Here is a 226,302-nt window from a genome sequence, read left to right as displayed (position 1 = left end):
GCCAGCGGCGACAGCCTGGCCATCGTCGGTAGCTCCGGCTCCGGCAAGTCTACCCTCCTCGGCCTGCTCGCCGGGCTCGACCTGCCCAGCGCTGGCGAGGTGGAGCTGGCAGGTCATGCACTGCAATCACTCGATGAGGATCGCCGCGCACGCGTACGCGCCGAACATGTCGGCTTCGTATTCCAGTCCTTCCAACTGCTGGACAACCTCAATGCCCTGGAAAACGTCATGTTGCCGCTGGAGCTGGAAGGCCGCGGCGATGCCCGCCAGCGCGCTGCCTCGCTCTTGGAGCGAGTAGGCCTGGGACAACGCTTCGGCCACTACCCGCGCCAGCTGTCCGGTGGTGAGCAGCAACGTGTAGCCATTGCCCGGGCATTTGCCGCCGAGCCGGCGATCCTGTTCGCCGACGAACCCACCGGCAACCTCGACAGCCACACCGGCGAGCGCATCAGCGACCTGCTCTTCGAACTGAACAAGGAACGCGGCACCACCCTGGTCCTGGTCACCCACGACGAGCGCCTGGCCCATCGCTGCCACCGCCTGATCCGCCTGGAAGCCGGGCATCTCGTCGACAGCGTGGAACCCTGATGGCCGCTCGCCTGCTTGCCCTCGCCTGGCGTCAACTGCTGCGCGACGCACGCGCTGGCGAGTTGCGCGTGTTGTTCTTCGCCCTGCTGGTGGCTGTCGCCGCCAGCACCGCCATCGGCTACTTCGGCGCTCGCCTCAACGGCGCCATGTTGCTGCGTGCCACCGAGTTTCTCGGTGCCGATCTGGTCCTGAACGGTAGCGCGCCTGCCACCCCCGAGCAGATTGAGGTCGGCCGCAAACTGGGGCTCGAACATGCACAGGTGGTCGAATTCGCCAGCGTCATCGCCGGCGTACAGGGTATCCAGCTCGCCAGCATCAAGGCCGCCGACGGCAGTTATCCGCTACGCGGAGAATTGAAGAGCGCCGCCGAACCCTATGCTCCGGAACAACCCGGTGGCGGCCCCAAGCCGGGCGAGGCCTGGGCCGAAGCCCGCCTGTTCGCCGCGCTGGACCTGAAGGTCGGCCAGGACATCGAAGTTGGTAATCGGCAGTTGCGCCTGACCCGCGTACTGACCCACGAGCCCGATCGGGCCGGTGATTTCTACAGCCTCACGCCACGCGTGCTGATACATATGGACGATCTCGCCTCCACCGGAGTGGTACAGCCGGGTAGCCGAGTACGCTATCGCGACCTCTGGCGCGGTGAGGCCGATATCCTGGCACGTTATCGCGAGGCCACCGAGAAAGGCCTTGCCGCCCACCAGCGCCTGGAAGATGCCCGCGATGGCAACCGGCAGATCGGCGGCGCGCTCGGCCGTGCCGAGCGTTATCTGAATCTCGCCAGCCTGGCCGCCGTGCTGCTGGCCGGCGTCGCTGTTGCCCTATCGGCCGCACGCTTTGCCGCGCGCCGTTTCGACACCAGTGCCCTGCTGCGCTGCCTGGGCCTGTCACGCCGCGAAGCCCTGAGCCTGTTCGGCCTACAGCTGGCCATGCTCGGCCTGCTCGCCAGCCTAGCAGGCGCCTTGCTCGGCTGGATTGGCCAACTGGTGCTGTTCAAACTGCTGCAGGGGCTGCTACCACCCGGGGTTCCCCCGGGCGGACTATTACCGGCATTGGCCGGTATCGCCACCGGACTGGTTGCCCTGGCCGGCTTCGCGCTGCCGCCGTTGGCCGCTCTGGGTCGCGTGCCGCCACTACGAGTATTGCGCCGCGACCTGCTTCCGATTCCGCCCAGTTCCTGGCTGGTCTACGGGGCGGCCCTGCTCGCACTGGGGCTGATCATGTGGCGACTGAGCCTGGACCTGAAGCTGACTCTGGGCCTGCTCGGTGGCGGCCTGCTCGCCACCCTGCTGCTGGGCGGCATCTTGCTGCTGGGGCTGAACGCCCTGCGCCGCCTGCTGGCACGTGCCTCCCTGCCGTGGCGACTGGGCCTGGGGCAGCTGCTGCGCCACCCGCTGGCTGCGGCGGGACAGTCGCTGGCCTTCGGCCTGATCCTGCTGGCCATGAGCCTGATCGCCCTGCTACGTGGCGAGCTGCTCGACACCTGGCAGGATCAGTTGCCGCCAGAAGCTCCCAACCACTTCGCCCTCAATGTGCTGCCGGACGAGCGTGCTGCGTTCGCCGCGCGCCTCGAACAGCTGTCGCCCCATCCAGCCCCGCTGTACCCGATAGTCGCCGGGCGACTGACCATGATCAATGGCGAGCCGGTAAAAGGCATCGTCAGCAAGGACAGTCAGGGCGAGCGAGCCATCCAGCGCGATCTCAGTCTGACCTGGGCCGCCGAGCTTCCCGAGGGCAACGTATTGCTCGACGGACACTGGTGGCAGCCCCAGCAACCGGGAGAGCAGCCCGGCGTTTCGGTGGAGTCCGAACTGGCCGAAAGCCTGGGCCTGAAGCTGGGAGATGCACTCACCTTCAGTGTCGGCGGCATGGAGAAGCAGGCCCGGGTCACCAGCCTGCGCCAGGTCGAGTGGGATAGCTTCCAGCCGAACTTCTACATGATCTTCGAACCGGATACGTTGCAGGATCTGCCCGCCACCTACCTGACCAGCTTCTACCTGCCGCCACGCAGCGAAAAGCAACTGGTCGAGCTGTCGCGCGAGTTCCCGGCCGTCACCCTGCTACAGGTCGAGGCATTGCTGGAGCAGCTGCGCAGCATCATGGCCCAGGTCAGCCTGGCGGTTGAGTATGTGCTGCTGTTCGTCCTGGCCGCTGGCCTGGCAGTACTGTTCGCCGGCCTACAGTCGACCCTCGACGAACGCCTGCGCCAAGGTGCGCTGCTGCGCGCCCTTGGTGCCGAGCGGCGCCTGCTGCTGAGAGCCCGCCGCGCCGAGTTCGGCCTGCTCGGTGCCGGCAGCGGTCTACTGGCCGCCGTCGGCTGCGAGCTGGTCAGCTTCCTGCTCTATCGCTATGCCATGGAGCTACAGTGGCAACCCCACCCCTGGCTGCTGCTGTTGCCACTTATCGGCGCTCTACTGGTAGGCGGGGCCGGTGTGTGGGGCACACGCAAGGCGTTGAACGCATCACCGCTGACCGTGCTGCGAGAAGTCTGAGCTTCAGCCTGAGCCTGCACAGGATCTACCTGCGCTCGCCCCCTGCTTCACCGAAGCTCGGTGAAGCAGGCCGCCTCTAGTCACACGATGATCTGGCACAGAAGGGCGAGCGTAGCGAGTCATGCTCATTAATAGCGAGTGACTCGCTTTCACGTCCCGTCTGCTGCCTCTACAAGCCTTTTCGGCAGCGCTTAGCCTGACTGACCTTCGCTCGACGAGCTTTCTTACAGAACCTAGAATCGCCCGACCTTCATATCTCGCGAGCACCATGAGCCGTTACCGTCCGCCCCGTACCGCTGGTACTCCACTGATCACGCCTGAGGGCGAGGCCCGCCTGCGCGAAGAACTGCACGAGCTCTGGCACGTGCGCCGCCCTCAAGTGACCCAGGCAGTCAGCGAGGCTGCCGCCCTCGGCGATCGTTCGGAAAACGCCGAGTACATCTACGGCAAGAAGATGCTCCGCGAAATAGACAGTCGCGTGCGCTTTCTCACCAAACGCCTGGAGAATCTCAAGGTGGTGGATGCCCCGCCGGCCGACCCGAACAAGGTCTACTTCGGCGCCTGGGTGACCCTGGAGGACGAAGATGGCGCCGAGTCGCGCTACCGCATCGTCGGTCCCGACGAACTGGATCTCAAGCTCGGATTGATCAGCATCGACTCACCCCTGGCCCGCGCCCTGGTGGGCAAAGCGCTGGACGCCGAGGTACGAGTGCAGGCGCCTGGTGGCGAGCAGGAGTTCTACATCACCGCCATCGACTACCCGACGCTCAGCGCAGGCTGATCAAACCCTGGCGCGCGACCCGCACCAACTGCTCGATCAGTTCATCGCCCATCGGCTGCGCCTCCACACCGACCACCACCAGGTCGAAGGCATTGGCCGGCAAGCGGGAGAGTTCCCGCGCGTCAGCGCCCGAGAAACGGATCAGGAAATTGCGTGCCCCCGACCACTGTTTGGGCCAGCCCTCGAGACTCTTGAGCAGGCGGGGCTGATGGCTGCCGACAAGCAGCACATGGGGATGGCGATTGACCGCAGTGCGCGGCAAAGGGGAAAAATGCAAATGCGTGCGAGGGCAGCTCATGGATGCAGTCTCAGCCTCATAGTCCCGCCGGACTGCGGTGGGAGGCGACACCGGCCAGCGCTTTAGCGGTATTCGCCCAACCGGGCAGCGCCCCGCAAGTTGCTCTTAAATCGGCGCTATGGGGTGCGATCCTAGGAATGCCGCCCACCACTGTCAAGGTATGCCTATGCTGCGACTCTTTTACGCCCTGCCTTGCCCCGCCCACATCGCCACGCGAGTCGACACGTGGCGCCAGGGCCAGCAATTCGCCGGCCAGCCCGTCCCCGCCGGCAACCTGCACCTGACTTTGGCATTCCTGGGCCATCTGCCAGAGAGCCGGCTGGCACTGCTGGAGCAGTTGCCGGCTCGGCTGCCGCTGGCCGAACTCGCCTTCGAACTGCGGCTGGATCGCCTCGACTGCTGGCACGGCGGTCTGCTGCATCTGGCGCCTAGCCAACCACCCGAGCAACTCCTGGCATTGGCCGATGGCCTTCAACAGCTCCTTGCCGAGGCCGGCATGCCGATCGAGAACCGCGACTACAAACCACACCTGACGTTGGCAAGAGAGAGCCATTTGCCGGAACGAGTGGCTGCACCAGCCTATGCATGGAACGTCGATGAGTTCGTGCTTTACCAGTCCGAAAAGTGCCTATATCACCCCTTGAAGCGGTGGCCTCTGGCCTGACCCGAACCCGCCAATCAGCTTCCGGAAACGCAGTCACCCTCCCGAAGAGGGGGAACGCCTGTTTCCCTCGGTAACAACCCACAGGCGAAGCGGGAAGCCAATAACCATGCGGTCTTCACCGCAAACGCCCGTTTAGAGCCTTCGTTCTAAATCGATAGGTTTTGGCACAGATCATGCCCATTGCCTCCTGCTGCAGTACCGACTCCAGGAGGGAGCGGATGGCTGGACAAGGACGGATCACTGCCTACTCACCGTTCGAGAGCAACCGATGAATAATAAGAAGACTCTGCTCGCCCTCTGTGTCGGAAGCAGCCTGCTGCTGTCCGGCCAGGCTGATGCCGGACTGTTCGGCTCTACCGGCTACACCAAGACCAAGTACCCGATCGTTCTCGCCCACGGCATGCTGGGCTTCGACAGCATCCTCGGCGTCGACTACTGGTACGGCATCCCATCCTCGCTGCGCTCGGACGGTGCCAGCGTCTACGTCACCCAGGTCAGCCAGCTGAACACATCCGAACTGCGCGGTGAAGAGCTGCTGGATCAGGTCGAAGAGATCGCCGCCATCAGCGGCAAGGGCAAGGTCAACCTGGTCGGCCATAGCCATGGAGGCCCGACCATCCGCTATGTCGCCGCGATCCGCCCTGATCTGGTCGCCTCGGTCACCAGCGTCGGCGCACCCCACAAGGGCTCGGACACTGCCGACTTCCTCCGCCAGATTCCGCCCGGCTCTGCCGGAGAGGCCCTGGTTGCCGGCATCGTCAATGGCCTCGGCACGCTGATCCACTTCCTTTCCGGCAGCCCGAGCAAGGCTCCGCAGAACGCCCTGGGCTCACTCGAATCCCTCAACAGCCAGGGAGCGGCGGTGTTCAACGCCAAGTTCCCCCAAGGCATTCCGACCAGCTCCTGCGGTGAAGGGGCCTACAAGGTCAACGGTGTCAGCTACTACTCGTGGAGCGGCACCAGCCCGCTGACCAACATCCTCGATGTCAGCGACATCCTGATGGGCGCCAGCTCGCTCACCTTCGACGAGCCCAACGATGGTCTGGTCGGGCGCTGCAGCTCGCACATGGGCATGGTGATTCGCGACAACTACCGGATGAACCACCTCGACGAGGTCAACCAAACCTTCGGCCTGACCAGTCTGTTCGAGACCGATCCGGTCACCGTGTATCGCCAGCAGGCCAACCGCCTCAAGCTGGCCGGCCTCTGAGCCAAGAATCGGGGCCCGTACGGGCCCCGATGTTTTCTCCTGCCGAGTCTCGCCGTGAACAAGCCATTGCTATTGGCCGTGCCCCTGCTCATCGGGGTGGGCGTTGCCACCACTCTCTACTTCAACCCCCTCGAACCGCAGGGCTCGCCCTCTGCGCCGCAACAAGCGCCCACCGAGCCACCGGCGCGCATGGCGCCCCCCCAGCCCGAAACCAACGCGCAAGAGCCACCGGCGCTGACTGCGGGCATCACCCCGCTGCCGCCATCCTTTGCCGGAACCCAGGTGGACGGCCAGTTCCGTCTCGACGAAGCCGGCAACCTGCTGATCAGCATGGATATCCGGCGCATCTTCGATTACTTCCTCAGCGCCTATGGCGAGGAGACCATCGGGACCAGCATCGAACGCCTGCAGGCCTACATCCGCAGTCAACTCGACGAGCCGGCCGAGAGCCAGGCGCTGGCCCTACTGGAGCAGTACCTGGACTACAAGCGCCAACTGATCCAGCTGGAGAAGGACCTGCCACAGATGGCCAGCCTGGACGCCATGCGACAGCGCGAGCAGGCCGTGCAGAACCTGCGCGCCAGCATCTTCAGCAGCGAGGCGCACCAGGCCTTCTTCGCCCAGGAGGAGGCCTACAACCTGTTCACCCTGCAGCGCCTGGCGATCCGTCACGACCAGTCGCTGGACGATCAACAGAAAGCGCAGGCAATGGATCGCCTGCGCGATGGCCTGCCGGAGGAGATGCAGGAGATGGTAGTGCCTCAGCTGCAAGCCGAACTACGCCAGCAGACCGCGGCATTACAAGCCCAGGGTGCCGACCCGGCGCAGATCCAGCAGCTGCGTCTGCAGCTGGTCGGTGCCGAAGCCACCGCGCGCCTGGAGGTGCTGGACCAGAAGCGCCAGCAGTGGCAGCAGCGCATTGACGATTATCGTCGCGAGAAAGCCCATATCGAGAACAGCGGGCTCAGCGATGAGGACAAGCAAGCCAGCATCAGCAGAATGGCGAAAGAGCGCTTCGACCAGCGTGAGATGCTGCGACTGGAAGCAGCCGAACAACTGGCCCAGAGCCGGGAGGCCGAGGTGAACAGAAACGTACCGTGATACGTGCCGGCCGCACTTGCCGGTCCGCGTGACACCTCTTTCGTGACAGCACTGGCAACGGCTAGCGGCGCCATCCCAGAAACTGCACCACTGCCTCCGCGGCACTCCGCAGATGCTGCTCATGGTCGAAGCCCGATGACTTGAGCGGCTTCAGGTCATGGTCGGCAGCCGCCAGCCAGTGCAAAACGATGCTCGGCGCCAGCTCATAGCTACTCACGGTTTCCCGATTGCCCAAGGCATCGCGCTCACCCTGCACGATCAGCGTGCGTGTCTGCAGCTGCGCCAGATGCGCCACGCGGGGCTTCTCCGGCTTGCCCGCCGCATAGAAGGGGTAGCCCAGGCAAACCAGCGCATCTGCGCCCAGCTCGTCCGCCAACAGGCTGGCCATGCGCCCGCCCATGGACTTGCCGCCAATGGCCACCGGTCCTGTCACCTGCTCGCGAACCTCGCGCCACACCGCGCGCCAGCTGTCCAGCAGTTGCGCCTGCGGATTTGGCGGGCGCTTGCCGCCATTCAGCCGCCTCTCTGCCATGTAGGGAAACTCGAAACGCAGGACGCTCACCCCACGCTCCGCCAGCAGTTCAGCCATGCGTTGCATGAACGCGCTGTCCATTGGCGCACCGGCACCGTGGGCGAGGATCAACACCCCCTGCGACATCGTGTCCGCCCCGTTCCACAGCCATCCCCGAGCTCGGCATTGATCCCCGTCAATAACCATCATCTTGCCATTACTCATGCTTGCCCTGCTTTTCATAACCGTGGATGGAAGCCCAACACATGAACACAACCAGCACTGCGGCCTACAACTATAAAGTTGTCCGCCAGTTCGCCATTATGACGGTGGTTTGGGGCATAGTCGGGATGGGGCTCGGCGTGTTCATCGCCGCCCAGCTGGCCTGGCCTGAACTGAACTTAAACCTGCCGTGGACCAGCTTCGGCCGGCTTCGGCCACTGCATACCAATGCGGTGATCTTCGCCTTCGGTGGCTGCGCTCTGTTCGCCACCAGCTACTACTCGCTGCAACGCACCTGTCAGACCCGTCTGATCTCCGACAAGCTCGCCGCCTTCACCTTCTGGGGTTGGCAGCTGGTTATCGTCCTGGCGGCCATCAGCCTGCCACTGGGCTGGACCAGCTCCAAGGAATACGCCGAACTGGAATGGCCGATCGACATCCTCATCACCATCGTCTGGGTAGCATACGCGCTGGTCTTCTTCGGCACCCTGCTGAAGCGCAAGACCAAGCACATCTATGTGGGCAACTGGTTCTTCGGCGGCTTCATCCTGACCGTGGCGATCCTGCACATCGTCAACAACCTGGAACTGCCGATCACCCTGACCAAGTCCTACTCCCTATACGCCGGTGCAACCGACGCCATGGTGCAGTGGTGGTACGGTCACAACGCCGTGGGCTTCTTCCTGACCGCCGGCTTCCTGGGGATGATGTACTACTTCGTGCCGAAGCAGGCCGGGCGCCCGGTTTACTCCTATCGCCTGTCCATCGTGCACTTCTGGGCGCTGATCACCCTGTACATCTGGGCCGGTCCGCACCACCTGCACTACACCGCCCTGCCGGACTGGGCCCAGTCCCTCGGCATGGTGATGTCTCTGGTTCTGCTGGCTCCGAGCTGGGGTGGCATGATCAACGGCATGATGACCCTGTCCGGCGCCTGGCATAAGCTGCGCTCCGACCCCATCCTGCGCTTCCTAGTGGTATCGCTTGCCTTCTACGGCATGTCCACCTTCGAAGGCCCGATGATGGCCATCAAGACCGTCAACGCCCTCTCCCACTACACCGACTGGACCATCGGCCACGTACACGCCGGCGCCCTCGGCTGGGTAGCGATGATCTCCATCGGCTCGCTGTATCACCTGATCCCGAAGGTGTTCGGTCGTGAGCAGATGCACAGCCTGGCGCTGATCAACTCGCACTTCTGGCTCGCCACCATCGGTACCGTGCTGTACATCGCCTCCATGTGGGTCAACGGCATCACTCAAGGCCTGATGTGGCGTGCAGTGAACGACGACGGCACCCTCACCTACTCCTTCGTCGAAGCCCTGGAAGCCAGCCACATCGGCTTCGTAGTCCGAGTTCTGGGCGGTGCCATCTTCTTCCTTGGCATGCTCCTGATGGCCTGGAACACCTGGCTGACCGTACGCGCCGCCAAGCCGGCCGAATACGACTCTGAAGCCCTGATTCCTGCAGAGGTCGCCCACTAATGAGCAGTAAGCACGAAATACTCGAGAAGAACGTCGGCCTGCTGGCCCTCATGATGATCTTCGCAGTGAGCATCGGCGGTCTGACCCAGATCGTTCCACTGTTCTTCCAGGACGTGGTCAACGAGCCGGTCAAGGGCATGAAGCCCTACACCGCTCTGCAACTGGAAGGTCGTGACATCTACATTAAGGAAGGCTGCGTTGGCTGCCACTCCCAGATGATCCGTCCGTTCCGTGCCGAAACCGAGCGCTACGGCCACTACTCCGTCGCCGGCGAAAGCGTCTGGGACCACCCGTTCCTGTGGGGTTCCAAGCGTACCGGTCCGGACCTGGCCCGCGTCGGCGGCCGCTACTCGGACGACTGGCACCGCGCCCACCTGTACAACCCGCGCAACGTGGTTCCGGAATCGAAGATGCCGGCCTACCCGTGGCTGGTCGAGAACACCCTCGACGGCAAAGACACCGCGGCCAAGATGAGTGGTCTGCGCACCCTCGGCGTGCCCTACACCGACGAGGACATCGCCGGCGCCCAGGAATCGGTCAAGGGCAAGAGCGAAATGGAGGCGCTGGTCGCCTACCTGCAGGTCCTCGGCACCAGTCTGAAGAACAAGAGGTAATCGGACATGACCACTTTCTGGAGCTGGTACATCACCGTGCTCACCCTGGGCAGCCTGATCGCCCTGGTGTGGCTGCTCTTCGCCACCCGCAGCGGCGAACGCCCCGGCCAATCCGAACAGACCATGGGTCACTCCTTCGACGGCATCGAGGAATATGACAACCCGCTGCCCAAGTGGTGGTTCATGCTGTTCCTCGGCACCCTGATCTTCGCAGGCCTCTATCTGCTGCTGTATCCGGGCCTCGGCAAGTTCTCCGGCATCCTGCCGGGCTATTCCGAAGGCTGGACCCAGGTCAAGCAGTGGGAACGCGAAATGGACAAAGCCGACAAGGAATACGGTCCGATCTTCGCCGGCTACGCCAAGATGCCGGTGGAAGCAGTCGCTCAAGACGAGCGCGCGCTGAAGATGGGCGGTCGCCTGTTCGCCTCCAACTGCTCGGTCTGTCACGGTGCCGATGCCAAGGGTAACCATGGCTTCCCCAACCTGACCGACAACGAGTGGCGCTGGGGCGGTACCCCGGACTCGATCAAGCAGACCATCACCAGCGGCCGTACCGGCATGATGCCGCCGCAAGCCGCGATGATCGGCGAAGAAGGCGTCGTAAACGTCGCCGCCTACGTGCTGACCGAACTGGCTGGCCGCAAACTGCCGGAAGGCGAAACCGCCGACGTCGGTGCGGGTCAGAAGATCTTCGCCAGCAACTGCTTCGCCTGCCATGGCGCGGACGGTAAAGGTACGGCAGCCATGGGCGCACCGAACCTGACCAACCCGAGCGCGTTCATCTACGGCAGCAGCTTCGCGCAACTGCAGCAGACCATCCGCTACGGCCGTACCGGCCATATGCCGGCTCAGCTGCAGTACGTCGGTAGCGAAGACAAGGTTCACCTGCTCGCCGCCTACGTCTACAGCCTGTCGCAGAAGACCCAGCCGGCCGAGGAGAAACTGGCTAGCGAATGATCCACCCTCCGCGGGCGCCACTCGGCGCCCGTACTCCTCCGCTAATGCGACCCGATGTCGCACCTCACTGACCGATTGCACACCGCCCCGTACGACTTGGTCTAAGCTGCCAAATCAGTCGCACCCGGCAACAATTCCTAGGCTATGCCCCTCTTTGGCATCTGCCTGACCGGGCCACGAAGACCGAAACAGGAATGTTTTAAGGGCGCATCAGAAGCCGCTAAGGCCCTGATCGCACAGGCATCCGGCGTTGCAATGGATACCCCGTTTCTCCATACTTGCCGCCGCTTTTTTGCCCTATAAAATTCCATTAACCGTGGTACCCCTAGCATGAGCACAGCAATCAGTCAGACTGCTTATAACTATAAGGTGGTCCGCCAGTTCGCCGTTATGACGGTAATCTGGGGGGTCATCGGGATGGGTCTTGGAGTGTTCATTGCCGCACAGCTCGTGTGGCCGGAACTCAACCTGAACCTGCCGTGGACCAGCTTCGGCCGTCTGCGCCCGCTGCACACCAACGCGGTGATCTTCGCCTTCGGTGGTTGCGCCCTGTTCGCCACGTCCTACTACGTGGTTCAGCGCACCTGCCAGACTCGATTGATCTCCGACAGTCTGGCCGCCTTCACCTTCTGGGGTTGGCAAGCCGTGATCGTGCTGGCGGTGATCACCCTGCCGCTGGGCTACACCTCCTCCAAGGAGTATGCCGAGCTGGAGTGGCCGATCGACATCCTCCTGGCGATCGTCTGGGTCACCTACGCCGCGGTATTCTTCGGCACCATCGTGAAGCGCAAGACCAAACACATTTATGTGGGTAACTGGTTCTTCGGCGGTTTCATCCTGGTGACCGCCATGCTGCATATCGTCAACAGCATGGAAATCCCGGTTACCCTGACCAAGTCCTACTCCCTGTACGCCGGTGCAACCGACGCCATGGTGCAGTGGTGGTACGGTCACAATGCCGTGGGCTTCTTCCTGACCACCGGCTTCCTGGGGATGATGTACTACTTCGTACCCAAGCAGGCCGAGCGTCCGATCTATTCCTATCGCCTGTCCATCGTGCACTTCTGGGCGCTGATCACCCTGTACATCTGGGCCGGTCCGCACCACCTGCACTACACCGCCCTGCCGGACTGGGCCCAGTCCCTCGGCATGGTGATGTCCCTTATTCTGCTGGCTCCGAGCTGGGGCGGCATGATCAACGGTATGATGAGCCTGTCCGGCGCCTGGCATAAGCTGCGCACCGACCCGATCCTGCGCTTCCTGGTGGTATCGCTGGCCTTCTACGGCATGTCCACCTTCGAAGGCCCGATGATGGCCATCAAGACCGTCAACGCCCTCTCCCACTACACCGACTGGACCATCGGCCACGTACACGCCGGCGCCCTCGGCTGGGTAGCGATGATCTCCATCGGCTCCCTGTACCACCTGATCCCGAAAGTCTTCGGCCGCGAGCAGATGCACAGCATCGGCCTGATCAACGCGCACTTCTGGCTAGCGACCATCGGCACCGTGCTGTACATCGCCTCCATGTGGGTCAACGGCATCACTCAGGGTCTGATGTGGCGTGCGGTCAACGAAGACGGCACCCTCACCTACTCCTTCGTTGAGGCGCTCGAGGCCAGCCACCTGGGCTTCCTGGTGCGCATGATCGGTGGCGCGTTCTTCCTCACCGGCATGCTGCTGATGGCTTACAACACCTGGCGTACCGTACGTGCCGCGAAGCAGGCCGAGTACGAAGCCGCTGCCCTGATCCCTGCTGAGGTTGCGCACTGATGGCCGGTAGCAAACACGAGATTTTCGAGAAGAACATCGGCCTGCTGGCCATCGGCATGGTTTTGGCCGTGAGCATCGGTGGTCTGACCCAGATCGTGCCGCTGTTCTTCCAGGACGTCACCAATACCCCGGTGGAAGGCATGAAGCCGCGCACCGCTCTGGAACTGGAAGGCCGCGACATCTACATCAAGGAAGGCTGCGTTGGCTGCCACTCCCAGATGATCCGTCCGTTCCGTGCAGAAACCGAGCGCTACGGCCACTACTCCGTCGCCGGCGAAAGCGTCTGGGACCACCCGTTCCTGTGGGGCTCCAAGCGTACCGGTCCGGACCTGGCCCGCGTCGGCGGCCGCTACTCGGACGACTGGCACCGCGCCCACCTGTACAACCCGCGCAACGTGGTTCCGGAATCGAAGATGCCGGCCTACCCGTGGCTGGTAGAGAACAAGCTCGACGGCAAGGACACTGCCGCCAAGATGAAAGCTCTACGCACCCTGGGCGTGCCGTACACCGACGAGGATATCGCTGGCGCTCGTGATGCCGTCAAAGGCAAAACCGAGATGGACGCCCTGGTCGCCTTCCTGCAAGGCCTGGGTACCTCGATCAAGAACAAACGGTAACGCGCTATGGATATCGGGATGATTCGCGGCATCGGCACCGCAGTAGTCTTCATCGCCTTCGTTGGCGTGGTGCTCTGGGCCTACAACAGCAAGCGCAAGAGCAGCTTCGACGAGGCGGCCAACCTGCCGTTCGCCGATGACGTCCCAGCCAAGAAGCGTGACGAGCAAGATTCTGGGAGCAATAAAGAATGACTTTGTTCTGGAGCATCTATATCAGCGTACTGAGCCTCGGCACCATTGCCGCACTCACCGCGCTGATCTTCGGTGTCCGTAAGGGCCAGCGTGCCGACACCACCGAAGAAACCGTCGGCCACTCCTTCGATGGTATCGAGGAGTTCGACAATCCGCTGCCGAAATGGTGGTTCCTGCTGTTCATCGGCACCATCATCTTCGCCCTCGGCTACCTGGCCCTGTACCCTGGCCTGGGCACTTGGAAAGGCATGCTGCCGGGCTACAACGAAGCCGGCGATGGCAAACCGTTCAGCAGCGGCGAGAGCGGCTGGACCGGTGTGCACGAGTGGGAGCGCGAGATGGTTCGCGCCGACAAGCAGTACGCACCGATCTACGCCAAGTACGCCAACATGCCGATCGAGGAAGTGGCCAAGGACGAGCAAGCCCTGAAAATGGGTGGCCGCCTGTTCGCCTCCAACTGCTCGGTCTGTCACGGCTCCGACGCCAAGGGCGCCTATGGCTTCCCCAACCTCACCGACAGCGAATGGCGCTGGGGTGGCGAACCGGAAACCATCAAACAGACCATCATCGGTGGCCGCCACGGCATGATGCCTGCCCAGGCACCGACCATTGGTGAAGAAGGCGTGCGCAACGTCGCCGCCTACGTGCTGACCGAGCTGGCCGGCCGCAAGCTGCCGGAAGGCGTCACCGCCGATGTGGCCGCTGGTAAGCAAGTGTTCGAAAGCGTCTGCTTCGCCTGTCACACCAAGGAAGGCACCGGCACCCCGGCCATGGGCGCACCGAACCTGACCAACCCGAGCGCGTTCATCTACGGCAGCAGCTACGCTCAACTGCAGCAGACCATCCGCTATGGCCGCAGCGGCAACATGCCGGCGCAGCTGCAGTACGTGGGCAGCGAAGACAAGGTGCACCTGCTGGCCGCTTACGTTTACAGCCTGTCGCACGGCAAGACCGACGCAGCTGTCGAGAAATAAGGCTCCACCCGCCCGGGACGCGACCGCTGGTCGCACCCGGGTAACGCTCGATCAGGCGTACCATAGTGACGTGAAATTCTGACTCCTCCGGCAAGTATCGGAAGAGCACTCACCCAAGCCGTGGTACGACTCCTGATGAGCGAACAGATCCCCGTCCGAAACATCACCCCTCCCCCGGCCAAGAGCGGCGAATCCGTCGACCTCTACGCCAGTCGCGAAAAAATCTACACCCGTGCCTTCACCGGCATGTTCCGCAACCTGCGGCTGGGCGGCGGAGCCTTCCTGTTCCTGCTCTACTTCGGCACCGTCTGGTTAAACTGGAACGAGCGTCAAGCCGTCTGGTGGAACCTGCCGGAGCGCAAATTCTTCATCTTCGGCGCCACCTTCTGGCCGCAGGACTTCGCCCTGCTGTCCTGGTTGCTGATCATCTGTGCCTTCGGCCTGTTCTTCATCACCGTATTCGCCGGTCGCGTCTGGTGCGGCTACACCTGCCCGCAGAGCGTATGGACCTGGGTCTTCATGTGGTGCGAGAAGATCACCGAGGGCGACCGTAACCAGCGCATGAAGCTGGACAAGGCGCCGATGAGCGCCAACAAGTTTGCTCGCAAGGCTGCCAAGCACAGCCTGTGGATCCTCATCGGCCTGGTCACCGGCCTGACCTTCGTCGGCTACTTCTCGCCGATCCGCGACCTGATGCCCAGCCTGCTCAGCGGTGAGGCCGATGGCTGGGCCTACTTCTGGGTCGGTTTCTTCACCCTGGCCACCTACGGCAACGCTGGCTGGCTGCGAGAGCAGGTGTGCATCTACATGTGCCCCTATGCCCGCTTCCAGAGCGTGATGTTCGACAAGGACACCCTGATCGTCTCCTACGACCCACGCCGTGGCGAACACCGTGGCCCGCGCAAGAAGACTGCCGACTACAAGGCCGAAGGTCTGGGTGATTGCATCGACTGCACCATGTGCGTCCAGGTCTGCCCGACCGGCATCGACATCCGTGACGGCCTGCAGGTCGAGTGCATCGGCTGTGCCGCCTGCATCGACGCCTGCGACGCAATCATGGACAAGATGAACTACCCACGCGGCCTGATCAGCTACACAACCGAACACAATCTTTCCGGCCAGAAGACGCACTTGGTGCGCCCGCGCCTGATAGGCTACGCCACCGCACTGGTAGCTATGATCGGCCTGTTCGCCTGGGCCGTGGCCAGCCGCTCGCTGGTGGAAGTCGATGTCCTCAAGGACCGCGTGCTGTATCGCGAGAACGAGGAAGGCCACATCGAGAACGTCTACACCGTGAAGCTGATGAACAAGGCCCAGCGCGACCTGACCTACGTGATCTCCGTCGAAGGCATCGACGGCATCGAGTACGAAGGCAAGAGCGAGGTCAAGGCCGCTGCTGGCGAGGTACTGTCGATTCCGGTGGAGCTTTCCATTCCCCCGGAGAAGCTGCCTTCCAGCGCCAATGAAATACTGTTCAAGGTCCACGCCTTGGAAGATTCGTCCATCGAGAACGACGCTGACAGCCGCTTCATCGGCCCCAGCATACGTTGAACATAGGTCTCCGCATGTCGTCGCAACAAGATCCGGTCATCCCCTGGTACAAAGTCACCTGGGTCTGGCTCATCCTCGGTATCCTCGGCATGTCCGTGGTCCTCGGTACCAGCATGCTGGTGATCGCCACCAAGAACCCTCCGGGGCTGCTGTCGGACAACTATTACGACGTGGGCAAGGGCATCAACACCTCGCTCGAGCGTGAAGAGCTGGCCCAGCGCCTCAAGCTCAAGGCCGATCTGGTAATGGACAACGAGCAAGGCACCGCCACCCTTCACCTGCAGGGCTACAGCAATCCGCCGCAACTGCTGCTCAACCTGATTTCGCCGACCCAACCGGACCGCGATCGTCGCGTGGTGCTGCAGCCCCAGGGCGACGGCAGCTACACCGGCAACCTGCTGGACGCCATCGAGGGCCGCCGCTTCGTCGAATTGATCGGCCAGGAGGGCGGCAAGGACTGGCGTCTGTTTGAGGAAGAGCAAGTGGCCAGCGGCCAGCGCATCCAGCTCGGCGAGTAATTCCAGCCCAGCATGAGCGCCCCCCTTCCCTGCTACCACTGTGGCCTGCCGGTTCCTGCCGGCAGCCGTTTCGAGGCCCGCGTCCTGGATCAGCCGCGGGCCTTCTGCTGCCCGGGCTGCCAGGCCGTGGCCGAAGCGATCGTCGCCGGCGGGCTGGAGAACTACTACCAGCATCGCAGCGACAACGCGGTCAATCCGCAGAGCCTGCCCAAGGCCCTGCCGGAAGAGTTGGCGCTGTATGACCGCGACGAGGTGCAGCAGGGCTTCGTCCAGCACGAGGGCGAGCTCAGCGAGACCAGCCTGCTCATCGAAGGCATCAGCTGCGCCGCCTGCGGCTGGCTGATCGAGAAACACCTGCGCACGCTGCCCGGCATCGCCGAGGCCAATCTCAACCTCTCCAATCAGCGACTACAGGTACGCTGGTCCGACAGCCAACTGCCCCTCAGCCAGTTGCTCGCCGAACTGCGTCGCATCGGCTATGCGGGCCATCCCTGGCAGGCGGACGAAGCCAGCGAGCGCCTGGCTGCCGAAAATCGCAAGTCACTGCGCCAGATCGGCATCGCCGGCCTGCTGTGGATGCAGGTAATGATGGCGACCATGGCCACCTGGCCGGAATTCAACGTGGACCTCTCGCCGGAGCTGGACAAGATCCTGCGCTGGACCAGCCTGTTTCTCACCACCCCCATCGTCTTCTATTGCTGCGGCCAGTTCTTCCGAGGCGCCCTGCGCGACCTGCGCACGCGTCACCTGACCATGGACGTGTCGGTGTCGCTGGCCATCGGCGGCGCCTACGTGGCCGGCATCTGGTCGACCGTCACCGGCGTCGGCGAGCTGTATTTCGACGCGGTGGGCATGTTCGCCCTGTTCCTCCTCGCTGGCCGCTACCTGGAACGACGCGCCCGCGAGCGCACGGCCGCGGCCACCGCGCAGCTGGTCAGCCTGCTGCCGCCCTCGTGCCTGCGCCTGGACGACAGCGGCCAGAGCCAACGCATCCTGCTGCGCGAGCTGGCGGTCGGCGACCGCGTGCTCGTACCGCCCGGCGCCCAGCTGCCGGCGGACGGGCGCATCGTTGCCGGCCAGTCCAGCGTCGACGAATCACTGCTCACCGGAGAATACCTGCCGCTGGCCCGTAGCGAAGGCGACGCCGTCACCGCCGGCACGCTGAATGTCGAAGGCCCGCTGACCGTGCAGGTCGAAGCCCTGGGCAACGATACCCGCCTGTCCGCCATCGTCCGCCTGCTCGAACGCGCCCAGGCGGACAAGCCGCCGATGGCCGAGATGGCCGACCGTGTGGCCCAGTGGTTCCTGATCATCGTGCTCGGCCTGGCAGCCGTGGTCGGCCTGGTCTGGTGGCAGATCGATAGTGAGCGGGCTTTCTGGATCGTGCTGTCGTTGCTCGTCGCCACCTGCCCCTGTGCGTTGTCGCTGGCCACGCCCACGGCCCTCACCACCGCCACCGGCAGCCTGCACAAGCTTGGCCTGCTGCTGACCCGCGGCCACGTGCTGGAAGGCCTGAAGCACATCGACACGGTGATCTTCGACAAGACCGGCACCCTCAGCGAGGGGCGCCTGACCCTGGAGCACATCGAGCCCCTGCGTGAGCTGGACGCCGACACCTGCCTGGCTCTGGCGGCGGCGCTCGAACAGGGCTCGGAACATCCCATCGCCCGTGCTTTCGGCCACAGCGCGCGTACCGCCGAACAGTTGGTCAGCGAGCCAGGTCAAGGTCTGGAAGGTGTACTTGACGGCCGCCGCCTGCGCATCGGCCAGCCGACCTATGTCGCCGCACTGGCCGGCCATGGCGCACCGAGCATTCCCGGCGAGCATGGGCAGTGGCTGCTGCTTGGTGACGAACACGGACCACTGGCCTGGTTCGTCCTTGGTGATCGCCTGCGCGAGGACGCGCCCGAGTTACTCGCCGCCTGCCGCGCCCAAGGCTGGCAGATCATCCTGCTGTCAGGTGACACCTCGCCCATGGTCGGTGAAGTGGCGCGCCAGCTGGGCATCGACGACGCCCGGGGCGGACTGACGCCAGATGCCAAACTCGCCGTACTCAAGGACCTGCATGAACGTGGCCGGCGAGTCCTGATGCTCGGAGACGGAGTCAACGACGTACCGGTGCTGGCCGGCGCCGACATCAGCGTGGCCATGGGCAGCGCCACCGACCTGGCCAAGACCAGCGCCGACGCCGTGCTGCTGTCCAACCGTCTCGGCAGCCTTGTGCAAGCCTTCGCCCTCGCCCGCCGCACACGCCGCATCATCATCGAGAACCTGTCTTGGGCGACTCTGTACAATGGCCTGGTGCTGCCGTTCGCCGCCCTCGGCTGGGTCACCCCGCTCTGGGCCGCGCTCGGCATGTCGGTCAGCTCGCTGCTGGTGGTGCTCAACGCCCTGCGCCTGGCCCGTCTGTAGGGTGGATCGCGTTTCATCGATCCACCACAACGCTGCAATGGTGGATGTAAACAGCGATATCCACCCCAAGCCTGGTACGTATCCGGAGACTCCATGTCTGCCATCTACATCCTGATCCCGATTGCCGTGGCCCTGGTAGGCTTCGCCATCTGGCTGTTCGTCTGGGCCGTGGACAACGGCCAGTACGACGACCTGGACAGCCCGGCCCACAGCATCCTGTTCGACGACGAAGACCCGCAGCACAAGGCTGGTATCGCCGAGGCCGACAAGGACGAAACCACCCAGGAAGAGCCGCGTGCCTGAGCTGGCCCCGCTGCTGATGTCGGCCATGATCCTCGGCCTGCTCGGCGGCGGCCACTGCCTGGGCATGTGCGGTGGCCTGATGGGCGCACTGACCCTGGCCATTCCCCCCGAACAACGCGCCCACCGCTTTCGCCTGCTGCTGGCCTACAACCTTGGCCGCATCCTCAGCTATACCAGTGCCGGCCTGTTGATTGGACTCGCGGGCTGGGCCGTGGCCAGCAGTCCGGCTGCTATGGTTCTGCGCGTGATCGCCGCGCTGCTGCTGATCGCCATGGGTCTGTACCTGGCAGGCTGGTGGAGCGGACTGACCCGCATCGAAGGTCTCGGCCGCCACCTCTGGCGCCACCTGCAACCTATCGCCAGTCGCCTGATGCCGGTCAGCAGCCTGCCGCGTGCGCTGCTGCTAGGCGCCGTCTGGGGCTGGCTGCCATGCGGTTTGGTCTACAGCACCCTGCTATGGGCCTCCAGCCAAGGCTCGCCGACCGACAGCGCACTGCTGATGCTGGCCTTCGGCCTGGGCACCTGGCCGGTATTGCTGGCCACCGGTATGGCGGCGGAACGACTGACCAGCCTGTTGCGCAAGCGCGGGGTGCGTGTTGCGGGCGGCGTGTTGGTGATTCTGTTCGGCATCTGGACGATGCCCGGCCCACACCAACATTGGCTGATGGGCCACTGACAGCCCCCTACCGTCGCTCAAGAAGCGGGATTGATCTCGAGCATCTCTGCTCGGCGAAGCGGCCTGGCACCCGCTTGGCTGCTGGGCTGGCTGAACATGCGACAGCCTGACTCAGATCAAGAGCCGGCCCGATGCAGCCCCTAGACTGGCAACACTGTCACTCCAGGGATTATCCAATGCTCGACGCCATCCGCTGGGACGCAGACCTGATCCGTCGCTACGACCGGCCAGGCCCGCGCTACACCTCCTACCCCACCGCCGTGCAGTTCCTCGGCGATATCGGCTCCTTCGACCTGCTGCATGCCCTGCGTGACAGCCGCAAGGCACAGCGTCCGCTGTCCCTGTACGTACACGTGCCGTTCTGCGCCAACATCTGCTACTACTGTGCCTGCAACAAGGTGATCACCAAGGATCGTGGGCGTGCACAGCCCTACCTCGAACACCTGGAGCAGGAGATCGCCCTTGTCGCCTGCCATCTGGACAAGAACCAGATAGTCGAGCAACTGCATTTCGGCGGCGGCACCCCGACCTTCCTCAGCCACGACGAGCTGCGCCGCCTGATGGGCAGCCTGCGCCAGCATTTCCACTTGCTGGATGACGACAGTGGCGACTACGGCATAGAGATCGACCCGCGCGAAGCCGACTGGTCAACCATGGGACTGCTCCGCGAGCTTGGTTTCAATCGCGTCAGCATCGGCGTACAGGATCTCGACCCGGACGTACAACGCGCCATCAATCGCCTGCAGACCCTGGAACAGACCCGTGCCATCGTCGATGCCGCCCACGCGCTGCAATACCGCTCCGTGAACATCGACCTGATCTACGGCCTGCCACGGCAGACTCCGGAGCGCTTTGCCCGAACCGTCGCCGAGGTCATCGCGCTGCAACCGGATCGACTCTCGGTGTTCAACTACGCGCACCTGCCGGAGCGCTTCATGCCACAACGTCGGATCAACGCCGACGAGTTACCCGCTCCGGCGGACAAGCTCGCCATGCTGCAGGGCAGCATCGAGCAGCTCACAGCCGCCGGTTATCGCTACATCGGCATGGATCACTTCGCCCTGCCCGACGACGAGCTGGCCATGGCCCAGGAAGACGGCACCCTGCAACGCAATTTCCAGGGCTATACCACCCACGGACATTGCGACCTGATCGGCCTGGGCGTTTCTGCCATCAGCCAGGTTGGCGACCTCTATAGCCAGAACAGCAGCGATCTGTCCAACTACCAGCAGAGCCTCGGCAATGGCCAGCTGGCCACCCAACGTGGCCTGCTTTGCGTCGAAGACGACCGCATCCGCCGCGCCGTAATCCAGGCACTGATCTGCCAGTTCCAGTTGAGTTTCCGCGAGATCGAGCAGCGCTTTGCCATCGACTTCCGCAGCTACTTCTCGGCCATCTGGCCGCAACTGCAGCAGTTGGCCCGCGACGGTCTTATCGACCTGAACGACCAGGGCATCGAAGTCCGCCCGGCCGGGCGCCTGCTGGTGCGCTCACTGTGCATGCTGTTCGACCACTACCTGGAGCAGCAGAACCAGCAGCGCTTCTCGCGAGTGATCTGATGCCTACGGGTTGCCGCCCTAGCGGCGGCGGCCCATCAGGACATCGACAGCTTGACCGCTTGCATGCGCTGGTCGTCGCTGAGACGCTCATCCTTGAGAGCATCGGCCAGGTTCATCTGCGCGGCGGTCAGTGCACTCTGCAGTGAAGCCAACTCCCCACGAAGGGCCTCCGCCCGCGCCTGCTTGATGTCCGGGTCCATGTCCCGATCCGCCGCCAGGGCCTGCAACTCGGCTTGTTTTTCAGCGACCTGCTGACGCAGCGCCCGGATGAGCTTGACGAGTTCCTTGATGTTGTCGGGCAGATCGGCCTCGTCCACATCATCATTCTTCTCCGCGGCCCGAGACTTCCCCAGCTCGGACAGGGTGACCCGCAGGCCTTCCTGCACTTCACGCTCACTGGGCTCCTCGCCCCTCTCCCGAGCAGCGTGGCGCTGAATCGCCACGCCCAACCGCTCGGTCAGCCCGCCTACATCCACCTTCAGCATGGAGTTACCCTCGACGCGTTTCCTTACGAGAATATCGGGCGATGAACAGGAAACTTGAGCTTTCGGTCAGCCATTTTTGCAATCAACCATGGTCGTGCTGGCCCCGGCGCGGGCCCATGGGTTAACCTTTATCTTCGTGTGTGATCTCCAGTCAGGGATTTCCGATGTCAGAAACGATCAAGGTTCACAGCTCCCACCAGGCCCACTGCAAGGATTGCAGCCTGGCGCCTCTCTGCCTGCCGCTGTCGCTGAACCTGGAAGACATGGATGCCCTGGACCGTATCGTCAAGCGCGGGCGCCCGCTGAAGAAGGGCGAATTCCTGTTCCGCCAGGGCGATGCTTTCGACTCGGTTTTCGCCGTGCGAGCCGGCGCCCTCAAGACCTTCACCCTGAGTGACTCGGGCGAAGAACAGATCACCGGCTTCCATCTGCCCAGCGAGCTGGTCGGCCTGTCCGGTGTCGATACGGAGTTCTATCCGGTCTCGTCCCAGGCCCTGGAAACCACCTCGGTGTGCGAGATTCCCTTCGAGCGGCTGGACGAGCTGTCGGTGCAGTTGCCACAGCTGCGCCGCCAGCTGATGCGGGTGATGAGCCGCGAGATTCGCGACGACCAGCAGATGATGTTGCTGCTCTCGAAGAAAACCGCGGACGAGCGTATCGCCACATTCCTGGTCAACCTGTCGGCCCGCTTCCGCGCCCGTGGCTTCTCGGCCAACCAGTTCCGCCTGGCCATGTCGCGCAACGAGGTCGGCAATTACCTGGGGCTGGCCGTGGAAACCGTGTCCCGCGTGTTCACCCGCTTCCAGCAGAACGGCCTGATCAATGCCGAAGGCAAGGAAGTACAGATCCTCGATCCGATCGAGCTGTGCGCCCTGGCTGGCGGCAACATGCCCGACTAGGAGCACCGATGATCTTCGACGAATTCGCCATCAAGTCGCTGATTCGCCCGGTACCGGACTTCCCCAAGCCCGGCGTGGTATTCCGTGATATCACTCCGCTGTTCCAGTCACCGCGTGCGTTGCGCATGGTGGTGGACAGCTTCATCCAGCGCTACGTCGAAACCGAGTTCAGCCATATCGCTGCCATGGATGCCCGCGGCTTCCTGTTCGGCTCAATCATGGCTTACGAGCTGAACAAGCCGCTGATCCTGTTCCGCAAGCAGGGTAAGCTGCCAGCGGAGGTGCTCGCCGAGAGCTATCAGACCGAATACGGCGAAGCGCTGCTGGAAGTGCACGCCGACAGCCTGTGTGAAGGCGACCGTGTGCTGGTCTTCGATGACCTGATTGCCACCGGCGGCACGCTACTGGCCGCCGCGCGCCTGGTGCGCCGTCTGGGTGCTACCGTGCACGAGGCAGCCGCGATCATCGACCTACCCGAGCTGGGCGGGTCGCAAAAGCTGCAGGATATGGGCATTCCCGTATTCACACTCACGGCTTTCGAACTCAGCGAAAGCTGAAGCCCCCTCCGAATCGACGGGCATCGCCCTGACCAGCTCTCCTCGCCGTCACTCCTGTCATCTCACCGACCGCGAGAGCACCTCTCCCGCATCAATCTGATCGAAAAGTCAAAGTCCGTAGCCATGCGCGCGTACGTCATAGCTGATCGACGTGTAAGCCATAGGTGACTGCGATCGCCAGCAAAAATCCATCACTCAGAAAAACCATAAGACTCTCAAAAGGTTATCTAACACCTAGCCACAGCCCCCTATGCCGTCACATTTGAGGCACGTCTCTCGCTGAACTATGGTCCCAATTGAGTGGAGCTTTTCGCCTCGAGGGATGGATCAGCCATGAGCCACTTCGCAAGAATCTCGGCAATTCTATTGAGTGTCGCAGGGACTTCGGCCTGGGCCGCCGGGGAAATTCAAGGCCAGATGAGCGTGCAGATCACGGTGGGGACCGGATGTACCGTCACCAATGGCAGCGAGACGGGAGGCGTCAACAACTTCGGCTCCCTGACCTTCGGTGACTACACCAATCTGGACAACACCATCGATGGCCGCTCCGTTGGCAACGCCGGCGGCGCCTCGTTCGGATTGGAATGCAGCGTCGGCACCAACTACAGCATCGCCATCAGTGGAGGCGCCAATCCCAACGGCAGCCAGAGGCGCATGCAGAACGGCGGGCAGTTCGTTTCCTACAACCTGTACCAGGACAGTGCTCGCTCTGTTCCCTGGGGTGATGGAGGTGCTACTGGCACAGTGCTGACCGGCAGCGGCACCGGTGCCGACGAAGAGGTGATCGTCTATGGCCGAGTACCGGCTCAGGCCACACCGGCGCCCGGCACTTACAACGATACGGTCCAGGTAACCGTGACCTGGTAGGAAGGCGGGAAAACAGCTCAGGGATGAAAAATGCGCCGCACATCGCTTACGTGGCTCATAACAGCGCTCTTGCTCGGCTCGAGCGAGCTGCCGGCAGTCGACAAGACCGCTACCATCGGCCTGAGTGTCGAGGTGCTTCCCGCCTGTCAGGCAGGTACCGTCACCGGTGGGGGCGTCAGCTTCGGCGCTCTGGATTTCGGCACTCACTTCGCGCTCAACAACACCCTCAGCAAGGCCGGCCAACCCAATGCCGGCGCGGTGCGGGTCAACTGCCAGCAGAATGTTCCCTATCGAGTGCTGATCAATGGCGGACAGAGCGGCGTGGTTGGCAATCGCCGGATGCTCGGTCCCGGCGCCGCACAGATCTCCTACAACCTCTATACCGCCGCCGACTATGCCACCGTCTGGGATAACAGCACTGGCGTGACCGGCATCGGCAACGGGCAGGACCAATGGCTGCCCGTCTACGGCCGCATACCGGCGCAGGCCGTGCCCCAGGCAGGTAATTACAGTGATGTTCTGACCGTCACGGTGGGCTGGTGATGTGGCTCCGGCAGCCCACCATGCGGGTGCTGCTCATCGCCTGGCCCTGGCTCGCCCTCGCATGGCTGCCGCCTGCTCGGGCAGACACCGGCGTCAACGACCAGCTCATCAGCCGCAGCTTCGAACTACGGGCGCAGATCGTGCCCGGCTGCCTGCTGGGCACCGGGGGAAGCGACGTCACGACGTTTGGAACAATCTCGTTCGGCCAGGTCAGTACCCTCGGCAGCAATCGGGATACGGTCAGCTCACCGGGAAGTGGTTCGATCACTCTGCAGTGCTCACCCGGCACACCAGTGACTCTGTCACTCAATGCAGGCAACAACGCCACCAGCGTCGGTACCGGCCGCTTCCTGGCGAGGGGCAGCGAGCGACTGCGTTATCAGCTCTACCAGGACGCCGGCTACAGCGTGATCTGGGGCAACGGCAGCAACGGCGGCATCAGCCTGAGCACTGCCTTTCCCGCGAGTGGGGCGAGCCAGACCTATCCGGTTTACGCCCGGCTGTTCGCCGTCAGCCCCATGCCCTCGGCAGGTTTCTATCTGGATACCGTCACAGTGACCCTGACCTATTGAATGACCATGACTCGCTCACCTCCCCCTACCCCCACTCGACTGCGCTGGTTGCTGCTGGCGAGCTGGCTGACCGCACAGACTTGCGGGGCCGCCAGCTCGATTCTGATCTGGCCGATCAACCCTCTGATCGAGGCCGATCAGAAAGCCGTGGCGCTGTGGCTGGAAAATCGCGGAGCAGCCCCGGTGGACCTGCAGATACGCGTGCTGGCCTGGCAACAGACGGGCTTCGAGGACCAGCTGATTCCGCAGAAGCAGGTGGTTGGCAGTCCGCCAATGACCACATTGCAACCAGGCAAACGGCAGCTGGTACGCCTGGTCAACCTGCAATCACCGCCACCGGGCGCCTCGCAGAGCTATCGGGTACTGGTGGACGAGGTCCTGCCTCCTTCCGAACGGCCCCCACAGCTCGGTGTGCAGTTCCAGATGCGTTATTCGGTCCCGCTTTTCGTCCTTGGCAATGGGGCCTACCTGGACGATGGCATCGATGACGCGTCGCACAAGGGCCAAGGACTCGCGCCCCAGCTGCGTTACCGGATCGAAGCACAGAACGGCCAGCGCTTTCTCCTTATCCAGAACAGAGGTCCGGCCCATGCACGGCTGTCGCAAGTCAGCCTGCACCATGGAGCCAACACATTCAGCCTCGCTCAGGGTCTGCTCGGCTACGTGCTCCCCGGTGCCGAGATGCGCTGGCAGCTCCCTCCCGCTGCACCTGAGCAGGGTCGCCTGCAGGCACGGATCAACGAATGGCAAGAACTGCAGGATATTCCGCGCCAGTAGCTGGCTGCACTGCCTCGTCCTCTGGGCAGCGCTGTTCGTGCTCCCACTCCAGGCGGCGTCCCAGGAAGAGCTGGAGGCAGCCGATCAGCTCTATCTGGAGCTGGTGGTGAACGAGCTGCCGAGCGGCAAGGTACTGCAGGTGCAGTCTCTGCGCGGGCACCTATATATGGAGCGCGGCGAGCTGGTAGCCGTGGGCGTGCCTCTGGAGGCCAGCGGAGACCCTTGGGTGGCGCTCGACTCGATCGCCGGGTTGATCAACGAGTACCGGCAGGACAGCCAGCAACTGCATCTCACGCTGCCGAGCGAGTGGCTTCCCCGCCAGCAGTTCGGAACGTCCCGTACCATTGACTCTCTGCCCGCACAGAGCTCGCTCGGTGCACTGTTCAACTACGACCTGTATTACAGCGATAGCGACAATGGAGCCCACTACGCCAATACATGGCTGGAGCAGCGGGTTTTCGATGGTTTCGGGGTCTTCTCCAACACCGGGGTGTATCGGCACAGCTTCGGCGACACCGCGTACCATGATGGTTACATTCGCTATGACACCAGCTGGCGCTTCAACCGCCAGGATGAGCTGACCAGCTACGGCGGAGGCGACCTGGTGACGGATGCGTTGACCTGGAGCCGCGCCGTGCGCATTGGCGGACTGCAGATTGCACGCAACTTCGCTCTGCGCCCCGACCTGATCACCTACCCCCTGCCCCAGTTCGATGGTGACGCCACAGTCCCCAGCACGCTGGATCTGTTCATCGATAACTCACGAGTGGGCAGCGAGATACTGCGCCCTGGACCCTTCACGCTAAACACCGTCCCGTACATCAGCGGTGCCGGCACCGCGACACTGGTCACTACCGACGCCCTGGGCCGCCAGGTAACCACCACCGTACCGTTCTACGTAACCGACACGCTGCTCCGCAAAGGGCTGTTCGACTACTCGCTCTCGGCCGGCAAGCTGCGCAGGGAGTACGGCATGGAGAACTTCTCCTACGGCAGCCTGGCCGGTAGTGGATCGCTGCGCTATGGCATAACCGATCGGCTCACTCTGGAAGGTCATGCGGAAATCGGCGACGACCTGCAGCTGGGTGGTATCGGCGGCACCTTCGGCCTGGGCATGCTGGGCACGCTCACCACCTCTGTCAGCCAAAGCCAGGGACTCGGCAACGGAAGGCAGTACAGCCTGGGCTACAGCTACTATTCCAGGCGCTTCGGCATTACCGCGCAGCGCATCGAACGTACCGAGGATTACGCCGACCTTAGCCTGGTCAGCACGCTCGAGGAAGGCGGAGCCTTGAGCCAGCTGACCAAGCGCAGCGACCAACTCACCCTCAGCGTCAGCCCTGAGCGGCTGGGCTCCTTCGGCATCGGCTACTTCGCCAATGAAGAACATGACGGCACGCGTACCCGTTTGATCAACCTGTCATGGTCCAGAAGCCTCAAGGGGAGCAGCAGCCTGTACGTATCATTCAACCGGCAGATCGGCGAGTCCGGTTATTCGGCTCAGGCGCAGCTGGTAATTCCCTTCGACCTGCTGTCCACCGTAGCCGTCGGCGTCGAGCGCAATAGCAATGGCGAGCAGCGCGCCCGAGTCAACTACAGCCATAGCCCCCCCAGCCAGGGCGGAATCGGCTGGAACCTGGGCTACGCGAGTGGTGAGGAGGAGTACCGCCAGGCGGACGTTACCTGGCGTACCGCCAAGGCGCAGCTGCAGGCCGGTGCCTATCGCGACGGCAGTGTCACCACCCACTGGGGTGGCGTCAGTGGCTCGCTGGTAGCGATGCAGGGGCAGGTGTTCGCCAGCAACAGGATCGACGACGCTTTCGTGGTGGTCAGCACAGGGGGATATCCACAAGTACCGGTGCATTTCGAACACCAACTGCTCGGCCAGACCGATGAAAATGGCTACCTGCTCGTACCCTGGGTGCCTTCGTACTACCCCGGCCAATACGAAATCGACCCGCTCGGGCTGCCCAGCAACGTACACAGCGGCGAGACCCAGCGCCAGATTGCCGTGCATGAGGGCAGCGGCGCCCTATTGCAGTTCGATCTGAAGCGAAGCCTGGCCGCCAGCATCAGCCTCGTGGATGTCGACGGCAACGTGCTGCCACGCGGAGCCTCGGTCATCCATCACCCATCGGGTCAGAAGACCTACGTCGGCTGGGATGGCCAGGTCTACCTGGAGGGATTGGCGGCGGACAATCTGCTGGAGGTTCATCTCGGCAAGGGCGAGGCCTGTATCAGTAGATTCGCGCTGGATCCGGCCGCGCTGGAGATGGCCCTGATCGGTCCCGTGCCCTGCCTGGTGGAGAGCGCGAGACCATGACTGGCAACTGGCTGAGGACGGTGCTCCTGGCGCTGTGCACACTACTGGTCTCCACTCAGGCGCTACCCTGCAATACCTACACCGCCGCGGTCAGCCTGGGCAACACCAACTCCCTGAGCCTGCGTACGCTTCAGCAACAGGCCACCGCAGGAGCCGGGCTATCCTGCCCTGGCGTGCTGACACTCCTTAGCGCTGCCTATGTGAGAGTCACCCTCAACAGCACCAGCCCGCTGGTTCTGTCCGATGGCAATGGCAATCAGGTACCGTTCCGGATCTACCAGGACACCGGCTTCGCCCAGCCACTGCTGAGCGGCCAGCCGCAGCAACTCGGCAACGTCAGCCTGCTGACACTCGGAGCGACATCATCGGCCATCGCCCTGTACTTCCGCACGGATCTGGGGCCAAACGTACCTGCCGGCACCTACACGGCCAGCGTCGTCCTCCGCTGGGACTGGGCCATCTGTACCATCGGGGCCATCAACCTGTGCTCATGGGCACGCAGCCCGGGAGTGACCCAGACCTGCCCTCTCGGCATCTGTGGGGCACCGACCAACTGGGGCAGCGGCTCGCTGGCGACCGTGAACATCACACTGGTAGTCACCAAGGCCTGCCTGATAAACAGCGCTCCGGCAGTCAATTTCGGGGCGCACGCCTTGATCAGCCAGTTCACGGCTCAGACCCAGTCCGTATCGGTAACATGCACCAACACCGAGGGATTCACCATCAGCTTCGACAACGGTCAGAACTTCTCCTCGCCCTGGCGCCGAATGGCCAACAGCGGGCAGTACCTGCGCTACCACCTGTACCGACCGAACGGCACTACCGTATGGAACGCAGCCACACCGCTGAGCGCTGCTGGAACGGGTAACGCGCAGAGCTTCACCTACCAGGCGATCATCGACCCTGGCCAGCCCAATACACCGGCTGGCACCTATATCGACAATGTGCTGCTGATCATCAACTACTGATCGGTTACCAGTAGACGACGAGGCGTTTGCTAGCGGAGTCCGGCTCGGCAACGGTCCGGCCCCGTACCACCTCGGTGGTCAGCACCGCACCACTCTCTTCCTGCAGGCGGAACGCCGCACTTTCGCAGCCATGGCTGCTGACCTGAATCGCGCGGGCAGAGGGCTCGCTCACGACCTCGCAGCTCTTGACGATGGTCAGGCTGACGGCCAGCTGCGCGCTCGACTCTCCAGCACGAGCCACACCGGACAGGGTGGACATCAGCGCGAACGACGCAGCAATGACGAGGATTGGTTTGGAATACATACCGACTGCTCTACGGTAAAGACGGCCTATCGAAGCGGGGAATAGTCCATCCGTAGAACATCTATCGCATAAGCATTAAAGCGATAGTGAATAAAGGGTATAGGAGCGAAGCGGTGATATCAATATGGAATCAATTTTTTCCGACGAAGAACATAGCGTCTGGCTTACATGATCATCCACCACCTGCCTTGGCTTGGAGATGCGCGGAACCTGCATCTCAGCCTGGGTCGATCCCTAGAGAACAACCCATGATCACCTGTTCAGCGCTCTCCACAAGCACCTCGATGGGATCGCGGTAACCGCTCAGGTACCAGCAGACGGCCATCTGGTTGATGGCCCCTATGATTCCCATACACACGTACAACTCCGATGAAACGGGCTTCAATCCGCCGTAGAGGCGACTCAGCCCGCTCAGCAGCAGGTTGCAGAAACGCAGATTGTTCTGCTGGTAGAGATTGTCGATGCGCTCGCTGACACCGAGGACTTCGAACAGGACGATTCTCGCCACGGTCGGCTCACGCATCGCGCGGATAAATGTCTCCAGCACCTGGTGTCGATCGGTGTCGGCCCCCGCGTGCTGGATCTGCCGACTGAGCGCCTGTTCGATCTCCCCCATGATCGAGGTGTATGCCGCAGCCAGCAGATCCTCGGTTCCCGAGAAGGATTCGTAGAAGTAACGATCGGTCAGTTTGGCCTCTGCGCACAGATCGCGAACCGTCGTCGCACGGTAGCCCGTCGTTCCGAAAAGACGGATGCCGGCCTGGAGAAACGCTTCACGACGCACCTTGATGCGCTGCTCCGGGGAGATGCCTCTGTATGAGCGCTCGCTCGCATTTCCTTTCGACATCACGATCTCCAAATCTGAGGACATTCAACATCATAACAAACCTATAAGCCCATAAAAAACCTGATAAAAGCAGTTAAACCAAATATCCCCATTAAAATAAACTGACTTCATTTGTCGTCAAAATACTTGACGAGCGTTCTCTTGACCCATAATTTTGACTACAAGCCTCATCACATTAGCAGTTTGCAACAGCTCTCTGTCGACGCGGCGCCAGGATAGAAAAACAAAAGCAACCTGAGGAACAGCCAGCATGAAACACGCATTCCGCCTTCCCCTTCCCCGACCACCAGCGTGCTGCCTGCCGCTGGTCATGCTCGGGCCGATACTCGCGGGGGCCTCTGTCGCTCATGCGCTGGATTTCAGCCTCGCCGACGGAGAGATCACCGGCACCCTCGACAGCACCCTCTCCTACGGCCAGCTCTGGCGGGTGCAGGGTCAGGCGAGGAACAACGACGCCATCAACCAGAATGATGGCAATCGAAATTTCGATACCGGGCTGGCGTCGGAGGTGTTCAAGCTCACCTCCGAGCTCGAAATGAAGTACCAGCACTACGGGGCCTTCGTGCGCGGCACGGCGTTCTACGACACCCAGATCATGGACAAGCGCAGCGACTACCACCACAACCAGGCAGTCAGCGAGCCCAGCCAGAACAGCCCGAAGGACAACAGCTTCACCCATGAGGCCCGACACACGTCCGGTCGCAAGGCGCAGATTCTCGACGCCTACCTGTATGGCTCCTGGGACATCCTCGACCGCCCCATCTCGATCCGCGCCGGCAAGCAGGTCTTCAACTGGGGCGAAGCGCTGTTCTATCGCGGTGTCGGCATTTCCAACCCTATCGACGCACCGAAATACCGGCTTCCGGGCGCGCAGATCAAAGAGGTCGTCGTGCCCGTGGAGGCCCTGAGCTTCAATCTGGGCCTGAGCGACAGCATCAGCATCGATGCGTACTACCAGTTCCGATGGAAGGAAACCGCCATCGACCCGGTCGGCACCTACTACTCCACCACCGACCTGTTCGGTCCCGGCGGCAACAGCGCCTATGCCCAGGTGCCGGAACTGGCTCCAGCCATTGCCGGCTACCAACTCCTCGCCGGCTTGCCGGGAACCGGGCTGGGGCTCGGCCCGCGTGATGCCAGCCGCTATCTGGACGCCAGCAACGGAATCTTCAAGGTCGCCAGCGTGGGCTCCGATGAGCAGGCGCGCAACGGCGGGCAGTTCGGCGTGAGCCTGCACTACATCGCCGAGTCACTGAACTTCACGGACTTTGGCTTCTACTTCGTCAACTACCACACCAAGGAGCCAGTGCAGTCGACCGACTTCAACGGCTATCACGGCATGGACCTGTCCCCCCTGCAGGCGATGCTCGGAGCCGAAGCGGCACAGGCGCTGGCCACGCTGGACCTGGCGCAGAACGCGGTGGTTCGCCGGGCATATGTCGAAGATGTGCGCATGTTCGGCGCCAGCTTCAATACCACCATCAGCGACGCCTCGGTTTTCGGCGAGATCGCCTACCGGCCCAACCTGCCGATTGCGGTAAGTGCGACCAACGATATCGTCGCCGACCTTATCTCCCAGGGCGTTACCGGGGTGTCGAACCTGTACGACCGCTCGCTCCCCGACGACCAGGCATGCGGCCTCATCGCCGGCACCCGGCTGTGCCGGAGCGGCCGTGCCGATAACTATCAGCGCGTGGAAGCGATCAACATCTCTCTGGGCACCCTCTACAACTTCGGTCCGGCGCTCGGCTTCGATTCATTGATCGGCATAGGCGAGATCGCCACCGAACAATTGCACGGCAGCGACCTGACCTATGTGGGATACGGCTCGTTCGCCGTCGAGAGAAAGTTCGCCGGCACCCCGGACCGCGCCGACAACCCCATCGACCGCGAGTCCTACGGCTACACCCTGCGCCTACAGGGCACATGGAGCGACGTTTACGCCGGCGTAAACCTCACGCCATTCCTCGTCCATAGCCATGACTTCAAGGGCAACTCGCACCTGACTGGCAGCTTCATGGAAGGACGCAAGGCCTACAGCGTGGGCTTGCGCGCGGACTATCTGAACAGCCTGGAGGCCGGCGTGCAGTACACCAGCTTCTATGGCGCCGGGCAGAGCAACCTCATCCGCGACCGCGATCACGTCAGCATCGATATCCAGTACGCCTTCTGACCCTACGACAACAATTCGAAACGAGGCCTGTTATGCGCACTCCAACCACGGCGGGTAGACGCGGTCTGCTCGCACTCGCCACCCTTTTGACGCTCGCATGCTCCGCCGTGAGCGCCGCGGCCACCGAGCAGCAGGCCGCACGCCTGGGTGTCGACCTGACTCCCCTGGGCGCTGAAAAGGCCGGCAACGCCGACGGCAGCATTCCATCCTGGGATGGCGGCCTGACCCAGCCTCCGGCTGGATTCACGCCAGGCCGGCATTATCCCGACCCCTTCCCCGACGACAAACCGCTGTTCACCATCACGGCACAGAACCTCGAGCAGTATCGGGAACGACTGACTCCGGGTCAGATTGCACTGTTGCAGGCGTACCCCGCCACACTGAACTACCCGGTCTATCAGACCCGCCGCACTGCAGCAGCGCCCCAGTGGGTCTATGACAACATCCGCAGGAACGCTACCAGCGCTCGCCTGCTGAACGAGGGCAACGGCTTCGCCGACGCCTACGGAGGAATCCCCTTCCCCATGCCCGCCAACGGTGTGGAAGCAGTCTGGAACCATATCGCCCGCTATCGCGGTACCCACCTGAAACGGGTAGTGGCCGAGGCCACGGTGCAGGCCAACGGCACCTATGCCTTGTCCCGACACGACCAGCAGGTGCTCTTCAAATACTACATCCCCGGCGGCAGCTACTCCGGGCTGAAAAACATCATGTTCTACTACTTTGGCGCGGCACTGAGCCCGGCACGCATCGCCGGCCAGGCGTCACTGCTCTACGAAACCCTGGACCAGGTGGCGGAACCGAGGATGGCCTGGGGCTATGTCCCCGGCATGCGACGTGTCAGACGCGCGCCCACGCTATCGCACGATACTCCCGACTCCGGCTCGGATGCCCTGCTGACGGTCGACGACCGGGACATGTTCAACGGCTCGCCCGACCGCTACGACTGGAAACTGCTCGGCAAGCGGGAAATCTACATCCCGTACAACAACTATCAGATATCCAGCCCCAAGCTTCGCTACGCGGAGTTGATCCAGCCAGGGCACCTCAATCCAGAACACACCCGCTTCGAGCTGCATCGCGTCTGGGTAGTCGAAGGGACCCTCAAGAGCTCGGCTCGCCACATCTATTCCAAGCGCACCTTCTACATCGACGAGGACAGCTGGCAGATCGCGCTGGCGGATCGCTACGACGGTCGTGGCGAGCTGTGGCGCGTCTCCATCGGCTACCTGAGCAACTTCTACGACCTGCCTACCATCTGGTCGTCACTGGACGCCTTCCACGACCTGCAGGCGCGCCGCTACGTCGTGCACAAGCTGGAGAACGAGGAGAAGGCCACCATCGACTTCAGCCAGCCAATCCCCTCCGACGACCTGTTCAAGCCCGCTGCCCTGCAGCGCCGTGGAACCCGATGAGCCCCACTGCTGAACCTTCCTTCGAACAAGACAGAGCGATCACGATGCGTGATGAACAACCTCTCTTTGCAGACCGCCTTGCCAGGCGAGTATTCCGTGGCCTCGGGGCACTGCCCCCAGGGCTACAACGCTGGTTGGGCGGCCGCCCGATACGCGTCGACGGGCAAACCCTGCACCCCACAGCCCAGCTGGGCCTGCGAATCCTGAACCGCCTGATCGCGGACACTTTCGAGACGCGCCCGGTGGCCGAGGGCCGCGAGGAGATACGTCGGGAAGCCTGGATCTTCGGCAAGCCGGAAGCGCTGGAACGAGTGGACGACCTGACCATCGACGGCCCCAACGGCGCCATACCGGCACGCTTCTATCAGCCGGATCGCGCTCGCGCAGAAGGCGCGCTGGTGGTGTATTTCCATGGAGGCGGCTGGGTACTGGGTGGCCTGGACTCGGCCGACTCGGTGATCCGCTACCTGGCCAACAGAACCGGCTGCTCCTTCCTGTCCGTCGACTACCGGCTCGCGCCCGAGCACAAGTTCCCGGCGGGCCTGGAAGACTCGCTGGCCGCCTTCGACTATGCCGTGGATCACGCCCAGGAGTTCGGCTGCGATCCACGCCTGGTCGCCGTCGCAGGCGAAAGCGCAGGGGGCAATATCTCGGCGGTGCTGAGCCAGATCACTGCGAAACGTGCCCGAAGCGACCCTCAGTTGCCCGTGCCAGCCTTCCAGATGCTGCTGCAGCCTGTCACGGACCTGTCCCGCAAGCATGCGTCCTACCAGCTGTTCCGCCAGGGCTACTTCCTCACGGAGGCCCAGATGGACTGGTACAAGCAGCACTACCTCCACACCCCCGAGGAGGCGCTCGACCCGAGGGCCTCCCCCCTGCTTGCCAAGAGCCTGGACGGGTTGTGCCCAGCCTATGTCGCGGTATCAGGGTTCGATCCGTTGCGCGATGAAGGCGAGGCTTACGCCCACCGCCTCCAGGAAGCAGGCGTGCAGGTCACACTGCGGCGTTTTTCCGCGCACACCCACGGCATCATCAATGCTACGGGTATCGGCTTCGTCGCCCAGGAAATGCTGCTGGAACTGTCCGGGGCGCTGACGGCACTCATCGCCCAGGCCGCCACCCGACAAGGCCTGGCGACCAGCAGCACCTCGACTGGTGAATCACCACGAACCTGGTGATTCGCGACAGAAAGCTCGCTGCTTCATCTCGATCATGTCATGCGGTCGGGCGACTGCATGGCATGCTCAGCGAACGGTGAAACGCTGCTCCGCCAGCTTGCGATCACCTTGGAAGACCATCAGATGCCACTCACCGGGCACCGCTTCGTGGTGCTCGGTGAACTCGAATGCCATCACGTCCTGCGGTGCATCCACCAGCAACTTCTGCTGCAGTTCGATCTTGTCCTGGCGCTTGCCGTCCGGCCCTACCAGGCCGGGGGTCAGATACAGCAAGGTGAGCGGCTGCTCACTCTCCGTCTTGCCCACCAGCCGATAACGAATACCGAACTTGGTCCCCAGGCGAGCGGGCACCACGTCGGTCTGCTCGATAGGCTGGTTGGCGCGGGTCAGTACACGCTCGCCCGGCTGCGGGTCTTTGATCGGAGCGCTGGTGAACACACCGTACTCGATGGCCCCCTCGACACGCACCTCGGCCATGGCCAGGTTGGAGACCAGGGCCAGGGCCACGGCGGACAGGCTGAACAGTTTCATCTCGCGCTCCTTGTGGAAAGTTGGCGCGAGGCTATGACGCGACGGTTACAGACTGATGACAGTCAGTCGCGCAGTTGAGCCTGCCGCTTACGCGGCAGCACCGAAAGGAAGTTGTCCCGTGCCACCTTGCGTGCCACGTCTTCCGGCAAGGCATCGAGGAATGGCTTGAAGTCTTCCAAGTAGCCACCCAGCCCATCGAAGCGGCCGACCACATCCGAGCCGAGCATGAAACGTGCAGGATAGCTGCTCACCAGCTGCAGCCAGCGCTCGTCCGGCTTGCCATCGGCATCCAGCAGGTAGGGGCGCAACACTGTCCAGGACAGGTCGATGTAGAGGTTCGGATACTCCTCCAGCATCCGTTCCAGCGTGCCGATCAGGAAATCCAGCTTTTCCTGATGGCGGTGGATCTCCATGCTGGTCCCCGCGTGTGCCCAGATGAAACGCACGTGCGGGTGGTTGCGCAGCGGTTCCTCGATCTCCTGCAGATACAGCGGGTTGCGCTCGCGCTTGGAGGTGATGTTGCTGTGCAGCAGTACCGGCAGATCGTATTCGGCGGCCAGGTGGAAAACCCGTGCGAGCGCCTCGTTGTTGGCACGCGGCGTGTCGCCATAGGTCAGCGCGGTGAGATCGTCGTGACGGGTGAAGACCTCGCCGATGCCCTGCCAGAGCCCGGGGTCCAGCTCCAGCATGCGGCGGATATGCGCATCGGCGTTCTTGTCGGCAGGATTGAAACCGCTGAGGAAGGGATGGAAGCGCTCACGCTGCTCCGCCGGCAAACGCTTCACCGCAGCGGCCACCAGCACGTCGGTGGCGCTGTACCAGTAGGCCCCGGCGTCATCGCCAGCGTAGTAACGCGGCCGCTTGGGCTCGTCCTCGTGCCACTTCTTGGCCACCGGAATGCCGCTGATCATCACGTGGTCGATATTGCCGGCGGCCATGGCCTCCAGCAGTGGCGTCATGCCCTCGCTTTCCTGGAAGAAGTCGACGTAGTGCAGGTGGGCATCGCTGTAGCGATAATCGCGGGCTTCAGCTTGCAGGACAAACAGGCTGCAAAATGTGGCGAGCAACAGGCGGCGGTTGGACAACGGCTTCACTCCCTGAGGTATCGAGCAAGGGTAGACCCCCGCCGCCTCGCTGCCGTTCACTGGCGATGATGCGAGCCACGGGCCATCATGAGTCAACCACCCGCCGCGAACCCTGAGCATGCCTATCGCCCGTCTCTCCGCTACCCTCGTCGCGCTGCTCTGCTCACTGCAGCTGGCAGCGGAGACGCTGACCTACCCGCTGCACTCCAATGGCGTCGACCCGGAGGCCTATGTGGTCGAGCTGCTGAGCCGGGCCCTGGCCAAGGGCGGCGGCGATCACCGTCTGCAACCAACGCCGAAGCCCATGCCACAGAGTCGGGCGGAACAATCGCTGGAGCAGAACGACGGCAAGGTCCAGCTAATGTGGACCATGACCACCAAGGCCCGGGAAGAAACCCTGCTACCGGTGCGCATCCCCATCTACAAGGGTCTGATCGGCTGGCGCATCGCGCTGGTCAGACGCGAAGACAAGAACTGGCTGGCCAAGGTGAAGACCCTGTCCGACCTGAGGCCCCTGCGCGTTGGCCAGCGCGCCGACTGGCCCGACACCCGAGTCCTGCGCCACAACGGCCTGCAGGTAATCACCAGCCAGAGCTATGACAGCCTGTTTCGCATGCTCGACGCCGGCCGCTTCGACCTGTTCCCCCGCGAGGCGGTGGTGGTGTGGAACGAGCAGGCCCGTGCCAACCAGGAAGGCCTGGCCCTCGAAGTCGACGAACACATCGCCATCCACTACCCCTCCGCCTTCTACTTCTTCACCTCCCGCGCCCGTGCGGACCTGGCCATCGCGATAGAGCGCGGGCTGGAGGCGATGATCGCGGACGGCAGCTACGAGCAGCTTTTCCAGCAGTATCACGGCGAAACCATCAAGCGCGCGGGCCTGGAACGCCGCACGGTGATCGAGCTGGAGAATCCCGACCTGCCACCGCAGACACCCTTCCAGCGCCAGGAGCTCTGGTATCGGCCGGGTGCACCGCAATAGCGCCCAACGAACCGAGTTGGCGCATCTTTCGAGACACCTCGTTGACGCCGGCCTTGTGACACGCAGCACACAACATGATGGCACCCTGCTTGCACCGCTCCCTCCAGGATCATCAGGGAGATGCACCCATGCTGCAGTTGCTGCGCAAATCCTCGCGACGCGAGCAGGATGAAGAGGCATTCGCCGCCCTCTTCAGCTGCCACGACCTCACTACCCGCCTGCCCGAGCAGCAGCCCTGGATGGGGCGTCTCAACCGCTTCAGCGACGGTCTGCACCGACGCATCCGCACCAGCCTGGGCGCCGCCGTCGGCATCGCCGCCCATGCCCCTCAGTTGGCCAGCATTGCCAGCGCCAACCAGGCCAGCGGGCAGAGCCTGGCGCAATCCTCCGAGCTGATCGCCAGCGCCAGCGAGCAGGTCACCACCACCCTGGACGCCGAGCTGGTGCCCGGTGCCGCCGAAGTCGCACGGCTGTCCGGCGAGGTTGCCGCCACCCTGCGCCAGTGCCAGCAGAGCGGCCAGGCCGTACTTGGCCAGGTGGATGCCATCGGTGCCTGCGAGGCACAGCTGGGCGAGGTCATCGGCAACCTCACCGCACAACTGGAAGAGGTCAGCAAGGTCATCGGCGTGATCGCCAGCATCTCCCAGCAAACCAACCTGCTAGCACTGAACGCCGCCATCGAGGCGGCTCGTGCAGGAGAACATGGCCGCGGCTTCGCCGTGGTCGCCGAGGAGGTGCGCCGCCTGGCCGGCCACACCACCGAGGCCACCGGCCAGGTCGGGCAGATCATCGAGCGCTTCCGCGAGGGCATGGACCAGCTCGGTTCCGCCGGCGAGCGCATGCACCAGGCCGTCGAGGATGGCCGCACCGGCATGCTGCAGGTCGGCAACGGACTGGACAGCACGCGCCAGGCCATGGACCGTCTGGACGAACGGGTCGGCCATATCGCCACCGGCACCGAGCAGATCGGCCAGGCCGTGCGTTCGATCAATGGCGACGTGCAGCAGATCGCCCAGGTCGCCGGCGACCTGCTGGGCAAGGCCGGCCAGGTGCTGCGCCATAGCCAGGCGGTGCGCGAGGATGGCGACCGCCTGCTGGAGGGGCTTGGCGACTTCCGCCTGGAACTGCACCGCTCGGTACAGAGCGGGGTCGAACAGCTGGCCACCGACGCCCGCCTGGCGAGCGACGTGGCAAGCGCCGAACGCCTGCTGGCCGAGACGCTGCAGCGAGATTCACGCTTCGAATTGTTCTATCTGGTCGATGCCAACGGTGTGCAGCTCTCCGAGAATGTCTTCGCCAAGGACGTACCGCACCAGGAAGCCTCTAGCTGTCGCGGTCGCGACTGGAGTCAGAGACCCTGGTTCCGCAGCGTGGCGGACAATCTGCGCAGCCATATCACGCCGGTCTATCGCTCCTCGGCCACAGACGACTTCTGCTTTACCGTGTCGGTGCCCATCCTCGGTACCGATGGCCGTCTACTGCGCGTGCTTGGCGCCGATGTGCGCCTCTCCGTACTGGTCTGAAGATCGCCGCCTGGGCTAGGCTGGAGCCATCCAACCTAGCCTGGGAGCCACCATGATCCGCATCAGCACCGAGTCCGGCCTGCGCCACAGCATCGAGATCGGCGAGCACCTGCTGCACACCGACGTGCCCGAGTCCTTCGGCGGCAACGCCTCCGGCCCGGAGCCGCACGACCTGTTCGACGCCGCCCTGGGCGCCTGCAAGGCCCTGACCCTGATGCTCTACGCCAAGCAGCGCGGCCTGCCGCTGGAAAGCCTGGACGTGCGCGTGGCGCGCGATGACAGCCAGGAGCGCCAGGGCACCTACCGCCTGGCCGTGGAGCTAGACCTGCACGGCGAACTGGATGACGAGCAGCGCCAGCAGCTGTTGCGCATCGCCGACAAGTGTCCGATTCACAAGCTGATGACCAGCGTCGAGGTGCAGGTGGAAACCCGCCTGGGCGACGGCGCATGAGCGAGCCGCTGCTGATCCGCCCGAAGGCCGAAGACATCTCCGGGCAACCGATCCTGCGCCCGCTGCCTTCGGCCAAGTGCCGCAGCGTAGGGCCGTTCGTGTTCTTCGACCACATGCTGGAAAAGGCCTATGCGCCTGGCAGCGGCATGAACATCGACCAGCACCCGCATATCGGCCTGTCCACCCTTACCTACCTGTTCGAGGGCGAGCTGCAACACAAGGACAGCCTGGGTTCGGACCAGTTGGTGCAGCCCGGCGACGTCAGCTGGATGATCGCCGGCCGCGCCGTCGCCCATGTCGAGCGCACTCCGCAACACCTGTGGCAAGGCGGTTCGCGCCTGCACGGCCTGCAGGTGTGGCTGGCCCTGCCGCAAGCGCTGGAGGAAGGCGAGCCGAGTTACAGCCACCATACGGCTGCCAGCCTGCCACGCAGCGAGGCCATGGGCGTGCAGATCACCCTGATCGCCGGCAGCGGCTTCTGCCTGGAGTCGCCGGTGCCCATGCACTCGCCGACCCTGTACGCCGAACTGAAACTCGCCGCTGGCGCCAGCCTGCTGATCCCCGCCGAACACCGCGAGCGCGCGCTGTACCTGATCGACGGCGAGGCCAAGCTGGAAGACGATGAGTTGCCGCTGCGCAGCCTCGCCGTCCTGCCGGAAGGTGAAGAGCTGCTGCTCAGCGCCTGCGGCGAGAGTCACTTGGCACTGATCGGCGGCGAGCCGTTGGGGCCACGGCGCATGTACTGGAACTTCGTCGCCAGCGAAGCCGCGTTGCTGGAGAAGGCCAAGCAGAACTGGGCAGCCTGGGACTGGCCGAGAGTGCCAGGAGAAAGCGCGCGAATTGAACTGCCGGGAAACCGCTGAACACCATGGCTCGGGTACTGAGCCAGGTGATTTGACGCGCCACCTACGCCTTGCTGCGTGAAAGGCTGCGTTGCGGGGGCCGGCGTTTACTCGGCGATGGTGCGTCCGAGGCCGGCGGGTACGCCGCTGTTGTCGGTGGGCTGCCAGGGGCCGTTCGGGCTGCTGGCCCAGTTCCAGCCACGGTCCCAGCGGTAGTAGACCCGTTCGCGGTAATACAGGCGAGTGCTGCCCTGGATCACGTATACCCCCAGCGCCGGGTCCCAGTAGGCATTGCCACCGGGGGGCGGCGCATAGCGCGGATGGCTCTGCTGCGATTGTGCAGGCTCTCTCCCCTTGGGTGTGACACCGGGTTGCAGGGCACAGCCGCTCAGCGCGAGCAGCACGGTGAGGGATACCAGCGACTTGTTCATTGCGCCTGCTCCGGGGTGTCGATCAGCAGCTGCTGGGACTCTGTCGTGCTGCTGGCGATGGGTTTGCCGCTGCCGATCCATTCTCCCTTGGTCGCCACGCCACTGCGCGAGATGCGTGCCACCAGTTGAACCTGCGGGAAGCTGGAGAGTTTCATCTGCTCCATCATTGCGTCCTTGTCGCTCAACTCGACCGTGACCGGCAGATCGGCCACGGTGAGTCGCTTGGCGGCTAGCGGCATGGGCGGACCGGAGGCCGCGCGGGCGAAGACGAATACGCTATCGCCCGGCTGCACCTTCGCCTTGACCTCGGGGGCCAGATCGACGGTGACACGAATGACCGCCCTGGACTTGTTCACCACCTCGCCCGGCACCGGCTGGCCCGCCGCCTCCAGCTGCTCGCGCGCACGATCGATGCCAATCTGGATCGAGTCACGGGCCGGGTCTTCCGCGGGCATCTGCGCCGCCAGGCGCTGCCAGTAGTCGATGGCATCGGCGAAACGCTTTTCCTCGAAGGCTGCGATACCCAGCAGGCCAAGGCTGGTGGACTCGTTGGGATCGGCCTTCAGTGCCTCGTCGGTGAGCGCCTGCATCTGCGTACTCCACTGCTTGTCGGCAGCGAAGTACAGGGCCTGGGCCCACAGGCCGAGCAGCTCGGGCGCTCGGCCGGCAGCCCGCACCGCGTGCTCGTAGGCCATGGCGGACTTGCCGGCCTCGCCATTACCCATGTAGATACGGCCGAGGTAATACCAGGCCTCGGCGGAATCCGGGTTGTCCTTCACCGCGTGTTCCAGGCGCGCGGTCATCTGCCCGATGCTGGGCTGGTCCTGCAGCGACGCCAACTCCTGGCTGGCGCCCCAGTGCCAGTACAGGCCGAACGCCAGGCCCGGCACAGCCAGGGCAATCAGCAGCGGCAGCGCCTTGCCCAGGCGATGGCCACGGCCATTGCCGGTGCCTTCGGTGTCGGCCAGCAGCTCACGTCCTGCTTCGGCCTGGCCGGCATCGAACTGCTCGGCTGTCAGGGTGCCGGCATCGCGCTGCACGGTGAGTTCGGCCAGGCGCTCCTGATACAGGGCAACGTTGAGTGCGGTGCGATCCTCCTCGGCCTGGGCACGACGGCCGCGCAGCAGCGGGATCAGCAGAAAAGCCGTGCCGACCAGCAGCAACAGGCCGACGGCGAGCCAGAATTCGATCATCAGTCTTGGGTATCCCGGTTTTCTTTCAGCAGAGCGTCCAAGCGCTCACGTTCGGTGGAGCTCAGAGCCACCCGCTCGGGCGCCCTCTCCACCTTGCGGCGGCGCAGCACCAGCACGCAGAGCCCGATGGCACCCAGGCCCAGCAGGCCGAAGGGGCCGTACCAGAGCAGCCAGGTGCGGCTGTCCAGCGGCGGCTTGTACATCACGAAATCGCCGTAGCGCATGACCAGGAAATCGACAATCTCCTTGTCGCTGCGGCCCTCCTCCAGCATGCGGAAGATCTCGCGGCGCAGGTCGGTGGCAATCGGCGCGTTGGAGTCTGCGATGTTCTGGTTCTGACACTTGGGGCAGCGCAGCTCTTCAGTGAGGCCACGGAAACGCTCGCGCTCGACCTCGTCCTTGAACTGGTAGGTATCGATGGCGGCACGGGCCACACCGATCAGGCTCAGCCCCAGCAGGCAGGCGATCAGCAGTCGTTTCACGGCTTCTCCTCCAGCAGGGCCTGGTAGCGCGGCGCCAGCTCTTCGCGCCAGACGCGCTCATCGATGGCACCGACGTATTTGTGGCGAATGATGCCCTGGGCATCGATCAGGAACGTTTCCGGCGCACCATAGACGCCCAGGTTGATGCCGAGCGAGCCCTGCGGATCAGCAACGTTGATTTGGTACGGGTCGAGGTAGTCCTTCAACCACTTGCGCGCAGCTTCGCTGTCATCCTTGTAGTTGACCCCATGGATCACCACGCCGGCTTCGGCCAGGCGGTTGAGCATATGGTGTTCGGCCTTGCAGGTCGGGCACCAGGTGGCCCAGACGTTGACCAGCGCCGGCCCCTTGAGGTCTTTCTCGGTAATCAGGCGCTGCTCGCTCTTCAGGTCCGGCAGGCTGAAGGCCGGCAGCGGCTTGTCGATCAGCGCCGAGGGTAGCTCCTGCGGATTGAGGAACAGCCCGCGGTAGAGAAACACCGCCATGGCCAGGAACAGCGCTAGCGGCAGCAGCAGGATCAGGCGCTTCATGCGGTGACCTCCTTCATGCCCAATACGTCACGCACACGGGTGCGGACCTTGACCCGGTAACGCGGGTCGAAGGCCGCGAGCAGCCCGCCGAGGCCCATCATCAGGCCGCCGAGCCAGATCCAGCGCACATAAGGCTTGATGTGCACGCGGACGGCCCAGGCGCCATCCTCCAACGGCTCGCCCAAGGCGACGTAAAGGTCACGGGTGAAACCGGCATCGATGCCCGCCTCTGTCATCGGCATCTGCTGCACGGTATACAGGCGCTTCTCCGGATGCAGCACAGCGATCTCCTCGCCGTCCTCCAGTACACGCACAGTGCCCTTATCCGACGTGAAGTTGGGCCCCTCGAAGTGCTGCGCACCCTCGAAGACGAACAGGTAGCCACCCAGCTCCAGCGACTCGCCCGGCGCCAGGCGCAGGTCACGCTCGGCGCTGCCGTGGCTGACCAGCACCACGCCCACCGCGCACACGGCGATGCCGAGGTGCGCCAACTGCATGCCCCAGTAGCTGCTGGAGAGGCTGCGCATGCCCTTGATCAGGCCCTTGTGGCGGCATTTGTCGGCAAGATCGCGCAGGCAGCCCAGCAATACCCAGAAGCCGAGCAGGAATACAGCCAGTACGCTCCAGTGGAAGTCACCGAACAGCCAACTGGCGAGGAAACCCAGCACCACGGCGCCGATCAGCACCGGGGTGAGCATTCCGGTCAGCCACCTCACCGGGGTGTCTTTCCAGCGCACCAGCACGCCGACCGCCAGCACCAGCATCAGCAGCGCCATCAGCGGCACGAACAGGGCGTTGAAGTACGGCGGGCCGACCGACAGCTTGGCGCCGGACAGCGCGTCCAGTACCAGCGGGTACAAGGTGCCGAGCAAGATCATCGAGGCAGCCACCACCAGCACCAGGTTGTTGGCCAGCAGGAAGGTCTCGCGTGACCACAGGGCAAAACCGACCTGGCTCTTGACCACAGGCGCGCGCATGGCAAAAAGCGCCAGCGAGCTGCCAACCACGATCAGCAGGAACACCAGGATGAACACCCCGCGCTCCGGATCGTTGGCGAAGGCGTGTACAGAGGTGAGCACCCCGGATCGGACCAGGAAGGTGCCGAGCAGACTCAGGGAGAAGGCGGCGATGGCCAGCAGCACGGTCCAGCTCTTGAAGACGCCGCGCTTCTCGGTCACGGCCAGCGAATGGATCAAGGCGGTGCCGACCAGCCAGGGCATGAACGAGGCGTTCTCCACCGGGTCCCAGAACCACCAGCCACCCCAGCCCAGTTCGTAGTAGGCCCACCAGGAGCCGAGGGCGATGCCGACACCGAGAAACGCCCAGGCGACGATGGTCCAGGGGCGCGACCAGCGCGCCCAGGCAGCATCCAGCTTGCCGCCCAGCAGCGCGGCGATGGCGAAGGCGAAGGCCACCGAGAAACCGACGTAGCCCATGTACAGCATCGGCGGGTGGACAATCAGACCGAAGTCCTGCAGCAGCGGGTTGAGGTCGCGACCATCCATCGGCGTGTTTACCAGCAACCGCTCGAAGGGGTTGGAAGTAACGATCAGGAACAGTAGGAAGCCGACGCTGATCATGCCCATCACGGCCAACACACGGGCCAGCATCACTTCCGGCAACTGACGGGAGAAGATCGCCACGGCGAAGGTCCAGCCACCGAGGATCAGCGCCCATAGCAGCAGCGAGCCTTCATGCGCGCCCCACACGGCGCTGAACTTGTAGTACCAGGGCAAGGCACTGTTGGAGTTGCTGGCCACGTAGGCGACGGAGAAGTCGTCAGCCATGAAGGCCCAGGTCAGGCAGGCGAAAGAGAACGCCAGCATGGCGAACTGGCCCCAGGCTGCCGGTTGGGCCAGGCCCATCCATTGGCGGTCGCCCTGCCAGGCGCCGATCAGCGGCAGAGTCGCCTGCACCACGGCCAGACACAGGGCAAGAATCAGAGCGACATGGCCCAGTTCCGGAATAATCAAGGCGGCGTTCATTGTTTGGCCTCACCCTCGGCAGGTAGCTTGCCGCTGTCCTTCAGGGCCTTGGTGACTTCCGGCGGCATGTAGTTCTCGTCGTGCTTGGCCAGCACCTCGTCGGCGACCAGCACGCCTTCAGCGTTGAGCTTGCCTAGGGCGACGATGCCCTGCTCCTCGCGGAACAGGTCCGGCAGGATGCCGCGGTAGCGGATGGTCACGTTCTTGGCGAAGTCGGTAACCACGAATTCGACATCCAGCGAGTCGGCGGAACGCTTGACCGAACCCTTGGCAACCATGCCACCGGCACGAATGCGGGTGTCCTGCGGCGCCTCACCATTGGCGATCTGAGTCGGGGTGTAGAACAGGTTGATGTTCTCCTGCAGCGCGCTGAGGGCCAGGGCCACGGCGGCAGAGACGCCGACCAGGATGGCCAGGACGATGTACAGGCGTTTCTTGCGGACTGCGTTCACTGTTGTTTCTCCCGGCGCAAACGGCGCGCCTCGTCTTGCAGGTAACGCCGGCGCGCCAGAATCGGCAGCACGACGTTGAGGGCCAGCACTGCCAGGCTGATGCCATAGGCCGACCACACGTAGGCGCCATGGCTACCCATGGCGAGGAATTCGGAGAAAGAGGCAAAGCTCATGCCCTACCCTCCACCAGACGGCCGATCTCGGCCTTCACCCAGCTGCTGCGGGCCTCGCGTTTGAGCACTTCGGTACGCATGCGATAAAGCAGTACCGCGCCGAGGAAGCAGTAGAAGCCAAGCACGCACAGCAGCAACGGCAGCCACATCTCGACGTTCATGCTGGCCTTGCCAGTGACCTTGAAGGTGGCCGGCTGGTGCAGGGTGTTCCACCACTCCACCGACTTCTGGATGATCGGGATATTCACCGCGCCGACCAACGCCAGCACCGCGCAGGCCTTGGCCGCGCTATCGCGATTGGAGATGGCGTTGCCCAGGGCGATGACCCCGAAATAGAGAAATAGCAGGATCAGCATTGAAGTCAGACGCGCGTCCCAGATCCAGTAGGTTCCCCAGGTCGGTTTGCCCCAGATAGCACCTGTGATCAGCGCGACGAAGCACAGCCAGGCGCCGATCGGCGCGGCCTGCTGCAGGGCCACGTCGGCCAGCTTCATCTTCCACACCAGCCCGACCACGCCGGCCACCGCCATCATCAGGTAGCAGGACTGGGCCAGGAACGCCGCCGGCACATGGATGTAAATGATCCGGTAGCTGTTGCCCTGGTACTTCTCGGGTGGCGCGAAGGCCAGGCCCCAGACGATACCGACGGCCAGCAGCACGACGGCTGCCACGGCCAGCCAGGGCAGCCAACGGCCGCTGCGCTCATAGAACCACTTGGGCGAACCCCACTGGTGAAACCAGGTCCATCTCATCACGGTGACTCTTTAGTTATTCGCCGACGCTGATTCGCAGTCCGGCGCCGATTGCAAAGGGTGTCAGGGTGACCGCCAGGGCGGTCAGGCTGGCTAGCCACAATAAGTGACCAGCCGCCGGCAATCCTTGCAGGGCCGCCTGCATCGCTCCCGTGCCGAGAATCAGCACCGGGATGTACAGCGGCAAGATCAACAGCGCCAGCAACAGCCCGCCGCGCTTGAGGCCGACGGTCAGCGCCGCCCCCACTGCGCCGAGCAGGCTCAGCACCGGGGTGCCGAGCAGCAGCGACGCCAGCAGCACCGGCAGGCAGCGCCCGGGCAAACCGAGCATCAGGGCCAGCAGCGGCGCCAGTAGCACCAGGGCCAACCCTGAGAACAGCCAGTGTGCCAGCACCTTGGCCAGGACCAGAAGAGGCAGCGGGTGCGACGAAAGGACCCACTGCTCCAGCGAACCATCCTCGAAATCACTGCGGAAAAGCCCGTCCAGCGAGAGCAGCACGGCCAATAGTGCCGCCACCCAGATCAGTCCGGGCGACAAGGTCTGTAACAGATTGGTCTCGGGACCGACCGCCAGCGGGAACAGGGCAATGACGATGGCGAAGAATACCAGCGGGTTGGCCAGTTCGGCCGGGCGCCGGAACAGCAGGCGCGCTTCACGGGACAGCAGCAGGAGGAATACGTTGTTCATGCGGCGCGGCGCCCCAGATCCAGCTCACGATAACCGCTCGGCTTCTCGCTAAGGGTGTGGTGAGTGGTCATCACGACTACGCCACCCTGTTCGCAGTGCTTCGCCAGATGAGCTTCGAGCTGTGCCACGCCCTGCTTGTCCAGGGCGGTGAAGGGCTCATCGAGTATCCACAGCGGCGGCGCATCCAGATACAAACGCGCCAGGCCCACGCGGCGCTGCTGGCCGGCGGACAGGGTGTGACAGGGAACATCCTCGAAGCCACGCAGACCGACCGCTTCCAGCGCCTTCCAGATCGCCTCGCGCTCGGCTGGCTGATGTAGCGCACAGAGCCAGGCCAGATTCTCTTCGGCGGTGAGCAGGCCCTTGATGCCGGCGGCGTGACCGATCCACAGCAGGCTGCGGCCCAGTTCACCATGCTGGCGGGCCAGCGGCTTGCCGTTCAACAGTATCTCGCCAGCGGTCGGTTGCATCAGACCGGCCAGCAGCCGCAACAGGCTAGTCTTGCCGCTCCCGTTAGGTCCGGCCACCTGCAACATGGTGCCCCCCGAGAGGTCCAACTCCAGGCCTTCGAACAGCAGGCGCCAGTCCCGCTCACAGGCAAGGGCAACGGCTTGGAGTCGTGGACTGATCACTGCATGGCTTCCCGAAGGGGTTCAAGTCAGAGGGGGGCCGGCCGCTATACTGTGGCAAGTTGACCATACAGCCAGCCCGAACGGGGCGGCATTATACATGCCGGACTTCCCCCTCCGAAGCCGGCTTTTTGACAGGGTGTGAACCGGCCATGGCAGAAATCAGCAGTTCTCGCCCGCTTCCCGCGACACCGCCGGCCGCCCGTCCTTCCGTGCCCAATGCCGCAGACCTGGCGGTGAAGTTGCTGCAGCCACTGGAAGGCATGCTGGCAGCCGGCGAAACGGCAAAGGCCGAGGTGCTGGCGGCGAAGGAAACGGCACAGAGCTTTCAGTTACTGCTCAAGCTGACCCTGAACGGCGGCAAGCAGACCACTCTCGAAGCCAGTAGCCCTCGCCCACTGGCTCAGGGCACGGCACTCGCGGTGACCGCGCTGTCGGAGACACGTCTCGCCGTGGCTCTGCAGGGCGGCGACACTCGCCTGCTCACCAGCCTGGACCTGGAGCAACTGCCCGTCGGCACCCTGCTGCAAGGCAAGGTCGAGTCACGCGAGCAGATCGTCCAGCTCAAGGCCCAGCAGACGCTCTACAGGGTAGTCGTCAACCTGCTCAATACCTCGTTGTCCGGCAGCAAGCTGAATGTCGAGACGCCCCTGCCGCTGCCCATCGGCAGCCTACTCACCGCCCAGGTACAGGGCAGTCAATCCCTCAACTTCCTGCCCCTGAGCGGGCGCCTGGATCAGTTGGTGCTGGGCCAGCAACTGGCTGCCCAGCAAGGTCGTCAGGGATCATTGGAGGGGCTGTTCAAGGGGCTGCAGGGCATGGCCCAGCAGGACGGGCTGCCAACCGAGCTGCGCGCAAGCATAGACAAGCTGCTGGGCATGCTTCCTGATGGCAAGCAACTCGGCAGCGCCGAAGGACTGGCCAAGGCCATGGAACAGAGCGGCGTATTCCTCGAAGCCAAGCTGCTCGGCGGCCAGTCGCAAAACCTGCCGCAGGACCTCAAAGCCAACCTGCTCCGCCTGGTGGCGCAATTGCTGCCAACCCTGCCGGGCGGCGGGCCGATGCCTGCGGCCAGTGCCGGAAATGCGCTGGCCCAGGCCTTGCCCGCCTTCGTGCGCAATGCCCTCGGCGCGATTGGCCAGGTCAACCAGCGCCAGCAGGCCATGAGTTTCCCGCTCCCCTCGCGCCTGCTGCAGTCGATGGACGAAGAAGCCGACCTGGAGACGCTGCTCAAACTCGCCGCAGCCGCAGTCTCGCGCTTGCAGACTCATCAGCTATCCAGCCTCGCCCAGACCCAGGTGACTCCGGAAGGCAATCTGCTGACCACCTGGCAGCTGGAGCTGCCGATGCGCAACCAGCACGACGTGGTACCACTGCAGGTCAAGCTGCAGCGCGAGGAGCCCGGCAACGAGAGTCGCAAGGAACAGAAGGAAACCCTGTGGCGCATCGAACTGGCCTTCGATCTGGACCCGCTCGGACCGCTGCAGGTACAGGCTCAGCTATTACGTGGCAGCCTCTCCAGTCAGCTATGGGCCGAACGCGCCGATACCGCAAGGCTGATCGACCAGGAACTGGACAATCTGCGCCAGCGCCTGCTCGGCGCCGGACTGGAAGTAGGTGAACTCAGCTGCCGCCAGGGCATGCCACCCCAGGGCCCCAAAACGCATCTGGAGCAGCGCTGGGTGGATGAAACCGCATGAAGCAGGACAAAGCCCCACGCCAGGCCATCGCCCTCTCCTACGACGGCAGCAACGCCCCCAGCCTCACCGCCAAGGGCGACGACGAGCTGGCCGAGGCCATCCTGGCCATCGCACGCGAGTATGAGGTACCGATTTACGAGAACGCCGAACTGGTGCGTCTGCTAGCGCGTCTGGAACTAGGCGACGCAATTCCCGAGCCGCTGTACCGGACCATCGCCGAGATCATCGCCTTCGCCTGGTACCTCAAGGGCAAGCGTCCGGAAGGCTTCGTCGAAGAGCCAACGGAGCGCGATGTCACTCCACAGCCTGACCTGCCGCGGTTGGCGGCGCCCCGGCGATAAAGGCGAACACCTCGCCCTCGTGCCCCTTGCCCAGCGGAAAATCCAGCAACTGCCAGGCGAAGTAGCCTGAGCGGAAGTAGTAAACCTGCTGGAAGCCCCACCCTACGGCCATACGCGCCGCCTCGGCACCTTGCGGGCAGACTTCGCTGTCGCAGTACAGAACGATAGGCATGGTGCGCGGCCACTCGGGCCCGGACAACTCGGCGAAGCGCTCTTCCAGCTGCAGATGCAAGGCCCCGTGCACATGCCCCCAGGCCCATTCCCGAGCGGGTCTCACATCGATGAACAACACGCCGTATTCATAGAGCTGGCGCGCCTGCATGGCATTCACCGTGGTGGCGCCACCGACCTCCAGTGGTGCCTCGCTGGCACTCACTCCCGGGACAATCAGACACAGCAGCAACAACAATGTGGAACGCATGGTGGACCTCCTCCGGAAGTCAGCTCCATGCATTCAGCTTAGGTAGGGGGAGGCGCGGGGCTTGGAACCATTCGCGCCGCAAAAGCAGGCAAACAGAACCTGAGGGATTAAGCGAAGAGGCTCAAGAACGCTGCTTTTGCGCCTTGTGCAGACGGCTCACCAGCTCGGCCTCGGCCTGGGAAAGGCCACAGGAATGAGTCAGGTCATCGACGCTGGCGCCCATCCCGACCAGACGCGCGGCCTGGGTGAAAGACAGACTGGAAGGATCTCTCTGCTCCATCTGGCTCAATTTGTCCGGCAGCGGCGCCACCACGCGGCGCAGCTCATGCAGCTCTTCGCCCATGCGGATGCTACCGGTAAGGTAGGCATCCAGACGCCGGGAAATCTCCTTGAGACGCTGGTCGCGGAGAGCGTCGCGCTCCTTCTGTAGCTCGGCCTGTTGACGCAGCTTCAGCGACAACTGATAGCAGAAGACCGCCAGCAGCACGCTGAACATGCCGAGCACGGCCACCGCGATCTCCAGCATGGGTCAGATGCTCTCCAGCTCAGACCACTCTTCTTCGCTCATCATCTTGTCCAGCTCGACCAGGATAAGCAGCTCGCCGTTCTTGTTGCACACGCCCTGGATGAACTTGGCCGACTCCTCGTTACCCACGTTCGGCGCTGTCTCCACCTCCGACTGGCGCAGATAGACCACTTCGGCGACGCTGTCGACCAGAATGCCGACCACCTGCTTGTCCGCCTCGATGATGACGATACGGGTGTTGTCGGTGACCGGCGCCGACGACAGGCCGAAGCGCTGGCGGGTATCGATCACGGTGACCACATTGCCACGCAGGTTGATGATACCCAGCACGTAGGCCGGTGCACCGGGGACCGGAGCAATCTCCGTGTAGCGCAGCACTTCCTGCACCTGCATCACGTTGATGCCATAGGTCTCGTTATCCAGCCGGAAGGTTACCCACTGCAGAATCGGATCTTCGGAACCTTGCGCTGACGATTTCTTCATGTCCCTAGCCTCAAGTTCGCGGGTCTGCCCGCTTGTCGTTAACTATAGAGCCCCGTGCGAACGAGGCATTGCATTCAGTGCGCCCGAAGGGCGCCATTGCGTGTAGCACCACTGGCAATCAACTCGGCCAGAGCCGACACGTCGAGCAGCGCACACATATGTTCGATCACCGTACCGGCCAGCCAGGGCCGCTGAGAGCGCTGACTGCGCCATTTGATCTCGCTCGGCTCCAGGCGGATGGAGCGACTGACCTGATGCACGGCCAGACCCCACTCGTAGCCCTGTACGGAAATCACGTACTGCAGGCCTTCGCGGAAGTCTTCACGGTAACGCTCGGGCATCACCCAGCGCGCCGTATCCAGCACCTTCAGGTTGCTCTCCTGGCCCGGCAGGATACCGAGAAACCAGTCAGGCTGGCCAAACAATGGCGTCAGTTCGGTTCCTGCCAGCGGGTGGATGGTACCCAGGCAAACCAGAGGGACCGCCAGAGTCAGGCCCGCCACGTCGAACAACAGACACTCGAACGACTCCTCGGCCCAGCTTGGCCGCTCCTCCCATGCAGGTGCAGCAGCTGCAGGCAATTCCATAGCCTGCTCGACCAGAACTTCGGGCTCAGGTACCTCGACCTCAACAACCGGCGGTACCAGTGCCACCTCGGGCATACGCAACTCGATGGTCGGCAGTACTTGCGGCTTCGCCTCGGCTAGCGCGAGCGGCTTGACCAGTACGGGCTTGGCCTCGACCCGGCGCGCATCGCGTACCTGTTCCTCCAGCACGGCCGCTTCGAACTCGTCGAAACCCGGATCTTCCTGGGCCAGCTCGACGGCCGCCTCCTGCAGCAGGGCATCCAGATACGACTGCAAGGCCTGTTGTGGGCGAGTAGCGGTGATGGCGGTACGGCTCATAAGAGATTCCACGAAAGAGATCTGTACAACCTATCGGCAGGTTGGGTGGAGGACTTGAACCCGTCTGCTCAGCATAGCCGGCTTCTTCAGGCTACCTGAGTGGCCGGCTGCCCCGCCAGCAGATGCTTCAGCAGGGCTCTATAGGCGATCACCCCTCGGCTGTTGCCATCGAACTGAGAGGGCGTCAGCCCTGCCCGGCTGGCATCACGCAGACGAGTATCCACCGGCACATAAGCCTGCCAGAGGTGTTCGGGATAAGAATTGCGCAACACCCGTAGTGTGCTCAGCGAGGCCTGGGTACGACGGTCGAACAGGGTTGGCACGATGGTGTAGGGCAACGGCTGCTTGCGCGAACGGTTGACCATGGTGAGGGTGCTGACCATGCGCTCCAGCCCCTTTACTGCGAGAAACTCGGTCTGCACCGGGATCGCCAGCTGCTGGCTGGCCGCGAGGGCATTGACCATCAGCACGCCGAGCAGCGGTGGGCTGTCGATGATCGCGTGGTCGAACCTGTCCCATAACTGCGCCAGACTTTTGGCGATCACCAGCCCGAGACCATTCTGCCCCGGCGACTGGCGCTCGAGAGTGGCCAGCGCGGTGCTGGAGGGCAGCAGAGAGATGCTCTCATGGCTGGTCGGCAGCAACAGGCTGGCCGGCAGCCCCTGCGGCACATTGCCCTGATGCAGAAATAGATCGAAATTACTGTGCTCCAGGGTGTCCGGGTCATGGCCGAAATAGCTGGTCATCGACCCATGGGGATCGAGATCGACCACCACCACGCGCTTGCCGGCGTCAGCCAGGAGACCGGCCAGGGCGATGGATGTGGTGGTCTTGCCGACACCACCTTTTTGATTGGCTACTGCCCAGACTTTCATGGTCATCTTCCTCCCGGCGCGGTTACGACCTACCGAGAACTGATTGGCGCCTCATGGCGCAGGCGTCGAAAAATTGGCAGGACCGCTCTGCGGTGATGCCGTCGGAGCCTGCGGTGCAGGTTGTGTGCCAGCCCGCCGCAATGCGGCATCCGGCTGAGCGTTTCCGCTTCCCACACCACTGACACTGCGCCTCACATCCAGATTGCGCGATACCACCAACACTACCCTGCGGTTACGCGAGCGCCCATCTGCCGTAGCATTATCGGCAACCGGTTGAAACTCGCCGTAGCCCACCGCAGCCAGGCGACCAGGATTCACACCATCCATCGCCAGCATTCGCACTATGCTGGCCGCCCTGGCCGCAGAAAGTTCCCAGTTGCTCGGATATTGCGAGGTACTGATCGGCAGGTTGTCGGTGAAGCCCTCGACATGTATCGGGTTTTCGTAGGGCGACAGAATCTTCGCGACTTTCTCGATCAGCTCGAAGGCCGTGTCGTTGGGGACCGCATCGCCGCTGGGAAAGAGCAGGCTGGAGTTCAGTTCGATCTCCACCCAGAGCTCGTTGCCACGCACGGTGAGCTGCTCGGAGGCAATGAGGTCCCCGAACGCTTCGCGCATGCTGCTGGCGATCTGCGTCAGCGGATCGACGGTGGGGTCATCGCTGGCCGTCGCACTGTTCGGATTGTCTTCGATCATCGAACGATCAGGATCGGTAGTGCGCGGCTTCTCATCGCCGATGGGGATGGGCTTGATCGCCCTCTCCGGCTCGCTGAACACGCCGACCAGGCTTTCCGACAGCACCTTGTACTTGCCCTCGTTGATCGAGGAGATCGAGTACATCACCACGAAGAAGGCAAACAGCAGCGTGATGAAGTCCGCGTAGGACACCAGCCAGCGTTCGTGATTTTCATGCTCTTCGTTATTGCGCCGGCGAGCCATGGGTCAATCCATGAAGCCCTGCAGCTTCAGTTCGATGGAGCGGGGATTTTCACCTTCGGCGATGGACAGGATGCCCTCGAGCAGCATCTCGCGATAGCAGGACTGACGCGCAGCATTGGCCTTGAGCTTGTTGCCCACCGGCAGCAACAGCAGGTTGGCGAACGCTACCCCGTAAATGGTGGCAACGAAGGCAACGGCGATGCCATTACCCAGCCGCGAGGGGTCGGCCAGATTGCCCATCACATGGATGAGCCCCATCACCGCACCAATGATTCCGATGGTCGGCGCATAGCCACCCATGCTCTCGAACACCTTTGCCGCCTGGATATCGCGAGCCTCCTGCGTGTACAGGTCGACCTCGAGGATACTGCGAATGGCCTCTGGCTCGACGCCATCGACCAGCAGCTGCAAGCCCTTGCGGGCATAGGGATCCGGCTCGCTGTCGGCCACCGGCTCGAGGCCGAGCAATCCTTCCTTGCGAGCCGTCATGCTCCAGCTGACAACGCGATTGATCCCTCCAGCAAGGTCGACCCGGGGAGGAAAGGCAATCCAGCTCAGAATGCTGAGTGCCCTTTTGAACACGTTCATCGGGGTCTGGATGAAGGCGGCACCCAATGTACCGCCAATCACGATCAGCGCAGCCGGACCGTTGAGCAGCGCGCCGATGTGGCCGCCTTCGAGGTAATTGCCGCCAATGATGGCGACAAAGGCCAGAATCACCCCAACGAGGCTGAGTACATCCATCAGAGGCAGGCCTCGGTCAGATGCCTGCCAATTTCGTCCAGACCATACACGGCATCGGCCAGGTTGGCCTTCACGATTGCCATGGGCATGCCGTAGATCACGCAGCTCGCCTCATCCTGCGCCCACACCTGGCTCCCGCTCTGTTTGAGCAGGCGGGCACCCTCGCGACCATCGGCGCCCATGCCGGTAAGCACCACGGCCAGCACCTTGTCGTTGAACGACTTGGCGGCCGAACCGAAGGTGATATCGACGCAGGGCTTGTAGTTGAGGCGCTCATCACCGGGCAGAATCTTCACCGCTCCGCGCGAGTCGACCATCATCTGCTTGCCGCCAGGAGCCAGCAGCGCCAGGCCAGGACGCAGCAGATCACCATCTTCGGCTTCCTTGACGGTAATCCGACAGAGCTTGTCGAGGCGATCGGCAAAAGCCTTGGTAAAGGCTGCCGGCATATGCTGAACCAATACGATTGGCGCGGGAAACCCGGCCGGCAGCTGGGTCAGCACCCGCTGGAGCGCCACCGGGCCACCCGTGGACGTGCCAATGGCAACCAGCTTGTACGCCTTACGCTTTGGGCTCGCGCCACCTCCGGCTGGTGCCTGGGACGCAGGTGCGGGCTGAGCCGAAGCCCGGCTCGGAGCAGGCGAAGCCCCCGTTGTCGGACGCCCTGCAAGGCCCGCAGACGAAGCGGGAGCGACCTGAGGAGCCGGCGGACTGAAGGTGCTGTAGCGGCGATTGCTGCGGGCGATGGTATGAACCTTCTCGCACAGCATCGCCTTGACCTTGTCCGGGTTGCGCGAGATGTCTTCGAAGTTCTTCGGCAGATAGTCGACCGCACCGGCATCCAGCGCATCCAGGGTGACACGAGCTCCCTCGTGGGTCAGCGAAGAGAACATCAGGACCGGTGTCGGACAACGCTGCATGATGTTCCGCACAGCGGTGATGCCATCCATCATCGGCATCTCGTAGTCCATGGTGATCACGTCTGGCTTCAACGCCAGAGCCTGATCAATGGCTTCTCGACCGTTGGTGGCGGTCCCGACCACCTGGATATCCGGGTCCGCGGAGAGAATTTCCGAAACCCGACGGCGGAAGAAGCCGGAATCGTCCACCACCAGGACCTTGACTGCCATAAACACTCCAGAGCGGCTGGCAGCGCCAGCCGCATTCAATCAGATGCGACGCGCGTAGCGCTTGAGCATGCTCGGCACGTCGAGGATGAGGGCAATGCGCCCATCACCGGTTATGGTAGCGCCAGACATGCCAGGCGTACCTTGCAGCATCTTGCCGAGCGGCTTGATCACCACCTCCTCCTGGCCCACCAGCTGATCGACCACAAAGCCGATGCGCTGACTACCCACGGTGAGGATCACGACATGCCCCTCACGCTGCTCGTCAGATGCGCCCCCCACCAACCAGCGCTTGAGATAGAACAATGGCAGCGCCTTGTCACGCACGATCACTACTTCCTGGCCATCCACCACATTGGTGCGCGACAGGTCGAGGTGGAAGATTTCATTGACGTTGACCAGCGGGAAGGCGAACGCCTGGTTGCCCAGCATCACCATCAGAGTCGGCATGATCGCCAGGGTCAGAGGCACCTTGATGACGATCTTGGAACCCTGACCCTTCTGCGAAAATACGTTGACCGTGCCATTGAGCTGGGAAATCTTGGTTTTCACCACGTCCATGCCTACACCGCGACCCGACACGTCGGAAATCTCGGTCTTGGTCGAGAAGCCCGGCGCGAAGATCAGGTTGTAGCACTCGAGATCGGTAAGGCGATCCGCGGCGTCCTTGTCCAGCAAGCCCTTCTCCACCGCTTTGGCACGAAGGATGTTCGCATCCATGCCCTTACCGTCATCGGTGATCATCAGCAGGATGTGGTCACCCTCCTGCTCAGCCGACAACACCACGCGACCAGTGCGCGGCTTACCAGCGGCCTCCCGTTCTTCGGGGGTCTCGACACCGTGGTCGACGGCATTCCTCACCAAGTGCACCAGCGGGTCGGCAAGCGCCTCCACCAGATTCTTGTCGAGGTCGGTCTCTTCCCCGACCAGCTCGAGGTTGATCTCTTTCTTCAGGTTGCGTGCCAGATCGCGGACCAGACGCGGGAAACGGCCAAAAACCTTCTTGATCGGCTGCATGCGCGTCTTCATGACCGATGTCTGCAGATCCGCAGTGACCACGTCCAGGTTGGAGACGGCCTTGGCCATCGCCTCATCACCGCTATTGAGACCCAGACGCACCAGGCGGTTACGCACGAGCACCAGTTCGCCGACCATGTTCATGATCTCATCCAGGCGCGCGGTATCGACCCGTACGGTGGTCTCCGTTTCGTTAGGCCCGCCGGCGGCGGCTGGTGCGGGAGCCGGTGCAGCCGACTTGACAGGCTCGGGCTTGGCCACAGGCTTCGGCGCAGGCTTGGCAGGTTCCGCCTTCTTGGGCTCGGCCTTCTTGGCCGGCGCTGCCGCAGCCGGTTTGGGCGCGGGAGCTTGTGCAGGAGCAGCCTCTTCGGCCGGACCGCTGAACTTGCCCTTGCCGTGCAGCTGGTCGAGCAAGGCCTCAAACTCGTCGTCGGTGATGTCATCACCACCGCTAGCCGCAGGCGCTTGAGCAGCGGCTACAGGTTTGGCTGCGACTACTGGCTCTTCGGCCGGACCGCTGAACTTGCCCTTGCCGTGCAGCTGGTCGAGCAAGGCCTCAAACTCGTCGTCGGTGATTTCATCACCACCAGCAGCCGGGGACGCAGCTGCAACGGGGACAGAGGCAGGTGCCTCCTCCGCAACCCCGGCAAACTTGCCTTTGCCATGCAGCTGGTCGAGCAGAGCCTCGAACTCGTCATCGGTGATCTCGTCACCGCCTCCCACTTGGGCAGGAGCTTCCGAAGCCGGTTGTTCACCAATCGCGTCCAGCAGTTGCTCGAACTCGCTGTCGGTAATATCTCCGCCGGCTGCTGGGGCCTCGACTTCAGGCTCAGGCTCTGGTTCAGCCTCTGGCTCTGCAGCCGCTTGTTCGTCGGCACTTTCGGGCTCCGCAAGCCGCGCCAAGGCGGCCAGCAGCTCAGGAGAGGCAGGGGTAGGCTCGGTGCGCTCGCGCACCTGGCTGAACATCTCGTTGACCGCATCCAGCGCCTGCAGGACCACGTCCATCAGCTCGGGGGTCACACGGCGCGCGCCTTTGCGCAGAATGTCGAACACGTTTTCCGCGATATGGCAGCACTCGACCAGCTCGTTCAGCTGGAGGAAGCCCGCACCACCCTTGACGGTGTGGAATCCGCGAAAAATAGCATTGAGCAGGTCCATGTCATCGGGTCGGCTTTCCAGCTCGACCAGTTGCTCGGACAGCAACTCAAGAATCTCGCCGGCCTCTACCAGGAAGTCCTGGAGGATTTCTTCATCGGCGTCGAAGCTCATCGGTGCGCTCCAAAGGCTCTACTAGAGCCCTAAAATCCAAGACTGGACAGCAAGTCGTCTACGTCGTCCTGACTGGACGCCACGTCTTCACGCTTATCGGCATGAATCTGCGGACCTTCACCCTTGGAAGGTTCTTTTTGTTGTTCTTGCTCGGCACGCAGCACTTCATGGTCGTGCTGGATGCCGGCAAAGCGGTCCACGTGGCTGGCCATCAACACCAGTTTGAGCAAGTTGCTTTCGACTTCGGTGACCAGCTGGGTCACGCGCTTGATCACCTGACCGGTGAGATCCTGGAAATCCTGCGCCAACAAGATGTCGTTCAGGTGCACCGATAGTTTCTGACTGTCGCGTTCACTACGGGCCAGATACAGCTCGATGCGCTTGGCCAGCTCGCGAAAGGCATCAGCTCCCATTTCGCGGCGCATGAACTTGCCCCATTCCGTCGACAATGCCTGGGCCTCGTCGCCGAGATCGTTGACCAACGGCGCACTCTGCTCGACCAAGTCCATCGTCCGGTTGGCAGCCTTCTCGGTCATCTGCACCACGTAGGAGAGTCGTTCGGTGGCATCGGATATCTGGGAGATTTCCTGGGCGCCCGGCATACGCGGGTCGATCTGGAAGTTGACGATCGCGTTGTGCAACTCGCGGGTGAGCTTGCCGACTTCCTGATACAGGCCTCGGTCGCGAGCCTGGCTCAATTCGTGAATCAGCTGAACCGCCTCGCCGAAGCGCCCCTTCTCCAGGCTTTCGACAAGTTGGTTGGCATGGGACTTCAGCGTCGCTTCGAGCTCGCCCAGGGAAGAATCATCGTGTGCCATAGCGCCCTCGCGGCGAACATCAGCCGTTAACCCGTTCGAAGATCTTCTCGATCTTCTCCTTCAGCACCTGGGCGGTGAACGGCTTGACCACATAGCCGTTAACACCGGCCTGGGCGGCCTCGATGATCTGCTCGCGCTTGGCCTCTGCAGTCACCATGAGCACCGGCAGGGTCTTGAGTCGGTCATCGGCGCGGACCGCGCGAAGCAGGTCGATGCCGGTCATGCCAGGCATGTTCCAGTCGGTCACGAGGAAATCGAAACTACCGCTCTGCAGCATCGGCAGCGCGGTATTGCCGTCATCCGCCTCCGCCGTGTTGGTGAACCCCAGATCGCGCAGGAGGTTCTTGATGATCCGTCGCATCGTCGAGAAATCGTCAACGATGAGGATTTTCATGTTCTTGTCCAAGTCGACCTCCGTACAGTCCTAAGCGCCACCGAGTGTCCCGGCGGCGCTGCAAATCATGAAAATCGGTTATCCGTCAGCTCGCCCGCCACTCGCCCAGCCTGGCCCGCAAACGCGCGGCACACTGGCTGTGCAGTTGGCTGACCCGGGACTCGCTGACCCCCAGGACTTCCCCGATTTCCTTCAAATTCAATTCTTCGTCGTAGTACAGCGACAGGACCAGGCGTTCCCGTTCCGGCAGGTGGGCGATCGCATCGGCCAGTGCCGACTGGAAACGCTCATCCTCCAAGCCGTGCAGAGGCCCACCATGACTACTGCTGACATCCTCGTGCAACCCGCCCTGCTCGCCATCCTGTACCAGGTCGTCGAAACTGAACAAACGGCTGCCCAGAGTGTCGCCAAGAATGCCGTAGTAATCCTCGAGACTCAATTGGAGTTCGGCCGCAACCTCCTGATCTTTAGCGTCTCTTCCTGTCCGCGCCTCGATTGCACGGATGGCGTCGCTGACCATACGGGTATTGCGGTGTACCGAACGCGGAGCCCAATCTCCCTTGCGCACCTCGTCGAGCATGGCGCCGCGGATGCGAATGCCGGCATAGGTTTCGAAACTGGCGCCCTTGGTGCCATCGTATTTTTTTGACGCTTCCAGCAGACCGATCATGCCGGCCTGCATCAGGTCATCGACCTGCACACTAGCGGGCAAACGCGCCAACAGGTGATAGGCGATTCGCTTGACCAGAGGCGCGTAGCGCTCGATCAATTGGTGCTGGGAGTCCTGCGCCTGCGCCTTGTTGTACATGCGAAGTCCACTGGCTGCTGTCATACCGCCGTACCCGCGATCGGTTGCCGCACCAGACGCTCGACGAAGAACTCCAGATGGCCGCGCGGGTTGGCCGGAAGGGGCCACGTGTCGACTTTCTGGGCGATCGCCTTGAACGCCAGTGCGCACTTCGAGCGCGGGAAGGCTTCGTATACCGCGCGCTGCTTCTGCACGGCTTTACGTACGGACTCGTCGTAGGGGACGGCGCCGACGTACTGCAAAGCCACATCAAGGAAACGGTCGGTTACCTTGGTCAGCTTAGCAAACAGATTGCGACCTTCCTGCGGGCTGTGGGCCATATTGGCCAGTACGCGGAAGCGGCTCATGCCGTAGTCACGATTGAGCAGCTTGATCAGTGCGTAGGCGTCGGTGATCGAGGTCGGCTCGTCGCATACGACCACAATGACCTCCTGTGCCGCACGCACGAAACTGACCACGCCGTCACCGATGCCGGCCGCGGTATCGATGACCAGTACGTCGAGGTTGTCACTGATATCACTGAAGGCCTGGATCAGGCCGGCATGCTGGATCGGTGACAGCTGCACCATGCTCTGTGTGCCTGAAGCGGCCGGCACGATACGGACGCCGCCCGGGCCCTGGATGAGCACGTCTTTCAGATCGCACTCGCCGGCGATGACGTCGGCCAGCGTGCGTTTCGGGGTCAGGCCCAGCAGCACGTCGACATTGGCCAGGCCCAGGTCGGCATCCATCAGCAGGACGCGACGACCGAGGTCCGCCAGTGCCAGCGACAGGTTCACCGACACGTTGGTCTTGCCGACGCCGCCCTTGCCGCCTGTGACTGCAATCACCTGTACGGGATGCATACTACCCATGTTCTTCTCTTACCTTACTTGCCTGGACTGGGCTGATCGGGCAACTCCACCGATCCTTTCCTACACACTAGAACGCCTTTAGCGCCGCCGCCTGCCCTATCCCGCGCGACGCGCCGGGTGGTGGTAGAGGCCGGCGAACACATCTGCCATGGCTTCCTCGCTCGGATCCTCCGCAGTCTGCATGCTCACCGCGCGGCTCACCAGCTGATGGCTACGCGGCACCTGCAGATCATCCGGAATCTTCGGCCCATCTGCCAGATAGGCTACCGGTAGATGCTGGCTGATAGCCAGCCCCAAAACCTCGCCCAGGCTGGCTGCCTCGTCGACCTTGCTCAGGATGCAGCCCGCAAGGCCGCATTGCCTGTAGCTGTGATAGGCGGCCTTGAGCACCTGAGCCTGGCTGGTAGCCGCCAACACCAGATAGTTCCTCGATTTGACCCCACGAGCGGCCAGACTCTCCAATTGCAGACGCAGAGCCGGATCGTTGGCCGGCAAACCGGCCGTATCGATCAATACAACCTTCTTGCGTGCCAGCGGAGCCAGTGCCTGGACCAACGATTGGCCAGGATCGACCTGAGTTACCGGCACGTTGAGGATGCGACCGAGGGTCTTGATCTGCTCCTGAGCACCGATACGGAAGCAGTCCATGCTGACCAGGGCGATACTCTGCGGCCCGTATTTCAGCACATATCGCGCCGCCATCTTGGCAAGAGTCGTGGTTTTACCCATTCCAGCCGGCCCCACGAGCGCAATCACCCCCCCCTCCTCCAGTGGCTCGACCTCTGGGGTCTTGATTGCATGGGCAAGATGGGCCAGCAGCATGCGCCAGGCCTGACGCGGATCGGCAACCTTCGCTACGCGCTCCAGCAACGCACGGGAAAGATCGGCGGAGAGCCCCATGCGCTGCAGGCGGCGCCACAGGTTGGCTTGCTGCGGTTTGCGATTCTGCAGTTGCCCCCAGGCGATGGAGCCAAGCTGTACCTCGATCAACTCACGCAGGCCGTGCAACTCGAAGCGCATGGCATCCAGGGCGCGCTGGTCCACCGCAGCGGCAGACGGGCGAACAGGCTCCTGCGCGGCGGCGGCAGGCTTCTGCATCTTGACCGCAGTGGCAGGCAACTCAGGCGCAATCAGCGATTCGTTGGCGAACAGCTGACGATCCTTGCGCTCGTCGGCCACGGCGCGAACGGCCAGCTCAGCCTGGGCATTAGCGATCTTGGCCTGGGTCTTGCGCAGCTCGGCCTCCAGCGCCGGGTTGGCCTGGCGAGAGGGCGCGGCGGGCTGGTAGTCCAGGGCAGCGGTCAGCTCCACGCCGCCGGCCACACGGCGATTGCCGATGATCGAGGCATCGGCGCCCAGTTCGTCGCGTACCAGTTTCATGGCGGTACGCATATCGGCGGCGAAGAAGCGTTTGACTTGCATGGCTTAGAACCCTCAGTTCTGGCCGACCGTGGCGACGATCGTGACCTGCTTGTTATCCGGTATTTCCTGGTAGGCCAGTACATGCATGCTGGGTACGGCGAGCCGCGCGAATCGCGAAAGCATCGCCCGAACCGGGCCGGCCACCAGCAGGATCACTGGCTTGCCGAGCATTTCCTGGCGCTGCGCCGCCTCCACCAGGGAGCGTTGCAGCTTCTCCGCCATGCCGGGCTCGAGGAGGATGCCATCCTCGGAGCCCTGACCGGCCTTCTGCAGGCTATTTAGCAATAACTGTTCCAACCTGGGTTCCAGAGTGATCACAGGCAGCTCCGGCTCTAGTCCCACAATGCTTTGCACGATGGCGCGAGAAAGCGCGACGCGAACTGCAGCGACCATCGCGGCGGGATCTTGACTCTTTCCGGCGACATTGGAGATGGCTTCGGCGATGCTGCGGATATCGCGCACCGGCACCTGTTCGGCCAGCAGGGTCTGCAGCACCTTGAGCAGGGTCGACAGCGAGACCATTCCCGGCACCAGCTCCTCGGCCAGCTTCGGCGAGCTCTTGGCCAGCAGCTGCATCAACTGCTGGACTTCCTCATGGCCGAGCAGCTCGTGAGCATGCTTGTGCAGGACCTGGTTGAGGTGGGTGGCAACCACGGTGCTGGCATCCACCACCGTGTAGCCGAGCGACTGGGCCTGGTCGCGTTGACCGGGATCTATCCACACCGCTTCCAGACCGAACGCCGGATCTTTGGCGGCGATGCCGTTCAGGGTGCCGAACACCTGGCCCGGGTTGATCGCTAGCTCGCGCTCCGGATACACCTCTGCCTCGGCCACACTCACCCCCATCAGGGTCAGGCGATAGGCATTCGGCAACAGGTCGAGATTGTCGCGGATATGCACCGAGGGCATCAGGAAGCCCATCTCCTGCGACAGCTTCTTGCGCACGCCCTTGATCCGCGCCAGCAACTGGCCGCCCTGGTTGCGATCCACCAGCGGAATCAACCGGTAGCCCACTTCCAGGCCAACCATGTCCACCGGAGTCACATCGTCCCAGCCCAGCTCCTTGACTTCCTGGGCCCTCTGAGCGGGCAGCAGCTCCTGCTGGCGCTGAACTTCCTTGACTTCGGCCTCCTTGGTCTTGCGCTGCTTGTGCGCAATCCAGTAAGCCGCGCCGGCCGCCACCAGACCGAGACTGATGAAAGAGAAATGCGGCATGCCAGGCACCAGACCCATGGCGATCATGATCGCGGCCGACACGGCCAGCGCCTTGGGCGAGCTGAACATCTGCCGACTGACTTGCTGACCCATGTCCTCGGCAGAGGAAACGCGGGTCACCATGATGGCGGCGGCGGTGGACAGCAGCAGCGACGGGATCTGCGCGACCAGACCATCACCGATGGTCAGCAGGGTGTAGATGCGTCCGGCCTCGGCAAAGGCCAGATCGTGCTGCAGCACACCGATTGCCATGCCGCCGATCAGGTTGATGAACAGGATCAGCAGGCCGGCGACGGCGTCACCACGAACGAATTTCGATGCACCGTCCATCGAGCCATAGAAGTCGGCCTCCTGGGCCACCTCACTACGGCGCTTCTTGGCTTCGGCCTGATCGATCAGGCCGGCGTTGAGGTCGGCGTCGATGGCCATCTGCTTGCCGGGCATGGCATCCAGGGTGAAGCGTGCGCTCACCTCGGAGATACGCCCGGCGCCCTTGGTAACCACCACGAAGTTGATGATCATCAAGATGGCGAACACCACGGCACCGACCACGTAGTTGCCGCCGATCACTACCTCGCCGAAGGCCTGGATCACCTTGCCCGCAGCGTCGTGGCCCTCCTGACCATGCAGCAGCACCACGCGGGTGGAGGCCACGTTCAGCGCCAGGCGTAACAAGGTCGCGGCCAGCAGCACGGTCGGGAATACGGCGAAGTCCAGCGGCCTCAGGGAATAGATGGCCACCAGCAGGACGACAATGGACAGGGCGATGCTGAAGGTAAATAGAACGTCGAGCAGGAACGGAGGAATCGGCAGCATGACCATGGCGAGCATGACCAGCAGCAGCAGTGGAATGCCCAGATTGCCGTGGCGCAACCCCGCCAGGTTGCTGCGTACATCACCAATGATTTGCGCCCGATCCACTGCCACTTGATTACCCCAGCCGTTCAATCTTTTGACGCGGAAAGCGTCCTGAGCAGGTAAGAGCAAGAAGCTGGCCAGCTTTTCTCAACTCAGCAGGCAGGAGGCGATCGAGAGGAAACCCGGGCCAAGTTCCATAGTCACAGGCTTGTCGCACAACAACTAGGAGATACCCATGAACAAGCTGGTCACCGCCATCCTGCTCAGCCTTGCCGGCACGGCCCACGCAGCGCCCATCAGTATTCAGCTCGACGCGGTGGACGCCGATGGCGTCGGCAAGCAGGTCGGCACCGTCAAGGTCGAACAGAGCCCCTATGGCCTGGTCTTCATCCCCGCGCTTTCAGGCCTTGAACCGGGTCTGCACGGATTCCACGTTCATGCGAATGCGAGCTGTGAGGCCGGCCTGAAGGATGGCAAGTCATCGGCCGCAGAAGCCGCGGGAGGTCATTGGGATCCGAACGGTACCAGCCGCCACGGCTCCCCTTGGGACGATCAGGCCCACCTTGGCGATCTGCCCCCCCTGTATGTGGATGCCCAGGGCAAAGCCGAGCAGCCGATACTGGCGCCGCGCCTGAAAAGTCTGGATGAGCTCAAGGGCCACGCTCTGATGGTACATGCAGGAGGAGACAACCATGCCGATCATCCGAAGCCCTTGGGCGGCGGCGGTGTGCGCGTGGCCTGCGGAGTCATTCGCTGAGGTAATACGGGCGATGGTGGCGGACCGGAGCCACCGCCTTGCCGGGCCGATACCCGGTTACTCGTCGCGTCGTAAATCCTGCGGAATGGGCAGGTCAGGCAACGGCCCTGGGCGCTTGCCCTTGCCGGAACGGAACTGCCTTAGCTGGTACACGTAGGCCAGCACCTGAGCCACGGCCAGATACAGGCCTGCAGGAATCTCCTGGTCCACTTCGGTGGAGTAGTACACGGCTCGTGCGAGCGCCGGCGACTCCAGCAGGCTGACATTGTTCTCCTGAGCGATCTCGCGAATCTTCAACGCCAGGAAATCTCCCCCTTTGGCCAGCAGCATCGGCGCATTGCCCTTGGCAGGGTCGTATTTCAGCGCCACGGCGAAGTGCGTCGGGTTAGTGATCACCACGTCGGCTTCCGGCACCTGCTGCATCATCCGTCGCTCCGCCATCTGCCGCTGCAACTGACGAATCTTCGACTTGACCTCCGGCTTGCCTTCGCTGTCCTTGTACTCGTCCTTCACCTCCTGCTTGGTCATCTTGAGCTTCTGCTTGGTGTCCCACAGCTGGAAGGGAACATCCACGCCTGCGATCAGGATCAGCCCACAGGCCATCCACAGCAGGCTCCAGCCCGTCACTTGCATGGCATGCAGGATGGCCGCCTCCACCGGCTCGCTGGCGATGGCCAGCAGATCATCCTGGTCCGATTTTAGGACCGCCAGGGCGACCACCAGTATCACCACGAACTTGGCCAAGGCCTTGAGCAACTCCACCAGTGCCTTGGTCGAGAACATGCGCTTGAGCCCTTCCAGCGGGTTCATCCGACTGAACTTGGGCATCAGCGCTTCGCTGGAAAACAGCCACCCCCCCAGCGAGATGGGGCCGATGATGGAGGCAATGAGCAACACGGTGAGGAACGGCTGCAGCGCCAGCAACGCCTCCATACCGGTACGCATCAGATAGCGAACCATTGATCCCTCGTTCAGCAACACCTCACGAGGCAGGGAAAAATTGCCATGCATCATGCCCATCATGGCCCGCCCCATCTCCGCTCCGAACATCAGCAGCGCCGCGGCGCCGGCAAATGTCACGGCCAAGGTGTTGAGCTCCCTCGATCGGGCTATCTGGCCCTTCTTGCGCGCCTCTTCCAGGCGCTTGCCAGTGGGTTCCTCGCTCTTGTCCGCGCCACTTTCGCTCTCTGCCATGGCAAAGCCTCCTTTAGCGAATGCGTGCCAGTTCGCGCAGCTGCATCAGCGCTTCGCTGGTCAGCGTCTGAAAATGCGCGAGGAAGTCGGAAAGACCGACCCAGAAGATGAACATCCCCAGCACAAGGGTCAGCGGGAAACCGATGGAGAAGATGTTCAGTTGCGGTGCGGCCCGCGTCATCACACCGAAAGCCAGGTTGATGATCAGCAGCGCGGTGATCACCGGCAGCGCCATCAGCAGGCCCGCGGCGATGACCCAGGTCAGCTTGCCGGCCAGTGTCCAGTAGTGATCCAGCGACAGCCCCTCGCCCACCGGGAGCGTGACAAAACTCTCGGCCAGCACCTCGAACACCACCAGATGGCCATTCATGGCCAGGAACAGCAGAGTCACCAGCATCAGTAAGAATTGGCCAAGCACCGGTACCGATACGCCATTGGCCGGGTCGACCATGGAAGCGAAACCCAGGCCCATCTGCATGGCGATGATCTGGCCGGCAACGGTGAACAGGTGAAAGTACAGCTGCAGCATGAAACCGAACATGACCCCGACCAGTACCTGCTCACCGATGAGCAACATGGCCTGGAGGCTCACGGCATCTACCTGCGGCATGGGCGGTAGTGTCGGCGCCAGCACCACGCAGATAGCCAGGGACAGGTACAGGCGAACCCGAATCGGTACCAGTTGGGTACCGATCACCGGCATGACCATCAGCATGGAAGCGATCCGGAACAACGGCAGGAGAAACTGGCCTACCCAGCCGCCAATCTGTTCGTTGGTCAGTTCGAACATCAGCCGATCAACAGCGGAATATTTTGCACCAGCGTCTGGGTGTACTCCATCAGCTCGCGCACCAGCCATGGGCCCGCCCAGATCAGCGTGAGCAGCATCACCAGCAGGCGCGGAACGAAGCTCAGGGTCTGCTCGTTGATCTGCGTGGCAGCCTGGAACATGGCCACCACCAGCCCCACCAGCAAGCTAGGCAGCACCAGCAGGCCGACGATCATAGCCGTCAGCCAGAGCGCCTCGCGGAACAGGTCGACAGCCACTTCAGGAGTCATGGTTCAGCCCTCTATAACGTACCGAAGCTGCCGGCCAAGGTCCCCATGATCAACGCCCAGCCATCCACAAGAACGAAGAGCATGATCTTGAACGGCAAGGAGATGATCAGCGGCGACAGCATCATCATACCCATCGCCATGAGAATACTGGCCACCACCATGTCGATGATCAGGAACGGGATGAAGATCATGAAACCTATCTGGAATGCGGTCTTCAGTTCGGACGTGACGAAGGCCGGAATCAGGATGGTCAATGGTGCCTCTTCCGGGCTGGCAATATCGGTGCGCTTGGACAACCGCACGAACAACTCCAAATCCGAGGCACGAGTCTGCGCCAGCATGAAGTTCTTGATCGGCACCTCGGCCTTGGCAATCGCCTGCTGCGCCGGTAATTGCTCATTCAGGTAGGGCTGCAGGGCCTCTCGATTGATCTGGTCGAACACCGGCGCCATGATGAACATGGTCAGGAACAGAGCCAAGCCAATGAGAATCTGGTTCGACGGTGTCTGCTGCAGGCCCAGGGCCTGGCGCAGGATCGAAAACACGATGATGATCCGCGTGAAGCTGGTCATCAGCATGACGAACGCCGGAATGAAACTCAGCGCCGTCATGATCAGCAGAATCTGCAGGCTGACCGAGTACTCCTGCTGGCCTGCGGCGTCAGTGCTCAGCGTGATGGCCGGGATCGACAGCGGGTCCTCGGCCCCGAATGCCAGGGGCGCGGCAATGGCCAGCAGCAGGGTCAGCAGAATGCGCCAGGCGCTCATGTGTTGTCCTTATGGTCCTTCTGGTCCTTGCCGAGCAACTCCATCAGGCGCTGGGCAAACTCGGGTGTGGCGGGCTCGCCCTCCCCCAGGTGCACCGGCTCCTTGAGCACATGCAGCGGGGTAATGCGGCCGGCGCTGAGGCCGAGCAGAATCTGCTCGCCCCCCACCTGTACCAGCAGCAGGCGATCACGCGGGCCAAGGGCCTGGCTGGCCACCAGCTTGATAGCCTGGCCGCCGCGCGGGCCTATCTGCTGCACCCGTCGCGCCAGCCAGGCCAGCGCGAAGATAAGGCCAATCACCAGCAACAGGCCGAACAAGAGCTGCGTCAGCTGACCTGCAATGTCGCTGTTGGCCATGGGCGTAGTGACTGCCTTGGTCGCCGGCTCGGCAGCCTGAGCCACCAGCGGCGCCAATGCGAGAAGACTGCAGAAAGCGCGGTGCATGGTCTCAGCGCAGCTTCTTGATGCGTTCACTGGGGCTGATCACATCGGTCAGGCGGATACCGAACTTCTCGTTGACCACCACCACCTCGCCGTGAGCGATCAGGGTGCCGTTGACCAGCACATCCAGCGGCTCACCGGCCAGGCGATCCAGCTCCACCACCGACCCCTGGTTGAGTTGCAACAGGTTGCGAATGGAAATCTCGGTGCTGCCCACCTCCATCGAGATGGACACCGGAATATCGAGGATCACATCCAGGTTGGGGCCATCCAGAGAGACGGGCCCGCCTCCCGGCTTGGGCGAGGCGCCGAACTCCTCCATTGCCATGCGCGGAGCTGCCGGCGTAGCGGCTGCAGCACCGCCTCCCTGCGCCATCAGCGCATCGATATCCGCCTGGCCGGCGTCATCACCCGCCTCGGCAAGTGCCGCGGCCCACTCATCGGCCAGGGCCTGCTCCTCTGGGCTGGTGCCTTCGTTTTCGTCTGCCATCGCTCTACCTCGGCTGGCTGTTCAACTGTATCGGGCCGCCCGGAAATCCGGCCGACCAGGTTAAGACAGCGGGAGGCGCCATAAGCAACCTCACCGCGCTAGCAATGCGTTCGCAGCCCCTCAGCGCGAGCGATCCACCGGTTCGAGAACCTGCAATGCCAGATTGCCCTTGTGGGCGCCCAACTTGACCTTGAAGGCAGGCACACCGTTGGCCCGCATGATCATCTGCTCGGGCAGCTCCACGGGAATCACGTCGCCGGGCTGCATATGCAGAATGTCGCGCAGCCTGAGCTGGCGATGGGCCAGAGTGGCACCCAGCGGGACGTTGACGTCGAGGATGTCCTCACGCAATGCCTTGATCCAGCGCTCGTCCTGGTCGTCCACGTCGGACTGGAAGCCCGCATCGAGCATCTCGCGTATCGGTTCGATCATCGAGTAGGGCATGGTGATGTGCAGGTCGCCACCACCGCCGTCCAGCTCGATATGGAAGGTCGATACGACAACGACTTCGCTCGGGCTGACGATATTGGCCAAGGCCGGGTTGACCTCCGAGTTGATGTACTCGAAGTTCACGTCCAGCACCGCGTGCCAGGCCTCCTTGAGATCGACGAAGGCCTGGTCGATGACCATGCGCACTACCCGCAGCTCGGTCGGTGTGAATTCCCGCCCCTCGATCTTGGCGTGGCGACCGTCGCCACCGAAGAAGTTGTCCACCAGCTTGAACACCAGTTTGGCGTCGAGAATGAACAGCGCGGTCCCGCGCAGAGGCTTCATCTTCACCAGGTTGAGACTGGTCGGCACATAGAGCGAATGGACGTATTCGCCGAACTTCATCACCTGTACGCCACCCACGGCCACATCGGCCGAGCGCCGTAGCAGGTTGAACATGCTGATGCGGGTATAGCGCGCGAAACGCTCGTTGATCATCTCCAGCGTCGGCATGCGGCCACGGACGATACGGTCCTGGCTGGTCAGGTCATAGCTGCGGACACTGCCCGGATCGGCGTCGTTCTCGGTTTCGACCAGGCCATCGTCCACACCATGCAGCAGCGCGTCGATCTCGTCCTGTGACAGCAGGTCTTGTACGGCCATGGAAGCTCCCGCTACTGCAACACGATATTGGTGAACAGAACCTGTTCGACCACGGTTTTACCGGTTTCTTTCTGCGCCAACTCCTGCACCACGGCCGTGGCCTGGCTACGCAGCATTTCCTTGCCGACCGGCGTCATCAGGGCACCGAAATCCTGACCGGAGAACAGCATCACCAAGCGATTGCGGATCAACGGCATATGGATCTTGAGAGCGTCCAGCTCGGCCTGATTGCGCGCCATCAGCGCCACGCTGACCTGCATGTAACGCTGGCGCCCCTGATGCTTGTAGTTGGCAATGAACGCCGGCGCGATGCTTTCGTACAACGCCGGCTGTTTGACCGGGGCAGCCGCCTCGCTGGCGTGCTCCTCAGCCGGTTTCTCGTCCTTCTTGTCCTTGCTGAGCAAAAACCAGGTAGCTCCCACCGACAGGCCTATCGCCAGTAGCAGTGCAACCACGATAAGGATGATGATCTTAAGCTTGCCTTTGCCGCCCGCCTTCTCGCCGCCATCGGCGGCCGGTGGCTTGGGCGCTGGTTTCTTTGCCATGCCAGAAATCCGTCACTCGTCAGTATTTTTTCCCTGGTCAAGGGCTTGGGAGCAAGTGTTATGCCACCTTCTGAACAAGATAGCTCGTCTCACCCCTGCAGACACAGGCTGCCGATATACCAAGGCAACGACCGCCTGTCACCCGAAAACGACTGCGCCCGGGACATTGTCGTCACCGGGCGCAGATGTTCAGGACGGCGGATCAGAGTCGTCAGGCGTAGTAATCCACCAGCCCACGAGGTGCGGCGCCACCAGCCGGACTACGAATTTCACTGACCCCGGCCAGCACCTCGTCGTCACCCGAGCCGCCCATGCCACGCCCACTGGAGCGACGCTGCGCCTCCTCGCCACCGCCCTGGGAGCCTCGCGCCAGAGACTGGTCCGAGACATTCACATCGAGCTGGTTCATGCCCTGCTGGGAGAACAGTTCACGTAGACGATGAGCCTGGCCTTCCAGCTGATCCCGCACGTTGGCATTCGCACTGATGAAGGTGACCTGAGCCGCCTGGTCCTTGTTCAGCTCGATACGCACCTCGAGACGCCCTAGCTCCGCCGGGTCGAGCTGGATCTCAGCTGACTTGAGATTCTGGCTGGAGAGCCACATCACCTTATCGACCACCGCCTCACTCATGCCCGGGTGGTTCACCTGGACCGGCTGCCCCGGTGCCAGCGGCAAACGCTGTACGTTGTGTTGCTGATTGATGGCCTGGCTCAGCACGTTGAGTTTGTTGGCGAAGGTCTCTGCGCGAACTTCGTTCTGCCCCTCGCGAAGGCTCGACTGGGCGCTGTCGAGCCCCTCTCCTAGCAGATCGACGTCAAGCCCTTCGGTAGGCGCCTCCTCACTGGGCACCGCATCACCCGAGAATGCGGCCAGGGCATTGGCGACCCCCTGTCCAGCGCTGGACGAACGCTCGGCAGCCACAGCACCAGGACTCAGTTGCTGGGTCGCGGCCTGGCCTTGCGTGCCGACTTCGAGGGCCAGCTTCACCCCGGGCACGCTGTTCAGCAGGTCAAGCTCGGGATCATGGTTCGCCTCGGTCAGCCCGGTAGCAGCCAAACCTGCAACCGGTGCGAATTGCTGTTGCTGAGCGCCAAGTTCATCGGCCAGACCTTCGCCCTCCTCGACCAGCAAGGCAGGATCTTCGGTCTCTGTGGCAGGCAGTTGCCCGGTCATGGCCATCAGCAACAGCGGATCGATAACATCGCTGCCGGATTCGACCGTCTCTTCCGGCAAGTCATTGCCGCTTTCGGCAACCGCCGGCTGTTCAGCGGCAGCCTCGCCTTTCGCTTCGCTCGCAGGCTTGGCATCCGCCGTGCGCTGCTCAGAGGTCTTGGCGCTACTCTCCTTGCGCTCGGCCGACTTCGCCTGACGCTCCTTGGCATAGACGTCGGCGAAGCTGGAAGCGTCTTTGCTCCTGGGCTCGGGGCCGGCAGCAGGCGCCTTGGCAGCGGCAGCCTTCGGCCGAACCTCGGGCGCGGACTGCAGGAGAAAATCGGGTGCAACGGACATGGATACTCTCCGTTAGGGATGGATCGTATCCGAAGCTGAGCAAAGGGCGGGCCAACTTTGCGGGAAGTGCACGATCTCAGCGATAACGCTGGCGCTCGGACTTGAGCAATATGCGGACGATGGCGAATTCGCGACCGATCTGCTCGACCAGATCGGGAGCGTCATCCAGGCGCTCTCGACGAGCCACCTCCTCCAGCTGTTTGCAAAGACCGGCCAGCAGTGGCGCGCCCATATTGCTGCAACTGCCCTTGAAACTGTGTGCAGCCAGGCGCAGCGCCTGGGCATCAGCCGAGCTCAGGGCCTCATGGATATGCCGTTGGCGCTCTTCCGAGTCGACCAGGAAGGTATCCAGCAGGACGGGGTACTCCTCTCCCATGACATCCAGGAGAGATGCCAGCACGCTCTGGTCGAGATGGGAATCGGACACCTGCTCACTCCACGGTCGGGAAGCGCCGATTATGCCTGAGCCGCCCAGCGAAACTCCACGATGGTAATACGGCCGTCAGCGCTCCACTCGCAATGATCGGACAACTGCCGAACCAGTCGCATGCCCCGGCCACAGAGACTGCCGCCGTCTGCCTGGCGCGCCATGACATCGGCTACGTCGAATCCCTCGCCACTGTCCTGGACACGGATGCGCAAGCAACCACCGCCCGCCTCCGGCAGTAGTTCCAGTTCGAACTTCACCAGCCCCTTGTCCAGCGCCCGCAGGCGCCGACCGCGCTCCAGATAGTAAAGGGAAAAGCCTTGAGCATCGGACTTGAGTGCCGAGTCCAGGCGCAGCACTCCATGCTCCAGTGCATTGGAATACAGCTCTGCCATCACCGTGTACAGCGCCCCGCCTCGTGCCCTCAGCCCCTGAACCTCCATCAGCAGCTGCAGCAGAAAGGGCAGCGGATTGAAGCGTTTCAGCGCTTCCGCGCGGAACTCGAAGGATGCCGCCCAATCAAGCGCGCTGCTCTGCCCGCTATCGGAGAATGCGAGAGGCGGACGCGCAAGCTGGCCATCCTCGACCATGGCCAACTCGATCATGCTCACATCATCCTGAGCTTCGCCTCGGAATGCCGCCAACGCCGCCTGAATCTCGTCGAACAGAGATTCGGGCCGATGCCCCGCAGCCAGGACTCGAAGCAGCCTGTCCTCGCCAAATAGCTGGCCGCTGGCATCGCAGGTTTCCAGCACGCCGTCGGAAAGCAGGAAGATGCGATCGCCGAGGCTCAGCGGATGAACCTCGTAAACATCCTTGAAGGAGCCCGGATCCAGCACTCCCAGGGGTAGATGGCGGGAAACCAGAGGCACACGCTCGCCGCTATCGGCATGCAGCAGATGGCCGTTCGGCAGGCCACCGTTCCACACCTCCACCACGCGGCGCTGGAAGCTGAGGTTGAGCATCGTGGCGCAGCAGAACACCCCCACCGGCAGGATGCGCTTCAGCTTGGCATTCATTTCCCGGAGGATCTCCGCCATCGAGAAGCCCTTGGCGGTCATCCCGTAAAACACCTCCGCCAGTGGCATCGCGCCAATTGCCGCCGGCAGGCCGTGGCCGGTGAAGTCACCGAGCAGCACATGCATACCCCCGGAGGGCTTGAATGCAGCCAGCAGCAGGTCACCGTTGAACAGAGCAAAAGGAGATTGCAGGTAGCGGATATTGGCGGCACTGAGGCAGCCAGAGTGGGCCACCTTGTCGAACACCGCCTTGGCCACTCGCTGCTCGGTCAGCAGGTGCTCGTTATGCTTGGCGATCAGATCGCGCTGCTCCAGGACTGTCTGCTGCAGACGGCGCAGCCGGTCCATGGCCGTGATCTTGGCCTGCAGGATGATCTGGTTATAGGGTTTGGCGAGGAAATCGTCGCCAACCTCCAGGCAGCGCACCAGCGCTTCGTTCTCCGTCAGCGAGGTGAGAAAGATGATAGGCACGAGAGCCTCGCCGGCCGCCACCTTGATCCGCCGGGATGCCTCGAAGCCATCCATCACCGGCATGAGCGCGTCCATCAGCACCAGCTGGGGACGCTCCTGCTCGAACAACGCCACAGCCTCGAGACCGTTGCTCGCCGTCAGTACCCGGTGACCCTGGCGGCTGACGATGGTGGACAGGAGCATGCGGTCCGCCGCGCTGTCCTCGGCGATCAGGATGGACAGGCGGTTGGACATGGCAGTCAGCCGATCTGGAACAGCTGTTCGAAGTTGGAGATGGAGAGGATCTTGCGCACATCGGGGTTGCAGTTGATCAGACTGATGCGCGCATGGTCGCCTCCGGCGTGATCGCGCAGCAGCAATAGCATGCCCAGCGCGGAACTATCGAGGTAGGTGGCCCCTTTGAGGTCCACGACATAGCGCTTGGGGGTGACGTTCACTCGCTCGTAAGCATCGCGAAATTCCTGATGCGCGGAGAAATCGAAGCGTCCCTGAACATGAATGGTCAGCTCCTGCCCGTCGCCCGAGGGTAGCGCGGTGATGGCCATGTAGCACTCCTTGTAGATTCTTGTGCAGAGAAAAGATTTAGCACCCGCCGGTGACGGCGGCAACCGTGGCTCAGTTCTGGTCGCGCTGCGGCAGGCGCTGCGACAACTCGTCGAGCAGCTTCTGTTCGCGTTTGTCCTCGGCGGCACGAGCCTCGTCAAGGTAGCGCTGTACGAGCTTACGCAGGCCTTCAACCCGCGCATAGCGCTGCTGCCAGGCCTCTCTTGCCTTGTTGAGATTGTGCCGGTGCCACTCGATGCTCTGCAGCTGCTGCCCGATGGCGGTTTCTAGCTGGCTGAGAAAGCGCTGGTAGTTCATTAGCCATTGGCCCGAAACACCCTTGCTGCCTTCGCTGATCCACTGCTGCTGGTAGTCGCCGCGATAGCGCTCCAGTACGCCCAATTGAGCCTCGGCCTTGGCCAGCAGGCCCTGCATATGGGCCATCTGCCGCGCCGCCTCGCGCTCGGCACGCTCAGCCATCTCGACCACTGGTGCCAGACGCGCGGCACGACTGTTGGCCATCTATCAGGCCTGCGCTTGCGGGTTGAAGACCTGCGCCAGCTGGTTGACGCTTTCGGCCATCGGCACGCACTCGCCAAGGCTCTGACGCAGGTAGCGGGCCATGGCCGGCTGCCGGGCGATGGCCAGATCGGTATCGGCATCGCCGCCGGCGACGTACGCACCCACGCTGATCAGGTCGCGGCTCTGCTGGTAGCGTGACCACAGCTGCTTGAAGCGCTGGGCCTGCTTGAGATGCTCTGGGCTGACCACCTGGGGCATGACCCGGCTGATCGAGGCCTCGATATCGATGGCCGGGTAGTGGCCCTCCTCCGCCAGCCGTCGCGACAGCACAAAGTGACCGTCGAGCACACCGCGGGCAGCGTCGGCGATCGGGTCCTGCTGATCATCGCCTTCGGAGAGCACCGTATAGAACGCAGTAATGGATCCACCACCCTCCTCCGCATTGCCGGCCCTCTCCACCAGCCTCGGCAGCTTGGCAAACACCGACGGCGGATAGCCCTTGGTAGCAGGAGGCTCGCCGATGGCCAGGGCGATCTCGCGCTGGGCCTGAGCGAAGCGAGTCAACGAATCCATCAGCAGCAATACGTTCTTGCCCTTGTCACGGAAGTACTCGGCGATGCGCGTGCAGTACATGGCAGCACGCAGGCGCATCAGAGGCGCATCATCCGCTGGCGAGGCGACTACCACGGAGCGCTTGAGGCCTTCCTCGCCGAGGATCTCGTCGATGAACTCCTTGACTTCGCGCCCCCGCTCGCCGATCAGGCCGACCACAATGATCTCGGCCTCGGTGAAACGGGTCATCATCCCCAGCAGTACCGACTTACCGACACCGGTACCGGCGAACAGGCCAAGGCGCTGACCGCGGCCGACAGTGAGCAACCCGTTGATGGAGCGGATGCCAACATCCAGCGGCTCGCTGATCGGATGACGGTTGAGTGGGTTGATGGTCGGGCCGTCCATCGGCACCCAGTCCTCGGCCTTCATCCCGCCTTTGCCATCCAGCGCGCGACCGGCGCCGTCCAGTACGCGACCGAGCATGGACATGCCCATGGGCAGGCGGCCGGTGTCCGGCAACGGCACCACACGTGCACCAGGAGCAATGCCGGCAAGGCTGCCGACCGGCATCAGGTAGATCTTGCCGCTGGAAAAACCCATCACCTCAGCCTCGACCTGCACCGGGTGGTAGCTGTCGTCGTTGATCACAAGGCAACGGCTGCCCAGCGCCGCGCGCAGTCCCTCGGCCTCCAGGGTGAGCCCGACCATGCGCAGCAGACGCCCCTCCACCACCGGCTGAGCAGGTAGCTCGATGGCCTCCTCGTAGCCGGCCAGACGCTTGGCAAAGCTGGTGCGCTCAAGGCGCATCTGGGGACTCCAGGTCGACCTGGATATCAGGCTCCGGCGGGTTGCCAACCTGTGCACGCTGCTGTTCGAACAGCTTCTTGAGGGCGGCGGCCATACGCGTCTCTACGCTGGCATCGATGCGGCTGTGCTCGCTTTCGACCCGACAGCCGCCAGGCTGCAAGGAATCATCCTCGAGGATGCGCCAGCTTTCTTCGTGGCGCTCGCGCAGGGCCTTGACAAGCTCGAAGTCCTGCGGATGGATGTGGATACGCACGTTGCTGGCGCCCATGGGCAGTAGCTTCAGCGCCTCCCGCAATACGTTGCGAATCTGACTGGAGTCGGTCGCCAGCTCGCGCTGAATCACCTGGCGAGCCATCTGGCTGACCAGGCTCACCAACGCCTTCTCCAGCTCCTGATCCTGGCTGGCGATGGGCTCGAGCAAGTGCCCCATGATCTGCTCGAGCTGCCCGACCTTATCGGCCAGAGCAGCATCAGCCTCCTGCTTGGCCCTGAGCTGTCCGGCGTGGAAGCCATCCTTCTCGCCTGTAGCGAAGCCCTCGTTGTAGGCGTCCTGGCGAATAGCCTCCAACTCATCCAGGGTCAGTGGCTGGACTTCCTCGACCGGTACCTCTTCCACCTGAACGGGCTCGGGCTCCTCTGGCGGAGGCGGTACGACCTCGGGCTCGGGCGGAAGCACGACCTCGGGGTCGAAGCTGGGCAGGGACCAGCGGTCGAACCCCGTCACATCCTTGGCGCGAATCAGCTCGCTGGACGCATCCTTCGGCACCATGGCTTAGATCATCGCCTCGCCGCCGGCACCGCCAAGGACAATCTCGCCGGACTCCGCCATGCGCCGGGCGATGGTGAGGATCTCCTTCTGCGCCGTCTCCACTTCGCTGACACGTACCGGCCCACGGGCCTCGAGGTCGTCGCGTAGCAGCTCCGCCGCGCGTTTGGACATATTCTTGAAGACCTTCTCCTTGATCCCGTCGTCAGCGCCCTTGAGGGCCAGCACCAGCACATCCGAAGATACCTCACGCAGCAGCGCCTGGATGCCGCGATCGTCCACATCGGCCAGGTTGTCGAAGACGAACATCAGGTCCTCGATCTGGCTGGACAGGTCCTCGTCCACCTCGCGGATGGAGTCCATCAGCTGGCCCTCCACCGAACTGTCGAGGAAGTTCATGATGTCGGCCGCGCGTTTGACACCGCCCATGGTGGCACGTGAGGTATTGGCGCTGCCGGAGAACTGCTTCTCGAGGATCTGGTTGAGCTCCTTGAGCGCGGCCGGCTGTACAGTGTTGAGCGACGATACGCGCAGGATGATGTCCAGGCGCACCTTGTGATCGAAATGGCTGAGCACCTCGCCCGCCTGGTCGGGATCGAGATATGCCACTACGATGGCCTGAATCTGTGGGTGCTCGTAGCGGATCACGTCCGCCACGGCGCGCGGCTCCATCCACTTGAGGCTGTCCAGGCCGCTGGTACTGCCACCGAGCAAGATGCGGTCGATCAGGTTGCCGGCCTTGTCCTCGCCCAGTGCAGCGGTGAGCATCTTGCGGATGTAGGCATCGGAGCCGACGCCCAGGCTGGTCTGGTCGCCGACGATCTCGACGAACTCGCCCATCACCTGTTCGACCTGTTCGCGCTGGATATTGCGCATTCCCGCCATGGCCACGCCAACACGCTGCACTTCCTTCGGCCCGAGATGGCGCAGCACCTGGGCCGCGTCGGTCTCGCCGAGCGAAAGCAGAAGGATGGCGGCCTTGTCGACCTTGTTCAGCTTGACGGCGGTTCGATTGTCACTCATCGGCATTGATCCAGTCTTTGACTACCTGGGCCACACGGCCCGGATCTTCCGCCACCAGGCTCTTGATGGCGTTCAATTGTGCATCATACCCCTCTGACGGACTGGGTAGCAGAATGCTCTGCGGTCCGCCGAGGCTCACCCGATCGGAGGACAGCTCGCCCTCCAGACCGCCCATATCGCCCAGTTCGACATCGCTACCGTCTCCATCCTCACTCGGGCGAGACGGGTTGGCGATGTTCTTCATCACCGGACGCAGCACGAACCATACAAGGGTAAAGATCAACAATGCCGGCAGGAGTTGCTTCAGCCCGCTCATCGCCATCAGGAAGAGCTCGGACTGGTACCAGGGCAGCTCGACCACTTCACCCAGCTCGCTGCTGAACGGCGCGTTGATCACACTCACGCTATCGCCACGACTGGCATCGAATCCCACGGAGTCCTGCACCAGGCGGGTGAAGCGGGCCAGATCGTCCGCACCCCACGGGCTGCGGGTCACCTCGCCGTTTGCCCCAATGCTGACCTTGTCATCCAGCACCACGGCCACGGACAGACGCTTCAGACGCCCCTGCTGCTGCTTGGTGTAGCTGATCGAGCGATCCAGCTCGAAATTGCGGGTGGACTGCTCACGCTTGTCCGCCGGATACGGCGCCAGCATCGGCTGTCCAGTCGCCGGGTCCATGATCTGCTGGCCATTCGCATCGACCAGGGGTTGCCCCGCCGACACCGGGCCGGCCGGTGCAGGCGCGGCAGCCGCCTGCTCGGGAGCATTGGCGGCGCCAGGAGGCTGATTGCTCAGTGCACCCGGAACCCCCTGCGGAGGCAGACTGCTGGAACGCTGCTCGTTGACCTGCTGCTCGCTGCGCAGCGCCGGCTGATCCGGGTTGAAGGATTCGGAAGTCGACTCCACCGCACTGAAGTCCACGTCTGCCGAGACTTCTGCCTTGTAGCGACCGTTCCCCAGTACAGGCTGGAGGATGTTGTGCACGCGCTGGGTGAACAGCGTTTCCATGCGACGGGTGTAGTCGAACTGCTTGCCGGCCATGGTCAGCTCGGACAGCTCCTGTTGGTCGGACAGCAGGTTGCCCTTCTGGTCGACCACGGTGACCTGGGACTTGGTCAGCTCGGGCACCGAGGTCGCTACCAGATTGACGATCGCCATCACTTGGCTCGGCTCCAGGGTACGCCCCGGATACAGCTCAACCAGCACCGAGGCGGTGGGTTTGCGTTCATCGCGGACGAATACCGAGCTCTTCGGTATCGCCAGGTGCACACGGGCGCCCTTGACATTGTTCAGGCTGGAAATGGTGCGGGCCAGCTCGCCTTCCAGGCCCCGGCGGTAGCGGGTGGCCTCCATGAACTGGCTGGTGCCGAGACTCTGCTCCTTGTCGAGGATCTCGAAACCGACGTTGTTGTCCGCCGGAGCCACGCCGGCAGCCGCGAGCTTCAGACGAGCGCGGCCGAGCTCTTCGGATTTGACCAGCAGGGCGCCAGAGTTCGGCTCGACGGTGTAGGCGATGTCGGCGGCATTCAGCACTTCCATGACCTGGTTGCTGTCCATGCCGGCCAGATTGCCCAACAGCGGCTTGTAGTCCGGCTGCTGCGACCATAGAACCACGGCAAAGCCGATGGCCACGCTGGCGGCCAGGCCAACCAGCAGACCGATCTGCCGCAGCATCGACATCTCAGAGAGATTCTCCAGGAATGTCAGCCCGAGCAACGGCTTCTTGGGTTCGTCAGCGCCAGTAGTGGCGGGTACGTTTGCAGCGACTGCTTCAGCCATGTCTCAAATCCGCCCTGTTAAACCGGCATCTGCATGATGTCTTGATAAGCCTGGACCAGCTTGTTGCGCACCTGGGTGATGGCCTGGAAGGAAACGCTGGCCTTCTGCGAGGCGATCATCACGTCGGTGATGTCGACACCGCCCTGCCCCATCTCGAAGGCACTGGCCAGCTGGCTGGAAACCTGCTGGGTCTCGCTCACCTTGTTGACGGCCTGACCCAGCATGTCCGAGAAGCTCGGCGCGCCCGGCTCTGGCGCACTGACGGCAGCCGCTTTCTGCTTGGCCATGGCCTCCATCTGCATGGAGCGCATTTCCAACATCAGGCGATTGAATTCGACACCCTGGCTCATGACCTTCTTCCTCCAGCTGCCGCGGTTTTTTGACACTGCGCGGCCTTTATGGAGGTATCTGCAACAAGGATGCCAGGAAAAGAAAGACCCGCGCGAGGCGGGCCAAGAGAGGGTCTTGCAACAGAGAACCCGGCCGCTCAGACAGAGACAGGCCAGGATGCTATTTCAGGTGCGTCCGTCGGGATCAGCTGGCGTAGAGATAAGCCTCTACATCCATGCCCGCATCGCGCATCTGGGCCAGCTTGTAGCGCAGGGTTCGCGGGCTGATGCCCAGCCGCTCAGCGGCCTCCTTGCGCCGACCGCGCTCTGCACGCAGGGTGTCGATGATCATCTGGAACTCGCGGCGGCGCAGGTCTTCACCCAAGGCGCCAGCTCCTTCTACGCCAGCATGCGATTCCTCGACAGCCAACGGACTGGCAACCACAGGCACACCTACCGCCGGAGTGCCTGCAACCAGACTCAGCGCCGGCATAGCAGGCATGGGCGTCATACCGACAGGCGCAGTCAAGCACAGATCATGCGGCTGGATCAGCCCGCCCTGCTGCAAGATCAGCGCGCGCTGGATGGCGTTATCCAACTCACGAACATTACCCGGCCATGCATGCGCCACCAGCGCGGCACGAGCCTGTACAGAGAGCTGCACGACAGCCTGATTCATTTTTTTGACGTGCTTGGCCAGCAGGCGCTCGGCCAGCGGCAGAATGTCGGCGGGGCGCTCGCGCAGGGAACGCCAGGCCAGTGGAAAGACCGACAGGCGATAATACAAATCCTCGCGGAAGCGGCCAGCAGCCACTTCGCCAGCCAAATCCCGGTTGGTGGTGGCCAGCACCCGGATGTCCAGGCTGATCGGCTTGCGCGCCCCCACCCGCTCCACCTCGCGCTCCTGAAGCACGCGCAACAGCTTGGCCTGCAGGCCCAGCGGCATCTCGGAAATCTCGTCGAGGAGGATGGTGCCGCCGTCGGCCAGCTCGAATTTGCCCGGCTGGGCAGCAATAGCACCGGTGAAAGCCCCCTTCTCATGGCCGAACAGGGTGGCCTCGAGCATGTTGTCCGGAATCGCCGCGCAATTGATGGCAATGAATGGACCGCTATCCCGGTTCGACTGCTGGTGGATGTAACGCGCCAGCACCTCCTTGCCGGTACCGGACTCACCGGAGATCAGCACGGTGGAATCGCTCTTCGCAACGCGCGCCGCCAGTTCCAGCAACTGGCGGCTGGCTGGCTCACAGGCTACCGGACCATCGCTTTCGCTGGCGCCGAGGCGACCGAGGGCGTGGCGAGCGACCAACTCCAGCAGGGTGCGGGGCTCGAAGGGCTTGACCAGATAATCAGCAGCTCCCTGCCGGATGGCATCGACAGCGCGCTCGACGGCGCCATAGGCCGTCATCAGCAGAACAGGCAATTGCGGGTAGCCCGAACGGATCACACCGAGCAGTTGATGACCGTCCATGCCCGGCATGTTGACGTCGCTGATCACGAGACTGAACGCCTCTTCGCGCAGAGCCTCGATGGCATCCTCGGCGCACTCCACCGCACGGAAATCGTGACCGCCGAGCAACAGCGTATCGGCGAGGGCTTCACGCAGAGAACGATCGTCTTCGACCAGCAGAACCTTGGCAGGCATGGCTTACTCCTGAATGTCCGGTTGTGCCGCGTTCAGCAACGGCATGACGAGGGTGGCGCAGGTACCGCGACCGACACGGGAACGCAACCGCAAATCACCCTGATGGGCTCGTACCACCGACTGGACAACAGCCAGGCCCAGGCCGGTCCCAGTGGTCTTGGTAGTGAAGAAAGGCTCGCCGAGACGGGCCAACGTCACCTCGTCGATACCCGGCCCGTTGTCGCTCACGCACAGGCACAGGCTATTGTCACGGGCAAAGAGATGAACCTTGAGCCCCGCCTCTCGCCCTCCGGCCTGGATGGCGTTTTCGATCAGATTGAGCACGGAGCCAACCAGCGTGTCCCGGTTGCACAGCAGCTCACCGGCGCGGGCGTCACACTGCCAGCGCACGCTCATGCCAAGGAGATGAGGGTCGGCAGCACGCCGCAGCGCATCAAATAAATCACCGGGCGTGATGCGATCGGGCATAGGCAGGTCGCCCCGAGCGAAAACCAGCATGTCGCGCACCTGGTGCTCCAGCTCATGCAGGCGTTCCTTTAGGCGGCCCGCAAAACGCTGTTGCTGTTCGAAAGGCAGATCCTGTTCGGACAGATGGCTGGCATAGAGCAACGCAGCCGATAGCGGCGTGCGGATCTGATGGGCCAGCGAGGCGACCATTCGCCCCAGTGAAGATAGGCGCTCATGGCGAGCGAGCTGATCTTGCAGGCGCCGGGTTTCCGTCAGATCGGTAAGGAGCACCAGCTGCCCCGGCTCACCTTGAAGAGAGCGGGTTGCGATGGACAGACGCCGTCCATCCTTGAGCGATATCTCGTGGCCGTCATCCTCCCGCGGCGCGAAGTTGCGCGCGATCACCTCTCGCCAGAGCATACCGACCAGAGGCCGGCCAAGCAGATTGAGGGCGACGGGGTTGGCTTCGCGAACCACACCCTGGCCATCGATTACGATGACCCCGCCCGGCAGCAGATCCAACAGACTCTGCAGCCGCAACGCCAGGCGCTCCCGTTCGGCCAGCTCCTGCATGCGCTGGGCACTGACGAGGGCCAGTTGCCCCTTCAGCTCACTTACGCGCGCCTCGAGCATGTTGTACGAACTGCTCAACTGGGACGACATCTGGTTGAACAGCGCGAATGTCTGCTCCAGATCGGCTCGGCTAGTTTGCTCGACTGCCTGAGGTTCGACAGTCTCTGTAGCGACGGGTAAGGGGGCAACTCGGCTCATAATCATCTCTCGATCGGCGAACCGTCAGCAGACGGTCACTTATCGGAGTATTAGCAATAGCCGTGCCTAAAAAATATTTCTTATTTTTCAGATACTTAAAAAATAGAGCCGGAGCTTGCGTCAAAGCTCCGGCTCTACAGTCAGGGATTGGACACGATCAGTCGTCGTCCACGCCCTCTTCATCACGACGGCTCATGCCGTACTTGCGCATCTTCTCCACCAGGGTTGTACGGCGAATACGCAACCGCTCTGCTGCCCGCGCAACGACTCCACCGGCGTCATCCAGCGCCTGCTGAATCAATCCCTGCTCCAGATTGCCCAGGTAGTCCTTAAGATCCAGGCCCTCCGGCGGCAGCATGGCGGTATTGGAGATGATCGGCATGCCACCGTTCATTGCGGCACGCTCGTCCAGCTCTTCCCTCAGGCTGATGGCCAGCTGCTCGTCTTCGTCGTCGACATGGCGGAACTTCTTGGGCAGCTCACCGACGCCGATGACGCCGTAGGGATGCATGATCGCCATGCGCTCCACCAGGTTGGCCAACTCGCGAACGTTGCCCGGCCAGTCATGGCGACACAACGACATGATGGCGGCGGAGTTGAAGCGAATCGATCCACGCTTCTCGAACTCCATGCGCGAGATCAGCTCGTTCATCAGCAGCGGGATGTCTTCCACACGCTCACGGAGCGGAGCCATCTCGATCGGGAAGACATTGAGGCGGTAATAGAGGTCCTCTCGGAACGTCCCCTCCTCGATCATCTTCTCCAGATTCTTGTGGGTGGCGGCGATGATGCGCACATCCACCGACTGGGTCTTGTTGCTGCCAACCCGCTCGAAGGTGCGCTCCTGCAGGACACGCAGCAGCTTGACCTGCATCGGCAGCGGCATGTCGCCGATCTCATCGAGGAACAGGGTACCGCCATTGGCCAGTTCGAAACGGCCGGCACGACTGGTGATGGCGCCAGTGAAGGCACCCTTCTCGTGACCGAACAGCTCGCTTTCGAGGAGTTCCGCCGGAATGGCGCCGCAGTTGACCGGAACGAAAGGCTCGTCACGTCGCTTGGAGTGATAGTGGAGGTTGCGTGCCACCACCTCCTTGCCGGTACCGGACTCACCGAGTATCAACACGCTGGCCTCGGTATCCGCCACCTGCTGCATCATCTGCCGAACCTGCTGGATCGCACGGCTGGTGCCAACCAGGCTGCGGAACAGGTTAGGCTCACGCTGCCGACCACGCTCGCGGGCCTGGTCGTACATCTCGCGATAGACCTGGGCACGATGCAGGGAGTCGAGCAGCTTGTTGTAGCTTGGTGGCATTTCCAGGCTGGCCAGGACCCGGCGGCGAAGATCCTCCGCCCAGTCTGCCGGAACGGGGTCGCCGATCAGCAACAACGGCAGGTTCTCGTCCCAGGAGGCGATCTGCTTGAGCAGCTCCAGAGCTCCGCCTTTTGCGGAGACATCCCCTAGCAGGACATTGAGCACTTCGCGACTGGATTCGAGCTTGTCGACCGTCTGGCGCCAATCATGGCTACCGCAGGCCAGATGGTCTTCGCCCAGAAAACCGAGGATCACAGCCAGGTCGCGGCGTCGCTCGGCGTTATCGTCAATCAACAGGATTTTGGTTTCACGCCACATCTTGTTCTGGTCTAACTCGCGAGCTGGTAGAGGGAGTTGCCAGTTGAAATGGCAAGCGGCAACAGCAATTGGCCACTAGTAAAGTCAAAAACCAGGCAAGAGTCAATTTTATGGCGTAGATTTTTCCAGGTTTCTTCGGTGGCCCGGATTTGCCTGGCAGGTGCGGGAAAAAGATGTGGGTCTGTCAGCTAAACAACTGATAAACCTTGGCGCCCTGTTGGGATTGATTGAGCTGCACCAGCTCAGCGGCAACGCGGTTCTGTTCGGCCTGGCAGGTGATTACCAGTTCACGATAGAGGTCGAGGAGCGCCTGCAGTCGATCACGCAGTAGCTCCTCGTCACGGACAGCTTCCACCATGGCTTCATCGACGGCCTGACGGCACTGTGCATCCAGCTCACCAATGGCATCCCAGTCGCGACGGGAAAGCGCGTCACGCAATGCATTGCCGGTGGTCTCCAGAAGCTGGACGGATGAACTCATGATACTTCCCCTTTAAAACTGCAGATGCTCAGTGGCTAATGGCATCCCAGCCGGATTTCACATTACGCAAAAGCCCCGCCACCTCGTCGATCAACGCGACGTCGTTGCCGATGTTGGCCTCGACTAGGCGCGCCACCATGTACTCATAGAGTCGATCAAGGTTGGCCGCTATTTCCCCGCCATTCTGCTGATCCAGGCTTTCACGCAGGCCGCCGATGATACCAATGGCCTTGCCGATAAGCTCACCTTTCGCTGCCTGCTGGCCATGCATCATCGCCCCCTTGGCCTGGGCCAAGCGAGACAGACCACCCTCCATGAGCATCTGAATCAAACGATGCGGGCTGGCATCGCCGATCTGAGACTGGGTGTTGACGGTTTGGTACTGCCTGAGGGCCGCCATTGCGTTCATGATTACTCCGCTGAACATTGCCTGGACACATTAACTGTATCGGCAACCCAGCCCCCTTCTTTAGGGATCAATCAACGCAAAAGCTCATTTCATTCAGCCGCTACAGCCGGCTCCACTTCCGGGCCGATGCCGTCCCACGCGGTCTTCAGCTGAGTCAGAATCTGGTGCACCTCGTCGAGGCTGCGCGGCGTGGTATCGAGAGCCACACCCGCGAGTCGGCGCGTCATGTAGTCGTAGAGGGCGTTGAGGTTCTCGGCTATTTCCCCACCCAGTTGCTTGTCCAGGCTTGCCTGGAGAACCCCGAGAATGGTGATGGTGCTACCCACGGCGAGACCGCGGATCTCGGTATCACCTTCCAGCTGAGCCTGGCGCGCCAGAAGCACCCGTTCTACGGCGCCATCCAGCAGCATCTGCACGGCACGGTAGGGACTGACATCCTGAGCCGTCTTGACCTTCTTGTAGGTATCAATGGGTTTCTTGCTCATGGATCAATCCTTCTTCACAAAGCCTGGCAGGCTGGCCAGCTGGGTTCCCAAAGCCTCGCTGGTTCGGGTGAGACTGGTGACCAGCGTATCGAGGGCCGTGAATTTGGCCACCAGACGTGTCTGCATCTTCTCGATGCGTAGGTTAAGGGCTGCGCGCTGCTCGTCGATGCTGGTATGAGTGCTCTGCAGCCCGGCTTCGCGCTGCTGGATCACGCCACCGGTCTTGATATAGCCATCAACCGATTTGCTCAAACGACCCATCAGCCCATCGTCGCCGGTGAGATAGCTGGCAACCTCACTGAAGTTGTTTTCGATAGCCGCGGTGAGCTTTGCATCGTCGATGACCAGCGTCCCGCTGATCCCGGAACTGCCGGTTGTCTTCGGAACGAAAGTCGTGCTGATGCCGAGGTTGGCCAGCGCCTTGATGTTGCCGTCGCCGGTCATGGCGACCATTTCGTTGCGGATACCCGCCACTACATTGCGGATCGTCGAGTCGCCCACCAGGTTGGCCGCCACCGGCTTCTTGTCCTCGCCCATGTCCACCACGGCAGTCAGCTCGGAGGTGGTCTTGATCAGTGCGTTATAGGCGTCGACAAATTTCTGGACACTGCTCTTGACCCCGGCCTTGTCTACTCCGACTGTCACGGTGATGCTCTTGCCGTCGGTAAGATCCGCCGAGGACTGGGCTCCAGCCAGGTTGAGCGTGACGCCCTCGATGGCATCGGTGACCGTGTTGCTGTCCCGGACCAGCTCCAAACCATCGATGGTCAGCTTGGCCGACTTGGCAGTGTTGATCACACCCCCAGCACCCGTGGTGGAGCTGGGAGGAACGAAAGTACCCGGCGAGCTCGGATTGTCGGTCGGTTCGAAGTTCTGGGTGGTCAGCGCGTTGCTGCCGGAGGTCAGGCCATCTTCTGTGGCTTCGACCTTGATGTCGTTGCCCTCACCCGACTTGGTCGAACTGAGAACGAGGCGCGAGCCGGAAGAGTCGGAAATGATCGTGGCGCTGATGCCGCTGGTGGCGCCAGCTTCATTGATGGCATCACGCATGCCGGCAAGCGTGTTGTTGGTCGAGTCGACGTTCACGTTGATGCTGGTGGTGCCAGCAGAAATCTTCATGCTTCCGCTATTGAAGGTAGCGGTATTGCCACCCGAAACGGACTGCAAGGCAACTTTGCTGCTGGTCGCAAGCTGCTTCACCTGCACATCGTACACCCCGGCGGGCGCCGTGGTACTGGCAGTGACCTTGAGCAGGCCGCTGTTCGAACTCGAGGCGGTGCGCCCCTGAAACAGCGTTGCATTATTGAGGCCATCGACAGCTGTTTTGAACGCACTGAGTGCGTTCTTGAGCGAGCCCAGAGACGACAGACGTGCAGTGGTCTGCGACTCCAGACGATCCAGCTGGTTGGTCTTGGGCGCCTTCTCGGCGTCGACAAGCGCTTTAATGATCGTGTCGGTCGGAAGGTTGCTTCCTATACCCAATATCCCAGCCATGATTCACCTCGCCAAAAATATGACTTCATAACGTCCACAACCCGTTATGCAGTCAAAATCTGTGCCAGTCGTCAGATCAGGCTTCGGCCTTGAACAGCAGACTCCTGACTTCCGAAAGATTTTCCGCCAGTTGCAGCGCCTCTTCGGAGGGAATTTGGCGAATAAGATCGCCGGAACCCTCATCAGTCACTTTGACCACGACTCGACCGCTACCTTCCTCCAGAGAGAAATTGATGTTGCGTCGAACTGACTGGACAAAGTCCTGGATGGTCGCAACCGCCGCTTCCACATCTTCGCGAGCCACCTTCTTGTCGGCGCCCTCAGCCTCGGCGGATTGGGCCTTGGCCCGCTCATCGCTGCTGTTTGCCGATGTCGCCGCGTTACTACCAGCGGGCGAACGCTCGACCTTGGTTCCACCGGCAGCAGGATTGAGCGAATTCTGAATTGAGCTGACGTCCATTACATTCACCTCACAATGAGGAAACGGGGGGAAGGCCAAGCCTACCCCCCGTATTCTACCTAATACCCCTTACCTTAGCCGAGGAGGCTGAGCACAGCCTGCGGCAACTGGTTGGCCTGGGCCAGGATCGCGGTACCGGCTTGCTGCAGGATCTGATTCTTGGTCAGTTCCGAAGTCTCGGCAGCGAAGTCAGTGTCACGAATCCGGCTACGGGCAGCGGAGGAGTTCTCAGCGATGTTCTGCAGGTTCGAGATGGTGTTCTCGAAGCGGTTCTGCACGGCACCGAGCTGAGCACGCTGACTGTCGATGTTGGAGATCGCGCCGTTGATGATCCCCAGAGCTTTCTGAGCGCCACCGGCGGTGCTGATGTCGATGTCCTTCACCGAATCCAGGGTACTGAACTTGTCGGCGCCCAGACCGGCACTCATGCCGCGAACTTCGAAGGCATCGGCTGCTTCCAGCTGTACCTGACCATCGGCACGAGCACCACCACCTGCGGTAATGCTGCCGGATGCACCAACGTTCTCATCACCAGCAAAGTTTTTGGTCTGCAGGCTTGCGGTAGCACCGCTGCCGCCCTGGTAGTTCTTGATGGCGATGGCGTCGCCGCGGGAGCTGACCAGCTCGATCTTGTCGCCTTTGGAGATCGCGGAGATACCAGTTTTACCGGTTTCCTTGTTGATCGCATCGGCCAGAGCGCCCAGATTCTTGGTGTCGGTGACCACAGCGGAGATCACAGACTTGTCGGTATCCGAAGTAGTGCTGTTGGCGCCATACAGTTCGAAGGAGATGGTACCGCTAGCCGAGATGCTGCCGAGTTCGGCAACGGTACGGGCATTGGCGGTCACACCGGTCTCATCGCTCTTGGCATTGACGGCACGGGCGATTTCGCTCGCAGCAGCACCGCTAGCCGGGCCAGTGATGTTCACTACGCCACCGGAAGCACCGGTAGTGAACTTCGACGAGATGCTGAAGGAAGTATCGGAGTAAGCCGAAGTACCGTAGGCAGCCGCACCGCTGGCGCCGCTGGCGATGGTGCCAGCTGCACCACCGGAAGTGGTGACGCGGTTGATACCGATACGATCGGTGGCAGCGGAGCCGATGGAGACGTTGATGGTCTCGTAGGCGTTGGCGCCGACCTGGAAGCTCTGGGAGCCGAAGGAACCGTCGAGGATCTTGCGGCCACCGAAGCTGGTGGTATCGGAAATACGGTTCAGCTCTTGCTGCAGCTGAGAAACTTCGGACTGCAGAGCAGCACGTTCAGTAGCGCCGTTCGAGCCGTTGGCCGATTGCAGAGCCAGGTCACGCATACGCTGCAGGATACCGGTGGACTGCTGCAGTGCACCTTCAGCGGTCTGCGCCAGGGAGATACCGTCGTTGGAGTTGCGGGTAGCAACACCCAGACCGGTGATCTGGCTGGTCAGACGGTTGGAGATCTGCAGGCCAGCGGCATCGTCTTTCGCACTGTTGATGCGGAAGCCGGTGGACAGGCGCTGGAGGGAAGTATCCAGGCCCTTGGACGAAGAGTTGAGGTTACGTTGGGTGTTGAGGGACGCAACGTTAGTGTTGACTGTAAGGGCCATGGTATTGCCTCCAGATGACCTTAGAACCGTTTGTCTGAGCTTGCGAGCTAAGGGCCTGCATGCTCAGACGCCCAGAGAGATCGCATTCATGGTTTGTATCGGCGCTGGTGGCGGGAGCTTTAGTTTTTTTTTCGAAGATTGTGGGGAATCTTCTTTCCACCTGTGCTAACAACGGCTTAGCACTGACAAAAAATCGGACACAGAAATTTGACGCAACACCGGCGAGGCCCTTGCCTCGCCGGATACCTCCTGTAATCAGTCCGGTAGCCAGGCTGTGCGCCATTGCTCCAGGTTTTCACCGCTCAGCATCCAGTGTTTCATGACCTGCCGGCGTAGCTCGTCCCCCGCCGCCGCCGCCGCATCCAGATCATTGATGTGCATGCGAATGGCATCGACCCAATCCCGGAAGCGGTTCTTCACCCTCGTGACGGGCAAATCCCCCTGATAACAGACCAGATCGCTGCATACCACGGGGAAACCGCAAGCCCCGTACTCGAGCAAGCGCAGGTTGCTCTTGCACTCGTTGAACAGATTCTGTTCGACCGGGGCAATGGCAAGATCCAGGTTGAGAGCCGCCAGAGCCGCCGGGTAACGATCTATATCGACACCGGCATGGACTTCCTTGACGAAGGGACGCAACTTTTCCGGGCACATACCGAAGAAGACCCACTCCACCTCACCCGCCAGCTCCCGCACCACATCCAGCAGCAGCTCCAGATCACCGGTATGGCTGGCGCCACCGGCCCACCCCACCCTGGGCTTCTGTCCACGCCGACGAGCGCCATGCAGCCCCCCCCACCAGTCGAGCGGCAGGCGGTTCTCTACCACTCGGATGTCGTCGTGCAGACCAGCGAAGGCCTCGGCCAGCGGCTGGGTCGACACCACGAAGCGATCAACGAAGCCCAGGCCACGCCGCAGCGACTTGAGGATGTCCTTGGGCATATGCTCGCGATGCACGCTCTTCATGGGCAAGTTGGGCAGGTAATCATCCAGTTCATAGACCTTGAACGCCCGCGAGAACGCCTTGATCCGGCGCATGGCCTCCAGGCGTCCGTCGCCGATCTGCCGCTGCAGCACGATGGTGTCCGGGCTGTAGCGCTCCAGGTCCACGACCTGGAGCAGGCCCTCGGACAGCATGCCATCGACCATGCCCTTCTCTTTCATGGCAGCGAAGGGCTTGATGACCCGGTAGTTGCCACACCCCCACGGGTCGGCCTGGTGGGCCAGCACCACGGGCAATGGGCGCCAGGACAACGGACGCCAGCTCAGGTTGGTGTCCATCTCCAGCTCGAAGCCCTTGCCATTGAGCGACAGACACCGGTTGTACGCAGGATCGTTTGCCAGCTGCGGCAACCAGCGGGCATACAGCGCGTCCTGTTCCATTGTCTCGCGTTTGCGACGCTCTTCCAGAAGCTGCGGGCTGTTGCGCCCCCCCTCGCCTATGAGTACGGCATGCGGGGTCCAGACGGTCAGGTACCCTGCCTCGCGTACCTTTAGGCACAGATCGACGTCATGGAAAGCAGTCTGGAACGCCGTCTCGTCCATGCCGCCTACTTCGTCGAACAGCGACCGACGGATCATCAGGCAGGCCCCGGATACCGCGCTGAAGTCCTGATCGAGCTGCAGGCGCTGCATATAGCCGGCGGCGTCCATCGGCTCGTTGGCAAACGCCGGCGACGCCGGGCCGTTCAGCCCCAGAATCAGGCCGGCACCATGGACCTTGCCATCGGGATGGAGCAATCGCCCGCCGACCACACCGACCTCAGGTCTCTGAGCATGGTTGAGAAGATGCTCCAACCAGTCCTCGCGCACGACCACCGTATCGCTGTCGAGCAACAGCAGATATTCGCCACGCGCCGCTGCGGCGCCAAGGTTGGCAACCGCCGATGCGTTATAGGAATGCGGGTAGCGCAGCACACGCACCTTGTCATCCCCGAGCGCCTCCACACCCGCTAGCCAGGCCTTGCCATCGGCAGTCGTATCGGCAGTGTCGACGATCAGCAGCTCGTAGTGACCATAGCGGGTCTTTTCCAACAGGCTGTCCACGCAGCGCTGCAGCGCCTCGAGGTGATCGGGCACGGCGAGCACGATGGAAACCGATGCCTGTTGCGGATGGCCGTAGTCGATGAGATAGCGACCCGGCATCGCCGACCCGACATGTGCGTCTATATAGCCACGGGCTTGCAGATGGCGCTGGATGGCTGCCTGCTCGGCAGGAGCATCCTGCAGACGCGGTGCATCGCAGGTGAGCAGCGGCTCGGGCACATGACCCAGTCCGACGATGCCGTCCTGCTCGATCAGCCGTAGCAGCAAATCCAGCTCCAACGCACCATCGGAAGCTGCATCGAAGCCACCGATTGCCAGGAACAGATCCCGCCGGAACAACCAATGGCGAGCCATCGCGGCCGGGAAACTGAGCAGCATGTCGAGGTTGAAGGCTGGGCGTAGCGCAGCACCCAGATTGCCCTTGCCGATGCGCTGCAGCTCATCGCCGTAAACCGCACGACAATCCGGCGCATCCATCAGCTCGAGCGCAGCCATCATCAACCCGCTTGGCGTGAATTCCTCCCCCGCCTCCACCAGCATCAGCCAGTCGAATGCCGAGGCGGCTACCGCCGTGTTGATCTGCCCCACGAGATTGCCTGGCTCGATACGGATGAAGTGCAGCTTGTCCTCTACCGAAGTCTTCGGTACCTCGGCAGCCGTGAAAGCGAGGATGCGGGTCGAGGCATAGAGGCTCTGCTCCAGGCTGAGGCTCTTGATGGTCGCCATCAGGCGATCCGTGGAGCCTTCCTCATCGATGACCAACAGCCCGAAGCTGGGGCCCGCCTGCTGCTCGAGGCGCTGGCTGATCAGCGTACTCTGGCTCTTGGTAGGGATACGTTCCGCCAGCCAACTCTGTAGCTGGTACCTGCCAGCGTTGCCGCGACGTTCCCGGGCGGCCTCCTGGGTTACCTCGACGAAATGATCGAGCGCCGGCCAGAATTCGTTCTCCAGCCTCAGCCAGTTGTCACGCACCAGGGGCAGGGTCCGGCGCGCGCGCTCCAGCTCCTCCGGCGCGGTACCCCAGGCCGCTCCATGGCTCTGCGTCTCATACACGCCGATCCTGGGCGCCCCTTCCTCGACGATCACCACGCAGAGGCATCCGCAGAGCACCGCCTCCGTCCCGAGGGCGGAGGAGCCGCCGCAATAGAATATCTCGCATTGCTGGAAGAGATCGGCCATCTCCTCCCAGGAGGACGGCCAGTGGGGGGTGATCTCCACCGCATCTGGGGGCAGCAGCGCCGGATCGATGTGCAGCTCTCCACGCCGCCCCCGGTAGTAGCACACCTTGCCGGGCACTCGCTTGCCCGGATCGTCCGGCAAGCGGAACACGCCCAGATCGAACGGCGGCAGGAGCATCACCCGGTCTTCCGAGATGCCGGGCATCAGCAGATCCCGCGAATAGGCATACAGGATGTCGTCTTCGCCGAAGGTACCGCTGCCTTCGATGAAGCCCGGCCGGTTCAGGATGTAGCGCACGACCACGCCGCCTTTCAGCGGGTTGCCGTCAATCACCTCCGGGTACACGACGATAGGCTCGAGGCCCTGGGCGCGGTGCGCGTCGACGACCTCCTCCGTCAGCAGCGGCGTCATGAACTCGTCGCTGAGCACCCTGGCCGTCACGTAGGCCTCGTACCCCGAGCGGATGAGCGCATCGCACAGCATGTGCATCACCCGGATACCGGACGAACTGCGTCGATAATTGGGCGCGTAGATGTAATACGGCTGCGGGCGCGTGGAAAGGAGTTTACGCATAGCCTGTACCTCGGGCCTTACCGAACCCTGTCAGCGTCGTATCTCGCGTGACACCCGGTCCTGGCAGGCCTCTTGTGACCAATCAATGAAATGAACCGCTCGCGCAGACGCTGCGGACCGAAGCCCCTAGCGGAATCGCCCAGAGGAAAGACGGGCGGCCCTCAACTTGCCTCCCAGCGCCGGATGACATCGGCATGCTTCTGAGGATGCATGAAAACGAAGTTGGTCTGGACCGTTTCCTCGGTAACCTCTGGGCAGGGTATCAAGGCATCGGAGGCCTCTTCGGAGAACATCCACGCCTTGTAACCGTACCGAGCCAGTGAATCGAACACGTCGTTGGGATGATATCCGAACTCGCGAGACCACTTTCGCAGCAGCTCCACGAGGATGATCGGAGTATGTGCCAGCGTCGCCTCTCCTCCCTGGAAGACCATCAGCTCCGCACCCTCGACATCGACCTTGATCAGCGTCGGCACCTTGCCGCTGCTTGCACAGAAGGCGTCGAGCGTCGTGGTCCTGCACCTGACTTCCTGGATCGGCGCACGCCCCCTGGACTGGCCGGCCAGTTTCAGCGAAGTCGCACCGGACACGTCCTCGACGAAGATGAAGCTCAACTCGTCTTCCTTGTTGTAAATGCCCATGCGAACGGCCTCGACATTGTCGAGCCGATTCAGTCTGACATTCCGCTCCAGCACCGCCACCGTGCTGGGGATGGGCTCGAAGGCATAGAGGCTCGCACCGGGGCATTGCTTGCCGAGAACCAGCGAATACCAGCCCAGATTGGCACCGATGTCGAAGAACACGTCGCCGTCACGGAAAACCGACTTGAGGAATGTAGTCTCGCTGGTTTCGTAACTCCCGAACCCCAGCAGCGCGTATGGCGTGGCATGCAGGTCCACTGGGTCGACGAACATCGAGATGCCATGCGCCACGGAACTGATGGTCACCCCGTCCGCAGTGATCTGAATGGCGCCCACATCCGTGTTGGCCATGAACGCCGGGTAGTCGAAAAGGCTCGCGTGGCGGTGATTGATCTCCTCCACATACTCGAGCTTGGACGTTTCGCCCGAGAGGAATTTTTGCCTTGCCGAAAGCAGGTAGTTCTGCGAATTGCCATTCATGGCGGAAACCTTTTGTTCAGGAAGGAATGAAGTAGCGCAACGTTCTCTTGAACCCCACCTCGGGCATGATGCCGGGACGCCACCCCAGCTGCTCCATTCTGGCCAGGTTGAAATGGCCGCTGGAGCGGAACTCGGCTTGTCGATCGGGACTGGGTGGTGGGCGTCTCACCTGGATGCCGGAATGCGGGGACAGGCTCGCGACCAGCTCCGCGAGTTCGAAGATGGTCATTTCGTGATCCATCCCGACGTTGTAGGCCTTGCCCGCCTCGCCTCGCAGCAACAGGATCAGAAATGCGGCAGCGGCATCCGAGACGTAGCAGAACGGCCGGCTGCTGGTTCCGTCGCTGTTCAGCACGATATCGCGCCCGGCCAGAGCATCCGCCACGAAATCGGCGAACGAACGTCCATCGTCCAGCGCAACACCGGGGCCATAGGTGTGCGAAATGCGAGAGATGACCGTCTCCACCCCGTACTGCCGGTGGTAATCGGCGCAGAGCGTCTCGCCCATGCGCTTGCCTTCGCCGTAACAGGCGGAAGGATCGAGCGGGTCCAGCGTGCCGAAGTCGGTCTCGCCAATAGACTCCTTGCTGTCGCCATTGCCATAGACGGCGCCGCTGCTCATGAACAGCAGACGGCCCCCGGTCCGCTTCGCCAATTCCAGCAGGTTCAAAGTGCCCACCACGTTCGCCCTGGCCGTGCCAACCGGGTCCCGCAGGTAGTACTTGGGGCTTCCGGCACTGGCCGCGTGCACGATGTAGTCGGCCCGTACCAGCCCAGGAAGGGGGTCGCACACATCCTGGATCAGCGGAATGAACCAGTGCTTCCCCATGAGATGGGGAAAGCGCTGTTCCAGCTTCTCCCGGTGCCGTGCTAGCGCGTGGATGTAGACCGGAGACTCCGGCCAGCGCTCGCTGAGCCAGGCGAAGAACTCGACCAGGTACGCAGCCAGAAAGCCTGTAGAGCCCGCGATGACCACATGCTTGCCTGCGAAGCGCTGCCAATCCTCACCCAGGGAAAAGAGTGTCTCCATGTCCTCGGTGATCACGGAGTGACGCTTGATGACCTGCTCGCCCATTGTCACCCCCATGTCAGGCCCTCCTCGCCAGCACGCCCAGCACCTCGCTTCGGGTCCAGCCGATGTCTACCGGGAGGTGGAGACTGTCCACCACCTGAAGCCCGAGCCGCTCCAGCATCCGGCACAACGCCGTTTCGTTATAGAAATTGACGTGCTCGTGCCAGTGGCGTTTCAACGGCGCGAGGCCCTTGCTACCCGGGTTTTCTCGTACCAGGGCCTCATGCGGAACCTCCAGGTAGAGCAGCGTCTGCGGGCCAATGGCAGGAAGCATTCGACGGACCAGCTCGAGCGGGGACGGCACATGTTCGAGCACCTGGCTGCACGCCACCAGATCGTACTTCTGCTCGCCTATCTGCTCGACATCGACCCGGCATGCGCCCTGCAACAGGTCTACGCCGGAAATGTCGTGAATATGCAGAAGACTGTTGCGTTTCAGGAATGGACTGTTGATGCCCGTGTCACCACCCCAGTCGAGCACAGCCGGAGCCTCGGGCAGGTGCGGCGCTAACCAGGCCTCGACCTCCGCGAGGTAGTCCGCGCGTTGCTCATAGTGCGCGACCACCGCGGTGTAGCCCGGCTCGTAGCTGATGCGCTCGGAGTTGTAGGCCTCGTCGCGGTAGTTCCGATAGAGGGCCGTCATCTGCTCGTCGGTGAAGCGGTAGTCGAGGAACAACGCGCCACAATTCTGGCACTGCAGCGAATTGCACAGGGTATAGGCCATGCCCCGACGCAGATCGCGCAGGCCCCACTCCTCGGTGATCTCCACCGGCTCGTGGCCGAATACCCGGTGGGCGACGAAAGGCATCAGCACCGCGGACGACTTGTCCAGGCGGTCGCCGCCACAGCAGATGCACTGCCGGGCGATCAGTTCGCGATTCACCATGTGCTGCGTCCCCCGTCGACGACCAGATTCGCACCATTCATATATGAAGAAGCATCCGAGCAGAGGAAGGCGATCGCGCCCCGGTACTCGTCGGCATCAGCCATGCGGCCGAGTGGAATCAACTGGGTCAGCTTGCTCACGAAGACATCGTTTTGCCCTGCATAGACACCACCGGGAGAAAGCGCATTGCAACGCACCCCCTGCTCGCACCAGTAGGTCGCCAGATACTTGGTCAGGCCGACCAGCCCGTGCTTGACGACCGAATAGGTCACCGGCTTGACCGGCTGCTGCTCGGGCTCTCGCCCTTCTACCCGGTAGAGACGCTGATCCGGAGCGATCACGCCAAGGTCGGAGGCGATATTGACGATCACGCCGGCGCCCTGCCGGGCCATCTGCACACCGAAGACCTTGGCGCAGTTGAAGGCGCCGCCCAGGCCCACATCCAGGTCCATCTTCCATTGCTCCCAGGGGAAATGCTCGAGCCGGGAAAAATCACGGTCGCCGGCACTCTCCACCTTGGGGTTGCGTGCGGCATTGTTGATCAGGATATCGACCTGCCCATACCGTGCCATGGTCTGTTCGAAGGCATTCGACACCGCGTCCAGATCGGTGATATCGGCCACCAGCGCCAATGCCTCACAACCGACTTCGCGAGCCAGCCTGGCAGCATTGCTGGCGAGCCCATCGGCGTTGATATCGATCAGCACCGGCAAGCCGCCGAGGCCGGCGACCGTCGCCGCATGCTGGTACCCGAGCAGGCCGGCGCCACCAGTGATGACGGCCACGCGCCCGTCTAGCCGGAACAGGCTTTCCGTACTAGCCATGGATGTCCACCTCGCTCAGCAAGACTTCCCGCCCCTCGCGCAGCGAGCGCAAGGCTGCCAGCGCCAGGCGGAGGCTCTGCACACCATCCAGCAGATCGACCACCGGACGAGAGCCCTGGGCGAGGCAGTCGAGAAAATGCCTGGCCTGGGCCAGGAACATGTCGTTACGCACGAACCCCGGGAAATCATCCTGCTCGCAGAGCGCTCCTTCCGCATCATGGATACGCAGACGATTGGCCAGGAGGTCTATCTCGGCAAAGCCGGCGTCACCGACGATTTTCAGCGTACGGACCGGAGGACGCTGGAGAAAATCCTGGTGCAGCAGGATGGGGAAACCACCACCGGGGCCATCGCTGCGCATCAGCGACGACGCCGTATCCTCGACATCCACTTCCAGGCCACTGAGCTGGCCTCCATGGGTGACGATGCTGCGCGGCAAGCCAAACAGCCAATAGATCAGGTCCATTTCATGGATCTGCGACAGGATCACCCCACCGCCCTGGTCGGCGCGTGCGGCGTACATCTGCCGGTAGTCCTCGTAGCGATGCCAGTTGGGCAGGTACTCGCCGATCTCCGAACGCACACTGAGCAGGCGACCGAAGAAACCCGTCTCGACCAGCGCCTTGAGGCGCTGCAGGCCAGGGTGAAAGCGGAAGTTGTAGCCAACATGGAACAGCAGATTGCGCGCCTTCACCTCGGCCACCAGCTCCGCCAAGCCATCCAGATCGCTGGCCAAGGGCTTTTCCATGAACACGGGAATGCCGGCGCGAACGCACTCGAGGGCCACCGGTACATGCAGTGCATTGGGGTTGCAGACGAACACGGCGTCTGGCCGCTGCGCCAGGGCAGCCGCCAGATCATGGTGAACCTGGATCTGATAGTCCCGCTCGAGGTCGGCGCCCTCGTCGATCGTCAGATTGTCGCGCAGCTTGATACGCTGGCCACGCACCCGATAGGCGTGCACCTGAAGATCATCGCCGAGCAGCTGACGCAGGTTGCGCAGATGGCGCTGGCCGATGCCACCGAGCCCACAGAACAGAATCTTCAAGATATCTCTCTCTTCTGGTCGCAGAGTGCCCTGCCTCTTAACCATTCCTCGGCGAGGCGCGCCATGCCGGCAAGCCAGGCAGTCTCGTCACCCGGCTCGCCGCGAGCCACCTGGAGGACGAAGTCACCCGCGTATCCGTACTGAATCAGCAACTCGTGCAGGCTGCGGAAATCGGTATCGCCCTGGCCGAGCGGCACTGTGCTGCCACCATGGCGACGGTCCTTGATATGGAAGCTGCCGATGCGCTCGCCGTAGGCGGCGAACTCCTGCGCCGGCGGGTAGCCGAGCGAGGCACTGTTGCCGGCGTCGTAGTTGACCTTCACCAAGGGATGATCGAGGCGCAGCAACAGCGCACGAAATGCCTCGGGAGAGAGGTCGGTTTCCAGGTGAAGCTCGACGGCATGCCGCTCGGCATGTGGCAGGACCTGATTCAGATTGGCGACCACCTGCTCGAATTCGTCATCGCTGCGGATGCTCGACGCATCCACGAACGGCAACACGATGCGCCCCACACCCATCTCCGGGCAGATGCTCAATAGCCACTCCATACGCCGCAGCAGATCGGCATTCTCCACCTCTGAGCAACGCAGCAGCGGACGGTCCATGAAGTAGTCGGCGCAGATGGAAACCACCGCGACGCCATGTTTCGCCAGCAGGTTGCGTAGCTCACCGCGGCCAGCTTCAGTCTCGAGCGGATTTTCACCCTCGCCGTAGAGATCGTAGATCCACTCGATGCCGCGCAGGCCTGCCTGCGCCGCCCTCTCGATCTCGCGGCGCCATCCCTGACGGGGGAAGGACTGGAAGCGACCTTCCTCCGGCGCGCCCAGGCGGCCCTGCATGGTGTACAGGCCGGCGTCGGCATAGCGATTCAGATAGTCGCTCATGTCACTCTCCCACCAGCGGGATAAGCATGTTGGCGCGCAGCTCGTCGCGCTCGAGGAACGGGAAGAGATCCTCCAGCGGGCTGGAAACCATCGCGCCGTTCTGGCCGATCTTCGAGGTGACGCGCGGGCCGATGGCCTGGTCGGGCTGGACCATGACCTCGCACACCACCGGTCCCTCGACAGCCAGCGCCTCCTCGATGCCAGCCCTCAGGTCGCTTTTGCCGTCGATGCGTAGAACCGGCAGGCCAAAGGCCGCCGCCAACGCCGGGATGTTCGGCAACGTGAGGCCCGAGGTGGGGTCGCAGCCGATGGTCTGCTTGAAGTACCCGCCCTGGGACGCACGGATCGAGGCATAGCCATTGTTGTTCAACACGAAGTACTTGATCGGCAGGCCCAGCCGGCGCACCACTTCGAGCTCCTGTATGTTCATGACAAAGCCGCCATCGCCATCCACCGACACGGTTCGCCGGCTGCCGCTGCCCAGGCAGCCGCCGATGGAGGCCGGCAGGCCGTAGCCCATCGAACCCAGTCCGCCAGTCGCCACCGCGCGCTGGCCGCGCTTGAGGCGCACGGACAGCCAGAAGGTATCCAGCGCCGCCCCGGAACTGCCGGGGATGATCTGATCCCCCTCGGCCAGCGCTTCCGACAGCGCCTCGGTGAACACATAGGTGTTGACGTATTCGCCGGCCTGGCGGTACTCGGGCAGGACCACCGGATAGGCCGCCTTCCAGGCCGCGCAACGCTCGCGCCACGCCTGGCAGTCCAGCCGATCCGTGCCCATGGCCTCGCGCAGCCGCTCGACGAAAAGCCGGGCATCGCACACGAATCGCTCGTCGGGCATGTCGCCCAGCTTGGCGATCTCTGCCGGGTCGATGTCCACTACCACGATCTCCGCCGCCCGGGCGAACTGGCTGCGGTCGAAGCCGGTGATGGAGAAGTCCATCCGGCAGCCGATGGCGAGCACCAGATCGGCGTTCTGCACGGTGAAGTTGGCCCCGCGCTGAGCCACTGTGCCGCAACGGCCTGCATACAGAGGGTGGTCATACTCCAGCAGGTCCGCACCGATCCAGGTGGTCTGGGTAGGGATGCCGAGCGCCTCGATCAGCTCACGGGTCTGCTGCTCCGCGCCAGCCGCATGGACGCCATTGCCGACCAGCAGCACCGGCCGCTGTGCGCTTCGCAGGCGTTGCACCAGTCGCGCCAGCGATTGCTGGTCGACAGGGTCCTGCTGCTGGCGAGCCTCCGGCACGTAGCCCTGCAGTTGCGACGGGTCGATCTCCGTGGCCTGCACATCCAGTGGCACATCAAGCCAGACCGGCCCCTTGCGTCCACCGAGCATCAGATGTAGGGCCTTCTCCAGCTCATAGCGCACACGCAGGGGATCGAGCAGGCAGACGGCGTACTTGGTCAGCGGGGTTACCACGCTGACGATGTCCAGCTCCTGAGTGCCGAGCTGACGCAGCCCGGTATTGCCCTTGAGGTCGGCACGCTTCACCTGCCCGGAGATGAACAGCGCAGGAGTCGATTCGAACCAGGCACCGGCAAGACCGGTGATGGCATTGGTAGCCCCCGGCCCCGATGTGACCAGACAAGCGCCGAAGCGCCCGGAAGTGCGTGCATAGCCTTCTGCGGCAATCGCCGCACCCTGCTCATGCAACATGCTCACGGCCGTCAGGCGCGGCTGGCGATACAGAGCGTTATTGAGGTGCATAGCACCGCCGCCAGGCAGGAAGAACACATGGCCGACGCCCTGATTGGCGATGAACTCGAAGATGTAGTCAGCAACGCGCATAGGGTGGCTTACTCGGCAATAGGCTGCTGTGGAAGACGGGCGGCAGGTACGGCGTACAGGACCAGATCCCAGCCTTCGGCGAGGTGCGGGCAGAGGGTGAAGTGGTAGTCGGGATAGTAGTCGTGCAGCTGCAGCAGCACGCTCCACAGGTGGTTCTGCTCGTGGTAGACGCACACCGCGATCGCCGGATGCTCCTCGGCGATCAGTCGCCGCCCGCCTGCCAGGCACTGAGGCTCGAACCCTTCGATATCGATCTTGATGAAGGTCGCGGGGGCTATTCGCGCACTCAGATCATCGATGGTGGTGATCTGCACGCGCTCGCTGCCACGGCCTACCCGGCTGGCAGCACCACTGCTGTCCTCGATGAGGATTTCCCCGTTGCTGTCGCCGATTGCCAGCGGGTAGGCGTAAAGGCCTCGCGCCTCGCCCCCCAGCTTCTCGAGGTTCTCCCGCAGATCGGCGTAGTTGGCCGGGGAAGGCTCGAACGAATGGATTTCTCTATAGCCTCGACCGCTCTCTAGATAATCCGCTACCGAATCGCCATTGAACGCGCCGATGTCGTAGAGCACCTCGTCGGCCCGATCACTGCTGAAATGCCCGTCGAAGTAGATCTCCAGCGGCGAGGCAGGCGGCAACAGATCATGGTCGAGCGACAGCCGCCACTCGACATGATCCACGAACAGCTGCCGCGACGCGTCGTCGCCCAGCAGGGAAAACGCGCGGCGGACCTGATCGGCCTCGGCCACCACCTTTTCCGGCAGATCCAGGGAATAGTGCGGCAGGAAATGCTCGGGATGGCGCCAGGCCAGATGGCCGAACAGCGCGATGCGGTCGAACCCCAGTGCCCTCAGCGGCGCGAGCCGATCCGTCATGCGGTCGGTGATGTGACCACTCCAGATCGTGCAGATGACGGACGGCAGCGCGCCACCGCTCCGCTCGGCCAGCTGCGCCGGGCTCATCACCGGGATGGAGTCGATCAGGGTGCCCCACGCCGCCGGGTTGTTGTCGATGAACGCCTCGGGCGTGAAGCCCATCCGCTTGAGCACCGACTGGGTCTTGCGCCCCAGGTGGCTTGCGCCAAAAAGCACAAATGGACGATCCAGGTCGCCGATCAACCGCTCCAGGGTATGCGCCTGACGATCTCTTATCGACTCCAGCGATTCGCTCAGCAAGGCGTCCAGTCGCGCACTCAAGCCCATGGTTTCCATGGCCGCTTCCTCATAGTGATTGCAAGTAGGTCAAAGCCGACCAGAAACCGGCTCCATGGTCCTTGTGGCCCTGCCAGACTTCCGGAATGAAGCTGACATGGGGATGCTTCTTGATACGCGCCCAGGTGGCCGGCCAGTCGATATCGCCGGTCCCCATCAGCACGCCTTCGCCATTGGTGCCCTTGGCGTCGGCCACGTGCAGGTGCGCCGAGTGGGGCAACAGCAACTCCAGCGCAGCCTGGAAATCCAGGTTGAAGTGGAAGCAGGTCATCTGCAGATGCGACAGGTCGAGGCACAGGCGCAGGTCATGCTCCCGGGCCTGGGCCGCCAGCTCTTCGGGCATCATGAAGATGTTCTGGTGGCGCTGGCCACCGAAGTGCCAGGGGAACGGCGCCATGTTCTGCGGGATCAGCTCGGTACCGGCGAAGTCGATACGCGCACAGGCTTCGTGGAAACGCTCGTACAGCGCCGGGCGCATCGCCAGCGGTCGAGGCTCGTCGGCCGAGAAGCCGCCGATGTTGGCGACGATCAGCCGGGCATCGGCCCCGGGGAAGAACTCGCCGATCTGGAGCGTGGCATCGACCACGCGCTGCAGATTATCGATGGAACGCTGGCGGTACGAAGGGTCATCCGAGGCCAGGTCCAGCAGCTCGCTGTTCTCGAACAGCTCGGGGGCGTGCACGACCAGTCGCGAGCAGTCCACTTCGGCGAGGAAAGGCTGTGGCTTGAGGCCCAGATCGCGGTACGACAGGTGGAACTCGTACAGGTCTGGCTCGATCCGCCGACGGTAGTCGAGGAAATCGTGATAGCGCACCGGGACACCCCAGCGGATCGGTAGCTCGAAAGAAAGCGCCGTCGCCAACTGCTGCTCGTCGAGATCGCTGTCGAACAGAAAGTCACCCTGGGCGATGTGACGACCCGCCGGCTTACCCAATAGTTCGGGCAGGCGATATGGAGGCAACCCCTGACCGGGGCTGGCCACGCGCAGCATGCTCTCGTCGAGAACGGTGCCTTGGGCGATGTCGCGCGATGCGATGACGCTCTTGCCGAGGTTCTCCCGGTTGAGCAGCTCGCCCTGGCTGGCATGACGACCGGGACCCTGCCATGGCAGAGCCAGCTCCAGCTGCCGGATACCGTCCACCAGCTGACGGAACTCCTGTGGCTCCAGGCTGGCCAGATGGTCTGGCCCCTCCATGCCTCGGTCCAGGGTAATGTGGCGCTCCACCAGCTTGGCCCCCAGCGCCACCGCGCCCAGGGTGATCGCGATGCCGCGCTCGTGGCCCGAATAGCCGATCAGACCGTGCAGCTCCTGCAGCCGACGCAGGTAGCCGAGCTGAATATCGGCTTCGGGCGCCGGGTAGGCGCTGTTGCAATGCAGCAGGGCGAACGGCACTCCGAGCGCGTTCAACTGCTCGATGGCACGCATGATCTCGTGTTCGAAAGACATACCGGTGGAGAGAATCAACGGCTTGCCGAGGCTGGCCGCCTTGGCAATCAGATAGGGATTGCAGAGGTCGGCCGAAGCGATCTTCAGCGCCGCGACATCGAAGCTTGCCAGCGCATCCACACTGGGTTCGTCCCAGGGCGTACACAGGTAGCTGATGCCTCGCTCGGCGCAATAGGCACGCACCTGTCGATGCTCGTCCAGGCTCAGCTCGACCTTGTCCAGCAGGTCCTGGATGTACTCCACCCCCAGATCCTCGGCTCGCGAGCCATCGGCCTTGCGTCTGTACAGTGCCTCACGGTTGCGCAGCTGGAACTTCACGCAGTCGGCGCCGGCCTCGATGGCTGCATCCACCAGCCGCCTGGCCAGCTCCAGAGAGCCATTATGGTTATTGCCGGCTTCGGCGATGACGAAGACACGCTCGCCGCCGACTGGAATGCCGTCTAGAAGAAAGGAGGTCATTGGATTTTCATTCGCCATGAAGTTACACCGCAGGACTCGAAACGGAAGTTCTGGGTGTGGCACCCCAACTCGCGCACCGTCTGTACCACCCGTTGCCGATGTTGTGGCTGTACGTAAAAGAGGAAGAAGCCACCGCCTCCGGCGCCCAGCAGCTTGCCACCGAGTGCACCGGCCGACAGGGCCGCCTCGTAGATGTCGTCGAGGCGGCCATGGCTGATGGCCGAGGAGAAGCGCTTCTTCAGTTGCCACGCCTCATCCAGGCACCTACCGAAGTCCCGTAACTCGCCACGAATCAGGTAACGGTGCATGCGCCGGCAGAGGGCCACGCTGGCGCTGAGCAGCTCGGTCTGCGACGACTCGGCTTCGATCTCTTCACGCTGCAATTCGTGCAGACGCCCCGAGTCGTGGGAAATCCCCGTATCGCAGAGCACCAGGCAGGACTCCAGTTCGTTACGAATCGCATCCTCCAGCCGGATCGGATGAACCAGGTTGCGCTGATTCTCGAACTCGATCAGGTTGAAGCCGCCAAAGGCCGAGGCGTACTGATCCTGCCAGCCTCCAGCAATGCCGAAACACAGGCGCTCCGCCTGGAAGGCCAGCTCGGCAATCTCGTAGGTGCTCCAGCGGTCCTGGCGCAGCTCGTTGAATGCGGCGATGGTGGCAGTCGTCGCTGCAGAAGAGCCGCCCAGACCTGAACCCACCGGAAAGTCCGACCGCAGGTACAGATCGAATCCGTACTTGGGTTTTATCACCGCAACGATGGTCGCCAGGAGGCTCTTGTCGGCGGCGACTAGCAGCTCGGCGATGGAGGCGTAGTGCTCCTCGTGCCCCAGATCCTCGGAGAAGATTCGGATCTGCTCATCGTCGCGTGGCACCAGGGTGGCGTGGGCATACAGGCCTACGGTGCAGCTGAGCACGGCTGCTGGATGATCGATGAAGAAGTAAGTGAGGTCTGCGCCACCGCCACAGAAGCTCATCCGCACGGGCGCCCTCGCACGGGCCAGCACCGGCGCCTCGGCGCTGGCAGCCATCTGCCGAGTAAACACCTCCACCAGGCGACCTTCGGGGTCCAGCCCAGGCAGAGCGTTGTAGCCGAGGTCGAAGGCCTTCAGCAGATCCTCACGCGGAGTGTCGACCGCCACGGCCCGAAACTCGCGATTCATGCAGGCGGTTACCGGTTGGTCGGTCAGCCCACCCTGCAGCAGGTAGCGCCGTACGTCGCCGTTGGTGACCACGCCCTGCAGGCGCTTGTCGTCGGACACGACAAAGGCGATCTGCAGATTTCCCGATTCGATGCATTCGATGGCATCGAGAATCGTCTGCTGCACGTCGATGGAGAGTTCCTTCACCAGCAGGCTCATCTTCCGACACTCCCCGTGAAATCAGTCTTGAACGCATCCAGCGAGTCCGGCGTACCGATGTCCACGAACGCGCCCATGTACTCGCAGATGCTCAGCCGCTGCTGCCGGATCAAGGCAGGCAGCAGATCTTCCTCCATCGAACAGGGCTCGACAGCTACGGCAGCCAAAGCGTCAGACGCGAAGCCGTAGACGCCAGCACTGACCCATCCGCCACCCACCTGGCCCTTTTCCTCGAAGCCAAGCACCTTGCCGTCAGCGGAGTGCCGCACGCTTCCGTACCGCGCACGATCATCGACATATGTCACGACCAGCACCTCGCCTTCGGCCTGCATGGCCAGCTGATAGGCTCGGGACTCGAGGAAAGTATCGGCGTTGAGGACGAGGTAGCGTCCTTCCGGCGGTACTTCTCGCAACGCGTTCAGCAGCGCGCCTCCGGTCCCCATCGGGGCTTCTTCGACCACCAGCTCCAGCATCAGGCCCGATCCGGCTTCCAGTTCGGGCAGCAGCGTGGCCAACTGATCGGCGCGGTAATGTGCGCAAAGCACGCCACGTCGAATGCCCGCCTCCCTCAACTGTGCCAGGACCAGCGCCAGAAAAGGCCGGCCATGGATATCGGCCACTGCCTTCTGCGAGTCGCTGATCACGGAGCGCAGACGGGTACCGAAGCCTCCGCAGAGGATGTACGCGTCCATCAGGCTCTCAACCCGAAGAAGGATTCGAGGCACCTCGCGACATGTTCCAGGTGTTCCTCTCCCAGGCCAGGCCATACGCCTATCCAAAAGGTATCGTTCATTATCTTGTCGGTGACCGTCAGCTCGCCGGATACCCGGAAGTTACGCCCCTGCATGTACGGCTGGCGAGTCAGATTGCCGGCGAACAGCAGGCGGGTACCAACGCCTTGAGCGTCGAGGTAACGCAACAATTCGACACGACGGATACCGCTGCTGTCGCGCAGAGTCATCGGATAACCGAACCAGGACGGATCGCTGTTCGGCGTAGCCTGAGGCAGGATGAGAAAATCGCTGCATCCGGCGAGGCGCTGGGTGAGCCATGCGAAGTTACGCTTGCGCGCGGCGATGAAGTCATCGACGCGATCCATCTGAGCCAGAGCGCAGGCGGCCTGCATGTCGGTGATCTTCAGGTTGTAGCCCAGGTGCGAATACGTGTACTTGTGGTCATAGCCCTCTGGCAGCTCCCCCAGTTGCCAGCAGAAGCGCTTGCCACAGGTATTGTCCTCTCCTGGTGCGCAATAGCAGTCGCGCCCCCAGTCGCGGAACGACTCGATGATCCGCTTCAGCATCGGGCTGTTGGTGAAGACGGCGCCCCCCTCCCCCATGGTGATATGGTGCGCGGGATAGAAGCTGAGCGTGCCGATGTCGCCAAAGGTTCCAACCATCTGGTTCTGATAGGTCGCGCCCAGCGCATCGCAGCAATCCTCGATCAGCCACAGACCGTACTTGTCGCAAAGCGACCGAACCATGCCCAGGTCGAATGGGTTGCCCAGGGTATGGGCCAGCATGATGGCTTTGGTCTTGGGGCCGATGGCCGCCTCGATCTTGCGCGGATCGATGTTGTAGGTTGGCAATTCCACATCGACGAATACCGGCACGGCACCGAACTGCAGGATTGGATTGACCGTGGTAGGGAAGCCGGCAGCGACTCCGATCACTTCGTCGCCGGGCTTGATGGCCCGATCGCCCAGTCGGGAAGAAGTCAGCGCGGAAAATGCCAGGAGGTTGGCTGACGATCCCGAGTTGGTCGTGAGCACGCAACGACGACCGAGGTACTTGGCCAGTCGCTTTTCGAAGGCCTCGTTGAAGCGGCCGGTGGTCAGCCAGCCATCCAGCACGGCCTCTGTCATTGCCTGCAACTCAGGCGCACCCAGCACCTTGCCTGAGGGGGGAACAGTTCCCTGCCCCGGAACAAACGGAGCAGGAGCCATCTGCAGCTCCGCGTACCGGCCGACCAGGTCGGCTATCTGTTGGCGCAGTTGCGCCGCCTGGTCAGTCATACCAACTCTTCCTGATAATCCAAGATCTGCGAGCAGGTAAACGCCCGCATATCACTACCGTTTAGCCAAGCCTTGTGCCAGTCGAAGGTCCGTTTCAGCGCCTGCTCCAACGTCCAACGTGGCTGCCAGCCGAGATGCCGTCGCGCCTTGGAGGCATCCAGCGACAGCAGTCCGGCCTCGTGCACCCCTTCGACCTCATCGATCATCCAGCGACCCTCGCCAGGCCAGTGACGAGCCATCTGTTCCACCAGTTTGGCCACGGTAACCACATCATCCGCATTCGGACCGAAGTTCCAGGCCGTGGCCACATCCTCCCCGCGCTCCACCAATGCCTGGGCCAGGCAGAGGTAGCCATAAAGTGGTTCGAGTACGTGTTGCCACGGGCGTACGGCCCGCGGGTGACGAAGGATCAGAGAGTCGCCTGCCTGCCAAGCACGCAGTATGTCCGGCACCAGTCGATCGGGGGACCAATCTCCGCCACCGAGCACATTCCCGGCACGAGCCGTGGCCAGAGCTACGCCCGCTTCCCGCAAGAACGAGTCACGCCAAGAGGCGCAGAGCACTTCGGTACAGGCCTTGCTACTGCTGTAGGGGTCATGTCCGCCCAGCGCATCGTGTTCACGGTAAGGCCAAAGCCACTCCTGGTTCTCGTAGCATTTGTCGCTGGTCACCACCACTACCGCACGCACCGATCCACAATGGCGAACGGCCTCGAGCAGATTGACCGTTCCCATCACATTGACCGAATAGGTATCGGCAGGTGTTCGATAGGACTCGCGCACAAGCGGCTGGGCAGCCAAGTGCAGAACGATCTCCGGCTGGAAGGCCACAACCGCATCCACCAGGCGCGCTGAGTCGCGTATATCGGCCAGGTCGCCCGGGATCAACTCGTGCAATCGAGTGGCATCCCACACGGCCTGCACCGTACTCGCAGGCAGGGCATAGCCCCGAACCTCAGCCCCCAGCTCCCGCAGCCAGAGCGCCAGCCATCCGCCCTTGAAACCGGTATGCCCCGTCAGGAAGACGCGACGACCGGCCCAGAATGCGGGGGTCACTGCCATAGCCGCCACTCCGCCTGGCCGCTTTTCCAGCGTTCCTCTAGCAGTGTGCGGTCACGCAGGGTGTCCATCGGCTGCCAGAAGCCACGGTGCAGGTGACTCATCAACTGCCCCTCCTCCGCCAGGCGGCGCATCGGCTCATACTCCCAGGTGGTGTCATCGCCTTCGATGTAATCGAACACCCCGGGCTCCAGCACGAAGAAACCACCATTGATCCACCCGCCGTCACCCTGGGGCTTTTCTTGGAACCCATGGACCCGATCACCCTGAACGTCCAGCGCACCATAGCGACCGGGCGGCTGTACGGCTGTCACTGTTGCAAGTTTGCCGTGCTGACGATGGAAGTTGATCAACTGAGGAATATCGATGTCCGAAACGCCGTCGCCGTAGGTAAGACAGAAAGTCTCATCGCCGACGTAGTCACGAATGCGTTTGAGCCGCCCGCCAGTGGCAGTGCTCTCTCCGGTATCGACCAGGGTCACCCGCCACGGCTCGGCATGTCGGTTGTGGATGTGCATGCGGTTTTCCGCCATGTCGAAGGTCACATCGGACATGTGCAGGAAATAATTGGCGAAATATTCCTTGATCACATAGCCCTTGTAGCCGAGGCAAATCACGAAGTCGTTGATACCGAAGTGCGAATAGATCTTCATGATGTGCCAGATGATCGGCTTTCCGCCTATCTCGATCATCGGCTTGGGCCGCAGGTGAGACTCTTCACTGATACGAGTGCCCAGCCCGCCGGCCAGAATAACTGTTTTCATAGATTCGCCCAGATCGCGCACAGAGGCCGACAATTTATTGACCTTTTCTCAAGCAGAGCAAAACCCATGCCGCATGAGAGTTGAAACGTAGTCTCTGCATCCTCCTTATGCATACGGCCCTTCCCTGCTAGACCGCCAGTAGCCGATAGTCGTGCGAGGAGCTCCACGAGAAAGGTAGCGCAAAGAGCCTGCTGCCGGCAGCCGGACACGGCGCCAAGCGAGGCGGGAGTAGGAGAATGGGAAGAATTGCAGCTGTCTCGCCAATTGCGGCTAGACATGAAAACGGGCGCCCACGGTGTCGAGGCACCCATCGAAATGAACCGAAGCATCGGGGAATGATGCCTCGGTCATAGGGTCACGTAGCTCAGAAGCGCTCGATGTCGGCTGATTCCTGAAGCTGTTGGCGGTAGGCGGCAAAATCTTGTTGCCCGGTACGCGACGACAGGAACTGGCTATAGCTCGCTTTCTCCTCGTCGGTCAGCTCGCTCTTGGTCTGGCCGATACCATCCAGACGCAGAACCACGTAATCGCCATTCTTCAGGTTCACACCGGCATAGGTTGGCTTGCCATCCTCAGCGGGTTTGGCCATGCGGAACAGCTGCTGCAACACTTCCGGCTCAACCCCTTCCTGGCTACGAGTCGCGGCCTGAACCACATTCCAGTCCTTGACGGACTCCTCCCCTTTACCCAGGCCAGCCACGATAGCCTCACCCTGCGTCTTGGCTGCTTCACCAGCCTTCTTGCGCGCCAGATTTTCGCGAATGCCGGCCGAAACTTCCTCCAGAGGAAGCAGGGCGGACTTCTGATGCTCCTTGACCCGCAGAACCACAGTAGTGTCTGGATCCAGCTCGATGGCGGCGCTGTTGGCGCCCTCCTCCAGGACTTCCGGACTGAAGGCCGCCTGCACGACCTGACGATTGGCCGCAACGCCCTCACCACCCTCGCGACCGAAGGCCCCGCTCATTTGTACCTGCAGGCCGAGCTCCTGTGCTGGCTGAGACAGATCCGACGCCTCGAAGCTAGCTTCCTCCAGCTTCTTGGCGGCATCGACGAAGCTCTGCTCTACCTGCTGAGTCTTGAGATCGCGCTCCAGCTTGTCTTTCAAGCTGGCAAAGCTGGGAATCTCTGGTGCCTGGACGTCCAGCAGCTTGATCAGATGCCACCCGAATACGCTGCGTACAGGAGCAGAGACTTCACCCTTCTTCAGCTCATACAGGGCCTTCTCGAACTCGGGATCGTATACACCAGGTCCCGCGAAGCCCAGATCACCGCCGTTACTGGCAGAACCAGGATCCTGAGAGACCTCCTTAGCCAGAGCGGCGAAATCCTCACCTTTGCCAATGCGTGCGACAACCTCGTCCAGCTTGGCCTTTGCCTGCTCGTCAGTCAGTTTGTCGTTCACCTCCAGCAGAATGTGCGCGGCATGGCGCTGCTCTGCCAGGTTGGCGATTTCTTTCTGATACAGCTCCTGCAACTCGGCGTCAGTGGCCTTGGCCTCTGCGAAGAAACGCTCTTTCTTCAGCTCGACATACTCGACCACCACCTTTTCGGTGCTCATGAACTGGTCGGCGTGCTCGTCGTAGTAAGCCTTGATTTCATCATCGGAGAGCTGCACAGCCTCGGGATTGGCCGCCACGATGCGGGTGGCGAAATCACGGGTCTGCCGGTCCATTTTCACGAACGCTTGCAGTTCCGGCTCGGTAACGAAATTGCTGCCCGCGATAGTGGCCTGCAACTGGCTAACGAGCATGTCCTCGCGAAGGCGCTCGCGGAACTGCATACGACTCATGCCCTGCTGCTGCAGCACTTGGTCGAAGCGAGTCGGCTCGAATTTGCCGTTGATCTGGAAGGCCGGGGTCTGCAGGATCAGCTGATCCAGCGAGGCATCGGAGAGCCCCATACCCGCGTCCTTGGCACTCTGAATGAGGAGCGAGCGCCCGATCAGGTTGTCCAGCGCGGATTTGCGCAGTAGCTCGTCGTCCAGCAACGAAACGTCGAAGTCCTTGCCGAATTGCTGGGCCAGTTGGCGGCGCTGCATATCCATGGCCGAATTCAGGGTATCGAGGGAGATATCTTCCCCATTGACCGACGCCGCGTTACGGCTGTTGCTAGTGGACTGGATGATCGCATCAAAGCCGGTCAAGGCCATGAGAACGACAATCACGCCGATAATGGTCTTGGCGATCCAGCCCTGGGAGTTATCCCTGATGTTCTGCAGCATGCTTCCCCCGAAACGGCTGCACTGAACAAACAGCTATGCAGCGCGGGTGTTGAATCTGGATAAAAGAAAGGCGCATCCGAGGATGCGCCTTCTCATAACTGGTGGAGCGGATGGGATTCCGCTCCGCGCCGCACCGGGCTGACCCAGTGCAGCGGGGCAAAGCCCAGAGAGACGCTTAGTTGACGGCGTCTTTCAGAGCCTTGCCGGCCTTGAAGCCTGGAATCTTGGCGGCAGCGATCTTGATCGGCTTGCCAGTCTGCGGGTTACGGCCAGTGCGAGCAGCGCGCTCTTTAACGGCAAAAGTACCGAAGCCAACCAGCACCACGGAATCACCAGCCTTCAGAGCGCCAGTGACGGATTCGATCACTGCGTCCAGCGCGCGGCCAGCAACAGCTTTCGGGATATCAGCAGATGCGGCGATGGCATCAATCAGTTCCGACTTGTTCACTCTTAAGTCCCCTTATTTCTGTTGAGTTTGTTTCTTAATTTTGGTGTAAGCAAAGCGGGTGCTGAACGGCCTGCCGACACATAAGAGCCGCTTTATAACAAGGGCTCGAAAAAAGTGTCAAGGAAGCCTTCAGGCTAATGCGTGCTGATTCGCTCCTTGGAATCAGTCTCGCGAGTGTCATCCTTTGCAACCATCTCGGGAGCCGCATCGGGCAAGGGCTCCGGGGCGTATTGCAGCGCAATTTGCAGGACCTCGTCAATCCATTTAACCGGCTTAATCGCGAGGTCCTGCTTAATATTCTCTGGAATTTCCTTGAGATCGCGAACATTCTCTTCAGGGATGATTACGGTCTTGATTCCACCCCGGTGTGCGGCCAGCAGCTTTTCTTTCAGCCCGCCAATAGCAAGCACTTGCCCCCGCAGGGTGATCTCGCCAGTCATGGCCACATCCGCACGCACTGGTATCTGGGTCAAGGCCGAGACCAAAGCGGTGCACAAGCCGATACCGGCACTCGGGCCATCCTTCGGCGTAGCCCCTTCCGGCATATGGATGTGCACGTCTCGCTTCTCATGGAAGTCCGGCGCAATCCCCAGAGTCTTGGCCCGACTGCGCACCACTGTCAGAGCAGCGGTCATGGACTCAGCCATCACATCCCCCAGCGAGCCCGTCTTGATCAGTTGCCCCTTGCCCGGCACCACGGCAGTCTCGATGGTCAGCAGCTCGCCGCCGACCTGAGTCCAGGCCAGGCCGGTAACTTGGCCGATCTGGTCCTGCTGCTCAGCCAGACCGAAACGATAGCGGCGAACGCCCATGTAGTGCTCAAGCGAATCGGAAGTGACCACCACCTTGATACGCTTCTCTTTGGCGTGCTCCTTGACCACCTTGCGACAGACCTTGGAAATCTGCCGTTCCAGACTGCGTACGCCGGCCTCGCGAGTGTAATATCGAATGATGTCGCGGATCGCTGCCTCTTCGAACTCCAGCTCGCCCTTCTTCAGGCCATTGGCCTGCACCTGCTTGGGCGTGAGGTACTTGATGGCGATGTTCACCTTCTCGTCCTCGGTGTAGCCCGGCAGACGAATGACTTCCATGCGATCCAGCAATGGACCTGGGATGTTCATCGAGTTGGCGGTGCAGATAAACATCACATCGGAGAGATCGTAATCGACCTCTAGATAGTGATCGTTGAAGTTGTGGTTCTGCTCCGGGTCCAGCACCTCCAGCAGCGCCGACGCAGGATCGCCACGCATGTCGCTGCCCATCTTGTCGATCTCGTCGAGCAGGAACAGCGGGTTGCGCACACCAACCTTGGTGAGCTTCTGAATCAGGCGACCCGGCATGGAGCCGATATAGGTACGGCGGTGACCACGAATCTCGGCCTCGTCACGTACGCCGCCCAAGGCCATGCGCACGAACTTGCGATTGGTCGCTCGAGCGATGGACTCCGCCAACGACGTCTTGCCTACACCGGGCGGACCAACCAGGCACAGCACCGGGCCTTTGAGCTTCTTGACCCGCTTCTGCACGGCGAGGTACTCGAGAATGCGCTCCTTCACCTCCTCCAGGCCGAAATGATCAGCCTCAAGGATGTCCTCGGCCCTGGCCAGATCCAGGCGCACCTTGCTCTCGGCCTTCCACGGCACATTGGTCAGCCAGTCGATGTAGGAGCGCACCACAGTGGCCTCAGCCGACATCGGCGACATCTGCTTAAGCTTGTTCAGCTCGGCATTGGCCTTGGTGTGAGCTTCCTTGGTCAGACCGGCGTTCTCAATGCGCTTCTTCAGCTCGTCGATCTCGTTATGGCCTTCGTCGATGTCGCCCAGCTCCTTCTGAATGGCCTTCATCTGCTCATTCAGGTAGTACTCGCGCTGGCTGCGCTCCATCTGCTTCTTGACCCGACCACGAATACGCTTCTCGACCTGCAGCAGGTCGATTTCCGCATCCAGCAGCGCCAGCACATGCTCGACACGCTCGGCCAGACTGGTGATCTCGAGGATTTCCTGCTTCTGCTCGATCTTCAGCACCATGTGCGCGGCCATGGTATCGACCAAACGCGCCGGCTCATCGATGCTGCTAAGCGAAGATAGCACCTCGGCCGGCACCTTCTTGCCCAGCTGCACGTACTGTTCGAACTGCCCCAACAGGCTGCGGGTGAAAACTTCCGACTCGCGCTCGGCGACCTCAGTCTCATCGAGCAACTGCACTTCAGCGCGACAGTGACCGTCGATCTCGCTGAATTTCTGAATAGAGCCACGCTGCTCGCCTTCTACCAGCACCTTCACGGTGCCATCCGGCAGCTTCAGCAGCTGCAGCACGGTGGCAACGGTACCCATACGATACAGGGCGTCCTCGCCAGGATCATCGTCTGCCGGGTTACGCTGGGCCAGCAGGAGAATCTGCTTGTCGCCGGACATCGCGGCCTCCAGGGCCTCGATGGACTTCTCACGACCGACGAACAGCGGGATGACCATATGCGGATAAACCACGACATCACGCAGCGGCAGAAGAGGCAATTCGATGGTTGTTTTCATGATTTCAGCTCTACGGCGGCCATTCGGCCGTAAACGGACGGGAATACCCTTGACCCTAAGATGGGGCCGCCCCCGGGAAAAAACAAGCAAGAAAGGCGGAAAAGCAAAGGGCCCCGCAGGGCCCTTTATTTCAACGACTTGCAGACGTCAGGCGTCCGGCGCAGCCTTGGCTGGCGGCTCGCTGTTCTCGTAGATCAACAGCGGCTTGGAGGCGCCCTCAATCACACTCTCGTCGATCACCACCTTGCTCACATCGTTCTGCGAGGGGATTTCGTACATGGTATCGAGCAGCACACCTTCCAGGATCGAGCGCAGACCACGAGCACCAGTCTTGCGCTCCAATGCGCGATGGGCTACGGCCTTCAATGCGTCGGCACGGAACTCCAGATCCACGCCTTCCATTTCGAATAGTTTGGCGTACTGCTTGGTGAGAGCGTTCTTCGGCTCGGTGAGGATCTGCATCAGAGCCGCCTCGTCCAGCTCGTCGAGAGTTGCAATGACCGGCAAGCGACCAACGAACTCCGGAATAAGGCCGAACTTGACCAGATCATCAGGCTCGACTTCACGCAAGGCTTCACCGACCTTCTTGCCCAGGTCCTGGCTGCGCACTTCGGCATTGAAACCAATACCGCCCTTGGTTGAGCGGGACTGAATGACCTTCTCCAGACCAGCAAAGGCACCACCGCAGATGAACAGGATGTTGCGAGTATCAACCTGCAGGAACTCCTGCTGCGGATGCTTGCGTCCACCCTGCGGCGGAACCGAGGCTACGGTGCCCTCGATCAGTTTCAGCAGAGCCTGCTGCACGCCCTCGCCCGATACGTCGCGAGTGATGGAGGGGTTGTCCGACTTGCGCGAGATCTTGTCGATCTCGTCGATGTAGACAATGCCCATCTGGGCCTTTTCTACATCGTAATCGCACTTCTGCAGCAGCTTCTGAATGATGTTCTCGACATCCTCACCCACGTAACCGGCTTCGGTCAGGGTGGTGGCGTCGGCGATGGTGAACGGCACATTCAGCAGGCGAGCCAGGGTTTCGGCAAGCAAGGTCTTGCCTGAGCCGGTCGGGCCGATCAGCAGAATGTTGCTCTTGCCCAGCTCAACATCGTCCTTCTTGTCGCGCTGATTCAGACGCTTATAGTGGTTATACACGGCGACGGAGAGCACCTTCTTGGCACGCTCCTGACCGATCACATACTGATCCAAGATTCCGCTGATTTCCTTGGGTGCAGGCAGCTTGTGAGCACTGCTTTCGGCCTGTGCTTCCTGCACCTCCTCGCGGATGATGTCGTTACACAGGTCGACGCACTCGTCGCAGATAAAGACAGAGGGGCCGGCGATCAGCTTGCGCACTTCGTGCTGGCTTTTGCCGCAGAAGGAGCAATAAAGAAGCTTGCCGTTATCCTCGCCATTGCGGGTGTCAGTCATTCGATCGATCCAATACGGTAGGCATGAAACACAAGATGAAGGCAATTGCGGGCATTTTCAACCCTGCAGGACGGCCGGGCTTACCCGGCCGCTACGCTATGACGCCGATTAGACGGCTAGCTGGCGCTTGTTCAGCACCTGGTCGATGAGGCCATATTTGACCGCTTCGTCGCCGCTCATGAAGTTGTCGCGGTCGGTGTCCTTGGCGATCACATCAATCGGCTGCTTGCAGTGGTCAGCCAGAATCTTGTTCAGACGCTCGCGGATAGTGAGGATTTCACGGGCATGGATCTCGATATCCGAGGCCTGACCCTGGAAACCGCCCAGCGGCTGGTGAATCATCATGCGCGAGTGCGGCAGGCAGTAGCGCTTGCCAGCGGCGCCGCCAGCCAGCAGCAACGCACCCATGCTGCAGGCCTGGCCGATGCAGATGGTGGATACGTCGGGCTTGATGAACTGCATGGTGTCGTAGATCGACATGCCGGCAGTCACCGAACCACCCGGCGAGTTGATGTACAGGTGGATGTCCTTGTCCGGGTTCTCCGCCTCAAGGAACAGCAACTGAGCCACGACCAGGTTGGCCATGTAATCCTCGACCTGGCCAACCAGGAAGATCACTCGCTCCTTCAGCAGGCGGGAGTAGATATCGTAGGCGCGCTCGCCACGGGCAGACTGCTCGATCACCATAGGCACGAGGCCACCGGCAGCTTGGATATCAGGCATGGTGTTCATGAAAGAGTTGTGCGACATGTCTAGCGATCTCTCCCTAATAGTCATGTCTCTAAAGACGCATAAGCCAGCACGAAGGCTGGCTTATGGTTATGCTCGAACGAGGCGAGGGATCAGGCTGCTGCTTGCGGGGCTTCCGCCGGCTTGACCGCTTCTTCGTAGGAGACCGCTTTATCGGTCACGTTGGCCTTCTGCAGAACAGTATCTACAACTTGTTCTTCCAGTACAACCGAACGCACTTCGTTCAGCTGCTGATCGTTCTTGTAGTACCAGGCCACGACTTGCTGCGGCTCTTGGTAGGCGGAAGCCATTTCCTCGATCAGCTCGCGAACGCGGGCTTCGTCAGCCTTCAGTTCGCTCTGCTTGACCACTTCAGCAACAATCAGACCCAGCACTACGCGGCGCTTGGCTTGCTCCTCGAACAGCTCAGCCGGCAGCTGGTCCGGCTTGATGTTGCCGCCGAACTGCTGAACGGCCTGCACGCGCAGACGGTTGACTTCGTTACCGATAAGGGCCTTCGGCACTTCGACCGGATTGGCGGCCAGCAGACCTTCCATTACCTGGTTCTTCACCTTGGACTTGATGGCTTGACGCAGTTCGCGATCCATGTTCTTGCGAACTTCGGCGCGGAAACCTTCCAGACCGCCTTCACTGATGCCAAACAGAGCGAAGAACTCGTCGTTCAGCTCCGGCAGTTGAGGGGCCGAAACACTATTAACAGTTACGGTGAACTCGGCAGTCTTACCGGCCAGCTCCAGATTCTGGTAGTCGTCCGGGAAGGTGGGGTTGATCACGCGCTCTTCACCCGCCTTGACACCAACCAGGGCATCTTCGAAGCCTGGGATCATGCGAGCTGAGCCCAGCACCAGCGGAGTGCCCTTGGCACTACCACCGGCAAAGGCTTCACCATCGATCTTGCCAACGAAGTCGATGTTCAGTTGATCGCCATTCTCGGCAGCACGCTCAACAGCTTCGAAACGGGTGTTCTGCTTACGCAGGATTTCCAGCATGTTATCGACGTCGGCGTCGTTCACGTCAGCCTGCAGGCGCTCGACTTCGATGCCATCGAAACCGGCCAGCTGGATTTCCGGGAATACTTCGAAAGTGGCGACGTATTCGAGGTCCTTGCCCTTCTCGAAGGTTTTCGGCTCGACGGCCGGGGCACCTGCCGGGTTCAGCTTCTGCTCGACGATGGCCTCGTAAAAGGTAGCCTGGATCAGATCGCCCAGAGCTTCCTGGCGAGCGGAGTCTTCATAACGCTGGCGGATAACGTTCATCGGCACCTTGCCGGGACGGAAGCCAGCAACCTTGGCACGACGGGCAGTCTGTTGCAGACGCTTGGTCACTTCGGTCTCGATACGCTCGGCCGGCACGCCAATGGTCATGCGGCGCTCGAGAGCGGAGGTGCTTTCAACAGAAACTTGCATGGATATTCCTCGTTGCACAGACATAAGCCGGCCGTTCCGGCCCCAGAATCAAAGGCGAGCATTCTAGAGGGTCGAATTGCATAAGTCACTGCGCAAATCGAACAAACGATGACAGGTCGCTCAGCCTGCAGAAAACTCCTGCCAGGCACCCATCACCCATGCCAGATGAAGCCGATGCATGATCTATGCTCCAGACTCCATTGATAAGGAGTATTGCCATGAGCTTTTTTGGAAAGATTCTTGACGCTCTCGGTTTCGGTTCACAGGCGCAGGCCGCCGAAGCACCGAGCGCAACGCCTCAACCCGCCGCACCCACTGAGACGGCCCCGACGGTGGATGTAACAGCCGTACTCGAATCCAAGGCAGCCAAGCACCCGGAAAAGCTCAACTGGAAAGTATCGATAGTGGATCTGCTCAAACTGCTCGGTCTGGACAGCAGCCTGACCGCGCGCAAAGAACTGGCGACGGAGCTGGGCTGCCCTGCCGACAAGATGGCCGACTCCGCGCAGATGAACATGTGGTTGCACAAGGCCGTATTGCAGAAGCTGGCGGACAACGGTGGCAACGTACCGCCCGAGCTGCTCGACTGAAACAGATGGCGAGGAGTTCCCTCCTCGCCATCTCCCGCCCTAAGCCCTCAGCCAGACAGCCCCGTCAGCGCAGCTGATTGAAGAGGTTCAGCCCGGCGATTTTCACGTAGCTCTGCTGCGCAGCCTCAAGAATGATGGTCTGGAACGATAGCCGCGATAGCGCCTCAGCATAGTCCAGCTCACGCAGGTCAGCCTGAACAGCCTTGTTCACCAGCGTGACATCTTCGTTATCGACCTCGGTGGTATCGATGAGATTGAGCCTGGCGCCGATCTCGGTCTGCACCTCGAGGACATTGCCCATTCCGTTGTCCAGATTCTTGAGCGCAATCGCCACTTCATCCCTTATCGCCAGATTGCCGGCTGGCGAGGTGGGCGAAGACTCCAAGGTCTGACGCAAGCGCGAGATGGTGTTGAGAATGCTGCGTTGTTCCTGAAACTGCGGCTTCACACCAAAATCGTCCCCCACACCCGGCGTCCCGTTCACCTCGAACGTAGCGCCGAAGACATTGACGGTGTCAGGCGGTCCCGCGGTGATCGGCGCAGTGGTCAGGACCGGATTGCCCGCACTGTAGGGCTGGGAATACACGTCAAAATCCGTGCCATTGAAGCGCAACAGCACCCCGGAGGTCGGGAACATCCGATCAAACACCTGCTGGTTGGTGAGCGGGGCATGCGTCGGGTTGACCGCATCGTCCACCGTGCCACCAGACACCACAGCCGAGGAGGCGTTGGTCGAAGAGCGCGTTACAGCAAACTCCGTCGGCGCAGACTGCAACGTGAAACTATGCGTGCCGGCTCCAGGCGTTCCGGGTGTAGCGGTATCCGCCAGCAGCCCATCCAGATCCAAGGGGTTGTCGCCTTCCTTGAGCACGACATCGAGCTGGAAGCGCATGCCACGGAAGTTGATGGTATTGCCGCCGCTTGCCAGCGGGTCGATCTGGCCGCCCCCCGGAATCTCCGAGGTGACATCGGCGCCCGAGGCATCGTAGATACGAAACTCCTTGCCACTGACGAACGCCAGCGAATAAGGCTCGCCACTGCGGAACTCCGAATTGAAGGCTTTGTTGTCCTCGACCAGCCCAGGGGAGACGAATACCCGCTGCTCGTTCGCCGGCACTGCAGGAATGGTCGTCGCCGGTAACGGTGGGGTGGGCAGGGCCGCATTATTGACGCCACCGTTGCTCTGCAGTCGGTTGGCATTGGTCACGTCTTCGAAGAGGCGCTTGCCGTTGTCGTTGATCGCCACATTGGTGGAACTCGCCACCTGCAGGCTGCGCTGGCCCTCGTCACCGAAATAGGAATAGGTGCCATCAGGGTTCCGGATGAACGGCTCGGTCTTGCCCAGGTTTCCAGCAAACAGGTATTCGCCGCGCGCATTGCGACTGTTCATCAGGTTGAGCAGTTCGGCTTCGCGCTGCTCCAGCTCGGTAGCGATGGAGCGACGGTCCTCCGCGGACAGCGCCCCGCCACCGGCCCTTACCGCCAGCTCCCGCACCCGCTGCAAAACGGTGTTTACCGAATCGAGCGTGGTTTCCTCTTGGGTCAGGCTGTTCTTTGCAGCCGTCAGATTACCCTTGTACTGGCTGAGCACGGCCTGCTGCTGCTCGAGCTGCAGCAAGCGCACCGAAGCAACCGGATCATCGGCAGGCGTAAGAATCCGGTTGCCGCTGCTGATCTGCTCCTGCGTGCGAATCAGGTTGGCGTAATTGCGGCCCAGGCCGGATACGCCGTTGTTGAATGCCTGAACAGAAGATATGCGCATTACCATGAATCTGGCCTCCGGGCCCTGGCGACAACCCGTCAGAACGAGTTGATCAGAGTATCGAACAGACTACGCGCAACTTGAATGATCTGCGCGGATGCCTGGTAGTACTGCTCGAACTGAATGAGCTTGGCGGCCTCTTCGTCCAGGTTCACCGCCGACACGGAATCACGATTGTCGGTTGCCTGCTTAAGAATCGCGCCTGTGGCTTCACCATCGACACGTGCCTGACTGGTGAGAGTTCCCACTCTTTCGACCAGATCGCCGTATGAGTCGGTGAAACTGGCACCAGTGGTATCAGGAGCCAAAGGATTGACACCAATGACCGCCTTGTTTTGCAGGTCGACCAGTTTCAGACCGTTGCGGTTGTCGGAAACACCCTTGGTATTGAACGACACCGAGAAATTGTCCCCGGCTTCCGGCCGGCCGCTGATCGTCACCTCGTAATCGAACGCCGCAGGTACGGGGGGCGGGCCTGCCGAGGCCGGCACGTTGATGGTGATGGCGTTGTTCTGCCCCGGGACGATGGAGCCGGTATCGATCACGTTGCCGTCGACATCAACGACCTCGTAGGTCTGGGTAGCGCCGCCGCCCGCCCCCATGACAATACGTAACGGCGGGGCGTTGCGCAGGCTGGTTTCCAGATTGGCTTGTGCAACCGGATCGTAGATGTCGATTTCAGTGGCCAGCGTCGGCTGGGAGATCTTTCCGGTACCGATATTGGCAGGACTGGTCTCGGCCTTGAGGGGAGCGGCGAAGGCCAACTCCTCCGGCTTCTTCATGTCAGCCCGCATGTGGCTGCCGGCGTTACGGGTCGGCATCACCAGAAAGCGATCACCCGCTGCGAAGGTGCTACCGGTCATCTGGCCGAGCGAGAAGCCGTCCACCTCGGGCGCCGGAACGGTGGTGATATCGAAGCTGCCTGGGCTCGGCGGGAACAGTGTGCCGTCGGAGGTCCGGCGCACCACGTATTGAGTGGCGCTGGTGAACTCCACCTCGTAGTCACTGGTGGTCAGCTGCGTGGTATCGGTAATGGTGACATTGAGATTGGCCATCGCATTGCTGTTGCCCACCCGTGCCAGGCTGCGCTGCGAAAGCAGCACAGGATCATTGAGCGGCCTGAACAGCTCGTTGCCGAACTGGCCATTGAGATCCAGCCCCTGCCCCAGCTGTCGGTTGATCTGGTCGGAGATCGACATCGCCATGCGGCCTACCGAGTTCAGCGATGTATCCAGAACATCCTGGCGATAGCGGATCAGCCCCCCCATCTCGCCGCCGGTAATCAATGACGTGACATTCTGCCGGGAGTTTCCACTGATGAACTGGATCTCGCTGCGAAGCGGGTCCGACTGACCTGGCACCACCTCCAGTCGGGATGCATTGGCCCCCACTACCAGCGGCTGCCCGGAGCCGATGAAGATGTTGTAGCCGCTGCCTTCCTGAGGCACGACGGTGACGCCAATGAACTCGGAGAGCTTGCGTACCGCCTCTTCCCGAGCATCCAGCAGGTCGTTGGGCTGACTACCGTTGGCCTGGGCAACAGCGATCGCATCGTTGTATCCGGCGATGGAAGTGGCCAGTTGGTTGACCTGATCGGTGACCGCCGAGAGCTGCTTGTTGATGAACGCGTTCTGTTCATACAGCCGGTCGTAGATCGTGTTGAAGCGCTTGGCCAACCCCTCCGCCTCGGACAGAACAAGCTGTCGTGCGGGGATGTTGGCCGGGTCTTCCGCAGCGGTCTGCAGAGCGGCGAAGACCTTCTGCAACCCTGGCGTGATACCCGTAGTACTGCCTGCCAGCAACGAGTCGAGCTGGTTGATCTGGTTCAGGTAGGCCGATACGTCGCTGTTCAGCGCCGTACTGCTGCGAACCTGGGTAGTCAGGAACTCGTTGTAGATGCGTCGCACGTCGACCAGCGTGGTACCCGAGCCGATATAGCCGGCACCGCTGAACTGCGGGATACGCGTCGCCTGAACCGTGTCCTGCCGGGAATAGCCGGGCGTATTGACGTTGGTGATGTTGTGGCCTGTTACCGCCAGCGACGTCTTGTACGCAGCCAGGCCGGAGAGGCCAATATTCAGCAAGTCAGCCATGATTCAGCTCTCAGGTCCTTGTGGTCGGGCTGTCGGCGGCCGCTACAGCCTGATAGGTCTGCATCTGCCGGGCGATCTGCGCGATCTTGCGAGCGTATTGGGGATCGGTGGCGTAGCCCGCCTCCTGCAGCTCCCGCACGAAACTCTCGGGTTTATCCGTCACCGCCAGCGCGTCCTGGTAGCGGCCATTGCCCTGCAGGAAGCTCACGTAATCGTTGAAGCTCTGCTGGTAGGAGTCGTAGGCGCGGAACGAGGCAGCCTCTTTGACCGCCTTGCCCCCCTGGTACTCGGTGGTCAGCACGCGTGCCGAATCACCCTCCCAGCCGCCATGGGATTTGATGCCGAACAGGTTGTGGCTGCTGGAGCCGTCGGACTGACGAATGATCGACTTGCCCCAGCCGGTTTCGAGCGCGGCCTGGGCCACCAGATAACGCGCATCGACGCCGATCTTCTGCGCAGCCTCCTCGGCCAGAGGCAGCATGGTCTCCACGAACTCGGCCGCCGAGGCGAAAGCCGACTTACCCTTGGCCAGTGGCGGCTGAGCGACGCGGCGGCCGCTGATGGCATCGCTGTCGCCCAGGCTCAGAGGCTTGCCATCGGCAACGGCCTTGGCCTGCGCGGGGACCCAGTCACTGCCGGACAGCGGCTGACCTTCGGTAGCCGGAACAATGCCAGCCAGCAGACGATCGGTTAGCTTGCTCGGCAGACTCAGGCGGCGCTGGTTGAGCAGCGCAGAGTCATCACGGGCGGCACCGCCCTCGCCCGCCGGCTTGAAGGCGCCGGCGCGCGCAGTGGCGCTCGGCGACTCGACCTGGGCGAACGGATTGACCCGCTTCGGCCCGCTCTTCATCTGGCTGAGCTGGCGCTCCAGTACCGAGGCCAGCCCGATACCGCCGTTGTTCTTCGACAGGGTGACCGCCAGCTGCTGGTCGTGCATGTCCTGATAGGTCTTGCTCTCGTTGCTGTTCATGAAGTTGTCCTCGCCGAACACCTCGTTCGCCTTGCGCATGGACTTCATCATTTCGTTGAGGAACAGCGATTCGAACTCCTGGGCAACCTTCTTGATGTTGCCCTCGGTGTCGCCGCCGACCTTGAACTGGTTGAGCCGGTTCAGGTCGGTGTAGGCGCCGTTATCGAGGCCGGCTGCGAGTCTGGAATCCATGGTCGCCTCCGTCAGATCACGATCAGGTCAGCCTGCAAGGCGCCGGCTTGCTTCAGCGCCTCGAGGATGGCCATCAGGTCGGACGGCGCGGCGCCCACCTGGTTGACTGCCCGCACGATCTCGTCCAGCGAGGTGCCGGGGCCGAACTTGAACATCGGCTTGGCCTCCTGCTCAGCGTCCACTCGCGAGCGCGGCACGACAGCCGTCTGCCCGCCCGCCAGCGCGTTGGGCTGGCTGACGATGGGGTCTTCGGTGATAGTCACTGTCAGGCTGCCATGAGTCACGGCGGCTGGCTGCACCTTGACGTCCTGACCGATGACGATGGTGCCGGTACGCGAGTTGATGATGACCTTGGCAGCGGCCTTGCCAGCCTCGATCTGCATGTTCTCCAGCACGGCCAGGTAATCCACGCGCTGGTTCGGGTCCAGCGGCGCGCTGACACGGATCGAGCCGCCATCGATGGCCTGGGCTACGCCTGGACCAAGCATGCCGTTGATCTGGTCGACGATGTTCTTCGCCGTGGTGAAGTCCGGGCGGTTGAGGTTCAGAGTGAGGCTGTTGCCCTGATCGAATCCGCTCGGCACCGGGCGCTCGACCGTGGCACCAGCGGGAATACGCCCGGCCGACGGTACGTTGACGGTGATGCGCGAACCGTCGCCACCGGTGGCGTCGAAGCCGCCGACCACCAGGTTGCCCTGGGCGATGGCGTAGACGTTGCCGTCGATACCTTTCATCGGCGTCATCAACAGGCTGCCGCCACGCAGGCTTTTGGAGTTTCCAATCGAGGAGATGGTCACGTCGATCACCTGCCCCGGCTTCGCAAAGGGCGGCAGCTCGGCATGCACGGACACCGCCGCAACGTTCTTCAGTTGCACGTTGCCGCCACCGGTCGGCACCTTGATGCCGAACTGGGCCAGCATGTTGTTGAAGGTCTGCAGGGTGAATGGGGTCTGGGTGGTCTGGTCACCCGTGCCATTGAGGCCAACCACCAGGCCGTAGCCGATCAACTGGTTGGTTCGCACGCCTTGGATACTCGCCAGATCCTTCAGGCGCTCGGCCTGTACGGTGCTGGCGGCGAGCAGCAGGCAAAAGGCGGAAATCAGTCGTTTCATGATCGGCTACCTGCTCAGAACGGGAACAACGGGCTCATGAAGAACCGGTCGAACCACCCAGGCTGACTGGCATCGGCGAAGGCGCCAGTGCCTGAATAGGTGATGCGGGCGTTCGCCACGCGAGTCGAGGACACCGTGTTGTCGGTGGCGATGTCATCGGCGCGGACCATGCCGGCGATGCGCACCAGCTCGTCACCGGTATTCAAGGTCAGCCACTTCTCCCCACGCACGGCCAGGATGCCGTTGGGCAGAACCTCAGCAACAGTGACGGTGATCGAGCCAGACAGGCTATTGCTCTGATTAGCACCGGAATCACCCTTCGTGGCGCGGGTACCGCTGTAGCCGGCATCCAGGCTGAGATCATCGGTCTTCAGAGGGTTGAGGCTGGAGTTGGGATTGTTCAACGACACCGCGCCACCGAACAGCGAGGTCAGGCCGATATCGGCACTGCTGTTCTTGGACATGTCCGAGCCAGCCGATTTGCTGGCCTGGGTCCGCTCACTGAGGGTAATGGTGATGATGTCGCCGACCCGGTAGGCCTTGCGATCGTCATACAGGTTGGTCTCGAAACCGGCCTGGTAGATGGCGCCGTTGCTCTGCGAAGCCGGCAGCGGAGTGCGTGGCAACACAGGAGCGTAGTAGGGATCGTCCGGCTTGGGCGCAGGCGCGACGCAGCCACTGAGGACCACGCAGGCCAGCAGGGAGAGAAGAATCATCGGCCGGTTCATAACCACTTACCTCACGGCGTTCGTATTGCTAGTTGCCGGCGCCTAGGGCGCCCGCGGCATTAAAGGTTCTGCGTGATGAAGGAGAGCATCTGGTCCGAGGTGGAGATCACCTTGGAGTTCATCTCGTAGGCGCGCTGGGTGGTGATCATGTTGACCAGCTCTTCCACCACGCTGACGTTGGAGTTCTCCAGGGTGTTCTGCAACACGGTGCCGAGGCCGGTCAGGCCCGGGGTCCCGACCTGCGGAGCGCCGCTGGAGGCGGTCTCCAGAAACAGGTTGTTGCCGATTGCCTGCAGGCCCGCCGGGTTGACGAAGTCGGCGGTCTGGATGTTGCCGATCACCTGGGAAGCCGGGTTGCCGGCGGTGGTGACCGACGCGGTGCCATCTTCACCCACGGTGAACGTCTGCACCTCGGCCGGCAGCACAATGGCTGGTTCGAGCGGAAAACCGCTGGAGGTGACAATCTGTCCGTCGGAATCCAGGTGGAAACTACCGTCGCGGGTGTAGCCCACGGTGCCGTCCGGCATCAGGACCTGGAAGAAGCCGCGACCGTTGACCGCCAGGTCCAGCGGCTGCTCGGTGGTCTGCAGACTGCCAGCGGTGAAGATCTTCTGAGTGCCGACGATGCGCACACCGGTACCCAGCTGCAGGCCGGTGGGCAGCTCGCTATCCTGGGTGGACTGGCCGCCGGGCTGACGACGGATCTGGTACAGCAGGTCCTCGAACTCGGCACGATCACGCTTGAAGCCAGTGGTCGAGACGTTGGCCAGGTTGTTGGAAATGGTGGTCAGGTTCATGTCCTGGGCGGACAGACCGGTTTTCGCAACCCAGAGTGCAGGAAGCATGTTCATTCTCCTCGAGCGCCGATTTCATGGCGCTTCGCATTGGTGATTAGCTGAGTTGCATGACCCGTGCCATGGCCGACGCATCTTCTTCGGCGGTGCGCATCATCTTCACGTGCAGCTCGAACTGGCGGGACAACGACAGCATCGCGGTCATCTCCTCGACAGCGTTGACGTTGCTCGACTCGAGAAAGCCGGATGTCAGGCGGACAGCGGCATCGGCGGCAACCGGCCCGGTGGCGCCCTTGACGCGAATGAGACCGTCGGTGCCCTTCTCCATGGTCTTCGGATCCGGATTGACCAGCTTGATGCGGTCCACCTCGGCCATCACGCTGGGGGCCTCGCCGAGGGCGCGAATGCTGATGGTGCCGTCCTGGCCGATCTCGACCTTCTGCTCCGGCGGCACGGCAATCGGCCCGCCGTTGCCTAGCACCGGCAAACCGTTGCCGGTGCGCAACTGGCCAAGGGCATCGATCTGCAGGCTGGCGGTACGCACATAGGCCTCGCCACCGCCGGGAGCCTGAACGGCAATCCAGCCCTGCCCTTCGATCGCTACGTCCATCTCGCGGCCGGTTTCCTGCAACGAGCCGGGAGTGAAGTCAGTCGCCGGCCGTTCGCTCATCGCATAAACCCGCGCCGGGTAGCTGTCGCCGAAAACAGGCATGGAGCGCGCCTGCTCGTAATCGCGGTGAAAACCGGTAGTCGAGATGTTGGCCAGGTTGTTGGCGTGGGCACGCTGAGCCATGGTGTTCTGGCTGGCGCCAGTCATGGAGATGTACAGCATCTTGTCCATGGGTTTGCTCCGCAGGTCGGCTTTCCGCCGCAAATCATTCGATACCTGCCTTTCAGCAATAGCCGTGCCAACCACCAAGAAAAAATCTATCTAACTGTTTTTATTGAAGTAAAAACAAAAAAACTCCCGAAGGAGTTTTTTTGCGTGGGTTTTCCGGCGAGAACTTGCCGCCGCCGGCAAGCTCGCTCCCATCAACGCAGATTGATGATGGTCTGAGTGATGGCACTCTCGGTTTCGATGGTCTTGGCGTTGGCCTGGTAGTTACGCTGGGCAACGATCAGGTTGACCAACTGATCCGACAGCTCGACGTTGGAATCCTCCAGCGCTCCCGCCTGCACCACACCCAGCGTCCCAGAACCCGGCGGGTTGCGCACAGGCTCGCCGGACTCGAACGACTGGACCCATTGGGTCTTGCCTATCGGCGTCAGCCCCTGAATGTTGGCGAAGTTGGCCAGGATGACCTGCCCCTGCACCTTGGATTGGCCATTGGTGTATCGGGCGAAGATCATGCCGGTGTCATCAACCTCCAGACCAGCCAGTTCGCCCGTGGTGTAGCCATTCTGGCTCACACTGGTAACGGCAAACGCGCTGGCGAACTGGGTGGCACGACGGAAGTCCATGGTCAGGAACTCCGGGCTCTGAACCGCGCCATTCTCGCTCCAGATGGGCGGAGTGGACTTGTCCGGAGCGGCGGGAGACCAGTTGTTGAGGAGCATCGTTCCATCTGTATTGATAGTGAAGTCGGTAGAAGCGGTGCTCAGCAACTGCCCCGACTCGCTGAAGTTGAGCGTGGCAGTGAACGGCACGGTGCCCGGGCCGTTATCGTAAGTAGGCGGTGTGCCGGGAGTGACGATGGTCTCGGGATTCTCCGGATTGCGCCCGTCAATCAGCACATGCATGGTCCAGCTGTTGTTGGGCGGCGTCGTTTGAGGATTCCTGACAAAGTACTGCGTCAGCACGTGGGCATTGCCCTGGGTGTCGTAGATGTTGGTCGACGTGGAGGAGTTGTAGGTCGTCGGGTCGGCCGGGTTGAACGGAGTGGTGGTCGGCGCCACGTTCGTCGAGTTGAGGTTGAAGGTCTGCGTCATGGTCGACGTAGCCTTTGGCTCCTGGCTCGCAGTCTGGATGCGCAGGTTGCCGATGACGCCCGTCTGCAGGTTGTCATTGGCATCGACCGTATAGCCCTGCAGGTTGTAGCCGAAGTTATCGACGATGAAACCATCGCGATCGGTACCGAAGTAGCCCGCACGGGTATAGCTCAGCGCCCCGTTGTTGCTGACCTGGAAGAAGCCGTTACCGTTGATCGCCATGTCCAGCGCATTCTGGGTGTAGTTGATGTTGCCCTGGTTGAAGAGCTGGGCGACATCCCCCAGCAGCACACCGCTGCCCTGGGGATTCTTGCCGGTACCGAGCATCGACGCGGCATAGACGTCAGCAAACTCCGCGCGGGACTGCTTGAACCCTGCAGTACCGGCGTTGGCAATGTTGTTGCCGGTGACATTGAGGTCTTTGGTGGCTGCCCGCAGACCGCTGAGACCGATGTTGAAAGCCATGGAATGCTCCTTCGCCGTTACTGCCGGCGCTTACAGCCTGGGGTTATTGACCGATTGTTTGAACCTGGGACAGAGGTACTGCACCAATGCCTGCCAGGTTGAGCTTCATTTCACTGCCGTTCTGCCCGAGAACAACGCTGTCCACATTCGCCGGCAGCAGTGTGTAGAGCCCCTTGGTGCCGTCGGGATAGGTCGCCTGAGCCTCGAACTTGTAGGTACCCGGCGGCATGAGATTGCCGCTCGAATCCTTGCCGTCCCACATGAAGCTCACATTTCCGGCCGCCTGCTGGCCGAGATTGACGCGATTCACTGCTTTCCCGGTGCTGTCGTAGACGTTGACATAGACGTTGCTGCTGCTGACCGGCAGAACCAGACTCGCCTTGAAGGTTTCGCTGGTATCGACCACTGCCTTGTCTGCCGGCACGATCACCTTGCGCCCGACCAGCGAGGAAGCCTGCAGCGCCTGCGAGGACTGGTAGCCCGAAAGCAGCGATCCCATGCTGGTGTTGAGCTTCTCGATACCCTCTACCTGGCTGAACTGCGCGAGCTGGGCGATGAACTCGCCATTCTCCTGCGGCTCCAGCGGGTTCTGGTTATTCAACTGGGCCACCAGCAGCTCGAGGAACTCGTTTTTGCCAAGATCCTTGTTCTGCTTGGTTTCCGGCTTGATCTGGTACTGATCCAGTATCGAACTGGCGCCGCCTACACTGCTCATCCCTCAACTCCTCGCTAACCGGGTTACTGGCCCAGGGTCAGTACACGCTGCATCATCTGCTTGGCGGTGTTCATCATTTCCACGTTGGTCTGGAAGGCACGACTGGCAGAAATCATGTCGGCCATCTCCTCGACCACGTTGACGTTCGGGTAATACACGTAGCCCTTCTCGTCGGCCGCTGGGTGGTTCGGCTCGTAGCGGGGCATCAAGCTGCTCTGGTCCTCGACCACCCCAAGCACCTGGACGCCTCGACCAGGCTGGTCCTGATCGGCGAACAGCGATCCGCGGTCGCCCTCCATGGTCGACTCGAACACGGTGGCGAACACGGGGTGGCGTGCGCGATAGGTCTGATCGATGCTCGACGAGACGGTCTCGGCGTTGGCGATGTTGCTGGAGATGGTATTCAGACGAGTGCTCTGGGCACTCATGCCGGTACCGGCAATATTGAAAACACTGGAGAGTGACATGTTCGGGGTCTCCCTTATTCGCCGCGCAGGGCGCCAACCAGCCCTTTGAATTTGCTGTTCAGCAGCGTAAAGCTGGCCTGGAACTGCACCGCGTTCTCGGCGTAGTTGGCCTGCTCCTGCTGCATATCGACGCTGTTCTGATCGATGGATGGGTGGAACGGAGTCCGGTAGCGCAACGCCGGATCGGCAAGCTCGATCCCGTCAGCGGCAATATGCTGGCTATTGGTCCGGCTCAAGCCGAAGTGTTTTCCACCCTGCTTGTCATTCTGCTCGGCGAGCACGGCGGCGAAGTCCAGGTCACGAGCCTTGTAGTGCGGGGTATCGGCGTTGGCGATGTTGCTGGCCAGGACCTCGGCGCGCTGGGCGCGGAAGCCGAGGGCCGTTTCATGGATACCGAGTGCGTTTGCGAAGCTGATGCTCATGATCTGTAACCTTTGCCGTGTGGGCGTCATGCCAGACATTCAGCAAAGGCCATGCCAACTTAATTTATTCAATAAATTCAGCATGTTGAGATGAATACGACGAGCCTGAATGCGGCAAGCGGCAAAGGTTTTCCGCTTGCCGCCTAGGCAAGCGGCAAAGCCGGCGACAGGCATTGCCGCTGCGCAAACGAAAACGGGAGGCTCAAGGCCTCCCGTCGAATGCTCCAAACGAAGCTCACTTCACCTTGTAGATGATCCCCGGACTGCACTGAACCATCTGGTAAAGGTCCGGCAGTCCGTTGAGAGCCTCCGAGGCACCGAGGAACAGGTACCCACCAGGCTTCAGCGTGGCATGGATGCGTGTGAGGATGTCCTTCTTCACCTCTGCGGAGAAATAGATCAGCACGTTACGGCAGAACACCACATCGAACTTGCCTAGCGCCGCATAGCTTTCCAGCAGATTCAGCGCACGAAACTCCACGCGGCTCTTGATCGGTGCCTTCACCGCCCAGCGACCTGGCCCCTTGGGGTCGAAATAGCGCTGTAGCCGATCCTGCGAAAGACCGCGCCCCATCGCCAGGCTGTCGTACTCCCCTGATTTGCAGTTCGCCAGCATCGACCCGGAAAGATCGGTGGCAACGATCTGCACCCCCGCCTTGAGTTGGCCGAGGTTGGTCTTCTCGAACTCATCGATGGTCATCGACAGCGAAAAAGGCTCCTGCCCCGAGGAGCAAGCCGCCGACCAGATGCGCAGGCGCTGATTGGGATTGGCCTTGATCAGCTCTGGCAGCACACGATTCTTCATCACCTCGAAGGGATAGGTATCGCGAAACCACAGGGTCTCGTTGGTGGTCATGGCGTCCACCACCTGCTCGCGCAGCCCTCCGCGGGGCTGGGCCTGCATCTTCTGCACCAGCTCACCGAGAGTCTTGATTCCCTGCTGCTCCATCAGCTTGTTGAGGCGACTGGAGACCAGATACTGCTTATTGCTGCCCAACAGAATGCCGCAGGCCTTTTCCAGAAAGGTCCGGAATTGCTCGAAATCCAAATTGCCTGAAGACACTAATGCCGCCTCACCAAACATGATTCAACCGAGAGCAGAGCTCTCAGCCCCCATCAGCTGCCCGTATGCGCTCAACAACACGGGAAGCAAGTTCGTCCGGGCGGAACTTCGCAAGGAAGTCATCCGCCCCAACTTTCTTCACCATTGCCTGGTTGAACACGCCGGACAATGAAGTATGCAAAATCACATGGAGGTTCTGCATCCTCGGATCGGACCGAATCTCCGCTGTCAGGGTGTAGCCATCCATCTCCGGCATCTCGATATCGGAGATCAACATGAGGAACTCATGGGCCGGACTCTTGCCCTCTTCCACCATCTTGCGCAGGTAATCATAGGCCTGCCGGCCGTCATTGAGGGCAACCACCTCCACTCCGACGCTCTCAAGGCACCGCGAAACCTGCTTACGCGCAACGGAGGAGTCGTCGCAGATCAGTACCCTTTTGGATACGGCACGAGCCTGAGTTTCGACATCCACCACACCCTCCGATATCGCCTCCGACATCGGAGCAACCTCGGCGAGAATTTTCTCAACGTCGATGATCTCGACAAGCTGCTTGTCGACCCGAGTGACCGCCGTCAGGTAGTGGTCTCGGCCAGTGCCCTTGGGTGGCGGATGAATCTCTTCCCAGTTCATATTGACGATGCGTTCGACCGAGCGCACCAGGAAGCCCTGCACCTTGGTGTTGTACTCGGTGATGATCACGAAGCTGTTATGGATGTCGTCCAGCGCCGATCTACCGGTAGCCAACGCCAGATCGAGAATCGGAATAGTCCCGCCTCGAATATTCGCCACGCCCCGCACCACCCGGCTGGACTTGGGCATGACGGTGAGCTTGGGGCACTGCAGTACCTCCTTCACCTTGAACACGTTGATGCCATAGAGCTGCGATCCGTCCAGGCGGAATAGCAAAAGCTCAAGGCGGTTCTGCCCTACCAGCTGCGTGCGCTGGTTAACCGAGTCCAATAGTCCGGCCATGCCCAGACTCCTTAATGTTCGTATTGCCGTGCACTCTGCCAAAGCCTAGCAGGCGGCACGGGCCTTGCTTCGTAAGATGCATGAACATACTTACGACACTATTCCGACGCGTGATGGCACAAAGCCTTTTGCTCGCCGGTGTTTTACCCGCTTTAGGCGTATTCGGCTACAGCCAGCCGCATGCCGCAGAGCTTACTTTGCCCGAAGAGCTTATCGGCGCCACCGAAGGCTTTCTTGAATTCACCGTAGAAGACTATCTGGAGCGTAGCGAAATCCCCGCGCGCCATGAAATTCAGGTAAACACTCTCGACCCACGGCTGCGCCTCGCAGCCTGCGACAGCGATTTGACGCAGAGGCTGGAAAGCCCCGCACAGCCGATAGGCCGGGTTACCGTTCGTGTCAGTTGCGAAGGCAGTACGCCGTGGACCGTATTTGTCCCTGCGCAAGTTCGCATCTTTCGACCAGTGGCCGTGCTGAAGACGCCCCTCAAGCGTGGAAGCGTCATAGGCCCAACGGACATGGCCATGATCGAGCAGGACATCGGCATGCTCGGAAGAGGTTACATAGCAGACGCAGAGCAGGTAATCGGCAGAAAACTGACGCGCCCTGTTCAGGCGGACCAGGTGGTGACCCCTGTCATGCTGCAATTGGCAGAAAGCGTGAAGCGAGGCGATCAGGTGGTGATTGCCGCACGAGCCGGAGGCATCAACGTGCGCGTGCAAGGCGAGGCCTTGTCCGACGGCACTCTTGGCCAGCAGATCAGTGTGCGGAATCTCAGCTCCAAACGGGTGGTGCGAGCAAGAATCATCGGGCCCGGCCAAGTGGAGGTGGAGATGTAGGCACGATTCTTGTAGCGCAAACTCTCGACGATTTCCTACACTGTTAAACGACGCACACATTTGCGCCCTAAAGTTTCGACGGAATCGGCCGACAACCCAGTCAAGCGTCCAGATACCGTCAGAGGTTCACAACATGGTTATCGACTTCAACCGGCTGAACAATGCCGCCAACCCCGCCAACAGCGGGCGCGCAGGCAATGCACAGGCCAGCGGCCGTAACGAGGCCGCCAGCAGCACGCTGCCGAACGCACCCCAGGTTGCGACCGAGCAGGCCGCCGCCGGCAAAACCGGCGAGTCCGTGCAGCTCAGTCGTGAAGCTCAGCAGCTGCAGAAAGTAAGCGACAAGCTGCGCGACCTGCCGACCGTGGACAAAGAGCGCGTCGCCAAACTGAAGCAGGCCGTCGCCGATGGCAGCTACCAGGTCGATGCCAAGCGCGTCGCCGGCAAGCTGCTCGATTTCGAATCCCAGCGCTAGTCCAAGGGCTGCGCTGGGGGTGTTGGACGCCCGATCCCCAGAGCCCGCGATGCAAAACAACGACCTGCTGCAACTGTTTATCGATGATATCGGCACGGCACAACGCCTGCTTGAGCTCATAGACACCGAATTCCAGGCCATGGGCGAACGCGACCTGCCGCGCCTGGAACAGATACTCGGTGAAAAACTTCCCCTCCTCGGTCTGCTCGATCAGCATGGGACTGCTCGTGCAAAACTGCTCGACCAGCAACAGCTGAGCGCCGACCGTGCTGGGCTGGAAACGCTAGCCTCCCGTAGCCCAGATGGTGCCGAACTGCTCGCCCGCAGCGACGAACTGGGCCAACTGCTGGAAAAGTGCAGAGAGGCCAATCAGCGCAACGGCCGCCTCATCCGCGCCAATCAGGCCTCGCTCAAGAGCGTGCTCGGTATCCTTCGCGGAGGAGACACACCAGGGCTCTATGACAGCCGCGGCGGCGCCGCTAGAATCGCGCAGCAACGCCCGCTCAGCCAGGCCTGAGCCCATAATAACAAGCACGGGGGACATGCCGGCAATATGCCAGTATGCTAGTGCTGTCGTCGCTGGAGAATGCCGTAACGTGTCCAACCCATTTCACGAGGACGAGGGCCCACAGCCCCCAAAGGTGCTGACCGCACCCTTGGAGATCTTTGCCAACCTGCGCCTGCTGCAGCAGAGCCGAGATCCCCTCATCGTTACCTTCAAGGACCGTGGCCAACGGTTCCAGAGCTATCTCGTCGACGTCAATCGGGATCGGGGCGTGATTGCCCTAGATGAAATGGTCCCCAATGATGGCGAGCGCTTCATGCAAAGTGGCGAACCGTTCCGCGTAGAAGGCTTCCATGATGGCGTACGCATCGCTTGGGAGTGCGAGGATCCGGTGCAGATCGGTGAGCTGGAGGGTTCGCGCTGCTACTGGAGCTACATGCCGGAGCGGGTCACCTATCACCAGCGGCGCAATGCGTTTCGCGCCACGCTAGGTCAGAGTCAGCTGGTCAATATCGAACTGGCCGGCACCCGTCTCAGCCCTGGCCTTAAGGGTCAGCTACTCGATATATCGGCAACCGGTTGCCGCCTGCGATTCGCTGGCGACGTGAGTGACCGCCTGCAAGCGGGTCAGGTCTATGAGCAGTTCACCGCCCAGCTGCCTATCGGCTCCATGACCACAGCAGCCGAGCTACGCCATGTACACTTCGTGGAGAAGGTGAACATGACCTTCGCCGGTATGAAGTTCTATCGCATGAGCGGTCTCGAGCAGCGCCAGGTCGAGCGCTTCGTCTACCAACTTCAGCGAGAAGCCCGCCGAGTGGATGACGAGTGACAGGAACAGCCAGGCCCGTTCAGACCTGGCTTGCCAGTACCCGCCGCTCCCAGGGCGTGATTTCATCCAAATAACTCATTAGCTCCATGCCCTTGCTGGCACAGTACCCATCAACGAACTCATCACCGAACCATTCACGAGCCAGCTCGCTGCTCTGCAGACGCTGCAACGCAGCATGCATGGTGCAGGGCAGGCTGAGCGCCGATGGCACTTCGAACTCCCCCTGAATCGCCGCACTAGGCTCCAATCCGTGACACAAACCATGCAGACCGGCTGCCAAGCTGGCCGCAATGGCTAAATAGGGATTGGCATCGGCGCCAGGCAAGCGGTTCTCCACCCGCCTTGCCTCCGGCCCGCTGGCAGGAATGCGCAAGCCGGCAGCACGATTGTCATGCGACCAGCAGGCATTGTTCGGCGAAGCATAGGGATGACACAGACGCTGATAAGAATTCACATGGGGCGCAAACAAGAGTGTGAAATCCGCCAATGCCGCCTGCTGACCACCGATGAAATGGAAGAAGGCCGGAGTCGCCTCGCCCTCCACAGAGCTGAAGATATTGCGTCCACAGCCCTGCTCCACCACGCTCTGATGGATATGCATGGAGCTACCGGGCGTGTGTGGCAGCGGCTTGGCCATGCAGACCACCGCCAGACCATGCTTGAGCCCCACCTCGTGTAACAGGTGCTTGAACAGGAACGTTTGGTCCGCCACCTGCAGCGGATCGCCATGCAGCAGGTTGATCTCGAACTGGCTGACGCCCATTTCGTGCATGAAGGTATCGCGCGGCATGCCCAGCGCCGCCATGCAACGGTAGACCTCCTCGAAGAACGGCCGAAGACCGTTGCCTGATGACACACTGAATGCCGCGCAACCACTCTCGCGGCTACCATCCAGACCAACTGGCGGCCGAAATGGCTTCGCGCAGTCCAGATGGCGCTCGAAGACGAAGAACTCCAACTCCGTGGCCACCACCGGCTGCCATCCTCGCTCTGCATAGGCGCCTACCACATGCTCAAGCAGGCCACGCGTGGAGAGGCCGGAACTGCGCCCGTCTAGCTCATGGACATCGCAAATCGCCAGGGCTCTGGGAGAGTCGCTCCAGGGCAGAAGGAATACTCTTTCCGGTGAGCTACTGAGGACCAGATCACCATCATCACTGCCATAGAAGCGTGCTGACGGATAACCGCCCATGATGCACTGCAGCATCACCCCGCGAGCCAGCTGAAGACGGCGCCCCTCCAGAAACCCATCGACGGTCATCACCTTGCCTCGCGGTACGCCATTGAGGTCGGCGGTGACACATTCGACTTCGTCTATACCGGTCAAGCGCTCGGCAAGCACACTAAGGCCGTCGGTAGTCATGACTGCTTATCCTTGCTGTTGATCCGTACAAAATACGCATCAGCTGTTCAAGATATCAAGCAGTCAAGAGAGAAGCGGCTCAGCGCAGGAAAGCTACCACCTGATCAGCCTCGAAAGGCCAGCCGAGCTCTGCACCAGTATCATTGCGACGAAGCACAGGGATGCGCAGGCCGTATTGCTCGACCCAATCCTCTCGTTCGGCAATATCAACCAGCTCGACCAGCAGGCCATGTTCAACGAAGGGCATCAACAGCGCCTCGGCCACCTCACAGAGGTGACAGCCGAGTGTGCCGAAGAGCTGGCATTCAGGGGGCATCGGAGCGCCTCCGCAGTCAATCAGAGACGCAGTCTACCATCCGATCAGGCCTTCTCGGCCTCAGGCTTCGGCAGCATGCCTTGCAGGCCGTCGAGCAGGCGAGAGTTGAGCTCCTTGGCTTTTTCCAGCAGAGACTCGTCGAAGCGCTCGTCCAGGCTGAAGCCACCATCCAACAACTGCTCCAAGGTACCCTTGGCATCCTCCGAGACCTTGTCTGCGGTACGCAGCGCATCGAGCAGGCCGCGAGCATAGTCGATCAGCGAATCGTTCACGGCGCTGGCAGCCTGGCCACCCTGCTGGGCCACAGCGCCATAGGCGTCGGTGGCCTGGCGTACGCTGGTCTGTGTCAGTTGCAACGACATGGAGGCCAGTTGAGAGCCATCCATCTTCAGCTGCATGGCGCGGTCGAACGCACCGTTCAGGTTGCCCGAATAGAAGTCGCTGGAAATATCCTGGACCTGCTTGAACAGGCCCTCCAGGGCTGTGCGCTCCTCATCATCCAGCTCACCCTCCACCTCGACCCGCCACGCGCCTATCTGCATGCTGCCGGAGCTTGTGCTGGCGGCGCCCACGGAGCTGCTGCCATTACTCGCAGCTGCCACGCTGCTTTGCGACCAATTGGCCGAAGCACCGGCAATGGAGATTTTCAGGCGATCGCCATCGCGGGTCGTGATTTGCATGTCGAAGGTTTCCGCCCGAGCGGAAAAACGCTCGCTGCGAGCGGCCACCGCAGCGCTACTATTCCCCGTGGCCGGTGCCTTGGGCGCGTAATCCGACTCGAGCCCCTTCAGACCACTCTGGATCTTGTCGTAGGTGGCATCAATGTCTTCCGCTACCTTGCCCTTGAGTACGCCCATTCCGTCGAGAATCTTGCGCGCCTCGGCGAACCCCTTTTCAACACCTTCTCGAGCCTGAGCCAGCAGCCCCTCCAGCTTGGAGGTATCTGCCCCGGCGGCGGCCTCGCTCTTCAGGCGCTGCTCGATGAAACCGAGCACTCGATCAGCCACTTTGTCCGGCGCGAAATCCTCGCGCTTGCCATCCAGCGCACCAGGCTCGAGACCGAGACGGTTGGCCAGGCGATTGGCCAGAGTGTTCTGCGCATCCATGTGACCACGTGGGGTGGATAGAGTATTGATCCCCGAAGGACGGGCCAGCGAAGGAGAAAGGGAAGCCAGATTGTTCATGTTGGCGTACCAGACAGAGGGAGAACTGCCTTTTTGACGGCAGCTATCGGGAAAATTTGAGGGATAACCGACCAACGGCCGCTTGCGAGGCTAGAGCAGAGCAGGCAAACACTCTGCGCACATGCCCTTCAGACACTCGCCGAATCCATCAACACCTGCGCGGCGGCCTTAGCCTGAAGCGCCTGATCGCCCGGCCCCTGCACATGCGCCATGCTCAGCGCCCCCTCGAGAAGGAACTGCAACTGACTGCCCAGCAGCTCTGCCTGCTCAGCCCCCAATGCCTGCAGCAGCTCACGGAAATGCCCGGCAAATGCCGTCTTGAAAGCAGCCGCCTGACGGTGGATAGGATGTTCGCGGTCATGAAATTCGGCCGCCGCATGAATGAAGCTGCAACCGCAGAAATCGCGCTCGTTGATCCAGGCATGCAGGCCATCGAAGGTCAGCAACAGCGCGTCCCTGGGCGGACATGCGGCACGCAGTTGAGCCAGGCGGCCCAGCGTCTCGTGCTCACGCTCCTCGAGCACGGCCAGGATCAATTCGTCCTTGGAGCGGAAGTGCTTGTAGAGCGTCATCTTGGCCACACCAGACTCGGCCAGGATACGGTCGATGCCAGTAGCGTGATAACCCTCACGGGCAAAGAGGCCCTTGGCCGTATTGATCAATTGTTCGCGCTTGTTCGATGCCATCTAACCCTCCCCAACGACGGACATTATGCGGTGGTGCATGGCGGCGGCTCCAGTTAGATAATATGCCGACTTGAAATATACAGACCTGTCTGTCTAATATCGACGCACACATGACGACAGGACTCAGCTCATCCATGCGACTCTATGACTTCACCCTTTCCGGGAACTGCTACAAGGTCCGCCTGCTCCTCGCCCTGCTCGGTCACGATGCCGAGGTAGTCCAAGTCGACTTGGCGGGCGGCGCACATAGGCACCCTGGCTTCCTGGCACTCAACCCACGCGGCCAAGTGCCGGTACTGGAGGATCAAGGCGAGGTCATCTATGACTCACAGGCCATTCTCGTGTATCTGGCTAGCCGCTATGCCGGCACCGACTGGTATCCACGAGACGCCCTCAACCAAGCCCGTATCGCTGGCTGGCTGAGCTTCGCAGCCAACGAGGTGGCAAAAGGTCCGGGACAGGCGCGGATGCATAGGCTGTTCCGTCTGCCTGGTGACCTGCAACAGGCTCAGCAACGCGCCATTCAGGTGCTGGAACTGTTAGACGCTCATCTGTCCCAGCACAGCTGGCTGGCAGAAGGATCGGCTCCGACCATCGCCGACATCTCCGTCTACCCCTATGTCGCCCTGGCTGGGGATGGCGGCCTCGATCTGCTGCCCTACACCCATCTCGGCGGCTGGCTCGCTCGCATCCGCACCCTACCCGGCTATGTCGGCATGCCTGGTCTGTGAGACGCCGCGATGGATAGCCACGCCAGCATCTCGACGGTCCACTCCGCGATCCGACATCCCCATTGCCCAGCGCCCGACCAAGGAGCCTGAAACATGCGCCCCCTACTCTTTCTTCTACTGCTGGCCATCGGCGGTACCACTCAAGCCGCCGGCATGCGCTTCAGCCTGGTTAAGACGGCCGAAACCGAGACCCGAGACGCCTTTACGATCGAAGGTGGCGCCTGGACCGAGAAGGCCATCGCCAATCATGTTGCCGTACTGATAGAGCACCATGCCGCCACGCTGCTGCTCGATACTTCACTGGGTCGGCAGGTAGATCAACAGTTCGAGTCGGAGATGCCTTGGTACGACAAGCCTCTGTTGCGCTATGGCAAGGTCACGCCAGTACGTGATCAACTGGATCGGGATGGCGTACAGGTCGACCGTATCCTGCTCACCCATAGCCATTGGGACCACGCATCGGGCCTGGCGGACTTCCCGGAAGTGCCTGTCTGGGCGCCCTACGAGGAAATTGAATTCAGCCGCATAGCCCCGCCACCTGCGGTGCTGCCCAGCCAGTTCGCCCATGCGATTCGCTGGATGCCATTCGAATACACCAATCAGCCATTCATGGGCTTCGAGCAGAGTCTCGACCTGTTTGGCGACGGCAGCCTGGTGCTGGTTCCAATGGTCGGCCATACACCAGGCTCAACCGGGTTGTTTCTTACGCTCGACGATGGCCAGCGCTATTTCTTCACCGGCGACACAAGCTGGCGTCTGGAGGGCTTCACCGGGCCCAAGGAGAAATTCTGGATCAGCCGAAACATGGTGGACAACGACCGCGACGCCACCTTCAAGCAATTGCAGCGCGTGCATGAGCTAATGCGCGAAGATCCGGCCCTGATCGTCGTACCCGCCCACGATGAGACGACCCAGCGATCACTGGGCTACTACCCGAACTGGATCGAATGACTCGACCAAGGTCTAGAAGCGGTAATTTTTGCGAAATGTTTTAGTCTTCAGGCTGCAACGAATCCGGACAGACCGGATCGCCATCACCAGAGGAACAATAAGAATGAGCAAGTCCCCTCTCGCCCGCGGTGTAGCGCTCGCCGCCCTGGGCACCAGCCTCACCCTGCCTGGCCTGGTACAGGCAGCCTTTCTGGAAGACAGCAAGGCCACCCTGGAGCTACGCAACTTCTACTTCAACCGAGACCTGCGCCAGGATTCAAACCCCACACCAGCTCAATCCAAGCAGGAAGAGTGGGCTCAGGGCTTCCTCCTGCGTTACGAGTCGGGCTTCACCGAAGGCACCGTCGGTTTCGGTCTCGACGCCATCGGGACGCTGGGCCTGAAGCTGGACTCCGGCTCAGATCGTAGCGGCAGCGGGCTCCTGCAGCGCGACCGCGAGACCGGCCAAGCCCAGGACAGCTACGGCGACTTCGGTGCTACAGCCAAGGTCAAGATCTCCAAGAGCGTGCTGAAAGTCGGCACTTTGATGCCCAAGCTTCCGGTCGTGCAGGCCAACGACTCGCGACTGCTGCCCCAGGCCTTCAGCGGCGGCGCGCTCAACTCCACCGAGATCGACGGCCTGACCGTCGATGCCGGTCGCCTCAAGCAGTACAACCTGCGCGACTCCTCGGACTACGAGGACATGCTGATGACCACCGGTGGTCGTCGCAATATCACCGGAGCAGCGGGCGTCACCGCCGACAAATTCGACTTCGGCGGTTTCAGCTACAAGTGGAACGACAGTCTGACCACCAGTTACCACTATGGCGCCCTGGAAGACCTGTACAAGCAGCACTACCTGAATCTGGTTCACGTACTGCCGATAGCCGACAAGCAATCGCTGAAGTCGGACATCCGCTGGGCCCGCTCCACCGATGACGGCAACACCAACGTCGACAACACCGCCGTCAATGCCATGTTCACCTACGGTCTGGGTGGCCACGCCTTCGGCCTCGGCTATCAGAAGATGAGCGGCGACACCGGCTTCGCCTACATCAACGGGACCGATCCGTTCCTGGTGAACTATGTGCAGATCGGCGACTTCGCCAACAAGGACGAGAAGTCCTGGCAGGTACGCTACGACTACAACTTCGCCGCCATCGGGATTCCCGGCCTGACCTTCATGACCCGCTATCTCACGGGTGACGATGTCGATCTCGGCGCAGCTGGCAACAGCGGCAAAGAGTGGGAGCGCAACACCGATATCGCCTATGTATTCCAGGAAGGCCCGCTGAAGAATTTCGGCGTCAAATGGCGCAACGCCACGGTACGTTCCAACTTCGCCAACGACCTGGACGAAAATCGCCTGATCCTCAGCTACACCATGTCGCTCTGGTAAACCGCTGAAGGCGAGAGCGCACGCCCCCCCCACGTGCGCTCTCATTCGCCCTGCCAGCAGCTACTCTCGCCCCCTCCTCTCTCCCAATGCCCCCCCCGCAGCCAACCTGCCTCAACCGATTCCGCTACACAGAAGGCATAAAAAAACCGATGCCGTCTCCAGCATCGGTTTCTTGTAGTACCCGACTCACCGCGCCGCAGGAACGACATCGTATCCTGGCAGCGCAGTGCAAGCGGTCCTCAGGCGGATGGAGCCTGAGTACGGCTCTTGTAGGAACCGTCGCGGGTATCGATCTCGATCCAGTCGTCGATGTTGCAGAAGTCGGCGACTTTGACTTCGGTACCGTTGCGCAGCTTGGCAGGCTTCATGACCTTGCCAGAGGTGTCGCCACGGGCGGAGTTTTCGGTGTAGGTGATCTGGCGAACGATGGTGGTCGGCAGGTCAACGGAAATCACTTTGCCTTCGAAGAATACGGCTTCGCAGATGTCGGTCATGCCTTCTTCGATGAACGGCAGAACGCTTTCCAGATCTTCGGCGCGCAGTTCGTAGGAGTTGTACTCCGGGTCCATGAAGACGTAGTCGTCACCATTGATGTAGGACAGGGTCACTTCCTTGCGCTCAAGGATAACCGGCTCCATCTTGTCGTCGGCCTTGTAAACGGTCTCGGTCTTGGAGCCGTTGATCAGGTTCTTCAGCTTCATCTTGACGATGGCGCTGTTACGGCCGGACTTGGTGAATTCGGCCTTCTGGATCAGCCACGGATGGCCGTCGATCAGGGCCACACTGTTGGGCTTCATTTCTTGTGCGGTTTTCATACGAGTATCCGGATTTGGATGGAGGTACAGATTTCTAGGCCGCGCATAATAGCCAATTTCGGTGAAACTGCACCAGCGCTGCGGCAAGATCAGGACGAGAGGCCAGCTTCGCGCACCAGGTTTCGGCATGTTCGGAGAGAGCCTGCATTTCCACCTGAGCCGCGGCCCAGGCCGCTCCCATCTCACCCTGACCATTCCAGGCATGCCATAGATTCCGTAGGGCATCGGCGGCCATCGGCGACAACGCGCCGCAGTAAAGATCGAGGAATGCCGTCAGCTTATCCCAGTGCGCGCCCTCCTCCTGCCGATAGATATGCCAGAGCAACGGACGCCCGGCCCACTGCGCTCGGACGAAGGAGTCCTCCCCACGGATCGCGTTGAAATTGCAGCACCACAGCAGTCGGTCATACCTGTCCTGACTGAGGAAGGGCAGCAGGTGCACTTGCAGCTTGCCACGCAGCCAGCAACCTCCCTCTCCCAGAACCTCGACGCCGAGCCAGCGGCACAAATCGGACTCGATGCGCCCACGCGGCACCAGAAGCTGGGTGTACGTGGACTGACTCGCCAGCATGTCCAACCACTCGGCCAGCGCCACATTCTCGTAGGCAAACAGCGAGATAAGCTGCGCCTCGGGCAGTAGCGCGATACCGAGGCTGGCGAGAAATTCTCCACGCGCCTCTGCATCCGCCTGGAATACCTGACGACGCGAGGTCAATCCAGCCTCGCGCAGCAAGCCGCCGGTACCCTCGGTGAATCCAGGGAAGAAGAAGAACTTCTGCTGCCCCCCAGGTTGCGGCGACGGCAGGCCGTGACAGCCGGCCACCCAATCCTCGGCGCTGAGATACTCCAGGTTGAGCCAAAGCGGTCTCTCGGCGCGCTCGGCCATTGCAACCACATAACTGGCCGGCAGCGTACAGGCGAAAGCCTCGATCACCACATCGGCGGCAGCTGTCGCGGGGAAGTCCTGCTCCCAGCGGATGACCTCCACACCTTCGACATACTGGCTGCGCGCGCTTGTGTCAGCTCGTGGGCACAAGCGAAGAAAGGCTGCAGGCTCATCCACCCACAGGCGCACCTCCAAGCCATATTCAACTACCAACTGGCGTGCCAGGCGCCAAGTCACGCCAATATCGCCGTAGTTATCCACCACGCTGCAGAAGATGTCCCAACGACTACTCACGAGTCATGCCTCCAGCGGCGAATCTGCACCCTAGCCGCACTTCGCAATAGGGGCCTCCATTCCCGCACAGGGTAGCTGCATCTCTCGATCATCGGACGATCAGATGCCCTATCGAGTACATGCCGTCTCCAGACACCGCGGTAAGCCTGATGGTGCGACTCGGAGGTGTTTTCTCCGGCAGCACGAGCTGATGCCGGACCATCCCGACGCCCCTCTTGGGCGGAATCTGAATGATCGGAACCCACACCCCTGCGGAAAGCACCTGCAGTGCATAGGTGTCATTGTTATCCAGAGAAATATCTATCTGGTCGAAGCTGGAATCCCTATCCAGCTGAATATCGATCGATGAAGAAAAAACCAGATTCCCCGGAGCATCCCACTCCACGCCCTCGACCACATTTCTCAAATCACCAATACGGCCGATCTTGTGCTCGGAACCGCGAGGGACAAGCCCATTCCTGTAGATGCTCAAGTCCCGAGGCTGATCGAGGCCTAGGTTCAGCCTGAAAATCTCGCCCCATCGATCCCAATCATTCAGCGGCCCACGGGTCACCAAACGCAGAGAATCCCAGTAGGACTTGGTGGCCGGATCCTTCAATAGATTCTGGTTGGTATCGAGGCTTATCTGATAATCCGTCGGCAACTGCCGATAGAAATGACCGGGCCGCCAGTTGGCGTCATACCGCGCAGGCAAACGCGCCAGCAGCGGGTCAGCCAAGCCACAGTAATCAATGAAGTGCACTCCAGGGCCCTTGAAGATCCCATCGAACCCCAAGCCACCACAAACGATGGTCGTCCTGCGCTCACCTATCTCCCAGTCAGGTTGCGAGAACAACGTGCGCTGGGACGTCAGCAGACCGAAGCTCGGATAATAGAAGCCCCGCTCATCCGCGATGCCATTGTGCGGAATTTCTCTGTTGGAGTACGAAGCGTTGCTCAATAGCGTATTGCCAGCTCCAGGCAGGCCGAAAACGCACAGAATCGATCCAAACCCCAGCCATTGAATCCGCTGGAAAGCCTCACCCACTACCATGAATGCAGTGACATAAAGAGGTGCTGTTAAAAACCGCCCCTCCATGAAATCTCCGCCAATGCTGATGACATAAGCCAGATAGGACACGACGCCTGCAATCAGGCATCGATTCAGACTGGATGACCTGAAGGCGAACAGGCAGCCGAGAACAATGAAGGCCAGCGTCAGCGGATCTCGATCCAGGCAATGCAGAAGATATCTCACACCCTGTGTGATTCTCGAATCCAGAGGTATTCCGGAGCCGAGCTTCGCATAGGCGGTATTGGGAAACGGGAATCCGTAGTAATACAAGGAGAAAGCGGTCCAGAGCAGGACCGGCAAACCGCCCAACAGCAACGCCCCCAAGAGCTGCTTCTTGTCGAAAGAGCTTCGGATCGCTACCCAGAGAGCCAGAGGAGCGACGATCACGAGAAGATCCGGCCGGCTCAGATACAACGCAGAACACAGCAACCAGAACAACAGCGAGTATTTATCTGCGGGCCGACTCGACACATGGGCAGCTGCCATGATCATCAGACCCAGCAATAGATGGGAAAGAGGATTTTCAAGACCGGAAGTCGAGAAATCGACGAAGGCCTTCGACAAGATGAACAAGCCACCCACGATCATGACGGCCCATATGCTTCGGGCTCTTGAAAGAACCAGCCAGACAGCGGCAAGTGAACAGGCTATCGACAAGAGAAACGTCGCGAGGAAAATATTTCCCGTGACGACTGAGGTGGCGGAGAGCAGCAGGAACCAGAGCGGATGGGTATATGCCTGAACCCTTTCATCCAGATTGAAGGTCGGGCCGTAGCCATGCAGGAAGTTCATGACGGTACGCAGGGTGATTGCCGCATCATCGCTGATCCATGCGGTTCTCAACATCACTACGAGAAAAACAAGAGCAACTACCCAAACAAATGTTTTTTGTTCTCTCAGGGTCATACCAATATTCTTGCAGGCAGTTAGGTGTGCGCCATCAAGTACATATGCGGCGATATCGGGACGCTCGACCCTGTGACGCGTCTCAGGCCTGGCGAGACAGTGTATTGCGGTGTGCTGGCGAGCATCAGCCTGGCAAGGCGAGAGCTGAAACCGCACCCTCCAGTGCTCCGACACACATCGTTGTCACATGCCATCTACCAGAGATGGCATGGTCGCGTGGCGGACACCAGAAACGCGGGTAGCCGAGGAGGGACAATCGGTCAGTGAGCGACCCGACTGGTGCCATCGACAGTCATGATGCGAACTCGCTCGCCGACACGGAAGACTTCGTTTTCTTGTACCTGCTGTACATAGGCGCGCAGTGTACCGTCATCTTCCCGCACAGTGATCTCGACGCCCTGGGTGCGAGTCAGTCCTTCTTCGGTAGCGGCACCCAGGAGGCCGCCCGCGACGGCGCCGATCACAGCGGCAACTGCCGAGCCGCGCCCACCGCCTATACCGCTGCCAGCTACACCGCCGATCACCGCACCAGCGCCAGCACCTACGGGGGTCTTGGTACCCTCGATCTTCACGGGACGCAGCATCTCGATAGTGCCGAGACGCACGGTCTGTACTTTACGGGCCTCTTCACGGCTGTAGCTATCGCCACTGAGATTGGAGGCGCAGCCACCGAGTGTGAGGCTGAGAACAACGAGAGTGGCTACTAACAGCTTGGATTCATGCATGGGTTTTCTCCGGTTGAGACCATTATTAGACAGTGCACGCCGCCGGCTGTCATCCGCAAGACCGCCTGCCTAAGGACTTAGCATGAGTCTAGGGAAACCTTTGCGCCAGAGAGCCGCGAGCACACCTCCGTCGACCGAACGACGCTGCCGCCTTGCCGGGTGCGACATCGGGTCAGATTTGCAGTCACCGCAGGCTAGCGCAGGATGGAACAACCCTATCGAGACCCCCTTCATGGACTACTTCATAGTCGCCGTCACCACCATCGCCGGGCTGTACTTCCATTGGTGGATCTACGTACGCATCCGGCGCTGGATGGATCGAGACCTGGCGCTGTCCATGGCGGCAGGTGATCCGGCCATGCAAACCTACATGCTGGAACGCCTGACCGAGGCCAAGGCCCAGGGCATCAGCCGTGGACAGTTGGAAGACTGGTTGCACCATGCGGCCTGCGAGTACTTGCAGCGCCGCGGCTAACCCCGAGCCATTCTCCAGACCCTGGCGACATCGCAGGCTCGCGCCTGCAACTCGGTGGCGGCATGCGTCATGGACTGCTCCAGGCTCTGAGGGCCAGGGCTGAGCGCGAAGGCCGCGTCGATACCAGCGCCATAGAGCGCCTGGTAGCCCTCCCCCAGACTGCCAGCCAGGGCCAGCACGGGCACACCCGCGGCCTGGGCCAGACGCGCCACGCCGACGGGAGTCTTGCCATGCAGGCTTTGCGAATCCAACCGCCCTTCACCGGTGATCAGCACATCGGCCCCTTTCAGGGCATCGGCCAATCCAGAGAGTTCGGCGACCAACTCGATACCAGGACGGAAACGCGCCCCCAGGAATGCGCGGGCAGCAAAGCCCAGCCCTCCCGCAGCACCGGCACCGGGGAAACGGCTGTGGTCCTCGCCGAGCACAGCACTGGCCACCTCGGCGAAATGCGCCAGCGCGGCATCCAGGGTCTCGACCTGATCGGCATGCGCGCCCTTCTGCGGACCGAACACCCAGGACGCGCCGCGCGGCCCACAGAGCGGATTGTCAACGTCGGCAGCGATCAGCATCTCGACATCGTCCAGACGCGGGTCCATGGCGGAAAGATCGATATGCACCAGGTCGGCCAGTGCCGCACCGCCCGGGGTTAACGGATTGTCGCAAGCATCGAGAAAACGCACGCCCAGCGCCTGCAGCAATCCCGCACCACCATCGTTGGTGGCGCTACCACCGAGACCAAGGATGATGCGGCGGGCCCCTGCATCGAGGGCGGCGCGAATCAGCTCGCCGGTCCCGAAGCTACTGGTGAGCGAGGCATCACGCTGCTCGCGCGGCACCAAGTGCAGACCGCTGGCAGCAGCCATTTCCAGCACGGCGCACCGCTCCTCTCCCAGCCAGCCCCAATGGGCAATCACTGGCTTGCCCAGAGGGCCGCTCACCCGGCATTCACGCCTTTCGCCTCCGGTCGCGGCCAGCACGGCATCCACCGTACCCTCTCCGCCATCAGCCATCGGACGCTGCAACACCTCTGCCTCAGGGAAGACCTGAAGCCAGCCACGGGCAATGGCCGAAGCTACCTCAGGCGCAGAGAGGCTTTCCTTGAACGAGTCGGGAGCGATGACGACCTTCACGCCGGCATCAGGGCGCCAAGCGCTCGCGCAGCCAGGCGTCATCCAGCAGGCGGTAGTTGAGGCGATCATGCAGGCGGCTGGAGCGGCCCTGCCAGAACTCGATGCGCTCCGGTAGCAGGCGATAGCCACCCCAGTGCGGCGGACACGCTGGCGCACGGTCGAGGAAGCGGCGCTCGGTATCGGCCAGCAGCTCCTGCAGCTCCTCGCGGTCACGGATCACCCTGCTCTGCGGCGAGGCCCAGGCACCCAGGCGACTACCCAGCGGGCGAATCTGGAAGTAGGCATCGGACTCTTCCACGGAGACCTTCTCCACCCGACCCTCAATGCGTACCTGGCGTTCGAGGCTGGGCCAGAAGAAGGTCATGGCGGCGAAAGGCTGAGCCGCCAGCTGCTCGCCCTTGGCGCTGTCGTAGTTGCTGAAGAAGGTGAAGCCACGCTCGTCGAGCCCTTTGAGCAGCAGTATCCGGCAGTGCGGACGGCCCACTTCGTCCACCGTGGCCAGGGTCATGGCATTGGGCTCCACTGGCAACTGCTCGGTCTTCACCGCCTCGTCGAACCACTGGCGGAACAAGGCAAAAGGCTCGCCTGGCGCATCGGCCTCACTGAGACCGTCGCGGGTATAGTCGCGACGCATATCGGCAATGGACTGGGACACACGACTATCCGGGGTGCGGCTATCCGACATGAGGCAATCCTCGAAATTGACCCCGCCAGCTTACTGCGACTTGTCCTTGTTTTTTTGATCTGCGACAACTTGCGCCACCGGCATCGCGGCGGTAGCCGGTGCCGGCTGATTGTACTGGGCCAGCAGCGCGACCAGGGTCTTCTGCGGGGTCAGCACGATTTCCACGCGGCGATTCAGGGCACGGCCCTGGACGCTGTCGTTGGCGGCGCGCGGCATGTCCGAACCGACTCCCTTCAGCAACAGGCGGTCGCGCTGCAAACCGCTGAGGCGGAAGATCGACGCCACCGCCTTGGCCCGGTCCTCGCTGAGCTTGCGATTGTCCTCAACCTTGCCGGTGCTGTCGGCATGGCCAAGGATCAGCACGCCGGTAAGCTTGTCGGCCTCGAGAATCTTGGCGACCTTGGTGAACGGGCCAAGCACCGCCGGCATCAGCATGCTCGGGCGATCCGGATTGAACGAACTCTCCACCGGAGCAGTGACGACCAGCACGTTCTCACGACGCTCCAGCTCCATCTTGCTGTCTTGCAGTGCCAGCTTCAGGCGCGGCTCGTACTCATCTAGCCAGGCGTTGGTGACCTCATGGTCGATCTTGGGAGGTGCCTTCTTGACGACGGCGGCCTTGCTGTCGCCGCCGAACGGCCACCAACCGCTGGTACCAGTGGACCTTTCCGAGTTACCGGCACAGGCGGTGAGGCTCAGGCAGCAGAGCAAAACAAGAGATTTCTTATGCATGGTCAGATCTTCCCCCAAGCAAGTTACAGGCATTGACCCAACGTTCGCGCCAATCTCTGCGCGCGTGGGTCCATAAGTACGTATGGTCCGAGACTGTTGGTGACGAAACCGAAGGCGATATCGCATTCGGGGTCGGCAAAACCCACCGATCCACCCGCTCCAGGGTGACCGAAAGCCTTCCGGCCAAGGCCGTAGGTGGCATTCGCCACCTCTGGCTGATCGAGCATGCAGCCCAGTCCCAAACGGGTCTGGGTCAATAGGGTGCGATCTTCACCGCAGGAGTGTTCGCGAGTCATTTCGCCGAGCAGCTCAGGCTCGAGCAGGCGCCCATCCAGCAGCGCCGCGTAGAAGCCGGCCAGGGCGCGCGCATTGCCGTGGCCATTAGCCGCCGGCTGCTGCATGCGCCGCCACTCCGGCTTGTTGGTGCTGGTGAGGATGGACGGAGGATTGGCGAAGGCACGGGTGGTCAGCGAAGCCGGCTCACTCATCATGCACTTGAGCAGGCGCTGAGCAGCGGCATCGCCCATGTCACCCTTCTTGCGAGCGATGTGGGCAACGCGGGGAAACTCCGACTCGTCCAACCCGACATGGAAATCCAGTCCCAATGGCTTGGCGATGCGGGCGACGATGGACTCACCGGGCCCACGCCCCTCCACCCGGCGCAGCAGTTCGCCGACCAGCCAGCCATAGGTGATGGGCGAGTAGCCGTGGGTTTCACCAGGCGTCCACCAGGGGCGCTCTGCAGCCAGGGCAACGGTCATCTGTTCCCAGTCGTACAAGGCTTCGGCCGGCAGCGGCGCGTGCAGGGCCGGCAGTCCAGCGCGGTGGCTGAGCAGCTGGCGCAGGGTCACGCCCTCCTTGCCTGCAGCGGCGAACTCGGGCCACCAGCGTACGATTGGGGCATCCAACTCCAGCTTGCCCTGCTCCACCAGCTGCAGGGCGGCGACGGCGGCGAAGGTCTTGGTGCAGGAGAACAGGTTGAGAATCGTGTCGGTGTGCCAGGCTTCGGCGCCGTCCTTGTCGGCCGTACCGGCCCAGATATCGACGACGGTTTCTCCGCCGATCTGCACGCACAGGGCGGCGCCTCGTTCCTGCGGGTCGTCGAAGAGTTCGACAAAAGCGTCTTTCAGCGCTTCGAAGCGCAGGTCGAAATGGCCCTGGATCTGCAACCTGGTATTCCTCGGTCTGAATGGCCGGCATTGTTCCAGTCCCGGCCGCACATGTGAATCCTGGCGCTTCGTCCAAGTCGCGCCGCCAGACCAACGGTCCCTTATGAAATCAGGGCTTAGGGGCTGTGTCGGGCTTTGGCATTAACTGCTCGGGAACCTTCAGGTTAGCCTTGCGCACCGCTTCTACGAAACCCTGCCAGGGCCGATCGGTGATACCGACCAGGCCGAAGTGGCCGTTCTCGCCATCGAGCAAGCGGCCGCTGGCCGGCTGATCCAGATACTGGAACCAGTGCACGCCGACAATGGCGGGCTCCTCCAGGGCCTTAGCCAGGAAGTTGGCATAGGCCGGCCCACGCTCCTCTTCCTTGTAGGTCTCAGCCACGCCGCCCCAGAACGGCCCGCGATCACGGCTACCGAAGTGGAATTCGGTGACCAGCAGCGGCTTGTCCAGTGCGCGCAACGTGGCGAAATCGTAGCCGTGCTGCGGCTCCTTGACGTAGAAGTTGAAGCTGAGCACATCGCAGTACTCGGCACAGGCCTCGATCGCCTCCGGGGTGGCAATGGCAAAGCGGCCACCTAGCAGCATGTGGTTAGGCGAATGCCACTTGAGCGACTCGGCAATGGTCTTGAAGTAAGTGGTGGCAAAGAGGCGCTGGAAGCTCTGCAGATCCTTCTCGATCTGCGGGAATTCGGCACTCGGCAGCGGTGCTTCAAAACCCGGGTCCTCCATCAGCTCCCAGGCCTTGAGCTCAATGCCCCAGGCCTTGGAGAGACCGTTCTGGTTACGATACTTGTCGCGTAACTGTTTGAGGAACGCACGCTTGGCCGGCACGTCGGTGGTCAGGCGCAGCGTGCCGTAGGCCAGTGCGTAGCGAGACTTGGGATCATCGCCAGGGGCCGCCCAGGCCAACTCGTTGTCGGCGAAGAAACCGAGCAACCAGGGGTCGTCACGACGATCACGAGTGGCAATGGCGATGGCCCGCTCGGCCGCCATGGCGAAACGCGGGTCGAACGGGTCGGGCATGCCACCCCACCAGTCGTGACCGGTACTGATGGTGGCGTAGTCGCCGGAGATCGACAGCGGCACCGTGTACGGCATGCGCTGGGCGCGGGCCAGGGTATCGTCACTCCAATTGCCCAGGCTGTTGAAACCCCAGGCCTGCAGACGGTCGAGCGAATGCTGGGTCCAGCGGTCGGCGTTGAAGCCTGCCGGCGGGCACGGTGCCAGTTCGGCAGGCGCCGGTGTAGCGGCCAGCGGCGGCTGTGCCGCATGGCAGGGTTCAGCATGAGTACGTTGCAGGTTGGCGCGGTAGAAGTCGTACCAACGACCGTGGTCGAAGGAGCGACCACGGCTCGCGCCGCTGTCACTGCGGCTGTCCCGCTCGCCGTAATAGGCAGCCAGAGCATCTCCGTCCTTTGGCAATGCGGAGAACATGGACTCACGGCCCTCCACATAGGTCTGGCTCTGCCAGGCGCTGACCGCGTTGACCCCCAGCGAATAGAACGGGTGGCCTTCGGGTGTCACCAGGAACCAGCGACCATCACGCTTCTCGGTACGGAAAAAACCCTTGGCCTCGAAGCTCGGGCCGCTCAGCCAACCGCCGAACTTGTCCCGCTGCGGACGCTCGACCAGCCAAGCCTTGAGCTGGTCGCTTTCGCGTGAGGCCGCCTCACGCAGCTGCTCGTCCTTACTGACTTTCTCCGGCCACTGGCCGCGGCTGTACTGCCCCCAGGCATCGATGATGCCGGTGTATGCGGCCTGCTGCGCGGCATCGCCGGCCTGCACGCCGAAGCGGCCGAGCAGGATGCTCTGCGGTGCGTCCGTCTGGCTCATGCTCATGGTCACGGCGCTGACCGCGGCCTTGCTCAGCTCGCCCTCTACGGTCTCGGCCAGCAATACGCGCTGGCCCTCGATACTGACCGGCATGGGCGGCGCAGCGCGCATGCCGTGGGCTCGCGGCGTCGTGGCGGCGAGCGGAATCAGCAGCGTCTGTGCCGGACCGGCCGGCAGGGCGATGCGACTGGTCAAGACCTTGCCATCGCTGCTCTCTATATGGATTTCGAGGGTAATGGCCCAATCCATGGCGTTCTGCAGGCGCAGACTCATGGCACCAGCCTGCGACCAGTCCCAGACACCAGCCTGCGGGCTGAGGCGAAGGCTGGGGCTCTCGGCAGCACTGAAGGTGAAGCGGCGCAGCACCTCGCCTTCGGGCGTGGGCTCGGCGGTCAACTCGGGGAAACTGGCGGACTGATTCTCGACCTTCACCACGTCGGTGGGTTTGATGAAACTGAAGAGGGTCTGCTGCCCTTCCGACGCAGCCAGCGCGGGTGTGGTGATAGTCAGGGCAAACACGAGGGGCAACGAACGGTGAATCATACGAACAGGCACTCCGAAAGATGCCCAAGTAGACACTAGAGGGACCATAGATGCCACCCCGGATGCTTAACGCGATCAGGCTTGCCGAGGCTCAGGCGATCTCGCGGCGAAACGGTGGCAACGCGTTGAGGATGGCCTTGCCGTAACGTTGGGTGACCACGCGACGATCCAGCAGGGTGATCGTGCCTCGGTCCGCCTCGGTGCGCAGCAGACGGCCGCAGGCCTGGACCAGACGCAAGGAAGCATCGGGCACGGCGATTTCCATGAACGGATTGCCGCCACGCGCCTCGATCCATTCGGCCAGCGCAGCCTCCACCGGGTCGTCAGGCACCGCGAAGGGAATCTTGGCGATTACCACGTGCTCGCAGTAGGCACCTGGCAGGTCTACGCCTTCGGCGAAGCTGGCCAGGCCGAACAGCACGCTCTCCTCGCCGTCGTCGACCCGCGCCTTGTGCTTGTTCAGTGTCTCCTGTTTGGACAGGTTGCCCTGGATCAGCACGCGCTTGCGCCAGTCGCGGTCGAGGCCGTCGAACACGTCCTGCATCTGCTTGCGCGAGGAGTACAGCACCAACGTACCGCGAGCGCCCTTCACCAGCTCCGGCAGATCGCGAACGATGGCCGCGGTGTGGGCAGCGGCATCGCGCGGATCGGCCTTGAGGTCCGGCACGCGCAGCACGCCCGCATCGGCATGGTGAAACGGACTGGGTACTACAGCGGTGACCGCCGCCTTGGGCAGGCCGGCGCGCATACGGTAACGATCGAAGGTGCCCAGCGCTGTCAGGGTCGCCGACGTCACCAGGGCGCCATAGGCGACGTTCCACAAGTTACGGCGCAGGGTCTCGGCGGCCAGGATGGGGCTGGCGTTGACCTCGATATCGAACAGCGCACCGCTGTCGGCCAGAGTCAGCCAGCGTGCCATCGGCGGACTGTCCTCCGGGTCTTCTACGGTGAAGGCCGTCCACAGTTCCCAGTTGCCTTGGGCACGCGCCAGCAGGCTGCCGAACAGCGGGTACCATTCTTCGGCCTGGTGGCTGGCCAGGCCGGTGCTGCTGCCCTCGTCGTCCATGGCCTGTTTGAGCAGCTCGGTCAGGCGGGTGAAGACGTCGGTAAGCTTGGAGAAGCCCTTCTTCAGCTCAATGCCCAACTCGCGCAAATGCTCCGGCACCACGCCGCCCTCGAAGCGATGACGCGGGCGCTCGCGACCCTCCATATCCTCGCCGGCGCGAAAGTCGGCGAGCTGTTCACAGGCGCTGAACATGAACTGCTGCTGGGTACGCAGCTCCCTGGTCTGCTCCGGCACCATTTCGATCAGGCGACCGAGATCACCGGGCAACGGATGCTGAGCCAGCAGCTTGGTCAGGTTCTTCTCCACCTGGCCGAGCCAGTCAGCGGTGCTGCGCAAACGGGTGAAGTGGGCGAAATGGCCGATGGCCTTGTCCGGCAGGTGGTGGCCTTCGTCGAACACGTAGAGCGTCTCGCGCGGGTCCGGCAGCACGGCACCTCCGCCCAGAGCCAGGTCAGCCAGGACCATATCGTGGTTGGTGACGATGACATCGACCTTGGTCATGCCCTCGCGCGCCTTGTAAAAGGCGCACTGCTGGAAGTTCGGGCAATGGCGACTGGTGCACTGGCTATGGTCGGTGGTCAGAGTACTCCAGACCTGATCCTCGAGCTCCTCCGGCCAGCTGTCACGATCGCCGTCCCAACGGTTGCCGGCGAGCTTCTCGATCATCTTGCCGTAGAGCTTCTGGCTGTGCTCGTCGACGTCGATGTGAAAACCTTCTTCCTCGAACATCCGCGCAGTGGCACCTTGCACCTGCCCTTCCTGCAGCAGCATGTCCAGCTTGGACAAACACAGGTAGCGGCCACGTCCCTTGGCCAGGGCGAAGCTGAACTGCAGACCTGCGTTGCGCATCAGGTCCGGCAAGTCCTTGTGAACGATCTGCTCCTGCAGCGCCACGGTGGCGGTGGCGATGACCAGACGCTTGCCGGCAGCCTTGGCAGTGGGAATGGCCGCCAGGCTGTAGGCTACCGTCTTGCCGGTGCCGGTACCTGCCTCTACCGCCACTACTGCGGGCTCGCCATCACGCTGGCCTTCGTCATTGTGCTTGATCGTTCCCAGTACCTTGGCCACCTCGGCGATCATAAGACGCTGGCCATAACGGGCCTTGAGCCCCTTGGCCTCGAGGAAACGGCTGTAGGCGCCCTGGATCTGGGACTTGAGTTCGGAACTGAGCATGGGCGCGAAAAGGCTGGATAAATTTTCAGTAGTTTACCGATAGGTTATGCTCGCGCGCCATCCCGCGACCGAGACTCCCGATGACTGTCTTCTCCGCCCTCTACGCCCTGCACACACTGGCCGCCCTGATCTGGGTCGGCGGCATGTTCTTCGCCTGGATGATTCTGCGTCCGGCAGCCGTGTCCAAACTGCAGGCGCCAGAGCGCCTGACATTGTGGCTGGAAGTATTCCGCCGCTTCTTCGTCTGGGTATGGATCGCCGTAATGATTCTGCCGGTATCCGGCATGGGCATGCTGCACCTGCGCTTCGCCGGCTTCGAGGCAGCACCACGTTATGTGCAGGTGATGATGGGGCTGTACCTAGTGATGCTGGCCCTGTTCCTGCGCGTTCAGGTCTTGCTGCTGCCGCAGCTACGTCGGGCCATCGATGATCATGACTGGCCAGCGGGTGGCGAAGCGCTGGGGCGCATCCGCCGGCTGGTAGGCAGCAATCTGCTGGTTGGTTTGGCACTGGTCGCCATCGCCGCAGCTCGCCCTACCTTCTGATTGAGCCGAATCGGCTCCCGCGCCGCTGTAGTGGCAGCGCGGGAGCAGATCATCGCCAGAAGTGCTGTTACCCCCAATGAGGTCAGGGTCGTGCTTCGACCTCGGCCTCAACACGGCGGTTGACTGCACGACCATCATCGGTGCCATTGTCAGCCACCGGCTTGGATTCGCCGTAACCCACCGACGACACCCTGTCCCCCGACACGCCATACCGATTCACCAGCTCATCACGCACGGCATTGGCTCGTCGCTCCGACAGACCTTGGTTGTATGCATCGGAGCCAACGGAATCGGTGTGCCCCTCGACTGTGGTAGAGGTCTGCGGGTACTGACTCATGAAGTCGGCCAAAGCCTTGATGTCGGCCTGACTTTCTTCCTTGACCACCGACTTGTCGAAGTCGAACTTGACGTCGAGCTCGACGCGTACCGAATCACCTGCCGCGGCCACGGGCTCGGTAGAGGTGTCGGGAGCGGCATCCGGATAGGTGGGCAGCGGACAACCGTTGTGCCGTACCGGAGTGTTGGGCGGGGTATCGGGGCAACGGTCGCGACGATCAAACACTCCGTCGCCATCTTCGTCACCGTCCTGGGCATAGCAGATCAGAGTTCCGATGACCGCACCGGCCACGGCACCTCCAGCTGCCCAGGTAGAACTTTCGATTGCGCCAAGACCTCCTCCGGTCAGGCCGCCAATCGCCGTGCAAATGGGCCAGTTCCCTTGATTGAGCGGCGCATCTCCCGTACTGGAAGTCGTGGCGCAACCAGAAAGAACACTGCTGACCAAGAGAAGGGGTACAGCTGCCCTTGCGAGTCTTCTCATGGCGAGTCTCCTGTGTCACCGGTTCGATTACCGGTAACACAGGAGTAAAGACCCGTCCCCCAAAGTGTACAAGCCCGTCCCGGGGGACGACTGCGCGTTCCGCTGCAGCCGCCAGGCCGGGATAGGATTACTCAGGGGCGAGCTTCGACCTCGGCTTCCACGCGACGGTTGATGGCACGACCCTCGGAGGTGGAGTTGTCAGCTACCGGGCGGCTTTCGCCATAACCTACCGAGCTCACACGATCACCGCCCACGCCATACTGGTTGACCAGTACGTCTCGCACGGCATTGGCACGGCGCTCGGACAGACCCTGGTTGTAAGCGTCGGTACCGACGGAGTCGGTATGCCCCTCAACCACGGTGCTGGTAGCCGGGTATTGGCTCATGAAGTCAGCCAACGCTTTGATGTCGCCCTGGCTTTCTTGCTTGACCACGGACTTGTCGAAATCGAACTTGACGTCCAGCTCGACACGAACCGGCTCAGCAGGCTCGGACTCGGGTACGGCAACCTCTTCGACCACCATTTCCTCGACCACCGCCACCTGCTCATCGGCACCGTGAACCCAGCAGTAGGAGGCCGCTACGCCGGCACCTACCAGTGCGCCCCAGCCTGCCCACTCGGAGCTTTCGATGGCGCCAAGCGCAGCACCTGTCACACCACCCACAGCCGCACAGGTCGGCCAATCAGTTTTCTGGATACCGGCACAACCGGTCAGCAGGCCGCTTGCCAGGATCAGGGGTACAGCTTTCCTTGTGATACTCATCTTTTTAGGTCTCCTGTAGGGAATCGGCATCTAACCGACAGCAAAGAAGTAAAGATCGCTTCCTTACTATCTGCCAGTTATAGGCACTGTTCGCGCCAAGTTCCAAATACTTTGTCCACCGCGTTAGTCTTTGCGTTCACATTTCAGACATTTTCCCCATGAACCAGACCTTTTCCGACCGCACTCCACAACAGGCGCTGGCCGCGCTCCTCGACCTGCAAGCCCCGCCGCGCCTGTTGGTGGTCTCCTCCAGCCAGTTGCCTGCCGTGACGGCATTTCAACAGGCTCACCCGGACAGCCTGGTGAGCCAAACGCCGGCAGCCCCCTTACCAGCATCGCTCGCGGGACAGCGCTACGACCTGGCCGTGCTCGCCGATTGCCTCGAACACCTACCCCATCGCACCGGTTTGGAGCTACTGGGCGGCATTCGCAACCTCAATGCCAGCCGTCTGGCCGTGCTGGTCGACCTGAACGCCTGTGGCTGGCAGGAAACCGATCTGTTCGCCCTGGCGCTGCAAGTCAGCGAGAGCTTTCAGCGCGAGGGACAGGTTCTCACCCTGTTCACCTACGATCTGCGCGACTACAAACAGGTGCCGGACTGGCTGAACGCCAAGTTCTGGGCCAATCCGGAAAATTTCGGCAAATACTGGTGGTGACTCTATGAGCCAAGCCTGTCCCTGCGGCAGTGGCACCCCACTAGAGGGCTGCTGCGGCCACTATCATCTGGGCACACCGGCGCCCAGCGCCGAGCACCTGATGCGCTCGCGCTACAGCGCCTACGTACTAGGGCTGGTCGACTATCTGGTCGGCACCACGCTGCCGGCCCAGCAAGCCGGGCTCGACAGTGATGGCATCCGCGCATGGAGCCTGGGCAGTACATGGCTGGGGCTCGACGTAGAAGCAAGCGAGCTGATCGGAGCCCAACCCGAACATGCCTTCGTGACGTTCAGCGCACGCTGGCACGACGGTAGCGGCGAGCACAGCCACCGCGAGCGCTCGGCGTTCGTCCAGCACGATGGTCGTTGGTATTTCATCGACCCCACAGTGCCCCTGAAGGCTGGACGCAACGATCCCTGCCCATGCGGCAGCGGGCAGAAATTCAAGAAATGCTGCAGCCCTTACCTGGGCTAGACCTACGCGAAAAGTCTGCTTCATTTGTAGCCAGAGCCCGGCAGGAGCTGAGGCCAACAAGGAGCAGTAGATGAAGCACAAGCACAGTGGAGTGGTGGCCAGTCTGGCCACCTTGTTGTTCATCGGGCCCCTCCAGGCGGGAATTGCCCAGGCGGCCGACGCTCAAGTCAATCTGGGCAGCAGCGAGCGGGTAACCAGGTTGTTCGCCTACCCGAACAATTGTGGCGTGATCTGCTACCGCGACTGGACGCTCGAACAAACCGCCGAGCACTACCTGAAACAGAGCCTGGAGCGCGATGGATACGCCGACGCCACGGTCAAGGTCAGTCGCACCAACGACACGCTCTCCGCTGCGTTCACCGGCGTTCCCGCCAACTACGGCACGCCCCTGACCAACCTGCTGAATGCCGGAGACCTGGCCTTCGACGGCGCCAGCAAACTCAACGGCGACGGCAAATGGCAGTACAGCTGGTACTTCTTCCTGCCGCTGGGGATGGCCCTGGACAATCGCAAGAGCGTGGAGCTACTGCACTTCCCACCGGACTATTCCCTGACTCAGGCCCAGGACTATCTGGAATCCAAGACCACGGACCGGTGGGCATCGCTGCTGACAGAAAATGGAGTTACGGCGGAACAGACTCCGGCCTACCAGACCATCATCGACATCGCCCCAATCGCTGCACCGGCCAGCGCCGGCGGCGACCTGGAGGGGGTCTACGACTACTTCACCGACTACCAGAAGACCATGGTCGCCCAACTCACCGACGGAGATGGCACGCCCCTACCCTTGGTCGCCTTCGGCGGACCGGTGCGTAGCTGGGTCAACAGCCAGTACAAGGTGAATATCGGCGTATTAGGCCTGGACGAGATAGCCCCAACGCCGGGCCAGAATGTGCCAGTGCTCGGAGCCAACCACCCGAGCTACATCTGGTACGCGGCCGATCCGGAGAACTATGGCGGTGATCAGCAAAAAGCCGACGCCGCCGGGCTCAAGGTGATGGGCCAGGACATCAGTGCCGCCTGTTGGCAGGCTGGCATGGGGCAGAATCCCGCTGCCGACCCGCAACAGACGCTAAATGCCTGCACGCAGAAGTGGCAGGTAACGGACAAAACGCAGACCTGTGAGTTGTTCTATACCTCGGTGCGCAACCTCACTCCCGTCCAGGCAAAAACCGCATGTGCCGGCAGCAGCTGACATCAGGAGCAACAAGGCCCGCATATGCGGGCCTTGTTCATCACTCTTGCAACTTGAGATGCGAAGTATCAGGCGGCGGGCCGGACGGGGCGGTCTTGGCCTGGCCCATATCGCTACCGGCCGGAGCCAGGCTGAACTGCGAAAAGTCCACTTGCGGTGGCTGGGCCTCGGGCTTGGCGTCCTGCAGATCAGCGCCAACCGGTGCGATACCGAAGTCCGGCGCCTCCACGTCGCTGAAAGCAGCCATGTACTCATCACGAGGAATGACACGAGCCGAGCTGCCACTCTTAACTGGCGCTGCAGCTGCAGAAGGTATCGGCGCAGCTACTGGAGCAGGAGCCGGAGGCGGCGGAGCCATCTCCACCTCTTCTACCTGCAGCGGCTGGACAATGGCCAAGGCGCCGGCTCGCTCCATGGTCGCCCGGTATTTTTCGGCGCCTGCAGCATCCAGATTGCTCTTGATCACTATGCGCCGTCCGGAAAACAGCAAGGCTATGCGCTGGGCATCGGCCTGGAACAGCCGCCCCAGGTTTTCCTTCACCTGCTCCAGCGCCGCACCTGGCACCACCTGCCCGGCAAAGGCGATCTCATAGAGGCTCATGGTCACACTCCTGTCCAATTCGATGCCCAGTATGGCGCAGTTTTTTTCTGGTAACAGCAGGTGGCTGCCAAGCAGCCGCTTGTTACACTGGGGCGTCAATCGGAGTAATGCAATGTTTTCACAGGCGCGAAACAGTATCATCGCCCTGACGATATTCATCGGCCTGCAGGCAGGCCTTACGGGATGCACCAGCTGGTTCAGTGGTGATTTCCAGGACCCGGAAGTCCACCTCGTCAAAGTCGATGTCATCAAGGCCAAGCTGCTGGAACAACAGTTTTCGCTGCGCTTTCGCGTCGTCAACCCCAATGGCTTCGAATTACCCATACGCGGCCTGAGCTATGACATCGAGCTCAACGGCATACCGCTGACCGAGGGAGAATCCAGCGAGTGGATCAACGTGCCTGCCCACGGCCGCCGCGAATTCGAGGTGCCGGTGCGGACCAATCTGTGGCGCCACCTCAAAGGCGTGGTCAAGGCGCTGGAGGACACGGACAAACCGATCAGCTATCGCCTTCGTGGCAAGGTCAAGACGGGTGTCCTGTTCGGCCGCAACGTGCATCTGCAGCGCAATGGCGAGATAATCCCCAGCGATTACATCCCGGAGTAGCTTCATGACTCAGCAGCCTCATGTTCACGGCCCCGACTGCAACCACGACCATGACCATCACCACGATGACGACGGCCACGTGCACGGCCCGCACTGCAACCATCATCACCAGGAGCCGGTGCGCAACCCATTGAAGGAAGTCGGCCGTAACGACCCCTGCCCCTGCGGCAGCGAGAAAAAGTTCAAGAAGTGCCACGGCGCCTGACCTGAACTCGCCCGGCAGGGTGCAATGCCCTGCCAAGCCCCTACTCCCCGCGGCTTCCGCCCTCTACAATTCGCCCCATCGTCCGCCTCCCTGCGCCAGGAGCCAGTCATGGGTTCGCGCCTCATCTTCCGACCTCTGTTCGTCGCCGCTGCCGCGACCCTGTGCAGCACCCTGTTCCTCAGCGGTTGCCAGTCTTTCCTCAATGGCCGCTACGCCGACAGCGTGCACCCGGACCAGGGCATCGTCCGCGTCCAGGGCCTGGCGCAGAGCGTGGTGGTACGGCGCAATGCGCTGGGCATGCCACTGATCGAGACCACCACCTTCCATGACGCCCTGTTCACCCTGGGCTACGTGCACGCCGCCGACCGCCTCAGCCAGATGGTCGGCATGCGCCTGCTGGCCGAGGGCCGCCTGGCCGAGATGAACGGCCCCGGCGTGCTGGAAATCGACCGTTTCATGCGCACCGTCAACCTGCGCGCCAGCGCCGAGGTGCTGTACAAGAACGCCTCGCCGCGGATCAAGAAGTTCTTCGAGGTCTATGCCCGCGGCGTCAACGCCTACCTGTTCCGCTACAAGGACAAGCTGCCGATGGACCTGGCCGAGAGCGGTTACCGCCCGGCCTACTGGAAACCGGAAGACTCGGTACTGCTGTTCTGCCTGCTCAACTTCGGCCTGTCGGTCAACCTGCAGGAAGAGATCGCCGCCCTCACCCTCAGCGACAAGGTCGGCGCCGACAAGCTGGCCTGGCTGCTGCCGAGCTACCCGGACGAGCCATTGCCGTTCGACGAAGCCGAGAAACTGCGCGACCTGAACCTGGCCGGCAAGATTCCGGGCCTGGCCGCAGTAAACAACGCCGCCGGCCAGGTGGCGGCACTGAACATGCTCGGCGTCGCCGCTTCCAACAACTGGGCCATCGCCCCGCAGAAGAGTCGCAGCGGCAAGAGCCTGCTGGCCAACGACACCCACCTGCCGCTGTCGATGCCCTCGATCTGGAATTTCGTGCAGATCCGCTCGCCGAAATTCCAGGCCGCCGGCGTGTCCATTGCCGGGGTGCCGGCCGTGGTCGCCGGCTTCAACGGCAAGCTGGCCTGGGGCATGACCATGGTCATGGGCGACAACCAGGACCTGTTCCTCGAGAAGGTCAAACGCGAGGGCGGCCGCCTCTACTACCAGGCCAACGGCAAGTGGCAGCCGGCTCGTGAGCGCCAGGAAACCTTCTTCATCAAGGGTCAGCGGCCGATTCGCGAGACCGTCTACGAAACGCGCAACGGCCCGCTGCTCAACTCGGCGCTGGGCGAACGCAAATCACCTCTGCAACCTTTGCAGATGTCCAGCGGTTACGGTCTGGCCCTACGCAGCATCCAGGGCGAGACGGATCGCTCGATCGATGCCTTCTTCGACCTGTCCCGCGCCCAGTCAGTGGAACAGGCCTTCGAAGCCACCCGCGAAGTGCGCGCCATGGCGCTGAACATCGTGTTCGCCGACGCCCAGCACATCGGCTGGCAGGTCACCGGTCGTTACCCCAACCGCAAGCAGGGCACCGGCCTGGTGCCTTCGCCGGGCTGGGACGGCGCCTACGACTGGGATGGCTACGCCGACGCCATGCTGCACCCCTACGACCAGGACCCGATGCAGGGCTGGCTGGGCACCGCCAACCATCGCACCGTGCCACGCGGCTACGGCATGCAGCTGTCCAACTCCTGGTTCTACCCGGAGCGCGCCGAGCGCATCGCGCAACTGGCCGGCTCCGGGCGCCATGACCAGAAAAGCATGATCGCCATGCAGTACGACCAGACCACGCCGTTCGCCGGCAAGCTGCAGGCGATGTTCGACGCACCGGGCATGGCCGAGCCGCTGAAGAAGGCCATCACCTCCCTGCCCGCCGCCGAGCGCGCCAAGGCCGAGGAAGCCTACAAGCGCCTGATGGCCTTCGACGGCCGCATGGCGGCTACCTCTGCCGATGCAGCGCTGTACAGCGCCTTCCTTCAGGAAAGTGCCAAGGCCACCTTCCTCGACGAACTGGGCCCGGATACCAGCCCGGCCTGGCGCGCCTTGGTGGAGATCAGCAACAACAGCTATTCGGCCCAGGCCGACCACCTGCTCGGCCGCGACGACAGCCCATTCTGGGACGACGTGAAAACCGCGCAGAAGGAAGACAAGCCGGCGATCATGGCACGCAGCCTGGCCGGCGCCGTCAGCTATCTGGAAGGCAAGCTGGGCGCCAACCGCAGCGCCTGGCAGTGGGGCAAGCTGCACCAGTACAACTGGACCAGCGAAGCCACCAAGATGGCGCCCTACCTGAGCGCCAGCCAGCGCAGCGGCATCGAAGCCATCAGCGGCTACCTGGATCGGGGGCCCTACCCGGCCGGTGGCGACCACGGCACCCTCAACGTGGCCGCCTACGAATGGGGCAAGGACTTCAACGTGTGGCTGATCCCGGCCATGCGCATCGTCGTAGACTTCGGCCTGGAGGAGCCGATGATCGGGGTCAACAGTTCCGGCCAGTCCGGCAACCCGGCCAGCCCGCACTACGCCGACGGCATCGACGCCTGGCTCAAGGGCGGCTACATGAGCTTCCCGTTCCAGAGCCGCAACGTCGACAAGGTCTACGGTAACAAGCGCCTGCTGCTGACCCCAGGCCGCTAACTCGTAGGCACCCGGGTCGTGCCATCGCGGTCGTCATTACACGACCGCAAGGCGAGCACCCTTGCGAGCTGTCGTTTCGCCGTCCTCACACGCCCCCCAACACACTTGAGAATCCGTTCACGAACCGCTCTGGCATGGTGCTTTCCGTTCGTCGCCACAAGCGCAGCGGCAAGCCGCCAGACGCTGCCGTTTCGCTGTTAAAAATCCGTTTCGCATCAATGCGATAGACATAGCAAAAGCAGCGTCAATTAATCGCCAATATTTGGACGCCAATATGTCGACAAACGGTAATTATCAAAGCTTCGGCTGCTCCGTATAAAGCGCGCCATGCCCGGCTCAACCATCACGCCAAGGCATGCAAGAGCATCATTCTGTGTGCGCTTACTGGCAGGGCGGCTAGGCAGTTTCAGTGTCGTGATCGACCTGCGCTCCGGATGAGTTTTCCAGTTTTTTCTCGGAGCCGTTACGCACCATGATCGACCTCAACACCTGGAACCTGACCATTCCCGTCGGCGAGCCGGCAACCACCATCACCACTCCCCTGCTCGCCTCCGGTTACCAGGACGACTACTTCAAGAACATCAACGGCACCCTGTTCTTCTGGGCACCGGTGGATGGCACCACTACCAAGAACGCCAAGTATCCGCGCAGCGAACTGCGTGAGACCTTCGCCGATGGCAAGCCGCGCAACTGGAAATACAAGGATGCCGACAACTATCTGCGCGCGACCATGAAAGTCACCCAGGTACCGTCGACCGGCAAAGTGGTGATCGGCCAGATCCACAACGTGGAGGGCGACGATCCACCCATCAAACTGCAGTACGAGTACAGCGTGTCCGCCAAGACGGGCAGCGTGACCGCGATCTATCGCCTGAAGCCGGGAATCGATACCAGCAAGGCCATCGTCCTGCGCAACGTGCCGCTGGGCCAGAGCTTCAGCTACACCATTCGCCTGACCCCGGGCGGCACCCTGGCCGTCTACGCCAAGCTGCCGACCGCAGCGCAGGTGACGTGGAGTGCCAAGCTCGACGCCAGCTGGGCGAAGCAGACCATGTACTTCAAGGCCGGCAGCTACGTACAGGACAACGTCGGCAACAACACCGAGGCTGGCAGCGCGCAGTTCACCAGCCTGAAGATCGAACACCTGTAAATGGCATCTCGCCCAGGCAGCCACAACTACCGCTGGCTACCTGGGCGAGTAACTGATCAGTTTTTAATCACATCTAGACATATTGCACAGTTAGTACGAGCTTAAACAGTTTAAAAACAGCCCTTTACAGCCGATTTATCGCACTACACTTCAAATCGAGCGGCTAACCCCGCTTCCGGCGGGGCCTTTATTAGAACCAAGAAAAGCTGCCAGGCACCTGGCCCCGCCGGCACCCTTCGCGAGGGCCACATGGGAATTGCCGCCAGCGACCTCTGCCAACATGTCATCCGCCCCACTCTGATGTACCTGGGGCGTCACTCTGCAACCGCCGAAGCCCTTCTACTGGGCACCGCCGCCAGCCAGTCGGCGCTCGGTAGCGCCCTGGACGGCACTCAAGGCCACGGCCTTTACCGCATCAGCGAATCACGCCACCAGCGACTATGGGACCTGCACCTGGCCCGCGATCCAGACTTGGCCAGCCTGGTCCGCGGACTCGCCAGCCAGCACGCCTTCCTCGCCGCGCCACATCTGGAACTCACCGTCAACCTGCGCTACGCCACCGCCATCGCCTGGATGCTCGTCGAGAGTGAAACGGCCATCCTCCCCGAGGCCGATGACCTTCATGGCCTCGCCCGGATCTGGCGCCAGGTCTTCCAGCCTCACGGCCGTCTGTGCGATTTCCTGAACGCCTGGCAGCAATGCATCCCACCCTCCCCACAGGCGGCCTGAGGCAAGAAGTCGGAACCAATTCAGTGACTTAAGAGTCACTCCCAAGCCAGCCCGCGCTTAACGAAAGTTCACAAAAACCCCGTTCCAGAGCGGTTGGCAAGGCCCGGCAAAACAGTTAGCTTGCCGCCCCCGTTTCACTGTTCGTGAGCTTCCTAATGAAAAATCTCTGGTTGAAGACTTCTCTTGCGCTCGCCGTCGGAGCGATTTCCACTCACAGCCTGGGCAACGGAATTGCCATCAACGAACAGAGCGTCAGCGGCATGGGCACCTCCTTCGCCGGTCGCGCTTCCTCTGCCAATGATGCCACCGTCCTTTTCGGCAACCCTGCAGGCCTGACCAAACTGGAACGCCCGGAAGTGGTGGGCGGATTCGGCCTGGTCAAGGCCAACGTCGACATCGATGACGCCAGCGCGAACACCGCCAAGGGCGACATGGTACCGCTGACGCCGGTGCCGTTCGGCTACTACGCCAGCCCGATCGATGATCAATGGAGCTGGGGCGTGGGCCTCTATGTGCCCTACGCGCTGATCAGCGACTACGAGAAGAGCTTCGGCGGCCGCTTCAAGGGCCAGTACAGCAAGGTGGAGGTGGTCACCCTGCAGCCGACCCTGAGCTACAAGATCAACGACAGCGTGTCCGTCGGCTTCGGCCCGACCATCAACAAGATCAAGGGCAAGCTGGTCAACAAGCTGGACAACTCCGCCGTTGGCGGCACCGGCGAGACCAAGGTCGGCGTCAAGGGCGACGACGTGGGCTATGGCTTCAACGCCGGCATCATGGTCGACATCACGGATCAGCTGACCTGGGGCCTGACCTACCACTCCAAGGTCGACTACACCCTGGAAGGCCGCACCCGCGTTACCGGCGGCACCGGACTGGTCGGTCTGTTCAACGGCGAGTACGACGGCAAGCTGGACTTCACCACGCCGGAAACCGTCGATACCTCGATCTCCTACAAACTCGACGATCAGTGGACACTCCACGCGGGCACCACCTTCACCCGCTGGAGCCGCCTGGATGAAATCGTCGTGGAAAACGAAGGCACTCCGCTGGGCATCCTCGACGAGATCGGCGAAGAGCTGAAGTGGCACGATACCTGGTCCTATGCCATCGGCGCCGCCTACCAGCTCAACCCGCAATGGGTCCTGCGTACCGGCCTCGCTCTCGACCCGTCGCCGGCCGAGAACGCCCACCGCAGCGTGCGCATTCCCGTGGGCAACCGCAAGGTGTTCTCTCTGGGTGCTGGCTGGTCGCCGAATCCGGACCTGACCATCGATGTCGCCTACTCGTACCTCCACGAGAACAGCGCCAAGGTCAACCAGCCCGCCACCGAACTGGCGGGTGTGGAGATCGCGCCAGGCTTCAGTGCCGAGTACAACAACAGCGCTCACGGCGTAGGCCTGCAGGCCAGCTACCGTTTCTGACGGTACACTGCGCCACCACGAAAAAGCCGGGCATTCGCCCGGCTTTTTCGTGGTCTGGTCTTACTGAGCGATGGCCTTCTCGATGGCCGCAATCAGGTCCTCGTCATCCGGCTTGGTCAGGCTGGAGAAGCTAGCAACCACCTTGCCGTCGCGCCCCACCACATATTTGTAGAAATTCCAGCGCGGCGCACTGCTCTGCTCGGCCAGCTCGCGGAAAAGAGGTACTGCATCGTCACCACTGACCGCCTGCGGCTCGCTCATGGCGAAGGTCACGCCATAGTCGATGAAGCAGATCTTGGCCGTTCCCTCGGAACTGTCGGCTTCCTGGCGAAAGTCATCGGACGGCACGCCGAGCACCTCCAACCCCTCCTCCTTGTAGCGCTGGTAAAGCGCCTCCAGCCCTTTGAACTGCGGCGTGAAACCGCAATGACTGGCGGTATTGACGACTATCAGCGGCTTGCCGGCGAAACGCTGACACAGGTCGATACGCTCCTTGGAGCGCAGCTGTTGCAACTCACCCTGGTCTTTCAACAGCGGCGCGCAGTCTGCCGCCCAGAGCGACGAGGACAACAGGAATAACAGGGGCAGAGAGGTGATTCGCGGCAACATGACAGCAGCTCCGAGTCATTTCATGAGTCAACGCTACTCGCCCATAGCCCGCGCGGCAATCTTCAGCACAGGCTCATGTTCAGCTGCAGCAGAGCCAACCCGCCGCGACTCCAGCCCCACCAGGCCAGCGCCAGCAGCGCCATGACCAGCAGCACCGCCAATCCCTGCCCCCACCTGCGACTCATGCCAGCTCCGCCGCTCGCAGGCGCTCAACCGGTCGTTCACGCACCGGCCAGTTGAGCGCTGCCGCCATCAGACCAAAGAGGATCGACAGCTGCCAGACCACCTCGTAGCTGCCGGTATGGTCGTACAGATAGCCTCCCAGCCAGCCGCCGAGGAAGGAGCCGATCTGGTGGAACAGGAAGACGATGCCGCCGAGCATGGACAGGTTGCGCACACCGAACAGGGTCGCCACCGTGCCATTGGTCAACGGCACAGTGGACAGCCACAGCAGCCCCATGGCCATGCCGAAGGCATAGGCACTCCACTCGGTCAGCGGTGAGTAAACGAAGGCCACGATCACCAGCGTACGCAGGAGATACAGGCCGGTGAGCAGGCGCGGCTTGGACATCCGTCCGCCCAGCCAGCCGGCGATATAGGTGCCGAACACGTTGAACAGCCCGACCAGTGCCAGCACCGTGGTGCCGACGGAGGCCGGCAGGTGTTGATCGACCAGGTACGACGGCAGATGCACGCCGATGAAAACCACCTGAAAGCCACAGACGAAGAAGCCAAGCGCCAGCAGCCAGAAGCCCGAGTGGCTGCATGCCTCCTTCAATGCGGCGCTCAGGCTCTGCTCGGCACCAGCCGGCGCAGACAGGGGAATGTCGCGAACCATCAGCGCCAAGGGGGCGATCAGGGCCACCAGCATTGCCAGCGCGAGCAAGGCAGATGACCAGCCGAGCCAGCCGATCAGCCCGAGCGTCCCAGGCAGCATGGCGAACTGACCGAAGGAGCCGGCGGCAGCGGCGATGCCCATGCCGATGCTGCGCTTTTCCGGCGGCAGCGCGCGGCCGACCACACCCAGCAATACCGAGAAGGAGGTGCCAGACAGGCCGATGCCAATCAGCAGACCGGCACTCAGCGACAATGACGACGCCGAATCTGCACCGGCCATCAGCGCCAGACCCGAAGCATAGAGCACCCCGCCGGCGACGATCACCCGTCGCGCACCAAAGCGATCGGCAATAGCCCCGGTGATCGGCTGGGCCAGACCCCATATCAGGTTCTGCAGGGCGATGGCGAAGGCGAATACCTCGCGACCCCAACCGTACTCACTGCTCATCGGCGATAGGAACAGGCCGAAGCCATGCCGCACACCCAGCGACAGGGCCAGGATCAGCGATGCTCCCACCAGCAGCCAGGCTGCCGCGCGCCATGGATTGTTCATGTCGTTGTCTCCACGGGCAACGGCCCGTCAGTCGATGGTTTCCAGATCGTCCAGCAGCAGCATCAATGCTGCTCGTTTGTCATCACCCAGGCGCCGTGCCAGCTCCTGCTGGGCTCGCTCCCAGAGCGGAGCGCCACGCTCCAGCAGGTGCTCGCCCGACTCGGTCAACACCACCTGCCGGCTACGCTGGTCGGCCCCCTCTCCCATCTGAACCAGCCCCATGCCCTCCACTACCCGCAGATTGCGGCCGAGGGTGCTGCGATCCAGACCCAGGGCCTCGGCCAGGGCCGAAATGCTCGGCCGGTCGAGGCGCTGGAGATTACGCAGCAGGGAAAATTGGGCGACATTGAGCCCAATATCAGCCAGGGCATCGTCGTAGATTCGGCTCACACCACGGCTGGCGCGGCGCAATTTGGTACAGAGGCATCGGGTCGGCAACATGAATACAGGTATATACCCGCATCAGCCGAACAGGCAGTTACAGTTACCGGAGAAGACAGCGGAACAGATGGCTCAGAGGAATAAGGCGAGGCTCAGCAGCACTGCGCATTCGGCCAGCTCCAACAGGGCGCCGGCCGTGTCGCCGGTGGTACCACCCAGGCGCGCGACAAAGGCGCGGCGCAGTAGCCAGAACACCAAAGCAGCGGCGGCCACTGCCCACACCCCACTCCAGCCCAGCAACAACATGGCCAGGCCATGACCGGCCAGCACCAGCGGCAGGTGATCGCGCGGCAGATACTCGGCCAACGCCTCGCCCAGGCCACCGGCGCGCACATAGGCGGTAGTCAGGAACAGCAACGGCAATAGCGCACGCGCCAGCCAGGGAGCCAGCAGCAGGCCGGCCCAGAATTCCCGTTCCAACAGTACGGCCAAGGCGGCGAACTTGAGCAGCAGCACTAGCAACAGCACGACCACTGCAATGGGGCCGCTGCGCGGGTCTTTCATGATCGCCAGCGTGCGCTCGCGATCACCGTAACCACCGACCCAGGCATCAGCCGTGTCGGCCAGACCATCCAGATGCAGGCCACCGGACAGCCCGACCCAGACCGCCAGCAGAATGGCCGCCTGCAGCAACGCCGGAGTGCTGCCGAGCAGCCCATGCAAGGCCAGCAGCAACCCGCCAAGCAGCAGCCCCACCAGCGGATACCACAACAGCGAACGGCCGACCTGAGCAGGCTCCGGCATACCCGCCAGCCGAACAGGCAGGCGGGTGAGGAACTGCAGGGCGATCAGCAGCGGCTGCGGCAGCATCAGGCTTCGGTCAGCTGCAGACCGGCTGCAACCTGCAGGCCATGCAGCGCGCCATAGCCCACCTCCACCTGCAGCAACTGGTTTTCCGGCAGATTGCGCGCACGCGCCAGCAACAGGCGCATCACGCCGCCGTGGGTCACCAGCAGCACACGTTTACCGTCCAGCTCGGCCTGCAGGCGCTCGACCGCGCCCAGCACGCGCTTGGCGAAGTCCTTGACCGGCTCGGCCTCAGGCGGGGTGAAACGGTAGGGATCGTTCCAGAACTTGCCGAGCGCCTCTGGATCTTCCAGCAACACCTCCGCCGAGTTGCGGCCTTCCCAGGCGCCGAAGTGCAGCTCGCGCAGATCGGCCTCGATACGCAGCGGCAAGCCGTGGGCTTCAGCGAACTGACGGGCGAAGGACTCGCAACGCTGCAGCGGCGAGCTGACCACCAAGTCCCAGCCACCCTTGCCCGCCAGGGCCAGCTGCATCTGCTGGCGGCCCTGCTCGGTCAGCGCATCGTCGCTGCTGCCACGAAAGCCGGGGCCGGCGTCGGTCACGCCGTGGCGCAACATATCCAGGGAAAGGGTCATTGCTTGTCCTCAACCAGAGCTTCAGAAAAGGTAGCCATGCCGCCGTGCAGCGCGCAGGCCAGTTTGATCAGGGGCAGCGCCAGAGCAGCGCCACTGCCCTCGCCCAGGCGCAGGCCGAGATCGAGCAGCGGCGCACCGCCGAGCTCGGCCAGCAGCGCGGCGTGGCCAGGCTCGGCGCCGGCATGGGCGAACAGCAACCAGGGCTGCACGCCAGGATTCAGGCGCACGGCGCACAGGGCCGCCGCGCTGCAGATGAAGCCGTCGACCACGGCCGGAATGCCGGCCTGGGCGCAAGCGATATAGGCGCCAGCCAGGGCCGCCAGCTCGAAGCCGCCAACCCGGCGCAGGGCCTCGAAGGGTTCAGCCAGATGAGCACCGTGCAACAGCAGGGCCCGCTCGATTACCACCCGCTTATGATTCACCCCGGCGACGCCCAGGCCGGTACCGGGCCCGGTCAGATCGACCGGATTCAGATCGCTGAGCGCGCAGGCCAGGGCGGTGGCAGCGCTGGTGTTTCCGATGCCCATCTCGCCGGCCAGCAGCAGGTCGCAACCTGCCACAAGCGCCCCCTGCGCCGCATCGCACCCGGCCTGCAGAGCGGCCGCACACTGCTCGGCCGTCATTGCCGGTTCTACAGCGAAGTTGGCGGTGCCGGCGCCCAGGCGCAGGTGACGTACGCCGGGCAGTTCGAGCGCGAGATCGATGGTGCCCAGGTCGACCAAGCACAGCGGCACACCTTGCTCGCGGGCCAGCACGCTGACGGCAGCGCCGCCGGCGACGAAGTTGCCGAGCATCTGCGCGGTCACTGCCTGCGGGTAGGCCGACACACCCTCGGCAACCACGCCGTGATCGCCAGCAAACAGCACCAGTTGTGGACTGCGGATGACCGGTTTCTCGCGCCCCTGCAGTGCGGCCAGACGCACTGCCAGCGCCTCCAGCGCGCCGAGGGCGCCGGTCGGTTTGGTCAGTTGTGCCTGGCGCGCCAGGGCAGCGGCCTCGGCGGCGGCATCAGGTTGACGGCAGGCTTGTTGCCACCACAGGGAAGAAGTCATAGCGGCGCTCCTTTGAGCAGCATGGGCAGGCCGGCGATACAGAACTGCACGCGCTCGGCGCGCTCGGCCACGGCCTGGTGCAGCCAGCCGGCCTCGTCGACGTAGCGGCGGGTCAGCTCCCCGAGCGGCACCACGCCCAGGCCGGTCTCGTTGCTGACCAGGATGATACGCCCGGGCAGCTCGCCCAGCGCCTCGAGGAAGGCATCGCGCTGCATGGCCAGGCGAGTTTCGTCCTCCAGCATCAGCAGGTTGGTCAGCCACAGGGTCAGGCAGTCGACCAGCAGGCAGCGCTCGGGGGCGGCATTGTCACGCAGGGCGCGGGCCAGTTCGAGGGGCTCCTCCACCAGGCCCCACTCGGCCGGGCGCGTACTGCGGTGGTGGGCGATGCGCTTGGCCATCTCGCCGTCCCAGGCCTGCCCGGTGGCGATATAGGTGACCTCCAGGCCACTGTCCGCCGCCAGCTGCTCGGCCAGGCGGCTTTTGCCGGAGCGGGCGCCACCGAGGATCAGTTCAAGCATCTTGCTCTCCTTCCGTAGGGTGGATCGCGCTCTATCGATCCACCGAAGCCACCAAGGTGGATGTAAACGGCGACATCCACCCTACAGGCCACAAAGCTCGCGCAGCTTTTGAGTATCCAGATGTGCCTCGACCAGGTCAGCCAGGCGCTCGATGTCGCGTTCGCGGCGCGCATGATAATCCACCTGGCGCGCCTCGCGCAGGCCGGCCCAGCGCAGCAGCGCAGCACAGGCGGCCGGCTGCTCGAACAGGCCGTGCAGGTAGGTGGCCATGACCTGGCCGTCGGCGCTGATGGCGCCATCGCTGCGACCATCGTCCAGGCGCACGGCGGGACTACTCAGGGCAGGACCCGCGCTGACGCCGGCATGGATCTCGTAGCCGCTGACTTCCAGCTCGCCTAGGCTCAGACGCCCGCGCACATTGCGTAGCTGCTTCTCCGGCTCCAGTACGGTGGCGTAGTCGAGCAGACCGAGGCCCGCGCTGCTACCGGCCGGGCCTTCCAGGCCATGCGGGTCGTCGATGCACGTGCCGAGCATCTGCAGGCCCCCGCAGATGCCGAGCACCTTGCCGCCATAGCGCAGGTGGCGGGCAATGGCGGCGTCCCAGCCGTGCTCGCGCAGGCGCGCCAGGTCGGCGCGTACGCTCTTGGAGCCGGGCAAGATGATCAGGTCGGCTGGCGGAATCACCTGACCGGGGCCGATGAACTGCAGGTCCACCTGCGGGTGCAGGCGCAACGGGTCGAAGTCGGTGTGGTTGCTGATGCGTGGCAGCACCGGCACGGCGACGCGCAGCACCTCACGCTCCTTGTCCGGCTGCAGCACCTGCACTGCGTCCTCGGCCTCCAGGTGGAAGTCCATCAGGTACGGCAGCACGCCGAGCACCGGCTTGCCGGTGCGCTGCTCCAGCCAGTCCAGCCCCGGTTGCAGCAGGGCGATGTCGCCGCGGAAGCGGTTGATCACGAAGCCCTTGACCCGCGCCTGCTCGCGTGGCGACAGCAGCTCCAGGGTGCCGACCAGATGGGCGAACACGCCGCCCTTGTCGATATCGGCGATCAGCAGCACCGGGCAATCCACCGCTTCGGCGAAGCCCATATTGGCGATGTCGCCGGCACGCAGGTTGATCTCGGCTGGCGAGCCGGCACCCTCCACCATCACCACCGGGTATTGCGCGGCAAGGCGGGCGTGGGACTCGAGCACCGCCTCGCGGGCGACCTGTTTGTAGTCGTGGTAGGCCACCGCATTCATGTTGCCGATGGCGCGGCCCTGGATGATCACCTGGGCGCCGGTGTCGGAGTTGGGCTTGAGCAGCACCGGGTTCATGTCGGTGTGCGGCGCGAGCCCAGCGGCCTGGGCCTGCACCGCCTGGGCACGGCCGATCTCGCCGCCATCGGCGGTCACAGCGCTGTTCAGCGCCATGTTCTGCGGTTTGAACGGCACGACGCTGACGCCCTGGCGCTGCAGCCAGCGGCACAGCGCAGTCACCAGGGTGCTCTTGCCGGCGTCCGAGGTGGTGCCTTGGACCATCAGGGTGGCGGCCTGCACCACAGGCGAGTCGTCGCGCCCGTCAGGCACTACTGTCATACCGGCATATCCATGAGCGCTTGCTCCAGGCGTTGCCAGCCGATCTCATCGCCGGGCAAGCCGAAGCGCAGGCAGCGGGTTTCGGCGAACAGGCGCAGGAGGATGCCGCGGCGAGCGAAATAGCCGTGTAGACCGACGGCCTGGAAGTGAGCCACCAACTGGAACAGCGCCGTCCCCCCGGCCGGCGCCATGCGGTATGCACTGAGCAACAGAGCCAGGCGCAGACTATCGGCCAGCAGGCGCTCGCGTTGGCGACGCTGCCCCTCCAGATCGCTCAGCAAAGCCCTACCCACTGCCCGCGCCGGCCCACTGACTGACCAAGGGCCGAGTAGCCCGGTCAGACGCTCGAGCAGATCGGCTTCGGCCAGCACGAAACCGAGGCGTATACCCGCCATGCCAAAGAACTTGCCGAACGAGCGCAGCACGATTAGCCCCGGCCGCTGGCTATCGGCAGCCAGACTGTGCTCGGGGGCACAGTCCATGAAAGCCTCGTCCACCAGCAGCCAGCCACCGCGCGCCGCCAGCCGCGCATGCCAGTCGAGCAGGCGTTCGCGCTCGATGAGCCGGCCGGTAGGATTGTTCGGATTGACCACCAGCAGGATGTCCAGCCGATCCAGGCTACGCTCGACCGCGCCCTCGCTCAGCTCGGTGACCAGATGGCCCTCACGGCGCCAGGCCTCTGCATGCTCGGCATAGGCTGGCGATACGATGCCCACCCGCCTACCCACGCGGCGCAGGCGTGGCAAGGTTTGAATCGCCGCCTGGGAGCCGGCCACCGGCAACAACGTCGTTACGCCGTAGTAATCACATGCGGCCGCCTCAAGGCCATCGCCGACCTCCGGCAGCCTATGCCAGGCCGAGTCCGCTACCGTGGGTAGCGGCCAGCCATAGGGTGCAATGCCAGTGGACAGATCGAGCCAGTCCGCCAATGGAATGTCGTAGCGCTGGGCCGCAGCGCGCAGCCGTCCGCCATGGTCAAGCAAGGTAGAGTCCTCCTGCTACCAGCACCAGCAGCCACAGAACCACGCCGCCATGCACCAGATTGAGTGCCCTTTCGATATCACGCGCCTGCGGCGGCGCGCCCTCCCCCAGCTGCGGCCGCTGCTCCTCGATGCCATGGTAGACGGCCGAACCGCCCAGGCTAACGCCCAGGGCTCCGGCGCCTGCAGCCATCACCGGCCCGGCGTTGGGACTGTCCCATTGTGGCGCCTGCCGGCGCCAGCAGCGCAGTGCCAGGCCAGTGCGCCCGAGCAGTGCGTAGGTCAGCGCCACCAGGCGCGCGGGGATGTAATTGAGCACATCATCGATGCGCGCGGCCGCCCAGCCGAAGCGCTCGAAGCGCTCGTTGCGGTAACCCCACATGGCGTCCAGGGTGTTGCTCAGCCGGTACAGCACCACGCCCGGCGCACCGAGCAGGCAGAACCAGAACAGCGCGGCGAACACCGCATCCGAACCGTTCTCCAACACCGACTCGGTGCCGGCACGAGCCACGCCAGTGGCGTCCAGCTCGGCGGTACGCCGGCTGACCAGGTAGCCGACGCGCTGGCGCGCCTGCGGCAGATCGCCCAGGCGCAGCGCTTGCGCCACCGGTAGTGCATGCTCGCCGAGGCTTTTGAGGCCGACGGCGAAATACAGGGCGAGGATCTCCAGCAGCCAGCCCAGATCGGTCAGGCTCAGCAACCAGACCAGCGCCACCGGCGGCAGCACGGCCAGGCACCAGCCACTGACGCCATGGCTGCGCCAGCCGCGACCACCGGCATTGAGGCGCTGCTCGATGCGTTTGGCCAGGTTGCCGAAGCCCACCAGCGGGTGCCAGCGGCGCGGCTCACCGAACCAGGCATCCAGGCCCATGCCAGCCAGGGCGGACAAAGCAACACTCACGCCTGCTGCCCCCAGCGGTCGGCGAACACCAGCTCGCTCAGCGGTCGCTCGCTGGCCCAGCCTTCCTGCACCAGCATCGGCCGCTCGTAGAACTCGCTCACCGGCCCCAGGCACAGCACCGCCACCGGCTGGCTGCCGGCCGGCATGCCGAGCAATTCGGCCAAAGCCAGTGGATCGAACAGCGACACCCAGCCCAACCCCAGACCTTCTGCGCGGGCGGCCAGCCAGAGGTTCTGGATCGCACAGCTGAGCGAGGCCAGGTCCATCTGCGGTAAGGTGCGGCGGCCAAACACATGGGCCTCGCGGCCGTCCATCAGGGCCGCCACCAACAGTTCGGCGCAGTCGCGGATACCCTCGACCTTGAGCCGCATGAACTCGTCACTGCGCTCACCCAGTGCTTCTGCAGTACGCACCCGCTCGGCCTCGACCAGGCCGTGAATAGTCTCTCTAAGCTCGGGCCGGGTGATACGGATAAAGCGCCACGGCTGCATCAGGCCGACGCTCGGCGCTTGGTGGGCCGCCTGCAGCAGGCGCGTGAGCAGCGTCGGCGCTACCTCGCCGCCAGCGAAGTGGCGCATGTCGCGGCGCTCAGCAATGGCGCGGTAGACCGCGGCGCGCTCGTCGGGGCTGAAGGCGTGGTCGCTCATGGCAGCAGCAGCTCGGCCGTCGCCCCGGGGTTGGACGGCAGGTAGAAATGGATATAGGAGGCGGTCAGGCGTCCGCGGCGGAACACCGCCTCGGCTACCGGTTTGCCGTTCGGACAAACACCACGGGCAAGCGGCACCTGGGTGCAGTCCAGCACGGAATGGTGATAAGTATGCCCGCGAAAAACGCCTTCTGGCAGCTCTACCTGCTGCAGCGCCAGGGCCGCCAGGCGCGGCTGCATCACTGCGCTGCCCGGCAATAGGCCAAGCAATTCGGCGCTCTCGCCCTGTTTGTCGGTCAGCGCCTCCAGCAGATAGAGCATGCCGCCGCATTCGGCGAGCAGCGGCTTGCCAGCGGCATGATGTACGCGGATGCCCTGCAGCATCGCGCGGTTGCCAGCCAGGGCCTGCAGATGCAGTTCGGGATAGCCACCAGGCAGATACAGGCTGTGTACATCCGGCAGGGCCTGGTCGGCCAGCGGCGAGAAGAACACCAGTTCGGCGCCCAGCGCGCGCAGCAGATCGAGGTTGGCCTGGTAGAGGAAGGCGAAACTGGTGTCGCGGGCCACGCCAATGCGCACACCGGCCAGCAGCGGCTCGATGGTCTGCTCGGCCGGCGCGGCGAAACTCACCGGCTCAGGCAGCAGCTCGCCGGCGCTGGCCAGCAGGGCATCCGCGGCGGCGTCCAGACGGGCGTCCAGATCGGCCAGCTCCTCGGCCTGGATCAACCCCAGGTGGCGGCGCGGCAGCTCCAGCGCGGACGAGCGCGGCAGGCCACCGAACCAGCGCATGCCGGTCGGCAGGCTGTCGCGCAGGATGCCGTTGTGGCGCTCGCTACCGGTGCGGTTGGCCAGCACCCCGGCGAACGGCAGGTCGGGCTGGAAGTGCGCCAGGCCATAGGCCATGGCGCCTAAGGTCTGGGCCATGGCGCCGGCGTCGATCACCCCCAGTACCGGCACGCCGAAACGCCTCGCCAGATCGGCGGCCGAGGGCGCACCGTCGAACAGCCCCATGACCCCCTCGATCAGGATCAGGTCGGCTTCGCCTGCCGCCTGCCACAGCAGACGCCGACACTCTTCCTCGCCGACCATCCACAGGTCCAGCTGGTACACCGGCGCGCCGCTGGCGCGGGCGAGGATCATCGGGTCGAGGAAATCCGGACCACACTTGAACACCCGCACCCGCTTGCCGGCACGACTGTGCAGGCGCGCCAGGGCGGCAGTGACGGTGGTCTTGCCCTGGCCGGAGGCCGGCGCGGCGATCAGCAGAGCCGGGCAGTGGCGACTATTCATATGCTTTCCGCCAGCCAGTGCGTCGTGCGCAAGGAAGCGGCACGCAGACAGTACATACCCGTACGGCAAGTGCCGCTGACACAGCGCACGGCGTGCTGGGGGCGGAAAGGCATCAAAACTCCACTCCCTTCTGCGCCTTCACTCCAGCCTTGAAGGCATGCTTGACCAGGGTCATCTCGGTCACCGTATCCGCCGCCTCGATCATCCCCGGCTGCGCGCCGCGGCCGGTCACCACCACGTGCTGCAGCAACGGACGCGCTTCGATATCGGCGAGCACTTCGTCCAGCTGCAGGTAGCCGTGCTTGAGGGCGATATTCAGCTCGTCCAGCACCACCAGGCCGATGCTCTCGTCGGCCAGCAGCTGGCGCGCCACCTTCCAGGCCTCGCCGGCCATAGCGATATCGCGCTGGCGGTCCTGGGTTTCCCAGGTGAAGCCCTCGCCCATGACGAACCAGCGCACCTCGTCAGGGAAGCGGAGGAAGAAGGCTTCCTCGCCAGTACTGGCGGCGCCCTTGATGAACTGCACCACGCCGACCCGCATGCCGTGGCCGAGGGCGCGGGCGACCATGCCGAAGGCCGAGCTGCTCTTGCCCTTGCCGTTGCCGGAATGCACCAGCAGCAGGCCGTATTCGTCCTGGGCCTGGGCGATCTTTTCGTCGATCAGGGCTTTCTTGCGCTGCATGCGCGCCAGGTGGCGGGCGTCGCGTTCGGCCGACTCGTTCATGTTCGGACTCCTCTTTGCCGGCGCCAGAGCGCCCTGCGCACCCGGTTGGCGGGCACACGAACAGAAACAAGGACAGAACGAGGAAAGAAACGGCCAGGCCCGAGGGGGCCGCAACCGCAGAGCCCGCCGCACTGCCGTGGATCGCGACAGGCCGGTCTCCGGGCTCGTGAGCAAGGCCTTGCAGCCCGTGGATCGCGCCTTCCCGTGCCGTAACACAGTGGCATCAAGCGACCCATTTCCTCACCTACCGTTGCGGGGGCAGCGCCGGAATCTTCGTAACGAATGCACCGGCTTCCCTGTTTCACCCACGGACGCGTCGCGTCGGGGCACCTGAAGCAGGCGCGAAGCTTAGGGCCAGCTCATGCCTCGGTCAATCGCACCGCCCGGCAGATCGGCCGAACCCACAGGAACCAGAGGGCTCACAGCAGAACAATCGAGCAAAGGAGAATCCCATGGCCCACCAACGTTACGCCTCCTGCATCCAGGCCTGCAGCGCCTGCGCCATTGCCTGTGAAACCTGCGCCGCCGCCTGCCTCAAGGAGCCCGATCTACAGCACATGGCCATCTGCATCGCCTGTGATATCGACTGCGCCGACATCTGCCGCCTGGCCGAACGCCTGATGGTGCGCGACAGCCCGCTGTGCGACGAATTCCTGCGCCTCTGCGCAATCGCCTGCCAGGCCTGCGCCGAGGCCTGCGGCAAGCACCAACACGACCACTGCCAGCAGTGCGCCCAGGCCTGCCAACGCTGCGTGGTGGAATGCGAAGCACTGGCTGCCGGCGCCTGAGCCTCAGTGCTTGGGCGTGAAGCCCGCCGGCTTGCTCGCCAGCCACTCGACGAAGGTGAGCAGGCGCTCGTCGCCGAGCAGGGCCTCGCGGCTGTTGTAGGTCAGCGCCAGTTCCTTCTCGCTGAACAGCTTGTGGATCTGGTTGTGGCAGCCGCGGCAGACCCACAGCGTGGCCGTGATGCGCTCGCCCTTGGCGAAGCGCTTCTGCACATAGGGCTTGTCGTGCAGGGCCTTGGGGATCAGGTGATGGCGGGTCAGTGGCAAGGCGCGGGCGCAGAGCTCGCAGGCATCGGGCTGGGGTGGCAGGCGGATCGGTTCGGGCATGTGGCGATGATGCCACAGCCCCTGGCTGGCAGGCTCTAGCGCTTGCGGCAGATGCTCAGCCCGTCGCCCAGCGGCAGCAGGCTGAGCTCGACGCGGGTGTCGCGGCGCAGGCCACGGTTGAGCGCCTGAATCGCGCGGGTATCAGCGCTGTCCGGGCTGGTCTCCAGCACCCGACCGCCCCACAAGGTGTTGTCGAACAGGATCAGGCCGCCCTTGCGCGCCAACACCAGAGCGTGTTCCAGGTACACCGTGTAGTTGGCCTTATCGGCATCGATGAAGATCAGATCGAAACTCTCTCCATGGCCACCTCGCTCCAGGGCACTGAGGGTCTCCAATGCAGGTGCCAGGCGCAAATCGATGCGCTCGGACAGACCGGCCTCATGCCAGTAGCGCTCGGCGATGGCATTGTAATCACCGGGCAGGTCGCAGCAGATCAGCCGACCTTCCTCGCCAGCAGCCTGAGCCATGCACAGTGCGCTGTAGCCGGTATAGGTGCCAATCTCAAGCATCTTGCGCGCACCGCTGAGTTGCACCAGCAGGGCCATGAACTGGCCCTGCTCGGGCGCAATCTGCCAGCGCGCCATGGGCAACTGCTGGGTCTCGTCGCGCAGGCGCTTGAGCAGCGGCGACTCGCGCAACGAGACATCCAACAGATATTGGTAGAGCGCATCGTCGAGCGCCAGCGTGCGGCCGGTCATGGCTGACGCGCCAGTTGGCCGGCGGCCAGTACCCGCTTGGCGCCGAGGTAGCTCTTCTGCCAATAGGTCTGTGTCAGATAGTCGAGGCGGACAGTTCCTCCGCTGGACGGCGCATGCACGAAGCGCCCCTCGCCAACGTAGATACCGGCGTGGCTCACCTTGCCGCCACCGTTGGTGGCGAAGAACACCAGATCACCGCTCTGCAGTTCGCCGCGACCGACATTGGGCACGCGCAGATTGATCATGTCGCGGGTCGAGCGTGGCAGCTGAATACCCGCGGCATTGCGGTAGACGTAGCCGATCAGGCCACTGCAGTCGAAACCGCTCTCCGGCGTGTTGCCGCCATAGCGATAGGGCGTACCTTCCAGGCCGATGGCACTGATCACCACGTCATCGGCATTGACGCCGACGATGGGGAAGGGATTGTAGGGTTCCTGAGAGGGAGGGTTGCCGGCGCATGCGGTGAGCAGCGCGGCGAGGGCTAGCAGGGAGAGGCGAGCCGTGAAATGCATGGGCGGGCGTCCTGGCCGGAATGCGCCCTACTCTGCCGGCTCGAAGGCACGGGCGCAAGGCCCGTGCAATCAACGGGGCAACAAGGAACTCGTAGCGCTCGACTGATCCGGAGCCAGGGCCAGTACACGCTTGGCCTCCATGTAACTGCGGCTCCAGTAGCTATCGTCCAGGCTGTCCACCCGCACGCCACCACTGCGGCTGCTGCTGGAGTGAATGAACTGGTCATCACCCAGATAGATACCGGCATGACTGACGCGACCGCGACCACGGTTGTTGAAGAAGATCAGATCACCCGGCTCCAGATCGTGGCGGGATACCAACGGGGCATCCAGATTGATCAGCTCACGGGTGGAGCGTGGCAGCTTCATGCCCGCCTCTTCCTTGAACAGGAAGCCGACGAAGCCACTGCAGTCAAAACCACTGGTCACCGAGGTGCCACCCATACGGTAGCGCGTTCCGACCAGGGAAAGTCCATGGGCCAGAATGCTATCCGCCAGCGACGGCAGCTCGTAGGGTTTGTCATCCGAGAAATCGGCCAACGGCTCTTCTTCTTCGAAGAGGCTGTAGTCGGCGGATTGCGGTGACTTGTAAGCCAGATCCATCTGGGGCTGCTGCGGGGCCTGGGTAGTGGCGCAAGCCGTCAGCAGAGCTGTGAGTGCAATGGGCACGAGGGGTGCGAAGCGCTTTAGCATGGGCACGACCGTGTCTGTCTGGAATTTGTTGGCGAGCGACTATGCCGTCTATGAAGACGATTTGCAAATTCAATGCCCGCAAATGTGACTTAGTAGTTCCGGCAAAACGTCTGACGCCCTTCCCGATAATCGGGCATCCACCCAGCGACTGATATCGGTCTGCTGAGGGTTCACTTCGACGGTGAAGCCCCCGCTGCGTCTGGCCTCGACCATGGGCTCGACAATATAGGGAAAGCTTGCGGTAGTACCTACCGCGATAACCACTTCGAAGCCCTGACGCACCTGATCATAAAGCCGACCAATGGCACCCTCCGGCAGCATTTCCTCGAACAGCACCACCGGTGGGCGCAGGATGCCCCCGCACTGGGCACAGCGCGGGGGCAACGGCTGCTGCAGGTGCTCGGCCAGGTGCGGATCTTCGGCGCCACAGGACTGGCAGAACAGCGGCGCCAGCTCGCCATGGATCTCGATCAGCCGCTCCAGCGGAGAACCCGCCCGGCGGTGATAGCCATCGATGTTCTGCGTCAACACCCAGCAGCCCGGCTTGCGCCGCTGCAGCTCGGCAATGGCGGCATGCCCGGCATTGGGGCTGGCGCCCAGGCAGGCCTCGCCGAGCTGCGCCAGGTACTTCCAGCACAGCACCGGATCGCGCTGCAGCATCGGCCCCGACAACGCCGCCTCAATCGGCAGGCCTTCGGCCGTCAGGCCGTTGTACAGCCCCCCCAGGCCACGATAGGTAGGCAGCCCGGAGTCCGCCGAGAGCCCGGCACCAGTGATGATCAGGATGCGCTCGGCCTTCTGGATGGCCAGGGCTACACGGATGATGTCCTGCTGCATGCCATTTCCTCCGAGTCAGACGTTGCGCTCGCCTATCAGTGATTCACGGTATAGGACAGCATCATCGACAGCTGGCACAGCGGCCGGCCGCTTTGTGCCTGCCATTCGTTGAAGGCGGCCTGCACCAGGGCCAGGTCCTTCTGGCTGGTCGGCGCCTTGTCGATAATGTTCTGAGCCTTGAGTGCGGCAACCATGTCGTCGCTGGGAATGAAGGTGTCCTTGCCGACCATGCGCAGGAAGCGCGGTGCCGACAGACCGCCGAGCTGGCTGCCGTGCTTGGCCAGGTACTTCCACAGGCCGACTATGTCGGTCACCGGCCAGTCGGCGATCAGCGCGCCGAAGCTGCCCTTGTCCTTCTGTACGTCGAGAACGAACTGGGCGTTGCGCGGTACGCTCTTGAGCTTGCCCAGGTGGCGGATCAGCCGTGCATCTTGCATCAGCCGTTCCAGGTGCTCGGCGCCCATCAGCACCACCTTCTCCGGGTCGAAGCCAAAGAACACTTCTTCGAAGGCGGGCCATTTGGCGTCCACCAGGCTGTGCTTGAGGCCGGCGCGAAACACGCGCAGGGCGATCAGCGACAGGTAGCGGTCATCGCTCAGCGCGCGCAGCTCGGCGTCGCTCTTCGGCTGCGGCAACCGGGCCTCCAGCGCCGCGGCCGAGCCGAAGCGGTTGAGGCAGTATTCGTGCAGCCACTGATAGTCACGCATGAGAGATCCTTGCCCGAAAGAGGCGCACAGGTTGCCCGCAACCCTTGGCGCCGCGCAATATTCGCCGCCATGAACGATCCCGTGGAAAGCTTCTTCGCCCAGTGCCAGGCCGTGCTCGCCGGCAATGTTGCCCTGCTCGCCCGCCTGCAAGCGGCCGGCTTCGACTGCCAGGCCGACTACTGGGCCTTCCGCCTGCCACAGCTGCACCTGTGGCTGGCGCCGCAGCTGGACTACCCACACTTTCGTCAGGCGCTCTACGCCAGCGAGCTGAATACGCGGCTGAAGGCACAGGGCGGCGAGCTCGCCATCGCCGACAACCAGGGCAACAGCGACCTCAGTCTGTACTGCCTGCGCCGTCTTTCCTGAACAAGTGGCGCGTAGCCTCGGCATACAGCGCCGAGCCGGCGAAGTCCTCCGCGCTCAACACGCGGCCGACCAGGATCAACGCGGTACGACGGAAGCCCTTCTCCGCCACCTTCACCTCGATATCCGCCAGAGTGCCGCGCACCCAGTCCTGATCCGGCCAACTGGCGCGATGCACCACGGCGATCGAGCAGTCGGCGCCGTAGTGCGGCAGCAGCTCCGTGACGATGCGCGGCAGATGCTGCACGCCGAGATGGATGGCCATAGTCGCACGGTGGCTGGCCAGGGCACCCAGCTCTTCCCCCGCCGGCATCGGCGAGTTGTGCCCATAGCGGGTGAGGATCACCGTCTGCGCCACTTCGGGCAGGGTCAGCTCGGCCTCCAGCAGCGCCGCGCAGGCCGCCGTAGCGGTGACGCCGGGAATGATCTCGAAAGGAATCTGCAGTGCCCGCAGCTCGCGAATCTGCTCGCCGATGGCGCCGTACAGCGACGGATCGCCGGAGTGCACGCGGGCCACATCCTGGCCCTTGGCATGGGCTTCGGCCAGCAGCGTGATGATCTGCGAAAGGTGCAGCTCGGCGGTGTTCACCAGCAGCTCGGCGCTGTGGCCCTGCAACACAGCCTCGGGTACCAGCGAACCTGCATAGAGAATCACCGGGCAGCTGCGGATCAGGCGCTGGCCTTTGACGGTGATCAGCTCAGGATCGCCGGGGCCGGCACCGATGAAATAGACGGTCATGGGAAATTCCGGTTCAGGCCGTGGCGATGGCCAGGGTAGCAGCGGCGCTGCGCTGTTTGCGGCAGATCAGGGTGGCGGCACGACCAGAGCGTTCGGCAGCGCAGGCCAGGGCACTGGCCTCAGCCACGCTGGCGGAGCCGGTCAGCTCGCGCACCTGCTCCGAGCTTTCGCTCAGCTGTGACTCGTAGGACGCCAGTTGCTCGGCCGAATAGAAGTCCAGCGGCAGGCCAAGGTCTGCCGCCAGCAGCAGCAGACCCGCTTCGTCGCGTTTGTATGCACTGCTGGCCAGGCCATGCAGCGCATCTAGCGGCAGTGCGAGCTGCGCCAAGCTCTGTTCCAGCAGTTGGCGCAGCTCGGCCGCCGTGCAGCCGCGGCGACAGCCGAGACCGGCGATCAGCAGCGGATCAGGCGTCGCGCTGTTCGCCACGGGCGAAGAACCAGGCGGCGGCCAGGCCCAGGGCCAACCAGAATAGCGCGTTGGTCAGCAGCGAGGCGAGGATGAACTCGTGCTCAAGCGCCTCGGGCGCCAGGCTCTCGTGAACTTCCGGCTGCGGCGCGCCGATCAGGTGCGGCACGGCCAGCAGCACCAGGCCGACGCCACGCAGCGCCCAGTTGCGGCCGAAGGCGATCAGACCCAGGCCAGCAGCAGTGGCGACGGCAGTGCCGATCCACCAGCACTGACGCAGCAGCAGGTCGGCAGCGGCAGTACCCGGCAGCTCCGGCGGCAGGCCGGCGGACGGCGCCAGGCTGAACACGGCAAAACCGCCCAGCCCCCAGAGCAGGCCCTGCCAGGTCTGGCTCGGTGCACGCAGGGTGAACAGACCAGCCAGCATCAGGGCGAAGCCAACAGCCACCACCAGATTGCTCAGGCCGGTAGACAGGGTGCGCTGCCAGCCATCTTCTGGCGCCCAGGCCTCGCCATCGTGGCTATGGCCGGCGGCCTCCTCGTGTTCGTGCTCATGGGCGGCGACCGGCGTCTCGTGGCTGTGCTCAGCCACCGGCTCGGCGGTTTCGAAGGTTTCCGCATGCAGGATCAGCGGGGTGACCCACAGGCTCTGCAACAGGGTCAGAACGATGGCGGCCAAGAGGCCTGCGAAGCCCGCAGTCTGGGCGATGCGCTTGATCATGGCAGGCGGTCTCAGTGGCAGGGGAAGGCGGCGCTGTGGCGCGTGTCGTGGGCGGCGTTGTGCATCGCCTCGATATGCGAGAAGCCGGCGAAGAAGATCAGCAGTGCGCCGAGCAGGCAGCTGCCGGCGGCGATGGCCAGGCGTTTGGACAGCGGGAGCGAAACGGAAGCGGAGGACGACAGCGTGCGGCTGGACATGATGAGCACCTTCCAGGGATTGGTATTCCGGTAGAAGGTCGCAGCGAGGAAATGACCCATCCAGGGCCATAAACCGGCATGCGCCCGCCCACCGCGGGTTGCCAACGAGCCCGTTCGACGTCTGCTGCGCGCCAGCTCTGCGGAATAACGGCAGGCTCTGGCTCACGAGGCGTCCAAGCGGGTTCTAACGAAGATTCAGGCCGGTCTCCGGGCTTGCGACGCCTTTGCAGGAACCGGGTCGGCCTTCCCATGCACGAGGCACAGTGGCATTGAGGACCCGTCGATCGCTTACCGTTGCGGGGGCAGCGCCGGACTCGCCCACTCCATGCATGGAGAAGGGCCCACCGGCTTCCCGTTTCACCTCGCGCACGGCGGCGAGAGGCACCTGAAACAGCTTTTCTAGAACATCACGAAGCCCCGCCCAGCGTCAACCGCGAGGTTGACCGTACCCCAGGCACTGCGTAGCCTTGCGCCCTTTCCGAGGTTCTTCTTCGCCAGCCGAAGAAGCTAAGAGGGAACAGGGTCTTTCAAGCCCTGGCTGCCCCCGCAACTGTGAACGGACGAGATTCTTCGAAATGCCACTGCCCTGTAGGGCGGGAAGGTGAGGGATCGAGCCCGAACCTCTTACGATTTCGCCAGCCCAAGCGGCGAAATCGTAAAAGGTTTTTGGGCTCACGCCGTAAGCCAGGAGACCTGCCTCGCAAATGTTTCGACAACCGGGCGGGGTGATCCGGTGGTGTTCGGCCCTCGCTCGTCCGCGCGTGCCCCGCCCTGCCCGTCCGTCCATTTCACGACGCTTCCGGGGCTGCCATGCAATCGCTCGCCAAACTTCCTGTCACCATCGTCACCGGCTTTCTCGGTGCCGGCAAAACCACCCTGCTCCGTCACCTGCTGGCCAATGCCGGCGGCCGCCGCATCGCGGTGATCGTCAACGAATTCGGCGAACTGGGCATCGACGGTGCCATCCTCAAGCAGTGCTCCATCGGCTGCACCGAGGAAGAAGCCAACGGCCGCGTCTATGAGCTGGCCAACGGCTGCCTGTGCTGCACCGTGCAGGAAGAATTCTTCCCGGTGATGCGCGAGCTGGTGGCACGTCGCGGCGAGCTCGACCACATCCTTATCGAGACCTCCGGCCTGGCCCTGCCCAAGCCGCTGGTACAGGCCTTCAACTGGCCGGAAATCCGCACCGCCTGCACCGTCGATGCAGTGATCACCGTGGTCGACAGCCCAGCAGTGGCCGCCGGCACCTTCGCCGCCTTCCCCGATCAGGTGGACGCCCAGCGCAAGCAGGACCCGAACCTCGACCACGAATCGCCGCTGCACGAACTGTTCGCCGACCAGCTGGCCAGCGCCGACCTGGTGGTACTGAACAAGACCGACCTGCTAGACGCCGACGCCCTGGCCGCCGTACGCGCCGAGGTGGCCGAGGAACTGCCGCCGGCGGTCAAGGTGATCGAGGCCCAGGACGGCGACCTGCCGCTCGGCGTGCTGCTCGGCCTGAACTGCGAGACCGAACTGCATATCGACGCCCGTCGCACCCACCACGACGAGGAAGACGAGGATCACGACCACGACGAGTTCGACTCCTTCGACGTGGTCCTGCCGGAGGCCGAAGAAGCGCGCCTGCTCGCCGCCCTGAAGGACGCCGTGGCCAAACACGGCATCCTGCGCGTCAAGGGCTTCGCCGCCATCCCCGGCAAGGCCATGCGCCTGCTGGTACAGGGCGTCGGCCAACGCTTCGACCGCCACTTCGACCGCGCCTGGGGCGAGGGCGAAGCGCGCGTCAGCCGCCTGGTGCTGATCGGCCAGAGCCTCGACCGCGCCGCCATCGAGGCGGAGCTGAAGGCCGCCCTGGCCGGCTAACATGCACCTGCTGCGCGCCCAGGCCGGCGTCACCCTGCCGGCCGACAGCATCGCCGACCTCGGCCAGACCCCGGCCGAGCTGGTGATCCTCTGCACCGGCGACTCGCATCTGTCGCTGCTGGCCGAGGTGGCGCGCGAGCTGCCCGAGGACTTCCCCAGCCTGCGCCTGGCCAGCCCGGCGCAGCTGCCCAACCACGCTTCCGTGGACTTCTACGTCGAGCAAGTGCTGCGCCACGCCAAAGTCATCCTGATCTCGGTACATGGCGGCGTCAGCTACTGGCGCTACGGCATCGAGCGTCTGGTCGAGCTGGGCCGCCTGGGCGCCAAGATCATTCTGGTGCCCGGCGACGACAGCCCCGATCCCGAGCTGACCACGCTGAGCAATGTGCCGAGCGAGGACAGCCAGCGCCTGTGGCAGTACCTGCGCCAGGGCGGCGCGGACAACGCCCGCCACCTGCTGCGCCATATCGCCAGCCGCTGGCTGCAGCGCGACTACCCGTGGAGCGAGCCGCGCGCCCTGCCGCGTACGCTGATCCACCACCCACTGCATGGCGAGGCAACCCTGGAGCACTGGCGCGCCGGCTGGCAACCGGGCTGGCCCGTGGCGGCGCTGCTGTTCTATCGCGCCCAGGTGCAGGCCGGGAACACCGCCTTCGTCGATACCTTCTGCCAGCGCCTGCAGGCCCAGGGCCTCAACCCGCTGCCAATTGCCGTGGCCAGCCTCAAGGAAGCCGAGTGCCTGGCCCAGGTCGAGACCTGGCTGGACGAGACCGAGGCGGCGGTGATCCTCAACACTACCGGCTTCGCCCAGTCCAACCCGGAATCGCCGCAGGAACGGCCATTCCGCCGCGACGTGCCGGTGCTGCAGGCACTCTGCGCCCTCGATAGCGAGGAGCAATGGCAGGCCAGCGCCCAGGGCCTGGGCCCCCGCGACCTGGCCATGCACATCGCCCTGCCCGAACTGGACGGCCGCCTGATCACCCGGCCGATCAGCTTCAAGGGCGTGGCCGCACGCAGCGAGCGCAGCCAGAGCGATGTGGTGCGCTACCGCCCACACCTGCCGGGTATGGACTTCGTCGCCGAGCTGGCCCTGCGCTGGACTCGGCTTGCGGCCAAGGCCAACGCCGACAAGCGCGTCGCGCTGATCCTGGCCAACTACCCGACCCGCGACGGCCGCATCGGCAACGGCGTCGGCCTGGACACCCCGGCTGCCGCGCTGAATATCCTGCGCGCCCTGCAGCAGCAGGGTTACCCGACCGACAGCCTGCCGAACGACGGTACCGCTCTGATCCACCAGCTGCTCGGCGGCGTGACCAACGATCTGGACAACCTCGATCAGCGCCCCTGCGCCCAGAGCCTGGCGCTGGACGACTACCGGCGCTGGTTCGCCAGCCTGCCCGCGGCCAACCAGCGCGACGTGCTGGAGCGCTGGGGCCCACCCGAGCAGGACCCGATGTACCGCAGCGGTCGCCTGATGATCGCCGGCCTGCGCTTCGGCCTGACCTTCGTCGGCATCCAGCCGGCGCGCGGCTACCAGCTGGACGCCGCGGCGGTGTACCACGACCCGGACCTGGTGCCGCCACATGGCTACCTGGCCTTCTACTGCTGGCTGCGCACGGCGTTCGCCGCCGACGCGCTGATCCATGTCGGCAAGCACGGCAACCTGGAGTGGCTGCCGGGCAAGAGCGTCGGCCTGTCCGAGGCCTGCTGGCCGAGCGCGATCCTCGGCCCGCTGCCCAACCTCTACCCCTTTATCGTCAACGACCCCGGCGAGGGCGCCCAGGCCAAGCGCCGCACCCAGGCGGTGATTCTCGATCATTTGATGCCGCCGCTGACCCGCGCCGAGAGCTACGGCCCGCTGCGCGACCTGGAGCGTCTGGCCGACGAGTACTACGAGGCCAGCCAGCTCGACCCGCGCCGCGCCCTGGAGCTGCGCAGCGAGATCCAGCGCAAGGTGCGCGAGGCCAGCCTCGACCGCGAGCTGGGCCTGCAGGTCAACGACGACCCAGACAGCTGGCTGCCGCAGCTGGACGCCTACCTGTGCGACCTCAAGGAGTCGCAGATCCGCGACGGCCTGCACTGCTTCGGCGAGTCGCCGAGCGGGCGCCTGCGCCGCGACACTCTGCTGTCGCTGGTACGCATCCCGCGCGGCGACGGCCATGGCCGGCACGCCAGCCTGCTACGCGCCCTTGCCCAGGACCTTGAGCTGGACTTCGACCCGCTCGGCGGCGAGCCGGCCGAGCCCTGGGACGGCCCGCGCCCGGATTGCCTGCAAGCACTCAGCGATGAGCCCTGGCGCAGCCGTGGCGATACCCGCGAGCGCCTGGAGCTGCTGGCTCTGCAGCTGATCGAACAGCTCGAATCCTCAGCCCCTGGCCCGGCCAGCGCCGAGGTCCTGAACGAGCTGCGCAGCCATATCGCCCCGCTGCTGGACGCCTGCGGTGGCGCCGAAATGAACGGCCTGCTCGCCGCGCTTAAAGGCCGTTTCGTACCGCCGGGGCCGAGTGGCGCACCGAGTCGCGGGCGCCTGGACGTGCTACCCACCGGTCGCAACTTCTATTCGGTGGACGTGCGCCACCTGCCCACGCCCACCGCCTGGCGCATCGGCGTGCAGAGCGCCGAGCGCCTGCTCGAACGCCACCTGCAGGACGAGGGCGAGCATCTGCAGCGCCTGGGCCTGTCGGTGTGGGGCACGGCGACCATGCGCACCGGTGGCGACGACATCGCCCAGGCCCTGGCCCTGCTCGGCGTGCGCCCGGTATGGCAGCCCGGCAGCCAGCGAGTCGAGCGCATCGAGGTGCTGCCACTGGAACAACTTGGCCGCCCAAGGGTGGACGTGACTCTGCGCGTGTCCGGCTTCTTCCGCGACGCCTTCGCCAACCTGATCCGCCTGTTCGATACGGCTGTGCAGGCGGTGGCCGAGCTGGACGAGCCGGAAGATAAGAACCCGCTGGCCGCGCGTGTCTGGCAGGAGACCCTGAGCCATCAGGACCAGGGGCTAGACCCGGTCGAGGCACGGCGCCAAGCCGGCTGGCGCATCTTCGGCGCCAAGCCGGGCGCCTATGGCGCCGGCATCCAGAACGCGGTGGAAGAACGCCTGTGGCAGACCCGCGCGGACCTGGCCGAGGTGTACCTGAACTGGGGCGGTTACGCCTACGGCCAGGGCGCCGAGGGCCTGCCGGCTCGCGCGCAGTTCGCCGAACGCTTGCAGCAGCTACAGGCGGTGCTGCACAACCAGGACAACCGCGAGCACGACATCCTCGATTCCAACGACTACTACCAGTTCCAGGGCGGCATGCTGGCGGCAGTCGAGACCCTACGCGGCGCCAAGGCCGCCAGCTACTTCGGCGACAGCAGCCAGCCGGACAATCCACGCATCCGCACGCTCAAGGAAGAACTCGGCCGCGTGGTGCGCGCCCGCGCGGTAAACCCCAAGTGGATCGCCGGAATGAAGCGCCACGGCTACAAGGGCGCCTTCGAGCTGGCCGCCACGGTCGACTACCTGTTCGGCTTCGACGCCACCAGCGAGCTGGTCGACGACCACCAGTACGCCCTGCTGGCCGATGCCTACCTGCTGGACAAGGACACCCGCGACTTCATCCAGCAGCACAACCCCGGCGCCCTGCAGGACATGCTCGAACGCCTGCTGGAGGCCCAGCAGCGCGGCCTCTGGCAGCAGCCCGGCGAGTACCAGGCGGCGCTGGAAAACCTGCTGCTGGATGCGGAGGAGTCCTGATGCCCTCAGCGCCCCACCCGCAGCCGCTCGGCCGCCTCGCGCAGCATCGCCTCGGTGCCGCTCCAGCCCAGGCAGCCATCGGTGATCGACACGCCGTAGCGCAGTTCGGCGGACAACGGCTGGCAACCATCGAACAGATGACTCTCCAGCATCACCCCGCGCAGGCTGGCGTCGCCGGCCAGGCGCTGGTCGAGCACGTCGCGCAGCACCGCCGGCTGGCGCAGCGGGTTCTTGCCGCTGTTGGCGTGACTGCAGTCGACCATGATGCGTGCGGCAATGCCCTGCTTCTCCAGGCTCGCCCGCGCCACGGCCACGCTGGCCGCATCATGGTTCGGCCCGCCGTGGCCGCCGCGCAGCACCAGGTGGGTGTCCGGGTTGCCGTCGGTCTCGACCAAGGCCGGGCGACCCAGGCCGTCCACGCCGAAGTGCTGGTGCGGGTGAGCCGCCGAGCGCATGGCGTCGCAGGCAATCGACAGGCTGCCATCGGTACCGTTCTTGAAGCCTACCGGCACATCCAGGCCGCTGACCAGCTCGCGGTGCACCTGCGATTCGCTGGTACGCGCGCCGATGGCGGCCCAGCCCAGCAGGTCGTCGAAGTAACCGGCCACCAGCGGTTGCAGCAGTTCGGTGGCCACTGGCAGGCCGCGTTCGAGCATGGCCAGCATCAGCCGGCGCGACAGTTCCAGGCCGCCGGCCATGTCGCCGCTGCCGTCCAGCTGCGGGTCATAGACCAGGCCCTTCCAGCCGATGGTGGTGCGTGGTTTCTCGACGTAGGCACGCATCACCAGCAGCAGCTGGTCGCTCACCTCGGGGGCCAGTGCGGCCAGGCGGTCGGCGTATTCGAGGGCGGAAATCGGATCGTGCAGGGAACAGGGGCCGACGACGACCAGCAGGCGCGGGTCGGAGCCGTCGAGCACGGCGCGGATGGCCTCGCGCTGGGTCTGTACCTGACTGGCAAGAGCGGCGGACAGCGGCAGGCGCTGGCGCAGATCGGAGGGGCTCGGCAGCGGCGTTGCGCGGCGGCGAGTGGTGGATGGCGGCACGGCTTGTGCGCGCAGAGCGGTAACGGAAGCATTCATGGCGGTGGTCCTCGCCCGGCGTGGTCTCATGCCACGCGCGGCGCGCTATCTGGGTGTTCGACTGGAATCTCGGTGGTGCGCGGCAGCGCTGCTAAATCGCCAGGCGGAGTTGCGGTAGCTGCGGTAATAGGCGGTGTAAGCGGTCATGTTTCGATCCTCTGTGTTCTCACCTGCGCTGAATGGCTGCGCGTCGGCCAGGCTGCGTTGGCGTTGGTTCGGAATGCTCATGTACCACTCGTACACTGCGCTTCCTCACCGGCCGCCGCCTTGCCTGGCTCTAGCTCGCTCATCCAGCGACAGGCGCTGGTTGTTGGCCTTGTGGGCCGAAAAAACAAAAACCCCGGTCGGGTGGCCGACCGGGGTTTCGTGAAACTGGCTGGTGGCGACCCTTTGCTCTGGGGCGCCTGTGGGGTATCAGGCGCGCCGCTGGCTAAACCAATACCCATAAAAGAAATAAGCGACGGCCTCGACCTGCGCGCACACACCAGCCACGCCGACAGCGGCGGAGCGAACGAGGCGGTTCAGGGAAGGACGAAACGACATGCTGATCTCCAAAACGATGGTTGCCACGCTAACCGATCAACCCGCCCCCTTTCAACCCTTGGAACCTGCTTACGACCTCCTGGCTGTCGGCCATACGGCGTTAAAAGCGGCCTCGGAATGCTCATGTACTACTTGTACATTGCGCTTCCTCGGCCACTTTTGCCTTGTCTGGCTCTAATCCAGAAGCTCGTAAACAGGTTCGCCACTTGAGGTAACGCCATGCAGCCCCATTTCCCCCTGGCCGCCGTGGTGGCTGCCGACGAGCTCAAGCTGGCGCTGTGCCTGGCCGCCATCGACCCAGCCCTGGGCGGCGTGCTGATCGAGGGCCCGCGCGGTATGGCCAAGTCCACCCTGGCGCGCGGCGTGGCCGACCTGCTAGACGGCGGGCGCTTTGTCACCCTGCCGCTGGGCGCCAGCGAGGAACGCATCGTCGGCACCCTCGACCTGGATGCCGCGCTCGGCGAGGGCCGCGTGCGCTTCTCCCCTGGCGTGCTGGCCAATGCCCACGGCGGCGTGCTCTATGTCGACGAAGTCAACCTGCTGCCCGACCATCTGGTCGATCTGCTGCTCGACGTCGCCGCCAGCGGCATCAACCACATCGAGCGCGATGGCCTGTCGCACAGCCACCCGGCGCGCTTCGTGCTGATCGGCACCATGAACCCCGAGGAAGGCGAACTGCGCCCGCAACTGCTCGACCGCTTCGGCCTCAAGGTCCAACTCGGCGGCACACCCGAGCCGGCCCAGCGTGCCGAGATCATCCGCCGCCGCCTGGCCTTCGACGACGCCCCCGCAGCCTTCCGCGCCCAGTGGCAGAACGAGCAGGACGCCCTGCGCCAGCGCTGCATGGATGCCCGTCAGCGCCTGAGCGCAATCGCCCTGGACGACACCAGCCTCGACGCCATCGCCCAGCGCTGCTTCGCCGCCGCCGTCGACGGCCTGCGCGCCGACCTGGTGTGGCTGCGCGGCGCCCGCGCCCACGCTGCCTGGCGTGGCGCCGACCGGATCGAAGCGCAGGACATCGACGCCCTGGAGTCCTTCGTCCTCGCCCATCGCCGCCGCGAACACACACCGCCCGCCGCTAGCCCGCCGCCAGCACCAAACCAGTCGCAACAGCAGCCAGCACAACCAGACCAGGGCGAAGGCCAGTGGGGGGCGCTGCCGCCACAGGCCGTGGCGGTCGGCGAACGGCGCGAGCCACCCGCCTGGCCAAAAAAGCCCTGAGCATCCGCCCACGCCAGGCCCCAGGCGCGGATGCCCTACCCCAACCCGGCCAGGCCCAAGGCGGACGCAGCGGCGCACGCGGCAGCGGCACGCCCACACGTATCGACTGGCCGGCGACCCTCGCCCACGGCCGCCCGCGTCGCCACGCCGACCTGCACTGGCACGCCCGCCGCCTGCGCCCGGGCGAGCTGTGGCTGGTGATAGTCGATGCCTCGGCCAGCACCCGCCGCCATGGAGCCCTGGCCCAGGCCAAGGGTCTGCTCGCCGAGCTGTTCGCCAGCGCCTACCGCCAGCGCGCACGCCTGGCCGTGCTCGAAGCCGGCGGCGCGCAGCCGCGCTGGCTGTGGCAGGGGCAGAAGGCCTCGCCTGAACTGCACACCTGGCTGCAGCAGCTCGGCGCCGGCGGCGGTACCCCGATCATCGAGGCCCTGCAACTGGCCACGCCCTGGCTGGCGCGCCGGCAACGCCACAAACCAGGCGAACAACAGCGCCTACTGCTGCTCACCGACGGCCGCCTGCGCGACTGGCCGCGGCTTACCGCGCTACCCTGCCCCGGCCTGCTGCTGGACATCGAACGCGCGCCCATCCGCCTCGGCCGCGCCCGCCAGCTGGCCTTTGAGCTGGGCGCCGACTACCACCATATCGACGAACTGGCGCCCGCAAGCCGCGCGCCCACCTGGAACAGACCATGAAAGAACTGCTGCTGGTCGGCATCGGCGCCGGCGACCCGGACTACATCACCCAACAGGCGATCAAGGCCCTGCGCCGCAGCGATGTGATCTTCCTGATGGACAAGGGCCCGGCCAAACACAAGCTCAACGCCCTGCGCCGGGAAATCTGCGAGCGCTTCCTCGAAGGCCACAACCCGCGCTTCGCCGAGGGCCAGCAGCCGGAACGCGAACGCGAAGCCGCCGACTACCGCGCCAGCGTGGACGAGCTGAACCGCGACAAGCAGGCGGTGTTCGAGCAGTTGATCGACGAGCAGATGAGCGACGGCGAGACGGCCGCCTTCATGGTCTGGGGCGACCCCTCTCTGTACGACAGCAGCATCCGCATCATCGAGTCCATCGCTAGCGCGCGCAGCGACCTCAGCTACGACGTGATCCCCGGCATCACCAGCCTGCAGGCCCTCACCGCCCGCCATCGCATACCGCTGAACCAGATCGGCCGCGCCGTGGAAATCACCACCGGCCGCCTGCTGGCCGAGGGCTGGCCGCAAGGCGTGGATAGTGTGGCGGTGATGCTCGATGCCAAGGACACCTACCTACGGTTTGTTGGGCAGGGGCTGCATATCTATTGGGGGGCGTATGTGGGGACGGCGGATGAGATTTTGATTGCTGGAGCTTTGGATGAGGTGGCGGAGCGGATTGCCGAGACTCGCGCGGGAGCGCGGGAGAGGAATGGGTGGGTTATGGATAGTTATCTACTGAGAAGAACAAAATAGTGCGCACTTAAGGACCGCTGCTGGAGAAAGTAAAAAATCCAACAGCGATCCAATATTAATCCAGTCAAATATTACGCAAAGTCACATATAACCTAAAAACAGGATTAATAAACTCATAAACGCCACGCCCCTCTGGCACACTCCGCAACACCGGACCAAATTTTCTATCAAGCAGCCTCGGCAACAACTGATCCACATACTCGATATCAAATTCCCCTGCATCACGCCTTGCCTGCTTTAGAAATACCCGCCCAACATCCTCATTAAACAGCGTATTTTCCTCAGGCTGCTCAGCCAAAATATGAAGAAGGAGCTGCCTATCAGACGAATCACCTACCGCCTTCTTGTAAGATGACTCGAGCGCTGGAAAAGCCAGACCAGACTTAATATCAGACAGCACCGATTGATAAATATATTTATTTACCTTATTCAACCCCATTTGCGCAGCCTTCAATGCGCAAGACCTGCCAATCATCTGAATAAAGTAAGGATATCCTTGCGAGATCGAAGAAATATCCTCTTTAATCTCACCATCAAATGAGAGACTCCCCTCAAAAAGCTCCTCCGCTCTATCGAGGACAGCGACAGCCTCAGCTTGTGGCATCGGCCTGACATGGACAGCACCTTGCTCAAGCAATCGCTCAACTGAACCGTGATCCTCAACAAGGCCATGCAAATCCTGCCCAATCCCACATATTGCAAACTTAACATCCTTGGAACTAAGAGATTTTATAAGCGAACCCAACCCATGCTTATTCTCAACGACATCAAACTCATCTAACAATATCAGCAAACCGTCTCTTTTCATCCGGCCCTTTACTTGATTCGAGACAATAGAAGAAATAAAGTTTCTAAACGTCTGAACCGTATCATCAGGAACAACTTTTACATATTTATTCGACTCAATTCCTTTTGCGCCCCAATTCACTACCTTTAGGTCCGCACCTAACGAAACTTCCTTTGTTCGAGAAAACTCCACGATTTCCTTGCCATCATCGGGCAAGAGCCTCAAAAGCCCATCTTCGTCATCTTGATCATTACAAAGACGCTTTATCAGATCCTCACCCCCCTTAATCAAGGAGTCACAAGTATAAAAGACCGTAAGATAAGTTCTCGGCTTGGCGGGAATCTCGGCTGCCAACCCAGCCCTCTTAGCCAAGGTGTAATCACCCAATGCCATCTGTTGAACTTGGCGTAAAAGAGATGACTTGCCAACTCCGCGGCGCCCATAAATAGCTATAAGACTCATAGGGGAGTTTAAGCCCTGCATACAGGATCGAATTAAATCAATTCGCCCAACAAATCGCTGATGATCTTTAATTACATCCGATGTAAAACCAACCTCAGGATCAAACACTTCCAACCCCCTATGCTTATTCAGCCGCTACCGGATACTACATCTGAATCGTGGAGCAAAAAACAGAAAAAGTTAAGAATCCCAATTTAGCCTTCCGCACTTGTGAAGATTCCATATTTCGTTTTTTCGCCCTTACGGCGAGTCACTTTCTCTTTGCTCGCGCGAAAGAGAAAGTAACCAAAGAGAAAGCCCGCCCGGCATCCGGGTCTGGCCTGCGGCCAGACTTCCCTCCCTCCGGTGCCGCTCCGGGGGCCGGCGTACAAGGGGCGTCCCTGCCCCTTTACGCCTCTCGCCGCATCCATGCGGCTCGTCCCCCTACGCAACACCTCCACTCGGCCTCCTGACGGGGTTCAGACTCCGAGTTGGCTGGTAGTTTTTCTGGACGCTTCGCGCATGATCTTTTTCCACGCTCCGCGTGGGATCTATCGAGAGAGAAGACATGGAACTGTCACGCAACTCAAAACGCCCCTTCAGGAGGGCGAGTGGAATCGTCGTGGAAGGGGTTGAGCGGCATGGAGGCCGCGAGAGGCGCGATGGGCCAGGGATGGCCCTTCGCGCCGGGCCCCTGGAGCGGCGATGGAGCGAACGAACCCGGAGCGAAGCGCAGGGCCGGATGCAGGGGCAAAGCGTTTTTGGTTACTTTTTCCGCGACTGGAAAAAGTGACCCGCCGTACAAGGCGGAACCTGTAGTCTCAGCCGAGGAAAGCGCTGATTCTCAGCAACCATATCGACGCCAACACCCCGCTGTCAGGAAACGCCACACAAATGAATCCCCACCAAAAGCAGGTAGACCTCGCCAAGGCCTACCGCTTGCTAAACCACGGACCAACCGTCCTGGTCTCCGCTCGCCACAACGGCGTCGACAACGTCATGGCCGCCGCCTGGTGCTGCGCCCTGGACTTCGCCCCGCCCAAACTCACCGTCGTGCTGGACAAAGCCACCCACACCCGCAAGCTGATCGAACGCAGCGGCCGTTTCGTCATCCAGGTGCCGACCGCCGCGCAGCTGCAGCTGACCAACCAGGTCGGCAACCACAGCCTCAAGGACGACCCGGACAAGCTGACCAAAGCCGGCGTCGAACTGTTCGACATGCCCGACAACGACCTGCCCTTCGTACAAGGCTGCTCGGCTTGGCTGGCCTGCGAGCTGATTGCCGAGCCACATAACCAGCAGGCCTACGATCTGTTCATCGGCGAAGTGGTCGGCGCCTGGGCCGATGACCGCGTATTCCGCGACGGCCGCTGGTACTTCGAAGAAGCCGGCCCCTCCTGGCGCAGCCTGCACCATGTGGCCGGCGGGAATTTCTACGTCATCGGCGAGGCGCTCAAGGCCTAGGAACTCTCACCGTCGGCGAAGGTGGCTATATACCTGGCACAGGCCAGCAGATACTGCAGGTGCGGGCCATGCCCGGAGCTCGGCAGGATCGGCGGTTGGGGAGCGGCAATGTGCCGCTGAGCGCGTGCCACTTCTCCATGAAAGACGATGTCGTGGGGTCGGCCCATGTGCAACGCAGAGATGCCTGTGCAATTTGAGTGCATCGAGCGATGCCAGGATGATCGAACCGCGCGGTCCATCACCCAGTCGCTGCCCCAGCCCACTCATAGGACATCGGTCTACGGCACGCGAAGCGACATGAAGGAAGCTGCAGACGCTTCGAGTGCCTGTAGTGTAAAACCGCCAACACGACCTGCCTGGCTCTGGAAGCAGCAATCAATAATCTGCAAATCGGACATCGCTCATGCAAGCCCTGCTCTACCGCTGGTTGTTGGTGGTCGCTATAGGTCATGTGGCCCTGGGCATTGCCCTGGCCTTCGCCGCGCATCTGCCGATTACCGCCTCTTACTTCGACTACCTCTACACCAGCGTCTCCAACCAGCCGCCGCCAACTGAGTTCCAAGGCTTGCTGCAGACCATGGTCGGACTGTTCGGACCAACAGTGGCGAGTTGGGGCGTGTTGTTCGGCCTGCTGGTGTACCTGTACCGCGAGCATGGCCACCGCCAGATCAAACCAGTGATCTTTTTGGCCCTGCTGGTCTGGTGCCTGCTGGACAGTGCTATCTCGCTCTACTTCGGCCTGCGCTGGCATGCCTACCTCAACGCGACGGCGGCGCTGTCGATCGCCATTCCGCTGTACGTTCTGCAGCCTAAGGCGCTGCAGCGGCTTCATCGGCAACCCACTGGCCAGCGCCCTGAGTCAGACCGGGCATGAGGTAATGGCGCTACCCTGCGATGTGGCCAGCGTGCGTCATACCCAGGGGCGTGTTACTTGCCTCATCCAACTCGACCAGATTGCCAGCGACAAGCACATCGACTGCATCATCAACCTGGCCGGCGAGCCATTGGGAATCCAGCTGGAGCCTCCAGCGCAAGCAGCGCTTCCTACAACGCCGACTGCCCGCTACCGATGCCCTGCTGAGCGGTTCCAGCGGTGGGCGACTACGGTCATTGGCAGGACGAGGAGCTGGACGAGACCGGCCCGCTTTTAGGGTTGCTGCATTGGGGGGCATAGCTAGCTCGGCAGCCGGGCCCGAGCGCCCAGGCTCAACAGCAGATTCAGAGAGAACGGCATGTGGCGCATCTCGGACTCCAGCGACGCCCGCTTTCGTTCTATGCTGGAGCCCCAGCCGTACGGCCACAGGTGCAACCCATGAGCAAACTCGACCAGATACTCGCCGAGGCCCAGCGCCGGCGTGAGACCAGTTACCGCGAGAAGGCGCTGCGGATGTATCCCCACATCTGCGGGCGCTGCGGGCGCGAGTTCAGTGGAAAGCGTCTCAGCGAGCTGACCGTGCACCACCGCGACCACAACCACGATAACAACCCGGAAGACGGCTCCAACTGGGAGCTGTTGTGTCTGTACTGCCACGACAACGAGCATCAGCGGCAGGTCGACCTGCACTATCAGAAGGAAGAGGCGGCCGTGGCCGGTTCCGGTCACAAGGTCACCCACAAAGCCCTGGCCGGCCTGGAGGCATTGCTCAAGAAAAAACCCGATGCCTGAGGGTGTCAGCCCCACACAACAGGAGGAACTGCGCCAGCGTCTGGTGAAAACCGGCCTGCCTGCATGGACGTCCGCTCCCTCACCTGCTGCACACATGACCAGGCCTGTGTCAGATCTACCCCATCAGCGCACCGCAGCCCTGGACTCCACCGACCATGAGCATGCCATAGCGACCAAACACCGCAGCCGGCCGTGCCAACCAGCATGAGCAAAGGGGCCGCCCCTTTTCCGAAACGGCTCCCGCACGAGCGAGCCGCCTCCCATCCGGAACTACGGTGCCATGTTTCTGTATATTGCTAGCCCTCTGCCCGCATCGCCCAGGTATCCACCGCCAGCCCTCGCGACCCGAATCGTCATTCATCCTCATCGCGCACTCATCTCATGATCATCTATCCGCAACGCACGTCACTCTGGACCCTGCTGTTCTCCATCAAGGGCTCGATCATTCCGGTTATCTGGAAAAAAGTGATGTACACCGTGCTGCTCAGCTCACTGGTCGTCGCTAGCCGAGGGCTGCTCAACGACCACCACATGCTGCTTACAGCCACCCCGTTCACGCTGTGGGGGCTGACGCTGGCCATCTTCCTCGCGTTCCGCAACACCGTGGCCTACCAGCGCTTCTGGGAGGCGCGGACGCTCTGGGGTGAACTGCTGATCGTCGCGCGCAATCTCGCCCGGCAAAGCATGATCCTGCTGCCGGAACTCAACCGTGAGTCACGACTGTCGCTGGCGCGACCGCTCATCGGCTTCGCCCATGCGCTACGCGACATGCTGCGCGGCCAGCCCGCCAGCGACGATACGCGGCGTATTCTCAGCGGCGACCCGCACCCACTCCCCTCCCAGCCGAATGTCCTGCTCGGAGTGCTGGGGCGGCGATTCATGGAACAGGCACGCAGCACCAGTGCCAGTGACGTGGTGATGGTGGAAATCGACCAGCAGTTGACCCGCCTCTCCTATGTATTGGGTGGCTGCGAGCGCATCAAAAACACCCCGATCCCCTACCCGTACATCCTGATGCTGCACAGGGTGGTGCATATCTACTGCTTCCTGCTGCCGTTCTGCCTGGTGGGCAGCCTGGGCTGGTTCACGCCCGTGGCCGTCTGCGTACTGGCCTACACCTTCTTCGGCCTGGACGCGCTGGGCGACCAGATTGCGGACCCGTTCGACACGCAACCGAACGACCTTCCACTGGATGCCATTTGCCGGACCATCGAGATATCGGCCCTGGAGTTGCTGGGCGAACCGACCCCGGCGCCCCTGGAGCCGGTGGGCAACGTGCAGCTCTAGTTACAGCAGGTTCGGTAGCGACAGCAGGATCAGCAGCGCACCGGAAACGCTCAACAGCATGAGCACCAGGCGTCTGAAAGCCTGGTCGCTGAAACGGCGATAGACCCGCACGCCTATCAGCGTGGGAACAAGCACGGCAGCAATCACCACCGGGAATAGCCCCAGAGCCTCCCGGGTGATCGTGCCGGTGATCAGGTAGGTCAACATCGTCGCCGCCTGCATCGCCAGGTTGAAGCCCTGGATGACAGAGCGCTGGGTGGCGCGCTCCCATCCCCTCAGCGTGGCCCACAGAGCGGGAGCCGGCCCGGTAAGCCCACCCAGCCCACCCATCACACCGCCCACAAGGCCGATACCGGCATCCGCACGCGCACCACCCCGGTGGATGCGGGGCAGCACCCGCGACACCAGCATCAGTGGGCACCACAGCACGAGCACCACCCCAACCCCGAGACGAAACAGAGTCGGGTCGATCAGATGCAGCAGCAGAACACCGAGAGGGACGCCCAGTACGCCACCGAGCACCATGGGAAGCAGGTGCTTACCATTGAACTCTCGACGCAAGGAGCCTGCGGCCAGTACCTGGCCCGTCAGCGAACCGCATACCACAAGCGGTCCGATGAGCGTCGGATCGATGAACCAGGCCCAGACGGCCATTGCCACCAGACCGAAGTTGGAGCCTGACAACCCCTGGACGAAACCTGCCAGGGCGGCACCGAGCACCACGATGACAAAAACAGTATCCATACCCGCCCCTCAGAAGCGACGTGGTGAAAGCGATGACAGGGTCCTGCCGGTGGCCGCCGGCATTTCGAGGGCGTCGATCCGACTTGGCGCAGTTTGCACCGCGTGGCAGGCGGGGCCCGCAAGCCATCGGCCAGGCGCTGATTAGCTGAGCGCGACCTCAGTAGCCCCGCTCGAAATCGACCTCGCCGAGCAGCGCCTGGCCATCGCGGTAACGTCGCAGGTTGTCGACGAACAATTGGGCCATGGCCGATGGTTCAGTGGGCGCAGAGCTGTGCCCGGTGAGCAGCAGCCGCGGTGCGTCCCAGAAGGGGTGGCCTGCGGGCAGCGGCTCCTCCCGACACACGTCGATCACCGCGCCGGCCAGGTGTCCCGCGCACAGTGCCGCCACCAGGTCGGCCTCGACCACCGCCACGCCGCGCCCGGCGTTGATGAACAGCGCGTCGGAGCGCATGCAGGCGAACAGCGCGGCATCGTAGATGTCACGAGTGGCCGGAGTATCCGGCAGCACGTTGACCACGCAATCGGCCCAGGCAACCTGCTCGGCCAGCTCATCCAGGCCGACCACCTCGGTGAAATGCGCAATAGGACGTGGCAGGCGGGCAATGCCGCGCAACTCCACGCCGAACGGTGCGAGGAGACGGGCGATGTCGCTGCCGATCTCACCAGTGCCGACGATCAGCACCTTGCAGCCGCGCAGGCTGGGCGCCACCTGATTATCCCAGCGCTGTTCGACCTGACTGGCCAGGCGTGCGAGCACGCGACGCCGATGCGCCAACAGATAGGTCAATACATACTCGGCCATCGGCTGGCCAAAAATGCCAACAGCCCGGCTCAGCCGGTAATCGCGTGGCAGTCCCAGGCCCAGCAACGGGGTAATCCCCGCCCAGGTGGATTGCAGCCACTTCGGACGCAGCCCCTTACGCAGCAACGGCAGCAGCAAATCCGGCTCGCCGAGCCAGACCGGACAGGTCTGCGCATCACCCGAGGCGGTTTCACCAGCCAGCAGCTCGAGGTCCGGTGCGGCGGCTCGCAGCAGCTGGGTGTAGTCGACGTGATCGCGTTCCAACAGCAGGACTCGCATCGATATCCGTCCTATTAGGCGTCATGAGCAGAGTGGGCCATGCATGACCCGAGCGGGATGCGCCGGATTCGGCGACATCCCGGCGGAAGAATCAGACCGGGTCGTTTCGGCGCAGCAGCTCTTCCGGCAGGTGCTGTATGTATTCCTCTTCCGGCGGCGGCATCTGCAGGTGGTAGCCCTGCTTGTCGAGGTTTTCCAACACCTGGGTGATGTCCTCGCGGGCCAGCGTCTTTTCCGGGGTGAGGATCATCTCGAAGCACAACTGAGGTGTACCAAAGGCAGCCAGCAGGCCCTCGGGCACGCGTTTGAGGGCGTCGGCCTTGAGTACGTAGAGGTACATCTCGTTCTTGCGCGGGCTTTTGTAGATGGAGCAGATCTTCTTCATTGCAATACATCCAGCAGGGCTTGGCCCATCAGTTCACGGCGCCATCCGCGCAGGTTGTCGGGTAGCGTCCATGGGCCGTCGGGGAAGCCGCTCTTGAGCAGGGCTTCGAGAGATTTCTTGCGCAGCATCAGCTCCGGGGCGATCTGCAGGCGCTCGGCCTCGGCCTGGCCCACCGCGCGCAGCTGCTTGAGCAACGCGCCAGCCTCGATCGGCAGCGGTGCCGGCAGGGTTTCGGGCCATTGCTCGGGAGGCAGCGCGGCCGACTCGCGGATCATGCGCAGGATGGTCTCGCCATCCTGGCGCACGGTGCGCGGGTGCATATCTTCGATACGCGCCAGGGCCACGGTGTTGTCGGGCTGGAAGCGCGCCAGCGGCCACAACGAGTGTTCACGCAGGATGCGGTTACGCGGCTGGTTGCGCGCCCGCGCCTGGCGTTCGCGCCAGGCACACAGGGTACGCAGCACGGCCAGTTGCTGGGACGACAACTTCCAGGCCAGCTTGGACTCCAAGTAGGCCTCGTCCGGGTCGATCTCGCGGCGCTGGTTGGCCACCAGTTCGGCACCGTCGTCCAGTATCCAGGCCATCTTGTCGGCAGAGATGCGCGGCAGCAGCGCCTGGTACAACTCGGCCAGGTGCTGGGCGTCCTCGGCGGCGTAACTGATCTGGGTCTCCGACAGCGGCCGCTGCAGCCAATCGGAGCGGGTTTCGCCCTTGGGCAATTCGATGCCGAGCACTTCCTGCACCAGGCGCGAGTAGCCCATGGAGAAACCGATATTGAGGTAGCCGGCCGCCAGCTGAGTGTCAAACAACGGCGCAGGCAACGCGCCGGTCAGGCGCAGGAACACTTCCAGGTCTTCGCTGCAGGAGTGCAGCACCTTGGTAACGCTGCGGTCTTCGAGCAACTCGGCGAACGGCGTCCAGTCCTTCACCTCGAGCGGATCGACCAGATAGGCGCTCTGGCCATCACCTACCTGCAACAGGCCGGCGATGGGGTAGAAGGTGTCGACCCGCATGAATTCGGTATCGAGGGCGACGAAGGGCAACTGCCGCCACTCGGCGCAATGACGCGCCAGGCTGGCGTCGTCGAGGATCCATTGAATATCGATGGCCACGCGGCACTCCTTGATTGATGCCGCGCAGTATATATGCCTGCGGCTGATACCGGGCATTCACGCCCCTTGTGCTCGCAACCCCAGCCACAGCAGCGTGTACACTGCGGCGCACCGCAACCCAGGGAAGAAAACCAATAATGAAGAAAATCCTCGGCTTCCTCGTGCTGGTCAGTCTGGCCATCGCCGCCTTTCTCTATTTCACCCCCAGCCCCATCAGCCCACTGGCCTGGAAACCACAGACCGCGCCGTTGATGACCGGCGCTCTGGAGCCCAACGACACCCTGATGAAGGCCGAGCTGCTTGGCCAGGGACAGATCCACGGCCCGGAAGACACCGCAGTGGATGCCCAGGGCCGGGTCTATGCCGGCCTGCATGACGGCCGGGTGATCCGCATCACCGATGGCAAGGCCGAGACCTTCACTGCCACCGGTGGCCGCCCCCTGGGCATGGACTTCGACGCCCAGGGCAACCTGATTCTCGCCGACGCTTACAAAGGTCTGCTGCGCATCGATCCAGCCGGCAAGATCGAAGTGCTGGCCACCGAGGCCGAAGGCGTGCCCTTCGTCTTCACCGACGACCTGGATATCGCCAGTGACGGGCGCATCTACTTCACCGACGCCTCCAGCAAGTTCCAGCAGCCGGACTACCTGCTCGACCTGCTCGAAGGCCGCCCTTACGGACGCCTGATGGTGTTCGATCCGGCCAGCGGTAAGACCGAAGTACTGCTCAAGGACCTGTACTTCGCCAACGGAGTGGCCCTGTCGCAGAACGAGGACTTCGTACTGGTCAACGAGACTTATCGCTACCGCATCCAGCGCTATTGGCTGAAGGGCGACAAGGCTGGCACCCACGATCTGTTCGCCGACAACCTGCCGGGCATGCCGGACAACCTGCAGGGCGACCGTGCCGGCACCTTCTGGGTGGCCCTGCCGACCCCGCGCAAGAGCGACGCCGACTTCCTCCAGAACCAACCCTGGCTCAAGACCCAGCTGGCCAAGCTGCCGCGCGCACTGTGGCCGAAGCCGGCATCCTACGGTCTGGCCATTGCCCTCAACGAGAAAGGCGAGATCGTGCAGAGCCTGCACGACACCAGTGGCACCCACCTGCGCATGGTCACCTCGGTGAAGCCGGTAGGCGACTATCTGTACCTGGGCAGCCTGGACAACGACCGCATCGGCAAGCTGAAGATTCGCTGAGGGCCTGCCGCTCCATGAAAAAGCCCGCCAATCGGCGGGCTTTTTCGTTCAGACCGGCTGCTCGGTCAGCCTGATCGGCACCACGCTGGTCGCTGGATCACCCAGCAGGCCCTGCATGCTCAGGCAGGTCTGCGCCATCAACTCGGGCAGCTGTTCGACGTTGTAGCGGCTGGCATCGATCGGTGCACCGATGTGCAGCTGCACCGGCAGGCCCAGGTTGAAGCGCCAGGTGCGCGCCGGCAGCACCTCGGATATGCCACGGAAGGCGATCGGCACGATGATCGCGTTGGTATCCAGGGCCAGGTGGAAACAGCCCTTCTTGAAAGGCAACAGCTGGCCATCCTTCGAACGCGTGCCCTCGGGCGCGGCCCACAAGACGATGCCGCTCTCCATCATGCGGCGAGCCTTCTCCAGATCCTTCACCGCCTGGTGGCGGTTGTGCCGGTCCACCGAGGGAAACTCGGCGGCGCGGATCGCAGCACCGAACACTGGGATGCCAAACAGCTCCTTCTTCGCCAGCATACGGATCGAGCCCGGCAAGGCGACGAAGCTGGCGGGAATGTCGTAGTGGCTGGCATGGGTACTGAGCAGGATGTAGCGCCGACCATCGTTGAAGTCCGGCATCGCGCCATGCACGCTGAGATTCATGCGTACCAGCCGCAACAGCAGCCCCGACCAGCGCCGGGTGTAGCGGTCCACGTCGGTGCGGCGCAAACGCCCGCACACCCCGCGCAGCAGAATCAGGATGCAGTAGTACAGAGTGACCAGCGCGGTTCCGAGAACAACGCCGACGCGGCGAGCCAGGTTGGCGCTTTCGATGGCAGGTTGCAGGCTGAGCATAATGACGTCCTCACATGGCGAACCGCTGCAAGACCTCATCTACGTCCTCCTGAATACCGGCCAAACTGCGTTAGAAACGGCTTCGGAGTGCTTATTTGCAGATCGCAAACTGCGTTCTCTCGGCCGCTATTGTCTTGTCTGGCTCTGATTCAGAAGGCCGTAGGCGGGTTCTACGAGCCGCAAAAGGTCTCCGGGTCGCTTCTGGTTATTCGTGGCTGTCCTTATGATGCGACTGGCCATGATTTCGACACAGGAGGTTCCATGCCACTCGCCCAGCTGATCACCGCCGAACACCTGCAGTCCCGCCTGCAGGAGCCGAACCTGGTGGTTCTCGACTGCCGCTTCGCCCTCGACGATCCGACCTACGGCGCCCGCAGCTATGGCGACGGGCATATCCCCGGCGCCCGCTTCGCCGACTTGGAGCACGACCTGTCGGGACCGAAGACCAAGGGCGTGACCGGCCGCCACCCGCTGCCGGAGGCCGCAGCAATGGTCAACAGTCTGCGCGCCTGGGGCATCAATAACGATTCGACAGTGGTGCTCTACGATGACGGCCCAGGCGCCTTCGCTGCCCGTGCCTGGTGGCTGTTGACCTGGCTGGGCAAGCGCGATGGCGTGTTCCTGCTCGATGGTGGACTGAAGGCCTGGAAGGATGCCGGCCAGGCCCTGGACTCCGACAAGCCCGCGGACCAGGCGGGCAGTTTTACCGGTCAGCCGGACGCCTCGCTTCTACTCGCCGCCGCCCAGCTGCAACAACGCCTTGGCAGCGCCGAGCTGACCCTGCTCGACGCGCGCGCCCTGCCCCGCTTCCGCGGCGAGGTGGAGCCCCTGGACCCGGTGGCCGGGCATATCCCAGGCGCCCAGTGCGCGGTGTTTACCGACAATCTGGGCAACAATGGCCGCTTCCTGCCAGCCGAACAGCTGCGTGCCCGCTTCGACGCCCTGCGCGGCGCGCGCCCGGTGGAGGAGTTGGTTGCCTACTGCGGCTCGGGCGTCACCGCCTGCCACAACCTGTTCGCCATGAGCCTGGCCGGCTACCCGCTGGCGCCGCTGTACGCAGGCTCGTGGAGCGAATGGGTCACCGATCCTGCACGCCCGGTGGCGATCGGCGACTGAGACGCTACTGCAGACCGCGCAGGCGCTTGGGTGTAAGCCCCACGTAGCGTCGCATGGCCGTGGTCAGCGCACTCTGGCTGGAGAAGCCGCACTCCTCGGCGATCCGTACCAGCGGCAACGGGCTCTCTCGCAGCAGGCGCGCAGCATGGTCGAGGCGCGTCTTGAGCAGGTACTGGTGCGGGGTCAGCCCCACGCTGTCCTTGAACTGGGCGTGGAAATGGCTGGGGCTGAGGCAAGCCACCTGGGCCAGCTCGATCACCGTGATGCGCCGTGCCAGGTGCTCGACTATGTAGGCGTCAAGCCGGCCGATGTCGAGGTTGGCGATGGCGCCGCGGCCGCGCTCGCCGAACAGGCGCAGATGCAACGCGCGTAGCAGCACGCCACCGAGGGCGCGGGCCAGGTGCGGGTCGCTGCCATAGCGAGCCAACTCCGCACCGGCATAGCTCAGCAGGTTCTGGAAGTCGGCATCCAGCGTCGGGTAGCGCGGACTCTCGAACAGCTGGGAGAGCAGGCTGAGATCTTCCGGCGAGGTGTCACGTTCGTCCAGATCGAGGATCAGCATGCGGTTATCACCCATGCCGGCGAACTGATGATCGGCATCGCCCGGCACCAGGCAGGCACGCATGCGACAAACCTCGCCGCCACGACCTTCGACCTCGAATTCCGCACGACCGGACAGCGACATGACCAATTGATGGTAGTCGTGGGCGTGTTCGTGGGCCTGGTTGTCCAGGCATGCGAGGCGGGCATTGAGCATGGCGATGCACCGAAGCGGGACAGGGTTGCACTTTAACCACTTCGACAGAAAAGAGGCAGTAGCACCGACAAATGGCGAAGGTTGCACCAAACCCATAAACAAGGAGCAACCAGATAATAGTATTGAAATGCCGACGCCCTCTCCCCATCTAACTCGCATCACCCGTTCCGTAGACAGGGCCGCAATGAGCGATCAGGACAGCAGTAACGAATACAGTTCCGAATACATCGAAGCCGAGGCACACCGCCAGGCCACCCATCTCGCCTTACCCGGCCAGTCACTGCCGGACAAGCTGTACGTGCTCCCCATCCACAACCGCCCCTTCTTTCCGGCCCAGGTATTACCGGTAATCGTCAACGAGGAGCACTGGGCAGAGACCCTGGAGCTAGTGGCCAATACCGAGCACAAGTGCCTGGCCCTGTTCTACGTCGACCAGCCGGTGACGGACCCGCGCCACTTCGATACCGACAGCCTGCCGATGCATGGCACCCTGGTGAAGATCCACCAGGCCAGCCGCGTCGACGGCAAGCTGCAGTTCGTTGCCCAGGGCCTGGGCCGGGTCAAGGTGCGCGGCTGGCTCAAGCGCCATCGCCCGCCCTACCTGGCCGAAGTGGAGTACCCGCCGAGCCCCAATGACCAGCGTGACGAGGTCAAGGCCTACGCCATGGCGCTGATCAATGCGATCAAGGAGCTGCTGCCGCTCAACCCGCTGTACAGCGAGGAACTGAAGAATTACCTGAACCGCTTCAGCCCCAACGATCCGTCGCCGCTCACTGACTTCGCCGCCGCCCTGACCACCGCGCCGGCCAGCGTGCTGCAGGAGGTGCTCGACTGCGTGCCGATCCTGCGCCGTATGGAAAAAGTGCTACCGCTGCTGCGCAAGGAAGTGGAGGTCGCGCGCCTGCAGAACGAGCTGTCCGCCGAGGTCGACCGCAAGATCGGCGAGCACCAGCGCGAATTCTTCCTCAAGGAACAGCTCAAGGTGATCCAGCAGGAGCTGGGCATCACCAAGGACGACCGCAGCGCCGATGCCGACGAGTTCCGCGAGCGCCTGGCCGGCAAGACCCTGCCCGAGCAGGCCAGGAAGCGTATCGACGAGGAACTGCACAAGCTGGCGATCCTAGAAACCGGCTCGCCGGAATACGCCGTCACCCGCAACTACCTGGACTGGGCCACCGCCCTGCCCTGGGGCGTGTTCGGCCAAGACAAGCTCGACCTCGGCCACGCCCGCCAGGTGCTGGACAAGCACCACGCCGGCATGGACGACATCAAGGCGCGCATCACCGAGTTCCTCGCCGTCGGCGCCTTCAAGGGCGAGATTTCCGGCAGCATCGTGTTGCTGGTCGGCCCGCCCGGCGTGGGCAAGACCAGCATCGGCAAGTCCATCGCCGAATCCCTCGGCCGACCGTTCTATCGCTTCAGTGTCGGCGGCATGCGTGACGAGGCGGAGATCAAGGGCCACCGCCGCACCTACATCGGCGCCATGCCTGGCAAGCTGGTGCAGGCGCTGAAGGAGGCCGAGGTGATGAACCCGGTGATCATGCTCGACGAGATCGACAAGATGGGCGCCAGCTACCAGGGCGATCCGGCCTCGGCTCTGCTGGAGACCCTCGACCCGGAGCAGAACGTCGAGTTCCTCGACCACTACCTGGACCTTCGCCTGGACCTGTCCAAGGTACTGTTCGTCTGCACCGCCAACACCCTCGACTCCATCCCCGGGCCGCTGCTCGACCGCATGGAGGTGATCCGCCTGTCCGGCTACATCGCCGAGGAGAAGCTGGCCATCGCCAAGCGCCATCTGTGGCCACGCCAGCTGGAGCGCGCGGGGGTGAGCAAGAATCAGTTGAGCATCAACGACTCGGCGCTACGCGCGGTGATCGAGGGCTACGCCCGCGAGGCCGGTGTGCGGCAGCTGGAAAAGCAGCTGGGCAAGCTGGTGCGCAAGGCCGTGGTGCAACTGCTGGACGATCCTGGCAAGCCCGTGAAGATCGGCCCCAAGGACCTGGAGGGTTACCTGGGCATGCCGGTGTTCCGCGGCGAGCAGGTGTTCAACGGCACCGGCGTGATCACCGGCCTGGCCTGGACCAGCATGGGAGGCGCCACCCTGCCAATCGAGGCCACGCGCATCCACACGCTCAACCGCGGTTTCAAGCTCACCGGCCAGCTCGGCGAGGTGATGAAGGAGTCGGCGGAGATCGCCTACAGCTACATCGGCGCGAACCTGAAGAAATTCGGCGGCGATGCGACCTTCTTCGACCAGGCCTTCGTCCACCTGCATGTCCCGGAAGGCGCCACACCCAAGGACGGTCCCAGTGCCGGCATCAGCATGGCCAGCGCTCTGCTATCCCTGGCCCGCAACCAGGCACCGAAGAAAGGAGTGGCCATGACCGGCGAGCTGACCCTCACCGGCCAGGTGCTGGCCATCGGCGGGGTACGCGAGAAAGTGATCGCCGCGCGCCGTCAGAAGATCTTCGAACTGATCCTGCCCGAGGCCAACCGCGGCGACTTTGCAGAGCTGCCGGACTACCTGAAGGAAGGTCTGACTGTGCACTTCGCCAGACGCTACTCGGATGTGGCGAAGGTACTGTTCGCTTGAGCCCGGCAACAGCGAGACCAACCCCACACGGTCTTGCCTCGCCCGCTGGGCAGCGCAGACGCTATGCTGTGCAGGTTTCCGCTCGACAGGAGTCCGCCATGAATCGTACCTACCGCCTGCTGCTACCCTGCAGCCTCGCCCTGCTCACCGCCTGCACCTCGCAGCCGAGGTCCAGTGTGAGCGTGGAGGAGAAGCAGCTGGGCAAATGCCCGATGGAGCTGAATAGCGGCCAGACCCTGAACATCACCCTGCCAAGCAATCCCACTACGGGCTTCCGCTGGATAGTGACCGACGCCGCACCTGGCGTGCTGCGCAGCCTGGGGCCAGAGGTTTATGTGACGCCGGAAGATGCCGGGCTGGTCGGGGCCGGCGGGCAGTCCACCTGGCGTTACCAGGCCTATCAACCCGGCCAGGGTCGTTTGCAGATGCAGTATCAGCAGCCATGGGAAGTGGACGTAGCGCCCGCCAAGACCGTCGACTGTCAGATCGAGGTTCGTTGATCTTTGTTGCGCCGGTTCTTCAGCCATAAGCGCCAGCAATTCTCTACCTGGTGGCATTCGCCCATTCGCAGGCGGGACCGCGCGGCCGGGGCCGTGATCGGCGCCCTGGCTTCGTTCTGGATAGCTGGCCTGGGGCGCCTGGCCTTCGAGCCAGCGCTATCCTCGCTGAGCCAGTTCGCCCTCTGGGCATTGGCTGGTGCGCTGCTCGGCGCCATCTTCGGCGCCCGCTACCCCAGGTTGGCGACCTGTCTACTGTTGCCGTTCAGCACCTTCGGCATCAGCCACTGACGCGATAAGCCACCAGGGCTGGCATACGTTGTACTGGCCTCGGCCAGCGCAATGGCAATAATGGGCGCAAACAACAAGAGAAACCCACCATGCGCTCACTGCTCCTGATCGTCGCCCTCGCGGGCGCCACGCTGTTCCTTCTCGGCCACCAACTCGAACTGCCCTGGCTGCGCCTGCTGAGCAAGCCGATACCGGTAATCTGCCTGCTGATCTGGTTACGCGAGGCACCCGCCGGCGCCTACCGACGCTGGATCGCCATCGGGCTAGGCCTGTCGCTACTGGGTGACATGTTGCTGGAGTGGCCGGCGGATCTGTTCGTGTTCGGCCTGGGTGCCTTCCTGCTGGCTCACCTGGCCTATCTGGTGGCGTATCTGGGCGATACCCGCCGCCTGGCCGCGCTCGACCTGCTGATCGCGGCGCTGGTGGGCGGCGGCATGTTCTTCGTGCTGGCCAGCAGCGGCCTCGGGACGCTGGTGCTGCCGGTAGCGCTATACAGTCTGGCCATTGGCGCCATGCTGTGGCGCGCATTGGCCCGGATCGGTGTGGTGGCAGCCTCCTCCGCCTGGCTGGCGGCTGGCGGTGCTGCACTGTTCGTGCTGTCGGACAGTCTTATCGGCATCAACCGTTTCGTTGCGCCATTCGAAGGTGCGCGCTACGCCATCATTCTCAGCTACTGGCTGGGCCAGTTCGGTATTGCCGCCTCGGCGCTCGCATTGCTCGCCAGGCCGGTTCAGCTGGACGGCGCTTCCTCCGCGGCGCCGTCCATTTCCCGGCGGTAGACGCACAGCCGATTACGCCCGCTGCGCTTGGCCTGGTAAAGAGCCAAGTCGGCGGCGTGCAGCAGCGCGTCCATCTGCTCGCCATCCTGCGGGAACCAGGCCAGGCCAAGCGAGATATTGATGGGGCCCAGCGGCTGGCCGCCGTAGCGCACCTGCTGGCGGCTCACCGCGAGACGCAGCGATTCGCAACGCTCGACGGCATCTTCGCGGCTGATCTCCGGCATCACCAGGCAGAACTCCTCACCGCCATAGCGACAGGCCAGGTCGCTGGTGCGCACGTTGCGCTTCATTTCCGTGGCCAGGTGACGCAGCACCAGGTCACCGGCCTCGTGGCCAAAGGTGTCGTTGAAGCGCTTGAAGTGGTCGACATCCAGCAACACCACGGCCACCGGGGACTGCTTGCGCGAGGCCCGCAACAACTCTCGGCGCAGTGTCTCGTCGAGGAAGCGACGGTTGTGCAGGCCGGTCAGCGCATCAACCAGAGACTGCTGGCGCAGGCTCTCGCGTAGCGACAGATTGGACACGCCCAACGACACCTGCTCGGCGAAGGCCTCGGCCAACTCCAGGTCGGCAGCGTGATCGCCACTCAGGGTCAATACACCGAGCGGCTCGCCCTGGGCCATCAGCGGCACACAGATGTAGCCATGCTCGGCCAGCACCGAGCCTTCCAGGTGCGGGCACAATAGATCCTTGCCCGGGTCGCCCACCTGATGACTCTGACCACGGCGAATGGCCCAGCAGGAGTGCGGCTCGAAAAGGTCCAGTTCCACCGGCCAGGCGCCCCAGTGGGCGACGCTTTCCAGTATGTCCCGCGAGGGATGATAGAGGGTCAGGCTGCCGGCGTTGTGAGGGAACAGCTGGCCGGCGAAGCGACCGATGATGCCATAGCACTCGTCGAACTGATTGATCGAATGTAGAGCGCCAGCCATGCGACTGAGCAGGGATATCTCACGGTTGCGCATTTCCAGGCGTTGCATGCCGCTGGATAGCTGGTCGCTGAGTCGTTGCAGGCTCTCGCGAGACTCACGACCTTCCTTGAGTGTGCGGAAGGTGAAGTAGAACAGAAGGCCGATCAGCAGCAGGTCCAGCACACCGATCACCGCCAGGCCAATTACCATTACCTGTTGCTGCCACTCCCCACGCTGCTCCAGCACCAACAGGCGTGCCTTCAGGATGGCTTGCTGTTCGCTGCTAATGGCACGAAGCCGGTCCATCAGTTGCTTGCCCTTGCCGGTGGCTACCCGTGCCACGGCGGCGTCGATTCCCTCCTGACGGCGTACGTCGATGGTGCCCTGCAGGAAAGTGCGTTGCTCGGCAATCACTGGCCGCATGCGTTCGAGCAGCTGCATGAACTCGGTATCGCCCTTGGCCAGCCGACCAAGCTCGAGCTGCAGGCGATCCACCTCGGCAAAACCCAGATACAGCGGCGAGAGGAAGTCGTCTCGACCGGTGATGACGAAGCCACGCTGTCCGGTTTCGCCGTCGGTCAACGCCGACAACAACTGCTGGGAGCTGCTCAGCAGCCTCTCTTCCTGCGCGAAATCCACGTGCGTGGCATCTATCCAGCGCTCACTCATGACTGGCACCAGCAAATTCAGGCTGAGCATGAGAATGGCCAGCATGAAGCCAGCCTGGAGTCGGGTTGCCGTCCGCATCGCCCTGCTTTTCCTTATCGACCAGATAGCACAAGAGTAACCGCTGCGATGCGGTTAGCCACCCGTTTTCCCGTTCTATCCCGCAACCCTCGACTGTTTCATGCCCGACACGGCAACTCATCGGTAAATCGTCTATAGAGAGATTCGGAACCTCTGGAGGACGCTAGCCATGCAAGGCAACTCGTGGGCGCTGTTGGTGCTTTCCCTGTGTGTGTTGCCTGGCTGTGGCAGCCTGTTGCCCAGTGAGCAGGCCGAGGTGCTGTCCCCTTTCAATGACTACCTGGACGCCGAGATCCGCTACTCCCAGGCACAACCAGGCAAGACCACACGCTCCGAGCTGTTCTCCCTGGGCTTCGACCCACTGGCCCAGGGCAACGGCAAAATGCTCTCGTTCATCGACCTGCGTCTGATGTTCGTCCAGCCCAACGTGCCCATCGAGTACCTGCCCGATGGCCTGCTGCAGTGCCTGGAGGCCAAGGACCGCTGCATCGGCTACGCCTTCGACTTCAACAAGACCGATACCCAGCGCGTGGGCAACTTCTGGGCCGACGTGTTCAACTTCCGCAAGAAGCGCGAGTTGCAAGGCTGGGCGTTCCGCGCGGTGTTCGTGCTGGTCGACGACACGCTGGTACACAAGGTCAGCAACGGCGAGCCGAACATCCGCCGCTACGAGGTCAAGCGCAACCCGCTGGGTCCGTTGCAGGGTGCCGGCGAGTTCTTTTCCGACCAGCTGAAATGAAGGTTGTTGGGCCACGCCCCGCTCTTGGCTAGAATGCCGGCCTTTTCCGCAGCGAACCGACCGACGTGAAGCAGCAGCCCGACCGACTCTTCGCCCAGCCCCAAGACCAGGTGCCGGACTTCGTCTTCAACGAGGACGTGGCCAAGGTCTTCCCGGACATGATCAAGCGCTCGGTGCCGGGCTACCCTACCATCGTCGAAAACCTCGGCGTGCTCGCCGCACAGTTCGCCCAGCCGCACACCGCCCTGTACGACCTCGGCTGCTCCCTCGGCGCAGTCACCCAGGCCCTGCGCCGTCACGTGCGCACCGATGACTGCCGGGTGATCGCTGTGGACAACTCCCACGCCATGGTCGAGCGCTGCTCCGAGTACCTTCACGCCCAGGATGCGATGTTCCAGGAATTGCTACCGGTGGAAGTGATCGAGGCCGACATCCTCGCCCTCGACTTCCAGCCCGCCTCGCTGGTGGCACTGAACTTCACCCTGCAGTTCGTCGCCCCCGAACAGCGTCAGGAGCTGCTGAGCCGCATCCGCCAGGCCCTGCTGCCTGGCGGCGCGCTGATCCTCTCGGAGAAGCTGCGTTTCGAAGATGAAGCCGAGCACGAACTGCTCGGCGAACTGCACCTGGCTTTCAAGCGCGCCAATGGCTACAGCGAGCTGGAGATCGCCCAGAAACGCAGCGCCATCGAGAACGTGATGAAGCCGGACAGCCTGGAACTGCACCGCGAGCGACTGCTGGCCGCCGGTTTCTCCAAAGTCGTGCCCTGGTTCCAGTGCCTCAACTTCGCCTCACTGATCGCCCTGCCATGATCTTCTCCCGCCTCGACCTCGACGCCCTGCAACAGCAGCTGGCGGGCACGCCGTTGCAGGATTGGGCCGCCGGCCTACCTGCCCTGCTCGACGCCAAGCTGGCCGTCGGCCACGGCGACCTGGAGCGCTGGTTCGCCGCCGTCGAGAAGCTGCCTGAGCTGACCGCCGAGATAGCCGAGCTGCGCACCGCCCTGCGCCTGGACGGCATCTGCGACGAAACCACCCGCGCCGCTCTGAAAAGCGCTCTGCAGGGGCTGATCCCCTGGCGCAAGGGCCCATTCGATCTGTTCGGCGTGCATGTCGACACCGAGTGGCGCTCGGACTGGAAGTGGGAGCGGGTCGCTCCACACCTGGACCTGGCCGGCAAACGCATCCTCGACGTTGGCTGCGGCAACGGCTACTACATGTGGCGCATGCTCGGTGCTGGCGCCAGAGCGGTGGTCGGCGTAGATCCCAACTGGTTGTTCCTCAACCAATTCCTCGCCGTCAAAAACTATCTGCCCGACTCGCCGGCCTGGCACCTGCCATTGGCGCTGGAAGAGCTGCCGGCCAGGCTGGAAGGCTTCGACACCGTATTCTCCATGGGCGTGCTCTACCACCGCCGCTCACCCATCGACCACCTGCTTGAGCTCAAGGACTGCCTGCTCAAAGGTGGCGAGCTGGTGCTGGAGACCCTGGTGGTCGAGGGCGATGCCCAGCAGGTCCTGGTGCCCGAGGACCGCTATGCGCAGATGCGTAACGTCTGGTTCCTGCCCTCGGTCCCGGCACTGGAGCTGTGGCTGCGCCGCGCCGGCTTCATCGATGTGCAGTGTGTGGACGTTTCCATCACCAGCTTGGAAGAACAGCGCGCTACCGACTGGATGCGCTTCCAGTCGCTGCCGGACTTTCTCGATCCGGCCGACCATGGCCGTACCATCGAGGGATTGCCGGCGCCAACCCGTGCCGTGCTGGTGGCGCGCAAGCCCTGAGTCAGGCGGCTGGCGCTCCCGTGTTCTGCCGCCATTGGGCAGGCGTGCAGCCCAACTCGCGCTTGAATAGACGCACGAAGAAGCTGGCATTCTCGTAGCCCACCTCGTAAGCGATCTCCTTAATACTCAGGCGTGAGGCGATCAATAGCTTCTTCGCCTTGTCGATTCGCACCCGCTGCAAGTATTGGGTGGGTGCGATACGCGTGGCGCCCTGAAAACGCCGCTTCAGGTTGCGCTCGCTGAAGCCGAAGCGCCGAGCCAGCGCCTCTATGCGCAAGGGCTCGGCATGATGCACCTCGATCCACTCCTGTACGCGCAACACCGCCTCGTCATCGTGGTTGCGATAGCCAGGCAGCAACGGCTGCAACCGACGCGGTTCGGACACCAGCAGGTGGGCGGCGCACAGCTGGGAGAACGGATCACCACGATCCTGCGCCACCATTGCCAGCAACGCATCGAACCCACCATTCAACGAGCCGGCGCTATAGACCTGACCAATCTGCACATAGGACTCGTGAACGGTGAAGCGGCAGCGTGGGAACAGTGTCTGCAAACGACGCAGATAGGCCCAATGAGTCGCCAGCGAAGTACCGTCCACCAGCCCGGTGGCTGCCAGCAGGCAGCTGCCGGTGGTCAAGGCCAGGACCGGACAGCCGCGACGCAGATGCGCGGTCAGCCAGTCGATCCTCGCCCTCGAACGCTCCAGCAGCTCGCCGATACGCGGCCCCTCTACCGCAGGGACTATCACAAGGTCAAAGACATCGTCCGGCAGCATCCGGCCATCCACTTCGATGGCGGAGCCACTGGCGCTATCTACCGCCTCACCGTCCTCGGTGAGCACCTGTATCTCATAGCCATGGCCCAGGCCGACATGCGCCTCCAGCAGAGCAACGATGCGAAAGAAGTCCCTGGCTGAGTACAGGCTCATGGCCCAGCAGCCGGGAAAGGCGAGTATGGCGATGCGCTTCATGGGGTTCCTCATGGCCCGATCGGACTACAGCTTAACCTGATCGGCAGTTCCTGCGCCCTCGGCCAAGCCAATAGGATCGACCCCATCGCCATCGGAGTCAGACACATGCATACACAGCCCTACACCGTCAGAGACTGCTTCGCCCAGCTGCGGGGCGTGGAGTCGCTGGAAAGCACCTTCGACGGCGCAAGCTGCCGCATGCGTATCAGCGAAGCCCATCGCAATGGCCTGGGCACTCCGCACGGTGCGGTGATCTTCGCCCTGGCCGACATCGCCTTCGCTTCCGCCTGCAATGCCACCGAGGCCACCTACATTGGGCTGCAGGCCGAAATCCGCTATCTCAATCGGGCCATGGGCGACGAGCTGACTGCCCGGGCCGAGCTGGTCAGCGCTTCCGGCCGACTGGCCCACTACCTAGTCAGCGTCAGTGACGCCGAACACAACCGGATCGCACTGCTCACTGCGTCGGCCTACCGGTTGCCGCCGCGATGACAGAAGAAGCCTGGATCGAAAGCAACACCGGCCGCCTATTCGCCAGGCGTTGGCACCCTCGGACCGTACGCTCGGACGCAGCACTGGTACTGCTGCACGACTCGCTGGGATGCGTCGAGCTGTGGCGCGACTTCCCACGGAGTCTGGCCGAGGCCACTGGGCGCGAAGTGATCGCCTATGACCGCCCTGGCTTCGGCCGCTCTGCCGCGCATCCTCATCAACTGAACAGCAGCTTCATCGCGGCCGAGGCACACGATGGGTTCGCGGCGACTATCCGGCACTTCCACGTCAACCGCTTCGCCGTCCTCGGTCACAGCGTGGGCGGTGCCATGGCGGCGTACTGTGCGGCAGCATCTGCCGGGCACTGCATGGCGCTGATCACCCTGTCGGCCCAAGCCTTTGTCGAGGAGCGTACGCTGCAAGGTATTCGCGCCGCCCGCCAGTCATTCTCCCAGCCGGAACAACTCGCCCGCCTGGAGCGCTACCACGGAGACAGGGCCACCTGGGTACTCGATGCCTGGGTGAACAGCTGGTTGGCTGACAATTTTCGTGACTGGTGTCTGGATGCAGTGCTGTCGCAAGTGCAGTGCCCGCTCCTGGCCATCCACGGCAGTGAGGACGAGTATGGCTCGCTACGCCATCCCGAACGCATCACCGCGCTGGCGGTTGGCCCGGCCGAAACGCTCGTCCTGCCGTGCGGACACCTGCCGCACCGAGAACAGCCGGAACGGGTGCTGGAAGCCATCGCCGACTTCCTTGCCCGGCACTCCGACTGACACTCAGACCAGTTCGATACGGTCGTCGTGAATGCGGATCAGGCCCTGCTTGAACAGCCCGCCGATGGCCTTCTTGAAGTTGCCCTTGCTCACACCGAAAACCTTGCTGATGGACTCCGGCGGACTCTTGTCGGACAGCGCCAGGCTACCGCCGGCTTCGCGCAGGCGCGTGAGGATCAGCTCGGACAGCTCGTCACGAGCCTGCTGTCCTATCGGCTGCAGACTCAGGCTGATCTTGCCGTCGTCACGCAACTCCTTGATGAACCCCTTCTCCAGGGAGCCCCCCCGCAGGAACTTGAACACCTCGTTCTTGTGAACCAGGCCCCAGTGCTGGCCGTTGATGATGGCCTTGAAGCCCAGGTCGGTCTGCTCCACCACCAGCAAGTCAACTTCCTGACCGACCTGATAGTTGGCCGGCGTCTTGTCCAGGTAACGGTCCAACCGCGCGGTAGCGGTAATGCGCCGGCTACGGTCGAGATAGGCATGCACCACGCAGTAATCACCGACCTGCAGCGGTCGCTTCTCCTCGGAGTGCGGCATCAGCAGGTCCTTGGACAGTCCCCAGTCGAAGAACAGCCCGATGCGATTGATATCGACCACCTTCAGGCTGGCAAAGCCTCCTACCTGCAGCTTAGGCTTCTCGGTGGTGGCGATCAGGCGGTCTTCGCTATCCAAATAAATGAACACGTTGAGCCAATCACCAACCTCGCAGGGCTCGCCCTTGGGGATATAGCGCTTGGGCAGGAGGATCTCGCCGTCGGCGCCGCCGTCGAGAAACAGGCCGAAGTCGGCCACCTTGGCCACCGGCAGAGAGTTGTAGCGCCCGATCAGAGCCATGGTCGTCACCTAATTCACAGAGGCCGGCATTCTACCCGTAGAACCTGCTTACAATCTGCTACGCGTCAGATCGATGGGGAAAAACCTCGGCAACAGCAGCGCAAAGCACCCGCTACCGCTGCGCTAGGGCGGCTTTCGCCTCCCGTTTGGCACCAAGATGGCTGGCCAGGCTCAACGGCTTGCCATGTGCCCCACTGGCATCTAGCACGGGCATGTTTCAGAATCATGGCAGGCCGCAACTACGGCCCTTTCCATTTGTCTGAATAACACGGACTCTCGCTGCCCTATCTCAGGAGCTCCTGTGCGCCTTTCGAGCCGTTGGCTGCCGTACCCTGCCGCGTCGCTTCTCGCCCTCGGCCTGCTGTTCCTCATACTGCCCATCGCCGCACGCTACTGGCTGGGCTGGTCGAGCTGGCCAGGCTATGTCTCCGACCTGGGCATCGGCAGCCTGCTTCTCGTGCTTTGCTATCGCCGCCCGTTTCTCGCGGCACCACTCGGCATCGCCTGGGCCCTCTTGCTGGTCGGCAACGCCGAACTGGTCAACGCCGTGGGCCGCATGCCGGAACCCAGCGACCTCAAGTACCTGAGCGACCCTCAATTCGTCAGCCAGTCCACCCAGGGTGGCGGCATCCGCTATCCGATTCTGGCCGGCGCTCTGGTCGTGGCCGTGCTGGCCTGCCTGCTGCTGGGCCGCCGCCGCGGTCCGAAGATTTCACGCTACGCCTACATGCTGCCCGCAGCCCTGCTGTTCAGCCACGCCGCCGACCAGTACATGGAACCCAGCGAGGATGACCAGTGGCACCTGTTCAACCTGCCGCACAAGCTGCTGGCCGAGGGCTCCAGCCGCGCGCGTATGGCCGTCGAGGACTGGTACGCGGGCGAGGAGTCCGGACTGCCGCCGGACATTGACGGCCTGAGCAAGCTGGACCTGTCCGGCAAGCCGCTACTTCCGGGCGGCGGCAAGGCACGCAACGTACTGATCATCACCCTGGAAGGCATCCCCGGCGCGTACATCGCCAAGAACCGCCAGCTGATCGGCAGCAACTACGAAGAAGACCTGATGCCACGCCTCAGCGAGTGGGCCGAGCGCAGCATGACCACACCGGACTACGTGTTGCACAGCCACCAGACCATCCGCGGCCTTTACGCCATGCTCTGCGGCGACTACAGCAAGCTGGACTCAGGCACACCCAAGGGGGTCGAGCTGCTCAACAGTCAGACCCGCAACTTGCAGTGCCTGCCGCACCAGCTGCGCACCATGGGCTTCCGTACCCACTTCCTGCAGGGTGCAGGGCTGCGCTTCATGGCCAAGGATCAGATCATGCCGCACATGGGCTTCGAGAAGACCAACGGGCGTGACTGGTTCAAGAACAAGCCCTACCTGGAATTCCCCTGGGGCATGGACGACAAGGCCTACTTCGAGGGCGCGCTGAAGTACGTCAAACAGCTGCGCAGCAACGAGCGCCCATGGATGCTCACTCTGCTCACCGTTGGCACCCACCAGCCCTACTCCGCACCCGCGGAGTATCTGGAACGCTTCCCCACCGCCAAGCAGGCAGCAATCGGCTACTTGGACGACGCGGTGGGTGACTTCCTCGACGCACTGGAAAAACAGGGTGTGCTCAAGGACACACTGGTCATCGTCACCTCCGACGAGTCCCACGGCCTGGAGAACGTGCGCCTGGCCTCGGCCTGGGGCTTCAACCTGGTGCTGGCGCCGGATGCAGAAAAACTGCCCAGGGTGAAACCAGGCGTGTATGGCCATGTCGACCTGACCGCGTCGGTGCTGGACTACTTCGACCTGCCGGTGCCGGACAACATCGCCGGCCGCTCGCTGTTCCGCGACTACAGCACCCCGCGCGAGATCATGTCCTACACCAACGGGCTACTGCGCCAGCACGACGGCAAGGTATTCACCGAGTGCAATTTCCAGCAGGTCTGCCGGCGCTATGAGAGCAGCGGCTTCATCGCCGACCATGCCAAGTACCTGGGTCGCGTCAGCGGACGCCAGGCGCGTCTGGTCAGCCAGCGCGCCACCCTGCTCGACCAGTCGATCACCGGCGGGCAGATCGGCCAACGCTACCAGTTCGCCAACCGCGAACGCATCGACCTCAAGCTCGAGTCGCGCGACGACTGGGCGGACAACCTGATCGGCGCCCAGTACCTGGAGATGCCCAAGGGCACCCGCACCCGCGTGACCCTGAAGATCGAGGCCGTGCGCCTGGACCGCAACGGTGCTGCACTACGCCTGCTGACCAAGGAGTTCGACCGCAACAATAGCCTGACTATCCCCGCACTACCGGCACTCAAGCGCGGCGAAAGCGTGGAATTGAGCTTCGACTTCGACAACCCGGAGACGCGCAAGGCCTTCTCTTTCCATCTTCTCGGAGAAGGCCGCGGCGCCATCCGCATCAGCGACTTCAGCGTGGTGACCGAGCCACTGCCGCCGGAGCTGGTCGCCTCACAGGTGCCGGACACGGCGATGGATGCGGCCGCGCACTGAAGTCGCAAGCCGAGCAAGGCACGGCATGCCTACCCTGCTCGGCTGCTACGGCCTCTGCAGCCCCAGCCTGATCAACTTGCCGTCCGGCGCATCGGTCAGCAGGTAGAGATAGCCATCTGGTCCCTGGCGCACATCGCGAATGCGCCACCCCCTGTCTTCCAGCAACCGCTCCTCCTGGCCCACCTTGTCGCCGTCCAGCGGCAGGCGGATCAGACCGGGCTGGGCCAGCGCGCCGATGAACAGGCTGTGCTGCCAGGCAGGGAAGCGCTCGGCGGCATAAAAGGCCATGCCTGAAATGCCCGGCGACTTCTTCCATACATGGTGCGGAGCTTCGGTGCCGGCCACCGTCTCGCCTTCGGCCTCGGGAATCGGCAAGAAACTGTAGTTGACCCCATGGGTGGCCTTCGGCCAACCGTAGTTCAAGCCCTTCTGCGGGATGTTTATCTCGTCGCCGCCGCGCGGGCCGTGCTCGTGCAGCCAGAGCTGGCCATTCCACGGATTCACCGCCAATCCCTGCGGGTTGCGGTGGCCGTATGACCAGATTTCCGCCCTCGCTCCAGCCTTGCCGACGAATGGATTATCGTCCGGCACGCTGCCACCGGGCTTCAGCCGTACCAGTTTGCCCTGCAGCTTGTTCAGGTCCTGAGCCGTGGAGCGCTGGTTGTTTTCACCCAGGGTGACGAAGAGGAAGCCCTCGCGGTCGAATGCCAGGCGCGAGCCGAAGTGAACGCCCTCGGACAACTTGGGCTCCTGGCGAAAGATGACCTGGAAACCCTCCAGGCCGCTCATGTCATCCTTGAGCCGCCCACGACCGACCGCGGTGCCGGCCTTTTCGCCATCCTCGTCCGACTCGGCGTAGCTCAGGTAAACCAGGCGATCGCTGGCGAACTGCGGCGACAGGGCTACGTCCAGCAAACCGCCCTGCCCTCGCGCATACACATTCGGCACGCCGCTCAGCGCGCTACCTAGCCGCCCCTGGTCGTTCAGCCAGCGCAGCCGTCCGGGGCGCTCAGTGATCAGGCTGCCCTTGCCGTCCGGCAGGAAGGCCAGGCCCCAGGGATGTTCCAGGCCGCCCACCACCTCCTTCAACTCCAGCTCACTCTCTTTCTCGGCCACGGCCATTGCCGGCAAGCCCAGGCCGAGCAGCGCGCTGGCGGCCACACACAGAATCGTCTGTCTCATGTCGTCGCTCCTCTTCGAAGGCTAACCTTGTAGCCCAATCCCGGCTCGCACCCCAGGCCAGGTACAATGCCTTTCATTTCCTGATGTGACACCCGCCGACATGACCGAAGCCGAACGCCTTTCCAAGCGCCTGATCCAGCAAACATCCTGCTCTCGGCGCGAAGCCGAGCTGTACATCGAGGGAGGCTGGGTCACGGTGGATGGCCAGGTGATCGAGGAACCCCAGCACCCGGTACTGAACGAGAAGGTCGTGCTGCTGCCAGGGGCCAAGGCCGAGACCCAGCCGCCGATCACGCTGCTGCTGCACAAACCGGTCGGCCTCGGTTGCGGGCTGGGAGCCAACTCCACGCAGCAGTTGCTCAGCCACACGCACCACTGGAGCGAAGACGCCAGCGGCATTCGCCCGCTGAATCGCCATTTGCGCCGCTTGGAACTGCTGACCCCGCTGGAAACCGATGCCAGTGGCCTGCTGGTGTTCAGTCAGAGCCATGCGGTTGTGCGCCTGTTCAAGGAAAAGGGGGCGACGCTGGAGCAGGAGTTTCTGGTCGACGTCACCGGCTCATTGGATGAAAAGGGCCTCAAGCGCCTGGCTTTCGGCCTCAGCTACAAGGGTGCGACCCTCCCGCCATGCAAGGTCAGCTGGCAGAGCGAGACGCGCCTGCGCTTCGCCATCAAGGCCGTGCAGCCGGGGCAATTGCGCTTCATGTGCGAGAGCGTCGGCCTGCAGGTGCAAGGCGTCCGCCGCCTGCGCTTCGGCCGTACCGGACTGGCCAAGCTGCCGGTCGGCCAGTGGCGCTACCTGGGTCTCAACGAGAAGTTCTGAGGTCCGCTGGCGCCGGCTTGCTCTGCTGACGCGGCCATATCAGGCTGAATTGCGCGCCACCCAGGCCAGCACTGCGCCCGACATACGCGCGACCGTCATGCCAGTAGATGATGCGCCGCACGATGGAGAGCCCCAACCCATGGCCACCGGAGGCCCGGGTGCGGCTGTCGTCCAGCCGCAGGAAGGGCGTGAAGATGTGCTCCCAGGCCTCCTCCGGTACCCCGGGGCCGTCATCTTCGACATCCACCCGGCACCGCTCCTCGCCGACGCTGTAGGTCAGGCGAACCCTCGACTCGGCGTGGCGCATCGCATTGCTCACCAGATTCTGCAACGCACGGTGCAGGTAGCGCGGCTCCGCCTCCACCAGCGCACTCCCGTCCGGGGCATCATGGCACTGCCCGCGGTCGACGCGGATACTGGCGCGTAACGGCGCCAGCTCGCCGATCACCTGGTCGAGCATGGCTCGCAGGTCCACACACTGATAGTTCAGCTCTGGCGAGCCCTGCTCCAGGCGGGCGTAGACCAGCATCTCGTCGACCAGCTTGTCCAGCTCCTGGATGTCGCCGTCCATGCCTTCCATGTACTTGCGCCGCGCCTCGTCGCTGTGGGCATCGCCGATCATCTCCAGGCCGAAGCGCAGGCGCGCCACCGGCGTGCGCAACTCGTGGGATACCGCGCGGACCATTTCCCGCTGCACGCTGAGCAGGCGCTGCAGCTGCTCGGCCATGGCGTTGAAGGTGGACGCCAGCCGCCCCACCGAGTCGGCACCCTGGGTTGGCGCGCGAGCATCCAGGCGGCCACTGGCCAGATGGGCGGCGGCGTCCTCCAGCGCCTGCAAGCGACGCTCCAGGCGCCGCACCAACAGGTAGAGAATGCACCCGGTGAGCGTCAGACCGAGCACCCCGATCAACACCAGCAACTCGGTCGGATAGGGATTCATCTGGTAGATCGGGCCAACCTCCAGAACCCAGGGCGTACCGACCATGCCGGCGATCACCCGGATCGAGTCGCCGCCCTTGCCCAGAGCCAATACGGTATCGCCTTCATCGACACGGCGCTGCTGATCCTCGTCCAGGTCGACCTTTTCCAACGTCACCAGGCGCAGGTCGAAGCCGAACTGCTTCTCGTCCTTCAGCGCAGCCAGCCGCTTCGGCTGCTCGACAATGGGCGAGCGCACCAGTTCATCCATCAGCAGGTAGACGGTGGCGCGCGCCAGTTGCTCGCTGATCTGCTCCACCTCGGTGCTCAGCACCAGCCTTTCCTTCGCGCTGACCAGGGCATAGACCCGTGCGGCATGCGGACCCGTCTGTTCCACCAGCACCTGGCCACGCAGCAGGCGCCCCCGGGCACGGCCGTCCAGCGGCTCGGCGGAAAGGTCCTGCAACTCCAGGGAAACGCCGATCAGGCGGCT

Annotated in this window: 224 protein-coding genes, 4 pseudogenes and 3 riboswitches (2 of these 231 running past the window's edge); of the genes and pseudogenes, 80 read left to right on the top strand and 148 right to left on the bottom strand. The window is 62.9% G+C overall.

All coding sequences use genetic code 11. From position 1 onward, the window contains the following. The 3 genes from IB234_RS18735 to greB form a co-directional block, all read left to right on the top strand. Window positions 1-588, top strand: the 3' portion of a protein-coding gene (locus IB234_RS18735) for an ABC transporter ATP-binding protein (protein WP_192320738.1). Its footprint begins 96 nt before the window's first position; the window shows 588 of its 684 coding nt (coding positions 97-684); its start codon lies beyond the left edge, outside the window; the stop codon is at window positions 586-588. Further along, window positions 588-3,080 (top strand): ABC transporter permease, encoded by a 2,493-nt coding sequence (locus tag IB234_RS18730; protein ID WP_192320736.1) that lies wholly within the window; start codon window positions 588-590, stop codon window positions 3,078-3,080. Before IB234_RS18735 ends, IB234_RS18730 begins: the two co-directional genes overlap by 1 nt. Before the next feature lie 268 nt (window positions 3,081-3,348). Next, window positions 3,349-3,861, top strand: a complete 513-nt coding sequence (gene greB, locus IB234_RS18725) for a transcription elongation factor GreB (RefSeq protein WP_192320734.1) — start codon at window positions 3,349-3,351, stop codon at window positions 3,859-3,861. Here the strand turns inward: greB and IB234_RS18720 are convergent. Beyond that, entirely contained in the window at window positions 3,848-4,159 is a 312-nt protein-coding gene (locus IB234_RS18720) for a hypothetical protein (protein ID WP_225580677.1), read from the bottom strand. The genes greB and IB234_RS18720 overlap by 14 nt on opposite strands. A 166-nt stretch (window positions 4,160-4,325) precedes the next feature. Here IB234_RS18720 and thpR point away from each other — a divergent pair, with 166 nt between their 5' ends. The 3 genes from thpR to IB234_RS18705 all read left to right on the top strand — a co-directional run bounded on the left by thpR (window position 4,326) and on the right by IB234_RS18705 (window position 7,134). After that, a complete protein-coding gene (thpR, locus tag IB234_RS18715; RefSeq protein WP_192320732.1) occupies window positions 4,326-4,823 on the top strand; it encodes an RNA 2',3'-cyclic phosphodiesterase in 498 nt (165 codons plus the stop codon). A 268-nt stretch (window positions 4,824-5,091) separates the two neighbouring features. Next, a complete protein-coding gene (locus tag IB234_RS18710) occupies window positions 5,092-6,033 on the top strand; it encodes a triacylglycerol lipase (RefSeq protein ID WP_192320730.1) in 942 nt (313 codons plus the stop codon). A gap of 54 nt (window positions 6,034-6,087) precedes the next feature. Then, window positions 6,088-7,134: a lipase secretion chaperone gene (locus tag IB234_RS18705; RefSeq protein WP_192320728.1), complete on the top strand. Its 1,047-nt coding sequence runs from the start codon at window positions 6,088-6,090 to the stop codon at window positions 7,132-7,134. A gap of 61 nt (window positions 7,135-7,195) precedes the next feature. Here IB234_RS18705 and IB234_RS18700 read toward each other — a convergent pair whose 3' ends face one another. Then, window positions 7,196-7,870: an alpha/beta fold hydrolase gene (locus IB234_RS18700; protein WP_192320726.1), complete on the bottom strand. Its 675-nt coding sequence runs from the start codon at window positions 7,868-7,870 to the stop codon at window positions 7,196-7,198. 41 nt (window positions 7,871-7,911) lie between these two features. On the opposite strand from IB234_RS18700, the gene ccoN (IB234_RS18695) reads away from it, so the two are divergent. The 13 genes from ccoN (IB234_RS18695) to hemN all read left to right on the top strand — a co-directional run bounded on the left by ccoN (IB234_RS18695) (window position 7,912) and on the right by hemN (window position 21,497). Next, complete coding sequence (ccoN, locus tag IB234_RS18695; protein WP_192320724.1) at window positions 7,912-9,351, top strand: cytochrome-c oxidase, cbb3-type subunit I; 1,440 nt, start codon at window positions 7,912-7,914, stop codon at window positions 9,349-9,351. Next, window positions 9,351-9,965, top strand: a complete 615-nt coding sequence (gene ccoO, locus IB234_RS18690) for a cytochrome-c oxidase, cbb3-type subunit II (RefSeq protein ID WP_192320722.1) — start codon at window positions 9,351-9,353, stop codon at window positions 9,963-9,965. The genes ccoN (IB234_RS18695) and ccoO (IB234_RS18690) overlap by 1 nt, the downstream gene beginning before the upstream one ends. Before the next feature lie 6 nt (window positions 9,966-9,971). Continuing rightward, window positions 9,972-10,922, top strand: coding sequence for a cytochrome-c oxidase, cbb3-type subunit III (ccoP, locus tag IB234_RS18685; protein WP_192320720.1), 951 nt, complete (start codon window positions 9,972-9,974; stop codon window positions 10,920-10,922). Between the two features lie 330 nt (window positions 10,923-11,252). Beyond that, window positions 11,253-12,695 carry a cytochrome-c oxidase, cbb3-type subunit I gene (gene ccoN / locus IB234_RS18680; protein ID WP_192320718.1) on the top strand — a complete coding sequence of 481 codons (1,443 nt, stop codon included), beginning with the start codon at window positions 11,253-11,255 and terminating at the stop codon, window positions 12,693-12,695. After that, entirely contained in the window at window positions 12,695-13,312 is a 618-nt protein-coding gene (ccoO, locus tag IB234_RS18675; protein WP_192320716.1) for a cytochrome-c oxidase, cbb3-type subunit II, read from the top strand. Before ccoN (IB234_RS18680) ends, ccoO (IB234_RS18675) begins: the two co-directional genes overlap by 1 nt. A gap of 6 nt (window positions 13,313-13,318) precedes the next feature. Further along, the gene (locus IB234_RS18670; RefSeq protein ID WP_192320714.1) at window positions 13,319-13,504 is read left to right on the top strand and encodes a cbb3-type cytochrome oxidase subunit 3; all 186 of its coding nucleotides are present in this window, start codon (window positions 13,319-13,321) and stop codon (window positions 13,502-13,504) included. Continuing rightward, the gene (ccoP, locus tag IB234_RS18665; protein WP_192320712.1) at window positions 13,501-14,478 is read left to right on the top strand and encodes a cytochrome-c oxidase, cbb3-type subunit III; all 978 of its coding nucleotides are present in this window, start codon (window positions 13,501-13,503) and stop codon (window positions 14,476-14,478) included. The genes IB234_RS18670 and ccoP (IB234_RS18665) overlap by 4 nt, the downstream gene beginning before the upstream one ends. Before the next feature lie 135 nt (window positions 14,479-14,613). Further along, on the top strand, window positions 14,614-16,029 hold the full coding sequence (gene ccoG / locus IB234_RS18660) for a cytochrome c oxidase accessory protein CcoG (RefSeq protein WP_192320711.1): 1,416 nt from the start codon (window positions 14,614-14,616) through the stop codon (window positions 16,027-16,029). 14 nt (window positions 16,030-16,043) lie between these two features. After that, a complete protein-coding gene (locus IB234_RS18655; RefSeq protein WP_192320709.1) occupies window positions 16,044-16,547 on the top strand; it encodes a FixH family protein in 504 nt (167 codons plus the stop codon). A 12-nt stretch (window positions 16,548-16,559) separates the two neighbouring features. Beyond that, window positions 16,560-18,959, top strand: coding sequence for a heavy metal translocating P-type ATPase (locus IB234_RS18650; RefSeq protein ID WP_192320707.1), 2,400 nt, complete (start codon window positions 16,560-16,562; stop codon window positions 18,957-18,959). Window positions 18,960-19,052: 93 nt separating this feature from the next. After that, window positions 19,053-19,262 carry a cbb3-type cytochrome oxidase assembly protein CcoS gene (gene ccoS / locus IB234_RS18645; protein ID WP_192320704.1) on the top strand — a complete coding sequence of 70 codons (210 nt, stop codon included), beginning with the start codon at window positions 19,053-19,055 and terminating at the stop codon, window positions 19,260-19,262. Then, window positions 19,255-19,938, top strand: a complete 684-nt coding sequence (locus tag IB234_RS18640; protein WP_192320702.1) for a sulfite exporter TauE/SafE family protein — start codon at window positions 19,255-19,257, stop codon at window positions 19,936-19,938. The genes ccoS and IB234_RS18640 overlap by 8 nt, the downstream gene beginning before the upstream one ends. Window positions 19,939-20,114: 176 nt before the next feature. Continuing rightward, entirely contained in the window at window positions 20,115-21,497 is a 1,383-nt protein-coding gene (gene hemN, locus IB234_RS18635; protein ID WP_192320700.1) for an oxygen-independent coproporphyrinogen III oxidase, read from the top strand. Between the two features lie 35 nt (window positions 21,498-21,532). On the opposite strand, the gene IB234_RS18630 is transcribed toward hemN, so the two are convergent. Further along, a complete protein-coding gene (locus IB234_RS18630; protein ID WP_192320698.1) occupies window positions 21,533-21,982 on the bottom strand; it encodes a hypothetical protein in 450 nt (149 codons plus the stop codon). Window positions 21,983-22,146: 164 nt separating this feature from the next. Here IB234_RS18630 and fnr point away from each other — a divergent pair, with 164 nt between their 5' ends. The 8 genes from fnr to IB234_RS18590 all read left to right on the top strand — a co-directional run bounded on the left by fnr (window position 22,147) and on the right by IB234_RS18590 (window position 29,488). Continuing rightward, window positions 22,147-22,881 (top strand): fumarate/nitrate reduction transcriptional regulator Fnr, encoded by a 735-nt coding sequence (fnr, locus tag IB234_RS18625; RefSeq protein ID WP_192320697.1) that lies wholly within the window; start codon window positions 22,147-22,149, stop codon window positions 22,879-22,881. Window positions 22,882-22,889: 8 nt separating this feature from the next. Then, window positions 22,890-23,438 (top strand): adenine phosphoribosyltransferase, encoded by a 549-nt coding sequence (locus IB234_RS18620; RefSeq protein WP_192320696.1) that lies wholly within the window; start codon window positions 22,890-22,892, stop codon window positions 23,436-23,438. A 417-nt stretch (window positions 23,439-23,855) separates the two neighbouring features. Then, window positions 23,856-24,305 (top strand): spore coat U domain-containing protein, encoded by a 450-nt coding sequence (locus IB234_RS18615; protein WP_263864201.1) that lies wholly within the window; start codon window positions 23,856-23,858, stop codon window positions 24,303-24,305. Window positions 24,306-24,374: 69 nt separating this feature from the next. Next, on the top strand, window positions 24,375-24,848 hold the full coding sequence (locus IB234_RS18610; protein WP_225580675.1) for a spore coat U domain-containing protein: 474 nt from the start codon (window positions 24,375-24,377) through the stop codon (window positions 24,846-24,848). A 20-nt stretch (window positions 24,849-24,868) separates the two neighbouring features. Beyond that, entirely contained in the window at window positions 24,869-25,420 is a 552-nt protein-coding gene (locus tag IB234_RS18605; RefSeq protein ID WP_192320693.1) for a spore coat U domain-containing protein, read from the top strand. A 6-nt stretch (window positions 25,421-25,426) separates the two neighbouring features. Next, window positions 25,427-26,197 carry a molecular chaperone gene (locus IB234_RS18600; protein ID WP_192320692.1) on the top strand — a complete coding sequence of 257 codons (771 nt, stop codon included), beginning with the start codon at window positions 25,427-25,429 and terminating at the stop codon, window positions 26,195-26,197. Between the two features lie 37 nt (window positions 26,198-26,234). Continuing rightward, complete coding sequence (locus IB234_RS18595) at window positions 26,235-28,520, top strand: fimbria/pilus outer membrane usher protein (protein ID WP_318652050.1); 2,286 nt, start codon at window positions 26,235-26,237, stop codon at window positions 28,518-28,520. After that, window positions 28,517-29,488: a spore coat U domain-containing protein gene (locus tag IB234_RS18590; RefSeq protein ID WP_192320691.1), complete on the top strand. Its 972-nt coding sequence runs from the start codon at window positions 28,517-28,519 to the stop codon at window positions 29,486-29,488. The genes IB234_RS18595 and IB234_RS18590 overlap by 4 nt, the downstream gene beginning before the upstream one ends. A gap of 4 nt (window positions 29,489-29,492) precedes the next feature. On the opposite strand, the gene IB234_RS18585 is transcribed toward IB234_RS18590, so the two are convergent. Further along, window positions 29,493-29,792, bottom strand: a complete 300-nt coding sequence (locus IB234_RS18585) for a hypothetical protein (RefSeq protein WP_192320690.1) — start codon at window positions 29,790-29,792, stop codon at window positions 29,493-29,495. 217 nt (window positions 29,793-30,009) lie between these two features. Continuing rightward, complete coding sequence (locus tag IB234_RS18580) at window positions 30,010-30,663, bottom strand: TetR/AcrR family transcriptional regulator (protein WP_192320688.1); 654 nt, start codon at window positions 30,661-30,663, stop codon at window positions 30,010-30,012. A 226-nt stretch (window positions 30,664-30,889) separates the two neighbouring features. Between IB234_RS18580 and IB234_RS18575 the strand changes: the two genes are divergently transcribed. The 3 genes from IB234_RS18575 to IB234_RS18565 are packed head-to-tail and all read left to right on the top strand — an operon-like array spanning window position 30,890 to window position 35,405. Then, a complete protein-coding gene (locus tag IB234_RS18575; protein WP_225580674.1) occupies window positions 30,890-32,812 on the top strand; it encodes a DUF1302 domain-containing protein in 1,923 nt (640 codons plus the stop codon). A 32-nt stretch (window positions 32,813-32,844) separates the two neighbouring features. Beyond that, window positions 32,845-34,227 carry a DUF1329 domain-containing protein gene (locus IB234_RS18570; RefSeq protein WP_192320686.1) on the top strand — a complete coding sequence of 461 codons (1,383 nt, stop codon included), beginning with the start codon at window positions 32,845-32,847 and terminating at the stop codon, window positions 34,225-34,227. A gap of 44 nt (window positions 34,228-34,271) precedes the next feature. Beyond that, window positions 34,272-35,405 carry an alpha/beta hydrolase gene (locus IB234_RS18565; protein WP_192320684.1) on the top strand — a complete coding sequence of 378 codons (1,134 nt, stop codon included), beginning with the start codon at window positions 34,272-34,274 and terminating at the stop codon, window positions 35,403-35,405. Between the two features lie 66 nt (window positions 35,406-35,471). Here the strand turns inward: IB234_RS18565 and IB234_RS18560 are convergent, their stop codons facing one another. Together IB234_RS18560 and IB234_RS18555 are read right to left on the bottom strand one after the other, a co-directional pair. Beyond that, complete coding sequence (locus tag IB234_RS18560; protein ID WP_192320682.1) at window positions 35,472-35,936, bottom strand: DUF3859 domain-containing protein; 465 nt, start codon at window positions 35,934-35,936, stop codon at window positions 35,472-35,474. A 62-nt stretch (window positions 35,937-35,998) separates the two neighbouring features. Further along, complete coding sequence (locus tag IB234_RS18555; RefSeq protein ID WP_225580673.1) at window positions 35,999-37,021, bottom strand: amidohydrolase family protein; 1,023 nt, start codon at window positions 37,019-37,021, stop codon at window positions 35,999-36,001. Window positions 37,022-37,139: 118 nt separating this feature from the next. On the opposite strand from IB234_RS18555, the gene IB234_RS18550 reads away from it, so the two are divergent. The 4 genes and pseudogenes from IB234_RS18550 to IB234_RS18535 all read left to right on the top strand — a co-directional run bounded on the left by IB234_RS18550 (window position 37,140) and on the right by IB234_RS18535 (window position 40,840). Further along, window positions 37,140-38,003, top strand: coding sequence for a substrate-binding periplasmic protein (locus IB234_RS18550; protein WP_192320678.1), 864 nt, complete (start codon window positions 37,140-37,142; stop codon window positions 38,001-38,003). A gap of 617 nt (window positions 38,004-38,620) precedes the next feature. Beyond that, window positions 38,621-39,526 (top strand): annotated as a pseudogene (locus tag IB234_RS24460) (methyl-accepting chemotaxis protein); the annotation flags it as partial. A gap of 52 nt (window positions 39,527-39,578) precedes the next feature. After that, window positions 39,579-39,977, top strand: a complete 399-nt coding sequence (locus IB234_RS18540) for an OsmC family protein (RefSeq protein ID WP_192320674.1) — start codon at window positions 39,579-39,581, stop codon at window positions 39,975-39,977. Then, window positions 39,974-40,840, top strand: a complete 867-nt coding sequence (locus tag IB234_RS18535) for a pirin family protein (RefSeq protein ID WP_192320672.1) — start codon at window positions 39,974-39,976, stop codon at window positions 40,838-40,840. The genes IB234_RS18540 and IB234_RS18535 overlap by 4 nt, the downstream gene beginning before the upstream one ends. A gap of 86 nt (window positions 40,841-40,926) precedes the next feature. On the opposite strand, the gene IB234_RS18530 is transcribed toward IB234_RS18535, so the two are convergent. From IB234_RS18530 to ccmA, 10 genes are read right to left on the bottom strand one after another with little or no spacing between them, the layout of a single operon-like run. Next, window positions 40,927-41,250, bottom strand: a complete 324-nt coding sequence (locus IB234_RS18530; RefSeq protein ID WP_192320670.1) for a hypothetical protein — start codon at window positions 41,248-41,250, stop codon at window positions 40,927-40,929. Beyond that, a complete protein-coding gene (ccmI, locus tag IB234_RS18525) occupies window positions 41,247-42,443 on the bottom strand; it encodes a c-type cytochrome biogenesis protein CcmI (protein ID WP_192320667.1) in 1,197 nt (398 codons plus the stop codon). Before ccmI ends, IB234_RS18530 begins: the two co-directional genes overlap by 4 nt. Beyond that, the gene (locus tag IB234_RS18520) at window positions 42,443-42,925 is read right to left on the bottom strand and encodes a cytochrome c-type biogenesis protein (RefSeq protein WP_192320665.1); all 483 of its coding nucleotides are present in this window, start codon (window positions 42,923-42,925) and stop codon (window positions 42,443-42,445) included. Before IB234_RS18520 ends, ccmI begins: the two co-directional genes overlap by 1 nt. Continuing rightward, complete coding sequence (locus IB234_RS18515) at window positions 42,922-43,455, bottom strand: DsbE family thiol:disulfide interchange protein (protein ID WP_192320663.1); 534 nt, start codon at window positions 43,453-43,455, stop codon at window positions 42,922-42,924. The genes IB234_RS18520 and IB234_RS18515 overlap by 4 nt, the downstream gene beginning before the upstream one ends. Further along, window positions 43,452-45,425, bottom strand: a complete 1,974-nt coding sequence (locus tag IB234_RS18510) for a heme lyase CcmF/NrfE family subunit (protein WP_192321018.1) — start codon at window positions 45,423-45,425, stop codon at window positions 43,452-43,454. The genes IB234_RS18515 and IB234_RS18510 overlap by 4 nt, the downstream gene beginning before the upstream one ends. An 11-nt stretch (window positions 45,426-45,436) precedes the next feature. Continuing rightward, window positions 45,437-45,892, bottom strand: a complete 456-nt coding sequence (gene ccmE, locus IB234_RS18505) for a cytochrome c maturation protein CcmE (protein ID WP_192320661.1) — start codon at window positions 45,890-45,892, stop codon at window positions 45,437-45,439. Next, window positions 45,889-46,065, bottom strand: coding sequence for a heme exporter protein CcmD (gene ccmD, locus IB234_RS18500; protein ID WP_192320659.1), 177 nt, complete (start codon window positions 46,063-46,065; stop codon window positions 45,889-45,891). The genes ccmE and ccmD overlap by 4 nt, the downstream gene beginning before the upstream one ends. Next, the gene (locus tag IB234_RS18495; protein ID WP_192320657.1) at window positions 46,062-46,820 is read right to left on the bottom strand and encodes a heme ABC transporter permease; all 759 of its coding nucleotides are present in this window, start codon (window positions 46,818-46,820) and stop codon (window positions 46,062-46,064) included. Before IB234_RS18495 ends, ccmD begins: the two co-directional genes overlap by 4 nt. A 13-nt stretch (window positions 46,821-46,833) precedes the next feature. Next, entirely contained in the window at window positions 46,834-47,505 is a 672-nt protein-coding gene (ccmB, locus tag IB234_RS18490; protein ID WP_192320655.1) for a heme exporter protein CcmB, read from the bottom strand. Then, window positions 47,502-48,137, bottom strand: a complete 636-nt coding sequence (gene ccmA / locus IB234_RS18485) for a cytochrome c biogenesis heme-transporting ATPase CcmA (protein WP_192320653.1) — start codon at window positions 48,135-48,137, stop codon at window positions 47,502-47,504. The genes ccmB and ccmA overlap by 4 nt, the downstream gene beginning before the upstream one ends. Window positions 48,138-48,286: 149 nt before the next feature. Between ccmA and IB234_RS18480 the strand changes: the two genes are divergently transcribed. Further along, window positions 48,287-49,834, top strand: coding sequence for a flagellar hook-length control protein FliK (locus tag IB234_RS18480; RefSeq protein WP_192320651.1), 1,548 nt, complete (start codon window positions 48,287-48,289; stop codon window positions 49,832-49,834). Continuing rightward, entirely contained in the window at window positions 49,831-50,175 is a 345-nt protein-coding gene (locus IB234_RS18475; RefSeq protein ID WP_192320649.1) for an EscU/YscU/HrcU family type III secretion system export apparatus switch protein, read from the top strand. The genes IB234_RS18480 and IB234_RS18475 overlap by 4 nt, the downstream gene beginning before the upstream one ends. Here the strand turns inward: IB234_RS18475 and IB234_RS18470 are convergent. The 15 genes from IB234_RS18470 to flhA all read right to left on the bottom strand — a co-directional run bounded on the left by IB234_RS18470 (window position 50,129) and on the right by flhA (window position 64,913). Then, the gene (locus tag IB234_RS18470; RefSeq protein WP_192320647.1) at window positions 50,129-50,596 is read right to left on the bottom strand and encodes a rhodanese-like domain-containing protein; all 468 of its coding nucleotides are present in this window, start codon (window positions 50,594-50,596) and stop codon (window positions 50,129-50,131) included. The genes IB234_RS18475 and IB234_RS18470 overlap by 47 nt on opposite strands. 121 nt (window positions 50,597-50,717) lie before the next feature. Next, window positions 50,718-51,122: a DUF2802 domain-containing protein gene (locus IB234_RS18465; protein WP_192320645.1), complete on the bottom strand. Its 405-nt coding sequence runs from the start codon at window positions 51,120-51,122 to the stop codon at window positions 50,718-50,720. A gap of 3 nt (window positions 51,123-51,125) precedes the next feature. After that, window positions 51,126-51,605 (bottom strand): chemotaxis protein CheW, encoded by a 480-nt coding sequence (locus IB234_RS18460; protein WP_192320643.1) that lies wholly within the window; start codon window positions 51,603-51,605, stop codon window positions 51,126-51,128. Between the two features lie 74 nt (window positions 51,606-51,679). Next, window positions 51,680-52,510 (bottom strand): CheW domain-containing protein, encoded by an 831-nt coding sequence (locus IB234_RS18455; protein WP_192320641.1) that lies wholly within the window; start codon window positions 52,508-52,510, stop codon window positions 51,680-51,682. 86 nt (window positions 52,511-52,596) lie between these two features. Further along, complete coding sequence (locus IB234_RS18450) at window positions 52,597-53,385, bottom strand: ParA family protein (RefSeq protein ID WP_192320638.1); 789 nt, start codon at window positions 53,383-53,385, stop codon at window positions 52,597-52,599. A 51-nt stretch (window positions 53,386-53,436) separates the two neighbouring features. Then, window positions 53,437-54,324, bottom strand: a complete 888-nt coding sequence (motD, locus tag IB234_RS18445; RefSeq protein WP_192320636.1) for a flagellar motor protein MotD — start codon at window positions 54,322-54,324, stop codon at window positions 53,437-53,439. A gap of 3 nt (window positions 54,325-54,327) precedes the next feature. Next, window positions 54,328-55,068, bottom strand: coding sequence for a flagellar motor protein (locus tag IB234_RS18440; RefSeq protein WP_192320634.1), 741 nt, complete (start codon window positions 55,066-55,068; stop codon window positions 54,328-54,330). Next, complete coding sequence (locus IB234_RS18435) at window positions 55,068-56,198, bottom strand: protein-glutamate methylesterase/protein-glutamine glutaminase (RefSeq protein ID WP_192320632.1); 1,131 nt, start codon at window positions 56,196-56,198, stop codon at window positions 55,068-55,070. Before IB234_RS18435 ends, IB234_RS18440 begins: the two co-directional genes overlap by 1 nt. A 39-nt stretch (window positions 56,199-56,237) precedes the next feature. Continuing rightward, window positions 56,238-58,481 carry a chemotaxis protein CheA gene (locus IB234_RS18430; protein WP_192320630.1) on the bottom strand — a complete coding sequence of 748 codons (2,244 nt, stop codon included), beginning with the start codon at window positions 58,479-58,481 and terminating at the stop codon, window positions 56,238-56,240. 29 nt (window positions 58,482-58,510) lie between these two features. Continuing rightward, a complete protein-coding gene (locus tag IB234_RS18425; protein ID WP_192320628.1) occupies window positions 58,511-59,299 on the bottom strand; it encodes a protein phosphatase CheZ in 789 nt (262 codons plus the stop codon). A gap of 19 nt (window positions 59,300-59,318) precedes the next feature. Further along, window positions 59,319-59,693 carry a chemotaxis response regulator CheY gene (locus IB234_RS18420; protein WP_171016308.1) on the bottom strand — a complete coding sequence of 125 codons (375 nt, stop codon included), beginning with the start codon at window positions 59,691-59,693 and terminating at the stop codon, window positions 59,319-59,321. Between the two features lie 85 nt (window positions 59,694-59,778). Then, window positions 59,779-60,525, bottom strand: a complete 747-nt coding sequence (gene fliA, locus IB234_RS18415) for an RNA polymerase sigma factor FliA (protein WP_192320625.1) — start codon at window positions 60,523-60,525, stop codon at window positions 59,779-59,781. Further along, on the bottom strand, window positions 60,522-61,355 hold the full coding sequence (gene fleN, locus IB234_RS18410; protein ID WP_192320623.1) for a flagellar synthesis regulator FleN: 834 nt from the start codon (window positions 61,353-61,355) through the stop codon (window positions 60,522-60,524). Before fleN ends, fliA begins: the two co-directional genes overlap by 4 nt. A gap of 96 nt (window positions 61,356-61,451) precedes the next feature. Continuing rightward, window positions 61,452-62,777: a flagellar biosynthesis protein FlhF gene (gene flhF / locus IB234_RS18405; protein WP_192320621.1), complete on the bottom strand. Its 1,326-nt coding sequence runs from the start codon at window positions 62,775-62,777 to the stop codon at window positions 61,452-61,454. Window positions 62,778-62,789: 12 nt separating this feature from the next. Further along, entirely contained in the window at window positions 62,790-64,913 is a 2,124-nt protein-coding gene (gene flhA, locus IB234_RS18400) for a flagellar biosynthesis protein FlhA (protein ID WP_192320618.1), read from the bottom strand. A 172-nt stretch (window positions 64,914-65,085) separates the two neighbouring features. Here flhA and sodC point away from each other — a divergent pair, with 172 nt between their 5' ends. After that, window positions 65,086-65,607, top strand: coding sequence for a superoxide dismutase family protein (gene sodC, locus IB234_RS18395; protein WP_192320616.1), 522 nt, complete (start codon window positions 65,086-65,088; stop codon window positions 65,605-65,607). A 57-nt stretch (window positions 65,608-65,664) separates the two neighbouring features. On the opposite strand, the gene flhB is transcribed toward sodC, so the two are convergent. The 48 genes from flhB to tig form a co-directional block, all read right to left on the bottom strand. Continuing rightward, a complete protein-coding gene (gene flhB, locus IB234_RS18390; protein WP_192320614.1) occupies window positions 65,665-66,801 on the bottom strand; it encodes a flagellar biosynthesis protein FlhB in 1,137 nt (378 codons plus the stop codon). Window positions 66,802-66,814: 13 nt separating this feature from the next. Beyond that, window positions 66,815-67,591 carry a flagellar biosynthetic protein FliR gene (fliR, locus tag IB234_RS18385; RefSeq protein ID WP_192320612.1) on the bottom strand — a complete coding sequence of 259 codons (777 nt, stop codon included), beginning with the start codon at window positions 67,589-67,591 and terminating at the stop codon, window positions 66,815-66,817. Next, entirely contained in the window at window positions 67,591-67,860 is a 270-nt protein-coding gene (gene fliQ / locus IB234_RS18380) for a flagellar biosynthesis protein FliQ (RefSeq protein WP_192320610.1), read from the bottom strand. Before fliQ ends, fliR begins: the two co-directional genes overlap by 1 nt. An 11-nt stretch (window positions 67,861-67,871) precedes the next feature. After that, complete coding sequence (gene fliP, locus IB234_RS18375) at window positions 67,872-68,627, bottom strand: flagellar type III secretion system pore protein FliP (protein WP_192320608.1); 756 nt, start codon at window positions 68,625-68,627, stop codon at window positions 67,872-67,874. Further along, entirely contained in the window at window positions 68,624-69,070 is a 447-nt protein-coding gene (gene fliO / locus IB234_RS18370) for a flagellar biosynthetic protein FliO (protein WP_192320605.1), read from the bottom strand. The genes fliP and fliO overlap by 4 nt, the downstream gene beginning before the upstream one ends. Window positions 69,071-69,074: 4 nt before the next feature. After that, entirely contained in the window at window positions 69,075-69,557 is a 483-nt protein-coding gene (gene fliN, locus IB234_RS18365; RefSeq protein ID WP_192320603.1) for a flagellar motor switch protein FliN, read from the bottom strand. 120 nt (window positions 69,558-69,677) lie between these two features. Further along, window positions 69,678-70,649, bottom strand: coding sequence for a flagellar motor switch protein FliM (gene fliM / locus IB234_RS18360; RefSeq protein WP_192320601.1), 972 nt, complete (start codon window positions 70,647-70,649; stop codon window positions 69,678-69,680). A gap of 11 nt (window positions 70,650-70,660) precedes the next feature. Further along, a complete protein-coding gene (gene fliL / locus IB234_RS18355) occupies window positions 70,661-71,194 on the bottom strand; it encodes a flagellar basal body-associated protein FliL (protein WP_192320599.1) in 534 nt (177 codons plus the stop codon). 211 nt (window positions 71,195-71,405) lie between these two features. Beyond that, complete coding sequence (locus tag IB234_RS18350; RefSeq protein WP_192320597.1) at window positions 71,406-72,704, bottom strand: flagellar hook-length control protein FliK; 1,299 nt, start codon at window positions 72,702-72,704, stop codon at window positions 71,406-71,408. Between the two features lie 76 nt (window positions 72,705-72,780). Beyond that, on the bottom strand, window positions 72,781-73,131 hold the full coding sequence (locus tag IB234_RS18345; protein WP_192320595.1) for an Hpt domain-containing protein: 351 nt from the start codon (window positions 73,129-73,131) through the stop codon (window positions 72,781-72,783). 29 nt (window positions 73,132-73,160) lie between these two features. Then, on the bottom strand, window positions 73,161-74,855 hold the full coding sequence (locus tag IB234_RS18340) for a fused response regulator/phosphatase (protein WP_192320593.1): 1,695 nt from the start codon (window positions 74,853-74,855) through the stop codon (window positions 73,161-73,163). Window positions 74,856-74,860: 5 nt separating this feature from the next. After that, window positions 74,861-75,166 carry an STAS domain-containing protein gene (locus tag IB234_RS18335; protein ID WP_192320591.1) on the bottom strand — a complete coding sequence of 102 codons (306 nt, stop codon included), beginning with the start codon at window positions 75,164-75,166 and terminating at the stop codon, window positions 74,861-74,863. 70 nt (window positions 75,167-75,236) lie between these two features. Continuing rightward, window positions 75,237-75,686: a flagellar export protein FliJ gene (fliJ, locus tag IB234_RS18330; RefSeq protein WP_192320589.1), complete on the bottom strand. Its 450-nt coding sequence runs from the start codon at window positions 75,684-75,686 to the stop codon at window positions 75,237-75,239. Window positions 75,687-75,689: 3 nt separating this feature from the next. After that, a complete protein-coding gene (gene fliI / locus IB234_RS18325; protein WP_192320587.1) occupies window positions 75,690-77,048 on the bottom strand; it encodes a flagellar protein export ATPase FliI in 1,359 nt (452 codons plus the stop codon). Then, a complete protein-coding gene (fliH, locus tag IB234_RS18320; protein ID WP_192320585.1) occupies window positions 77,038-77,817 on the bottom strand; it encodes a flagellar assembly protein FliH in 780 nt (259 codons plus the stop codon). Before fliH ends, fliI begins: the two co-directional genes overlap by 11 nt. A 3-nt stretch (window positions 77,818-77,820) precedes the next feature. Next, window positions 77,821-78,837: a flagellar motor switch protein FliG gene (gene fliG / locus IB234_RS18315; RefSeq protein ID WP_192320583.1), complete on the bottom strand. Its 1,017-nt coding sequence runs from the start codon at window positions 78,835-78,837 to the stop codon at window positions 77,821-77,823. Then, window positions 78,830-80,617: a flagellar basal-body MS-ring/collar protein FliF gene (gene fliF / locus IB234_RS18310; RefSeq protein WP_192320580.1), complete on the bottom strand. Its 1,788-nt coding sequence runs from the start codon at window positions 80,615-80,617 to the stop codon at window positions 78,830-78,832. Before fliF ends, fliG begins: the two co-directional genes overlap by 8 nt. A gap of 17 nt (window positions 80,618-80,634) precedes the next feature. Then, entirely contained in the window at window positions 80,635-80,967 is a 333-nt protein-coding gene (fliE, locus tag IB234_RS18305; RefSeq protein ID WP_192320577.1) for a flagellar hook-basal body complex protein FliE, read from the bottom strand. Between the two features lie 184 nt (window positions 80,968-81,151). After that, window positions 81,152-82,591, bottom strand: coding sequence for a sigma-54-dependent response regulator transcription factor FleR (fleR, locus tag IB234_RS18300; protein ID WP_192320575.1), 1,440 nt, complete (start codon window positions 82,589-82,591; stop codon window positions 81,152-81,154). Window positions 82,592-82,594: 3 nt separating this feature from the next. Further along, entirely contained in the window at window positions 82,595-83,809 is a 1,215-nt protein-coding gene (locus IB234_RS18295) for a sensor histidine kinase (protein ID WP_192320573.1), read from the bottom strand. A 157-nt stretch (window positions 83,810-83,966) separates the two neighbouring features. Beyond that, a complete protein-coding gene (locus tag IB234_RS18290; protein ID WP_192320571.1) occupies window positions 83,967-85,442 on the bottom strand; it encodes a sigma-54 dependent transcriptional regulator in 1,476 nt (491 codons plus the stop codon). 184 nt (window positions 85,443-85,626) lie between these two features. After that, complete coding sequence (gene fliT / locus IB234_RS18285; protein WP_192320569.1) at window positions 85,627-85,923, bottom strand: flagellar protein FliT; 297 nt, start codon at window positions 85,921-85,923, stop codon at window positions 85,627-85,629. 28 nt (window positions 85,924-85,951) lie between these two features. Beyond that, window positions 85,952-86,332, bottom strand: coding sequence for a flagellar export chaperone FliS (fliS, locus tag IB234_RS18280; RefSeq protein ID WP_192320567.1), 381 nt, complete (start codon window positions 86,330-86,332; stop codon window positions 85,952-85,954). Between the two features lie 89 nt (window positions 86,333-86,421). Further along, complete coding sequence (gene fliS, locus IB234_RS18275; protein ID WP_192320565.1) at window positions 86,422-86,817, bottom strand: flagellar export chaperone FliS; 396 nt, start codon at window positions 86,815-86,817, stop codon at window positions 86,422-86,424. 3 nt (window positions 86,818-86,820) lie between these two features. Further along, on the bottom strand, window positions 86,821-88,311 hold the full coding sequence (gene fliD, locus IB234_RS18270) for a flagellar filament capping protein FliD (protein WP_192320563.1): 1,491 nt from the start codon (window positions 88,309-88,311) through the stop codon (window positions 86,821-86,823). 76 nt (window positions 88,312-88,387) lie between these two features. After that, window positions 88,388-88,771 (bottom strand): flagellar protein FlaG, encoded by a 384-nt coding sequence (locus IB234_RS18265; RefSeq protein ID WP_192320561.1) that lies wholly within the window; start codon window positions 88,769-88,771, stop codon window positions 88,388-88,390. Between the two features lie 74 nt (window positions 88,772-88,845). Next, window positions 88,846-90,354: a flagellin gene (locus IB234_RS18260; RefSeq protein WP_192320559.1), complete on the bottom strand. Its 1,509-nt coding sequence runs from the start codon at window positions 90,352-90,354 to the stop codon at window positions 88,846-88,848. A gap of 255 nt (window positions 90,355-90,609) precedes the next feature. Then, window positions 90,610-94,152 carry a glycosyltransferase gene (locus tag IB234_RS18255; protein WP_192320557.1) on the bottom strand — a complete coding sequence of 1,181 codons (3,543 nt, stop codon included), beginning with the start codon at window positions 94,150-94,152 and terminating at the stop codon, window positions 90,610-90,612. Between the two features lie 161 nt (window positions 94,153-94,313). Further along, window positions 94,314-95,273, bottom strand: a complete 960-nt coding sequence (locus tag IB234_RS18250) for an FkbM family methyltransferase (RefSeq protein WP_192320554.1) — start codon at window positions 95,271-95,273, stop codon at window positions 94,314-94,316. 16 nt (window positions 95,274-95,289) lie between these two features. Then, the gene (locus tag IB234_RS18245; RefSeq protein ID WP_192320552.1) at window positions 95,290-96,360 is read right to left on the bottom strand and encodes an NAD-dependent epimerase/dehydratase family protein; all 1,071 of its coding nucleotides are present in this window, start codon (window positions 96,358-96,360) and stop codon (window positions 95,290-95,292) included. A gap of 1 nt (window position 96,361) precedes the next feature. Further along, window positions 96,362-97,231, bottom strand: a complete 870-nt coding sequence (locus IB234_RS18240) for a class I SAM-dependent methyltransferase (protein ID WP_192320549.1) — start codon at window positions 97,229-97,231, stop codon at window positions 96,362-96,364. Then, window positions 97,225-98,055 carry an SDR family oxidoreductase gene (locus tag IB234_RS18235; RefSeq protein WP_192320547.1) on the bottom strand — a complete coding sequence of 277 codons (831 nt, stop codon included), beginning with the start codon at window positions 98,053-98,055 and terminating at the stop codon, window positions 97,225-97,227. The genes IB234_RS18240 and IB234_RS18235 overlap by 7 nt, the downstream gene beginning before the upstream one ends. After that, window positions 98,048-99,103, bottom strand: a complete 1,056-nt coding sequence (locus IB234_RS18230) for a Gfo/Idh/MocA family protein (protein WP_192320545.1) — start codon at window positions 99,101-99,103, stop codon at window positions 98,048-98,050. Before IB234_RS18230 ends, IB234_RS18235 begins: the two co-directional genes overlap by 8 nt. After that, a complete protein-coding gene (locus tag IB234_RS18225; protein ID WP_192320543.1) occupies window positions 99,100-99,987 on the bottom strand; it encodes a sugar phosphate isomerase/epimerase family protein in 888 nt (295 codons plus the stop codon). Before IB234_RS18225 ends, IB234_RS18230 begins: the two co-directional genes overlap by 4 nt. Window position 99,988: 1 nt before the next feature. Further along, window positions 99,989-101,779 (bottom strand): thiamine pyrophosphate-binding protein, encoded by a 1,791-nt coding sequence (locus tag IB234_RS18220; RefSeq protein ID WP_192320541.1) that lies wholly within the window; start codon window positions 101,777-101,779, stop codon window positions 99,989-99,991. An 8-nt stretch (window positions 101,780-101,787) separates the two neighbouring features. Further along, a complete protein-coding gene (locus IB234_RS18215) occupies window positions 101,788-102,987 on the bottom strand; it encodes an FkbM family methyltransferase (RefSeq protein ID WP_192320539.1) in 1,200 nt (399 codons plus the stop codon). A 10-nt stretch (window positions 102,988-102,997) separates the two neighbouring features. After that, window positions 102,998-104,893, bottom strand: coding sequence for an N-acetylneuraminate synthase family protein (locus IB234_RS18210; RefSeq protein WP_192320536.1), 1,896 nt, complete (start codon window positions 104,891-104,893; stop codon window positions 102,998-103,000). After that, complete coding sequence (locus tag IB234_RS18205) at window positions 104,890-106,254, bottom strand: CBS domain-containing protein (protein WP_192320534.1); 1,365 nt, start codon at window positions 106,252-106,254, stop codon at window positions 104,890-104,892. Before IB234_RS18205 ends, IB234_RS18210 begins: the two co-directional genes overlap by 4 nt. Then, window positions 106,251-106,946 carry a sugar phosphate nucleotidyltransferase gene (locus IB234_RS18200; protein ID WP_192320532.1) on the bottom strand — a complete coding sequence of 232 codons (696 nt, stop codon included), beginning with the start codon at window positions 106,944-106,946 and terminating at the stop codon, window positions 106,251-106,253. The genes IB234_RS18205 and IB234_RS18200 overlap by 4 nt, the downstream gene beginning before the upstream one ends. Next, window positions 106,946-108,265, bottom strand: a complete 1,320-nt coding sequence (gene rfbH / locus IB234_RS18195) for a lipopolysaccharide biosynthesis protein RfbH (RefSeq protein ID WP_192320530.1) — start codon at window positions 108,263-108,265, stop codon at window positions 106,946-106,948. Before rfbH ends, IB234_RS18200 begins: the two co-directional genes overlap by 1 nt. Beyond that, on the bottom strand, window positions 108,262-109,326 hold the full coding sequence (gene rfbG, locus IB234_RS18190) for a CDP-glucose 4,6-dehydratase (protein WP_192320527.1): 1,065 nt from the start codon (window positions 109,324-109,326) through the stop codon (window positions 108,262-108,264). The genes rfbH and rfbG overlap by 4 nt, the downstream gene beginning before the upstream one ends. Beyond that, window positions 109,317-110,087, bottom strand: coding sequence for a glucose-1-phosphate cytidylyltransferase (gene rfbF / locus IB234_RS18185; protein WP_192320525.1), 771 nt, complete (start codon window positions 110,085-110,087; stop codon window positions 109,317-109,319). Before rfbF ends, rfbG begins: the two co-directional genes overlap by 10 nt. Before the next feature lie 364 nt (window positions 110,088-110,451). Continuing rightward, entirely contained in the window at window positions 110,452-112,308 is a 1,857-nt protein-coding gene (locus IB234_RS18180) for a SurA N-terminal domain-containing protein (RefSeq protein ID WP_192320523.1), read from the bottom strand. A 175-nt stretch (window positions 112,309-112,483) separates the two neighbouring features. Next, window positions 112,484-112,756: a nucleoid-associated protein HU-beta gene (gene hupB, locus IB234_RS18175; RefSeq protein ID WP_003087931.1), complete on the bottom strand. Its 273-nt coding sequence runs from the start codon at window positions 112,754-112,756 to the stop codon at window positions 112,484-112,486. A 134-nt stretch (window positions 112,757-112,890) separates the two neighbouring features. Then, window positions 112,891-115,287, bottom strand: coding sequence for an endopeptidase La (lon, locus tag IB234_RS18170; protein ID WP_192320521.1), 2,397 nt, complete (start codon window positions 115,285-115,287; stop codon window positions 112,891-112,893). A 147-nt stretch (window positions 115,288-115,434) separates the two neighbouring features. Beyond that, window positions 115,435-116,715 carry an ATP-dependent Clp protease ATP-binding subunit ClpX gene (gene clpX, locus IB234_RS18165; RefSeq protein WP_192320519.1) on the bottom strand — a complete coding sequence of 427 codons (1,281 nt, stop codon included), beginning with the start codon at window positions 116,713-116,715 and terminating at the stop codon, window positions 115,435-115,437. A 108-nt stretch (window positions 116,716-116,823) separates the two neighbouring features. Further along, the gene (gene clpP / locus IB234_RS18160; protein WP_192320517.1) at window positions 116,824-117,465 is read right to left on the bottom strand and encodes an ATP-dependent Clp endopeptidase proteolytic subunit ClpP; all 642 of its coding nucleotides are present in this window, start codon (window positions 117,463-117,465) and stop codon (window positions 116,824-116,826) included. Window positions 117,466-117,557: 92 nt separating this feature from the next. Beyond that, on the bottom strand, window positions 117,558-118,871 hold the full coding sequence (gene tig, locus IB234_RS18155) for a trigger factor (protein ID WP_192320515.1): 1,314 nt from the start codon (window positions 118,869-118,871) through the stop codon (window positions 117,558-117,560). Window positions 118,872-119,089: 218 nt separating this feature from the next. Here tig and IB234_RS18150 point away from each other — a divergent pair, with 218 nt between their 5' ends. Next, on the top strand, window positions 119,090-119,461 hold the full coding sequence (locus IB234_RS18150; protein ID WP_192320513.1) for a DUF3597 domain-containing protein: 372 nt from the start codon (window positions 119,090-119,092) through the stop codon (window positions 119,459-119,461). A gap of 64 nt (window positions 119,462-119,525) precedes the next feature. Here IB234_RS18150 and IB234_RS18145 read toward each other — a convergent pair whose 3' ends face one another. The 13 genes from IB234_RS18145 to IB234_RS18085 all read right to left on the bottom strand — a co-directional run bounded on the left by IB234_RS18145 (window position 119,526) and on the right by IB234_RS18085 (window position 133,149). Further along, window positions 119,526-121,229 (bottom strand): flagellar hook-associated protein 3, encoded by a 1,704-nt coding sequence (locus IB234_RS18145; RefSeq protein ID WP_225580669.1) that lies wholly within the window; start codon window positions 121,227-121,229, stop codon window positions 119,526-119,528. Between the two features lie 32 nt (window positions 121,230-121,261). Continuing rightward, window positions 121,262-123,316, bottom strand: a complete 2,055-nt coding sequence (gene flgK / locus IB234_RS18140; RefSeq protein WP_192320511.1) for a flagellar hook-associated protein FlgK — start codon at window positions 123,314-123,316, stop codon at window positions 121,262-121,264. 10 nt (window positions 123,317-123,326) lie between these two features. Next, window positions 123,327-124,478 (bottom strand): flagellar assembly peptidoglycan hydrolase FlgJ, encoded by a 1,152-nt coding sequence (gene flgJ / locus IB234_RS18135; RefSeq protein ID WP_192320509.1) that lies wholly within the window; start codon window positions 124,476-124,478, stop codon window positions 123,327-123,329. 11 nt (window positions 124,479-124,489) lie between these two features. Continuing rightward, window positions 124,490-125,590 carry a flagellar basal body P-ring protein FlgI gene (locus tag IB234_RS18130; RefSeq protein ID WP_192320507.1) on the bottom strand — a complete coding sequence of 367 codons (1,101 nt, stop codon included), beginning with the start codon at window positions 125,588-125,590 and terminating at the stop codon, window positions 124,490-124,492. A gap of 14 nt (window positions 125,591-125,604) precedes the next feature. Next, entirely contained in the window at window positions 125,605-126,318 is a 714-nt protein-coding gene (flgH, locus tag IB234_RS18125; RefSeq protein ID WP_192320505.1) for a flagellar basal body L-ring protein FlgH, read from the bottom strand. Window positions 126,319-126,377: 59 nt separating this feature from the next. Further along, window positions 126,378-127,163, bottom strand: coding sequence for a flagellar basal-body rod protein FlgG (flgG, locus tag IB234_RS18120; protein ID WP_192320503.1), 786 nt, complete (start codon window positions 127,161-127,163; stop codon window positions 126,378-126,380). Between the two features lie 46 nt (window positions 127,164-127,209). Continuing rightward, window positions 127,210-127,953 (bottom strand): flagellar basal body rod protein FlgF, encoded by a 744-nt coding sequence (locus IB234_RS18115; protein WP_192320500.1) that lies wholly within the window; start codon window positions 127,951-127,953, stop codon window positions 127,210-127,212. Between the two features lie 191 nt (window positions 127,954-128,144). Then, window positions 128,145-129,506, bottom strand: coding sequence for a flagellar hook protein FlgE (flgE, locus tag IB234_RS18110; protein WP_192320498.1), 1,362 nt, complete (start codon window positions 129,504-129,506; stop codon window positions 128,145-128,147). Between the two features lie 43 nt (window positions 129,507-129,549). Continuing rightward, the gene (gene flgD / locus IB234_RS18105) at window positions 129,550-130,221 is read right to left on the bottom strand and encodes a flagellar hook assembly protein FlgD (protein ID WP_192320496.1); all 672 of its coding nucleotides are present in this window, start codon (window positions 130,219-130,221) and stop codon (window positions 129,550-129,552) included. A 23-nt stretch (window positions 130,222-130,244) separates the two neighbouring features. Beyond that, window positions 130,245-130,688, bottom strand: coding sequence for a flagellar basal body rod protein FlgC (gene flgC, locus IB234_RS18100; protein WP_192320494.1), 444 nt, complete (start codon window positions 130,686-130,688; stop codon window positions 130,245-130,247). 14 nt (window positions 130,689-130,702) lie between these two features. Next, window positions 130,703-131,110 (bottom strand): flagellar basal body rod protein FlgB, encoded by a 408-nt coding sequence (gene flgB / locus IB234_RS18095; protein WP_192320492.1) that lies wholly within the window; start codon window positions 131,108-131,110, stop codon window positions 130,703-130,705. Between the two features lie 235 nt (window positions 131,111-131,345). Then, a complete protein-coding gene (gene cheR / locus IB234_RS18090) occupies window positions 131,346-132,173 on the bottom strand; it encodes a protein-glutamate O-methyltransferase CheR (RefSeq protein ID WP_192320490.1) in 828 nt (275 codons plus the stop codon). Window positions 132,174-132,216: 43 nt separating this feature from the next. Next, entirely contained in the window at window positions 132,217-133,149 is a 933-nt protein-coding gene (locus IB234_RS18085; protein WP_192320487.1) for a chemotaxis protein CheV, read from the bottom strand. Between the two features lie 80 nt (window positions 133,150-133,229). Here IB234_RS18085 and flgA point away from each other — a divergent pair, with 80 nt between their 5' ends. The 4 genes from flgA to IB234_RS18065 all read left to right on the top strand — a co-directional run bounded on the left by flgA (window position 133,230) and on the right by IB234_RS18065 (window position 135,800). Next, on the top strand, window positions 133,230-133,988 hold the full coding sequence (gene flgA / locus IB234_RS18080; RefSeq protein WP_192320485.1) for a flagellar basal body P-ring formation chaperone FlgA: 759 nt from the start codon (window positions 133,230-133,232) through the stop codon (window positions 133,986-133,988). A gap of 133 nt (window positions 133,989-134,121) precedes the next feature. Then, window positions 134,122-134,463, top strand: a complete 342-nt coding sequence (gene flgM / locus IB234_RS18075; RefSeq protein ID WP_192320483.1) for a flagellar biosynthesis anti-sigma factor FlgM — start codon at window positions 134,122-134,124, stop codon at window positions 134,461-134,463. A gap of 49 nt (window positions 134,464-134,512) precedes the next feature. Beyond that, window positions 134,513-134,980 carry a flagella synthesis protein FlgN gene (locus IB234_RS18070; RefSeq protein WP_192320481.1) on the top strand — a complete coding sequence of 156 codons (468 nt, stop codon included), beginning with the start codon at window positions 134,513-134,515 and terminating at the stop codon, window positions 134,978-134,980. A 79-nt stretch (window positions 134,981-135,059) separates the two neighbouring features. Next, the gene (locus IB234_RS18065) at window positions 135,060-135,800 is read left to right on the top strand and encodes a flagellar brake protein (RefSeq protein ID WP_318652037.1); all 741 of its coding nucleotides are present in this window, start codon (window positions 135,060-135,062) and stop codon (window positions 135,798-135,800) included. Between the two features lie 19 nt (window positions 135,801-135,819). On the opposite strand, the gene IB234_RS18060 is transcribed toward IB234_RS18065, so the two are convergent. The 4 genes from IB234_RS18060 to IB234_RS18045 all read right to left on the bottom strand — a co-directional run bounded on the left by IB234_RS18060 (window position 135,820) and on the right by IB234_RS18045 (window position 139,349). Further along, window positions 135,820-137,061, bottom strand: a complete 1,242-nt coding sequence (locus IB234_RS18060) for a glutamine synthetase family protein (RefSeq protein ID WP_192321014.1) — start codon at window positions 137,059-137,061, stop codon at window positions 135,820-135,822. 181 nt (window positions 137,062-137,242) lie between these two features. After that, window positions 137,243-137,479: a glutaredoxin family protein gene (locus tag IB234_RS18055; RefSeq protein WP_192320477.1), complete on the bottom strand. Its 237-nt coding sequence runs from the start codon at window positions 137,477-137,479 to the stop codon at window positions 137,243-137,245. 44 nt (window positions 137,480-137,523) lie between these two features. Beyond that, entirely contained in the window at window positions 137,524-138,663 is a 1,140-nt protein-coding gene (locus IB234_RS18050) for a DUF5610 domain-containing protein (RefSeq protein ID WP_192320475.1), read from the bottom strand. A gap of 128 nt (window positions 138,664-138,791) precedes the next feature. Further along, window positions 138,792-139,349 carry a TetR/AcrR family transcriptional regulator gene (locus IB234_RS18045; RefSeq protein ID WP_192320474.1) on the bottom strand — a complete coding sequence of 186 codons (558 nt, stop codon included), beginning with the start codon at window positions 139,347-139,349 and terminating at the stop codon, window positions 138,792-138,794. Between the two features lie 134 nt (window positions 139,350-139,483). Here IB234_RS18045 and IB234_RS18040 point away from each other — a divergent pair, with 134 nt between their 5' ends. The 3 genes from IB234_RS18040 to IB234_RS18030 all read left to right on the top strand — a co-directional run bounded on the left by IB234_RS18040 (window position 139,484) and on the right by IB234_RS18030 (window position 142,409). Further along, window positions 139,484-140,080, top strand: coding sequence for a glutathione S-transferase family protein (locus tag IB234_RS18040; RefSeq protein ID WP_192320473.1), 597 nt, complete (start codon window positions 139,484-139,486; stop codon window positions 140,078-140,080). 93 nt (window positions 140,081-140,173) lie between these two features. Next, window positions 140,174-141,031 carry an MBL fold metallo-hydrolase gene (locus tag IB234_RS18035; RefSeq protein ID WP_192320472.1) on the top strand — a complete coding sequence of 286 codons (858 nt, stop codon included), beginning with the start codon at window positions 140,174-140,176 and terminating at the stop codon, window positions 141,029-141,031. 103 nt (window positions 141,032-141,134) lie between these two features. Next, window positions 141,135-142,409: an OprD family porin gene (locus tag IB234_RS18030; protein ID WP_192320471.1), complete on the top strand. Its 1,275-nt coding sequence runs from the start codon at window positions 141,135-141,137 to the stop codon at window positions 142,407-142,409. 239 nt (window positions 142,410-142,648) lie between these two features. Here IB234_RS18030 and efp read toward each other — a convergent pair whose 3' ends face one another. From efp to IB234_RS18010, 4 genes are all read right to left on the bottom strand, one after another. Further along, window positions 142,649-143,224: an elongation factor P gene (efp, locus tag IB234_RS18025; RefSeq protein WP_043309861.1), complete on the bottom strand. Its 576-nt coding sequence runs from the start codon at window positions 143,222-143,224 to the stop codon at window positions 142,649-142,651. Window positions 143,225-143,258: 34 nt separating this feature from the next. Beyond that, window positions 143,259-144,404, bottom strand: coding sequence for an elongation factor P maturation arginine rhamnosyltransferase EarP (gene earP, locus IB234_RS18020; RefSeq protein WP_192320470.1), 1,146 nt, complete (start codon window positions 144,402-144,404; stop codon window positions 143,259-143,261). Between the two features lie 88 nt (window positions 144,405-144,492). Continuing rightward, entirely contained in the window at window positions 144,493-146,364 is a 1,872-nt protein-coding gene (locus IB234_RS18015) for a hypothetical protein (protein ID WP_192320469.1), read from the bottom strand. Window positions 146,365-146,624: 260 nt separating this feature from the next. Further along, window positions 146,625-147,089, bottom strand: a complete 465-nt coding sequence (locus tag IB234_RS18010; RefSeq protein ID WP_192320468.1) for a glycine zipper 2TM domain-containing protein — start codon at window positions 147,087-147,089, stop codon at window positions 146,625-146,627. Between the two features lie 232 nt (window positions 147,090-147,321). Here IB234_RS18010 and IB234_RS18005 point away from each other — a divergent pair, with 232 nt between their 5' ends. Continuing rightward, window positions 147,322-147,564 carry a hypothetical protein gene (locus tag IB234_RS18005; protein WP_192320467.1) on the top strand — a complete coding sequence of 81 codons (243 nt, stop codon included), beginning with the start codon at window positions 147,322-147,324 and terminating at the stop codon, window positions 147,562-147,564. On the opposite strand, the gene IB234_RS18000 is transcribed toward IB234_RS18005, so the two are convergent. The 6 genes and pseudogenes from IB234_RS18000 to dinG form a co-directional block, all read right to left on the bottom strand. Continuing rightward, a complete protein-coding gene (locus IB234_RS18000) occupies window positions 147,561-148,697 on the bottom strand; it encodes a glycerate kinase (protein WP_192320466.1) in 1,137 nt (378 codons plus the stop codon). The genes IB234_RS18005 and IB234_RS18000 overlap by 4 nt on opposite strands. A 7-nt stretch (window positions 148,698-148,704) precedes the next feature. Continuing rightward, window positions 148,705-149,352 carry a pyridoxamine 5'-phosphate oxidase gene (pdxH, locus tag IB234_RS17995; RefSeq protein WP_192321011.1) on the bottom strand — a complete coding sequence of 216 codons (648 nt, stop codon included), beginning with the start codon at window positions 149,350-149,352 and terminating at the stop codon, window positions 148,705-148,707. Window positions 149,353-149,451: 99 nt separating this feature from the next. Next, window positions 149,452-150,114, bottom strand: a pseudogene (locus IB234_RS17990) (OmpA family protein); the annotation flags it as partial. Between the two features lie 23 nt (window positions 150,115-150,137). Further along, window positions 150,138-151,283: a serine hydrolase domain-containing protein gene (locus tag IB234_RS17985; RefSeq protein WP_192320464.1), complete on the bottom strand. Its 1,146-nt coding sequence runs from the start codon at window positions 151,281-151,283 to the stop codon at window positions 150,138-150,140. A gap of 109 nt (window positions 151,284-151,392) precedes the next feature. Then, entirely contained in the window at window positions 151,393-153,660 is a 2,268-nt protein-coding gene (locus IB234_RS17980) for a beta-agarase (RefSeq protein ID WP_192320462.1), read from the bottom strand. A gap of 91 nt (window positions 153,661-153,751) precedes the next feature. Continuing rightward, entirely contained in the window at window positions 153,752-155,899 is a 2,148-nt protein-coding gene (gene dinG, locus IB234_RS17975; RefSeq protein ID WP_192320460.1) for an ATP-dependent DNA helicase DinG, read from the bottom strand. A gap of 80 nt (window positions 155,900-155,979) precedes the next feature. Between dinG and IB234_RS17970 the strand changes: the two genes are divergently transcribed. Beyond that, the gene (locus IB234_RS17970; RefSeq protein ID WP_192320457.1) at window positions 155,980-156,444 is read left to right on the top strand and encodes a CopD family protein; all 465 of its coding nucleotides are present in this window, start codon (window positions 155,980-155,982) and stop codon (window positions 156,442-156,444) included. An 82-nt stretch (window positions 156,445-156,526) separates the two neighbouring features. On the opposite strand, the pseudogene IB234_RS17965 reads toward IB234_RS17970, so the two are convergent. Further along, window positions 156,527-157,024, bottom strand: a pseudogene (locus IB234_RS17965) (OmpA family protein); the annotation flags it as partial. Between the two features lie 371 nt (window positions 157,025-157,395). Then, window positions 157,396-157,749, bottom strand: a pseudogene (locus tag IB234_RS23995) (OmpA family protein); the annotation flags it as partial. A gap of 437 nt (window positions 157,750-158,186) precedes the next feature. Here IB234_RS23995 and IB234_RS17955 point away from each other — a divergent pair. The 3 genes from IB234_RS17955 (at window position 158,187) to IB234_RS17945 (ending at window position 160,354) form a co-directional block, all read left to right on the top strand. After that, entirely contained in the window at window positions 158,187-158,684 is a 498-nt protein-coding gene (locus IB234_RS17955) for a DUF6231 family protein (RefSeq protein WP_192320451.1), read from the top strand. Between the two features lie 4 nt (window positions 158,685-158,688). Continuing rightward, window positions 158,689-159,159, top strand: a complete 471-nt coding sequence (locus tag IB234_RS17950; protein ID WP_192320449.1) for a YchJ family protein — start codon at window positions 158,689-158,691, stop codon at window positions 159,157-159,159. Between the two features lie 70 nt (window positions 159,160-159,229). Further along, a complete protein-coding gene (locus tag IB234_RS17945; RefSeq protein ID WP_225580666.1) occupies window positions 159,230-160,354 on the top strand; it encodes a hypothetical protein in 1,125 nt (374 codons plus the stop codon). Between the two features lie 40 nt (window positions 160,355-160,394). Here IB234_RS17945 and IB234_RS17940 read toward each other — a convergent pair whose 3' ends face one another. Further along, on the bottom strand, window positions 160,395-160,955 hold the full coding sequence (locus IB234_RS17940; RefSeq protein WP_192320447.1) for a hypothetical protein: 561 nt from the start codon (window positions 160,953-160,955) through the stop codon (window positions 160,395-160,397). 112 nt (window positions 160,956-161,067) lie between these two features. Here IB234_RS17940 and IB234_RS17935 point away from each other — a divergent pair, with 112 nt between their 5' ends. The 6 genes from IB234_RS17935 (at window position 161,068) to IB234_RS17910 (ending at window position 167,716) form a co-directional block, all read left to right on the top strand. Next, window positions 161,068-161,562 carry an LEA type 2 family protein gene (locus IB234_RS17935; protein WP_192321007.1) on the top strand — a complete coding sequence of 165 codons (495 nt, stop codon included), beginning with the start codon at window positions 161,068-161,070 and terminating at the stop codon, window positions 161,560-161,562. Between the two features lie 4 nt (window positions 161,563-161,566). After that, the gene (locus IB234_RS17930; RefSeq protein WP_192320445.1) at window positions 161,567-161,767 is read left to right on the top strand and encodes an SEC-C metal-binding domain-containing protein; all 201 of its coding nucleotides are present in this window, start codon (window positions 161,567-161,569) and stop codon (window positions 161,765-161,767) included. A 108-nt stretch (window positions 161,768-161,875) separates the two neighbouring features. Next, window positions 161,876-164,413 (top strand): penicillin acylase family protein, encoded by a 2,538-nt coding sequence (locus tag IB234_RS17925; protein ID WP_192320443.1) that lies wholly within the window; start codon window positions 161,876-161,878, stop codon window positions 164,411-164,413. 472 nt (window positions 164,414-164,885) lie between these two features. Further along, a complete protein-coding gene (locus tag IB234_RS17920; protein ID WP_192320441.1) occupies window positions 164,886-165,563 on the top strand; it encodes a polysaccharide lyase family 7 protein in 678 nt (225 codons plus the stop codon). Window positions 165,564-165,812: 249 nt separating this feature from the next. Then, window positions 165,813-166,292: a hypothetical protein gene (locus IB234_RS17915; RefSeq protein WP_192320439.1), complete on the top strand. Its 480-nt coding sequence runs from the start codon at window positions 165,813-165,815 to the stop codon at window positions 166,290-166,292. A 155-nt stretch (window positions 166,293-166,447) separates the two neighbouring features. Further along, window positions 166,448-167,716: an OmpP1/FadL family transporter gene (locus IB234_RS17910; protein WP_192320437.1), complete on the top strand. Its 1,269-nt coding sequence runs from the start codon at window positions 166,448-166,450 to the stop codon at window positions 167,714-167,716. Between the two features lie 60 nt (window positions 167,717-167,776). Here the strand turns inward: IB234_RS17910 and IB234_RS17905 are convergent, their stop codons facing one another. The 14 genes from IB234_RS17905 to cobO form a co-directional block, all read right to left on the bottom strand. Next, window positions 167,777-168,325, bottom strand: coding sequence for a glutathione peroxidase (locus tag IB234_RS17905; protein WP_192320435.1), 549 nt, complete (start codon window positions 168,323-168,325; stop codon window positions 167,777-167,779). A 62-nt stretch (window positions 168,326-168,387) separates the two neighbouring features. Beyond that, window positions 168,388-168,510, bottom strand: coding sequence for a hypothetical protein (locus IB234_RS24175; protein ID WP_263864200.1), 123 nt, complete (start codon window positions 168,508-168,510; stop codon window positions 168,388-168,390). After that, on the bottom strand, window positions 168,507-169,715 hold the full coding sequence (locus tag IB234_RS17900; RefSeq protein ID WP_192320432.1) for an MFS transporter: 1,209 nt from the start codon (window positions 169,713-169,715) through the stop codon (window positions 168,507-168,509). Before IB234_RS17900 ends, IB234_RS24175 begins: the two co-directional genes overlap by 4 nt. Before the next feature lie 27 nt (window positions 169,716-169,742). Beyond that, window positions 169,743-170,156 (bottom strand): MarR family winged helix-turn-helix transcriptional regulator, encoded by a 414-nt coding sequence (locus IB234_RS17895; RefSeq protein ID WP_192320430.1) that lies wholly within the window; start codon window positions 170,154-170,156, stop codon window positions 169,743-169,745. Window positions 170,157-170,228: 72 nt separating this feature from the next. After that, window positions 170,229-170,966 (bottom strand): adenosylcobinamide-GDP ribazoletransferase, encoded by a 738-nt coding sequence (locus IB234_RS17890; RefSeq protein WP_192320428.1) that lies wholly within the window; start codon window positions 170,964-170,966, stop codon window positions 170,229-170,231. Further along, window positions 170,966-171,538 (bottom strand): alpha-ribazole phosphatase family protein, encoded by a 573-nt coding sequence (gene cobC / locus IB234_RS17885; protein WP_192320426.1) that lies wholly within the window; start codon window positions 171,536-171,538, stop codon window positions 170,966-170,968. The genes IB234_RS17890 and cobC overlap by 1 nt, the downstream gene beginning before the upstream one ends. Then, a complete protein-coding gene (gene cobT / locus IB234_RS17880; protein ID WP_192320424.1) occupies window positions 171,535-172,590 on the bottom strand; it encodes a nicotinate-nucleotide--dimethylbenzimidazole phosphoribosyltransferase in 1,056 nt (351 codons plus the stop codon). The genes cobC and cobT overlap by 4 nt, the downstream gene beginning before the upstream one ends. Further along, window positions 172,587-173,108, bottom strand: coding sequence for a bifunctional adenosylcobinamide kinase/adenosylcobinamide-phosphate guanylyltransferase (gene cobU, locus IB234_RS17875; RefSeq protein ID WP_192320422.1), 522 nt, complete (start codon window positions 173,106-173,108; stop codon window positions 172,587-172,589). The genes cobT and cobU overlap by 4 nt, the downstream gene beginning before the upstream one ends. A gap of 81 nt (window positions 173,109-173,189) precedes the next feature. Continuing rightward, window positions 173,190-174,686 (bottom strand): cobyric acid synthase, encoded by a 1,497-nt coding sequence (locus IB234_RS17870; protein WP_192320420.1) that lies wholly within the window; start codon window positions 174,684-174,686, stop codon window positions 173,190-173,192. Continuing rightward, window positions 174,683-175,669, bottom strand: a complete 987-nt coding sequence (gene cobD, locus IB234_RS17865) for a threonine-phosphate decarboxylase CobD (protein WP_192320418.1) — start codon at window positions 175,667-175,669, stop codon at window positions 174,683-174,685. Before cobD ends, IB234_RS17870 begins: the two co-directional genes overlap by 4 nt. After that, entirely contained in the window at window positions 175,662-176,567 is a 906-nt protein-coding gene (gene cbiB, locus IB234_RS17860) for an adenosylcobinamide-phosphate synthase CbiB (RefSeq protein WP_192320416.1), read from the bottom strand. The genes cobD and cbiB overlap by 8 nt, the downstream gene beginning before the upstream one ends. After that, window positions 176,564-177,214 (bottom strand): 5,6-dimethylbenzimidazole synthase, encoded by a 651-nt coding sequence (bluB, locus tag IB234_RS17855; RefSeq protein ID WP_192320414.1) that lies wholly within the window; start codon window positions 177,212-177,214, stop codon window positions 176,564-176,566. Before bluB ends, cbiB begins: the two co-directional genes overlap by 4 nt. After that, window positions 177,211-178,503 (bottom strand): cobyrinate a,c-diamide synthase, encoded by a 1,293-nt coding sequence (locus IB234_RS17850; RefSeq protein WP_192320412.1) that lies wholly within the window; start codon window positions 178,501-178,503, stop codon window positions 177,211-177,213. Before IB234_RS17850 ends, bluB begins: the two co-directional genes overlap by 4 nt. Window positions 178,504-178,615: 112 nt before the next feature. Next, window positions 178,616-179,227 (bottom strand): cob(I)yrinic acid a,c-diamide adenosyltransferase, encoded by a 612-nt coding sequence (gene cobO, locus IB234_RS17845; protein ID WP_192320410.1) that lies wholly within the window; start codon window positions 179,225-179,227, stop codon window positions 178,616-178,618. Window positions 179,228-179,358: 131 nt separating this feature from the next. After that, a riboswitch (cobalamin riboswitch) is annotated at window positions 179,359-179,576 on the bottom strand. A 103-nt stretch (window positions 179,577-179,679) separates the two neighbouring features. On the opposite strand from cobO, the gene IB234_RS17840 reads away from it, so the two are divergent. Continuing rightward, on the top strand, window positions 179,680-180,015 hold the full coding sequence (locus IB234_RS17840; protein ID WP_192320408.1) for a four-helix bundle copper-binding protein: 336 nt from the start codon (window positions 179,680-179,682) through the stop codon (window positions 180,013-180,015). 3 nt (window positions 180,016-180,018) lie between these two features. On the opposite strand, the gene IB234_RS17835 is transcribed toward IB234_RS17840, so the two are convergent. From IB234_RS17835 to IB234_RS17810, 6 genes are all read right to left on the bottom strand, one after another. After that, complete coding sequence (locus tag IB234_RS17835; protein WP_192320406.1) at window positions 180,019-180,339, bottom strand: hypothetical protein; 321 nt, start codon at window positions 180,337-180,339, stop codon at window positions 180,019-180,021. 35 nt (window positions 180,340-180,374) lie between these two features. Then, window positions 180,375-181,037: an O-methyltransferase gene (locus IB234_RS17830; protein ID WP_192320404.1), complete on the bottom strand. Its 663-nt coding sequence runs from the start codon at window positions 181,035-181,037 to the stop codon at window positions 180,375-180,377. Further along, window positions 181,034-181,549 (bottom strand): C40 family peptidase, encoded by a 516-nt coding sequence (locus IB234_RS17825; RefSeq protein ID WP_192320401.1) that lies wholly within the window; start codon window positions 181,547-181,549, stop codon window positions 181,034-181,036. Before IB234_RS17825 ends, IB234_RS17830 begins: the two co-directional genes overlap by 4 nt. A gap of 69 nt (window positions 181,550-181,618) precedes the next feature. Next, window positions 181,619-182,242, bottom strand: a complete 624-nt coding sequence (locus tag IB234_RS17820; protein WP_192320399.1) for a C40 family peptidase — start codon at window positions 182,240-182,242, stop codon at window positions 181,619-181,621. A gap of 69 nt (window positions 182,243-182,311) precedes the next feature. Beyond that, complete coding sequence (locus IB234_RS17815) at window positions 182,312-183,079, bottom strand: NAD-dependent deacylase (RefSeq protein ID WP_192320397.1); 768 nt, start codon at window positions 183,077-183,079, stop codon at window positions 182,312-182,314. 35 nt (window positions 183,080-183,114) lie between these two features. After that, entirely contained in the window at window positions 183,115-183,786 is a 672-nt protein-coding gene (locus IB234_RS17810; protein WP_192320395.1) for a DNA-3-methyladenine glycosylase I, read from the bottom strand. 69 nt (window positions 183,787-183,855) lie between these two features. Between IB234_RS17810 and IB234_RS17805 the strand changes: the two genes are divergently transcribed. Then, window positions 183,856-184,152 (top strand): hypothetical protein, encoded by a 297-nt coding sequence (locus IB234_RS17805; protein WP_192320393.1) that lies wholly within the window; start codon window positions 183,856-183,858, stop codon window positions 184,150-184,152. On the opposite strand, the gene cobM is transcribed toward IB234_RS17805, so the two are convergent. The 4 genes from cobM to IB234_RS17785 are packed head-to-tail and all read right to left on the bottom strand — an operon-like array spanning window position 184,121 to window position 186,212. Beyond that, on the bottom strand, window positions 184,121-184,888 hold the full coding sequence (gene cobM / locus IB234_RS17800) for a precorrin-4 C(11)-methyltransferase (RefSeq protein WP_192320391.1): 768 nt from the start codon (window positions 184,886-184,888) through the stop codon (window positions 184,121-184,123). The genes IB234_RS17805 and cobM overlap by 32 nt on opposite strands. A 13-nt stretch (window positions 184,889-184,901) precedes the next feature. After that, window positions 184,902-185,315: a cobalamin biosynthesis protein gene (locus tag IB234_RS17795; protein ID WP_192320389.1), complete on the bottom strand. Its 414-nt coding sequence runs from the start codon at window positions 185,313-185,315 to the stop codon at window positions 184,902-184,904. Then, window positions 185,293-186,015: a CbtA family protein gene (locus IB234_RS17790; protein ID WP_192320387.1), complete on the bottom strand. Its 723-nt coding sequence runs from the start codon at window positions 186,013-186,015 to the stop codon at window positions 185,293-185,295. Before IB234_RS17790 ends, IB234_RS17795 begins: the two co-directional genes overlap by 23 nt. 11 nt (window positions 186,016-186,026) lie before the next feature. Then, a complete protein-coding gene (locus tag IB234_RS17785) occupies window positions 186,027-186,212 on the bottom strand; it encodes a CbtB domain-containing protein (RefSeq protein WP_225580665.1) in 186 nt (61 codons plus the stop codon). Window positions 186,213-186,392: 180 nt separating this feature from the next. Continuing rightward, a riboswitch (cobalamin riboswitch) is annotated at window positions 186,393-186,616 on the bottom strand. Between the two features lie 60 nt (window positions 186,617-186,676). Then, window positions 186,677-186,928: riboswitch (cobalamin riboswitch) on the top strand. A 94-nt stretch (window positions 186,929-187,022) separates the two neighbouring features. On the opposite strand from IB234_RS17785, the gene cobW reads away from it, so the two are divergent. Both cobW and cobN read left to right on the top strand, forming a co-directional pair. Beyond that, a complete protein-coding gene (cobW, locus tag IB234_RS17780; RefSeq protein WP_192320385.1) occupies window positions 187,023-188,075 on the top strand; it encodes a cobalamin biosynthesis protein CobW in 1,053 nt (350 codons plus the stop codon). A gap of 1 nt (window position 188,076) precedes the next feature. Then, the gene (gene cobN / locus IB234_RS17775) at window positions 188,077-191,811 is read left to right on the top strand and encodes a cobaltochelatase subunit CobN (RefSeq protein ID WP_192320383.1); all 3,735 of its coding nucleotides are present in this window, start codon (window positions 188,077-188,079) and stop codon (window positions 191,809-191,811) included. A 5-nt stretch (window positions 191,812-191,816) separates the two neighbouring features. Here the strand turns inward: cobN and IB234_RS17770 are convergent, their stop codons facing one another. Together IB234_RS17770 and IB234_RS24170 are read right to left on the bottom strand one after the other, a co-directional pair. Next, window positions 191,817-192,890, bottom strand: coding sequence for a 3-deoxy-7-phosphoheptulonate synthase (locus IB234_RS17770; RefSeq protein WP_192320381.1), 1,074 nt, complete (start codon window positions 192,888-192,890; stop codon window positions 191,817-191,819). A gap of 414 nt (window positions 192,891-193,304) precedes the next feature. Further along, window positions 193,305-193,433 carry a hypothetical protein gene (locus IB234_RS24170; RefSeq protein WP_263864199.1) on the bottom strand — a complete coding sequence of 43 codons (129 nt, stop codon included), beginning with the start codon at window positions 193,431-193,433 and terminating at the stop codon, window positions 193,305-193,307. 219 nt (window positions 193,434-193,652) lie between these two features. Here IB234_RS24170 and IB234_RS17765 point away from each other — a divergent pair, with 219 nt between their 5' ends. From IB234_RS17765 to cobF, 3 genes are read left to right on the top strand one after another with little or no spacing between them, the layout of a single operon-like run. Beyond that, window positions 193,653-194,654, top strand: coding sequence for an ATP-binding protein (locus IB234_RS17765; RefSeq protein ID WP_192320379.1), 1,002 nt, complete (start codon window positions 193,653-193,655; stop codon window positions 194,652-194,654). Beyond that, on the top strand, window positions 194,636-195,346 hold the full coding sequence (locus IB234_RS17760; protein WP_225580691.1) for a vWA domain-containing protein: 711 nt from the start codon (window positions 194,636-194,638) through the stop codon (window positions 195,344-195,346). Before IB234_RS17765 ends, IB234_RS17760 begins: the two co-directional genes overlap by 19 nt. Further along, on the top strand, window positions 195,343-196,098 hold the full coding sequence (gene cobF, locus IB234_RS17755) for a precorrin-6A synthase (deacetylating) (protein WP_192320375.1): 756 nt from the start codon (window positions 195,343-195,345) through the stop codon (window positions 196,096-196,098). Before IB234_RS17760 ends, cobF begins: the two co-directional genes overlap by 4 nt. A gap of 64 nt (window positions 196,099-196,162) precedes the next feature. Here cobF and IB234_RS17750 read toward each other — a convergent pair whose 3' ends face one another. After that, window positions 196,163-197,455: an ATP-binding protein gene (locus IB234_RS17750; RefSeq protein ID WP_192320373.1), complete on the bottom strand. Its 1,293-nt coding sequence runs from the start codon at window positions 197,453-197,455 to the stop codon at window positions 196,163-196,165. A gap of 765 nt (window positions 197,456-198,220) precedes the next feature. Between IB234_RS17750 and IB234_RS17745 the strand changes: the two genes are divergently transcribed. The 4 genes from IB234_RS17745 (at window position 198,221) to IB234_RS17730 (ending at window position 201,743) form a co-directional block, all read left to right on the top strand. Further along, window positions 198,221-198,790 carry a flavin reductase family protein gene (locus tag IB234_RS17745; RefSeq protein ID WP_192320371.1) on the top strand — a complete coding sequence of 190 codons (570 nt, stop codon included), beginning with the start codon at window positions 198,221-198,223 and terminating at the stop codon, window positions 198,788-198,790. 403 nt (window positions 198,791-199,193) lie between these two features. Next, window positions 199,194-199,664, top strand: coding sequence for a hypothetical protein (locus IB234_RS17740; protein WP_192320369.1), 471 nt, complete (start codon window positions 199,194-199,196; stop codon window positions 199,662-199,664). 438 nt (window positions 199,665-200,102) lie between these two features. Then, on the top strand, window positions 200,103-200,456 hold the full coding sequence (locus IB234_RS17735; protein ID WP_192320367.1) for a YajD family HNH nuclease: 354 nt from the start codon (window positions 200,103-200,105) through the stop codon (window positions 200,454-200,456). A 381-nt stretch (window positions 200,457-200,837) separates the two neighbouring features. After that, the gene (locus tag IB234_RS17730; RefSeq protein ID WP_192320365.1) at window positions 200,838-201,743 is read left to right on the top strand and encodes a bestrophin family protein; all 906 of its coding nucleotides are present in this window, start codon (window positions 200,838-200,840) and stop codon (window positions 201,741-201,743) included. On the opposite strand, the gene IB234_RS17725 is transcribed toward IB234_RS17730, so the two are convergent. The 4 genes from IB234_RS17725 to rnd form a co-directional block, all read right to left on the bottom strand. Next, on the bottom strand, window positions 201,744-202,487 hold the full coding sequence (locus IB234_RS17725) for a sulfite exporter TauE/SafE family protein (protein ID WP_192320362.1): 744 nt from the start codon (window positions 202,485-202,487) through the stop codon (window positions 201,744-201,746). 157 nt (window positions 202,488-202,644) lie between these two features. Continuing rightward, window positions 202,645-203,568, bottom strand: a complete 924-nt coding sequence (locus tag IB234_RS17720; protein WP_192320360.1) for a D-2-hydroxyacid dehydrogenase — start codon at window positions 203,566-203,568, stop codon at window positions 202,645-202,647. 91 nt (window positions 203,569-203,659) lie between these two features. Continuing rightward, a complete protein-coding gene (locus IB234_RS17715) occupies window positions 203,660-203,953 on the bottom strand; it encodes a YcgL domain-containing protein (protein WP_192320358.1) in 294 nt (97 codons plus the stop codon). Beyond that, on the bottom strand, window positions 203,950-205,065 hold the full coding sequence (rnd, locus tag IB234_RS17710; RefSeq protein WP_192320356.1) for a ribonuclease D: 1,116 nt from the start codon (window positions 205,063-205,065) through the stop codon (window positions 203,950-203,952). The genes IB234_RS17715 and rnd overlap by 4 nt, the downstream gene beginning before the upstream one ends. Before the next feature lie 137 nt (window positions 205,066-205,202). Between rnd and IB234_RS17705 the strand changes: the two genes are divergently transcribed. Further along, a complete protein-coding gene (locus tag IB234_RS17705; RefSeq protein WP_192320354.1) occupies window positions 205,203-206,261 on the top strand; it encodes an SMP-30/gluconolactonase/LRE family protein in 1,059 nt (352 codons plus the stop codon). 48 nt (window positions 206,262-206,309) lie between these two features. Here IB234_RS17705 and IB234_RS17700 read toward each other — a convergent pair whose 3' ends face one another. Further along, the gene (locus IB234_RS17700; RefSeq protein WP_192320352.1) at window positions 206,310-207,101 is read right to left on the bottom strand and encodes a lysophospholipid acyltransferase family protein; all 792 of its coding nucleotides are present in this window, start codon (window positions 207,099-207,101) and stop codon (window positions 206,310-206,312) included. Between the two features lie 261 nt (window positions 207,102-207,362). Here IB234_RS17700 and IB234_RS17695 point away from each other — a divergent pair, with 261 nt between their 5' ends. Next, window positions 207,363-208,217 carry a sulfurtransferase gene (locus tag IB234_RS17695; RefSeq protein WP_192320350.1) on the top strand — a complete coding sequence of 285 codons (855 nt, stop codon included), beginning with the start codon at window positions 207,363-207,365 and terminating at the stop codon, window positions 208,215-208,217. A gap of 4 nt (window positions 208,218-208,221) precedes the next feature. Here IB234_RS17695 and IB234_RS17690 read toward each other — a convergent pair whose 3' ends face one another. Then, a complete protein-coding gene (locus tag IB234_RS17690) occupies window positions 208,222-208,974 on the bottom strand; it encodes a helix-turn-helix transcriptional regulator (protein ID WP_192320348.1) in 753 nt (250 codons plus the stop codon). Between the two features lie 184 nt (window positions 208,975-209,158). On the opposite strand from IB234_RS17690, the gene lon (IB234_RS17685) reads away from it, so the two are divergent. The 4 genes from lon (IB234_RS17685) to IB234_RS17670 all read left to right on the top strand — a co-directional run bounded on the left by lon (IB234_RS17685) (window position 209,159) and on the right by IB234_RS17670 (window position 213,137). Then, a complete protein-coding gene (gene lon / locus IB234_RS17685) occupies window positions 209,159-211,570 on the top strand; it encodes an endopeptidase La (RefSeq protein WP_192320346.1) in 2,412 nt (803 codons plus the stop codon). 98 nt (window positions 211,571-211,668) lie between these two features. Beyond that, entirely contained in the window at window positions 211,669-212,070 is a 402-nt protein-coding gene (locus tag IB234_RS17680) for a protease inhibitor I42 family protein (protein WP_192320344.1), read from the top strand. Between the two features lie 93 nt (window positions 212,071-212,163). Next, window positions 212,164-212,358 (top strand): hypothetical protein, encoded by a 195-nt coding sequence (locus IB234_RS17675; protein WP_192320342.1) that lies wholly within the window; start codon window positions 212,164-212,166, stop codon window positions 212,356-212,358. An 89-nt stretch (window positions 212,359-212,447) separates the two neighbouring features. Then, complete coding sequence (locus IB234_RS17670; RefSeq protein ID WP_192320340.1) at window positions 212,448-213,137, top strand: lysoplasmalogenase; 690 nt, start codon at window positions 212,448-212,450, stop codon at window positions 213,135-213,137. Here IB234_RS17670 and IB234_RS17665 read toward each other — a convergent pair. Continuing rightward, window positions 213,089-214,759, bottom strand: coding sequence for a diguanylate cyclase (locus IB234_RS17665; RefSeq protein WP_192320337.1), 1,671 nt, complete (start codon window positions 214,757-214,759; stop codon window positions 213,089-213,091). The genes IB234_RS17670 and IB234_RS17665 overlap by 49 nt on opposite strands. 202 nt (window positions 214,760-214,961) lie before the next feature. Here IB234_RS17665 and IB234_RS17660 point away from each other — a divergent pair, with 202 nt between their 5' ends. The 3 genes from IB234_RS17660 (at window position 214,962) to cmoB (ending at window position 217,308) form a co-directional block, all read left to right on the top strand. Further along, a complete protein-coding gene (locus IB234_RS17660; RefSeq protein ID WP_192320335.1) occupies window positions 214,962-215,531 on the top strand; it encodes a hypothetical protein in 570 nt (189 codons plus the stop codon). Between the two features lie 65 nt (window positions 215,532-215,596). Then, window positions 215,597-216,340: a carboxy-S-adenosyl-L-methionine synthase CmoA gene (cmoA, locus tag IB234_RS17655; protein ID WP_192320332.1), complete on the top strand. Its 744-nt coding sequence runs from the start codon at window positions 215,597-215,599 to the stop codon at window positions 216,338-216,340. Beyond that, entirely contained in the window at window positions 216,337-217,308 is a 972-nt protein-coding gene (gene cmoB, locus IB234_RS17650) for a tRNA 5-methoxyuridine(34)/uridine 5-oxyacetic acid(34) synthase CmoB (RefSeq protein WP_192320330.1), read from the top strand. Before cmoA ends, cmoB begins: the two co-directional genes overlap by 4 nt. A 1-nt stretch (window position 217,309) precedes the next feature. Here cmoB and IB234_RS17645 read toward each other — a convergent pair whose 3' ends face one another. Continuing rightward, the gene (locus IB234_RS17645) at window positions 217,310-218,278 is read right to left on the bottom strand and encodes a GlxA family transcriptional regulator (protein WP_192320328.1); all 969 of its coding nucleotides are present in this window, start codon (window positions 218,276-218,278) and stop codon (window positions 217,310-217,312) included. A gap of 105 nt (window positions 218,279-218,383) precedes the next feature. Between IB234_RS17645 and IB234_RS17640 the strand changes: the two genes are divergently transcribed. Further along, window positions 218,384-218,770 carry a PaaI family thioesterase gene (locus IB234_RS17640; RefSeq protein ID WP_192320326.1) on the top strand — a complete coding sequence of 129 codons (387 nt, stop codon included), beginning with the start codon at window positions 218,384-218,386 and terminating at the stop codon, window positions 218,768-218,770. After that, the gene (locus tag IB234_RS17635; RefSeq protein ID WP_192320324.1) at window positions 218,767-219,546 is read left to right on the top strand and encodes an alpha/beta fold hydrolase; all 780 of its coding nucleotides are present in this window, start codon (window positions 218,767-218,769) and stop codon (window positions 219,544-219,546) included. The genes IB234_RS17640 and IB234_RS17635 overlap by 4 nt, the downstream gene beginning before the upstream one ends. Window positions 219,547-219,549: 3 nt before the next feature. Here IB234_RS17635 and IB234_RS17630 read toward each other — a convergent pair whose 3' ends face one another. Then, complete coding sequence (locus IB234_RS17630; RefSeq protein WP_192320322.1) at window positions 219,550-220,383, bottom strand: S1 RNA-binding domain-containing protein; 834 nt, start codon at window positions 220,381-220,383, stop codon at window positions 219,550-219,552. A gap of 301 nt (window positions 220,384-220,684) precedes the next feature. On the opposite strand from IB234_RS17630, the gene IB234_RS17625 reads away from it, so the two are divergent. Next, on the top strand, window positions 220,685-222,886 hold the full coding sequence (locus tag IB234_RS17625) for an LTA synthase family protein (RefSeq protein ID WP_192320319.1): 2,202 nt from the start codon (window positions 220,685-220,687) through the stop codon (window positions 222,884-222,886). 45 nt (window positions 222,887-222,931) lie between these two features. Here IB234_RS17625 and IB234_RS17620 read toward each other — a convergent pair whose 3' ends face one another. Continuing rightward, window positions 222,932-224,068: a PQQ-dependent sugar dehydrogenase gene (locus tag IB234_RS17620; RefSeq protein ID WP_192320317.1), complete on the bottom strand. Its 1,137-nt coding sequence runs from the start codon at window positions 224,066-224,068 to the stop codon at window positions 222,932-222,934. A gap of 100 nt (window positions 224,069-224,168) precedes the next feature. Between IB234_RS17620 and IB234_RS17615 the strand changes: the two genes are divergently transcribed. After that, complete coding sequence (locus tag IB234_RS17615) at window positions 224,169-224,891, top strand: rRNA pseudouridine synthase (RefSeq protein WP_192320314.1); 723 nt, start codon at window positions 224,169-224,171, stop codon at window positions 224,889-224,891. Here the strand turns inward: IB234_RS17615 and IB234_RS17610 are convergent. After that, on the bottom strand, window positions 224,875-226,302 hold the 3' portion of the coding sequence (locus IB234_RS17610; protein WP_192320312.1) for an ATP-binding protein. Its footprint extends 207 nt past the window's final position; the window shows 1,428 of its 1,635 coding nt (coding positions 208-1,635); its start codon lies beyond the right edge, outside the window; it ends in the stop codon at window positions 224,875-224,877. The genes IB234_RS17615 and IB234_RS17610 overlap by 17 nt on opposite strands.

The organism is Pseudomonas sp. PDM16 (genome assembly GCF_014851865.1).
In the GTDB taxonomy this organism is placed as follows: domain Bacteria; phylum Pseudomonadota; class Gammaproteobacteria; order Pseudomonadales; family Pseudomonadaceae; genus Aquipseudomonas.
This window is presented reverse-complemented; position numbering and strand designations above follow the sequence as displayed.

Coding starts and splice junctions, on each gene's coding strand:
- IB234_RS18730 (WP_192320736.1), top strand. CDS start 588: ATGGCCGCTCGCCTGCTTGCCCTCGCCTGGCGTCAACTGCTGCGCGAC.
- greB (WP_192320734.1), top strand. CDS start 3,349: ATGAGCCGTTACCGTCCGCCCCGTACCGCTGGTACTCCACTGATCACG.
- IB234_RS18720 (WP_225580677.1), bottom strand. CDS start 4,159: ATGAGCTGCCCTCGCACGCATTTGCATTTTTCCCCTTTGCCGCGCACT.
- thpR (WP_192320732.1), top strand. CDS start 4,326: ATGCTGCGACTCTTTTACGCCCTGCCTTGCCCCGCCCACATCGCCACG.
- IB234_RS18710 (WP_192320730.1), top strand. CDS start 5,092: ATGAATAATAAGAAGACTCTGCTCGCCCTCTGTGTCGGAAGCAGCCTG.
- IB234_RS18700 (WP_192320726.1), bottom strand. CDS start 7,870: ATGAGTAATGGCAAGATGATGGTTATTGACGGGGATCAATGCCGAGCT.
- ccoN (WP_192320724.1), top strand. CDS start 7,912: ATGAACACAACCAGCACTGCGGCCTACAACTATAAAGTTGTCCGCCAG.
- ccoO (WP_192320722.1), top strand. CDS start 9,351: ATGAGCAGTAAGCACGAAATACTCGAGAAGAACGTCGGCCTGCTGGCC.
- ccoP (WP_192320720.1), top strand. CDS start 9,972: ATGACCACTTTCTGGAGCTGGTACATCACCGTGCTCACCCTGGGCAGC.
- ccoN (WP_192320718.1), top strand. CDS start 11,253: ATGAGCACAGCAATCAGTCAGACTGCTTATAACTATAAGGTGGTCCGC.
- ccoO (WP_192320716.1), top strand. CDS start 12,695: ATGGCCGGTAGCAAACACGAGATTTTCGAGAAGAACATCGGCCTGCTG.
- IB234_RS18670 (WP_192320714.1), top strand. CDS start 13,319: ATGGATATCGGGATGATTCGCGGCATCGGCACCGCAGTAGTCTTCATC.
- ccoP (WP_192320712.1), top strand. CDS start 13,501: ATGACTTTGTTCTGGAGCATCTATATCAGCGTACTGAGCCTCGGCACC.
- ccoG (WP_192320711.1), top strand. CDS start 14,614: ATGAGCGAACAGATCCCCGTCCGAAACATCACCCCTCCCCCGGCCAAG.
- IB234_RS18655 (WP_192320709.1), top strand. CDS start 16,044: ATGTCGTCGCAACAAGATCCGGTCATCCCCTGGTACAAAGTCACCTGG.
- IB234_RS18650 (WP_192320707.1), top strand. CDS start 16,560: ATGAGCGCCCCCCTTCCCTGCTACCACTGTGGCCTGCCGGTTCCTGCC.
- ccoS (WP_192320704.1), top strand. CDS start 19,053: ATGTCTGCCATCTACATCCTGATCCCGATTGCCGTGGCCCTGGTAGGC.
- hemN (WP_192320700.1), top strand. CDS start 20,115: ATGCTCGACGCCATCCGCTGGGACGCAGACCTGATCCGTCGCTACGAC.
- IB234_RS18630 (WP_192320698.1), bottom strand. CDS start 21,982: ATGCTGAAGGTGGATGTAGGCGGGCTGACCGAGCGGTTGGGCGTGGCG.
- fnr (WP_192320697.1), top strand. CDS start 22,147: ATGTCAGAAACGATCAAGGTTCACAGCTCCCACCAGGCCCACTGCAAG.
- IB234_RS18620 (WP_192320696.1), top strand. CDS start 22,890: ATGATCTTCGACGAATTCGCCATCAAGTCGCTGATTCGCCCGGTACCG.
- IB234_RS18615 (WP_263864201.1), top strand. CDS start 23,856: ATGAGCGTGCAGATCACGGTGGGGACCGGATGTACCGTCACCAATGGC.
- IB234_RS18605 (WP_192320693.1), top strand. CDS start 24,869: ATGCGGGTGCTGCTCATCGCCTGGCCCTGGCTCGCCCTCGCATGGCTG.
- IB234_RS18600 (WP_192320692.1), top strand. CDS start 25,427: ATGACTCGCTCACCTCCCCCTACCCCCACTCGACTGCGCTGGTTGCTG.
- IB234_RS18590 (WP_192320691.1), top strand. CDS start 28,517: ATGACTGGCAACTGGCTGAGGACGGTGCTCCTGGCGCTGTGCACACTA.
- IB234_RS18585 (WP_192320690.1), bottom strand. CDS start 29,792: ATGTATTCCAAACCAATCCTCGTCATTGCTGCGTCGTTCGCGCTGATG.
- IB234_RS18580 (WP_192320688.1), bottom strand. CDS start 30,663: ATGTCCTCAGATTTGGAGATCGTGATGTCGAAAGGAAATGCGAGCGAG.
- IB234_RS18575 (WP_225580674.1), top strand. CDS start 30,890: ATGAAACACGCATTCCGCCTTCCCCTTCCCCGACCACCAGCGTGCTGC.
- IB234_RS18570 (WP_192320686.1), top strand. CDS start 32,845: ATGCGCACTCCAACCACGGCGGGTAGACGCGGTCTGCTCGCACTCGCC.
- IB234_RS18565 (WP_192320684.1), top strand. CDS start 34,272: ATGCGTGATGAACAACCTCTCTTTGCAGACCGCCTTGCCAGGCGAGTA.
- IB234_RS18560 (WP_192320682.1), bottom strand. CDS start 35,936: ATGAAACTGTTCAGCCTGTCCGCCGTGGCCCTGGCCCTGGTCTCCAAC.
- IB234_RS18550 (WP_192320678.1), top strand. CDS start 37,140: ATGCCTATCGCCCGTCTCTCCGCTACCCTCGTCGCGCTGCTCTGCTCA.
- IB234_RS18540 (WP_192320674.1), top strand. CDS start 39,579: ATGATCCGCATCAGCACCGAGTCCGGCCTGCGCCACAGCATCGAGATC.
- IB234_RS18535 (WP_192320672.1), top strand. CDS start 39,974: ATGAGCGAGCCGCTGCTGATCCGCCCGAAGGCCGAAGACATCTCCGGG.
- IB234_RS18530 (WP_192320670.1), bottom strand. CDS start 41,250: ATGAACAAGTCGCTGGTATCCCTCACCGTGCTGCTCGCGCTGAGCGGC.
- ccmI (WP_192320667.1), bottom strand. CDS start 42,443: ATGATCGAATTCTGGCTCGCCGTCGGCCTGTTGCTGCTGGTCGGCACG.
- IB234_RS18515 (WP_192320663.1), bottom strand. CDS start 43,455: ATGAAGCGCCTGATCCTGCTGCTGCCGCTAGCGCTGTTCCTGGCCATG.
- ccmD (WP_192320659.1), bottom strand. CDS start 46,065: ATGAGCTTTGCCTCTTTCTCCGAATTCCTCGCCATGGGTAGCCATGGC.
- ccmB (WP_192320655.1), bottom strand. CDS start 47,505: ATGAACAACGTATTCCTCCTGCTGCTGTCCCGTGAAGCGCGCCTGCTG.
- IB234_RS18480 (WP_192320651.1), top strand. CDS start 48,287: ATGGCAGAAATCAGCAGTTCTCGCCCGCTTCCCGCGACACCGCCGGCC.
- IB234_RS18475 (WP_192320649.1), top strand. CDS start 49,831: ATGAAGCAGGACAAAGCCCCACGCCAGGCCATCGCCCTCTCCTACGAC.
- IB234_RS18470 (WP_192320647.1), bottom strand. CDS start 50,596: ATGCGTTCCACATTGTTGTTGCTGCTGTGTCTGATTGTCCCGGGAGTG.
- IB234_RS18465 (WP_192320645.1), bottom strand. CDS start 51,122: ATGCTGGAGATCGCGGTGGCCGTGCTCGGCATGTTCAGCGTGCTGCTG.
- IB234_RS18460 (WP_192320643.1), bottom strand. CDS start 51,605: ATGAAGAAATCGTCAGCGCAAGGTTCCGAAGATCCGATTCTGCAGTGG.
- IB234_RS18455 (WP_192320641.1), bottom strand. CDS start 52,510: ATGAGCCGTACCGCCATCACCGCTACTCGCCCACAACAGGCCTTGCAG.
- IB234_RS18450 (WP_192320638.1), bottom strand. CDS start 53,385: ATGAAAGTCTGGGCAGTAGCCAATCAAAAAGGTGGTGTCGGCAAGACC.
- motD (WP_192320636.1), bottom strand. CDS start 54,324: ATGGCTCGCCGGCGCAATAACGAAGAGCATGAAAATCACGAACGCTGG.
- IB234_RS18440 (WP_192320634.1), bottom strand. CDS start 55,068: ATGGATGTACTCAGCCTCGTTGGGGTGATTCTGGCCTTTGTCGCCATC.
- IB234_RS18435 (WP_192320632.1), bottom strand. CDS start 56,198: ATGGCAGTCAAGGTCCTGGTGGTGGACGATTCCGGCTTCTTCCGCCGT.
- IB234_RS18430 (WP_192320630.1), bottom strand. CDS start 58,481: ATGAGCTTCGACGCCGATGAAGAAATCCTCCAGGACTTCCTGGTAGAG.
- IB234_RS18425 (WP_192320628.1), bottom strand. CDS start 59,299: ATGGCACACGATGATTCTTCCCTGGGCGAGCTCGAAGCGACGCTGAAG.
- IB234_RS18420 (WP_171016308.1), bottom strand. CDS start 59,693: ATGAAAATCCTCATCGTTGACGATTTCTCGACGATGCGACGGATCATC.
- fliA (WP_192320625.1), bottom strand. CDS start 60,525: ATGACAGCAGCCAGTGGACTTCGCATGTACAACAAGGCGCAGGCGCAG.
- fleN (WP_192320623.1), bottom strand. CDS start 61,355: ATGGGTAGTATGCATCCCGTACAGGTGATTGCAGTCACAGGCGGCAAG.
- flhF (WP_192320621.1), bottom strand. CDS start 62,777: ATGCAAGTCAAACGCTTCTTCGCCGCCGATATGCGTACCGCCATGAAA.
- sodC (WP_192320616.1), top strand. CDS start 65,086: ATGAACAAGCTGGTCACCGCCATCCTGCTCAGCCTTGCCGGCACGGCC.
- flhB (WP_192320614.1), bottom strand. CDS start 66,801: ATGGCAGAGAGCGAAAGTGGCGCGGACAAGAGCGAGGAACCCACTGGC.
- fliR (WP_192320612.1), bottom strand. CDS start 67,591: ATGTTCGAACTGACCAACGAACAGATTGGCGGCTGGGTAGGCCAGTTT.
- fliQ (WP_192320610.1), bottom strand. CDS start 67,860: ATGACTCCTGAAGTGGCTGTCGACCTGTTCCGCGAGGCGCTCTGGCTG.
- fliP (WP_192320608.1), bottom strand. CDS start 68,627: ATGAGCGCCTGGCGCATTCTGCTGACCCTGCTGCTGGCCATTGCCGCG.
- fliO (WP_192320605.1), bottom strand. CDS start 69,070: ATGCACCGCGCTTTCTGCAGTCTTCTCGCATTGGCGCCGCTGGTGGCT.
- fliN (WP_192320603.1), bottom strand. CDS start 69,557: ATGGCAGACGAAAACGAAGGCACCAGCCCAGAGGAGCAGGCCCTGGCC.
- fliM (WP_192320601.1), bottom strand. CDS start 70,649: ATGGCCGTACAAGACCTGCTGTCACAGGACGAGATCGACGCGCTGCTG.
- fliL (WP_192320599.1), bottom strand. CDS start 71,194: ATGGCAAAGAAACCAGCGCCCAAGCCACCGGCCGCCGATGGCGGCGAG.
- IB234_RS18350 (WP_192320597.1), bottom strand. CDS start 72,704: ATGTCCGTTGCACCCGATTTTCTCCTGCAGTCCGCGCCCGAGGTTCGG.
- IB234_RS18340 (WP_192320593.1), bottom strand. CDS start 74,855: ATGTCCAACCGCCTGTCCATCCTGATCGCCGAGGACAGCGCGGCGGAC.
- IB234_RS18335 (WP_192320591.1), bottom strand. CDS start 75,166: ATGGCCATCACCGCGCTACCCTCGGGCGACGGGCAGGAGCTGACCATT.
- fliJ (WP_192320589.1), bottom strand. CDS start 75,686: ATGGCCAACAGTCGTGCCGCGCGTCTGGCACCAGTGGTCGAGATGGCT.
- fliI (WP_192320587.1), bottom strand. CDS start 77,048: ATGCGCCTTGAGCGCACCAGCTTTGCCAAGCGTCTGGCCGGCTACGAG.
- fliH (WP_192320585.1), bottom strand. CDS start 77,817: ATGGTGCCGAAGGATGCGTCCAGCGAGCTGATTCGCGCCAAGGATGTG.
- fliG (WP_192320583.1), bottom strand. CDS start 78,837: ATGAGTGACAATCGAACCGCCGTCAAGCTGAACAAGGTCGACAAGGCC.
- fliF (WP_192320580.1), bottom strand. CDS start 80,617: ATGGCTGAAGCAGTCGCTGCAAACGTACCCGCCACTACTGGCGCTGAC.
- fliE (WP_192320577.1), bottom strand. CDS start 80,967: ATGAGCCAGGGTGTCGAATTCAATCGCCTGATGTTGGAAATGCGCTCC.
- fleR (WP_192320575.1), bottom strand. CDS start 82,591: ATGCCTGCCAAGGTTCTGCTGGTCGAAGACGATCGTTCTCTGCGTGAA.
- IB234_RS18295 (WP_192320573.1), bottom strand. CDS start 83,809: ATGAGCCGAGTTGCCCCCTTACCCGTCGCTACAGAGACTGTCGAACCT.
- IB234_RS18290 (WP_192320571.1), bottom strand. CDS start 85,442: ATGTGGCGTGAAACCAAAATCCTGTTGATTGACGATAACGCCGAGCGA.
- fliT (WP_192320569.1), bottom strand. CDS start 85,923: ATGAGTTCATCCGTCCAGCTTCTGGAGACCACCGGCAATGCATTGCGT.
- fliS (WP_192320567.1), bottom strand. CDS start 86,332: ATGAACGCAATGGCGGCCCTCAGGCAGTACCAAACCGTCAACACCCAG.
- fliS (WP_192320565.1), bottom strand. CDS start 86,817: ATGAGCAAGAAACCCATTGATACCTACAAGAAGGTCAAGACGGCTCAG.
- fliD (WP_192320563.1), bottom strand. CDS start 88,311: ATGGCTGGGATATTGGGTATAGGAAGCAACCTTCCGACCGACACGATC.
- IB234_RS18265 (WP_192320561.1), bottom strand. CDS start 88,771: ATGGACGTCAGCTCAATTCAGAATTCGCTCAATCCTGCTGCCGGTGGA.
- IB234_RS18260 (WP_192320559.1), bottom strand. CDS start 90,354: ATGGCCCTTACAGTCAACACTAACGTTGCGTCCCTCAACACCCAACGT.
- IB234_RS18255 (WP_192320557.1), bottom strand. CDS start 94,152: ATGCGTAAACTCCTTTCCACGCGCCCGCAGCCGTATTACATCTACGCG.
- IB234_RS18250 (WP_192320554.1), bottom strand. CDS start 95,273: ATGAATGGCAATTCGCAGAACTACCTGCTTTCGGCAAGGCAAAAATTC.
- IB234_RS18245 (WP_192320552.1), bottom strand. CDS start 96,360: ATGGGGGTGACAATGGGCGAGCAGGTCATCAAGCGTCACTCCGTGATC.
- IB234_RS18240 (WP_192320549.1), bottom strand. CDS start 97,231: ATGGTGAATCGCGAACTGATCGCCCGGCAGTGCATCTGCTGTGGCGGC.
- IB234_RS18235 (WP_192320547.1), bottom strand. CDS start 98,055: ATGGCTAGTACGGAAAGCCTGTTCCGGCTAGACGGGCGCGTGGCCGTC.
- IB234_RS18225 (WP_192320543.1), bottom strand. CDS start 99,987: ATGAGCGACTATCTGAATCGCTATGCCGACGCCGGCCTGTACACCATG.
- IB234_RS18220 (WP_192320541.1), bottom strand. CDS start 101,779: ATGCGCGTTGCTGACTACATCTTCGAGTTCATCGCCAATCAGGGCGTC.
- IB234_RS18215 (WP_192320539.1), bottom strand. CDS start 102,987: ATGGAAACCATGGGCTTGAGTGCGCGACTGGACGCCTTGCTGAGCGAA.
- IB234_RS18210 (WP_192320536.1), bottom strand. CDS start 104,893: ATGACCTCCTTTCTTCTAGACGGCATTCCAGTCGGCGGCGAGCGTGTC.
- IB234_RS18205 (WP_192320534.1), bottom strand. CDS start 106,254: ATGAGCCTGCTGGTGAAGGAACTCTCCATCGACGTGCAGCAGACGATT.
- IB234_RS18200 (WP_192320532.1), bottom strand. CDS start 106,946: ATGGACGCGTACATCCTCTGCGGAGGCTTCGGTACCCGTCTGCGCTCC.
- rfbH (WP_192320530.1), bottom strand. CDS start 108,265: ATGACTGACCAGGCGGCGCAACTGCGCCAACAGATAGCCGACCTGGTC.
- rfbG (WP_192320527.1), bottom strand. CDS start 109,326: ATGGCAGTGACCCCCGCATTCTGGGCCGGTCGTCGCGTCTTCCTGACG.
- rfbF (WP_192320525.1), bottom strand. CDS start 110,087: ATGAAAACAGTTATTCTGGCCGGCGGGCTGGGCACTCGTATCAGTGAA.
- IB234_RS18180 (WP_192320523.1), bottom strand. CDS start 112,308: ATGCTGCAGAACATCAGGGATAACTCCCAGGGCTGGATCGCCAAGACC.
- lon (WP_192320521.1), bottom strand. CDS start 115,287: ATGAAAACAACCATCGAATTGCCTCTTCTGCCGCTGCGTGATGTCGTG.
- clpX (WP_192320519.1), bottom strand. CDS start 116,715: ATGACTGACACCCGCAATGGCGAGGATAACGGCAAGCTTCTTTATTGC.
- clpP (WP_192320517.1), bottom strand. CDS start 117,465: ATGTCGCACAACTCTTTCATGAACACCATGCCTGATATCCAAGCTGCC.
- tig (WP_192320515.1), bottom strand. CDS start 118,871: ATGCAAGTTTCTGTTGAAAGCACCTCCGCTCTCGAGCGCCGCATGACC.
- IB234_RS18150 (WP_192320513.1), top strand. CDS start 119,090: ATGAGCTTTTTTGGAAAGATTCTTGACGCTCTCGGTTTCGGTTCACAG.
- IB234_RS18145 (WP_225580669.1), bottom strand. CDS start 121,229: ATGGTAATGCGCATATCTTCTGTTCAGGCATTCAACAACGGCGTATCC.
- flgK (WP_192320511.1), bottom strand. CDS start 123,316: ATGGCTGACTTGCTGAATATTGGCCTCTCCGGCCTGGCTGCGTACAAG.
- flgJ (WP_192320509.1), bottom strand. CDS start 124,478: ATGGATTCCAGACTCGCAGCCGGCCTCGATAACGGCGCCTACACCGAC.
- IB234_RS18130 (WP_192320507.1), bottom strand. CDS start 125,590: ATGAAACGACTGATTTCCGCCTTTTGCCTGCTGCTCGCCGCCAGCACC.
- flgH (WP_192320505.1), bottom strand. CDS start 126,318: ATGAACCGGCCGATGATTCTTCTCTCCCTGCTGGCCTGCGTGGTCCTC.
- flgG (WP_192320503.1), bottom strand. CDS start 127,163: ATGCTTCCTGCACTCTGGGTTGCGAAAACCGGTCTGTCCGCCCAGGAC.
- IB234_RS18115 (WP_192320500.1), bottom strand. CDS start 127,953: ATGGACAAGATGCTGTACATCTCCATGACTGGCGCCAGCCAGAACACC.
- flgE (WP_192320498.1), bottom strand. CDS start 129,506: ATGGCTTTCAACATCGGTCTCAGCGGTCTGCGGGCAGCCACCAAAGAC.
- flgD (WP_192320496.1), bottom strand. CDS start 130,221: ATGAGCAGTGTAGGCGGCGCCAGTTCGATACTGGATCAGTACCAGATC.
- flgC (WP_192320494.1), bottom strand. CDS start 130,688: ATGTCACTCTCCAGTGTTTTCAATATTGCCGGTACCGGCATGAGTGCC.
- flgB (WP_192320492.1), bottom strand. CDS start 131,110: ATGAGCATCAGCTTCGCAAACGCACTCGGTATCCATGAAACGGCCCTC.
- IB234_RS18085 (WP_192320487.1), bottom strand. CDS start 133,149: ATGGCCGGACTATTGGACTCGGTTAACCAGCGCACGCAGCTGGTAGGG.
- flgA (WP_192320485.1), top strand. CDS start 133,230: ATGAACATACTTACGACACTATTCCGACGCGTGATGGCACAAAGCCTT.
- flgM (WP_192320483.1), top strand. CDS start 134,122: ATGGTTATCGACTTCAACCGGCTGAACAATGCCGCCAACCCCGCCAAC.
- IB234_RS18070 (WP_192320481.1), top strand. CDS start 134,513: ATGCAAAACAACGACCTGCTGCAACTGTTTATCGATGATATCGGCACG.
- IB234_RS18060 (WP_192321014.1), bottom strand. CDS start 137,061: ATGACCGTCGATGGGTTTCTGGAGGGGCGCCGTCTTCAGCTGGCTCGC.
- IB234_RS18055 (WP_192320477.1), bottom strand. CDS start 137,479: ATGCCCCCTGAATGCCAGCTCTTCGGCACACTCGGCTGTCACCTCTGT.
- IB234_RS18050 (WP_192320475.1), bottom strand. CDS start 138,663: ATGAACAATCTGGCTTCCCTTTCTCCTTCGCTGGCCCGTCCTTCGGGG.
- IB234_RS18045 (WP_192320474.1), bottom strand. CDS start 139,349: ATGGCATCGAACAAGCGCGAACAATTGATCAATACGGCCAAGGGCCTC.
- IB234_RS18040 (WP_192320473.1), top strand. CDS start 139,484: ATGCGACTCTATGACTTCACCCTTTCCGGGAACTGCTACAAGGTCCGC.
- IB234_RS18035 (WP_192320472.1), top strand. CDS start 140,174: ATGCGCCCCCTACTCTTTCTTCTACTGCTGGCCATCGGCGGTACCACT.
- IB234_RS18030 (WP_192320471.1), top strand. CDS start 141,135: ATGAGCAAGTCCCCTCTCGCCCGCGGTGTAGCGCTCGCCGCCCTGGGC.
- efp (WP_043309861.1), bottom strand. CDS start 143,224: ATGAAAACCGCACAAGAAATGAAGCCCAACAGTGTGGCCCTGATCGAC.
- IB234_RS18015 (WP_192320469.1), bottom strand. CDS start 146,364: ATGACCCTGAGAGAACAAAAAACATTTGTTTGGGTAGTTGCTCTTGTT.
- IB234_RS18010 (WP_192320468.1), bottom strand. CDS start 147,089: ATGCATGAATCCAAGCTGTTAGTAGCCACTCTCGTTGTTCTCAGCCTC.
- IB234_RS18005 (WP_192320467.1), top strand. CDS start 147,322: ATGGACTACTTCATAGTCGCCGTCACCACCATCGCCGGGCTGTACTTC.
- IB234_RS17980 (WP_192320462.1), bottom strand. CDS start 153,660: ATGATTCACCGTTCGTTGCCCCTCGTGTTTGCCCTGACTATCACCACA.
- dinG (WP_192320460.1), bottom strand. CDS start 155,899: ATGCTCAGTTCCGAACTCAAGTCCCAGATCCAGGGCGCCTACAGCCGT.
- IB234_RS17970 (WP_192320457.1), top strand. CDS start 155,980: ATGACTGTCTTCTCCGCCCTCTACGCCCTGCACACACTGGCCGCCCTG.
- IB234_RS17955 (WP_192320451.1), top strand. CDS start 158,187: ATGAACCAGACCTTTTCCGACCGCACTCCACAACAGGCGCTGGCCGCG.
- IB234_RS17950 (WP_192320449.1), top strand. CDS start 158,689: ATGAGCCAAGCCTGTCCCTGCGGCAGTGGCACCCCACTAGAGGGCTGC.
- IB234_RS17945 (WP_225580666.1), top strand. CDS start 159,230: ATGAAGCACAAGCACAGTGGAGTGGTGGCCAGTCTGGCCACCTTGTTG.
- IB234_RS17940 (WP_192320447.1), bottom strand. CDS start 160,955: ATGAGCCTCTATGAGATCGCCTTTGCCGGGCAGGTGGTGCCAGGTGCG.
- IB234_RS17935 (WP_192321007.1), top strand. CDS start 161,068: ATGTTTTCACAGGCGCGAAACAGTATCATCGCCCTGACGATATTCATC.
- IB234_RS17930 (WP_192320445.1), top strand. CDS start 161,567: ATGACTCAGCAGCCTCATGTTCACGGCCCCGACTGCAACCACGACCAT.
- IB234_RS17925 (WP_192320443.1), top strand. CDS start 161,876: ATGGGTTCGCGCCTCATCTTCCGACCTCTGTTCGTCGCCGCTGCCGCG.
- IB234_RS17920 (WP_192320441.1), top strand. CDS start 164,886: ATGATCGACCTCAACACCTGGAACCTGACCATTCCCGTCGGCGAGCCG.
- IB234_RS17915 (WP_192320439.1), top strand. CDS start 165,813: ATGGGAATTGCCGCCAGCGACCTCTGCCAACATGTCATCCGCCCCACT.
- IB234_RS17910 (WP_192320437.1), top strand. CDS start 166,448: ATGAAAAATCTCTGGTTGAAGACTTCTCTTGCGCTCGCCGTCGGAGCG.
- IB234_RS17905 (WP_192320435.1), bottom strand. CDS start 168,325: ATGTTGCCGCGAATCACCTCTCTGCCCCTGTTATTCCTGTTGTCCTCG.
- IB234_RS24175 (WP_263864200.1), bottom strand. CDS start 168,510: ATGAGTCGCAGGTGGGGGCAGGGATTGGCGGTGCTGCTGGTCATGGCG.
- IB234_RS17900 (WP_192320432.1), bottom strand. CDS start 169,715: ATGAACAATCCATGGCGCGCGGCAGCCTGGCTGCTGGTGGGAGCATCG.
- IB234_RS17895 (WP_192320430.1), bottom strand. CDS start 170,156: ATGTTGCCGACCCGATGCCTCTGTACCAAATTGCGCCGCGCCAGCCGT.
- IB234_RS17890 (WP_192320428.1), bottom strand. CDS start 170,966: ATGCTGCCGCAGCCGCTGCTGATCGCCCTGCAGTTCCTCACCCGCCTG.
- cobC (WP_192320426.1), bottom strand. CDS start 171,538: ATGACCCTTTCCCTGGATATGTTGCGCCACGGCGTGACCGACGCCGGC.
- cobT (WP_192320424.1), bottom strand. CDS start 172,590: ATGACTTCTTCCCTGTGGTGGCAACAAGCCTGCCGTCAACCTGATGCC.
- cobU (WP_192320422.1), bottom strand. CDS start 173,108: ATGCTTGAACTGATCCTCGGTGGCGCCCGCTCCGGCAAAAGCCGCCTG.
- IB234_RS17870 (WP_192320420.1), bottom strand. CDS start 174,686: ATGACAGTAGTGCCTGACGGGCGCGACGACTCGCCTGTGGTGCAGGCC.
- bluB (WP_192320414.1), bottom strand. CDS start 177,214: ATGAGCGACCACGCCTTCAGCCCCGACGAGCGCGCCGCGGTCTACCGC.
- IB234_RS17850 (WP_192320412.1), bottom strand. CDS start 178,503: ATGAATAGTCGCCACTGCCCGGCTCTGCTGATCGCCGCGCCGGCCTCC.
- cobO (WP_192320410.1), bottom strand. CDS start 179,227: ATGAACGAGTCGGCCGAACGCGACGCCCGCCACCTGGCGCGCATGCAG.
- IB234_RS17840 (WP_192320408.1), top strand. CDS start 179,680: ATGGCCCACCAACGTTACGCCTCCTGCATCCAGGCCTGCAGCGCCTGC.
- IB234_RS17835 (WP_192320406.1), bottom strand. CDS start 180,339: ATGCCCGAACCGATCCGCCTGCCACCCCAGCCCGATGCCTGCGAGCTC.
- IB234_RS17830 (WP_192320404.1), bottom strand. CDS start 181,037: ATGACCGGCCGCACGCTGGCGCTCGACGATGCGCTCTACCAATATCTG.
- IB234_RS17825 (WP_192320401.1), bottom strand. CDS start 181,549: ATGCATTTCACGGCTCGCCTCTCCCTGCTAGCCCTCGCCGCGCTGCTC.
- IB234_RS17820 (WP_192320399.1), bottom strand. CDS start 182,242: ATGCTAAAGCGCTTCGCACCCCTCGTGCCCATTGCACTCACAGCTCTG.
- IB234_RS17815 (WP_192320397.1), bottom strand. CDS start 183,079: ATGCAGCAGGACATCATCCGTGTAGCCCTGGCCATCCAGAAGGCCGAG.
- IB234_RS17810 (WP_192320395.1), bottom strand. CDS start 183,786: ATGCGTGACTATCAGTGGCTGCACGAATACTGCCTCAACCGCTTCGGC.
- IB234_RS17805 (WP_192320393.1), top strand. CDS start 183,856: ATGAACGATCCCGTGGAAAGCTTCTTCGCCCAGTGCCAGGCCGTGCTC.
- cobM (WP_192320391.1), bottom strand. CDS start 184,888: ATGACCGTCTATTTCATCGGTGCCGGCCCCGGCGATCCTGAGCTGATC.
- IB234_RS17790 (WP_192320387.1), bottom strand. CDS start 186,015: ATGATCAAGCGCATCGCCCAGACTGCGGGCTTCGCAGGCCTCTTGGCC.
- IB234_RS17785 (WP_225580665.1), bottom strand. CDS start 186,212: ATGTCCAGCCGCACGCTGTCGTCCTCCGCTTCCGTTTCGCTCCCGCTG.
- cobW (WP_192320385.1), top strand. CDS start 187,023: ATGCAATCGCTCGCCAAACTTCCTGTCACCATCGTCACCGGCTTTCTC.
- cobN (WP_192320383.1), top strand. CDS start 188,077: ATGCACCTGCTGCGCGCCCAGGCCGGCGTCACCCTGCCGGCCGACAGC.
- IB234_RS17770 (WP_192320381.1), bottom strand. CDS start 192,890: ATGAATGCTTCCGTTACCGCTCTGCGCGCACAAGCCGTGCCGCCATCC.
- IB234_RS24170 (WP_263864199.1), bottom strand. CDS start 193,433: ATGTCGTTTCGTCCTTCCCTGAACCGCCTCGTTCGCTCCGCCGCTGTC.
- IB234_RS17765 (WP_192320379.1), top strand. CDS start 193,653: ATGCAGCCCCATTTCCCCCTGGCCGCCGTGGTGGCTGCCGACGAGCTC.
- cobF (WP_192320375.1), top strand. CDS start 195,343: ATGAAAGAACTGCTGCTGGTCGGCATCGGCGCCGGCGACCCGGACTAC.
- IB234_RS17745 (WP_192320371.1), top strand. CDS start 198,221: ATGAATCCCCACCAAAAGCAGGTAGACCTCGCCAAGGCCTACCGCTTG.
- IB234_RS17740 (WP_192320369.1), top strand. CDS start 199,194: ATGCAAGCCCTGCTCTACCGCTGGTTGTTGGTGGTCGCTATAGGTCAT.
- IB234_RS17735 (WP_192320367.1), top strand. CDS start 200,103: ATGAGCAAACTCGACCAGATACTCGCCGAGGCCCAGCGCCGGCGTGAG.
- IB234_RS17730 (WP_192320365.1), top strand. CDS start 200,838: ATGATCATCTATCCGCAACGCACGTCACTCTGGACCCTGCTGTTCTCC.
- IB234_RS17725 (WP_192320362.1), bottom strand. CDS start 202,487: ATGGATACTGTTTTTGTCATCGTGGTGCTCGGTGCCGCCCTGGCAGGT.
- IB234_RS17720 (WP_192320360.1), bottom strand. CDS start 203,568: ATGCGAGTCCTGCTGTTGGAACGCGATCACGTCGACTACACCCAGCTG.
- IB234_RS17715 (WP_192320358.1), bottom strand. CDS start 203,953: ATGAAGAAGATCTGCTCCATCTACAAAAGCCCGCGCAAGAACGAGATG.
- IB234_RS17705 (WP_192320354.1), top strand. CDS start 205,203: ATGAAGAAAATCCTCGGCTTCCTCGTGCTGGTCAGTCTGGCCATCGCC.
- IB234_RS17700 (WP_192320352.1), bottom strand. CDS start 207,101: ATGCTCAGCCTGCAACCTGCCATCGAAAGCGCCAACCTGGCTCGCCGC.
- IB234_RS17695 (WP_192320350.1), top strand. CDS start 207,363: ATGCCACTCGCCCAGCTGATCACCGCCGAACACCTGCAGTCCCGCCTG.
- IB234_RS17690 (WP_192320348.1), bottom strand. CDS start 208,974: ATGCTCAATGCCCGCCTCGCATGCCTGGACAACCAGGCCCACGAACAC.
- lon (WP_192320346.1), top strand. CDS start 209,159: ATGAGCGATCAGGACAGCAGTAACGAATACAGTTCCGAATACATCGAA.
- IB234_RS17680 (WP_192320344.1), top strand. CDS start 211,669: ATGAATCGTACCTACCGCCTGCTGCTACCCTGCAGCCTCGCCCTGCTC.
- IB234_RS17670 (WP_192320340.1), top strand. CDS start 212,448: ATGCGCTCACTGCTCCTGATCGTCGCCCTCGCGGGCGCCACGCTGTTC.
- IB234_RS17665 (WP_192320337.1), bottom strand. CDS start 214,759: ATGCTGGCCATTCTCATGCTCAGCCTGAATTTGCTGGTGCCAGTCATG.
- IB234_RS17660 (WP_192320335.1), top strand. CDS start 214,962: ATGCAAGGCAACTCGTGGGCGCTGTTGGTGCTTTCCCTGTGTGTGTTG.
- cmoB (WP_192320330.1), top strand. CDS start 216,337: ATGATCTTCTCCCGCCTCGACCTCGACGCCCTGCAACAGCAGCTGGCG.
- IB234_RS17645 (WP_192320328.1), bottom strand. CDS start 218,278: ATGAAGCGCATCGCCATACTCGCCTTTCCCGGCTGCTGGGCCATGAGC.
- IB234_RS17640 (WP_192320326.1), top strand. CDS start 218,384: ATGCATACACAGCCCTACACCGTCAGAGACTGCTTCGCCCAGCTGCGG.
- IB234_RS17635 (WP_192320324.1), top strand. CDS start 218,767: ATGACAGAAGAAGCCTGGATCGAAAGCAACACCGGCCGCCTATTCGCC.
- IB234_RS17630 (WP_192320322.1), bottom strand. CDS start 220,383: ATGGCTCTGATCGGGCGCTACAACTCTCTGCCGGTGGCCAAGGTGGCC.
- IB234_RS17620 (WP_192320317.1), bottom strand. CDS start 224,068: ATGAGACAGACGATTCTGTGTGTGGCCGCCAGCGCGCTGCTCGGCCTG.
- IB234_RS17615 (WP_192320314.1), top strand. CDS start 224,169: ATGACCGAAGCCGAACGCCTTTCCAAGCGCCTGATCCAGCAAACATCC.